Here is a 226,373-nt window from a genome sequence, read left to right on the forward strand (position 1 = left end):
GTGCTTGTCGGCTGCGGCATTTCCAACCACGATAATCTCGGCGCGATGTTCCGCAATGCGGCGGCCTTTTACGCCGATGCGGTGCTGCTGGACGAGACGTGTTGCGACCCGCTTTATCGCAAGGCGCTCAGGGTTTCCGTGGGCTCGGTGCTGTCGGTTCCCTATCATCGCGGTGGTGGGGCGGTGGACATGCTGGAGCGGCTTTCCGAGGCGGGGTTTGCTATCTGGAGCCTGTCTCCGAATGGCGAGACGGAGATACGCGATATTCCCCGATCACAGCGCATGGCGCTGGTGATCGGCACAGAAGGCGAGGGGTTGCCGCAATCGGTGCTCTCGCGGTTTCATACCGCGCGGATTGCGCAGTCGCCGCAGCTGGATAGCCTGAATGCGGGGACGGCTTCGGGGCTGGCGCTTTATCAGATGGCGGGGGTGATGGGGCGGGTGTAGATCAGAGCCGCTTTAGCACTTCGGCGTATGCGGCTCACCCCCCTCTGTCCTGCCGGACATCTCCCCCTCAAGGGGGAGATCGACTCGTGGTGAGGCCTCGCCCCTCTCAACGTTTGCGAATGAAGCGGTGGTCGCGCCTCCTGCCGATCTCCCCCCTTGAGGGGGAGATGCCCGGCAGGGCAGAGGGGGGGTGAGCCGCACACTCAACGTTGAGGTAAACCAGACCCTCGGCGAACCTAGCGTTCCCGCTTCTCCATCACCACCTTCGCCCGCGTCGCAAGGCTCTCCCGCCCTGACGAACCGGAGGCCTTGGCCAGCAACCCCGGAATAGGCGAGGCCTCACCCTCCTGCGCGGCGGTGAGCGCGATCATCTCGGCGGCGATCCTTGCGATTTCGCGGCGGATGGGTTCGTCATTGCCGGCGCCGCGCACATTCAGCAGGCGTTCGGTGAGCGCGGCGCCCTGATTACGGATATCCTCGATTTCCTGCTCCAGGCCTTGCGACGCCGCTGGCTCGGTCGATACCGGGGGGGCTGGTTCCTCTGCGGCGGCAGCCGGTATCGCCTCTTCGGCGGCGGGTGCGGGTTCAAGCGCGGCGGCTGGGGCAGGGGCCGTCGGTTGCGATGGGTTGACCGTTTTGTCGTCCGAGACGGCGGGGTTCGGCAGACGGATGATCATGTCGTTGCTGCGGCCGCCGGTTGCCGCAAGCTGTTCCTTAAGCCGGGCGACTTCCTGGTTGCGCAGTGTCAGCATCGTGTCGAGATCGGCGTTTTTCGCCATGACGGTCGCGACCTGCTCCTCGAGCCGTGTGACCTTGCGGCTTTCGCGCGCAACCGCCGTCATCGCCTCCTTGTTGCGGGCCGCCACATCCTGCAATTCGCGGGTGGCGGTCTCGCCCTCCTTGCGGAAACGCGTGGCGCTCTGCTTGGCCTGTTCGGCTTCCAGATCGCGGGTGGCGGCGAGGATTTTCGAATCATCCAGCTCGCGCGTCAGATGGGTGAGGCGGGCGGTGAGATCGGACATCTGGCCGGCGCGCTCGTTGGCGGCCTGCTCCTGTTGCGCGAGGTTCGCCTGTAGGGCACCGGCGTGTTCTTCGGCGGCATCGAGGGCCGCGCGCAGTTCGCCGATTTCCAGCGTCAGCTCCTCGATTTTCAGGGAGAAACCGCGGTTCTGCTCGCCAAGGCGGTAGGCATCGCTGGAGGCGGCCTCGTTGGCGAGGCGCAGGGAGGTGTTTTTTTCCCGTTCCGTATCCAGCTCCTGGCGGATCTTGGCGTTTTCTGCGGCGTAAAGCGCACGCGCCATGTCCTTCTGGGCGCGAACTTCCTGCGGGCTGATGGGCATCGTCGCGCGTATGCGATTTTCCGTATAGGCGACGATGCGGCGGTGGATCGCGGGTGCGATCAACAGGGCCAGCAGGGTTGCGGTGAGAAAACCCAATCCGAAAAGAATGGCATATTCGATCACGCGGGACAGTCTCCGAAACTCAGATACGCGCGCATTCGGAAAGAGGGCGCGAAAGCACGTTACGCTATTATTGCAACCGTGGGGAGGGGGCTCCCCTAGGCAGTTAGCGGGCGGGACGTTGCCACTTGTTTCTTCCCCCTGCCGGGAGAAATCCGCGGCAGCGGGATGAGGGGGCAAGGGTTATGAGATACGGCAACGTTGCCCCCTCATCCGGCCCTTCGGGCCACCTTCTCCCCCTTGGGGAGAAGAAACCTGCAGGCCCCTCATATCATCAGAAGGGGTTCCAGGTCGGCTGCTGGGTGAGCTTCAGGTAACCGACATTGATGCCGAGGCGCGCGCCGATGCCGGTGCGGATGGGGGCAAGCGTGACGTCGCTGCTCTTCAGATAGGTCATGCCGACGCCGGCGACGATGAAAGCGGAGCCGCTCACACCACCGTAACGGCGGTAAAGCGCATCGACCGAAGGCAGGTTGTAGACCAGCATCATGGCGCGGGTTCCCTGGCCGCCGTAATCGAGGCCGAGGGAGGGGCCCTGCCAGAAGACGGGGTGCTGGCCGGCGTTCTTGGTGTAAAGCGTACCTTCGCCATAGGTGAGGCCCGCGACGAAGGCGCCGGAGCCTTCCTGGCCGAGAATGTAACCGTTCGGAAGACCGTATTGCTGGAAGGCGCGCTCCACCACCTTGGCAAGGCCGCCGGTGGTTTCACCGAAGAATCCGTGGCCCGCATCAATGACTTCCTGGAAAGAATATTGATCGCTGTTCTGGGCTGCGGCCGGTGCGGCCCATAACAGGAGGCTCGCAAGGAGCGCGACAATCTTTCCCAGTTCCAGGCGTGCAATGGTGCGGGTTTTCGTAAGGCGCATCGTCATGTCCGTCCGTCTGTTTCGTTAGCGCACCAGCCCGAAATCCGAATCGGCTTTCTTGAGGACTGGCGTGCAGAAAAAATTCTACAGCATATTTCGCGCATCCTTGCGGATACACATGGCTCCAGTGTGGCCTGTTAAGCCATTTGGCATTTTGAAACCATCCTATTAACAATCGGTTTACCAAATATGGTGTCATTATGGCTTAACAATTTCCACACCGTCCGCGCCTCCCTTGCGCAGGAGAGAATTTTATGACCAGCAAACTCAATATCACGCTGTCCGGTCCCGATCTGGCGGCTCTTCTGTGCAGCCGTGTGTGCCATGATGTGATTTCTCCTGTCGGCGCCATCAATAACGGCCTCGAACTGTTGGACGAGGGCGGCACGGATGACGATGCGCTCGATCTCATCCGCACGTCAGCCCTTAACGCATCCGTGCGGCTCAAGTTCGCCCGCCTTGCTTTCGGCGCTTCCGGTTCGGCCGGCGCCTCCATCGACACCGGTGAGGCCGAAAAAGCCGCCCAGGATTTCGCTGCCGCCGAAAAGAAGGCGGAAGTGAGCTGGAACGGCCCGCGCGCCATCGTTGCGAAGAATCGTGTCAAACTTCTGCTCAACCTCTTCCTCGTCGCTTACGGCTCCATTCCGCGCGGCGGCAATGTGGACGTGCTGCTGGAAAACCCCGACGGCGACGCCAGGTTCGAAATCACCGTCAAGGGCCGGATGATGCGGGTGCCGGCCAAGTTCGTGGAAATTTACGAGGGCAGGCTGGAAGAGGCGGTCGACGCCCATTCCGTGCAGCCCTACTACACGCTGCTTCTGGCCGAGGAGGCCAATATGGCGGTGGAATACAAGGTGCATGACGACCGCATCGTGTTTACCGCCAAGACGATTACGGCGTGATCGTTTCAATGCGACAAGGATGCCACCAGGGTTGGGTGCGGCTTTAGCCTGCGCCCGGCCTTTTTCTTTTCCGAGGAGAAGGTCTCATGATCCGTGTCGAAACCGCGCGTCTTGTGCTGCGGCCTCACGCCATTGAGGACGAAGCACTTTATTGCTCCTTCTGGGGCGCGGATGTTCGTCCGATACCAGGGGTGAGCTCAATCGCGCCGCTCGATCCCGAACTCGCCTTTGCGCGGCTCCTGCGCTTCATCGGTCACTGGTCCGTCTTCGGCTTCGGCCCCTTCGTGGTTGAGGAGGCTGCCACGGGACGAATCGTCGGCGAGGTCGGTCTTGCCCATATGCGCCGTGGACATGGCGCGGATTTCGACACCGCTCCGGAGGCCATGTGGAAGATCGACAGGGATTTGACAGGCAAAGGCGCGGCCAGCGAGGCCGTGCAAGCCGCGCTCGGCTGGTTTGACACCGCGGGCATATCGAGCCGTGTCGTCTGCATGATCGATCCGCTGAATACGCCCTCTCTCGCAATCGCCGCCCGCTTCGGCTTCCGTCCTTTCCGGGAGACGACGTTCCGGGAAAGCCCGGTGCGGCTTTTCGAAAGACTTATGGGAACATAAATCTGCGGGGGCAGGGGCCAAGGAATAAAAGGGTTGACGGATAGTAAGGCGGCATACTATATGCCGGCTTATGATGCTGGAAAAGAAATATGAAGCGCTGTTGGCGCGCACATTGCAATCGGGCGTTTCTGAACCGGGAAGGCCCCTAACAAACGAAATCACCGCAGAGCCCGGCGGGATCAGGCTTTGTTTCGAGCTTCTGTCGCTTGCTGCGGCTATTGACCGGGATTGCGCCGCGCGGCTCTCGCCGCACCGTCTGTCGGAAGGGAAATTTCTGCTTCTTGTACTCTTGCGAGACAGGGCGGAGGGCCTTTCGCCGCATGAACTTGCCGACGCTTCCGGCGTCACGCGCGCCACCATTACCGGCCTGCTTGACGGGCTGGAGAAGGATGGGCTCGTGACGCGCCGACCCGCTTATGACGACCGCCGCAAGCTTCTGGTCTCCCTGACTGTCAGCGGCAAGACGCTGGTGGAGACATTGTTTGTTGAACATGCCGAATGGATATCCTCGCTGCTTTCCGGTCTCGACCAAAGCGAGCGCTGTTTGTTGAGCAAGCTTCTTGTGAAGGTGCGGACAAAGACGGGCGCGGCCACTGTTTCGGCCCGCCTTCCCGACAATTGATTCCAAATATGGAGACTGATGACATGTCTTATTTTCTCGCTGAACTTTATTCGGCCAAACCAAGCTGGAAGGCCTTGAGCGGCGAGGCGCGGGCAGCTTTTTTTGCCCGGATCGGCGCGGGCATGAGCGCGCTTTCTCAGGCGGGTATCGAGGTGATCACAACGGGCGCGGTCGATACCTCGCTGGGCCACGCATCCCCCCATGAATTCTTTGCGCTGTGGCGTTGCCGTGACCGGCAGGCCCTTTCTCTTCTGGTGGAGGCAATCGCTGACAGCGGATGGCATGACTATTTCGACACGGTGAATGCGGGCGGGGAGGGTGCCGGCATGGCAAACCATCTCCAGCAGCTTGCAGCGGTCTGATCCGCCGCCTGATCGAGGCTGCCGCCGTGGCGGTCTCGATCGCGATCGAGAACGACTGTGAACACGTTCGAGGTCTGCTAAGCGTTGCCATATGTTTCGGGACCCGTCGTGACCGGGATGATCCTGAGGTGTTCCTCTTTCAAACGGCGTTTGCCGAATGGTGCCGATAAACGAGGTCTTCGGGATCTGAACGGGGCGCTTTCGGATCGAGCATGCCGCCGATTCGCTCGGCAACGGCTGCAGATTTCCGATTGTGCGGCGAGACGTAGCTGACAAGCGAAGGCAGGTTCAGGGTCTTGAAGGCCCAGTCGCGCAGCGCCGAGGCGGCTTCCGCCGCATAGCCGTATCCTTCATGGCCTTCGTAAAGCAGCCAGCCCAGTTCCTTTTCCGGAAACAGCGGACCGTGATTGATGCCGACCTGGCCGACACATTGTCCCGTTGCGTCAAGCTCGATCATTAGTGCGCCATGGCCGAAAAAGTACCAGTTGGCCTGATCGTGGCAGAACACACCCCATGTCGAGGGCAGGTCGTAAGGCCCGCCCACACCGATAGAGCGCAATGACATCATGAAATCCCGATAGGCCGGAAAATCTGTGATCATCAGCGGGCGCAGCGTCAGGCGTTCGGTCCTGAGGATGGGGATAGGGTGGTTCATGCGCCATCATCCTTTTGCGGCGCATAGCCCAGCTCTTCTTCCCTCATTCCTGTACAAGCACAGGAAAGAGGGAGTATCCATGCGCCGGAATATGATCGTGTGTCGTAATATGCCAATGACACCGTTACCTGCGACCTTCAAATCACAACAAAAAACCCGCCGTTTCCAGCGGGTCTTTTAAAAACTGCCCTGTCCCGGAATGGATCAGGCGGTTTCGAGGAATTCCGTCGCGCCATCTGGCTCGCGCAGAACATAGCCGCGGCCCCAGACGGTTTCGATGTAGTTTGCGCCGCCGGCGGCGTTTGCGAGCTTCTTGCGCAGCTTGCAGATGAAGACGTCGATGATCTTCAGTTCCGGCTCGTCCATGCCGCCATAAAGGTGGTTCAGGAACATTTCCTTGGTCAGCGTCGTGCCCTTGCGCAGCGAAAGCAGCTCGAGCATCTGATATTCCTTGCCGGTCAGGTGAACGCGCTGGCCACCCACTTCAACCGTCTTGGCATCGAGATTGACGATGAGTTCGCCGGTGGAGATGACCGACTGCGCATGGCCCTTGGAACGGCGGACGATGGCGTGAATGCGGGCAACAAGCTCATCCTTGTGGAACGGCTTCGTCATGTAGTCGTCTGCGCCGAAGCCCAGGCCGCGCACCTTGTCCTCGATGCCGGCCATGCCGGACAGGATGAGGATCGGCGTCTTGACCTTGGAGAGGCGAAGCGTTCTCAGAACCTCGTAACCCGACATGTCGGGCAGGTTGAGGTCGAGAAGAATAATGTCGTAGTCGTAGAGCTTGCCCAGATCCACGCCTTCCTCACCGAGGTCGGTCGTGTAAACGTTAAAGCTTTCCGACTTAAGCATCAGTTCAATGCTCTGCGCTGTCGCGCTGTCGTCTTCAATAAGTAGAACCCGCATAATTATCCCCTTTGCCGCCCGCGAACCGGTAAATCATTGCCTCGCGCGATGCGGATCCAGACGTTGCCTGATTTGCAGGCTGCCACCAAATGGTTAACAAATTCTAATTGCCTTTGGCAAGGTGTATCGAATTTATTAAGCAAAGTAGGCATTTCGCTGTTTTTGCACGTGAATCCACCATCGCCAAAATTGAAGCTTAACGTGAGGAAATCCCGTTAAGTGATTCAATCGACTCTTACATCGTCGGGTCCATTTTTTTGGACCTGGCATTTACCGACCCTTAAATGATCGTGTTTATCATTAACGATGCCCGTAAACGAAAGGTTAACGGCGGCGGTTTTTTATTAACGCCGGGTAACTTTTGGGAATCATTCCGGGACAGGGGGCAACCCTTGCGGAAAAACGGGCGGGTTAAACGGGCCGATCAGGGTGGCATAGTGCCTTTTTGATCCGGGTCTCGCTATCCATGGAGTATTGCGTATGAAGTCGCGTGACAGCCTGGTTCGCCTGAAGGAATTTCAGGTCAATGAAAAACGCCGGCAGCTTAACCAGCTGCAGCAGATGATGTCCGAGTTCGAGCGGATGGCAAAGGAACTGGTGCATCAGATATCTCTGGAAGAAAGCAAGTCGGGCATTACCGATCCGACGCATTTCGCCTATCCGACCTTCGCCAAGGCCGCGCGCCAGCGGGCGGATAATCTTCAGGTCTCGATCCGTGAGCTGAAGGCCCAACAGGAAGCCGCCGAAGCTTCGCTGGAAGAGGTGCAGGCCGAATATGAAAAGGCCGCTGCCCTCGAAAACCGCGACGGAGCCATCCGCGCCCGCGCCTGACCTATAGGCGCAGGAAGTTACGAGGATCGTCCTCATTGACGGCTGCCGGTGGATCAGGAGGCGGCTTTCAATGACGGGACGCCATGCATTTTTTCGAAAGGCCGCTCGTTCAGGGCGGCCTTTTGTTTTGCCGCGTCGCCGGTGTTTTCCGCCGGGACGGTCGGGCCTGATTTCGATTGTCCCGACCTGGGGAAAGGCGTATTTTACGGAGGTTCCGACCGTGAGCCGGAGGCTTTTACGCGCACGCGCCCCGTGCGGGTGCGGGCGGCACTTGCAGGGAGGAAAAAATGGCCCGCCAATATATAGATTGCCGCGAATTCCCCAGTGACAGCAGATGCACCGTTGCCATCTCCGCCGATTCTCCGGAGGAGCTTATGGAAGCGGCCGTGCAACATGCCGTGGCTGTGCATGGCGCAAAGGATACGCCTGAATTTCGCGAGGAAGTCCGTCACAGCATGCATGCGGGAACACCGCCGCTGAAGGTGGCGTGACGTCCTTTTATGAATAACGCGATATCTGGAACGGTTGTTGAGGGATCAGGTGTAAACCGCTTGTTTCTTCTCCCCGGCGGGGAGAAGTCCGCGGCAGCGGGATGAGGGGGCGACGGTGGAGATATACGGAGAGCTAGCCCCCTCATCCGACCCTTCGGGCCACCTTCTCCCCGGCGGGGAGAAGAAAGACGCGGCGACGCTTGTGACTATCCTGCCGGGTTACCCCTGGATAACATCCGCCCATTCGGCATGGCGCAACGTCTGGGCCTTGAAGAAGGGGCAGAGTGGAATGATTTTCCAGCCGCCCTTGCGGGCTTCATCGATCGCATGGGCGGCGAGCGCCTGGCCGACGCCTTTACCGCGCAGCGCATCGGGCACGCCGGTATGGTCGATGATGATGAGGGAAGGGGAAGTGCGCGAATAGGTCATCTCCGCCTTGTGGCCGTCGATGGTTGCCGAATATTCGCCGTGCGATCCGGTTTCGGTTGTCTTGATGTCCATGATGAGCGCCTTCCGCATTGCTGTTCGTTGTCGCCACTGTACCGGCTTCAGCCTGAATTGAAACAGCGCGATAGCAAACGCAGCGGACACAAACTGGCGACAATCACCGGCTCTGTGGCGCAGTTCTCAGATGGACATCCGAAATTAGACCGAAAACCCCGTCGATAATCCGGCGGGGCGTTCTCTACACTCGGTCTGGGCGCGTTGCCGCGCCGGCGCACTGTTTAGTGGCGATATTGCTGGATGCGCGTGGTGCGCAGGCCGGCAAGGCCATGATCGGAGATCGAGGACTGCCAGGACAGGAATTCTTCGACGGTGAGCGTATAACGCTCGCAGGCTTCCTCGAGGCTCAGCAGTCCTCCGCGTACGGCGGCAACCACCTCGGCCTTTCTGCGAATGACCCAACGACGGGTATTGGCAGGCGGAAGATCCGCAATCGTCAGAGGGCTGCCATCGGGGCCGATGACATATTTAACTCGTGGGCGTATCATTTCGGTCATTGGACACTCTATACAAACTCAAGACCATATGACGGGAACTCTATCCCGGTACCTTTAAAAATTGCCTAAGCAGCTCGTGACAATTTATTAAGAATTTGAACGGTTTCGCCTGATTTGTTCGAGTCGCCTTATTTTGCCGGGAAAAAATTTTTCCAAAAATCGCAATTTTTCTCTCTCACCGGTTGTTTCCATCAAAGTGCCGCAAGCGAAAGGCACGTTTTCCCATCGCCCTGGGTAAATTCCGCCGTTCCCTCATGCTGCAGCCGCAGGCGGTCGCCGGCATCGAGCGGAAGAATGGATGTGGCCGACTGCTGGGTGCCGGTGGCGGAGACGTTGCCGGCGATGCTGAAGCTGGTCGCCGCGCCATTGATAAAAAGCGTCACCCGGTGGCCGGAAGAGGAGACCACGGCGAGCGTCAGGGCCGCCAGATAAAGGCCCTTTGCCGGAACGACGAGTTCACGTCCGCCACCGCTCACCGCATCGCCGAGCGTAAATCCGCCCTCGGCGATGGAGAGCACGGAAAAACCTGCCGCCGTGCCATTGGCGGGTTTCGTCGTGCCCGCCGGCAGGCCGGCAACAGTGAGCGCGCGGTTGGGCATCGAGACCCGGCCATCGCCGCTGCAGAGAAGTGCGGTGTGCCATGAGGCACCATCCTTGCTGGTCTTGATCGAAAAGCCGTCATTGCCGGCAAGGCCCATTTCCGCCCGGCCGCTCCAGCCGGACTGGAACACCAGCGAGGCGGTATCGGTTTTGCCTGCCTTGTTGACCGTCATGCGGTGGCTGCCGTCTTCCGGCCCATGGGTGAAGAGGCTGGCGGGGGAGGCGAGCGCCATGCGGTTGGCGGCGTCTGCCTCCGTGCCGATGCCCAGCTTTTCCAGCCGACCGCTTGCCGGCAGCGGCAAGTCGCGCCAGTTTCCGTCCTGCAGGACTCGGTATCTGCTTTCGGCCGCGAACCATGCCGTCCAGCCGGGCTGCGGCGTGATCGAAAGCCATGCGCCATCCTGCCGGAAGGCGAGTCTGCCGCCCTTGCCGGCCCAGTCGCCGGTGGCGCCGGCGGAGAGAAGGAAGCAGTCTCCTTCCGCTGCATCTTCGGGCGGTGTCGCGACGGTGGCCCTGACGACGAGCTGCACGATCGCATCCAGCCTTTGCAGGGCTTCGTTGTGGGTGACGTGCTTCTGGGCCTGCGAGGGCAGGATGTAGGGAAGCCGAAGTCTTGCCGTCTGTTCCGTCATGGTGTGCCTTCCGCGCTGCGGTGTTTCGTTGCGGGGCATTGTGGGGCGGTGGCGTGGGGTGGGGATGAGCGGGGATGGATTATTTTTTGGAGGCTTCGGCGTATGCCGCTTCACCCCCTCTGCCCTGCCGGGCATCTCCCCCTCAAGGGGGGAGATCGACTCGTGGATAGGTCTCGCCTATCACGACGTTTACGAATGAAGCGGTGGTAGCGCCTCCTGCCGATCTCCCCCCTTGAGGGGGAGATGCCCGGCAGGGCAGAGGGGGGTGAAGCGGCATACGCCGAAGCTCACCAAGGCAGAAATCCGATCCACCCGTTGCAGTAGCCGCAGGAGACGGCAAGCGGGTATTACCCCGCCTGTTCCACCGCCATCGCCCCTTCGGCAATGAAATCCGGATTGGCCAGCGCATCCTCGCCGTCACCCCTCACCGCATAGGCAAGCGGCTTACCCTCGCAATCGAGCGTCCTGCCGCCGGCGGCGCGCAGCACGGCGTCGCCGGCGGCCGTGTCCCACATCATGGTGCGGCTGAAGCGAGGATAGATATCGGCGGCGCCCTCCGCCAGCATGCAGAATTTCAGCGAGGAGCCGACGGAAATACAGTCCTTCAGCCCGTGTTCGGCCACGAAGGCTTCCGTTTTTGCCGTACAGTGGGAGCGGCTGATCAGCGCTACGGGGGAAGCGCCGCGCCGGCGCGCGCGGATGGGGCGGCGCGAAAGGACGACGCCTTCGCCGGAAATGGTGAGCTTTTCGGCGGCATTGTGCTCGCCCGTCCATGCCTGCCCGCGGCAGGGGGCGTAGACCACGCCGACCACGGGTACGCCGTTGCGGATGAGCGCGATGTTGACGGTGAAATCGTCCTTGCCGGAAATGAATTCCTTGGTGCCGTCCAGCGGATCGACGAGGAAGAACTCCGCACCGGTTTCCGGCAGGATGCCGCTCGACACCGCTTCTTCGGCAACCACGGGGATATCGGGAAAATGGGCGGCCAGCGCCGCAAGGATGATCGTCTCGGCCCGCTGATCGGCCTCGGTCACCGGCGAGCAGTCGTCCTTATACGACACATGCGGGCCGGCACGGTGGACCGCCATGATGGCCTGCCCGGCGTCCAGCGCCGCTTTCGTCAATATGTCGATCATCTCTTTGCCAATTGATCCCGTCTGCGGGATATCGCCGTTCCGATCTTCGCTACTCCTTTGCCCGCCGCCCGTCAAATAATGGCGTCGGACAATGCTGAAATAAGCATCCGGCCGTCATTTTTTCAGCACTTCCTGCCAAAATCATGGCTCTTTTGACCGGGAAAGCGGCAGTCCATGTGGAAATTCCAAATTTTGTGCAGGATCGCCCGTTTTTGACTTCACATTTTTAACGAACACGATATGCATTTTGAGGGTGGGGGTCTGCCTGAAAGGCTTCCCCTATAATTAACATAACGAGGCGTGGCCCATTTGAGGCCATACCCGGGGGAAAGACATGGAGTATTTTATCCAGCAGCTCATCAACGGGCTGACTCTTGGATCGATCTATGGCCTCATCGCTATCGGCTATACGATGGTTTACGGCATCATCGGCATGATCAACTTCGCCCATGGTGACATTTTCATGCTTGGCGGCTTCGCCGCGCTGATCGTTTTCCTGATCGTGACATCCTTTGTCGCCGGCATTCCGGTGGCGCTTCTTCTGCTTTTGATGATGGTCGTCGCCATGTTGATGACCGGCTTGTGGAACTGGGTTATCGAACGCGTCGCCTACCGCCCGCTCAGAGGGTCGTTCCGTCTCGCGCCGCTGATCACGGCCATCGGCATGTCGATCGTGCTGTCCAACTTCATTCAGGTGACGCAGGGTCCGCGCAACAAGCCGATCCCGTCGCTCGTGACGGAAAGCTACCATTTCGGCGACATCACCGTGTCGCTTAAGCAGCTCATCATCATGGTCGTTACCTCGGTGCTGCTCTTCGCCTTCTGGTATATCGTCAACAAGACCCCGCTTGGACGGGCGCAGCGCGCCACGGAACAGGACCGCAAGATGGCCGCGCTGCTTGGCGTCGATGTCGACAAGACGATTTCGATCACCTTCATCATGGGCGCGGCGCTCGCCGCTGTCGCGGGCACCATGTATCTGATGTATTACGGCGTTGCGTCTTTCAGCGACGGCTTCATCCCTGGCGTCAAGGCGTTTACCGCAGCCGTTCTCGGCGGCATCGGCTCTCTGCCGGGCGCCGTGCTCGGCGGTCTGCTAATAGGCCTCATCGAATCGCTGTGGTCGGCCTATTTCTCCATCGCCTACAAGGATGTCGCGGCGTTCGGCATCCTGGCTTTCGTACTGATCTTCAAGCCGACCGGCATTCTCGGTCGTCCGGAAGTCGAGAAGGTGTGATCCCATGACCAATATCGCTTCCGACAATGCTGCTTCCAGCCCGAGCCTGATGGCGACGGCTGTGAAGGAGGGCCTGATTGCGGGCCTCGTATCGCTCGGCATGTTCATTCTTTATGTCGGCATCATCACTTATCAGGATATCAACAACCAGCTGATCTGGGGTACGCGCTGGGGCCTTCTGGCGATTTTCGTCGCCGTTGCCGCCGTCGGCCGGTTCCTGATGGTCGGCTTCATCAAGCCATCGCTGGACCGCCGCAAGCTGGCAAAGGCCAAAAGCGGCGTGCCGGAGATTTCCGAGGAAAAGGGCTTTTTCCACAAGCACTTCCTGAAGCTGGCGCTGGTCCTTCTGCTGCTTTATCCGGTGATCGCCGTGCAGCTCTTCGGCTTTCAGGGCTCGCTGAAATTCGTCGACAATTTCGGCATCCAGATCCTGATCTATGTGATGCTGGCCTGGGGCCTCAACATCGTCGTCGGCCTCGCCGGCCTGCTCGATCTCGGTTACGTGGCCTTTTATGCGGTGGGCGCCTATTCCTATGCGCTGCTCTCCAGCCAGTTCGGCCTGTCCTTCTGGGTGTTGTTGCCGGTCGCGGGCATTCTCGCCGGTTTCTGGGGCATCATTCTCGGTTTCCCCGTTCTTCGTCTTCGCGGCGACTATCTGGCGATCGTGACGCTCGCCTTCGGTGAGATCATCCGCCTCGTGCTTTTGAACTGGACGGATGTGACCAAGGGCACCTTCGGTATTTCGGGCATCGCCAAGGCGTCGGTTTTCGGCATCTGGTCCTTCGATATCGGCGCGCCGAACAATTTCGCCAAGGTTTTCGGCCTGTCCATGTCTTCGGCCTATTACAAGATTTTCCTGTTCTACGTGATTCTGCTGCTTTGCATGCTGACGGCCTATGTCACCATCCGCCTGCGCCGCATGCCGATCGGCCGGGCATGGGAAGCGCTGCGCGAGGACGAAATCGCCTGCCGTTCGCTCGGCATCGATACCGTCATCACCAAGCTCACCGCCTTTGCAACGGGTGCGATGTTCGGCGGTTTTGCCGGTTCCTTCTTTGCCGCGCGCCAGGGTTTCGTTTCGCCGGAGAGCTTCGTGTTCCTGGAATCCGCCGTCATCCTCGCCATCGTCGTTCTCGGCGGCATGGGGTCGCTCACGGGCATCGCCATTGCGGCGCTGGTCATGGTCGGCGGCACCGAGGCGCTGCGTGAAATGGAGTTCCTGAAGCATGTCTTCGGGCCCGATTTCACACCGGAGCTCTACCGTATGCTGCTCTTCGGTCTCGGCATGGTCATCGTCATGCTGTTCAAGCCGCGCGGTTTCGTCGGCTCGCGTGAACCCACGGCTTTCCTTAAAGAACGCAAGGCCGTCTCCGGCAGCTTTACCAAGGAAGGTCACGGTTGATGGCTTCCGGAACGGCAACAATGACACCCAATACGACTGGCGATACGATCCTCAAGGTCGAACATCTCTCGATGCGCTTTGGCGGCCTGATGGCCATCAACGACTTCTCCTTCGAGGCGAAGCGCGGCGAGATCACGGCGTTGATCGGCCCCAACGGTGCGGGCAAGACCACGGTCTTCAACTGCATCACCGGCTTTTACAAGCCGACCATGGGCATGATCACCATGCGCCAGCAAAGCGGCGAGGCGCATCTTCTCGAGCGCCTGCCGGATTTCGAAATCACCAAGAAGGCGAAGGTGGCGCGCACCTTCCAGAACATCCGGCTGTTTTCGGGCCTGACCGTTCTGGAAAACCTGCTGGTGGCCCAGCACAACGTGCTGATGAAGGCCTCGGGTTACACGATCCTCGGTCTTCTCGGCCTGCCCGCTTACCGGCGGGCGGTGGACGCCTCGATCGAGAAGGCCAAGTATTGGCTGGAAAAGGCGGATCTGATCGACCGTGCCGACGATCCGGCCGGCGATCTGCCCTATGGCGCGCAGCGCCGTCTGGAAATCGCCCGCGCCATGTGCACCGGGCCGGAGCTTCTGTGCCTCGACGAGCCGGCCGCCGGCCTCAACCCGAAGGAATCGCTGGCGCTCAACACGCTGTTGCGCGGCATTCGCGACGAGGGCACGTCGCTGCTGCTGATCGAGCACGACATGTCCGTGGTGATGCAGATTTCCGACCATGTGGTGGTTCTGGAATATGGCCAGAAGATTTCCGACGGCACGCCGGACCATGTGAAGAACGACCCGAAGGTCATCGCCGCCTATCTGGGTGTCGAGGATGATGAAGTGGAAGACGTGATTGCGGAAGAACTCGACGGAGGAGCGGCCTGATGTCTGGTGAACCGCTTCTGAAAGTCCAGGGTGTCGAAACCTATTATGGCAATATCCGCGCTCTGGCCGGTGTCGATGTCGAGGTCAAAAAGGGTGAGATCGTCAGCCTGATCGGCGCCAACGGCGCCGGCAAGTCGACGCTGATGATGACCATCTGCGGCAGCCCGCAGGCGCGCGCCGGCCAGGTGATCTTCGACGGCGAGGATATCACCCGGCTGCCGACCCATCTCATCGCCCGCAAGCGCATCGCCCAGTCGCCGGAAGGCCGCAGGATTTTCCCGCGCATGACGGTGCTGGAAAACCTGCAGATGGGCGCCAATCTCGATAATCTGAAATATTTCAAGGAAGACGTCGAGAAGATTTTCGTGATGTTCCCGCGCCTGAAAGAACGTCAGAGCCAGCGCGGCGGCACGCTTTCCGGCGGCGAGCAGCAGATGCTCTCCATCGGCCGCGCGCTGATGGCGCGGCCGAAGCTTTTGCTGCTGGACGAGCCGTCGCTCGGTCTCGCACCGCTGATCGTCAAGGGCATTTTCGAGGCGATCAAGAAACTCAACCAGGAAGAGGGGCTGACCGTCTTCCTCGTGGAGCAGAACGCCTTTGCCGCGCTCAAGCTTTCCGACCGCGCCTATGTGATGGTCAACGGCAAGGTGACCATGAGCGGTTCGGGCAGAGAACTGCTCGCCGATCCGCAGGTGCGCGCCGCCTATCTCGAAGGCGGACGGCACTGAAAGATTTTACTTGCGCCGGAAATTTTGCGGCGCAAGACTGCAAACGGTGGCCTGTCGTCCTTTCGGCCAAACCTTAAGGATCCATGGCGGGGTGCAAACAATAAAATGCCCGGCGGGAAAACGACGGGACGACAGACAAGGCAGGGCCAGGGCGTTTCAGCCCGGCACTGATGGGGAAAGAGATGCAGGGCCTTTTTTTCGAAACGGATAACGGCGTGCGGTATGTTCTGCGCGCGCTGGTTGTTCTTCTGGGTTTCTGGACAGCATGGCGCACGGGCAAGTCCGTGGCCGATGGCTGGGGCGGTTATACGCGGGTGGTGATCTATACGCTCGCTCTGGGTGTAGTGATGCGGTTTCTGCACTACGCGCTCTTTGCCGGGCCGTTCATCAACGGTTTCTATTACGTGTTTGACGTCGTTCTTCTTCTGGCTTTTTCCAGCGTCGGTTTCCGCATGCGCCGGACGAGCCAGATGGTCAATAACTACTATTGGCTCTACGACCGGACGTCGGCATTTTCCTACAAGAAGAAAGATTGACAGGCGGATTTTTCCGGCTGCACAATGCTCGTCAGAGTGGAACGGTTTCTGTTCGGTTAAGGTGGGTGTCGAACAGGTCCTTGCAATCAACCCATCCAAGGAACTGGGAGTAAAGTAATGAAGAAGTCTCTTCTTTCCGCTGTTGCGCTGACCGCCATGGTCGCGTTTGGCGGTTCGGCCTGGGCCGATGTCGTGATCGCTGTCGGCGCACCGCTGACCGGCCCGAACGCTGCTTTCGGCGCTCAGATCCAGAAGGGCGCCGAACAGGCTGCGAAAGACATCAATGCCGCCGGCGGCATCAATGGCGAGCAGATCAAGATCGTGCTGGGCGACGACGTATCCGACCCCAAGCAGGGTATTTCGGTTGCCAACAAGTTCGTCGCTGACGGCGTGAAATTCGTTGTCGGTCACTTCAACTCGGGCGTTTCCATTCCGGCCTCTGAAGTTTACGCCGAAAACGGCATTCTCGAAATCACGCCTGCTGCAACCAACCCGGTCTTCACCGAACGCGGCCTGTGGAACACCTTCCGCACCTGCGGCCGTGATGACCAGCAGGGCGGCATTGCCGGCAAGTACCTGGCCGATCATTTCAAGGATGCCAAGGTCGCCATCATTCACGACAAGACGCCTTACGGTCAGGGCCTTGCCGATGAAACCAAAAAGGCTGCCAATGCCGCCGGCGTGACGGAAGTCATGTATGAAGGCGTCAATGTCGGCGACAAGGACTTCTCCGCGCTGATCTCCAAGATGAAGGAAGCCGGCGTTTCCATCATCTACTGGGGTGGCCTGCACACCGAAGCCGGCCTGATCATCCGCCAGGCGGCTGACCAGGGCCTGAAGGCCAAGCTCGTTTCGGGCGACGGTATCGTCTCGAACGAACTTGCTTCCATCGCCGGCGACGCCGTCGAAGGCACGCTCAACACCTTCGGCCCCGATCCGACACTGCGCCCGGAAAACAAGGAACTGGTAGAGAAGTTCAAGGCCGCCGGCTTCAACCCGGAAGCCTACACGCTCTATTCCTATGCCGCGATGCAGGCGATTGCCGGTGCGGCGAAGGCCGCCGGTTCCGTGGATCCGGAAAAGGTTGCCGAGGCCCTGAAGTCCGGCACTTTCCCGACCGCGCTTGGCGAAATCTCCTTCGATGAGAAGGGCGACCCGAAGCTTCCCGGTTACGTCATGTACGAGTGGAAGAAGGGTCCGGACGGCAAGTTCACCTACATTCAGCAGGGGACGTGAGTCTCACTGGATCATAGCCTATCGAAGCCCGGCAGCGATGCCGGGCTTTTATTTTCGAGGCGGACGCCTCCAATCTTCGCAATAACTGACCCCAGCCAAATTGGCGCGCGGGTCAACTGCAATCCCGGCCTCAGCGCGTTTTCTTGGCAAGCTGCTCCAATACCACGCCGGCTCTCTCCGATACCGGTACCTTCGGCAATATTATCGTTTCATAATCCAGCTCGTCATAGTCGCGGAGCAAACGCCCATATTCCTCGACCGCTGCATCGAAGCCATGTTTGCGCTCGCTGTCGCCCGTGTAAATTTCAGGCCATGGCGGGGTTAGGAAAACCAGGCGGTTATAGCGGTGTGAAGCCCGCAGCGCCTCGATGAAGGTATCGCCATTTACATGGCGAAGTGCTGAGGCGGCGTCGATCAGGCTGCGGTCGAAGAAGACGAGGCCCTCCGGTGGCGCATTCTGCCGGTCCTCGAGCGCCATGGCGATGGCCCGGCGGGCGAAGGCCTGCATGTCGATCCACGGCAGGGCGGTGCCGCCATTGCGGGTTTCCTGGACGACGATACGGCGGCCTGGTTCCTCGACGGTGGCGAAACCGCGTCGGGCTAGTTCGGCAAGCAGGGTGGATTTGCCGCCGCCGGAGCAGCCGGAAAGGATGATGAAACGGTCCATGGAATTTCTATCCTGTGACAGGGTGTAGTTGGTCGAACATTGATTTTTTGGGTGGTGGGTCGCCGCTGGTTTCTTCTCCCCGAGGGGGAGAAGGTGGCCCGAAGGGTCGGATGAGGGGGCAACCTCGCCGGAATTCGGAGACCTCGCCCCCTCATCCCGCTGCCGCGGACTTCTCCCCCTCGGGGAGAAGAAACAAGCGGCGGCCGCCCGGCCAATAAGCGGGTGGCGTGCACTCAAGCGGAAAATATATGCCGGACGAACCTTAGCATATTAACGGCGGTCGTCACCCCTGATGCAGGACATGCGCGGCCTTCACAGCCGCCGACGCGCGGTTTTCGACGCCGAGCTTCACATAGATCTGCTCCAGATGCTTGTTCACGGTTCTGGCGGAAAGGCCGAGGATATCGCCGATATCGCGGTTGGATTTGCCTTTGGCAATCCACAACAGAACTTCCGATTCCCGCGTCGTCAGCGCAAAGTGGTCCTTCAGCAGATGGTCGTCGGATTTCTCATTGGCGGCGGTCAGGCGGAAGAGATATTCGTCCGGTCCCATCGCGCCGAGGAAGGAGAGTTGCAAAGCGGGCCGCCCGGCCTCGGTGATCGTCAGCGGCGTGTCGCGGGCGGCATCCACCGTTGCCCGGTGCGAAAGCCAGCCGGAAATATGGGCAACGACAATCTCCAGCCCATCATCCCGGCCGGTCGCGGCATTGACCAGCCGCGTCGCCTGCGGGGTGGACCAGTGGATGGCGCCATTGGCGCGCACGGCCAGCAGATGGCGGCCGGCGGCGTCGAGGGCGACGCGGGCGCTTTGCGCCGAGCGGGCGTTGGAGAGATGCACGCGGATGCGGGCGCGCAGCTCGTCGATATTGATTGGCTTGGTCAGATAATCGACGCCGCCGGATTCGAGCGCCCGCACCACATGTTCGGTCTCTGTCAGCCCGGTCATGAAGATGACCGGCACCTGCGCCACCGCCGCATTAGCCTTCAGGCGACGGCAGGTCTCGAAACCGTCCATGGCCGGCATGACGGCATCGAGCAGGATGATGTCGGGCGTAATGCGTTCGGCAATGTTGAGCGCGGCCTGGCCGGAGGTGGCGATGAGGGCGGAAAAGCCGGATTGTTCCAGCGCGTCGGTGAGAAACCCCAGCGCTTCCGGGCTGTCATCCACCAGCAATACGATGTCTCTCGGGGCTGCCGCCGCCTGACCGCTCATGCCTTGCCGTCTCCCGTGTCTTTATCTGCAAACCGTTTGAGAAAATGCGCGTAACCGGCCAGATCGAAGGCCTGCACATAGGTGCCGAGCTCCCGCGTGAAGGGCAGGTTATCCGTGTTGCGGGCAAGATCGGCGAGTTTCGCCTCGATGCCGCGTATGTAGCCTATTTCGCCGAGCCGCTGCAAATCCTGGATATGAATTGCGCCGGGATGGATGATCTCGGCAGGGGGCTGCTGCTTTGGCGCGGGCGGCAGATCGGTATCGTAAATCCATTTCAGCCCGAGATGCACGGCGAGCCTGTCGCAGAGATGGCGGATATCGACCGGCTTGGCGATGGCGTCATTGTGGTTGTCCTCCCCCGCGCCAGCGACAGTGCCGTCGCCGATATTGGCCGAGAGCATGATGAGCGGGGCCGTCTGCCCTGCCTCGCGAAGCTTCGTCACCAGCTGCCAGCCGGTCATGCCGGGCATGGAAATATCGATGAGGAAAAGGTCTGGCTTCACCCCTTCGATGAGGGTGAGGCATTCGGGGCCGGATTGCGCCGTCAGCACCACGAAATCGAGCGGCGAAAGCACCTGCCGCATTAGTTCGCGGTGATCCTCATTGTCATCGACCACGACAATGGTGCGGCGCGGCCCGGAATAAGAGCGGATGGTCTTTTCCGCCGCTGGCGTCGTGCTTGGCCGGTGCACGGCAGACAGCATGAGGCGCACGCGGAAGATGGATCCCTCATCCTTTTCGCTGGAAACGGAAATCTCGCCACCGAGCGTATTGGTCAGAAGCCTTGTAATCGTCAGCCCCAGGCCAAGGCCGGGCATGGGCCGCACGCTTTCGGCCTCGCCGCGCTGGAAGGGTTCGTAGATGCGGGCGAGGTCCTTTTCCGCGATGCCGCGGCCGGTATCGGACACGGTGAAGCTTGCCACCTGGCTTCGATAACCGACATCGAAGGTGACCGCGCCCTCATCGGTGAATTTGATGGCGTTGGAGATGAGGTTGACGAGGATCTGGCGCAGCCGCTTTTCATCGGTGCGGACATATTGCGGCAGAGCGGGCGAGCGCTCGTGGCGGAATTCCAGGCCCTTGGCCTGCGCCTGCGGGCGGAACATATCGACGATCTGATCGAGGAAATCCTGAATGTTGATCTCGTTGGAATAGACCTGCAGGCGGCCCGCCTCGATCTTGGAAATATCGAGAAGCCCGTCGATCAAACCCGAGAGGTGGTCGGCGGAGCGGCGGATGACCTTGATCGCCGATTGGCGGGGAGGGGGGATGGTCTCGTCCCGCTCGAGGATTTGGGCATAACCGAGAACGGCGTTGAGCGGCGTGCGCAATTCGTGACTGAGGCCAACGACATACCGGCTCTTGGCGCGGTTGGCGGCCTCGGCCGTTTCCTTGGCGTCCTGAAGGGCGGCGTCGGTCTTTTTGTGGGCGGCGATTTCCTTCAGCAGTAGCGTGTTCTGGCGCGAGGATTCCTCTTCCGCCACCACGCGGCTGTCATGGGCAAGCACAAGGAACCAGCAGACGATGCCGGCAATGACGGCGAAGACGAAAAACACGATGAGGATGGTGCGGTTGACCACATCTGCCGTTGCCGGCGAGGCGGTGCCGACCTGATGGGCGATCATCGCCAATATGCCGCCGATGGCGGTGACGGCAATCGCCGCCGCCATCCCATAACGCCCCAGCCGGGTGGCGAGTTTGGCCACCAGCTGTCTCGGGAGAAAGGTTTTTGCGACAGTCGCGACCTGATAGTTGAGCTTGGCCTTGGGCTTGCACATGTCATGGCAGCGGCTGTCCAGCGAGCAGCAGAGCGAACAGATCGGCGCCGCATAGGCGGGACACCAGGCCATGTCTTCCGGTTCGAAGGGGTGTTCGCAGATGGAGCAGGTGATGCTGCTCTCCTCGCGCCATTTCTGGCGCGGTTTGCGGGCGAGATAAAATTTGCCCTTCGTGCCCCAGGCAATCAGCGGCGAGGCGATGAAAGCGACGATGAGCGTCAGATAGGGCGCGAGCGATGCGGCGAGCGGCCCGAAGGCGCCGAAATGCGCCATTAGCGCAATTGTGGCCGAAAGCGTCATGGAACCGACGCCGACGGGATTGATATCATAGAGATGGGCGCGCTTGAACTCGATGCCCGGTGGGGCAAGGCCGAGCGGCTTGTTGATGAAGAGATCGGCCGAAATGGTGCAGAGCCACGCCATGGCGATGATGGAGAAGATGCCGAGCGTTTCTTCCAGCAGGCGGTAGATGCCGAGTTCCATCAGAAGCAGCGCGATCGCCACATTGAAGACCAGCCAGACGACGCGGCCGGGATGGCTGTGGGTGAGCCGCGAAAAGAAATTCGACCAGGCGAGCGAACCCGCATAGGCGTTCATGACATTGATCTTCAGCTGCGAGACGACGACGAAGGCGACCATCAGCAGCATCGCCGCCGTCTGGTTGGGGATCATGTAGCCGAAGGCGGTGAGATACATCTGGGCCGGATCGGCGGCGCGGTCCACCGAGACGCCGGAGCTGAAGGTGAGCACGACAAGGAAGGAACCGGCCAGCAGCTTCGGCACGCCGACGACGACCCAACCGGCACCCGCCAGAAACACCGCGAGGCGGTGGCGCAGCCGGCTCTGGCCTTCGGCCGGCAGGAAGCGCAGGAAGTCCACCTGTTCGCCGATCTGCGACATCAGCGCCAGAATGACGGCCGAGGCCGCGCCGAATTCCACGAGGTTGAAATCCGCCACGGTGCCGGGCGGGCCGGAGGCGTGGTGAATGCCGGCAAAGGCGCGCCAGAGATCGTATTTTTCCCAGTCCATCAGGGCGATGAAGATGAAGGGCAGGATATTCAGCACGATCCAGAAAGGCTGGGTGATGATCTGGAAACGGCTGATGAGGCGCACGCCATGGGTGACGAGCGGAATGACCATGACGGCGGAGATGATGTAGCCGATCCAGAGCGGTATGCCGAGCGCCAGCTCCAGCGCGCCGGACATGATCGACGCCTCGATGGCAAAGAGCATGAAGGTGAAAGCGGCATAGATCAGCGAAGTGATGGTGGAGCCGATATAACCGAAGCTCGCGCCGCGCGTCAGGAGATCGATATCGACGCCGTGGCGGATGGCATAACGGCTGATCGGCAGGCCGACCGCGAGCATGGCAACGGCCGCGACGAGGATGGCGTAAAAGGCGTTGGTGGTGCCGTAGGACAGCGTGATCGCGCCGCCGATGGCTTCCAGCGCCAGAAAGGAAATCGCGCCGATGGCGGTGTGGGAAATGCGGTTGGAGGAAAATTGCCGGGCGCTCTTGGCGGTGAAGCGCAGCGCATAATCTTCCAGCGTCTGGTTGGCGACCCAGCGGTTATATTCGCGCCTGACGGGGATGATGCGTTGCCGTGCCGCCATGCCTATCGAGCGCCTTTCCGCAAGGGGCCTCTCACAGCCGCACCGACATGCCGCCATCCACCGTCAGCACATGGCCATTGACGAAGGAGGCCGCGTCGCTCGCCAGAAACAGGGCGGCACCGGCGATTTCATCCGGCCTGCCCCAGCGCTCCAGCGGCACGCGCAGCTTGGCAAAGGCAACCATCTCAGGATTCTCGGCGAGCGCCGCATTGGTTTCGGTGGCGAACATGCCCGGCGCAATGGCGTTGCTGGTGATGCCGCGCGCGCCATATTCGACAGCGATTGCGCGCATCAGTCCGGTCAGCCCCTGTTTGGCAACGGGATAGATCGCATCACCCGGCCTGACGATGTGGCCGAGAATGGAGGTGATGGTGATGATGCGGCCGTAAGCATTGGCATTCATGGCTTCAGCCGCGTCGCGCGAGAGCGAGATGGAGGAGGTGAGGTCGGTGCGGATAAGATCCAGCACGTCCTCGTCGCTGAATTCGGCAAGCGGACGGCGGTCGCGCGCACCGACATTGTTGACGAGGATATCGAGATGGCCGAACTCGCCCATGATACGGCGGACGAGGGCGCTTCCGGCGGCGGTATCGGCGATATCGAAAGCGGCATAGTCGGCTTTTCCGCCGGCAGCGCGAATGATGCCCGCCGCCTGTTGCAGCGTCTCGGCGTTGCGGCCGGTCAGCCAGACATGGGCGCCCGCTTCGGCAAAGGCGCTGGCGATTTCGAAACCAAGGCCGCGACCGCTGCCGGTAATAACGGCGATGCGGTTTTCGAGAGAGAATTTCTGGAGAATGCCCATCGCTCACCTTCTTGCTTGAGAGCATCGGACCGAAAACGATGTTGCGGTTTTCGGAAAACCCGAGGCTGTTGGTCAAAGCCACGCCGCTTGTTTGAGCTTGCGTATGGGAAGACTATGCCGTGTGCGGCGCTCGGCGAAAGGTCGCCTGTCCGGTCCGGCCGTTCGGTGGACATAAAAATGGCGTCGCCCGGTTGCGGGCGACGCCATGTCTTGGGTTATCAGGCAGCAGCCGACTTTGCGAGCGGCACTTCCGCGATCGTCTTCAGAACGACGGAAGCGATCTGGTACGGGCAGCCCTGTGAGTTCGGACGACGGTCTTCGAGGTAACCCTTGTAACCGTTGTTGACGAAGGAATGCGGAACGCGGATCGAGGCGCCACGGTCGGCAACGCCGTAGGAGAACTTGTTCCACGGAGCGGTTTCGTGCTTGCCGGTCAGGCGCATGTGGTTGTCCGGACCGTAAACGTCGATGTGCTCTTTCCAGTTCTTGGCAAAAGCGGCCATGAGGGCTTCGAAATATTCCTTGCCGCCAACTTCGCGCATGAACTTGGTGGAGAAGTTGCAGTGCATGCCCGAACCGTTCCAGTCGGTATCGCCGAGCGGCTTGCAATGGAATTCGACGTCGATGCCGTACTGTTCGCAAAGGCGCAGCAGCAGGTAACGGGCGATCCAGATCTGGTCGGCGGCGCGCTTGGAGCCCTTGCCGAATACCTGGAATTCCCACTGGCCCTTCGCCACTTCGGCGTTGATGCCTTCGTGGTTGATGCCGGCTTCGAGGCACAGATCGAGGTGCTCTTCAACGATTTCGCGGGCAACCGAACCGACGTTCTTGAAGCCGACGCCCGTGTAGTAAGGACCCTGCGGAGCCGGGTAACCCTGTTCCGGGAAGCCGAGCGGGCGGCCGTCCTGGTAGAAGAAATATTCCTGCTCGAAGCCGAACCATGCATCTTCGTCGTCGAGGATGGTGGCGCGGCTGTTCGACGGATGCGGGGTGACGCCATCGGGCATCATGACTTCGCACATGACGAGCGCGCCGTTGGAGCGGGCCGGATCCGGGTAGATCGCGACGGGCTTCAGCACGCAATCGGAAGAGTGGCCTTCGGCCTGCTGCGTGGAAGAGCCGTCAAAGCCCCAAAGCGGCAGCTGCTCGAGTGTCGGGAATTCATCGAATTCCTTGATCTGGGTTTTGCCGCGCAGGTTGGGGACCGGCTTGTATCCGTCCAGCCAGATGTACTCGAGTTTGAACTTAGTCATTACGAACCTCTCATAGGTAACAATGCGAAGCCTTGAGGCCTCCCGTGGCTTTCGCCACCGGAAGCGCATTCGCGTTCAAGGGCTGACCCCTTAGATGCATGCCGCGTGCCAGATTGGCGATATCTGGCGATTTTTTCGAAAAATCTTTCAAGGCCCATGTCGCTCAGCGGCTGCGATATCGCCCACGCGCGCTTCTGCTGCGCTGCGGCAGGTAAATTCACCCCTCATGTTTCATCATTGAATCCTGATAGATAGCCGGCGTGCTCTTGGGAAATGCCCTGCTGCGGTGCAATGATTTCGATTGCGCGCGAGGGATTGGCAATTGCCCCAAAAACCGGCGCTTTCGGAATGGTTTTTCTTGTAGAAGAGGCGATTAATGCCTATATTTTTCGCAGGGTGATTTTTTTTTAATCAAACGGAGCGAATCCGGGTTTTAAGGGTTTGCTCCTGATACCAAAGTGCTTCGATGCAAACAGAGTGAGATGACCGAAATGGCGACTGGCTTTCATCGTGAGACGGCGACGATCTATCAATTCCCGAATGGCGGGCGCGCGGGCGTGTCCAAGTTCCGCAACAGCGGGCTAAGTGACCTCGAGCGCGAGGCGCGGGAGCCGCATGTGGATTTTGGCTCGTGGTATCACGACGAGGCGATCCGTGACGAAGAGCGGGACGGCAAGCCGCATTCTTGATGTGAGGACGTTGCCGCGAATTTCTTCTCCCCGAGGGGGAGAAGGTGGCCCGAAGGGTCGGATGAGGGCGTAACCCCTCCGTATATATTGACGCTCGCCCCCTCATCCCGCTGCCGCGGACTTCTCCCCGAGGGGGAGAAGAAACAAGGGGAGACGTCTCTCTCCATATAGGTAGTTCCGCCCTGGGCGCTAATCTCCCAACCCCCCACTGCAGCTTTCGCCACCCCGACTACGTCAATTGACGTATACGGTTTCGCGCTCGCGAGATCGATAGTCCCTCTCAGCAGCGGCCGCAGATGCCGCTGAGCCTCCACGAGAGGCCAACAAGGAGAGGGGTTCTTCCGATGATATTCCGCAAGACGCTTAGTGCCGCGCTGCTTGGCGCGATCCTGTCCACCACCGCCTTCCATGGCGCTTTTGCCGCAGACGACACCATCAAGGTCGGCGTGCTGCATTCGCTGTCCGGCACCATGGCGATTTCAGAGACGACGCTGAAAGACGCCATGCTGATGCTCATCGACGAGCAGAACAAGAAGGGTGGCGTGCTCGGCAAGAAACTCGAAGCCGTCGTGGTCGATCCGGCCTCCGACTGGCCGCTCTTCGCCGAAAAGGCTCGTCAGCTGATTTCGCAGGACAAGGTCGCCGCCGTTTTCGGCTGCTGGACCTCGTCGTCGCGCAAATCCGTTCTGCCGGTTTTCGAAGAGCTGAACTCCATCCTGTTCTATCCGGTTCAGTATGAGGGTGAAGAATCCTCGCGCAACATTTTCTACACGGGTGCAGCACCCAACCAGCAGGCCATTCCGGCCGTCGATTACCTCGCCAATACCGAAGGCGTCGAGCGTTGGGTTCTGGCCGGCACGGACTATGTCTATCCGCAGACCACCAACAAGATCCTGAAGGCCTACCTGATGTCGAAGGGCGTCAAGGAAGAGGACATCATGATCAACTACACGCCGTTCGGTCATTCCGACTGGCAGACGATCGTATCCGACATCAAGAAATTCGGCTCGGCCGGCAAGAAGACCGCCGTTGTCTCCACCATCAATGGTGACGCCAACGTGCCTTTCTACAAGGAACTGGCGAACCAGGGCATCAAGGCCGAGGACATTCCGGTCGTCGCCTTCTCCGTGGGCGAAGAAGAGCTTGCCGGTCTCGATACCGCGCCGCTGGTCGGCCACCTTGCCGCCTGGAACTATTTCCAGTCCGTCGATGCTCCCGTCAATGCCGAGTTCATCAAGACCTGGCATGCCTTCACCAAGAACGACAAGCGCGTGACCAACGACCCGATGGAAGCCGCCTATATCGGCTTCAACGCCTGGGTAAAGGCTGTCGAGGCCGCCGGCACCACCGATACGGACCAGGTTCTGGACAGTATCATCGGCGTCTCCGTGCCGAACCTTTCGGGCGGTTACTCCACCGTGATGCCGAACCACCACATCACCAAGCCGGTGCTGATCGGCGAAATCCAGGCCGACGGCCAGTTCGAGATCGTGCAGCAGACACCGCAGGTGGTGGGTGACGAATGGTCGGATTACCTGCCGGACTCGAAGGATCTGATCTCGGACTGGAGAAAGCCGATGTCCTGCGGCAACTTCAACGTGGCCACGGGCAAGTGCGGCGGCAAGGGTAGCTGATTAGCAGGAGCACTGCGATGCCGGTCAGCATTGTCTGACTGGCATCATTTCCCCAAACGCGACGTCATCCTCGGGCTTGACCCGAGGATCCACTGCCACGATCCCCGAACTCTTCGTCAGCGCAACTTTGCGACTGCCGGGATGGATCCTCGGGTCAAGCCCGAGGATGACGTCGAGAGGAGGGGAGTTTGAAGGTGAAGCGCCTTCGCCAAAGTTTGCGCGCCAGTGATACGGTGCAGGCTTCCAAGGGGGACTTGGGACTATGTTTTTTCGCTTGCTGGCCGTCATAGGCCTCCTGTTTGGCTTCGCGACGGTATCCCTCGCGCAAAGCGACCCAAAGGCGCTGATCGACCAGCTCGGCACGGCTGATTTCAAGCAGGCCGAAGTGCTGATCGGGCAGATTGCCGCAACGGGCGATGCGCGCGTCGTTCCGGCACTGGAGGCTTTTGCGGCGGGTGATCTTTATGTGCGCAAGGCCGACAATCTCGTCTTCATGACCAAGCCCGCCGGTTCCGATTTCACGCTCATCGACCCGCTGACGGGTGAAAGCGCCGGTTCGGCGCCGAAGGCGGCGGTTTCCAAGATCAGGGTCAACAATAATCTTCGCCGCGTTATCCGCGCCGCGATGGGCGGGCTGACGTTGCTCAGCCCGGAAAAATCCGTGCGGCTTTCGGCGGCTGACGCCGTCCTGAAAGCCCCGAGCGCTGAAAATCTCGAATTGCTGGAAGCGGCCATAGCAAAGGAAACCGACAGTGAGGTGCGGACCCGGATGGAGGAGGCGCGGGCTGTCTCGCTGCTCTCCTCCGACCGCCCCCTCGAAGCCAAAAAAGAAGCGATCGCCACCATCAAGGCGCTTGGCGGGCGCGATGCGATCAGCATTCTGATGGCGGCGACGCCGTCGGTCGATCCGAGCCTGAAGCCGGATGTGGACGAGGCGATTTCCAGCATCGAGAGTTCCCTTGCCTTTTGGGATTACGCCCAGAATGTCTGGTATGGCCTGTCGCTCGGCTCGGTGCTGCTGCTCGCCGCCATCGGTCTTGCCATCACCTTCGGCGTCATGGGCATCATCAACATGGCGCATGGCGAGATGGTGATGATCGGCGCTTACTCCACCTTCATGGTGCAGGAACTGATCCGCAGCCATTTCCCCGGCCTTTTCGACTGGTCGCTGGCGATTGCCCTACCAGCCGCCTTTCTCGTCACGGCCTGCGTCGGCCTCATCATGGAACGTGGCGTCATCCGCTATCTCTATGGACGACCGCTGGAAACGCTGCTTGCCACCTGGGGCATCTCGCTGATCCTGCAACAGGGTGTACGCTCCATCTTCGGCCCCACCAATCGTGAAGTCGGCAGCCCCGGCTGGATGTCCGGCTCCTTCAGCGTCGGTTATCTCAATTTCACCTGGAACCGGGTGTGGATCGTCTGCTTCTCGCTGTCGGTGTTCTTCGCGCTGCTGGTGCTTCTGAAGCGTTCCGCCTTCGGATTGCAGATGCGTGCCGTGACCCAGAACCGCCGCATGGCCTCCTCCATGGGCATCCGCACACCATGGGTGGATGCCTTTACCTTCGCGCTCGGTTCGGGCGTTGCCGGGCTCGCCGGCGTGGCGCTGTCGCAGATCGACAATGTCTCGCCCAATCTCGGCCAGAGCTACATCATCGACAGTTTCATGGTCGTGGTGTTCGGCGGTGTCGGCAATCTCTGGGGAACGCTGGTGGGCGCACTGTCGCTCGGCGTGCTCAACAAGTTCCTCGAGCCGACGGTAGGCGCCGTGCTTGGCAAGATCCTCGTGCTCGTCCTCATCATCCTGTTCATCCAGAAACGGCCGCGCGGTCTCTTCGCACTCAAGGGAAGGGCGATCGAAGCATGATTACCGGCTTCCTCCTGCGCGCGCTCGATCGCCGCATTTCCATCGCCATCGGCATCATTCTCGCCATCGCCGTTCTGGTGCCCGCCTCCAACCTGCTGTTGCCTGAAGACAGCGCGTTCCGCATCCCGACCTACATCATGTCGATGCTCGGCAAATATCTGGCCTATGCGCTGCTCGCGCTCGCGCTTGATCTGGTCTGGGGATATTGCGGCATTCTCTCGCTCGGCCACGCCGCCTTCTTCGCGCTCGGCGGTTATGCCATGGGCATGTATCTGATGCGGCAGATCGGCACGCGCGGGGTCTATGGCCATCCGGTGCTGCCTGACTTCATGGTGTTCCTCAACTGGAAGGAACTGCCCTGGTTCTGGCACGGCTTCGACATGTTCTGGTTTGCGGCGCTGATGGTGCTTGTCGTGCCGGGGCTGCTCGCATTCGTCTTCGGCTGGTTTGCCTTCCGCTCGCGCGTCAATGGCGTTTATCTCTCGATCATCACCCAGGCCATGACCTATGCGCTGCTGCTTGCCTTCTTCCGCAACGACATGGGTTTCGGCGGCAATAATGGGCTGACCGATTTCAAGGATATTCTTGGCTATTCCGTACAGGCCGATGGCACCCGTGCCGTCCTGTTTGCCATGACGGCGGTGATGCTGGCGATCTCGCTTTTGATTGCCTCGGGCATCGTCAACTCCAAATTCGGCAAGGTGCTGGTGGGCGTGCGCGACGCCGAAAGCCGGGTGCGGTTCCTCGGTTTTCGGGTGGAAAACATCAAGCTCTTCACCTTCGTCGTGTCTGCCATGATGGCGGGCATTGCCGGTGCGTTGTTCGTGCCGCAGGTGGGCATCATCAATCCCGGCGAATTTTCCCCGGCCAACTCCATCGAAGTGGTGGTTTGGACGGCGGTGGGCGGGCGCGGCACATTGATCGGGCCGATCATCGGGGCGCTGCTGGTCAATGGCGGCAAGAGCTATTTCACCGGTGCATTTCCAGAGTTCTGGCTGTTTGCGCTCGGCGGCCTCTTCATCGCTGTAACCCTGTTCTTCCCCAAGGGCATCGTCGGCACGGTGCAGCATTATCTGGCCGGACGGCGCGAAAAGCGGGCGGCGGGCGCGGCGCGTGAAGCTGGCAACGACAGCGCGGTTGCGCAACAGGCGGCGGAGTAAGCCCATGAACACGGTTTCCGAAAACAGAACCAAGAGCCTGCTTTATCTCGACGGTGTTTCCGTTTCCTTCGATGGGTTCAGGGCGCTGAACTCTCTCTCCTTCGTGGTGGAGCCGGGCGAGCTTCGCGCCATCATCGGCCCGAACGGTGCTGGCAAGACGACGATGATGGATATCATCACCGGCAAGACGCGGCCGGACACGGGCACGGTGCTGTTCGAAGACAGCATCGACCTCACCAAAAAGGACGAGGCGGACATCGCCCAGCTCGGCATAGGGCGAAAATTCCAGAAACCGACGGTGTTCGAAAGCCATACCGTCTGGGACAATCTGGAACTGGCGCTGAACCGCAAGCGCGGCGTGTTCGCTACGCTGTTCTACCGGCTGACGGACGAGGACAAGGCACGCATCGAGGAAATCCTCGCCACCGTGCGCCTTTCCCACCGCCGCGGCGACTTCGCCGCCAATCTCTCCCATGGGCAGAAACAGTGGCTGGAGATCGGCATGCTGCTCGCGCAGGAGCCGAAGCTGCTGTTGGTGGACGAGCCGGTGGCGGGCATGACGGACGCGGAAACAGCCGAAACCGCCGTGCTCTTGAAGGAAATCGCCAAGACCCGTTCGGTGGTCGTGGTTGAGCACGACATGGGCTTCATCCGCGAGCTGGGGGTGAAGGTGACGTGCCTTGCCGAAGGCTCGGTGCTGGCGGAAGGGTCGATCGATTTTGTGTCGAGCGATCCGAAGGTGATTGAGAATTATTTGGGGCGGTGATGGTGGTGTTTGCGGCTTTACCCCCCTCTGCCCTGCCGGGCATCTCCCCCTCAAGGGGGGAGATCAGATGCCGCACCCGCCCGTTCCATGGGCAGAGTTTTCGCCGCTTGCCGATCTCCCCCCTTGAGGGGGAGATGCCCGGCAGGGCAGAGGGGGGTAGCGCCGCCCACCATACCGTCATTGGAGTTTCACCATGCTGACAGTCGACAACATCAACCTCCACTACGGCGCAGCCCAGGCGCTGCGCGGCGTTTCGCTGAATGCTGAAATGGGCAAGATCACCTGTGTTCTCGGCCGCAACGGTGTAGGCAAAAGCTCGCTTTTGCGCGCCGTCACCGGCCAGCATGCCATCAGTGGCGGTTCGATCAGCTTTGGCGGTGCGCCGCTGGATGGGCTGGCGCCTTACCACCGGGCCAAGCGCGGCGTCGGTTACGTGCCGCAGGGGCGGGAAATCTTTCCGCTGCTCAGCGTGCAGGAAAACCTGGAGAGCGGTTATGCGCCGCTGCCGCGTAAGGAACGGTTCATTCCGGATGATATTTTCAGCCTGTTTCCCGTGCTGCAATCCATGCTGGGAAGGCGCGGCGGCGATCTTTCCGGCGGCCAGCAGCAGCAGCTTGCCATTGGCCGGGCGCTGGTGACGCGGCCGAAGATCCTCGTTCTCGACGAGCCGACCGAGGGCATTCAGCCGTCGATCATCAAGGATATCGGCCGGGCGATCAAATATCTGCGCGATTCCACCGGCATGGCGATCCTGCTGGTCGAGCAATATCTGGATTTCTGCCGCGAGCTCGCCGATTACGTCTACATCATGGATCGCGGCGAGATCGTGCATCAGGGCCTGGCCGAGACGCTGGATACGCCCGAGGCGCGGCGTCACCTGACAGTATAAACCGAGACTAAAGATGCCGCACGCCGATCACGATGTGCAAACGGTCGATTAATATTTTGAAAGTCTATGCGTGTCTGCATGGCTTTTATGCGCAATCTTAGCATTTCGTTGAATAAAAGCCTGTGATATTGGCAGCGCAAATGCTGCATGCGGGACACAGGAAAAGTCTATTCGCACGCCGCGACAGTTGATCCCTTACATTCCACGCACGTCCGACGTATCGTCGGGAAAACCGTGCCCAATAAAGGCGTGTCAATGCATCAAGATTTTGCCATTGGCCGGGCCGCCCGGCTGTTCCGCTCCGCACGCACCCTCTTTCTGGGTCTTGCCATGTGCGCGAGCGCCGGTGTCGCAGCGTCGGCATCGACCTGCGGTCAATTGCCCGGACCCGGCATGGAACCGGGCAGGCATGATTTTTCCATTCTTTCCAATGGCCAGAAACGCGACGGCGTCTATTTTGTTCCATCCGCCTATGATGGAAAAAAGCCGCTGCCCGTGGTGTTCGATTTTCATGGCTCCAACAGCAATCCACATGGCCAGCTGAACCGCAGCGGCTGGGACAAGCTTGCCGAACGGGACGGTGTGGTGGTGGTGGCGCTGGCCGGCAGCCTGAATGGCGAATTGCCCGGCACCCATGCCTGGAATGTTCCCGGCGTCACCAAGCGCCCGGGCGGGCTGGACGAGGTCGGTTTCATCCGCGATGCCATCACCATGGTGAAGGGCAGGTTCTGCGTGGATGAGGAGCGTTTTTATGGTTCCGGTTATTCCGGCGGCGGGCGCATGCTGTCGCAATTCATCTGCAATGGCGGCGCGGATTTCACCGCTGCCGGTTTCGTCGCCTCGCTGCGCGCGGGTTATCCGCTGGAGACCGAAGGCAAATGGGGACCGGATGCGGCAAGCTGCAAACCGGCGCGGCCGATGTCGATCATCGCATTTGCCGGGCTGAAAGACCCCGCCAACCCCTATCAGGGCGGCGGCAAGTCCTATTGGCAATATGGCGGCGAGACGGCGCTGAAGCGCTGGGCCGAAATGGACGGCTGCAAAGGCGCCGCCAAAAGCAAGGTGGGCGAGAGCTTCACCGTCAATTCCTATGATGTCTGCAAGGCCGGTGCGCGCATTCAGTCCTATGTCATCGAGAACTGGGACCATGCTTGGCCGCGCGCCACCATGAAGGCGGAAGTGCTGGCCGCGGCCGCCGTCGTCACCCGCAAGCCGGGTGGCGAACAGACGCCGAAGGCGGAACCGGCCGTGGAGCGCAAGATGCCCACAGGCGAAGTGACGCGCACGGTTGATGCGGCCGAAAGAATGTGGGATTTCTTCCGCAATAGGGAAGGACAGCTGGTGGTGGACGCCGTCGTCAAGAAGGATTGCGGCGCCAAGGCCAATTCCGCTTCCGCAACCGTTTCGGAGACCGCGTGCAGCAGCAACAGCAAGTCATCGTCCCTTCCGGTTGTGAAGACGCTCAACAGCCTGTCCGGCAGCAACGCGCCCGTGGCAGAGGACGCATTGTAACCAAGCTAGTTGAAGGGCGCAGCCGGCTGGACGAATTGTTTCAGGAAGGCTGCGCCAAAATTCGGCTGCCGGATACATTTTCAAACGAAGCCGAGGCCATTCTCATCAATTCCTCCGGCGGGCTCACCGGCGGAGACGAGATCGAATGGCAGGCGGTCGCCGGTGCCGGCACCTCGCTTGTCGTGACAACGCAGGCCTGTGAGAAAGTCTACAAGGCATCATCAGGCACAGCCACGGTTACCGCCCGCATTTCTGCCGGGCCGGGCGCGAAACTGCACTGGCTGCCGCAGGAAACCATTCTCTTCGACCGGGCCTCGCTGACCCGCCGGCTGGAAGCCGATCTCGATAAATCCTCCGAATTCATCGCCGTCGAAGCCGTGTTGCTCGGTCGGCAGGCCATGGGCGAGGCGATGACGCATGGGCTTTTTCGTGACCGCTGGCGCATTCGCCACGGGGGCACGCTTGTGCATGCCGAAGAGCTTCTGCTTTCGGGCGAGGTGGCGGCGCTGACGGCGAAACCGGCGGTTCTCGCCGGCCAGGTCGCCTTTGCCACGCTGCTTTATATCGGACCGCTGGCCGAGGCGCTTCTGCCTAAAATCCGGGCTATTGCCGGGGAAAGCGGCGGCGCCAGCCAATGGCAGGGCAAGCTTGTGGTGCGGGTTGCCGCCGCAGACGGTTTCTCCTTGAGAAAATTGCTTTTTCCGATCATTTCGCTCTTGCGAAACGGCGCGCCAGTGCCGAAAGTCTGGAATCTGTAAACCCTTCGGATCGCTTCGTATCAGGCGTCCCTCGGGGTCTGTCAACACGTCGGATCTGCTTGCCGCAACCATGCTGGCGGAACAGATTCCAAGCTGCGGGACCACGATGAACCTTAGCCCAAGAGAAAAAGACAAGCTGCTGATTTCCATGGCCGCCATGGTGGCGCGCCGCCGGCTGGAGCGCGGCGTGAAGCTGAACTATCCCGAAGCGATTGCGCTGATTACCGATTTCGTGGTCGAGGGCGCCCGCGATGGCCGCGCCGTGGCCGAGCTGATGGAGGCGGGCGCGCATGTCATTTCCCGCGATCAGGTGATGGATGGTATCGCCGAGATGATCCATGATGTGCAGGTGGAAGCGACCTTTCCCGATGGAACCAAGCTGGTGACCGTTCACGAACCGATTAGGTGAGGGGCAAAGGCTTCATGGCGGCCAACGCTGCCTGAGATAAAAGGGGAAATTCCATGAAACCAGGCGAAATCATTGCCGCAGAGGGCACCATCGAACTCAATGCTGGCCAGCCGACCGTGACGATCGAGGTGGCCAATTCGGGTGACCGGCCTGTCCAGGTGGGCAGTCATTACCATTTTTTCGAGACCAATGCGGGTCTCCTGTTCGATCGTGACAAGGCGCGCGGTATGCGCCTCGATATTCCGGCCGGCACGGCGGTACGTTTCGAGCCCGGCCAGAAACGGGAAGTGACGCTGGTGCCGCTTTCCGGCAAGCGCGAGGTTTATGGTTTCCGTCAACAGGTCATGGGGAGGTTATGAAATGGCGACGGCGCATTATCATGGAAGCTGCCAGTGCGGCGATGTGAGCTTCGAGGTCGATGCCGATCTCGACCATACCGTCGTCTGCAATTGTTCGCGCTGCAAGCGCCTGGGTTCCACGCTCGCTTTTGCGCCGCGTGAGAAATTCACGCTGCTTTCCGGTAAGGACAAGCTCAGCGAATATCTCTTCAACAAACACAAGATCCATCATCTTTTCTGCTCCACCTGCGGCATCGAGAGCTTTGCTTATGCCGATGGGCCGGATGGAACGCCGATGGTGGCGGTCAATGCCAATTGTCTCGACGGTGTCGACCCCCGGGCGCTGAAGCCGCAGGCTTTTGACGGCGCGGCGGCCTGAGCGATGGCGATCAGCAAAAACAGCCTCGCCATGGCCGCCGTCTTCTGCGTGACTGCAGGCATCTCTGGGCCGGCAACCGCGCAGGAGCCGAACTGCAAGGAACCGCAGACGCAGGCGGACATGACGATTTGCGCTGGAAAGGATTATGAGAAGGCCGACAAGCAGCTCAATGTCGACTATCAGAAGCTGCGCAAGCTGCTTGTCGAACGTGACAAAGCGGCGGATGCGGATGGCAAGGGTGCGGCCGATGCTCTGGTCACTGCCCAGCGCGCCTGGGTGGCGTTTCGCGATGCGAATTGCGCGCTATCAGGCTTTCAGGCGCGGGGCGGCTCGATGGAGCCGATGCTGATTTCTTCCTGCCTGGCCGAGATGAGCACTAAGCGTGCCGATGATCTGCGCCAGCTGTCGGAAGGCTTCTGAACGCATGGGGCGGCAGATCACGATTGTTGGAAATGGGGAGTTGCCGCCCGGCGCCGCCCGGCTCATCGACCGTTCGGATATCGTCATCCGTTTCAACGACTGCCGCTCCCTCGGGCTTGGCGGCACGCGCACCGATGTCGTGGCCGTCTGCAATACCGGGCGGCCGGGTCGCGAGATGAGCGAAGGGACCGAATGGCGCGAAAGCGACGGTGTGCGACAGGCGGCTGCCATCTGGTCGGTGCGTGATCCCGCAAAATTTGCAGAAATGGAACCTGATATCCGGGTGCGCTGGCCGGAACTCACCGATTTCTGCGCCGATTACACAGCTGCCTTTGCGGCAATCGCGCGGGCGGGCGGCAAGAGCCATGTTGTTATCCATCGGGGCGTTCACGAACGGCTCGATGTCGCGCTCGAAGCCTATGCGCCCGCGCCCTATGTCTGCCCCAGCACCGGCCTTTTCGCCATCGCCCATGTTCTTGAGAATGTTAGCGATGAGGATGACGAGGTGGCGATTGCCGGCTTCGGCCATCAGGGCTGGAGCGGACATCCATTTACCGCCGAACAACAGCTGGTCGAAGCCCTCGCGGGCGAGGGCCGGCTCAAACGAATTTCTCCCACATCGATTTTCTCCGCGTCCGAAGGAGCCTGAGCCCATGCCTTACAAGATTTCCCGCGCCGCTTATGCCGGTATGTTTGGCCCGACCGTTGGCGACAAGGTGCGTCTTGCCGATACCGAACTCTTCATCGAGATCGAGAAGGACCACACCACCTATGGCGAGGAAGTGAAATTTGGCGGCGGCAAGGTCATTCGCGACGGCATGGGCCAGAGCCAGGCGACGCGGGCCGAAGGCGCCGTCGATACCGTCATCACCAATGCCGTCATCGTTGACCATAGCGGCATCTACAAGGCGGATGTGGGCCTGAAGAACGGCCGCATTCATGCCATCGGCAAGGCGGGCAACCCGGATACGCAGCCGGGTGTCACGATTATCGTCGGCCCTTCGACGGAAGCAATTGCCGGCGAAGGCAAGATCCTGACGGCAGGCGGTATGGACGCGCATATCCACTACATCTGCCCGCAGCAGATCGAAGAAGCGCTGATGAGTGGTGTGACCTGCATGCTGGGCGGCGGTTCCGGCCCGGCGCACGGCACGCTTGCCACCACCTGCACCGGTGCTTGGCACATTGAGCGGATGATCGAAAGCTTCGATGCATTCCCCATGAACCTCGCGCTGGCCGGCAAGGGCAATGCCTCGCTGCCAGCGCCGCTGGAAGAGATGATTCTTGCCGGCGCCTCCTCGCTGAAGCTGCATGAGGACTGGGGCACGACGCCCGCCGCCATCGACAATTGCCTGACGGTGGCCGATGAATATGACGTGCAGGTGATGATCCACACCGATACGCTGAACGAGAGCGGTTTCGTGGAAGACACGGTCGCCGCCATCCGGGGCCGCACCATCCATGCCTTCCACACCGAAGGTGCGGGCGGCGGGCACGCGCCTGACATCATCAAGGTCTGCGGCAACCCGAACGTCATTCCGTCCTCGACCAATCCGACCCGGCCCTACACGGTGAATACGCTCGCCGAACATCTCGACATGCTGATGGTGTGCCACCACCTGTCGCCATCCATTCCCGAGGATATCGCCTTCGCCGAAAGCCGCATCCGCAAGGAAACCATCGCGGCGGAGGATATTCTCCACGATATCGGCGCGTTTTCGATCATCTCTTCCGACAGCCAGGCCATGGGCCGCGTCGGCGAAGTGGCGATCCGCACCTGGCAGACCGCCGACAAGATGAAGCGCCAGCGCGGCCGCCTGAAGGAAGAGACGGGTGAAAACGACAATTTCCGTGTTCGTCGTTACATCGCCAAATATACTATCAACCCGGCCATCGCCCAGGGTGTCAGCCACGAGATCGGCTCCGTCGAAGTCGGCAAGCGCGCCGATCTGGTGTTGTGGAATCCGGCGTTTTTCGGCGTGAAGCCGGAAATGGTGTTGCTCGGCGGTTCCATCGCCGCGGCACCGATGGGCGATCCGAATGCCTCCATTCCCACACCGCAGCCGATGCATTACCGGCCGATGTTTGCGGCCTACGGTAAGCTGCGCACCAATTCCTCGGTCACTTTCGTGTCGCAGGCCTCGCTCGACGGTGGCTTTGCCCAGCGCCTCGGGGTCGCCAAGAAGCTTTTGGCGGTTAAGAACGTGCGTGGCGGTATCTCGAAAGCGTCGATGATCCACAATTCGCTGACGCCGCATATCGAGGTCGATCCCGAGACCTATGAGGTGCGGGCAGATGGCGAGCTTCTGACCTGCGAACCGGCGACGGTGCTGCCGATGGCGCAGCGTTATTTCCTGTTTTAACGGACGTTGCGTTGCGGACTGTTCTCAGATGGATCGGCGGCGGCTTGCTGCTGGTCGTCCTGCTTTTCGTGCTCGGCACCGTGGTGCCGCGCCCCTTTTTCGCGGATGATGTAAACGGTGCGAAAGATCGCGAAATCCTGCTGTTGTCCAACCCGATCCACACGGACATTGCCCTGCCGGTCGATGACGATCTGCGGCGGGTTTTTGCCGAGTTGCAGGAGGGCGGCATTGCGGTCAATCATCCGGCGGCCGCCTATCTGGTGTTCGGCTGGGGCGGCCGCTCGTTTTACATCCAAACGCCCACCTGGGCCGATCTGAAGCCGATGCCGGTGCTGCGCTCCTTCACGCTGGACAGCGCCGTCATGCATGTGGATGTGACAGGTGATTTTCCCGCCAATCTCGCCGGCGTGAAACGGCTTCGCATTTCCGAAGCGGGCTATCAGCGCCTTGTCGCGGGCATCAGGGCAAGTTTTGCCGGAAACGACAACGGTGTCAGGCCGGTTGCCGGTGTCGGCTACGGCCTGACGGACGCGTTTTTCGATGCAAATGGCTGGTTCAATGCGGTTGCCGGATGCAACACATGGTCAGCCGCGATGTTGCGGGACGCGGGCATTCAAACCGGCTGGTGGACGCCCTTGCCGCCGCTGTTGCGTTGGTCGATAGATATGCACAATTGATCCCAAATTCCGTGCGGCCATTTCGCGTATTTGGCGGCTGAAATCCTTTTTTTATGCTGCACCGCAGCGCGTCATGCGCTATGGAAACTGCTAAACAAGTCCGCGCGGATCGATCCCAAGCGATCCCGCAAAACGCCAGAACAGGAGACAAGACATGCTCGGCAAAAAAGTGCCCGCCGTAACCTTCCGCACGCGCGTTCGCGATGAGGCCGTTGGTGGCCCCAACCCGTTCCGTTGGCAGGACATGACCTCCGACGATTATTTCAAGGGCAAGAAGGTCGTTCTGTTTTCGCTGCCCGGCGCCTTCACGCCGACCTGCTCGACCTACCAGCTTCCGGATTTCGAAAAGCTGGCGGGTGAATTCCGCGCGCTCGGCGTCGACGAAATCTATTGCCTGTCGGTCAACGATGCCTTTGTCATGAATGCCTGGGCCAAGGGCCAGAACCTCGAAAACGTCAAGGTCATTCCTGACGGTTCGGGCGAGTTCACCCGCAAGATGGGCATGCTGGTCGCCAAGGACAATCTCGGTTTTGGCATGCGCTCCTGGCGTTACGCCGCCGTCATCAATGACGGTCTGGTGGAGCAGTGGTTCGAGGAAGAGGGTTATTCGGACAATTGCGAATCCGACCCTTACGGCGTTTCTTCGCCGCAGAATATTCTTGAAAACCTGAAAAGCCGCGCTGCGGCCTGATTTTGGTTTTGCGAAGGCCCGGCACCGATGTCGTGTCTTCGGGTTGCTGACAGGAGGCGAAAACCTCTCATCCGTCATCCTCGCCCTTGAGGCGAGGATCCATAGGCGTCTGACGGGTGGATCCTCGGGTCATGCCTGAGGATGACGTCGAAAGTGGAGAAAGGTTTGCACTTGGCCCGGCCGTGATGCCGGGCTTTGTCATTCTGGTGGCCATGTGCCCTGAAATCGCGTCTTGAAATCACCCCGCCTATCCGGCAAAAATCAGCCTCCCAAGACTGTTTCTGAAACGGATCATCCCATGCTGCGCGTTACCTCCTATCACCCCGCCGGAACTCCCGGCGACGAGCCCTCCGGTTATGTCACGCTGGCACATGACCAGCGGCATCTGCGCCGCAAGCTGCTGCATCTGCAAAATGACGAAATGGTGATGCTGGACCTGAAGGAAGCGGTGCTGTTTGCCCATGGCGATCTGCTGGTGGTGGAAAACGGCGATCTGATCGAGGTCCGTGCGGCGGATGAAAAGCTGTTCGAAATCAAAGCGAAGGATCGTCTTCACCTGATCGAGCTTGCCTGGCATCTGGGCAACCGGCATCTTTCGGCGCAGATCGAGGAAGAGCGAATTCTCATCCTGCGCGACCACGTCATTCGTGCCATGCTGGAAGGTCTGGGCGCTACCGTGCGGGAGGTCGAAGAACCGTTCCAGCCGGCGCGCGGCGCTTACCACGCTCATGGCGGTCATTCCCATGGCCACAGCCATGATCACGGGCATGGCCACCACCATCATGACCACGGCTGAGGCGTGAGCGCGGAAAGCGGCGTTGCCGCGCTGTTGCGGCTGATGGCCTGGCTGTCGCCGGCCTTTCCGGTTGGCGGGTTTTCCTATTCCGGCGGGCTGGAAAAGGCTGTCGAAGACGGGCGCGTGCGCGATGCCGTGGCGCTTCACGGCTGGGTGGAAACGCTGCTGCGCCATGGCAGCCTCTGGAACGATGCGGTGTTTCTGGCGCATGCCTGGCGAAGCTCGCAGGATGCCGCGGCGCTCAGCGAAACGGCTGATCTCGGCCGCGCGCTGGCCGGCTCGGCGGAGCGTTATCGTGAGACCGTGCTTCTGGGAGACGCCTTCATTGCCGCTGCCGACGCATGGCCGCACGCGGTTCTGGAGCTGTTGCCGAAGGAGGCTCCTTATCCCGTCGCCATAGGCGCTATTGCTGCCGGACATGGAGTACCGCTGCGCGAGACGCTTGCGGCCTTTCTGCATGCCGGCGTTTCGCAGATCGTTTCGGCCGGCATCCGCCTTGGCGTCGCGGGGCAAACGGATGGTGTCGCCATTCTGGCCGCAAGCGAGGCGGTGATCGCGGACGTTGCGGCACGGGCCTTGTTGTCCACGCTCGATGACCTCGGCAGCGCCACTGTTATCGCCGATACGGCGGCGATGCGGCACGAAACACAGGGTACGCGGCTTTTCCGGTCGTGAAAGCGACGGCAATCGATGGGGCGAGCGCATCCCACTTGTTTCTTCTCCCCGCCGGGGAGAAGGTCGCGGCAGCGGGATGAGGGGGCAAGGGTAGAGATATACCGAGAGCTAGCCCCCTCATCCGACCCTTCGGGCTACCTTCTCCCCGGCGGGGAGAAGAAACAAGTGGCACGATCCTTGCGTATATTTGAGCTGAAATTTGAGTGGTTGTCGTAAGATTGGACCACAGCATGATGAAGGGAACAGAGTGATGAAATCGGGTAATGGGCCTCTGCGTGTCGGCATTGGCGGGCCGGTGGGTTCCGGCAAGACGGCGCTGACGGAGAAGCTCTGCAAGGCGATGAGCGGGGATTATTCCGTCGCCGTCGTCACCAATGATATCTATACCAAGGAGGATGCCGAGGCGCTGGTGCGCATGCAGGCGCTTCCGTCCGAGCGTATCGTCGGGGTGGAGACGGGCGGTTGCCCGCATACCGCCATTCGTGAGGACGCCACGATCAATCTGCAAGCGATTGCCGGGCTCAATGCGCGGTTTCCCGATCTCGATGTGGTCTTCATCGAATCCGGCGGCGACAATCTCGCCGCGACCTTTTCGCCCGATCTCGCCGATATCACCATCTATGTCATTTCCGTCTGCCAGGGCGAGGAAATTCCGCGCAAGGGCGGGCCGGGCATCACCCGCTCGGACCTGCTGGTCATCAACAAGAAGGACCTTGCGCCCTATGTCGGCGCCGATCTGACCGTCATGGACAGCGATGCGACCCGCATGCGCAACGCCATGCCCTTCGTCTTTACCGACATGAAGCGCGGCGATGGCGTGGATCGCATCGTTGGTTTCCTGAAAGAGCAGGGCGGTTTGTAAGAGAAGGGCGGAACGCCCTCCATCCTCTCCCCGTATGTCAGATTTGCTTCAATGCGGCCACGTCGTTGACCTGCACGATGCGGCCGCGCACGGTGACACCAGCCTTTTTCAGGGTGGAAAATGCGCGTGACAAGGCTTCCGGCGCGAGGCCGAGCTTGCCGGCGAGCAGGCTTTTCTGGAATGGCAGCCGCAGTGAAAAGGATGTCGCGTCACGCGGGCCCTGATTGATGAGGTAATGGGCGACCCGCTGCGGCGCCGTCTGCAGCCGGTCGTTGGCGATGCAATCCATGGTGCCGAGCAGGCTGTTGGACAGGCAGCGCATGATGGCCTTGGCGATGGCCGGCTCCTGATCGATCAGGCTGCGGATTCTTGCCAGCTCGAAACGCGCCACGGTGCAGTTTTCCGCCGCCTGCGCACTGTAACGATAGGTATCGCTGCCGAAGATCAGGCACTCGTTGAAGGTATCGCCGGGGCCGCTGACACGCACATCCGCCTCGCGCCCGTGCCGGTCCAGCCGGTAAAGCCTGATATACCCCGAGAGCACGCAATAAAAATGCTGGGCCGCTTCGCCTTCCTTGAAGAGGACGTGGCGGGCGTTGACATTGGTGATGGTCGCCGCCTCCATCAGCTTCAGCGCCGCCGCGTCGTCGGCTATCCCGATCAGGGGTGCGCGCAGCAGAATGTTCCTGTCCCTGTTGCTCAGCTTTACGGTCTTGTTCACGTCCATCCGGCTCCCGCTCAAACCTTTTGCCGGGCTGTCCGAAGCGATACGAAACCGGGGAAGCTCCTTCTCCCTCACGCCTGTCTGCAAAGAACCCATAGCATTAATCCTCAACCGGCAATTCCCGATGCGAGGGAGACTAGCAGTTCATCTGGAAAGCGAATTGATTTCGATCAAACGGGTTTGGCAATGCGGCCGAGCCGTTGAAGATCAGGGCGGCAGGGGAAAATGGAGTGAGTAGGTGCGGCATATTTCTTCTCCCCGAGGGGGAGAAGTCCGCGGCAGCGGGATGAGGGGGCGAGGGTAGAGAGATTCGGCAAAGTTGCCCCCTCATCCGACCCTTCGGGCCACCTTCTCCCCGGCGGGGAGAAGAAATATGCCGCGATGTCGTGCTTTACCACAGAGACGAAAAAACGCCGGGTACAAGCCCCGGCGTTTCAATCTTCGTATTTGCAACTTTCACTCCGCAGCGAGCGGCGGCAGTCGCAATATATTGCTGCCCTTTTCGCCTGCCTTTTCGCCGGTGCCCTTTTCCATGTTGGCGACGCGGGCCTCCAGCGAGGAAAGGGCGAGGCTGTTTTCGTGGGCGATCTCCGAGAGTTTCTCGTTGGAGAGGGCTTCCTCCTCCACTTCCTTCTTGCCGACGAAGCGGCCGAAGAGGTGGGCGAGCAGGCGCGAGAGGTCGTCCATGATCAGGAAGAAGGCCGGCACCACGATCAGCGACAGTACGGTGGATACGATGATGCCGCCGATCACCGCAATCGCCATCGGCGCGCGGAACGAACCGCCTTCGCCGACGCCGAGGGCGGAGGGCAACATGCCCGCCGACATGGCGATGGAGGTCATGATGATCGGGCGGGCGCGCTTGCGGCCTGCCTCCACCATGGCATGCACCCGTTCCATGCCGTGACGGCGCATTTCGATGGCGAAATCCACCAGCAGGATGGCGTTCTTCGTCACGATGCCCATCAGCATCAGGATGCCGATGAGAACCGGCATGGAGAGCGCGTTCTGCGTGATGATGAGCGCGACGGCCACGCCGCCAATGGCGAGCGGCAGCGAGAACAGGATGGTGAAGGGCTGGATGACATCCTTGAAGAGCAGGATGAGCACGACCAGCACCAGCATCAGGCCGAGCAGCATGGCATTGATGAAGCCCTGCTGCATTTCGCCCTGCACCTTGGCGTCGCCGCTTTCGGCAAGGCGAACGCTCGCCGGCAGTTCGGTTTCCGACACGATGCGCTTGAATTCGGCCGTCGACGTATCGAGCGCCGTGCCGAAGGGAACGTCGGAGCCGATGGAGACGACGCGGTTGCGGTCGTTGCGCTTGATCGAGCTTGGACCTTCCGAATAATCGATATCGGCAACGCTATAGAGCGGCACAAGCGATCCGGAGGCGGTCTTGATCTTCAGCGCGCGGATGGTGGCGAGGTCGCGGCGGGTGTCGAGCGACGCCTGCACGCGGATCGGAATCTGCCGGTCGTCCAGCGAAATCTTCGTCAGCTGCGCATCGATATCGCCGATGGTGGCGACACGCACGGTCTGCGAAATCTGCTGCGGCGTGATGCCAAGGCGGGCGATTTCATCCTTGCGCGGACGGATTTGCAGTTCCGGCCGGGGCAGGGCGCCTTCCGAGCTGACATTGGCAAGGATCGGCGAGGCCCGCAGGCGGCTTTCTAGAATACCGACGGCGTCGTTCAGGTCCTTCTCGTTTGAGGAGAGGAAGTTGAAGGAGAGCTCGCGTTCCGCACGGTCGTTGAGCTTGATGATGCGCACATCGGGAATGCCGCGCACCTGCGCGAAAATATCCCGCTCCACATCCCATTGCGGACGTGTGCGGCCCTTCTCTTCCACCTTCGGCAGATATTGACCGATGAGCGGAAGGGAGCCGAGGCCTTTGTTGACAAGGGTTTTCAGCAGCGAATGGTCGATATGCTGCAGGATGACGTTGACGGTGGCGCGGCGCAGTTCCAGGTCCCCCTTGGGCGAAGCGCCGCCGAGGATGAACACGCTTTCCACGCCATCGATGTCGCGGATGGCGTGATAAATCTGCGTTGTCGTGCGGTCGGTTTCGTCGAGCGTCGCATTGGGCGGCAGTTCCACCGAAAGCGTCACGCGCGAGGCGTCGTCCGGCGGCAGGAAGCTCCCCGGAACGCCGGCGAGCAGAATGACGGAAGCGACGAGGAAGCCGATGGCGCCGAGCAGCGTCAGATATCGCGCCCACCACTTGCGGGTGGTGGCGGTGACCATGCGCGTATAGGCCTTCATCAGCCGGCTGTCATTGTCGTGGTGATCGTCCATCGCATCTTCGGCACGCATCAGATAGGCCGCCATCAACGGTGTGATAAGGCGGGCGACGGCGAGCGAGAAGAACACCGAGAAGGCGACGGTGAGGCCGAACTGGATGAAGTACTGGCCCGGAATACCAGGCATGAACGAGACGGGCACGAAAACGGCGATGATGGTGAAGCTGGTGGCGATGACGGCGAGGCCGATTTCATCCGCCGCTTCCAGCGCTGCCCGATAGGGCGTCTTGCCCATCTTGATATGGCGGGCGATGTTCTCGATTTCCACGATGGCGTCATCCACGAGAATACCCGTGGCGAGGGTCAAGGCCAGGAAGCTGACGAGGTTGAGCGAGAAGCCCATGATATCCATGATCCAGAAGGTCGGGATCGCGGAAAGCGGCAGCGCCACGGCGGCAATCAGCGTTGCACGCCAGTTGCGCAGGAAGAGCAGGACGACGATAACGGCGAGGATAGCGCCTTCGATCAGCGTATGCAGCGCCGCCTCGTAATTGCCATAGGTAAAATAGACGGCGTCATCGACCATTTCGATCGAGACGTCGGGATGATCCTTGCGCACCTGATCGAGGCTTGCCGCCACGGTTTCGGCGACCGAGACCTCGCTCGCGCCCTTAGAGCGGAACACCGCGAAGGTGACGGCGGGATTGCCGTTGAAGCGCGAGAAGGATTTCTGCTCCTCATAGGTGTCGGTGACCGTGCCGAGTTCGGAGAGCTTGACGAAACGACCGTTGGACAGCGCTATCGTGGTATTGGCAAGCTGGCTCACGTCGCGCGTATCGCCGAGCGTGCGGATGGTCTGTTCGTTGCCGCCAACCTGGCCTCGGCCCGAGCCGAGATCGACGTTCGTGCCGCGCAGCTGGCTGTTCACCTCGGTGGCGGTAATGCCATAGGCATCGAGCTTTTCGGGGTTCAGCGAAACGCGCACTTCGCGGTCAGCGCCGCCATAACGGTCCACCTTGCCGATGCCCGACTGGCCCTGGAGCGAACGCTTGATCGTGTCATCCACGAACCAGGACAGTTCTTCCAGCGTCATGTTGGGCGAGGAGACGGCGAAGGTCTGGATCGCCTGACCCTCGACGTCGATCTTGCTGACAATCGGTTCCTCGATATCGGCGGGAAGATCGCTGCGGATCTTGTCGATGGCGTCCTTCGTATCCTGAACCGCTTCTTCCGTCGGCTTTTCGATGCGGAAGACGACCGTGGTGGTGGACTGGCCATCGACCACGGTGGACTGGATTTCGTCGACGCCGCTGATGGCGGCGACGGCATCCTCTATTTCCTTCGTCACCTGCATTTCCAGCTCGGACGGCGAAGCGCCGCTCTGGGTGACCGTGACGGCCACGACGGGAACGTCGATGTTCGGAAAACGGGTGATGGGCAGGGTGTTGAACGCCTGCATGCCGAGGATCATCAAAAGCGCGAAGCCGAGCAGCGGCGCAATCGGGTTACGGATTGACCATGCGGAAAAGTTCATCTCATTCCCTCAGTCAGTTGGACGCAGCCGTCTGGGCTTCCACCGGTCTGATCCGGTCCCCATCACGCACGAATGCCCCAGCTTTCTCGACAACCTTGTCTCCAGCGGCAAGACCGCTGACAATCTCGATAAAACCGCCGTCTTCGATGCCGGTCTCGATCTTTACCTGTTTGACGACGTCGCCTTCCACCTTGCGGGTGGTTGAACCTTCACGCCCGGAGGTGACGGCCGACAGCGGCAAGGCGAGCGCACTCGTCTCCTCGACGATGATCGCCGCGCTGGCATACATGCCGGATCGCGCCGGGCTACCTTCGGGCAACACCACATGCACGGAACCCAGGCGCGTGGTCGGATCGACGGTGGGCGACACGAGGCGCACCTTGCCCTCTATTTTCTCAGCTCCGCCGGCAACCGTCAAATAGGCTTTCTGGCCGGGTTTCACCTTGAGGATATCCGTCTCGGACAGATCGGCGACAAGTTCGATCGCGCCATCCTTGATGACGGTGAACAGCGGATCACCGGCGCCGCTGGCAATCGCGCCGACCTTGGCATTCTTGGCCGAAACAATACCGGCGACCGGGGTTTTCACGCCGGTGCGCGTCAATTTCAGGTCGATATCGGCAATCTGCGCATCCACAACCTTGATATCGGCTTCGCCGGCGGAAACGGCCTGGCGGGCGGCGTTCAGCTTGGCGGCGGCGACTTCCGCCTGCGCCTGGGTCTGCTCCACCTGTGACACGGAGCCGGAACCGCTCTGGCCGAGCTTTGCGGCGCGGTCACGCTGGCGGTTCGCGTCGTTGGCGCTCGCCTCCGCTTCCAGAACCTGTGCCTTGGCCTGCGCAACAGCGGCCTGTGCCTTGGCCTTATTGGCCTCAAGCTGGCTTTTCTGAAGGATCAGACTGTCCGATGAAAGGACCGCGAGAACCGCATTCGCTTCCACCCGGTCGCCGATATCGGCGTTCAGCGTGTCGATCGACAGACCGTCGACCAGCGGCTGGACGTAAATCTCGTCCACGGGGCGGATCGTGCCGGTGGCGATGATGCGGTCCACGAGATCGCGTTTTGCCGCATGCGCGACGATGATTGATGGCAGGTTCTGCTGTTTGGCCGGCGCCTGCGTCTCTCCCTCGGCGGCTGCTGAGAGGGGAAGCGCCGTTGCCGAAAGAAGAAGGAATACAAACCGGTTAAACGTGACTTTATGCTGCATGTGTCTTGGCTCGCGCAATATCCGATCGCATGTCCTGCAGCCCAAGGCGTGTCTTAAAAGGTCATGCGATAGCGAATGTGAAACAAGGGATCACAATACTTCCTTTTCGATCCTCCCGATTCAAACGCCCCTCAACGCGAATCTTAAGCACCTTTGCCCTGTGCTTATTTTACAAGATCAAAGTTGGCAGTCTTGTAGGCGGGACTGTAATTCCTGTTGCCGTGCAAATCAATCCGCATAGCCGCGATGGTTGATATACATTTTTGTATGGGGCTGGATATTGTAATTCGTCGAATGGGTTACCACTACGTGAGGCGGTCTGGAATTCTGAGAACGCCCAATACGCCGTCATCCTCGGGCTTGACCCGAGGATCCAAGCACATCACCACAATCAAAACGTCGGTAGATCCTCGGGTCAAGCCCGAGGATGACGGAGGAGAGGTTACCGTTCACCAAGATCGCGCGGTCATCGCCGCGCGATCTTATCTTCCCGCCCCAGACTATTTCAGCGCCGCGTCGGTAATCTCGGTCGTATAAGCACCCGAGGGCTCCTTGGTGATGACCGGATCGGAGCCGCCGCCGAGCAGGGTTTTTACCGTTCGCTCGTAGTCTGCCTTGTCGAGCGCGCCCTTGGAACCGGCGGTGAGTTTGGCAACCTCGCCCATCATCCGCTTCTGGTGTTTTTCCGTCTGCGCGCCGGAGGCGTCGTTTTCGAGAACGATATCGGCGGCGTCGTCAGGGTTTTCTTCGGCCCATTTCCAGCCTTTCATGGAGGCGCGGACGAATTTGACCATGTCCTCCTTGAACTTGGCGTCTTTCAGCTTGTCTTCGAGAACGTAAAGTCCGTCTTCCAGCGTCGCCACGCCTTCGTCTTCATATTTGAAGGTGACGAGTTCTTCCGGCTTGATGCCGGCGTCAATCACCTGCCAATATTCATTATACGTCATGGTGGAAATGCAGGCGGCCTGTTTCTGCAAAAGCGGATCGACGTTGAAACCCTGTTTCAGCACGGTAACGCCATCGGCGCCGCCGGTGGTCGGGATTTTCAGATGCGCCATCCAAGACAGGAACGGATATTCATTGCCGAAGAACCAGACGCCCAGCGTCTTGCCCTTGAAATCTTCAGGCTTGGTGATGCCGGTTTCCTTCAGGCAGGTCAGCATCATGCCCGACGATTTGAACGGCTGCGCGATATTGACCAGCGGCACGCCCTTTTCGCGGGTGGCGAGTGCTGATGGCATCCAGTCGACGATCACATCGGCCCCGCCGCCAGCCAGCACTTGCGCCGGTGCGATATCCGGGCCGCCCGGCTTGATATCGACATCGAGGCCTTCGGCTTCATAAAAGCCCTTGTCCTTGGCGACGTAATAACCGGCGAACTGCGCCTGGGTCACCCATTTCAGCTGCAGGGTGATCTTGTCGGCGGCCTCAGCCCCGAATGCGGTCAGAAGTGACGCGCCGGCAAGAAGCATGGATGCAAGTTTCATTTTCATCGCTGTTCCCTTTTTCGTTATTTACGTTCGTCCCCCACGGACGGACGGATGCCAGAAGGTGACGGCCCGCTCTGCGAGCGCCACAAGACCGTAAAAGCCCGAACCTGCGAGCGCCGCCACGGCAATCTCGGCCCAGACCATATCGACATTGCTGCGGCCCATTTCCGCCGAGATGCGGAACCCCATGCCAACGATGGGCGTGCCGAAGAATTCCGCGACGATGGCGCCGATCAGCGCCAGCGTTGAATTGATCTTCAGCGCGTTGAAGATGAAGGGCCAGGCGGCGGGCAGGCGCAGCTTTATCAGCGTCGGCCACCAGCCGGCGGCATAGGTGCGCATCAGGTCGCGTTCCATGTGGCTGGCGGCGGCAAGTCCCTGCACCGTGTTCACCAGCATCGGGAAGAAGATCATGATGACGACGACGGCGACTTTCGACTGCCAGTCGAAACCGAACCACATGACCATGATGGGTGCGATGCCGACGACCGGCAGGGCGGAGACGAAATTGCCGATGGGCAGAAGCCCGCGCTGGAGAAAGGGCGAGCGGTCGATGAGGATGGCGACGAGAAAGCCGAGGCCGCAGCCGAGCACATAACCCGTCAGCACCGATTTGAGGAAGGTCTGGCGGAAATCCGCCCAGAGGATCGGCAGCGAGCCGAGAAGGCGGGCGAGGATGGCGCTTGGGGCCGGCAGCAGGATGGGCGGAACGGAGAAGCCGCGCACGATGCCTTCCCAGAGAACCAGAAGGGCAAGGCCGAAGAGGAGGGGCACGGCGATGCGGCCGATGCGCTTTCCAGAGGTCGAGGTGAAATTGCGCCGCACCAGCCATTCGTTGAAGGCCCAGGCGGCAAGCCAGAACAGGATCGCGCCGATAAACCAGAAGGGGTTCGTCATGGCCGTGCTCCCATTCTCTTGAGGACGGCGGCGTGGGCAATGCCGATGATCGACACCAGCAACGCCGCCACACCGGCGGCCATGAACAGCGCCGCCCATATCTGCACCGTCTGGCCATAATAGGAGCCGGAGAGGAGCCGCGCGCCGAGGCCCGCTACCGCGCCCGTCGGCAGTTCCCCGACGATGGCGCCGACCAGCGCGATGGCAATGGCGATCTTCAGCGAGGTGAAAAGATAAGGCAGGGCGGAGGGCCAGCGCAGCTTCCAGAAGATCTGGGCCGGTGAGGCATTATAGGTGTGCATCAGGTCAAGCTGCAGCGTTTCGGGGCTTCTTAAGCCCTTCACCATGCCGACGACGATGGGGAAGAAGGATAGATAGGTGGAGATCAGCGCCTTCGGCAGCAGCCCGGAAATGCCGATGGAGTTCAGGACAACGATGATCATCGGCGCGATGGCGAGGATGGGGATCGTCTGGCTGGCGATGATCCACGGCATGACGGAGCGGTCCATGGCGCGGTTATGGATGATGGCGACCGCGAGGAGAATGCCCAGCACTGCGCCAATGGCGAAACCGAGCAGGGTGGCCGAAAGCGTGATGCCGGCGTGGTAGACGAGGCTGCGCTTGGAGGTGATGGCCTTGTTGACGGTCGTGTCCCAGAGTTCGGCGGCGATCTGGTGCGGGGCCGGGAGGACCGGGCGCTCCTGCGCGAAGGTTTGCGGCAGGAGTTCGAAGAAACCCGGCGTCTGCCCGGCGCGGGTGGCCTGGTCGCGGGCGAAGGGCATGTTGAGGTAGATGACGGCGAGGTGCCAGAGGATGAGGATGGCGGTGAGGATGGGAAGGACGCGGTGGCGGAGGAGGGTCATGGGGTTTTGCTCCGCCGATCATTCCGAGGGTGAGGCTTACCCCCCTCTGTCCTGCCGGACATCTCCCCCTCAAGGGGGGAGATCGACTCGTGGGTGGGTCTCGGCCATCTCACTGTTTGCGAATGGAATGGAGGTAGAGCCGCCTGCCTTCTTCTCCCCGAGGGGGAGAAGGTCGCGGCAGCGGGATGAGGGGGCAAGGGTAGCGGTAGGCCGCAACCTTGCCCCCTCATCCGACCCTTCGGGCCACCTTCTCCCCGGCGGGGAGAAGAAACGTGTGGCAACCTCCCGCCAAATGAGCCAATGCTGGCGCTGACCTCACCCCTCATAGCCATGCCCCGCCTTCAACCCCTCACGCACCCGATGGGCAATGGCCAGAAACTCCGGCGTCTCCCTGATCTCCAGCGGCCTTTCCCGCGGCAGCGTGGATGTAATCACATCAGTCACTCTCCCCGGCCGCGGCGACATGACGACGATTTTCGTCGAGAGATAGACCGCTTCGGGAATGGAATGGGTGACGAAACAGATGGTCTTGCCGGTCGTATACCAGAGGTTCAGCAGCTGTTCGTTCAGATGATCGCGAACGATTTCGTCCAGCGCGCCGAAAGGCTCGTCCATCAACAGCAGGTCGGCATCGAAGGCGAGTGCGCGGGCGATGGAGGCGCGCTGCTGCATGCCGCCGGAAAGCTGCCAGGGGTATTTCTTGCCGAAACCGGTGAGGTTGACGAGGTCCATCGTGCGGTCGATGCGCTCGCGCTGCTCGGCCTTGCTGTAACCCATGATTTCAAGCGGCAGGGCGATGTTCTTTTCGATGCTGCGCCAGGGATAAAGGGCGGCCGCCTGGAAGACGTAACCGTAGGACCGGTCCTTGCGGGCATTTTCCGGCGTCGTGCCGTTGACGGTGATCTCGCCGGATGTGTGTTTTTCAAGATCGGCGATGACCCGCAGAAACGTGGTCTTGCCGCAGCCGGAAGGGCCGATGAAGGAGACAAAATCGCCCTTTTTTACATCCAGATCGACATTGGATAGCGCGTGGACAGGTCCATCCCCCGTTTCGAAGGTGAGGCCCAGTTTTCTGGCGGAAACGACGGAATAGGAAGGGGCCTGGTTCATCTTTGCTGATTGTCGCTTTCCGTGAGCGCTGCGCGCGCCAGCGGCAGCATCTGGGTTTCCGTCAGTCTGGCGATGGTCACGCCGGGGTTGCGGTCGAGATCAAGCCAGCGCACTTCCTCGATTTCCGCCTGCGGCATGACCTCGGCTTGAAGTCTGGCGGTGAAGGCATGGGCGACGACATCGGCGCCCGGTTCATTGGCGGCTTCCTCGCGAAAGATGCCCTCATAACGAACGGCATGTTCGGGCAGCGTCAGGCCGATTTCCTCGGCCAGTTCGCGGTGCAGCGCCTGCTCCGGCGTTTCGCCCGGATCGATCTTGCCGCCCGGTTGCATGAACTGCGTGGTGCCGCGCTTGCGCACCACGAGCATCTGCCGCTTCTCGTTGAGCAAGATGGCGGCAGCGATGAGGATTTCGCGTTTCGGCTCGCCCATGATCACACGCCCGATGCCGGAATGCCCGTGCGTTCCACTTTGCGCGGCGAGACGAGTTCTTTCCAGGTGGAAAGCGCTTGGCTGACGGCCGGATAGGGATCGCGGGCGATGAACCGGCCATGGCCGGCCTGTGTCTCGAGGGTGCCTTCCTCGACGCTCACCAGCCCCCGCGAGAGCGTGTAGCGCGGCAGGCCTTTTACCCTGTGTCCTTCGAACACGTTGTAGTCGATGGCCGATTGCTGGCTTGCGGCGCTGATGGTCTTTGTGAGCGCCGGATCCCAGACGACGATATCGGCATCGCTGCCAACGAGGATCGCGCCTTTTCTCGGGTAGATGTTGAGGATTTTCGCAATATTGGTGGAGGTGACGGCGACAAATTCGTTCATCGTCAACCGGCCGGTCGCCACGCCATGGGTCCACAGCAGCGGCATGCGATCTTCCAGCCCGCCGGTGCCGTTCGGTATCTTGCGGAAATCGCCGAGGCCGAAGCGTTTCTGCTCGGTCGTGAAGGCGCAATGGTCGGTCGCCACACATTGCAGCGAACCGGAGGCGAGACCGGCCCAGAGGCTGTCCTGATGCTGGCGATTGCGGAAGGGCGGCGACATCACCCGGCGGGCGGCGTGATCCCAATCGGGATTGGTATATTCGCTTTCATCGAGGATCAGGTGCTGGATCAGCGGTTCGCCATAGACCCGCATGCCGCTCTGGCGGGCGCGGCGGATGGCTTCATGGGCCTGCTCACAGGAGGTGTGGACGACATAAAGCGGAGCGCCGGCCATATCGGCGATGATGATGGCGCGGTTGGTGGCTTCGCCTTCCACCGAGGGAGGGCGGGAATAGGCATGTGCCTCCGGCCCGACATTGCCTTCCGCCATCAGTTTTTCCTGCATCTGCGCGACGATATCGCCGTTTTCCGCATGCACGAAGGGAATGGCGCCGAGTTCCGCGCAGCGCGAGAAGGAGGCGAACATCTCGTCGTCATTCACCATCAGCGCGCCCTTATAGGCCATGAAGTGCTTGAACGAGTTGATGCCTTTTTCCTGAACCACCGTCTTCATCTCATCGAAGACCTGCTCGCCCCACCAGGTGACGGCCATGTGGAAGGAATAATCGCAATTGGCACGCGCTGCCTTGTTGTCCCAGCGTTGCAGGGCATCGAGAAGCGATTGCCCCGGCTCCGGCAGGCAGAAATCCACCACCATGGTCGTGCCGCCGGCCAGCGCTGCCCGCGTGCCGCTCTCGAAATCATCGGCGGAATAGGTGCCCATGAAGGGCATTTCCAGATGCACATGCGGATCGATGCCGCCGGGCATGACATAACATCCGGTGGCATCGAGGATGGTGCCGCCGGTGAGATCGGGTCCGATCTCGGTAATTTTGCCGTCTTCTATCTTCACATCGGCCTTGTAGGTGAGGTCGGCGGTGACGACGGTGCCGTTCTTGATGATGGTGGCGGTCATTGTGGCGTGTTCCCGGTGACGAGGGCTGGCGAATAACGGTCGGTATGATCGGGCAGGAAAGTCTCGGCGTTCAGGACGGCGAGGATGGTGGTGAGCGTGGAGGAGAGATCTTCGAAAACTTCGTGGTTCCAGAACCGGAGCACGGTATAGCCCTGCCCGTTTAACCAGAGCGTCCGTTGCCGGTCGTGGGGGGAAGAGGCGTGCTGCGATCCGTCAAGTTCGACGATCAACATTTTCTCGCGGCAGACGAAATCGGCGATGTAAGCGCCAAGCGGGACTTGCCGGCTGAACTTGAAGCCGTTTAGCCGCCGGCCTTTGAGTTCATACCAGAGGCGGTATTCGGCGTCGGTCTCGTCGCGGCGGAGTTTTCGGGCTTGCGTGGTTTTGCCAGGTTGGCGTTTTGCTGCTTTTTTGCCCGTGTGGTCCACCATGAGCCTTGCCCCCTCATCCGGCCCTTCGGGCCACCTTCTCCCCGGCGGGGAGAAGAAATGGGAGGCACCGTCGCAGATTTTCATGACGCCGGTGGTAGAGTCGGGGGTGTTGCCGCGTGTTTCTTCTCCCCGCCGGGGAGAAGGTGGCCCGAAGGGCCGGATGAGGGGGCTTGGCCTCGTGGGCACGATCATTCCACGATCTCCGCAGTCTCCAGCACCGCATGCAGCAGCACATCGCAGCCAGCCTTTGCCCATTCCGGCGAAATCTCTTCCGCTTCGTTGTGCGAAAGCCCGTCCACGCAGGGGCAGAAGATCATGGTGGAAGGGGCGACCCGTGCGGTCCAGCAGGCATCGTGGCCGGCGCCGGAGATGATGTCCATGTGGCTATAACCCAGTTTTTCGGCGGCATTGCGCACGCGGCCCACCAGCACCGGATCGAAGGTGACGGGATCGAAATGGCCGATGGCCTCGATCGAGCAGCCGACGCCGAGTTCTTCGGCGATAGCGGGCACCTCGCGTTCGAAGATGGCCCGCATGTTGTCGAGCTTCGCCTGCGAGGGGGTTCTAAGGTCGATGGTGAAAACCACCTTGCCGGGCAGGACATTGCGGGAATTGGGCGTGAAGATCATCTGGCCGACGCCGGCCACGGCGCCGGGCTGGTGGGCCATTGCCACTTCCTGCACTTTTTCAAGAATGCGGGCGGCGGCTAGACCGGCATTGACGCGCATGGCCATCGGCGTCGAGCCGGTATGGGCTTCCTTGCCGGTCAGCGTCACTTCCAGCCACCACAGGCCCTGGCAATGGGTGACGACGCCGATCTGTTTTCCTTCCGCCTCCAGGATCGGCCCCTGCTCGATGTGATATTCGAAATAGGCGTGCATCTTGCGCGCGCCGACCTCTTCCTCACCCAGCCAGCCGATGCGCTGCAGCTCCTCGCCATAGGTCTTGCCGTCGGTATCGGTGCGGCTATAGGCGTAATCGAGATCGTGAATGCCAGCGAAGACGCCGGAAGCCAGCATGGCGGGCGCGAAGCGCGCGCCTTCTTCATTCGACCAGTTGGTGACGGTGATCGGGTGTCTGGTTTTGATATTGAGGTCGTTCAGGCTACGCACCACTTCCAGCCCGGCCAGCACGCCAAGCACGCCGTCGTACTTGCCGCCGGTCGGCTGGGTGTCGAGATGGCTGCCGATATAGACCGGCAACGCGTCCGGGTCTTCGCCGGGGCGGGTGGCGAACATGGTGCCCATGCGGTCGACGCCCATCGTCATACCCGCCGCCTCGCACCAGCGCTGAAACAGGCGGCGGCCTTCCGCATCCTCATCCGTCAGTGTGCGGCGATTATTGCCGCCGGCGATGCCGGGGCCAATCTTCGCCATGTCCATCAGACTGTCCCACAGACGGTCGCCATTGACCGTCAAGTTCTTACCCGCCGTCATGCAGTGTCGTCCTCACCTGTTTTGTTTTTATCAAAGCAAAGCTTGTGCCGTTCCCTTTTTTGCCGGTTAAGATAACAGCCATTGCCTTGTGGCGGCGATGGTGGATAAATTGACCGGCTGGTAAACATTGCAAATTCGCACTGGCGTCAGCAAGGGATTTTGTGACGAATCGCAGTAATTTTGCCTAAGCTATGAACGGCGATTATTTTTTAAGCATACTGTAGCGGCAATTGCATTGAAAAGAAACAGAGAGCTGAGAATGGCCATACCGCGCGCAGCGAAAACACAGAAGCGGACCCGCATTCAGGAGGAAAAGCAGGAAGCGATTCTTGAAGCTGCGCTCAGTGTTTTTTCCACGAATGGGTTCCGCGGCTCCACCATCGACCAGATTGCCGAGGCGGCCGGCATGTCCAAGCCGAACGTGCTTTATTATTTCCGCACCAAGGAGGCGATGCATCGCGCGCTGATCGAGCGAGTGCTGGATACATGGCTCGACCCGCTGCGCGCCTTTGACGCCGAGGGTAATCCCGAAAGCGAAATCCGCTCCTACATTCGCCGCAAGCTGGAAATGTCGCGGGATTTTCCGCGTGAAAGCCGCCTGTTCGCCAATGAAATCCTGCAGGGCGCGCCCCATATCGAGGACGAACTGAAAGGCCCGCTGAAACAGCTGGTGGATGAGAAGGCAGAAGTGATCCGCGCCTGGGTGAAGGCCGGGCGGATGGCCAAATGCGACCCCTACCACCTCATTTTCTCTATCTGGTCGACCACTCAGCACTATGCCGATTTCGATGTGCAGGTGCGGGCGGTGCTGGGGGACAGACACGGTGGCGACGGGCGTTTCGAAGATGCGGCCCGCCATCTCGAGCAGCTTTTCATGGGCGGATTACGGATAACCGGCTGAGCATCGCCGGATTTTCAGCGCCTGAGCGTGCTGCGAAAAACATGATGAAAATTATCACCTTTATACTTTACTCCAAAACTCATCTTTATTATGGTGCCGGCATCCCGAATGTCGGGGCCCAATATCGGGGTATCAAAAACCAACCGGCAGGTGAGGGAATGGCACGCAAGGAAAAGAAGAAGGCCGAACGTGGCGGCAAGCAGGGCAAGGGCGAGCCGCAGACTGAAAAGGTGGCGGCCGAAGAGCAGCTCTCGGGTCCGAAAAGCTTTCTTTATGTCGGCGGCCGTGACTGTCAGGTTGCCCATCTTCGCCAGATCGCCAGCAATTTCGGCGCGGAGCTCATTCATCACGACGGCGGCCTGCGTGAAGCCGTCTCCCGCATCGATACCGTTCTTCCCTCCGTCGACTGCGTTTTCTGCCCGATCGACTGTATCAGCCACGATGCGTGTCTGCGGGTGAAGTCCGGTTGCAAGAAATTCGGCAAGACGTTCATTCCGCTGCGCAATGGCAGCAAATCCAGTCTGGAGCGGGCGCTGCAGACGATGAATGAACGGACCCCCAACGATGAGCGACGAGCGCAATAATTTTAAGGGCGAAGAGCCGACGGCAGACGAGGCCTGCCGCGTGGAACTGCACAAGATGGCCGAACAGGCTGCCGATCCGGCCCTGACGGAAATCTATGAAATGGTCGGCGAACGCCAAAGGCGCAACCGCGCCGCGACCGCCGTCGGCAATGTGGCGATCTTTCCCCATCTGCGCACCCGCCAGCCCGGCGAAGCACCACCCTTTGCACTCGGCGAGGCGGCGAAAAAGGGCCGCAACATCCTGCCGTTTCGCTGGACGCGGCGGCGTTAAGGCCGATCAGCCTTTCGGCTTCAGAAACGCACCGGCGCAGAGCACCAGCCATCCCGCGATCATTCCGAGGCCACCCAGGGGGGCCGCGTAGGCAAACAGGCTGTGGCCTGAAAAATGTCTGGTGACGAGATCACCAACAAAGACCGCCGTGCCGAGGCCGAGGATCAGGCCCGCCGGAATGGCGGTTCTGATGCGGTTAGCGCCAATATTGAGCGCCACCAGCACCGGCGCATGCGCCAGCGCCATGGCCGAGGCATTGCCCAGCATATAGGTTTCACCGGTATGGGTCGCGGCGGCGGCAAGCATGACGCCGGCAGCACCCAGGAGGCTACCAAGCAGCAGAATGAAGGCGCGCAGTCTCTCGTGGGTCATGGCTTATCCGCTTCCTGGTTCTGCATGTGAAAGGCCAGCCGCTCCACCGGCGCCCAGATGATCTCGCGCAGCTTCGCATTTTCTATCGTCTCATCCATGGCGCGGCGGAAGCACAGCAGCCATTCATCCCGCTCGGCGGGGCCGATAGGGGCGACGAAATGGCGACGGCGCAACATCGGGTGGCCGTGTTTTTCGACATAGACGGGCGGTCCGCCAAGATATCCGGTCAGGTAGTCGTAAAACTTCGCCTCGCTGCCGGAAAGATCGACAGGATGGATGGCGCGGCAGCGTGCGGCCTCGGGCAGGGTATCCATCAATTCATAAAAACGCCGGGTGAGCGCCCTGACGGTCGCATCGCCACCGATCGCTTCGTAAAGGGTAACGGTCTCGCCGCTCATCGTCGCCTCCTTGGACCCTGCGGTCCTTATCGCTTTCCGGGCCAGCGAGTGCAACAGGGAAAGACGGGATGCGACATTTGGGACATCGTGCCCATAAAACGTCAGTTGTCAGGCCCGACGGATTGTTGAATAGCTTGGACGGCTATTTTGAGTGGTGCGACATGTTCGGTCACCACCGCCCAGATCACATCATCCGCGACTTTGTGGTATTCATGTCGTAGAATATTGCCGATCCCGTGAATCTGTTTCCACGGAATTTCAGGCGCAACGTCCCGCAATAATTCCGCCGGGATGTGCCGTGATGCCTCGGAAATGATCTCCAAAGCGCGCTGTACGGCGAGCTTGAGGAGCCAGTTCTGCTAGAAGTCGTCCAGTGATAGTCCGGCGGTGTGCGTTTCGATGCCTTGGATCGCGTCCAGCATTTCGCTGAGAACCGGCCAGATCCTCCGTTTTATCATCAGAATATCCGCACTGCGGATTGCTCGATGTCGGCGCGGAGCAGCGGGTGGAGGCTGTCGCGGGTGGTCACGTCCACCTCCATCGCCAGTTCGTCTTCCAGAAACTGCTTGATGCCGACGAGATCGATCAGCGAAAAGCGGCCGTCCTGATCGTAATCGATGAAGACATCCAGATCGCTTGCGGTCAGTGCTTCATCGCGGGCGGTCGATCCAAAAACATAAAGCGATGTCGCGCCCATGCTTTTCATGGCATGGGCGTGCATTTTGAGTTTCCTGATGGCCTCTGCTCTCTTCATGCGGCAAGCTTACACCATCGTGCAGGTGGCATCCAGACTCAGCCAAAATTACGGATGAGATCGAGCCCCTTTTTCAGAAGCGTTTCGGCCTCATCCTGATTGGCGGCTTCGACGTAGCAGCGCATTTCCGGGGCGTTGCCGGAAGGGCGGAAATGAATGGTGCTGCCATCGGTGAGCGCCACGCGCAGGCCGTCGATGTCGCTCAGCGCCTTTACCGTGCCGACCGGGGCGAGGAAGGTTTCGAGATTGTCGCGGGAGGCGCGCAGATGTGTCATCAGCGCGGCGCTCTTTTCCTGGGCGAAATTTTCCAGGCGGTCGGCGGCGGCGACCGGCAGGTTGTAGGCGGCGGCGATCTGCGACAGCGGCATTTTCTGTTCCGCCGAGAGAAGCAGCACGGCGAGAACCGGCAGGAAGCTGTCACGCGTCGGCAGAGGCGAAAGCGGCCTGCCGTTGAGCGTGAAGGCGGAGGCCGTCAGCAGGCCGCCATTGGCCTCGAAGCCCATGACGCCGTTCTTGCCGGCGGCGAGCGCCTCAGCCATGCCCGCGATCACGAAGGGGGAGCCGACCTTGGTGCGGACGACGTCGAACGAACCGTTGGCCTCGATACCCGAATTGGAGGTGACGGGGGTAACGACCACGCCGGCGCCGAGGAAATTTGCGGTGATCAGGCCGATAAGGTCGCCGCGCAGCGGCATGCCGTTTTCATCGGTCAGCAGGGGGCGGTCGCCGTCGCCATCGGCGGAAACGATGGCGTCGAGACCGTGCTCCGGCGACCATTTTTTGAGAAGGGCCAGCGTTTCCGGGGAGACTGCTTCAGTATCGACGGGGATGAAGGTTTCGGAGCGGCCGAGCGGAACGACCTCCGCCCCATAATGGGCAAGCACGTCGACAAAGAGATCGCGCGCCACCGTGCTGTGCTGGTAAACACCGATCCTGAGGCCGGACAGCGCCTTTTCCGGCAGCAACGCGATGTTGCGCTCGTAGAAAAGTTCGGCTGCGGTGGCGGAATGGTCTTCGGCGGTCGCCGCCTCGGCGCTTATGCCTTCGGCTTCGATTTCGGCGGCAAGAGCGGCAATCGCCGTCTCGTCCTGCTTGTCGATTTCGCCGTCCGGGCGGTAGAACTTGATGCCGTTGCGGTCGGCCGGGATATGCGAACCGGTGATCATCAGCGCGCCGGCCTTCAGCGACAGGCCGTAAAGCGCCAGCGCCGGTGTCGGCACGGCGCCGCAATCGAACGGGGTCAGGCCGGCTTTTTTGAGCGCGGCGATGCAGGTGGCGGAAACTTCCGGGCTCGAATCGCGGAAATCGCGGCCGACGAGAATGGGGTCGCCCGCCTTTGCCTGGCCCGATATGAGAAGGTGTTTTGCAAATGCCGTGGCATAGACGGCCGAGGCTTTTCCTTTCAGATCGACGGAGAGGCCGCGAAGGCCGCTCGTTCCAAATTTCAGGCTCATGCCAAACTCCGTTTCGATAAAATCTTTGAGGGTCAAATGGATAATGCAAAAATATAACGGTTGAAAGAACCGTATCGATCCATCCAAGTCAATCATCCCTTTCAACGTGGCCGCGAATAGGCGATGATGGCGGGACCGATGCGGGTAACCTAAAATTCACCCGTCATATTTAAACTTGTCCGTCGATGGCGGCTCTGGCGACGGTGGGAACCCTCTGTTGCCGGCCTTTTTTTGGTTCGTTCGAGTTGGATTGGCTGATGTACAGGCTTCAAAAGGCGGGACATAAGCAGGCACGCCCGCTCAATGAAAAAACGGCGCCTGCCGCGAGAACCCATGGTTCCCTGCTGGACGATCTGGTGGACGAGGACGAGGTTTTCGAGCGCACGGTGCTGAAGGACCATCTTGAGCCGAAACCGTCGAAGACCGCCGCTGCGCCGGCCGCTGCCGAGACGCCGGTAAAGGCTGCTTCGCCGAGCGGCAATCTGGCGGCTGCGCTGCCGGGCCTGAAACATATCGACAGGATCGGTGTGGATGACGTCATCCTCTGGCTTCGCAGAGGTGTCGTCTGGATCGTGCTGGCGATCATTCTCTGCGTCGCCGGCGCACTCACTTACGCCTCTATGACGCCGCCGCGCTACAAGGCCTATACGGATATCGTCGTTAATCCCTCCAATCTGAACGTCGTTAATGATGGGGTGTTTTCGCCCAACCAGCAGCGTGACACACAGATACTCGAGGTGGAAAGCAAGCTGCGCACCATCACTTCGCGCAACGTGCTGGCGCGGGTGGTGGACGAGCTGAAGCTCGATCAGGACCCTGAATTCATCAGCCCGCCGCCGCTTGCGCGGCTGAAGGCAATGTTCTCATCGAAACCGGAAGACGATGACAACCGCGTCGGCGCGCTTCGTTCACTGGGGGATCGGGTGGCGGCGGAACGCGACCCGCGCTCCTTCGTGGTCACGCTTTCGGTCTGGACCAATGATGCCGAAAAATCGGTGACGGTCTCCAAGGCCATCGTGAAAGCTTTCGAAAGCGAACTGTTCCAGACGACCTCCGACAGCAGCCAGCGTGTCGTTGACGATCTCAAGAAGCGGCTGGAGGAAATGCGCGAAAATGTGACCATCGCCGAAAAGCGCGTGGCCGATTTCCGCCGCGAGAACGGTTTGCAGGAAAATAATGGCCAACTCGTCAGCAATCTCGCCTCCGGCGAGCTGAATGCGCAGGTGCTTGCGACCCAGCAGCGGCTGATCCAGGAGGAATCCCGCCTGAAGCAGATGGAGGCGGCGATTGCCCAGAACCGCACGCAAAGCGACGCCATCTTTGACAGCCAGACCATGAACACCATCCGCGCGCAATATAGCACCCTGCAGCAGCAGATCGGCGCGATGACGCTGACCTATGGCGCACGCCATCCGCGTCTGGCGACGGCGGGTGCGGAGCGGGCAATGCTGGAACGCGGCATGGCGGACGAGGCGCGGCGCATCCTGCAGGCGGCCAAGATCAATGTCGCCGAAGCGCGCTCCTCGCTGGATGCGCTGAGGCTGAAGGCCGTGGCGGAACGCGCCAATGTCTTTACCGACAATGAGGCGCAGGTGCGGCTGCGCGATCTGGAGCGCGACGCCCGCTCGGCGGCGGCGATTTATGAGACTTACCTCACCCGCTCGCGCCAGCTTGCCGAACAGCAGTCGATCGATTCCACCAATGTGCGGGTGATTTCGCAGCCGGTTGCCCCCAATTCCAGAAGCTGGCCGCCGGGCAAGCTGACCTTCCTGATCGCCGGCGGCATGGGCGGACTGTTCCTCGGTCTTGGCATTGCCGTGGCGCTCGGTCTCTGGGGTTATCTGCGCCGGGACGAACACGCGGATGTCGTGGCGCGGTAAGACGAGGCGGCTGCGTGTCGCCTTATTCTTCCGAAATCAGACCGTCATAAACCTCGAGCAGGGCGGCGGCGATGGCCGCGCCCAGCGCATTGCCGGCATCGCGAATACCGGCCTCGTCTCCATCGCGAACCGAAATGGCAAGGTCGGACGCTTCGTTGGCGACGATTTCTTTTGCCCGTTCTATCGCCCAGAGGCCGAAATCGCCGCGATTGTCGATCGAGATTGTTTCCATGGCCGGAGCCCTTCCGTGGTTTGATTTCCGCGTCCCTTAACCCATCGGTTGGAAAACCGGAATAGTCAGAAAATGTGGCGCACAACCTTCAGGCGTGTAAAATGCCCACTGCATACGGGGATTTATAAAAATATTAATGATAGTTCTTCGTAGTGTCTGAAGCCTTATACCCTATGCATAAGCGTGACTATAACAATGAAACGATGCCTATCTTGGACACCGGACAGATCATGACAGGGAGAGAGAGGCCGGATGCGGGAGCGCCGGGCCAGGCATGGCCGGTTATTTCCCTTGCGGCACTGCCCATCACTGACGCGACCATCGATGAAACGGCACGGGATTTCATCCTGCGTGCGGGAAGCGAGCGCGTGTCCGGTGCAAGACCGTTTTATTCGACCTCGGCGAACGGCCAGGTCATTGCGCTTTGTCATCACGACCGGGAATTCGACGCCATGCTGCGGCAGGCGGACCAGATTCATGCCGATGGTATGTCACTGGTGATCTTCTCCCGAAAATTCTGCCGGCAGGCGCTGAGGGAACGGGTCGCGACGACCGATCTTGTTCATGCGGTCGCCAAGCGTGCCGAAGAGACGGGAAGCCGGTTTTATTTCCTCGGCGGTTCGGAAGAGGTGAACCGTGCGGCGGTCGAAGAAATGCAGAGGCTCTATCCGCGTCTCGTATTTTCGGGACGGCGCAACGGTTATTTCAGCCGCGCCGAGGAAGACGCGGTCCTTGCCGATATCGCCGCTTCGAAAACGGATATTCTCTGGGTCGGCTTCGGCATTCCGCTGGAGCAGCGCTTCGTTTCGCGCAATCTCGACAGGCTTTCCGGCATCGCCGTGGTCAAGACCTGCGGCGGCCTTTTTGACTTCCTTGCCGGCAAGAACAGCCGGGCGCCGCAATGGATGCAGGATATGGGGCTGGAATGGCTCTATCGGGCGATGCTCGAGCCGAAGCGTCTCGGAAAACGATATTTGCTGACCAATCCGATCGCCATATATTCGTTGCTGAAGTATCGCTTCGGAGCGTCGGGTCAGGGCCGGTAAAGCTGCGGCAAGCCCCGCAGGCGGCAGGCATATTGCATCGCGTCAGTTAATCAGTTTTCCCTAACATATTGAGAAAACGGGCTTTGCCGCTGAAATTCGTTGCAACTGCGAAGGAGCGCGCTACACTGTCCCAATATTATAAATTTATTCGAATCAGAGATATTTTGGGGACACCCATGGTGATTACGTCCATTTCTCTTTTCATATATGGAATTGGCACCGCCACCTCTCTCGCCATGACCTATATTGAAGGTGCCCGCCGCGATAAGAATTGGGATTTTTACCGGGTGACCGGCATCGTCCTTTGTTTCTTCTGGCCGCTGCTGGTGCCGCTTCTCGTTGTTGCGGCGGCTTTTTCGGCGCTCGGTTTGCAAAAACGACGCGAGAACGTGCTGTCGTTCGGCAGGGAAAAGACCCTCAGCTAAACCGGCGACGCGAGCGATTGCGGTCAGCTCTTCTTCGCCGGCGCCTTGTAGGGGGTGAGTGTGATGCCGAGGCTTGCCATCATCCGGCCAATGGACATCAGCGGCGGATGTGTGGCGGGCAGCCAGGCGCCGGTTTTCAGCCCGGCGAAAACGGCGCGCAGCAGAGACAGGCACAGGCTGACGGCATTTTTGGCGGTCAGCAGCAGTCCGCCCCTCAGGCCGGGGTGGCGGGCGCGGTCGATGCTGTAATTTATGATGCCGGTGCGGAGCGAGCGCTCCATGATCCAGCGAGGCGCCATCCGACTTTCCGGCACATATTCAATGATGACGGCGCGGGCATTCCAGGCAAATTTGAAACCTGCCTTGCGGCAGCGGGTGAAGAAATCCATGTCGCCGCCGCCGAGGAAGTTGAACTGCACGTCGAATTCCGGTTTCGGCAGGCTTTCGAACACTCGACGTGAGATCAGGCAATTGCCCGATCCGTGGATTTGCTCGACGAGACCGGTCGGCGCTTCGATGGAGCCGAACAGCGGATGCGAGAGAACCGCCTTCGAAGCCGGTGCGTCGAATTCCCGGTTGACCGGGCCGCCGACGATGTCGACGCCGAAGGATTTCGCCGCTGAAACCATTTCGGCAAGCCATTGGGGGGAGGCGGCCTCGTCGTCATCGATCATCAGGAACCATTGCGCTGATGGATAACTCTGCCGGGCGGTGCGGAAGGCCGTGTTGATGGCGTAACAATTGCCCTGCGTCGGCTCCGCCAGCGCCTGACCGTTCACGCCGTTCTCGGAGAAAAATGTGCGTGCGACGGCGAGACCCTGCTGGCCTGCGCCGTCATTATCGACCACGACAATGGCGAAGGGAAAATCAACCTTCTGGGCCGCGAGTGACCGAAGCGTCTTTTTCAGGCCTTCCGGCCGGCGGAAACTCGGAATGCACACCACCGCTTCCGGCATGATCTCGGACATGGAAACTCCTAAATTCCGGCAAGCGCTGCGGCGGAAAAAACGACGGCCCTGAGGCTTTGGCGCGGGCGGTTGAGGAAGGTGTCGGCCAGCGCCGAAAAAGCCTCGCGGTAACGGCGGGCGCGGAAGGCCTGCGCCACGGTATAGGCGTTCATATGGTTCTCCGACCGGCGGCGAAGCCGTCGCAGTTCCGGCGGCGAGATGGCGGCGACGATGGCCGGGTCGGAAAAGACGGCTTCGATGGCCGGCTCGCAATCGCGGAAGGTCAAAAGCCGGTTCATCATCACGCTTGTTCTGTGCACGCGGTAATCCAGCACATGGCAGCCGGGCAGGTAAACGAAACGGCCGGCGGCGGCCAGCCTGCACCAGCCATACCAGTCTTCGGCATAACGCAACGTCTCGTCGAAACCGCCGAATTCCTGAAGGATGCGGGTTCTGACCAGCATGATGCCGCCATTGACGATGAAGTTGCCGCCGAGCAGCGGCTGGAGAATGAAACCATCGGGTTTTTCCCGGCGGCGAATGAGGTTGCGCCGGCCGATCTTGAAGCCATCTTCATCGATGCGTTCGTAATCGCCATAGACGGCGACGACATCCGGCCCGGAAATGCCGGCGCAAAGGGCCGCGATGGCGCCCGGTTTCAGGCGATCGTCGGCATCGAGGAACATCGTCCATTCGCCGCGCGCCTGCGACAGGCCGAAATTGCGCACGGCGGAAACGCCCTGCCTTCCCTGCGGCCGGGCAAGCAATTTGACGCGAGGGTCGGAAAAACCCTCCACTTTCTGCGCGGTGGTGTCGGTGGAGCCGTCATCGACGACAAGCACTTCACCGATGGTCTCGCCCTGCAGCAACACGCTTTCGATCGCTTCCACGATGTAACGCTCGCCATTGCGAACGGGAATGACAATCGAAACGGAAACCAAGACTTCAAACTCCCTGCGGCGTGGGCCAAGAATTCGCACAGCGAAGTTACTACCGCATTAAGCGGGTCTGGCCAATTATGACGTGGTATAACGTCGGTTAACCTTGCAAATCTTTAATATCCTTTTCCTATGATAGGGATGTTATGTTTTGGGAATATAGGTTGCGGAGGCGGGCGAATGCGGATCGGGCGGCGGAATTTTATAGGCGGTGCGGCAAGCGCTGGCCTGCTGCATGCCGTGGCCGGCCCGGCCTTTGCCGCGCAGAAGAAAGCAACGATCAAAACCGCCCCCTATGGCGCCGCCGTCTACCTGCCTGACCTTAATGCCGATAGCCGCATCGGCGAGGCGGTGGTGAAATATTGCTCGCGCATCACCCCTGTCACCGAAATGAAATGGGAGGTGATGCGGCCTTCGGCGGAAGTGTTCGATTTCGCCGCTGCCGATGCACTCGCCAATTTCGCGCGCCAGCACAAGCTAGCCATGCATGGCCATCCGCTGATCTGGTATGCCTCCAACGCGCCTTGGCTTGCCAGTGTCGGCGGCGCCAAGGTCGAGAAGCTGATGGAAACCCATATCGTCACCGTGATGGAGCGGTATAAGGACGTGATCCACAGCTGGGACGTGGTCAACGAACCGATCCCCGACGTGCCGGGCAATGTGCGGGCGCGGCGCGATGCCTGGTATTATGGCGCGGGGCCTGACGCCATCAAGAAGGCTTTCGAGATCGCCCATGCGGTCGATCCGAAGGCGCAACTCGTGCTCAACGAATATGATGTCGAATTTGCCGCCGAGAAATCGCCGGCCAAACGCGCCGCTTTCCGCAATCTCATCCTCGAACTGCTGGAAAAGGGCGCGCCGATCAACGCCGTTGGCCTGCAGGGGCATTTGCGCGGCGGCTGGCCGATCGCCAAGGACGAGCTTGCCGCCTTCACGACGGAAATGCGCAGCTACGGTCTTGCCGTTCTGGTGACGGAGCTTGACGTGATGGACCAGACGCTGCCCGCGCCTGAGGCCGAACGGGATATGCTGATCAACGGTCAGGTCCGCGAGTTTCTGGAGGCCGCCTCGGCGGGCGGCGCGCTTTCCTCCATCACCACATGGGGCATCTCGGATCAATATACCTGGATCCGCTGGGCCTATCCTCGCCGGGACGGCACCGCCAACCGGCCGCTGCCGCTGGACTGGAGTTTCAACGAAAAACCCATGATGGCCATCATCAATGAATTCCGCAACCGTGGTGCATGACTATGAATGCTGAAATGCCGCTTCCTCCTGTGCAAAAGGCGCTGCAAATCAACCTCCATCCCTTCGACGCCCCGCATGCGGCCCTGACGCTGCCGCATCAGCTCAGGGTCTGGGGCGGGCAGGTGGACCGCATTTTGCTGACGGTCGATACGGGCCAGGTGGGGGCGGGGCGGTACAAGGGCAATGGTTTCGATGCGGCGCGCCAGCGTCTCTTCGACATGCTGGAGGAAATGCAGACCAATTATCCGCATCTCTCTGTGGATATCGTCGATTACAGCGATGCGGCGCGTGATACGGTGACGCAGACCTTCTTTTCGCGCTCTCCCATCCCCTATCCCGCCAAGGCTTTCGATGGCGGGCCTTTCCATGTCTATTTCTACGGGCTGAAACGCGCCAATGCCCGTTACGTGATGCACATGGACAGCGACATGATGTTCGGTGGCGGCAGCCAGAGCTGGTTCAGTGAGGCGATTGCATTGCAGAAGGCCAATCCGGATGCGCTGTGCATCACGCCCTTTTCCGGGCCGCCGACGATTCGCGGCGATTTGGATATTTCCCGCCATGTCGGCATGCCCGGCGTGAAGAACATCCCTGCGCCGCGCAAGCTGCCGTCGCGCATTCCCACCTGGCGTTTCGCCACCGTTTCGACGCGGCTGTTCATGATCGACATGGACCGTCTTGCGAAAAGGATCGGCTCGCTGGAACTGCTCAGGCCCGATGTCAAACGGCGTATCCGCTCCTATGCCTATAACCAGCAGCCGGTCTCCATGCCTGCCGAGGAAGTGCTGAGCACCAACATGATGCGCACCGGCGTTCACCGGCTCGATTTTCTCGGCACGGGCAAGGGCATGTATTCGCTGCATCCGCCCTATCGTTCGCCGGAATTCTATGCGGCTCTACCCTCCATCGTCGAGCGCATCGAGAAGGGCGATATTCCCGAAGGCCAGCTCGGCGATTTCGATATCAACGGGTCGATGGTGGACTGGGGAAGCGCGCTGGCGGCCAAGACGCGCTCCAAACGTTATGCGAAAGCGCTGCGCCATCTCATCTCGGCGAATGTCGGGCGGTTCCGCAAGGCTTGAGGGCGTCGCGCCCGTGTTCCGCTCCGGGGCCGGGCAGGAACCTCAATAGTCGGTGATGAGTTTGCTCCAGCTTTCCGAGCACAACCCGCCAATATAGATGTCGCCGCCCAGCGCCTTTTCCCTCAGGGCGTCATCGCGCGTCGCCATGCAGAAATAACCGTCGTGGCGGAAGCTCATGTGGTTCTGGCGGTAAAGCGCGTTGATGAGAAAGGGCTGCGCCATGCCGGTGACATGGGCATAGTTTTCATCATCGAAATGGCGGAACAGGGTGTTGAGCACATCGTTTTCGCAGCCGGCATCGCAGACGAGATTGAGCACATAGGCCGTTCTTCCCCGCTGGCCGAAAAACAGTGCGGCGCCCATGGCGTGACCTTCGGCATTCTCGATCATCACGCTTTTCAGTTCGCCGAGGCTTTCATTGGCCTTGCTCATCTCTATCAGCCAGTGGAACTCTTTGTGAGACCATTCCGGGCGGATGGAAAAACGCTCGATCATCGCAAGCGCGCTGCGTCGGAAGGTTTCGTAATCCACGGTTCTCACCCTGGCACCAGCGGCCTCCTGCGGCCTCAGACCCTTTTTCCACCGCCGCAGGATTCCATCCACAAGTCCAAGCGCGGCGAGCGCCAGCGTGGTTTTGGCCAGTTTCGAGCGGCGCGGCATGCGCAACGCTATGGTGCAGAAGGGCTTGAGCGCCTTGTGCCATTGCAGGCTTTCAATCGGCAGCATGTCGCCGCCGGTCGCCACCCAGTGATCGGCGCTGACAGGAGAAGCCGTATCCGAGAACAACATGTCGTGTTTGGATGCCCGCATGCCGCGGGACAGGCGCGCCGCGCCGAGCGCGCCGCGTTTCCCGTCCGATGCGAAGGCGCAAAGCAGCCGGGCGGTAATCGTTTTTCCATTCGCAACGAAGCGCATGGGCACGGCGAGAATGACGCTGGTGACCCCGTTTTCCCCGGCGTCGTAGACAACGCTGCCGTTTTCCGGGCTGAAGGCGGGACTGCCGAAAAACAGTTTTTCTATATAGGAGCGGAAGTCGAAATTGCGCTCCTGCCCGGTCTTCCTGAAAGCGCTGTTGAGGACGGCTTCGACGGCGGGCACGTCATCCCTGCGCATGGGGCGAACGCCGGAGACACCTGGCTGAACCGGGCGTTGTGGCGACTGACCACTATCGCCGTCGTCCATTTTGGTGTGTATCGGAACGTCCACCGTCGGCCCCCAAGCTTTTGCGCATAGATGAAATCAACCATAGGCAGCGTATATTTTAATGTATTAATATAGATATAAAGCCTGCGATCCGCTCGGGTGTGAAATATCGAATTGAAGATAAATCACATTTATATCAACAAGTTGGATTTATAATCCTGCGCTATTCGAGGTTAACAAAATATACTCCCATAAGCAACCGGTGGATGAAATGTGGATCATTTTTTGCGGATGCTTTTTTGGGTGTCGAAGTTTAAATTTTGGAAATGACTGTCTTGATTTTTGTCTCCCGATTTTGATTTCCCGAGGGCAAAGCGTGCGTTCACGGCGCTATCTCCTCGTGCATCGCGGATAACCAAAAAAATCGCATTGGCGGGCCGGCCATTGTGGAGAAAGACGGAGGGGAACCGGACAGGCCCAGAAGCGGGCGTCGCTCCGACATCCCCAGACGCACAGGTTTCCGCTGTTGTTCGTCCAAGGTGATATTTTGAAATGATTTTTCGTTGCAAATATGTAAAAGAGCCGATTGTTGCGCGCGTCTGTGGCTATTTTCGCTAAACATGCGCGGCTCAAGTCTTTGTTATTGTGCACGTCGCACCGCGAGACCCTGGCTATTGGCGAGGCGGCACTAAAAAACGGATCGGCAAGGTCAATCGATGACAGATACAGGCGCCTGTGCGCTCGAGGCGGATGACATCCACAAGAGCTTCGGCACGCATGAAGTTTTGAAGGGCGTTTCACTGAAAGCCCACAAGGGCGATGTCATATCGATCATCGGCTCGTCCGGTTCCGGCAAGAGCACCTTCCTGCGCTGTATCAACTTCCTCGAAACGCCGGATCGCGGCCGGGTCATCGTCAATGGCGAAGAGATCGCCACGAAGGCCGGCAAGGACGGCAAGGCCGTACCGAAAAACTGGCGGCAGGTGGAAAAACTGCGCACCGGGCTTGGCATGGTGTTCCAGAATTTCAATCTCTGGGCCCATCGCACCGTTCTCGAAAATGTCATCGAGGCGCCGGTTCACGTTCTGGGCGTCAGGCGGCAGGAGGCGGTCGAAAAAGCCGAGGCTCTGCTGAACAAGGTCGGGCTTTATGACAAGAAAAACGCCTATCCGGCGTTCCTTTCCGGCGGACAGCAGCAGCGCGCCGCCATTGCGCGCGCGCTCTGCATGGAACCGGCGGTGATGCTGTTTGACGAGCCCACCTCGGCGCTTGACCCGGAACTGGTGGGCGAAGTGCTGAAGGTCATTCGCGATCTGGCCGAGGAAGGCCGCACCATGCTGCTTGTCACCCACGAAATGCGCTTTGCGCGGGATGTTTCCTCGGAAGTGATGTTTCTGCATCAGGGCAGGGTGGAGGAAGCGGGACCGCCGGCGCAGGTGTTCGGCAACCCCACAAGCGCCCGGTGCCGTGAATTCACCGGCGCGCTGGCCAACTGACCCTTTTGCCTGACAGTTCGTATTCAACAGGAGAGACTTTAAATGAAATTCTTCGCTACGCTGCTTGCCGGAACGGCATTTGCGTTTTCCGCCTTCACCGCCAGCGCCGACGTGCGCTTCGGCATCATGAACGAGTCCTACCCGCCTTTCTTCGCCAAAGACGCTACCGGCAAGTGGCAGGGCTGGGAAATCGATCTCATGGACGCCGTCTGCGCGGAAATGAAGGAAAATTGCTCGATCGTCGAGCTTTCCTGGGATGGCCTGATCCCGGCGCTGCAGACCAAGAAGTTCGACGTCATCTGGTCGTCCATGTCCAACACGGAAGAGCGCCAGAAGGTGATCGATTTCACCGACAAATATTACAACACACCGAGCAAGCTGATCGGCGCCAAGGGTGAAAAGGCGGGTGCGACGGCCGAGGACGTCAAGGGTAAGACCATCGGCATTCAGGTCGCGACCATCCAGTCCGAATATTACAAGAAATATTTCGCTGATGTCGCTGACGAAAAGACCTACCAGACGCTGGACGAGGCGTTTCAGGATTTGGCCGCCGGCCGTATCGACTACGTCTTCGGTGACTCGCTGGTTCTCGATGCCTTCGTGAAGAGCGATGCCGGCAAGGATTGCTGCGCCGACATGGGCAATGTGGCCGACGACAAGCAAATCCTTGGTCTTGGCGTTTCCGGCGGCCTGCGCAAGGACGATACGGAACTGAAGACCAAGCTGAACGCCGCTCTCGCCGCCGTCCGTGCCAGCGGGAAATATGACGAAATCACCAAGAAGTATTTCAGCTTCGATATTTACGGCAGCAAGCCCTGATCGGTCACATCGATGGCAAGCCTTGAAACCACGTTGCAGCTGCTGTCACCCTATCCTCCGGGATGGGGCGGCACCCTTTTGAAGGGTGCGGCGTCGACGCTTGCCATTTCCGCCGGTGCTTACCTCATCGGCATCGTCATCGGGCTTGCCGGCGCACTCGGCAAGCTTTCGGGCAACAGGCCGCTCGGCCTGCTGCTCAATCTCTACACCACGGCCATCCGCGCCGTTCCCGAACTGATCCTCATTGTCGGGCTCTATTATGCCGGGACGGACGGTCTCAACCGGCTGCTGCTGCTCGCCGGCATGCCGCCGCTGGAGGTCAACGGTTTCGTTGCCGCCGTTGCAGTTCTGGGTTTCGTGCAGGGCGCCTATATGACCGAGGTGCTGCGCGGCGCGATCCTTGCCATTCCGAACGGGCAAATCGAGGCGGCGCGCGCCTTCGGCATGCCACCGGCGCTTCGGTTCCGCCGGGTTATCCTGCCGGCCCTGCTGCCGAATGCACTGCCGGGGCTCGCCAATCTCTGGCTTGCGGTGACGAAGGACAGCGCGCTGGTGGCTGTTGTCGGTTACCAGGAACTGGCGCTCGCGACGCGGTTGGCAGGCGCCAGCACCAAGCAATATTTCCTGTTCTTCCTCGCGGCGGCATTTCTCTATCTCGCCATCACGCTCGTCTCCAATCTCGTCTTTTCACTGCTGGAACGCCGGGTGCGGCGCGGCCAGCCGGCTTTGGCGTAAGGGGGGAACGGCATGGATTTTTCCTGGGTCGCCAAATATTGGCCGCTGCTTCTGTCCGGCGCGTGGCAGACGCTGGCGCTGCTCGTCATCTCCGTCAGCATCGGTTTCGTGCTCGCCATCGGGCTTGCCTTTGCGCAGGTCAGCGGCGGGCGGGTGACGAAAATTCTGGCGCGGGCCTATTGCACCTTCTTTCGCGGAACGCCGCTGCTCATCCAGCTCTGGCTGCTTTATTACGGCGTCGGCTCGCTTCTGCCGATGGTCCCAGGCCTCCGGCAAAGTTTTATGTGGCCGGTGCTGCGCGAAGGGTTCTTCTTCGCGGCCGTCAGCTTCACGCTGAATTATGCGGCCTATGAGGCGGAGGTGCTGCGCGGCGCGCTGCTGGCGGTGCCGAAGGGCGAGCTGGAGGCGGGCAGGGCTTTCGGCATGGGCCGCTTCACCCTCATTCGACGCATCTGGCTGCCGCGCGCGATCCGCATCGCGCTGCCGACCATCGCTGGCGAGGTGGTGATGCAGTTGAAAGCCACGCCGCTTGCTTTCACCGTGACGGTCATGGACCTTTACGCCGTCGCCTACAAGGTGCGGCAGGATACGCTTCTGGTCTATGAGCCGCTGATCGTCGTAACCGTCTTTTATCTCATTCTCACCGCCATCATCGCCCGCTGTTTCGGCCTTGTCGAACGGCAGGTGCCGGTCCGTCGGTAAACATTCAAGGAGTATCACCATGGGCACTATCCGTATTCTCGACGGCGGCATGAGCCGCGAATTGCAGCGGCTCGGCGCCGAGCTGAAACAGCCGGAATGGTCGGCGCTGGCGCTGATCAATTCCCCCGATATCGTGCGGCAGGTGCATGCGGAGTTCATCGAGGCCGGTGCCGATGTCGTCACCACCAATTCCTATGCGCTGGTGCCCTTCCACATCGGCGAAGAGCGTTTCCAGAAGGATGGTGCATCGCTGATCGCCCTTTCTGGCAAGCTGGCCCGCGAGGCGGCGGATGCTTCCGGTCGCAAGGTGCTGGTTGCCGGTTCGCTGCCGCCGATCTTCGGCTCCTATGAGCCGCAGAATTTCGATGCGGGCCGGGTGCAGGACTATCTCAAGGTGCTGGTCGACAATCTCGCTCCTTCAGTCGATGTCTGGCTCGGCGAGACGCTGAGCCTGATCGCCGAGGGCGAGGCGGTGCGGCAAGCCGTTGCCGCAACGGGTAAGCCGTTCTGGATCTCCTTTACGCTCAACGATGACGCCGCTGCGGTCGCCGGTGGCGAACCCGCGCTACGGTCAGGCGAAACGGTGAAGGCTGCCGCCGAATGGGCGGCGCAATCGGGTGCTGCTGCCCTGCTGTTCAACTGCAGCAAGCCGGAAATCATGAAAGCCGCCGTCGAAACCGCCTCCGCCGTCTTTGCGGACAAGGGTGTTTCGCTCGAGATCGGCGTTTATGCCAATGCTTTCGAGGGCGAACAGGGCGATTCCGCTGCCAATGAAGGCCTGCACGGCACCCGTGCCGACCTGACAGACGATGTCTATTCCCGTTTTGCCTGCTCCTGGGCGGATGCGGGCGCGACCATGATCGGCGGCTGCTGCGGCATTGGTGCGGCGCATATCCACAAGGTTGCGACAGCGCTGCGGCGCGGGGCCGCCTGACGCGGTCGGCGGCTTTTAACGCACTATCGGGAATGAATGCGGCGGGCTGAAAGGCCGGCCGCTTTTTTGTCTGCGGCTATTGACCTCAACCATAGTTGAGGAATTATCAGTGCATGGAACACTATAATAAGGACGTTCCATGATCGAGAATTCCAAGGCGTTGAAGCTCACGCTGCTATTCGTTGCCACACTCACCATCATGGCCGGAACCACGGTCGCGCCCTCGTTGCCCGCCATCGAACAGAGCTTCCTGTCGACGCCTGATGTTGAGATCATGAGCCGCATGGTGCTGACATTGCCATCGGTGTTCGTGGCGCTCTGTGCACCGGTCGCCGGCGTGTTGGCGGATCGCTTCGGCCGCAAGCGACTGCTGCTCGGCGCGATCCTGCTTTACAGCTTTTCCGGCATGTCCGGCCTCTTTTCCGAAAGTCTTGTCGGCCTGCTCGTCGGGCGCGCTTTTCTGGGGCTGGCGATCGGCGCCATCATGACGATCGGCACGGCGCTGGTGGGCGATTATTTCGAAGGTTCGGCGCGGGAGCGCTATCTCGGCCTGCAACAGGCCTTTACTCAGATCGGCGGTGTGGTTTTTGTGGTGGCGGGTGGTTTGCTGGCGGATCTGCATTGGCGCGCGCCCTTCGCGGTCTATGCCGTCGCCCTGCTCATTCTGCCGGCAGCCCTGTTCTTTCTGACGGAGCCGGTGAGGAACGATGGCGCTGTCAAGGCCGGAGGCGAACGGGATTTTGCGGTCAACTGGCTGCTGGTGGGCGTGCTGGCGCTGGCGGTGTTTCTCGTCAATGCCCTGTTCTACACCATTCCCTCGCAGCTGCCGTTTTTCCTGCGGGAGCTTGGGGTGTTTTCCGTTAGCATTGCGGGATACGCCATCGGCATTTTCAATTTGGCCGGGGCGCTGGCGGCACTCAATTTCGGACGATTGCGGGCAAGGGTCACCGTCACCGCCATCATTGCCGTCGGGCTGGTGTCGATGACGGCGGGTTTTGCGCTGCTTGCCAGGGCCGAAGGGCTGGTTGCCTTGCTGTCATCGCTTGCGGTGGTGGGGTTTGGCCTCGGCCTGGTGATGCCGGGCATCATGTCCACCACCATCTTGCTGGCACCGCTCAGACTGCGCGGGCGTATCGCCGGAATCGTCACCGCCTCGATGTTTCTCGGGCATTTCATCTCGCCGCTGGCAAGCCAGCCATGGATTGCCCGCTTCGGTTTTGCCGCCGCCTATCGCGACATCGCCTCGATATTCGCCGCCATGGCAGGACTTGCCGTCATGGCCGCCATTTTGCAACGGTGGACGCTCATGCGAAGGGCGCGACCCTTCCCGCCGGGCGACTGACGACCGGTCTTCGACGGGCAAAAAACACGCGGGTTTTGCCCGCCACGGCATGAAGGAATTGTAAAGTTTTTGATTATAATCATTTTACTGTAAAATAAATCGATGGCGACGGCTGAAAGCTCGCATGCTTTCGCTTTTTCCCGGAAATTAGGTCCGGCGTTTCCGCCTGCTGGCGGGTCGCCGCGCCAACGCGGGAAGCGGCCTCCCCGCATTTGAGGGACAGGCTGCTTTCTGCGGCGCATGCATGATGCAGATGCGACCAGAGCCTATGATGCGGCTAGCGAAGCCTCGATGATCGGGGCGCTTGACGTGCAATGTGAGTCTTGCCGAACACCTCCGGCACGGGGAAGGAGCGGTTTTTAATGACGTGAGGCTTTCCGTGTCTTTTCTTCAAAACGCCAGTATTCGCACCAAAATCCTGTCACTCATTCTCCCGCTCTGCATCGTCGGCCTTGGCGCCACGGCTTACATGTCCACCCATTACAAGCAAGCGGACACGGCTTATTCTTTCTTTATCGCTACTGACAGTGCCGCGCTGGTGGAGCTTTCCCGCGCAAATCGCAATCTGGAGGCGATGGCCTATGGCGCCTATCAGGTCATGGCCTACGATGCGAAGGCTCCCGACTTCAAGATCGTCATGCGGGAATATCAGGGAGACAAGGGAGATTTGATATCGCGCCTGAACAATGTCAAAGCCATTTTCCCGGAAGAGGCCGCGACGGTGGACAGGTTGTTGGGGCAGGTTCAGGGCATTATTGCAATTACCGATAAGGCTGTGGAACTTGGCTCTGCCAACAGCAACCAAGAATCCGCTGCGGAACTGCTAAAGGCCGATGTTGCAATCCGCTCGGTCGGAAGTGATATCGCCGCCCTCTTGGACAAGCTTGCCAAGGGTGTCGTCAAGGGAAGCACCCAACTGACGGATCAGACCAATTCGACCATCATGGCCTCGCTGGTGATTGTCGGCATCGCTTTTGCGGTCGGTATCATTCTGGCGCTGTTCGTGGCGTCCCGTGGCATCACCACCCCGATCGCCCGTCTGCGCGAGCGCATGGTATCGCTTGCCGGCGGCGAGACGGCCACGGAGATCGATGGCATGGCGCGTCGGGATGAGGTGGGCCAGATGGCGAAAGCCGTACAGGTCTTCCGGGAAAACGCTATTGAGCGCATTCGTCTCGAACAGGAAACAGATGCCAACCGCACCCTCTCGGAGAAAGACCGTATCGAGCGGGAACAGCAGAAGGCAATGGAAGCCGCCGACGTCAAATTCGCCGTCGACAATCTTGCAGCCGGCCTCTCGAAGCTTTCGGAAGGCGATGTTTCCTATCGCATCGGCCAGCCGTTCACCGCGACGCTCGACGCCGTTCGTAACGATTTCAACATGTCCGCTGAAAAGCTGCAGGCGGCGCTGACCAAGGTGGCTCAGAACGCCAGCGGCATCGGCGCGGGTGCGGACGAGATCAAGTCTGCTGCCGACGATCTGGCCAAGCGCACCGAGCAGCAGGCCGCGGCCGTGGAGGAAACCGCCGCCGCTCTGGAAGAAATCACCACGACGGTCAGGGATTCCACCAAGCGCGCGCAGGAGGCGGGCCTGATCGTCAGTCGCGCCAAGACGGGCGCCGAACAATCCGGCCAGGTGGTGCGCCGCGCCGTGGTCGCTATGGAGCAGATCGCCAAATCCGCCAATGAGATCAGCAACATCATCGGCGTGATCGACGAAATCGCCTTCCAGACCAATTTGCTCGCGCTGAATGCAGGCGTGGAAGCAGCCCGCGCTGGTGAGGCCGGCAAGGGTTTCGCCGTCGTCGCACAGGAAGTGCGCGAGCTTGCCCAGCGCTCGGCCAATGCGGCGAAAGAGATCAAGGCGCTGATCACCACCTCGAACGATCAGGTACAGCAGGGTGTTCAACTGGTGGGCGACACCGGCAAGGCGCTGGAAACCATCGTTTCGGAAGTTCAGGAGATCAACCGGCACGTCGTCTCCATTGTGGAGGCCGCGCAGGAACAGTCTTCCGGACTGCAGCAGATCAATACGGCCGTCAACCAGATGGACCAGGACACGCAGAAAAATGCGGCCATGGTGGAAGAAACCAATGCCGCAAGCCACAGCCTCGCCAAGGAAGTGGCGTCGCTCAACCAGCTGCTCTCCCAGTTTCGGCTCGCTGACGGCACCCAGCAGCCGAAAAACCAGCCTGCGTCGGTTCGCAGCGCAGGCGATAACGACAGATATGTGGCATCCCCGGTCCGCGCGCTGGGTCGCAAGATCGCCTCTGCGTTTTCGGGCAATGCCGCCGTCGATACAAAAGGCGACTGGCGGGAGTTCTGAGCGGCGGTCCGTTTCCAGCATGCGTTTCGGCGGGGAGACATCCCCGCCGGCGTTCAACGGCGATGCGGCGCAATGGAAAGCCGTTCTGGCGAAATCGATGTCCACCGTGTGAAACGCAATATTTTCGCGACAGCCAGATCATCCGCATCCGCAACCAGCGCCATGGGGGGTGGCGCCGGCTCAAGCGGGAAAACATTCAATTGGTGAAGTCCGAACCCGACCGGCGGACACTCACGGCCCGCTGGGGTCCTTTTCTTTCTTTGCTTGATCGTGATGCCACTTGATGGCGAAGAACATGCCCGTGCCCAGCACGAGAATCTTGAAAGGAAAGAAGACTAAGGGAAACAAATCTACCCAATCCCAATCCATCATTTTCGTATTTCCAGTCTGTTACTTGACACAATCTATCGAGGGTAGGGCTACCTTAAAACCACTGCTTCAACAACGCCATTTTATGCCCTCGTGCAGGGTCTTTTTGACGCAGCCCGGGCCGGATCGTTTCATCCGGAGCTCTTCAATCTTACCCGCGAAACCGCAGGGTCTCGACAAACAGGCTGAAGGCGGCGGATGGATGCCGTCGGCAGGGATAATCGAGGTGATAGCCCGGCAGGTCGGGCGTAAACTTGCCGGGCACCCGCATCGATCGGCCTGCATCCAGATGCGGCCGAACCTGATCGAGCGGCAGATAGGCGAGGCCGTGCACAGGAATTGCTATTCATCCGTGAATTCGGAATAACTAAAAAATAGGTTTTTGGCGGGATACTCATGGTACCGCAATGAAGCATCGGGTACGATGTGGCACGCATGGAAAAAGACAGAGAAGCCCCCCTTATGGCTGCAGCGCACGAAGAACAGGCGCGTGCATATTGGCGGAATACACTGTTTTATGTGACGTTCCTTTATTTCACGGTCGGCTTCTCGCCCTATATTTCGCTTTCTTCGACCTATCAGGGATCCGCCATGGCGGCAGGGTCCAACCTGCTGAACCAGCTTACCGCGATCATTCTGCTTTTCAGTTTCTTGGCGTTCATGGCGAAGGAGCGTTCGTTTTCCCTCGTCTTCTCACCGCGTCTGCTGATGGCGGCGGTTTTCGGCTGGTTTGTTTTCACCTCGCTGATGGGCGAGGCGCCGGCGTTTTCGCTGCGGCGGCTTGCCATGTGCGCCATCATCTGCGTGCTTGCCGGCGGCTTCCTGCAATTGCCGCGCACCGAGCGGCATTTTACCACGCTGCTTGCCGCATGCACCCTGATCATATTGTTCCTGTGCTATTTCGGAATCATCGTGCTGCCCTCACGCTCGATCCATCAGGCCAGCGATGCGCTGGAGCCATTGCTGGCAGGGGACTGGCGCGGGGTTTTCCGCCATAAGAACGAGGCCGCCTCGGTCATGGCGGTTTTGATCATCGTCGGTATTTATCTCTGCAAGCGCTGGTCGTTCATCGGCGGGTTGTCGGTGCTGTTGCTGTCGCTGCTCTTTCTGGTGAAGTCAGGCGGCAAGACCGCGCTCGGCCTGATGCCTATCATCATTGCGACAGGCTGGTTCATCCTGCGCTGGCCCCGTTGGCGCTACCCCGTCGTCACCTTGTTTCTGGCGGTTTTCGCGCTCGTGACCGTCGGCACCACGGTCGATCCCGTCTTTTCGCAGATGCTGACGAAGCTGGGGCTCGATGCCAGCTTTACCGGCAGACGGGATATCTGGACCGTCGCCATCGATTACATCCGTCAAAGCCCGCTACTCGGATACGGCTATCAGGCCTTCTGGCGCAGCGACGCCCTGATGTCGAGTTTCACCGAGAACAACACCTGGGCGACGACCGCGCCGGATTCACATAATGGTTATTTCGACCTGCTGCTTGCGGGCGGCGTCCCGGGGTTTGGGCTGGTGCTAATGTGGATTTTCCTGCTGCCGCTTCACTATCTCGGTAAAATGGATGAGGCCACGCGCAATAGCCCCCTGACGCGGCTTTATGTCGGCGTCTGGCTTTATGTCCTGCTCTACGGTTTTCTGGAAACGCTGTTCTTGCTCAGTTCGGGCTTCGTCTGGTTTTTTCTCCTCGTCGCGGTCATGGGCCTGCACCTGCAGGCAAACGCCAGCCTTGCCGAAGACGAGGTGGAGGCGAAACCCGCCCTGACCGGGAGCGATGCGATTATGTAATTAAAAAGCTTGATCTCCACAAAAGTGAAGAATGTTCTCAATGTCGCTTGGAGCGCGGCGGGCTTCGGGCAGATGCGACCCATCGGCTGTGTCGAGCGCGAGCTCGCACAGTGAATGTGCGATCAGCGATGTTGCCTGAAGCCCTATGAGGATGTCTGAAATTGCTTGTGCCATGGCCTCAGAAACGTTTGCTTCCAAGCGTATCGAAGAGCAAGCTGCTCAAGGCTTCATGCTTGGTTGCTCGAAAATCAATAAATAGTTGATTTTAATGGCGCACCCGACATCATTCGATTGGCTGAATATAGGCGAAATTTCCTTTTAAAATCAATGATTCTTATTCGTCCGCATGACGGGTTTTGTACTCAGTTTTGTACCTTGAATAGCTTGCCGGTAACGTACTTGGTCACTTTGTTGCGCGCTGATCTCAAAGCGGGCGGTTCAATTCCGTGATATCGCCTTTGACGCAGGAGTCACTGTTGAAGGAAAGCGATATCCGCGGTGCGGAGCTCTCCTTTTGCGAAGCTATCGAATTTTACGCCTTTCGGTATTTTGCAAGGAGCTTGCCTATGTCTGGGAGCTGCGATGCTCGTCTTGTCCTTTGATCGGTGAGCATGCCTAGGTTGTTGAATTTGACGTGTATGGCCTGTTTTGAGACTTCAAAGTATGTAAGAAGCTGTGTGAGAAGCTGCTCGTATGCTTGATAATTGTGGGGCTGATCGTCTACGAAAATATAACCGTGACCCCTGTCTGTTATATCTAGCATGCGCCGAAATTCGGCCGTCTTTCTTTTGAAAATCTCGTCAGGTAGGATTAGGTTAGATGCAAACGAATTTGCTTGGAATTCTAGCCGCTCGTAATGGAAGCTGTTTTCCTTTTCGCTAGTTATTCGAAGATCGTTTTCAATAACGCTTTCGGATGCAAGATATAGGTGGTGTTTAAGGAAAAAGTGTCCAATCTCGTGGGCGAGAGTAAATCGCTCCCTCGTAACGTTGCCGTGAGCGTTAATAAAGATTGCCCTGCGATCAAAATTTGCTGTTCCCAATATCTCTGTGCCATCAATGTCGTGGACATATTGGTCCGTGAACTGAAGATCTATTGAGAGCGCAGTGCAAATCTCCTCTAGATTAATCGGACCTTCTTGATATCCCACTAGTTCTAACAACTCGCGCGAAGAGCTTTTTATCGCATCGGTCGAGAGGTATGGAGCGACCAGATTGGCATCTCCGCGACTGGGTTGGCTTGGATTTGCGTCGTGTTCAAGGCTCTGCAAGAGCTCCCTGACGGTTCCAAAAAAAAGACCGTCATGAAAGGCCGAGAACTTCAAAGATTTTTCAGAAGCTCTACTTCTGAAGATTTGTTTCTTTACAAAGTTATTCCCGATCAGTGAACCGCCGCGGCGGTCCGCAACGATTTCCAGCCCATATTCATCGAACTTGACGATACCCATCTTGCTGTGCCGAGCAACATGTTCTGCTCCCGACTGGAGGCGTGACGAGATGACCAATACACCTTTTGCCGCATGGCGAAAGATTCGGCTCAGCTTGTGCGAAAAATCATTAACGTGAATTTCTGGGATGCTTCCATCGTAATTCTTACACTCGAACACGATATACGAGTGTGGGGTCGAGCTCCCTCTACGATAGAACTCAATAACTACATCAAACTCTACATTTGCGCCTCGTTCGGAGCAAAAGTACTCTTGTCTCCTTAGAATTTTGCAGTTCTCTGGGGGGTAGGCATCGAAGATCAGTTCGCCACGCTCTTTTTGGGCGATAAGGTACTGATAAAAGGCCTCTTCGAGCTCATCGCCCTTCAGTGTTGAATTCACGGTTTTCCTCGGGACATCGTGAAGAATTTACCATGATTGCTCCACACCAATACATAGGGCTATTCCATAATGCACAGGTTTAAGGATTGTCACTTTACTTCCAGAAAGCGAACAACAATGCGATTTCCAATCGTTGGAAAGGTGATATCTAAGAATGTGCCTTTGCGAGGGTACCAAGGCTAGATCGCCGAACGGCGGTCGGACCGGTGTTAGTCTTTCCCTTTGCCTATCAGTTCAATGAAATTTGGCGGCTCAACATTTTCCTGTGCCGTTGAGAGGCTGGGCCGAAAAAGTGCATTTAGGACAAGCGCACGCTCATTTGCGGAGGCATTACTTGTTTCGATGAGATGGACATAGGTGTCCATCATGGTTTCTCGCTGGCGCGCATCGTCCATCATAAGCATAGAACGGCCGTTGAAGCGGACGACAAGTCTTATCGCCCAAAAGTAAAGGACGAGCGGCGTTGTAACGATCACCAATTTACTGATAGTAATCGCCGTTAGGTGCGCGCCATCATTGGGGTTGAGGCCTGTGCTAGCGGCTTCGCTAATTTTCCTAAGCAACTCGCTTGCCTCGCTTATGTGTGTAAGCAGTATCAATGGCGGAAATCCCAGCATGATAGCCAAAACAAATGCGGATATCTGAAAGGCTCTTGCTCCTTCATTCGCGCGCTTAGCCCACAGTTTGCGATTTGAATCGATACGCAGCTCCTCGCGGACCGCCGTAGAAAAGGCCGCAATGTTGGCCTTACTCGTCTCCACGGTACTGTAGATTTCCTCGACAGTCTCTCTCATTAAAGCAAAGCTCTTCTCGGCCTTCTCTGCGCTTTCGATTACTGTAGTCGCATTCGCAACTTTGGCATCAAGAGTTTCCAGAAGGGAAGCGGCTGCGTTGCTGCTTGCCGGGAGGTTTGTCTCTTTCCACGCGCAATAGGCTCCCATGTGTGCGCTTATAATTGGCGGTGGAATATCGATTGCATCAACGACTACGCCAAGTTCGACTATAAGAGCGGCTACAATGGCAACGGTAATCATGATCTGGCCATCGTTTCCCGTCGATGACTGGAGATGATGCCATTTAACCTTGAAGTTATTCACTGCAGTCAACTTGACCTGTGGATACTTCAAGCGCTTGCTGCCCCTCTCGAAATGCGCCAGCTGCTCCAGATAACGCGCGACAAAATTTGCGACCTTGGGACTGTTCTCCTGCAACCTGTTTTCTATCAGCAAAATTGTGTCACCAATTTCGCGCAACATCGCAGCTTCTGGCACTCGACCAGTGATCGGCTGTTCGTGCTGATCTCCAGCGACAGTCTCTCCTTGTTGAACAAACATATCTCTCACGATCGAGAAACACTCTTCCGCATACATAATGGCCCCCACGCGAAGCTGTCCCTAAATGCAAGCATAGATACGCTGCTCTGAAAATTCGGGCGAGTTTTTTCTTCGCGCGCGATCGAGACGTACTCAACGGAAGTAGCTATAAAATGGGTATTTAAAAACCACGTTTTATGAACTATATTCCTTGGAAAAATTGATTGGAGCATCTATGAAACCCACTTCGGTCGCCTTTTTTATGCTGTCCATTTTCGGTCTCCTTCCCATTGGCGCAAATGCAAATGAGGTATCCATCATCGGTTCTTGGCGTGGAAATTACGCTGAAAGCTGTGCTGCCGTAAAAGAGGAAAGCACCGAAGACTTTCTCAAAATCGGCAAAAAGCAGATCGCTCGTTATGAAGGAACTTGCGAGATCACACGTCAAAGCAAGCTGAAAGGCACGCATGTCCTTCAGATCCTCTGCGAGACGGAAGGTGAGACGGTTCGTGATACCCTGAAAATTACCCCTGCCGGCAATGATCGGATCAACGTCGAGGGAGCCGGCATCTATGAACGCTGCAAATAAGTTTCTGCTCACGACCAGTGTTGCTCTTGTCGGCATGAGTGTATCTCAAGCCGCAGAGGCCCAGTATTTTTCCAGCGAGGGTCGTTCAGGCCACTACGCTGATATGTTTCTGGCGGGGACGCAAAAGACGTCTATCGAGCAAAACGTGCTGACGACAGTCCGCGTCTCCAATAATTTTGGTGAGATCGAAATCCGCGATTTCGTGGTCAACTGCAATCGTCACAATGCGCAGGTTTTGGACGATGCAAACGTCAATCATCGTATCCGGGTTAAACAGACTCCAAGCAGCGCGGAAAAGTTCACATGGGAGCTTTGGCAGGCCGCTTGCCGGAAAGAGTTCGCCAAAATATCAAAGCGTGCCCCGCCTTCTACGACGCTTGAAAAACTGCCTGATCAGGTTTCCATTTCTTTCGATGGAAGTTTGTTCAGCATTCCGGTGAAGCAGTCGGATCGCAAAGAAAACCTGTCGAATTTGGTCGAAGCGAAAGTCGATGCCGAGCGGGTTTCCCTATATTGCGACACCGATAATGGCACTGCCTATTGGGCTGACAAGAAAGCTCTTGTGGGGATTGGCAGCGATTTGGTCGAAGAACTGAACGGTGATGTTTCTGCTGAGCTTGTTAGCCGTTCGCAAGCTCTGTGGAATGGTATTTGCCGCTATGGGTTGGATCGTGTCGCGAGTAATAAAACTACGCCTGTAGAGCCTCCTACGAAGCCAACAGAACAGGTTGCGGATGTTAAACCTGATCCGCTCGCATCGTCATCGTCACAGCAGCCCCATGGTGAAGCTGCCGAATACATATCGACGGTTTACGAAACCTATATCCTCGCGAAGGCCATCTGCGACCTGAGCTACTCCGGCAGTTTCGGCCTTAACGGTGCCAAAGCCAGAATGAAGGAAATGGATAATTTTGCCGGAAGCAAAGGCATAGACATCCAGTCGCTATGGGACAAGGCAACTAACAAGATGGAAAAGGATGCCGACTATAAGCTGTTCCAGCTCTACAAAACTATGCCGATTGAGCCATCTGATCGTGTTCGATTTTCCGGGGGGTGCAGCCGCATAACACCGCTCATCACTGCTGGCGTAGATAGCTATCTCTCGAAATTCGCAGGCCAATCGGGGATCAAGAAGGACTTCTGAGGGCTATTTGGTTTTCCGGCCACGGGGAAGCGTCGTGATCGATTTTACTTCGCCCTCTGCAATATCTTCAAAGAGCTCGGACACCTTGCACCCGAGCGCAATTGCGAGCTTCTCCACGGTCTTGATCGTCGGGTTCTTTGCCCCTCGCTCGACATGACCAACGTAAGACCGTTCTACGCCTGATGTAAGCGCGAGCTCATCCTGTGAGATTTGCTTTGCAACCCGGATTCTGCGGAGATTGAGCGCGAAGGTTTCTTGAATATCCATGGTCCTAAAAAACCACCTTGGCATTCTCCGCACCACGTTATAATAAACGTGGTTATATAGGACTCTAAATCCGTCATTGTCTGAGTTCGTTCAGGAGCCCCGGCTTGATTTTGCGTCCTGATATTGGGGTAAGGGGAAAAAATTTGATCAGAAAATTATCGAGCATCTGCTTGGTCGCGGTTGCTTTGGCTGGCTGTGAGCAGAAGGTTTCAGCCACCGTTTATTTGCGGGACGTGCAACGGCTTCTTTCATCGTCGGCACCCGCTGAGATACCTGTTGAAATCAAAATAGATGTCTACGAAACGAGCATCGAGCAGGAATGCCAAAAGCCCTCCGGCCAAAAGATTCTAGAGGCCGTGGCAGCTCATTTTGAGAAGGCTACTTTGCTTGGATGCGAGAAAATCGCAGCAAGCATGAATGGCCGCATGTCGATCAAGGCAACTACACGATTGGTTGCCCCTGAGCGTGAAGACGCTCCAATCAAATATCTGATCGAAATTCAGGCCAGCAGAAGACCTGATGAGAATGTTGATCCTTTGTCGCTGCGGTTCGATCCGCAGAAATACGCGGAACTTCAGGATGATCTGAAAAGGATCAGCATGATGTCAAACATTAAGCTCTCGGACACGCGGGTTTCGGTTGCAGTGAACAATGACACCGGCAATCTCGTCTCGTTGTTTTTCGTTCCCGGCTCTTTCGTTGATGGGGAAGCTGTCGATAACCAGCAAAATCGAGATCTACAGCCCCGCGAAGAAGCGCTCATCGAGCTTGGCAATGTGAAAACCGCCTCTCTCGGAAAGAATGGCTGGGCGTTCCTGTTAGGCCTGAAACACCAAAATCAACATACACAATCAAACTAAGGAATTTGGACATGCAGAAAGCAGGTGGAATTATCGGTCTCGTTGCGGGCATCTTTGGGGTCATCGCGGCTCTCGCAACACTGCTGATTGGTGGCATCGGCGCAGGCCTCGAAGCAGAAGGCGCTTCCACGATTGTTGGTCTCGGATGGGGTGGTGTTGCCGTCTCGTTCCTGACAATCGTACTTGGGGCAGTGGCGATGAGTGCGAAGACGAAAACTCCGGGGATGCTGCTGATGCTGTGTGCCGTCGTAGGAGCCGTTCTGGGGGGCATGCTTGTAGCGATTTGCATGGTGCTGGCGTTCATCGGCGGTTTGCTGGCAACGTTCGGCACCAAGAAAGCCGTTGTTGCTGCGGGTTGATGTAATCACATTTTTCATCGCCCGATTAATCAAATTTAAGTTGTATTATGCGGGCCGCACACTAGGCTGAAACAGCAAACTTGTATTGGGGGATTTTAATGCGCATCCTTTTAGGACTAGTCCTTTCTCTGGCGTTATCAGGAACGGCTTTGGCAGGAATGAAAGCTTCGTTCGAGTGGGGCCCTACCGGAAAATGCTTTGACAGCAAATCGCCGCCATTCAAAGTTTCTGGCGTCCCCGCAGGAACGACCAAGCTTTCGTTTCTGATGAAGGATCTGGACGCACCGGACTTTTATCACGGTGGCGGGAAAGTCGAATACACTGGGCAGTCAGATCTTCCTTACGGTGCATTTCGTTACAAAGGGCCATGCCCGCCCACAAAACATCGCTACACGTTCACGGTGAAGGCGCTGGATGCAAAAGGGAAAGAGTTGGGGAGCGCAACGACGGCGAAATCTTTTCCCTAAGGCTTTCCCAAAACAGAAACGAGTCGGGGCGGCTTACGGGCCGCCTTGGTGTATTAAGCAGCTCCGCGCGAAAACCGTGGTTTCGCGGCTTACCAAACCCCATTGTTTTGTCCCGTCGACTTGTATTTGATATACCGGGCATCGGTGCTCCCCAGTGACAGAATTGCTGCCCGGACGACATCGAGACAATAGGAAACTTACAGCTCTTTTCATGTGAACGCTGCTGACTACAAAAACGCCGCAGCCGAACCTAATGAATGAGACCACCGAGGTTTTAATGCAAATCAAACGGATGCAAGTCGATGCGGGATTTTTAGCAGGCTTTGACGTTTCATTCTCGCCCGGATTGAATGTGATTATCGGGGCAAGAGGAACTGGAAAAACGTCGATATTAGAATTAATGCGTTTCGCGTTCGCATCTCCTAATCACTCTACAGAAGCGTCAAAGCGATCTTACAATCACGCCATCAATGTCCTCCAAGACGGAGAGGTGCATCTGACGGTAGATTTTGATATTCTTGGTGAGACCGAACTTGCTCGGACGGCGACTGAAGATGAACCCCGAGGGGGGCCAATTTTTCAATCTCCTTTGATGTTCTCGCAGACAGAAATTGAATCGATAGCGCTTAGCTCTCGAGGAAGATTGCAGTTGCTTGATAGATTTGTTGCTGAAAAATTCCGCTTCGATCAAGACGAGGCTGCCGTAGCAAATTCGGTCAAATCAATTTTCAAATCCATTGAAAATCTGCAAAAAGAAACAGAGAGTTTAACGTCCTCCGTCTCGAGTCTTCCGACGTTGAGAAAGGAGTTAGCGCTACTCGAACAAGATGAGAAAAAATACTCTGAGCAGTCTTCAATGACGCCCGAGCTACGGGCGAGACTCTCTTCGTTGATGGAGTATAGTGCTTCACTGACTGTAACCGATACGATCATTGAAAGGTTCGAGGAAAAGTCAAGGAAGTGGGCAGATGCACTTTCAGCTCTACTGAAGCAAGATTACGGCTTGGAAGACATTCAACTTGCAGAAGATAAAGATCCCTTATCTCTGTTCCGAGCCCCGTACCGAGATGCAATAGAGGGCTTGAAGGAGATAGCGGGTACCTTTGTTGAAATGCAATCCGCGGCGGCACAACTCCGGCCGTCTTATCAGCGCAGACGCATCGATGTAGACAATGAAGCACGTAAACTTAGGACTGAGCTTGAAAACACCTCTGAGGGTGCAGGGAATGCACTCCGAAAACTGCATGCTGCTCAAACCCAGCTCGCGAAAATTGTCGCTGCTGAAAGCGCTCTAAAAGAGAGAAATCAGCGGTTAGAAGAATTGCGCATTAAGCGAGACCAGCTTCTAGATCGCCTAGATTATCTCCGTAAAGTTCGGCATGAATTAAGAACGGACGCAGCAGACGCGCTGAATGCTGGGCTTAGTCCACAAATAAAGATCGATGTTGAGAGATTAGGTGATTATAGCGAATACTCGCAAGCATTGGTCGAAAGTCTCCGAGGAAGCGGTCTCCGCTATGGGGAAATTATTTCCAGCATAACGGAGCAAATCACACCTCGAGAACTCGTAAAATTTATTGAAACCGGAGACTATGAGGCTTTCGCGCAAGCTGCCGACATCGCTCCAGAGCGAGCTTTTAGATTAGCCTCTTATTTGGCCGATAAAAACCTGTCGGAAATTGCCACAGCAAACATAGATGACGAGGTAAATTTTCTTTTATTAGATGGTATACAATACAAGCCCGTTGAAAGCTTGTCTGCGGGACAGAGGTGTACGGTTGTATTGTCTATTGTTTTACAGCTATCGGACAATTCCTTGGTGCTAGATCAGCCCGAAGATCATCTAGATAACGCTTTTGTTGCATCGACGATTATTAAAGCACTGAATTTACGGAAGTCTGATACACAAATAATTCTGACGACCCACAACGCAAATATCCCTGTTCTAGGGGGTGCGGACCTTGTTATCGAAATGTCGTCAGACGGGAGAAACGGCTTTGTTCAAGTATGTCAGCCGTTGGAAAACGCAGAGGCTGTAGCATCCATCACGAAGGTAATGGAAGGCGGGCGTGAGGCGTTCGCACGGCGCGCGCGATTTTACACCGAGAACAGCTAATGGATAAAGCTGAGGCCATTAGAGCACTCGAGAGCAACGTCGTAGAGGCGAGATTGGTTGGTGCCCGCTATTTTGGCACGCGGAGCACGGCGGAAGATTTAGTTCTCCTCCAACGGTTTTATGCTGTCGAAAAAGTACGCTGGGTAAAAAGTGCTCTTGCCCGGGGCATAGCTCATGCGAAGAACGGTATCGCGCCTCAACCCGAGTTCAATGCGCCGAAAGAGAACGCTGACGCTGCCGGAATTCGGGCTAAAGCAGTGGAAGAGGTGTCAAAGACGATCCTCCACGAATTCACACCTATTCTAGGTGGACTTCGGATTCACGCGAAACGAGAGCTCGGCGGCCTCTTTGAAGGTTCTGCGACGAAGAAATCGCTTGAGCTGCTTACAGCTCTGGTCCAAAGCGTTCGAGATCTAAAATCTGCTGCCACAACTCCCATGTATGAGGAAGTTGACCTGCATGATATCGTTGAAAAAGCTATTCTTTCACTCGGAGAAGATAACCGAAAGTATGTTTCCCTAGCTAACCCGGTACCTTTCGTGGTGATTTCGGACCCAAACCATTTGCAACTTGTAATTCTAAATGGCCTTAGAAACGCAATTGAAGCGGTTTTAGAGTTGGAGGGAGACACCTCCCCTAGCGTAATCATTAATTGGGGCACAACTGGACCTGAACATTGGTTGGTCATCATCGATAATGGCCCGGGCTTTGCCGATAATCCATCTTCTTTGATCAATTTAGGTTCGTCCACAAAAAAAGATGAAGGTCATTTTGGATTTGGCCTAGCTGTAGTCGCTCAAGCTATGCAAGTTATTGAAGGTGAGTTGAATTTAACCAATAACACATCTAGTGCTGGTGCTAGGTTCGAAATTCGTTGGTTGCGACATGAAAATTTTATTCGTTGAAGACAATAATACTTTTGCAAATGATCTCCAGCCCTCTCTCGCAGATCTAGATAATGTGTCTTTAATTGACAGATTCATCTATGCGACTGATGCAATAGATGCCGCAAAAAAGAATCTCTACGACATAGTTATACTGGATCTGGCTATACCTTACACAAAAGGTGATGAAAAGGAAGAGAAGGAGCATGGGCAAGCCGTTTTCCATGAAATTCAAACAAATCTTCCGCATACGCCAATTCTTATTCTTACCGCATCCGACCCAGATCAATTCACGACAAAACTTGTCAGATATGGGCATAAGATACCGATATGGGGATCCCGAGAAGAGGTAAATACTGTAGATTACTTTAAGAAGGAGGAAACTCTAGAGCTTATAGAGCGCGTCCGTTATCTTGCGGGCATACTTGCCGAAACCAATGCTGTCTCTCTCGACACTCGCGGCAAGGATTTGAGCCTTTCGTTACAACAAACCCGAGCTATTAAGGCATTTACTAGGTCAGCCGGTGGAGTCTCGTGTGGCGTCTCCGATCTCAGTGGTGGTTTATCGAGTACGAGAGTCTTGAGGACTATCGCGAGGGACGAGCAAGGAAAAGCATTAGCCGTTTGCGCTGGGAAACTTGGTCGCATTGATGACGTGAGGAAAGAGATTGACGCTTATGAGCGTCATGTGAAACGCCTTGGTATAGGCGCATTCTCTCCGGCATTTTGCGTACTGAATCAGGGGCTCGGTCAATCTGCGGGAATCTTCTACACCCTCGCTGAGGGCGATATTTCGCTCTTCAGCAGTATTAAGTCGGATCTGGATACCAGCCTTAAGGCTATTGACGGTGTTATGCACGCGTTGGATCGCTGGACGCAAGCCGCTGTAAATCAGTCTATCAAGATTCAAGAGCTCAGGCGCCGTTCACTTTCCGATGAAGCATTAGATCGGTTGCGCGAAGAGTTTGATCTGTCATTTATTGACAAAGTGGAAGAGCGGACCGTCCGTACAGCAGTTTCGTGCGTACATGGTGATCTGCATGGTGGCAATGTCCTCGTAGGAAAAGAAGGTAATCCTGTTATTATCGACTTTGGCGATGTTGGTGAGGGTTACGCCGCCCTTGACCCTGTCACGCTAGAACTAAGCCTGATTTTTCATCCAGAAGCTCAACGCCTTGAACTAAATCAATGCCTCGTCGACCTCATTGAAAAATGGCCTGCCGTTGACGATTATGTTCAGAATAATCCGTATGAGAAATTTATAAATAAATGCCGCGAATGGGCCCACGATGTTGCCGCAGGCGACCTCGACGTTCTAGCTTGTGCGTACGCATTCGTCCTACGACAACTCAAATACAAGACCGTAGATAGCGCAACCACGTTGAAATTGCTTCATTCAATTTGTCAGAAGATAAGTAGACTTTATTGACGAGCTCACTTCTACCAACGCTCTGTTACGTTTGGGCTCACTTCAATTGCCCGTGACGTGCAAGATCCGAAATTCAACTCAGACTCGAGATTTTTCGGGTATACCTCAATCGAACCGTCCGCTTTCTGGTTCGATAATTCACTTATTGCAACTTAAATCGAACTGAGTATTATAGAACCACATTAAACGAACTGTGGTGTTATAAATGTTTGTGCGAGCTTACCTCAGAGCCTCAACGAAAGAACAGGATGCGAACCGCGCAAAAGCGGATTTGCTTTCTTTCGCGAAAGAGCGAGGTCTGAAGATTGCGGCCTCATACGTTGAGAACGAGAGTGGAGCATCTTTGCAGAGGCCCGAGCTTTTCAGGCTGCTAGCGGATTCCCAGCCGGGAGACATTTTGCTCATTGAACAGGTAGACCGCTTAAGCCGCCTCAATGCTGAGGATTGGGAAAAGCTAAAGAATGAAATCAAAAGCCGGCAGGTGAGAGTTGTAGCTCTGGACCTGCCGACTTCATGGTCGTTGATGTCATCGAACGCTGACGAGTTCACCATGCGGACGAGTGAAGCCATCAACAGCATGATGCTGGATATGATCGCTGCTATTGCTCGTAAGGATTATGAGGACCGCAGACGTCGTCAAATGCAAGGGATCGCAAAAGCGAAGGATGCAGGTCTCTACAAGGGCCGTCCTGCGAACGATGCAAGGAACGCTGCCATCCTAAAAATGCTTGCTAGCGGTCAGAGCTGGAATAGCATTGTTGCTGCTACCGGCTGCTCTCGATCAACTATATCCCGCATAAAATCAATGGCTTCGTAGCTTTAGGCTAGCGGAGGCAGAAGTACTTCTCCTTTTCCTGTAGTGGCGCTGCCCGGTAGGCTTCACTTTTAGACCGGACTCAAGGAGCTTTTCATTTTCCTCGCCGAAATTATCGAACATGTCCTCGATCCCTCTGACAATCGCCGCGTTCGGTATCACTTTACTTTTATCCCAAAGCGCCAAGCACATACCTGCTACGAGGTGTGGATGCAGTGAAATCCACAAATGTCTATGTATGGGCGCGTGGAAATCCGCTCTTCTACGTGCGGTCCTACTCAACTTCATGCAACTTCGTGCTCGTTGACCAAATATCCGCCCCTGATACCCGCAAGCAACGTGAAGCATTTTTGCAGTATCAGGATGAACGCCCTTTATCATGTAATTCGCGAATATTTTATCTGTAAGTATGTTTATGTCTTTAAATAATATCTGATTTTTTTCTGTCTTTATGGATATTATTCCAACGAGCTCTTTAATTTTACACTCAAACTCCTTGCGGAGTTCGTCTTCGACGTAACAGACAAAATGGACATGGGCATTTTGGTGAGGATGTTCTATACTGAAAGCCCAAAATTGATCTTCGGGATAACCTAGTATTTTCCTTTTGGCTTTCATCCACCGAAAAAGTTTACGTCTAATATTTTTGAATTTTTCAGGGGTTTTATAGTCATTATAGAAGTTTATAGTCACTGCTACGTTTAAAGGACGACCGCAAAATTTTGCGTAATCGAAAGCATGAAGTATGTTTATAGCGGTGTTGTAACTTATATAATCACTATATCTAACTTTATTTTCATTTATATCGTAAAACTCATCGTGGTAATCTTCGTATGTCATTATTAAAAATTATTCTATATTTTCTATACTAATATATTTTGCAATGTCACTATCTCTAACCATATAACTAGATTTTTAATGTAAGGTCTTCCACGCTGGTTCTTCCATCTCGATTTCATCGAGCAGCTCTTTGTACGCACGGTTTATCGCTGTAAATTCCTTTTTTAAGCCGTGCCTGTAAGCAAAATCTCCGGCCCTTCTTAGAGCTTCCATGTAAATCTCTGTGTCGTAATCAGTCATTTTTGAAAATATCCTCTTCGTAAAATTATTCGGTTGTAATGTTCTTCACAAAAAAATTGCGCAGTAAAAAAGCCCCAGAAGCGGCGCTTCCCGAGCTCAAAAATACGATATATTTTTGGAATGAATTTTATCTACTGTTCAATTGGAAAAATGTCAATAGCGGTCGAAGTCACTTTCGAGTTGCTTCATAGCAGATGCTACGTCTTTGAGGCGATAACCTTTGCCATAATTCGCGCCACTACCCGGGGTGTCATGGCCCATGATGTGATCTTGCATATCAATCGGAATGCCATGCTCTCTCATCCGGTCCTTGAAAAGATGACGCAGACTGTAGGTCGTACATACATCGTTTTCGGAAAGGCCGTTCTTTTTTAAAAATTTATTGATGAGCTGAGATGCAGATGTATGGCCATTTTCCCCCGAGTACCTCGTAAAGCCTTTTGGGCAGGCCTTAAATGCCTCAAGGGCGTATCCCATCAAAGGGATTTTTCTTTCCCGGTACTCGGTCTTTATTACCCGCTTTGAGTTAGCCCTAATAAAAATGTGCGGGATATCGGCATCTAAGAATATGTCCTTATCGGGATCAAGGCCGCAAAGTTCTTTTAAGTGGCACCCTGTATCGAGCATCGCAAATGTCATGTTTCGGGCGTAAAAATTCAATTCTGCGAAGGGATCTCCCTTTAGCCATTTATCCCTGATGAACTCGCGTGAGAAAGCTTCTCGTTTATTGAGCTTCTCCTCGAATTTTAGCTTGTCAAATGGTGTGGAAACTTCATCCGCAGCGACGTCCTTTGAGACGTAAAATGTCCTGATCAAGGTGCGCATGGCAATCAGCCGCTTGTTGGCGGCATTTTCGGCGATCTCTCCCCTCTGTATACGCAAATCGAGTTCATTTTTATAAGAGAGGGCGGACTCTCTATCCAAGCTGGACAAACCCTTGTCGCCTCCGACGTGGTCGATAAATTCTTGGCAAGCCAACTTAAGTGGCGCTAGTTTTCTCTTGAATTCGGTTTTGTTCAGAAACCTATGCGCAGTAGCGTTCTGCTTCTCGTAACAGCTTACAAGGCCCGACAGCATGATGTCGTTACCGCCAGCATTGAAGAGTGAGGAGAAAGTTCGTGGGTTTTTGTTAGGGACGGCATCCCATTTTCCGACGGTTTCAATAAACGCTGGCGGATGTTTCAGGAGAGTGGCTAGATCAACCAGTTCTCGTCCCTGAGAATTCGCTAGATTGGATGCGTCATCAAAACTCAGTGCTTTTTCTGACGCGATCCCTTGTTTGAGCCTTGCCAGTTCAACGTCTGCGGCCTTCTTCGCGGCCTCATACCTACTAACCGCAGCGGTAAGGTCTGTGGTGCGAAGAGAGATCTTAAATTCACGCTTCCCCGCGAGCTTACGATATTTTTCGGGGATGGCCTTTCGGAATACGTAAGCTCCTTTGTTATTGCGGTAGAGGTTTGCGAGCTCCTTCGAAATTTTCTTCAATTTGTACTTTCCTTTGTACTGCATAGGTCATGAAATCACCTGATGTGCCAATAAAAACAATAAGTTAGTTGAGTAAAATGGCGCACCCGACAGGATTCGAACCTGTGACCTTTGGAATCGGAATCCAACACTCTATCCAGCTGAGCTACGGGTGCAGCGGTCACGCTTGAATCGCGTGCAGCGGTTGGTTCATACCCCAGCTTTGTTTGCGCATCAATGTCTAAAAATCAGAGTTTTGCGAAACGTTGTCTGTTTTTGGGCGGAACCCGTTGTGGGGCGTGTTTCGCGGCGGCCGCCGCCCTTTGCGCGGTGGCGGGGCGATGCGTCGTTTGACGTATTGTTTTTTGTTGGAACGGGGTTTCTCTTATAAGTAGTATGTTATTGCCGGGTCGAAACGCTGTTTTGCCGCCTTCATGAAGAGGTGCTCGGATGAGGTCAACGCCTTTCAAAAGCGGCTCGGGAAGCGGTTTTATCCCCTCAAAATTGGCGGGTAAATAGTCATACTTATTTTGCTCGCCGCGTGGCGATCTGGTGTCAGGGTTTGCGTCGTCGGCGATTAACTGTCAAATTATTATACAATATTAGTATCATCTACATTTATTTGGGATACAGTTTCGTGACGTTGTCGGTTATGATTTCGGCAAGGTAAAGGAACGAATCAGGCGGGGGATCGGATGGCTTTGCGATTGGCACACAGCAACGGGCCGCGGACGGAAAAGGCCGAAAACGGCAGCGCGGAAGCGGCGCATATCACGGCTATCGACTATGGGTTGCTGACGACTGCGATCAGCTATCATTTGCGGCACTCGCAACTTGCCGTGGCAAACGGTTTTGCCGATGTGCTGGCGGAGCAGGGATTGCGACCGGCCGATTTTTCCGTTCTCGTCATCGTCGGCGGCAATCCGGGTCTCAAGCAGAGCGATGTGGCCGAAGCGCTCGGCATACAGCGCGCCAATTTCGTCGCCATCGTCGACAGCATGGAAGAGAAGGGACTACTCGTCCGCCGCAAATCGGAAGAGGACAGGCGCGTTCACTTCCTCGACATGACGGAGGAGGGCAGCAACCTTCTCGACCGGCTTTCCAACACCTGGCGGGATCGTGAGGACAAGCTGATCGACAGGATCGGCGGCAAGAAGGCCCGCGATCAACTTCTGGCGCTGCTCGGACGCCTGCGCGACTGACATTCGAAGAGAGCGATGGGTCACAATGGCGCAGGCAGCCGCAAGGTGCGGCCTGGTTTGCAGATATTCCTGTCTTCCCATGTCTGCGGCGCCGGTGACGATCTTGCTGCGCTGGTCTCTCACGCGAGCCTGATCGGCGGCAGGGCTGAATTGCGTTGCAATTTTCCTGTGAAACCGCCAAGACGCGTAAGCATCTTCACGCCGTTGGGCGTGGAACCGCAATCATGCGATCGACTGGAGAGGCCCGGGACGGGAACGCCATGCTGAATATCGATACGAGTCATCCGCTTTATCGTCCCTTGTGGGTCCGGTTGCTCATCGTCGGCTTTTGCGCCGCATGGGCCGTCATCGAATTCGTCAATCGCGAGTTTTTCTGGGGAACCATCGTTGCCGGCATCGGGGCCTATGCGGCCTATGAATTGTTGCTGAAGTTCAAACCCGCTAGCGATGCCGCCAAAAGCGGGGACGGCACGAATGAGCACGCCGCCGAAAGCGCGCCCGCCGACAAGAACGATGCGGGCTGAAGCGCCTTCTATCTTTCGTTTGAGGTATCTTGCGGGATAAGGCCGTCCGGCACTTTTACCGGAAATGCTCCCGCGCCCGCAGCATCCTTATCGCCTGGTCGATCAGGAGATTGGCAGCCGTCATGCGCAGCGTCGCATTGTGCCGGAACTGCGGTTTCACCCGGTCGGGATGATTGAGGCGGGCAAAGGCGCGACGCTTCTCCGCAAGCGTTGCGGCCGTGTCCGCGTCGTGGATCGCCAGTTCCACCGAAACATCGGCAAGCGACGTCTTTTCGAGATGAGCCGGCATCGGTTCCGGTTCGGGTTCCTGCTCCGGTTCCGGCGGCGGCGCGGGGTCGGCCAGGAAGGCGAGATAGGCATCGAGATTACCGTTCGCGGGCGGTGGCGCTTCTATATGGGTATCGACAACGAACCCCGAGCTGAAACCGGCAATTCGGTGGCCGGCGGGCGGTGAAGGCTCCGCGCCTTGTTCTTCCTCCTCCTGTTTCAGTCTTTCGACGACCGATTGGAAAACGGATTGTCCGAAGAGCATGCGGCTGTTCCCTGCGCCGGCCTCAATGATCCGGCCTTCATAGGGGATGAAGGTGGAGTCGGGCTTGCCATCTCGTCATGTGGTGGTCAGTTTGCGGCTTTCATCCAGAACCAGATCGTAAAGCAGGCGGGCGCTGGGCGGCAAAACACGGCCCTTGGTGGTGATGATGCTGTAAGGCTTGACCACGAGCTCGAAATCCGTCGGCAATATTCGGGTTCGGCCGATATCCGCCTGCTGGCCGGTAACGAATTCGGCCATGTCCTGGGCAATCGGGGCGATGGCGTCCGTGTTGCAGACAAGCGCAAGGGTGAGCACCACGGATGGCGTGTTAATGACGTTGCGCGGCATGGCGACGCCGTGGGTAAGGAACACATCTTCCATGGTTCTGCGTAAAAGCGCGCCGGGCGGCTGGAAGACCCAGTCGTAGCCGGAAAGGTCTTGCAAGGTCACGGGCGCGCCCTGAAGCAGCGGGTGACCTTCGCGCACCACCAGACAGGCGCGTTCTATGCCGATTTCATGGATGGAAAAGAGGCCGGGATCGAAATCGTCGGGAATGCGGCCGATGATGAAATCGTGGCGGGCCGCCAGCAGTTCGCGGGCGAGCACGTTGCTGCTTTCCACCTGCACGTTGATTTCGATGCCGGGATAGGTGTCCATGGCGCGCCTTATGGCGGGAACCACGAGGCTGATCGCCGGTGCAGTGACGGCGCCGATATAGACCGAGCCGCCGCTGCCGGATTTCATCTGGTTCAGTTCGCGGCTCGCCTCGCGCAGCTCCAGCAATATGGTGCGCGCCCGGCGCGCCAGCGCCTCGCCGAATTTCGTCAACACCACGCCGCGCGACGCCCGCTGACAGAGGGGTGATTTGACGATCGCCTCCATTTCCGAAAGCATGCGCGAGGCTGCAGGCTGCGTCATGTTCATGGCCGCGGCGGCCGCGCTCACCTGTCCGTGTTCCTCGATCATGACCAGCATGCGCAGGTGGCTCATCTTCAATCCGGCCCGCAGCAAGGGGTTGTCTTCAAAGACGAAAAGGGCCTCTGTTGTTTGCGCTTGCTCATACACTTTTAGGTTGTTCATTCGTCGTTTTATACCCCTCATCGGTTTTTGTATCGATTTAATATATCATAATTGATATATGGAAACTGATTTATTCTATTTGACAGTTATATGGATTCAGAACAACTTGCGGAATGCCGGGGAGGAGCGGCAGCTGTTCCATTTCGCAATTGCGAAATCGGAGTGAGCGCGATGCGGCTTCTTCCTCTGACGGCATGAATTTCATGGTGCACCGCAGCATGCGGGCTCCAGAGAAGGGCTCAAGGGAGAGAGTTTATGAAGTCCATTATTTCGCTGATGGCGGCTTGTGCCATCGGTGCTGCTTCTTTCGCAGCGCCGGCTTTCGCGCAGGACAAGGGTTCCGTTGGTATCGCAATGCCGACCAAGTCGTCCGCACGCTGGATCGACGACGGCAACAACATCGTAAAGCAGCTGCAGGAAGCCGGTTACACGACCGATCTGCAATATGCCGATGACGATATTCCGAACCAGCTTTCCCAGATCGAAAACATGGTCACCAAGGGCGTCAAGGTCCTCGTGATCGCATCGATCGACGGCACGACGCTGTCGGACGTCCTCAAGCAGGCCGGCGAGCAGGGTATCAAGGTCATCGCTTATGACCGCCTTATCCGCAACAGCGGCGACGTCAGCTACTACGCGACCTTCGACAACTTCCAGGTCGGCGTTTTGCAGGCGACTTCGATCGTCGACAAGCTCGGTCTGAAGGACGGCAAGGGTCCGTTCAACATCGAACTCTTCGGCGGCTCTCCGGACGACAACAACGCCTTCTTCTTCTATGACGGCGCGATGTCGGTTCTCCAGCCATACATCGACAGCGGCAAGCTTGTCGTGAAGTCCGGCCAGATGGGCATGGACAAGGTCGGTACGTTGCGCTGGGACCCGGCGACGGCCCAGGCCCGCATGGACAACCTGCTTTCGGCTTATTACACCGACGCCAAGGTTGACGCCGTCCTGTCGCCTTACGACGGTCTTTCTATCGGCATCATCTCCTCGCTGAAGGGCGTTGGTTATGGCACGAAGGACCAGCCGCTGCCGGTCGTTTCCGGTCAGGACGCTGAAGTTCCTTCCGTCAAGTCGATCATCGCCGGCGAACAGTATTCCACTATCTTCAAGGACACCCGTGAACTCGCCAAGGTGACCGTGAACATGGTCAACGCTGTCATGGAAGGCAAGGAGCCTGAGGTAAACGACACCAAGACCTATGAAAATGGCGTCAAGGTTGTTCCGTCCTACCTGCTGAAGCCGGTGGCCGTGACCAAGGAGAACTACAAGCAGGTTCTCGTCGATGGTGGTTATTACACCGAAGATCAGCTGAAATAAGCTCGACACACATGCGGGGATGGCTTGGCGTCATCCCCGTTTTTCCATAAAAATAAAAACGCCTGAATTAATCGGGCGCTGGATTGCGATATGGCCAATACCATTCTCGAAATGCGGAACATCACCAAGACGTTTCCGGGCGTGAAAGCGCTTGAGAACGTCAACCTCAAGGTTAAAGAGGGTGAGATCCACGCACTCGTCGGTGAGAACGGCGCAGGGAAGTCGACCTTGATGAAGGTCCTTTCCGGTGTTTACCCCGCCGGTACCTATGAGGGCGAAATCCACTATGAAGGCGCAGTGCGAAACTTTCGCGCCATCAACGACAGCGAAGATATTGGTATCATCATCATTCACCAGGAGCTGGCGCTCGTACCGCTCCTGTCGATTGCAGAAAACATCTTCCTCGGCAACGAAGTCGCCACGAATGGCGTCATCAGCTGGCAGCAGACCTTCAACCGCACCCGCGAACTTTTAAAGAAGGTGGGCCTGAAGGAATCGCCGGAGACGCTGATCACCGATATCGGCGTCGGCAAGCAGCAGCTGGTCGAAATCGCCAAGGCGCTGTCGAAGAGCGTGAAGCTGCTTATCCTCGACGAGCCGACGGCGTCGCTCAACGAAAGCGATTCCGAGGCGCTGCTGAACCTGTTGATGGAATTCCGCAAGCAGGGCATGACCTCGATCATCATCACCCACAAGCTCAACGAAGTGCGCAAGGTGGCCGACCAGATCACCGTGCTGCGCGACGGTATGACGGTGAAGACACTCGACTGCCACCAGGAAGAAATCAGCGAGGATGTCATCATCCGCAACATGGTGGGGCGCGATCTCGAAGATCGTTATCCGCCGCGCGACGTGCCGATCGGCGAGACCATTTTCGAAGTGAAGAACTGGAACGCCTATCACCAGCAGCACCGCGACCGCCAGGTTCTGCATGATATCAACGTGACCGTGCGCAAGGGAGAAGTCGTTGGCATAGCCGGTTTGATGGGTGCCGGGCGCACCGAATTCGCCATGAGCGTGTTCGGCAAGTCCTATGGTCACAAGATCAGCGGCGAGGTGCTGATCGACGGCAAGCCCGTTGACGTCAGCACCGTGCGCAAGGCGATCGATGCCGGTCTTGCCTATGTGACGGAAGACCGCAAGCATCTCGGTCTCGTGCTCAACGACAACATCCTGCACAATACCACGCTTGCCAATCTGGCCGGTGTGTCGAATGCCAGCATCATCGACGACATCAAGGAAATGAAGGTGGCGAGCGATTTTCGCACGCGTCTTCGCATCCGGTCTTCAGGCATTTTCCAGGAAACGGTCAATCTTTCGGGCGGCAACCAGCAGAAGGTCGTGCTCTCCAAGTGGCTGTTCTCCGATCCCGATGTCCTGATCCTCGATGAACCGACCCGCGGTATCGATGTCGGCGCGAAATACGAAATTTACACCATCATCAACCAGCTCGCTGCCGACGGCAAAGGCGTTCTGATGATCTCATCGGAAATGCCCGAACTGCTCGGCAATTGCGACCGCATCTACGTCATGAACGAAGGCCGCATCGTCGCTGAATTGCCGAAGGGAGAGGCGAGCCAGGAAAGCATCATGCGCGCTATCATGCGCTCAGGGGAGAAGAACTCATGAGTTCGGCAAACACAACAAACGAAGAAAGTAACGTCGTCTCGGTCACGTCCTATATTCGCTCCAATATCCGCGAATACGGCATGTTGATCGCGCTCGTCGCCATCATGGTTTTCTTCCAGTTCTACACCGGCGGCATCCTGTTCCGCCCTGTGAACCTGACCAACCTCATCCTGCAGAACTCGTTCATCGTCATCATGGCGCTGGGCATGCTGCTCGTCATCGTGGCCGGGCATATCGACCTTTCGGTCGGCTCCATCGTCGCCTTTGTCGGCGCGATAGCCGCCATATTGACCGTGCAATGGGGTATGAACCCGTTTCTGGCGGCGCTGATTTGTCTTGTCATCGGCGGCATCATCGGTGCTGCCCAGGGTTACTGGATCGCCTATCACCGTATTCCGTCGTTCATCGTGACGCTGGCGGGCATGCTGGTGTTTCGCGGCCTGACGCTGTTTGTGCTTGGCGGCAAGAATATCGGCCCGTTCCCTGCCGATTTCCAGATCATCAGCACCGGCTTCCTGCCTGACATCGGCGGCATTGAAGGTCTCAACACCACCTCGATGATCCTGACGATACTGATTACGGTCGTCATGTTCTATCTCGCATGGCGTCGCCGCGTGGTGAACGTGAAGCACGGCATCAATGTCGAGCCTTTCGGTTTCTTCATCGCCGAGAACCTTTTGATTGCGGCCGCGATCCTGTTCCTCGGCTACCAGCTTTCCACCTATCGCGGCCTGCCTAACGTGCTGATCGTGATGCTGGTTCTGATCGCGCTTTATAGCTTCGTAACACGTCGCACCACCATCGGTCGCCGCGTCTACGCCATGGGCGGCAATGAGAAGGCGACCAAGCTTTCGGGTATCAACACCGAACGCCTGAGCTTCCTCACCTTCGTCAACATGGGCGTGCTGGCGGGTCTTGCCGGCATGATCATCGCGACCCGCCTCAATTCGGCGACGCCAAAGGCAGGTGTTGGCTTCGAGCTTGACGTCATCGCGGCCTGCTTCATCGGCGGCGCTTCGGCATCCGGCGGCGTTGGCAAGATCACCGGTGCTGTCATCGGCGCCTTCATCATGGGTGTCATGAACAACGGCATGTCGATCGTCGGCCTCGGCATCGACTTCCAGCAGATGGTCAAGGGCCTCGTGCTGCTCGCCGCCGTGTTCTTCGACGTCTACAACAAGAACAAGGGCTGATCGGCCCAACCCCTATCGCAGTCAAAAAAGTGGCCGGTTTCCGGCCACTTTCATAAGATGCAGGCGCAAGGCGCCGCTTAGAAGAGATAAAGGCGCCTAGCGCCGGAGGAAGGAAATCCCGTGCTCATTTCACAGATCAAAGATGCCAGCGGCAACATCACCGTAGCGGTTCGCGAAGAAGGCGGGCAGGCGCACGCCGTCAAGGGTGCGGCGTCGGTTTACGCGCTTGCCATGGAAGCCGCCAATGGCGGCAAGAGCCTTGCCGACGTCATTTCCGCCCATGGTCTCGGCGATGCCGTCGATCTTGAAAAGGCTTATGCCGAAGGTCGTTTCCTGCCGCCGATCACCCATCCCGATCCGGCGCATCTGCATCTGACCGGCACCGGCCTTACCCATCTGGGGTCGGCCGCGACCCGCGACAGCATGCACAAGAAGACCACGGAAGCGGCTGAAGAAAGCCTGACGGATTCCATGAAGATGTTCCGCATGGGTCTGGAAAACGGCAAGCCCAAGGCTGGCGAAAAGGGCGTTCAGCCCGAGTGGTTCTATAAGGGCAACGGTCATGTGGCGGCAGCACCGGGTGCGGCGCTCACCTCTCCATCCTTCGCGCTCGATGGTGGCGAAGAGCCTGAGATGGCCGGCATCTACGTGATTTCCGACAAGGGTGAAGCGGTGCGCATCGGTTTTGCCGTGTCGAACGAGTTTTCCGATCACGTCACCGAGCGGATCAACTATCTGTACCTCGCCCATTCCAAGCTGCGTCCGGCAAGCTTCGGCCCGGAAATCCGCGTCGGCGCCCCGCCGTCGGATATTCGCGGCACGTCGCGCATCCGTCGCGGCGACAAGGTCATCTTCGAAAAGCCCTTCGTTTCGGGTGAGGACAACATGTCCCACACCTTCGCGAACCTCGAATATCACCACTTCAAATACGGCCTGTTCCGCGCCCCCGGTGACGTTCATGTGCATATGTTCGGCACCGCGACGCTTTCCTTCGCAGACGGCATCAAACCGGAAGCGGGCGACGTCTTCGAAATCGAAGCCGCCGGTTTCGGCCTGCCTCTGAAGAATCCGCTGGCCGTTGACGCGGAAGAAGAGATCAGCGTTCGGCAGATATGATCTGCAGGCCATCTTTGCGAATGATGGGGGGAGCTATTGCTCCCTCCATTCGTCCACACAAGGCCGGAATGACGCAAGTCATATTGTCTGCGTCAGGTTACCGTGGGGCAAAATCCTCCAGATGCGAAACATCCGCCAATGAGACAACGGCGCGGTTCTGCCAGTAATCGTCTTCCTTCAAATGCGTGATGCTTCCGGGGCGCGCCGGAAAGCTGACATAACCGGCGCTGTCGATCGGCATCTTGATCCATGCCGCGATGACGAATGTTAGAGCGAAGCCATGGGTCACGATGATCTGCGTGGCGCATGGCCGCGCGATGATCATTTCTACGGCCCGATATACCCTTTCGGCGAATTCGCGCCGGGTCTCGCCATCGGCTATGCCGCCGCGGTGATCCAGACGATTATGGTGCGGTGCCGGGATTTGGCGGTCGTCCAGCCATTGCTGCGGCATACCCTCGGCTTCGCCGTAGCTCATTTCCCGCAAGTCCCGCGTGAGCTCGATCGGCTGACCAAAGCCTTCGGCGATGATCTCGGCCGTCTGTGAGGCCCGAAGCAGGTCGGAGCTGAAGATTTCCACGGGCTCGCCGCCAACCAGCGTCGCCAGCCTGGCGGCCGCCGCTGCCGCACCGGCTCTGCCGAGCGGCGTCAGTTCGGTATCATACCAGCCGCCGACCTTGTTTTCGATGTGGTGAATGGATTGCGGGTGCGTCACCACAAAAATGTTCTTCACGATTGTCTCCTGTTGTCGTCAGGCCTGTTCAATTCCCCATAGCTTGCCTTCGCCAACTTCCACGGAGTTGCCCGCAGGGTCGCGGATATAAACGGAATAGCTGTCATTCGGCCAACGGTGGTAATGTTCGATGGGGATTCCGAATGCTTCAAAACGCGTCTTCCACGCATCCACGTCCTGTTTGTCTTTCGCATAAAAGCAGAAGTGGCCTTCGCCTGCCGCGCCATGGCGGGGAATGGGATTTTCTGGATCAGCCTTGCGCGACTTCTCGGGATCGAAGACCAGCAACATCTGCTGCCCACATCTGAAAAACACAAATTGTCCGGGCAGTTTGCGGACGATCTCCAGCTCGAAGACATCCCGGTAAAAGGCTTCGGCGGCATCGAGATCGTCCACATAAATTGCGGTTTCCATGATGGCTGCTGGCGGTCGCATGGTCCCTCCGATGGTTCAGACGCGGTGGCGAATGATGGGCAAATGGCAGGCGGCGTCACGTCTTGTAGGTCAGCACCGTCAGATCGTGTTTGCCGACGCCACGTTCCAGAACGGTCCAGCCGCAGTTGACATAATAGTCTTCGAGTCCCCGCTGGCAGCAGAGATAGCTGGTCTCGTGGCCAAGTTCGGCCGCCCTTTGCGTCGCGGCCTGCAACAAGGCTCGCGCCACGCCCGAGCGCCGACGGTCTTCTTCCACCCACAGGGCTGCGACCCAGGGCAGATATTGCGGACGCTCTTCCAGGTCGCAATGAATGAGGAAGGAGGAGCCGACATAATCGCCGCCGTCATGGGCGACAAAGCCGGTGGGCAGCGCATGGGGGTTGGTCATGCCCTTCAGGTGCTCGGCGACGTCGCCCACCTGCAGGCCGCTATCCTGCCACCAGGCCGTCCAGACCCTTTCTGCTATGATGGGTCCATGCGACTGGCAGTCGCGATAGTCGGAAATGCTGTACAATGCCGTCTCCCGGCCGACTTTCCTCCCGCGGGTGGAAGCCGGATCATGCTTTCAAATCGATGCGGGGATTAAACCGGGTGGGACGGCGTTTCGCAACCGCCAACTTGTCGCGTCGGATCAGAGTTTCGTTGCCGTCACATGCAGCCATGCGGTCGGGAGCTGGTCGTAACCGCTGCCCTGCCTTGCCTCGATCTCCACCGTCGCCCAGCCAAACTGGCCGTAAACGTCTTCAAGCCAGGGCTTCGAAGGGTAATTGTAATAACGGCCGAACATGTCGCGGCCTTCCGCTTCTCCCGCCTTGAAGCTGGCGTAAAAAACGCCGCCCCGTTTCAGCGCGATGTGGATGCGACCGATAATGCCCGGCAGGGCAGGGCGGGGCACATGCAGCAGGCAGGCATTGGCCCAGACGCCGTCATATCGCTCACGCTCGTCCATATCCTCGAACAGCAATGTCCGGACAGGAATGCCGAGCCGGGCCTGCGCCGCTTTGGCGATTTCAGGCGTTCCATCGGTGGGGTGGACATCGTAACCGGCGGCCAGCATGAATTCGCTGTCCTGCCCGCCGCCGCATCCCAGTTCGAGAATGCTTGCACCCTCGTGAAGCCGCGCCAGGAATGTTTCCAGATGCGGGCGATCTGCCGCCTGCCCGCGCGAGGTATAGCCTGCGGCGTTACCCGTATAAAAGCCGATTGTATCGTCGTCCTTGGCAACCATGGTCTCAGCTTTGCGACTGGCTCTGGCCCTGCGATTGCTGCACGGTGACCGACACATTCAGGGTCTCACCGGCAGGGCCGACGCGCATACCGGATATAGGCGCGCAATCGCGGTAGCAGAGGCCGGATGCGATGCGGACGTAACGGTCATCGGGGCAGATATTGTTGGCAGCGTCGAAGCCCACCCAGCCCAGCCCCTGAAGATGAACCTCGGCCCAGGCGTGGGTGGCGGTCTGTTCCTCCACCTCTTCCATCATCAGATAACCGGAAACATAACGCGCGGGCAGGCCCATCAGCCGGGCTGCGGAAATCAGGATATGGGCATGGTCCTGGCAGACGCCCTTGCCGGCTTCCAGCGCCGCTTCCGCCGTGGTTTCGATATCGGTCGCGCCGGGCATATACTCCACCTTGCGGTGAATATTTTCCATGAGGTCGTGCAGGCGGGCCAGCTCGCTGTCGCCGGCGCTCACCTTCACCAGTTCGCGCACCAGCTTTCCCGGTTTGGTAAGCGGCGTCTCGCGCAGGAAAAGCCAGAGCGGTGCGTTGCCGATGTGGTGTCCGAACACGCCCGCCTTGTCCTGCGTGCTCACCGTGCCGCTTGCCACGACCTTCACCCGCTTTTGCGGGCCTTCGGTTTCCACCAGCGCAACGCGGTTGCCGAAATGGTCGTCATAGGCCACTTCGACGGTGGCGCCATCGACCGAGACATCCCAGTTTTCCACCGTCTGGCCCGGGCCGGTCTGCGGCGTCAGGCGCAGCCGCTGCAACGCATAGGGCATCGGCTCGTCATAGACATATTCCGTCGTATGGGTGATTTTCAGACGCATAAGCTGTCCCCGTCCACGCGCTTATTGATAGAAGCGGTAGCCTTCCGTGATTTCCTGTCCCAGTTGGCCGTTGCGGTTGACGAACCTCTCCAGAAATTCGTGCAGGCCCTCGTCCATGACCCGGGCGATGGTGGTCGCGCGCAGGCTGTCGCGAATGCTTTCCGCCGTGTCATGCGCCTTGTGCCTCTCGCTGTAATCCTCGGCTATATGGTTGAGGTTGCTGGCGATCTTTTCATAACAATAGGCCAGCGAGCGCGGCATGCGGCCATTGAGAATGAGGAAGTCGGCAATATTGGCCGGCTTGTATTCCGCATCGTAGACCCAGCCATAGGAACGGTGCGCCGAGACCGAACGCAGGATGGATTCCCACTGCGCATTGTCCAGCGACGACCCCACATGGGCGACCGCCGGCAGCAGCACGTAATATTTGACGTCGAGAATGCGCGCCGTGTTGTCCGCCCGCTCGATGAACGTGCCAATGCGGGAGAAATTGTAAAGATCGTTGCGCAGCATCGAGCCGTGGAAGGCGCCACGCACCAGACCGGCGCGATGTTTGATGACATCGATTGTCTGCGGCAGTTCCGCGTGGTTGAGCTTGCGGCCGAGGATATTCTTCAGTTCGATCCAGAATTCATTGGTGGCTTCCCATGTCTCGCGCGTCAGCGCCGTGCGCACCATGCGGGCGTTGTTGCGGCCCGCCTCTATGCAGGACATGACGCTGGAAGGGTTCGATTTTTCCCGAAGCAGATAATCGATCGCATCCGCCGTCGTCACCTTCTCTTGCTTTTCGAGAAAGGCTTCGCGCACGCCCGCACTTTGCAGCACGCCATCCCAGTCCTCATCGCCGCTGCCGCTGCGCGTCAGTGAAACGCGCAGGCCCGCATCGATCAGCCGGGCGATGTTTTCAGCGCGCTCGATGTACCGGAACATCCAGTAGAGCCCGTTTGCCGTTCTGCCCAGCATGGCTTAATCCTCCAGTACCCAGGTATCCTTGGTGCCGCCGCCCTGGCTGGAATTGACCACCAGCGAGCCCTTTTTCAGCGCCACACGGGTCAGGCCGCCGGGAATGATCTGCACCTTGTCCGAGACGAGCACGTAGGGGCGCAGATCGACATGGCGCGGCGCGATGCCGTTTTTCACCATGATCGGCACGGTGGAGAGCGACAGCGTCGGCTGCGCGATGTAATTCGAGGGGCGCGCCCGCAGCTTATCGGCAAACAGTGCGCGTTCGCGTTTCGTCGCCGTGGGGCCAACCAGCATGCCGTAACCGCCCGAACCGTGGACTTCCTTGACAACCAGTTCGGCGAGGTTGTCGAGCACATATTTCAGGCTGTCGGGCTCGGAACAGCGCCAGGTCGGCACGTTTTCCAGGAGCGGCTTGCGGCCGGTATAGAACTCGACGATCTCGGGCATGTAGGAATAGATCGCCTTGTCGTCGGAAATGCCGGTGCCGGGGGCATTGGCGATGGTAATGTTGCCGGCGCGGTAGACATCCATGATGCCGGGCACGCCGAGCGCCGAATCCGGCCGGAAGGTCAGCGGATCGAGGAAGTCGTCGTCGACGCGACGATAGAGAACATCGATTGCTTCATAACCGCGGGTGGTGCGCATCTTTACCTTGCCGTCCATGACACGCAGGTCGGATCCTTCCACCAGCTCCACGCCCATCATGTCGGCGAGGAAGGAATGTTCGTAATAGGCGGAATTGTAGATGCCGGGGGTCAGCACCGCGACACGCGGCTTGCCGGTGCAGCCAGGCGGGGCGAGCGAGGCGAGCGACTGGCGCAGCAGATAGGGGTAATCCTCCACCCGCCGCACGCGGTTTTCATGGAAGAGTTCCGGGAACATCTGCATCATCGTTTCGCGGTTTTCCAGCATATAGCTGACACCGGAAGGCGTGCGGGCATTGTCTTCCAGAACGTAGAACTGGTCTTCGCCGGTGCGGACAATGTCAGTGCCGACAATGTGGGTATAGACACCGCCGGGCGGGGTGAAGCCGATCATTTCCGGCAGGAACGCTTCGTTCTTCTCGATGATTTCGCGGGGAATGCGCCCGGCGCGGATGATTTCCTGTTTGTGATAGATATCGTCGAGGAAAGCATTGAGGGCGAGGACGCGTTGTTCGATGCCCTGGGCCAGTTTGCGCCACTCGCGGCCGGAGATGATGCGCGGGATGATATCGAAGGGGATCAGTTTTTCTGAACTGTCGGCATGGCCATAGACTGCGAAAGTAATACCGGTTTTTCGAAAGATGTTTTCCGCGTCTTTTGATTTCTGGATCAGGTGCGCCCTGTCCTGTCGGCTGTACCACTCGTTATAGTTTTCATATGGGCTTCGCGGCGTGTCGTCCGCATTTATCATTTCGTCAAATGCCAACTTCGATGTCCCCTTTTTTGCCATTTGAATACAACGAGAAATGCAATGCAAGAACTATGCAGGCCTCCCCGAGAAGAATTTTTGTCGCCTTAGAGTTTTAAAAAAGAAGCGTTTTTTGGGTTTCAGCCTATAAATGCGGCATTGGCAAATTGGTTGCGCGGTGGCGAGGGGCGTAACGAGGTGGCTGTGCTGTGTACGCCCTGGGCGAATGCATAAATTTTAGTCGATCGCTTTCGGTTGAAGAATGTCGGACGTTGCATCAGAAAATCTGAAAGATGTGATCACCAAAACACCTTTGACCTTTTTTTCGGATGCGGATACCGCCTTGCTGAATACTCAGCTCGATCACGCGCGGGTTTTGCGTCAAGTCGAAGAAGTGTCAATTCGCCGCCTGTCCTACACCGCGTTCGGTTACGGGCATCGTGCGGCACAGGGGATGTTCCCATGTCGCTCGACCGTCTGGCTCCGGCCATCTTCGTCTTTCTCTGGTCGACCGGCTGGGTCACCGCCAAATATGCGGTCTATTATACCGGACCGCTCACCTTTCTCTGTCTGCGCTATCTGCTGGCGGGGGCGCTGCTGTGGGCGATCTGCCGCGTTTCCTCCATCCAGTGGCCTCAGCGACGTGCCGATGTCTTCCGGGCGATCCTGTCCGGCGTCTTCCTGCACGGTCTTTATCTCGGCATGATCTGGTGGGCGATCGGGCAGGGCGTGCCGGCGGCGATCGGCGGTATCATTGCCGGTCTGCAGCCGCTGATGACGGCGGTGGCCGCCCGTTTCATGATCGGTGAGAAAATCTCGCCCCTGCAGCGCGCCGGCCTGCTTATCGGCTTTGCCGGCATCGCCATTGCCGTGCTGCCGAAGGTCATGGCCACCGGTGCTGTCGGCCTGTCGGTGCCGCTCTACGCCGTGGCGGTCAATGTGCTGGGCATGACGTCGGTGACCTATGGCACGCTCTACCAGAAGAAATATGTCCATGGCGGAAACATCATGGCGGTAGCCACGCTGCAATATGTCGGTGCGTTGCTGGTCACCGTTCCCTTCGCGCTTCTGCTGGAGGATGGGCATGTGGACTGGAGCCTTGGCCTTGCCGCCACGCTTGCTTGGTCCGTGGGTGCGATCTCCATCGGCGCCGTGGCGTTGCTTCTTTATCTGATCCGGCGCGGGCAGGTCTCGCGGGCCGCCTCGCTGATCTATCTCGTGCCGCCGCTTGCCGCCGTGGAAGCCGCGCTGCTTTTCGGCGAAACGCTGACACCCGCCATGATTGCCGGCACCGTTCTGGCGGTAACGGGGGTTTATCTCGCCAATCGCAGGCCTGCCGCAGCGGTTGCGACGCGTTAATTACTACAACCGCATATTAGGGGTTTGTTAACCATAAAATTATACCTCTCGTTAATCCAAAGATTTGGCGGGGGTTACATGTCTATTTCACGTCGTGGTGTTCTGTTCGGATTGCCGTTGTTCCTGGCTGGCTGCGCGAATACCGGTATTGGTCAGCAGAGGCTGAATTATGCGGCAAAGCCGGAGGAGAAATTCCCGCTTCCCGCCATGCATCTCGACAAGGTCAAGCCGGAGCTTCGTCGGCAGGAAGTCAGCTACGACACCAGACACCCGGCAGGAACGGTTGTCGTGGATACGCCGGCGCGGCGGCTTTATTACGTTATGGGCGATGGCCGCGCCATGCGTTATGGCGTCGGTGTCGGCCGGCAGGGTCTTGCACTGAAGGGCGATGCCTATATCGGCCGCAAGGCGGAATGGCCGTCCTGGACGCCGACTGCGAACATGATGCGCCGTGATCCGCGCAATCTGAAATTCGCCGGCGGTATGGCGGGCGGCCCGAATAATCCGCTCGGCGCACGCGCGCTCTATCTCTATCGCGGCGGCAACGACACCATGTTCCGTCTGCACGGCACCAACCAGCCGCAATCCATCGGCCACGCCATGTCGAGCGGCTGCATTCGCATGCTGAACCACGACATCATCGATCTTTACAGCCGCGTGCCGGTGGGTTCGAAGGTTGTTGTCTTGCAGGCATGAGGAAGAGGCGGATTTTTCCGCCTTTGGCACGCCAGAAAATGCCTGTATCCTTGAGTTGATTTTTTTTGGCAAAAGGTCAATTTTGCGCTTGAAAATCAACCATGTGTAGAATGCCTCCCTTTCTGTATTTAAGGGAGTTCTGCTATATCGGAAACGTGATTTCCGGTGTCAGAGACGTGTATCCATAAAGGCGTAAATGCACTGTATCGAGCGCGGCACCACTTCAACGGGGACACATGACCATGGCAACTTTCGACTCTCTCTCCCGCTATCGCCCGCAAGCGCTCGGGGCGCTGCGCATCATGACGGCGCTACTTTTCATTTCGCATGGAACGCAGAAGCTGTTCGGTTTTCCGGCATCGCAGATGGAAGGCTCCCTGCCGACAATGCTGCTCGTGGCGGCGCTTCTGGAATTCGTCGGCGGCGTTCTCGTGCTGATCGGCCTGTTCACGCGTCCGGTCGCCTTTATCCTGTCCGGTCAGATGGCCGTTGCCTATTTCATCGCGCATGGACCGAAGAGCTTCTTCCCGGCCCTGAACGGTGGCGACGCCGCCATTCTGTTCTGCTTCATCTTCCTCTATCTGTTCGTTGCCGGTCCAGGCGCTTTCTCTGTGGATGAGCGCCGCGCCTGATTGGCCGAGATGGTCACTGATCTTTATCGAGGCCCCGCATGGCTGGAGCCATGCGGGGCCTTGTGTCTTGAAGTGGCAGAAACTTCGGCCGTCGCCGAAGCATTGGCGCGTGTTTTCGGGTTAGCAACGGTTCATCCTGAACGACGTTGGAAGATCGATCCGTGACCCCTCAGAACACCATAGCCCGTGAATTGCTGTTTCTCGCCTTGCTGTCCACGCTGTGGGCCGCATCCTATACTTTCATCAAGATCGGGGTGGAGACGATACCGCCGATCACCTTCATCGCGTCGCGTACGATGATAGCCGGTCTGCTGCTTTTTGCGGTGATCCGCCTGCGCGGGCTGCGTCTGCCCACGGATTTGGCGACGTGGCGGCTGTTTTTCATTCAGGCCTGCATCAACAGCGTTCTGCCCTTCACATTAATCGCCTGGGCGGAACAGAGCATCGATGCCGGGCTTGCCGTCATTCTCAATGCAACGACGCCGATCTTCACCTTTCTTCTCACCGCGCTGGTCATCCGGCACGAGGCGGTCAGCGGGCGCAAGCTGTTCGGCACCATTGCCGGCATGACGGGCGTTTGCCTCATCATCGGTATGGAAGCGCTTGATGGAGCGGGCGAGGCGATATGGAGCCAGCTTGCCGTGCTGACGGCGGCTTTTTCCTATGCCTGTGCGGCCATTTTCAGTAAAAATTTCAAAGGGCTAGATCCGATCATGCCGGCCGCCGGCTCACTCATCTGCGGTGCTGTCCTGCTGTTGCCCGTGAGCCTGATCGTTGACCGACCCTGGACATTGTCACCTTCGGCGGCTTCACTGATGGCACTTGTGTGCCTCGGCGTCTTTTCCACCGCGCTCGCCTTCATGATCTATTTCCGGCTGATGCAGACGCTCGGTTCGGTCGGCACCACCTCGCAGGCCTATCTCCGGGTGCCGGTGGGTGTCGCGATTGGCATGGCATTTCTCGGCGAGGTGCCGACCCCGGTCATGTGGGTGGGGCTCGTCTGCGTCATCGCCGGCGTGTTGGCCATGACCTTGCCGTCACGACGCCGGGCGGTTGGGCAGGGCGGTTGAGGCAAAGAAAAGCCCCGCAAAGCCTGGGCTTGCGGGGTGAAATTTAAAAGCGCCTGGGTGCACGACAACCGCATGTAGACCGAGCGGGTGCCGCTTGTTTCTTCTCCCCGAGGGGGAGAAGTCCGCGGCAGCGGGATGAGGGGGCGCCCCTCGCCGGATTTCGGAGAGCTTGCCCCCTCATCCGACCCTTCGGGCCACCTTCTCCCCGGCGGGGAGAAGAAAGGCGCGGCAGCGCCGAGCGCCTCAGGCCGACTTAGCGGTTACGGCCGCGATTGCCGTTGCCGGAAGCACGTTTTTCCTGGCCGTTGCCGCCAGGAGGGGCGTGGCGATTGGCGCCGCTGCCGCCGGGCTTGCGGGCCGGGCGGCGGTGCTTGCGCGGGCCGGCCGGACGGCCTGCATCGCCTTCTGCCTGCTTCACGCGTTTGAAGTCGGAGGTGACTTCCAGATCGTTGTCGGCATCGCGCGGCGCATGGTGGCGGGACGGGCGGGATTCGCCGTTGTGACGGCCGCCTTCACGCGGGCCGCGCTGCTGGCCGCCATTGTTGTTGCGGCCGCCACGGTTGTTGTTGGGGCGCGTCGGGCTGGCAAGCACGGACGGGCGTTCGCCCGAGGCAACCGGAATATCGATCTTCATCAGCTTTTCGATGTCGTGCAGCAGGCGGGTTTCGTCCGGTGCGCAGAAAGCGATGGCGATGCCGTCACGGCCGGCGCGGGCGGTACGGCCGATGCGGTGAACATAGGCGTCAGGCACTTCCGGCAGGTCGTAGTTGAAGACGTGCGTCACAGCCGGAATGTCGATGCCGCGGGCGGCAACGTCGGTTGCAACCAGAACCTTGATATCACCGTCCTTGAAGCCCTTCAGTGCCCGCTCCCGCTGGCCCTGGCTCTTGTTGCCATGGATGGAAGCGACCTTGAAGCCGATATGTTCGAGATGTTTGTAGAGCTTTTCCGCGCCATGCTTGGTGCGCAGGAAAACGATGGCGCGGCCATCCGGGTTTTCGTTCAGCGACTTTTTCAGGAGATCGGTCTTGTCGTTCTTGCCGGCAACGAAATGCACATATTGCTCGACCTTGTCGGCAGCCTTGCCCGGAGGCGTGACTTCGACTTTGACCGGATCGGTCAGGTAGCTGTGCGACAGATCGGCAATCGCCTTCGGCATGGTGGCCGAGAACAAAAGCGTCTGGCGCTTGGCCGGAACCATTCTGGAAATCTTGCGCAGATCGTGGATGAAGCCGAGATCGAGCATCTGGTCCGCTTCATCGAGCACCAGATAGGTAACCTTGGAGAGCGAGATGGCGTTGCGGGCGATGAGGTCCAGCAGACGGCCGGGGGTGGCCACCAGAATGTCCGTGCCCTTTTCGAGCTGGAGCTGCTGCTTGTTGATCGATGCGCCGCCGACAACCTGGTTGATGCGCAGCGGCGTCTTCTTCACGAAGGAGCGCAGGTTTTCGCCGATCTGGTTCACCAGCTCGCGGGTGGGGGCGAGGATGAGGGTGCGGCAGGTGCGGTTTGCCGGGCGGTCGGCCTGCTTCATCAGCATTTCGATGATCGGAAGGCCGAAAGCGGCGGTCTTGCCGGTGCCGGTCTGTGCGAGGCCGATCAGGTCGCGGCCTTCAAGCAGCAGCGGAATGGCCTTTGCCTGAATAGGGGTGGGAGCGGTATAGCCAAGCTGGGTAACGCTGGCCACGATCTTTTCGGAGAGGCCGAGTTCGCTAAAACTGGTCAATATAATGCCTTTCGGGGCGCCAAAAACCAATCGTCCGGAACAGGGCAGCTGTCCGGCGGTTTCGGCGTCAAGAACCCCGCGTGAATTGGGAACTTGTGGGTTGGAATAACTTTCTGCGCATCAGTGCGGCACATGCCGTCTTCTGTATTCTCTGCGCTTTTCCTTCATGCGGGCCGGATACCTTAAGGGTGTTTTCCGGTCATACGCTGCAGCTCACGCGGCTGCCGAAGGTGAAAGCTTGACGGGGATGTGGGCGTTTTGCGCATCAAAGTCAAGCGATAGTTTTGTAACATGGCCGCAGGCGGGCGCATGGCAGCCATGCGCATCGGTGGCCGGCGATTGCCGCAACGACGCGGGTGCAGCCGAAGAATTATGGTTAAAAAAGGGTAACGACACCCTCGAATACATAGCAAAGATCGATTTTCTCACATAACGTTTTCTGAGACGGCGTCCGGAAATATTTGATTCGACAGGGATGGACTGCAAGGTGTGGAGTATCGATTGACCGAAGGCTGCGGGTTGCTGGAAAAGGCTTGCAAGGCAGTTGTCGCCCTCGACCTGCCCGCGTGCATCAAGGACAGCGAGCTGCGCTATGTCGTGGTCAATGCCGCCTATGCCCGGGTCATGGGGCAAGAGCCTTCAGCATTTGAAGGTCATACCACTCTTTCCCTCTCCGCCGACATTCGCGATGCAGAGCGGGAGGATCGTGAGCGTCGTTCGCTGGTCTTTGCGACTGACGAGACGATAGCCTGTCATGTCCCGACCAGCGTGGAATCGTCCTTGCTTCGCTGCGAACGCTTCGTCGGTGAAGACGGCAATCTTTTCCTGTTCGAAATGTTCGAGGAGATGTCGTCGGCTGTTTCGCGCAAGTCCGCGGCCGTGGGCGGTGCGTCGGATATTTTGTTCAGCAGCGGCGTCATGGATTTCATCGATGCCGGCATCGTCGTTTATGACCGGGATAATCGGCTGGTCTATTGTAACGCGCGCTTCGCAGAGTTTTACGGTGATCTCAACATCGAGCTGAAACCCGGCATCCGGCTCGAAGCATTGATGAAAACGCTCTATTTTTCGAGCGGATATCGTTTTCTGGAGGGTGACGCGCCGTCTTTCGAAGACTGGATGCAGAAGCAGCTGCGTGATTTTTCCCTCCCCTATCTCGAAAGGGTCGAACAGTTTGCCGACGGCCGCTGGGTGCGCATGATCAACAAGCGGCTGGACAACGGCATGCTTGTCGGGCTCAGGGTAGATGTGACCGAGTTCAAGGCGCATGAGACTCTTCTGAGCACACAAATCCGCGAGACATGGCTGCTGCGCGCTGCGCTTGAACAATTGCCGGTCGGCGTGTTCCTGAGGGATCAGGACAGGCGGCTGACCTACGCCAATGCCGCCTACGATACATTCCTGGGCGGTAATCTCGCCGACTATATGGGCAAGACCGAATCCGAAATGTTCCCGCAGAACGGCTCCCAGTTCCAGCAGGAAAACGAACGGATTTTGCAGACCGGAGAGGCGCTCGAACGCACGGGAAACATGCCTCAGCGCAACGGACAGGCCATTCCCGTCATCACCCGGCTCGGCCGGGTTGCGACGCCGGATGACGAATATTATCTGGTGGGTTCCGTTACCGATGTCAGCCTTTTGCAGGAGCGGGAAAAGGCGCTGATCGCCGCCCAGGCCGAAGCCGAGAAGCTGCACCGCCAGCTTGAAGCGGTTCTTCATGCCCTGCCGGTGGGCGTGCTGCTGCTCGACGCCGATCTCGTCATCGAATATGTCAATCCGTTCTTTTATGAGGTCTGGGGAGAGATCGGCGGCGAAAAGTCGCTTGTCGGCAAAACTTATCGCGAATTCATGGAGATGAATTTCGACAGCGGCCTTTATGACTATGGCGACAGGCCTTTCGATGAGGTCTATGGCGAGCGGGTGCAGCGGCTTTTAAAGGAGGAGGTCTTTGCGCCCCGTGAGGTGCGAAGCAAAAGCGGCAAGGTCACGGTCATTTCGAAAACCCGGCTCGAAGGCGGGAAAATCCTCAGCACCTATGCCGATGTCACCGATGTGCGCATGCGCGATGTCGAGATCAGCAAGGCGAAGGCCGAACTGGAGCGGGTCGGCGAATATATGCAGGGAGCCACGCGCGCCATGGCGCAGGGGCTGGTGCTGGTCGAGCAGGGCACGATCATCATGTCCAACGAGGCGATGGCGCGCATGTTCGACGTGCCGCCGCATCTCCTGGAAAAGGGCTGCAACTGGTCGGGTTTCTTCGCCCATTGCGCCGGCCGCGGCGATTTCGGCACGGCCGAGGAGGCTGCCGAGACGCTGCGCGCCTGGAGGGAGAATATTGCCGCCAACCGGCCGTTTTCGTGGCTCATCCATGTCGCCGGCAAAAGCTGGCTCAATCTGGAAGCCACCAACAGTTCCGGCAATTACTGGCTCATCATCGTCACCGATGTGACCGAGATGAAGCTGCGTGAAGAGGAATTGCAGCGGCTTCTGTCACGCGCGGAAGCGGCGGATCGGGCCAAATCGGAATTCCTGGCCAATATGAGCCACGAAATCCGCACGCCCATGAATGGCGTTCTCGGCATGGCGGAGCTTCTGGCCAAATCCAATCTCGATACGCGGCAGAAGACCTTTACCGATATCATCGTCAAATCCGGCAATGCGCTTCTGACGATCATCAACGACATTCTCGATTTTTCGAAGATCGAGGCCGGGCAGATGAGGCTGCGCAGCGTGCCCTTCGATCCGGCGGAGGCGGTCGAGGATGTGGTGTCGCTCCTGTCCTCGGCGGCGCTTGAAAAGGACATTGAACTGATCGTCCGGATCGATGCTTCTGTCTTCGGCAAGGTTATCGGCGATGCCGGCCGCTTTCGGCAGATCGTCACCAATATCGTTGGAAACGCTGTCAAGTTTACGGAAACGGGGCATGTGCTGGTCGAGCTTTCGGCGCGGTCGGCGGAAACGTCCGAGGCCATTCTGTCATTGCGCGTCGAAGACAGCGGGATCGGCATTCCGGCCGACAAGCTTGAAACCATCTTCGACAAGTTCAGCCAGGTCGATGGTTCCGCCACGCGCCGGCACGAGGGAACCGGGCTGGGGCTGGCGATTACGGTCGGGCTCGTCGGTTTGTTCGATGGCGCGATCAATGTCGTCAGCGACGTTGGAAAGGGATCGACTTTCGAGGTCAATATTCCGTTTCAGGTGACCGAGAGACAGCGCGATCTCCCGTTTCTTTCCGTGGCGATCGACGATATTCGCGTGCTCGTCATTGACGATAACGACGTCAACCGCCGTATTTTGACGGAGCAGTTGAGAAGCTGGGGCATAGACGGCCACGCGGTGGGTGACGGACCTACTGGCATTGCGGTGCTGGAGGAGGCGGTGGCGCTTGGATTTGCCATCGACGCCGTCATTCTCGACTATCACATGCCCGTCATGAACGGGCTGGATGTGGTGGAGCGGATCCGGGCGGATGCGCGTTTTGACGATATCGCCATTGTTTTCCTGACCTCCATGGATGTCGTCGGTGACGAGACGCTGTTCACCGATCTCAACGTGCAGGCGCATCTGATGAAGCCGGCACGGGCGCGGCTGCTCCGTTCCACCCTGTTCGATGTGGTGCGGGATGTGCGGCTGAAACGTGCTCGCCAGGCTCCGGCGCTGCTTGAGGCAGGCCACGATGCGCGCGCCGTCCGGCCGGAAAACGGCCCCGTGGTGAGGAAACAGCGGGCTGACACATCCACGGCAGTGCCTTTACGGCATCGGTCCAATCTGGTCGATGTGCTGGTGGCGGAAGACAATGACGTCAACCAGATAGTCTTCAGCCAGATACTGCAGCAGGCGGGTCTGCGCTTTCTGATTGTCGGCAATGGCAAGAAAGCCGTGCAGGCGTGGCAGGAGAATAATCCCGCCCTTATCCTGATGGATGTCTCTATGCCGGTCATGAACGGGCATCAGGCGACGCAGGCCATACGTGCCGCGGAACGGACCGCCGCCGACGGCCGACATGTGCCGATCATCGGCGTAACCGCCCATACGCAGGAGGCGGACCGTGAACTATGCCTGGAGGCGGGTATGGATGACTATCTGTCGAAGCCCATTAGCCCCGAAACGCTGGAAGACAAGATCGCGCAATGGCTGGGCGAAAACATGCCGCGCCGCGATGCGCCGCGCGTCTGACTTTTCGACCAGAACAGTGCTGTGCTGGCGTCAGCCGAATGGTTTTATGCCGCAGAGCATCTCCCGCTTTCCGGCAAATCCTTTCCGACGCTCCAGCTTAAAACCGGTGGCGATGAGGTTGCGGCGAACGAAGCCGGCGGCGGCATAGGTGGCGAATGTGCCGCCGGGCGCCGTCTTTGCGAAAAGCGCCTGCATGATCTCCAGCGACCACATGTCCGGATTGCGCGCGGGTGCGAAGCCATCGAGAAACCAGGCGTCGAAATTTTCCTCGCTTGCGGAAATGCCGGTAAGCGCTTCGCCGCAAACCACTGTCAGGCGCGTTTCGTCATCGAGCCGGATTTCGACCCGTCCTTTCGGCTCGGCGGGCCAGAGGGCGGTGAGCGCCTTGCGTTCGGCATCCACTTCCGGCCAGCGGGAAAGCGCCCGGTCGATTTCCTCCGCCTTCATCGGGTAGAGTTCGAAGGAGATGAAATGCAGCGTGGAGCGGCCGTTGCGCATCTCTTTCCATTGGCGCCATGTCTCGCAGAGGTTAAGCCCGGTGCCGAAGCCCAGTTCGCCAATGCGGAAGACGCCCTCGCGTTCGAGCCAGCGCTCCGGCAGGCCGTTTCCGGAGAGGAAGACATGGCCGCATTCCAGCCGGCCATCCGTCTGGCAATAAAAATGGTCGTCAAAGGCCAGTGAATAGGGCATATCCCCTTCACGCCAGTCGAGCGCGGTTGAGGCTTCCCCGACCGATGAACCGGCCGCTGCGCCGGTCTCTGTGATATTTTCGTTGGAATGTTTCATGGCTAAAGCCGATAATCCTGCTTTCGAAAAGGGTCAATCTCCAAGATTGCCGGCTTCCGTGCCACTCCTCGTCGTCGGCGGCGGCATCATGGGGCTGTGGGCCGCCGTCAAGGCGGAACGGCTCGGCATCGAGACATTGCTGGTGGAGGCGGATCGCACCGGCGGCGGCGCCAGCGGCGGGCTGCTGGGCGCACTGATGCCGCATATGCCGGACCGCTGGTCGGACAAGAAGCAGTTCCAGTTCGACGCTCTCGTTGCCCTGGAAAAAGAGATTGCCGGGCTGGAGGCGGAGACCGGGCTTTCCGCCGGCTACCGTCGCTCAGGCCGGATCATTCCGCTGCCGAAGCCGCATCTGCGCGCCATTGCCGAGCGACACGAACGGGATGCGCTGGAGAACTGGGTTTCGGGTGAGCGCCGGTTCCATTGGCATGTCGTCGACAGCCCTTCGGTCGCGGGCTGGGTGGATGATGCGGCGGGTGAGGCGGGTTTCGTGTTCGATACGCTGGCGGCGCGGGTTTCGCCGCGTGCGCTGATCGCCCTTCTTTCGGCTTTTCTCGGCAAGGCGCGGCATGTGCGGCTGGCGGAAGGTCGCAGCGTTCTTTTGCTCGATGCGGATGCCGGGCGGGCGGTGCTGTCTTCGGGCGAGGAGGTTTCTTTCGGCCATGTCATCGTCGCCAACGGCCATGGTTCTTTTCCCCTTATCCGCGACGCCCTCGGTTTGGATGCCGGTGTGACGCTCGGGCAGGCGGTGAAGGGGCAGGCGGCGCTTCTCGATGCGGCGGCCGACGCGGCGATGCCGGTGGTGTTTCTAAACGGTCTTTATATCGTGCCGCATGAAGACGGCACTGTTGCGATCGGCAGTACCAGCGAAGATTGTTTTTCCGATCCCTTAAGTACCGATGAAAAACTTGAAAAACTGCTTGCGGATGCGTCTGCCGTTGTTCCCTCGCTTGTCCGCGCGCCGGTGCTGGAACGCTGGGCGGGGCTGCGCCCGAAAGCGGTGGGGAGGGACCCGATGGTGGGCGCGATCCCCGGCCATCCGAGGCTCGTTGCGCTCACCGGCGGCTTCAAGGTCAGCTTCGGGCTGGCGCATTTTCTTGCCGATGCGGCGTTGCAAACCGTGTGCGGTCACACGCCTGTCATCCCCTCGGGCTTTCACCTTCAACAACACGTGAGTATTGCCGTCGCGGCCTTTAGAAAGTTCTGACCGGGCCGCCCACGTCGTTAATCTGTCACGCAAATCACTTATTTGCTGGCCTGCAAAGAGGCCGGTTTGTCCGCATTTGCGGCGAGGTGACAGTGCATGCGATACGCCATTCATTTCACGCCTTCCCCCAATGACCCCCTGACGCAGGCGGCGGCCGCGTGGTTGGGGCGCGATGTCTATTCAGGTCAGGCTGTGGAACCTCCCGGCACGATCGACCTCGGCATGCAGGAGATTTCCTACCATACGGCCCTGCCGCGCAGGTATGGTTTCCATGGCACGATCAAGGCTCCCTTCCGCCTTGCCGAAGGCCATTCCGAGGCCGCGCTTTTGCGCGACCTGATGTATTTTTCCGGCAAGCATGAGCCTTTCATGTTGCCGCAACTTGTGGTGGCGAGGCAGGAGAATGTCTTCAGTCTCGTTCCCGAGCGTCCCTGTGAAGTGCTGCATTTTTTCGCCGCCCGCGTGGTGCAGGAATTCGACCGTTACCGGGCGCCGCTCTCCGACGCGGAAATCGAGCGCGCGGATCCGGACCGGCTTTCGGCCTCGCAGCTCACCAATCTGCATCGCTGGGGTAGTCCGCATGTGATGGATGAGTTCCGGTTTCAGATGTCGCTGACGGGCGGCGTGGAAGCGTCCAGCAGCCAGAGGATAGAGCGGGCCGTGCGCAAGGTTTTCGAGCCGCTGCTCACCCGATCCCTGCAGTTTTCCAGCCTTGCGCTTTTCATTGAGGATGAGCCGGGCGCGCCTTTCCGGGTGCACTCGCTTCACCCCATGGGCCGTGTTTCCGCCCGAAAGATCGCCTGAAGAGCGCAACGGCACAATCGTATACAAAAAAGCATCGGAATGTCAGCAAAATTGATCTCGACATTCCGGAAGCGGATGCTACCGTTCGGATATCGCATATCTGAAGCGTGTGTTGTGCCCGTTGCGGGTCATCGCGCTTCGGAGGTCTGTTTTATGTCTCCCGAAATCGGTTTCCGCCTTGGGAGAGATGGTCTGGGTGGCTGAATGATTTCCGAAAATTACTCCCGTAATCTGGTGGGCTATGGCCGCAATGTTCCCGATCCGAAATGGCCGGGCGGCGCGCGCATCGCCGTGCAATTCGTCATCAATTACGAGGAGGGCGGCGAGAGCTGCATTCTCGACAATGACAAGGCGTCGGAATCGCTGCTTTCGGAAATCGTCGGCGCGCAGCCGTGGCCGGGCCAGCGCAACCTGAACATGGAATCGATCTACGAATATGGATCGCGCGCCGGTTTCTGGCGGCTGTGGCGCATGTTCACCGGGCTTGGCGTCACCACCACCGTTTACGGCGTGACCGCCGCCATGGCCCGTAACCCCGAGGCCGTAGCGGCGATGAAGGAAGCGGGCTGGGAAATCGCCAGCCATGGTTATCGCTGGCTGGAATATAAGGATTTTTCCGAAGAGGAAGAGCGCAAGCACATCGTTGAGGCCGTGCGTCTGCACACGGAGGTTACCGGCGAGCGCCCTTACGGCATGTATCAGGGTAAGCCTTCCGACAATACGCTGCGCCTCGTCATGGAAGAGGGCGGTTTCCTTTATTCGTCGGATTCCTATGCCGACGATCTGCCCTATTGGGTGAAAGGTCCGAAGGAAGAGCCTTTCCTCATCATTCCCTATACGCTTGAAACCAACGATATGCGGTTCGCCACGCCGCAGGGCTTCAATTCCGGCGACCAGTTCTTCACCTATCTGAAGGATGCCTTCGACGTGCTTTATCAGGAAGGTGTCGAGGGCGCGCCGAAGATGATGAGCGTCGGCCTGCATTGCCGTCTTGTCGGTCGTCCCGGGCGCGCGGCGGCACTTCGCCGTTTCATCGAATATGTGCTCGGTCATGAGAAAGTGTGGATCCCGCAGCGCATCGAGATCGCCCGTCACTGGCATGAACATCACAGGCCGGAGGTGTTTTGATGGTGACGCGCGAGGACTTTGTCACCCGATTCGGGGGCGTGTTCGAACATTCGCCCTTCATAGCCGAACGGGCCTATGACGCCGGCGGAGCGGGTTTGGAGCTAACGGCCAAGGCTGTTCACGCCGTGCTCAGCGCTCAGTTTCGCGCGGCTTCGGAGGCGGAGAGGCTCGGCGTATTGCGGGCGCATCCCGATCTGGCCGGCAAGCTGGCGATTGCGGGCGAGTTGACGGCCGACAGCCGCAACGAACAGGCCGGCGCCGGGCTGGATCGGCTTACCCCCGAAGAGCACGCCCGCTTTACCACGTTGAACGGCGCCTATACCAAAAAATTCGGCTTTCCCTTCATCATCGCGGTCAAGGGGCTGAACAGGCACGATATTCTTTCCGCCTTCGAGACGCGCATCGGCAACGCCGCGGCCGAAGAATTTGAGACGGCGATGGCGCAGGTGGAGAAGATCGCCTGGCTGCGCCTTTCCTCGATGCTGCCGGAAGGCTGAATTGGCGAGCGGTGGCCGTTCTGCTAGAATCGTGCCGTCTGGAGATGAAGATCATGAGACCTTCCGAGGTGCTGGAAAAGAACAGGGAAGCGATCCGCGAAGCGACGAAACGCTTCAACGCGGCGAACCCGCGCGTGTTCGGCTCCGTCGCCCGCGGCGAGGACCGGCCGGACAGCGACCTCGATATTCTGGTGGATGCGCTGCCGGGCACGACATTGTTCGACCTTGGCGGCTTGCTGGAGGAATTGAAGGCGCTGCTTGGTGTGGAGGTCGACGTCGTCACCTCAGGCGGCCTGCATTCGGACATACGGGCGCGGGTTCTGAAGGAAGCCAAAGCGGTATGAGTACGGATCGGCTTCTGCTCTATCTGAAGGAGATGGATGTTGCTGCCTCCAGAATACGTGATTTCGTTCACGATATGGATGAGGCCGCTTTTTCTTCCGACACGCGGACGCAGATGGCGGTCATGATGGGTCTTGCCGTGATTGGCGAGGCGGTCGCCAAGCTGGATAAGCAATACCCCGCGTTTTTACAGCAGCACCCGGAGATCCCCTGGATCAAGATGAAGGGTATGCGCAATCTAATCGTGCATGATTATTTCCGGGCGGAACTCTCGGTCGTCTGGAAAACGATAACGCAGAGCATTCCGGATTTGCAGGCGCGTCTCTCCCTTCTCCGAAACTGGCATGCCCAAGGTGAATGACATTTGACTGATTTTCTCGACATAAAACCTCTCACCAAAGAGGCTTTCGCATCCTTTGGCGATGTGATCGAAACGACACCCTCTTCCATGCGGCACATCAATGGCGGCCAGACCGAGCGGCACCATGCGCTTGCAGCGCCGGAGGCTGCGGGCGAGGGTGCGCGTGTCATCCTCAATATTTTCCGCGGGCAGCCGCGGGTCTTTCCGCACGAGATTGAAATGATGGAGCGGCATCCGCTCGGCAGCCAGAGTTTTTCGCCGCTCTCCGGCCGGCCTTTCCTCGTGGTCGTCGCCGATGACGATGGCGGCCGGCCCGGCCGGCCGCAGGTGTTTCTGGCGAGGGGCGATCAGGGCGTGAACTATCGCCGCAATGTCTGGCACTATCCGCTGATGCCGTTGCAGGCGGTTTCGGATTTTCTGGTTGCCGACCGCGATGGGCCGGGTAACAATCTGGAAGAGTATTTTTTCGATGAGCCCTATATGATCGCGGAGCCCAAGCCATGACCGGTTTGACCACCCATGTCCTCGATGCCGCCCATGGCACGCCCGCGCAAGGGCTGACGATCGAGCTTTACCGGCTCTCCGGCGATCGCCGCGAAAAGCTGAAGACGGTGCAGACCAATAGCGACGGCCGTGTCGATGGGGGGCCGCTGCTCGTCGGCGACAGTTTCAAGGCCGGCGAATACGAGCTGGTTTTCCATGCCGGCGATTACCTGCGCGGCAAGGGCGTGGTGCTGGCGGAGCCGGCCTTTCTCGACATTATCCCGATCCGTTTCGGCATTGCCGACGAGAGCGGCCACTACCACGTGCCGCTTCTGCTTTCGCCCTATAGCTATTCCACCTATCGAGGAAGCTGATTGCCATGATCTTTGCCGCCATTGCCGATATTCACGGAAACTGCGCAGCACTTGAAGCCGTGCTGGAGGATATTGCGCGTCTTGGCATCAAGGACATCGTCAATCTCGGCGATTGTTTCAGCGGCCCGCTGGAAGCGGGATTTACCGGCGACGTGCTTGTTAGCAACTGGATTCCCAGCATTCGCGGCAATCATGACCGGGAACTGATCGAGCGCGCGCCGGAGGAGATGGGAAGCTGGGAAAGACCGGCGCATGCGCAGCTGAGCGCCGCCCATCTGGACTGGTTGCAAACCTTACCCTTCAGCATGGTGTTCAAGGATATCGCCTATTGCTGCCATGGCTCGCCGCTTGGTGATCTCGACTACTGGCTGGAAACGCTGTCGCCGGAAGGCGTGCTGAAACTGCGGCCGCTGACCGAAATAGAGGAGCGGGCGGAAGGTATCTCCCAGCCGCTGATGCTGTGCGGGCACACGCATATTCCCCGTGCGGTACAGCTTTCCAACGGCCGGTTGATCGTCAATCCCGGTAGCGTCGGTTGCCCCGGCTGGAAGGACGACACGCCTTTCGATCATCATGTCGAGGCGGGCCATGCGCTCGCCACCTATGCCGTGCTGGAAGAGACCGGGCGCGGCTGGCAGGTCTATTTCCGGAATATCCGCTACGACAATCTGGCCATGTCGGAAATGGCGAGGGTCAACGGCATTCCCTATCTGGCTGATGCATTGGAGAACGGCTGGCTGAAGCGGTAAGGATCACCCCTCACTGGTCATCACCACGCATGCATAGGACTGCGCCTTCAGCGCCTTGCAGGCGGCAACCGCCGAAGACTGGTCTTCGAAGCCGGTGAACCGGGCGCGGTAAAGCGTTGCCGATCCGCTTTGCACCGCTTCGGTATAGGGAGCGATCCCGGCATGGTTTCTGGCGATGTTGGAGCGGGCATTGGCGAGCAGCGAGCGGGCGGCGGCTTCGCTGTCGGTGGCGGCGATCTGCACTTCCCAGCGGCTGCGCTGGCCGACGGAGGCTGCAGCGGGTGCCGGCCGCGGAATGGCTGAAACCTGCATCATGTCGGCCACCTGATCGTTCGCTGTGGCGATCTGCATGGCGACCGGATCTGCGCGGCGGCGTTCGGCAAACATGGGCAGCGGCACGGCTGCGGGCGGCACATCGAAGGTACGGCTGACACTCGCGCTGGCGACGAGCTGTTCGGTATTGCGGCTTCTCGATGCCTGCGGCACGGCCTTGTCGAGAAGGGCGGCCATCTGGGCATCGCGGCTGCGGGCGGTCTTGCCGCCTAGCACGACGCCAACGACACGGCGGCCATTATGATTGACGGCGCTGACGAGGTTGAAGCCGGAGGCATTGGTGTAACCGGTCTTGATGCCGTCCATGCCCTTGTAGCGATACATCAGATTGTTGTGGCCGCGGATGCGTTTTCCCCGAAAGCTGAAGGATTCCATGGCGAAGAGGCGGTATTCCTTGGGAAAGTCACGCTGCAGCGCCAGGCCGAGTTTCGCCATGTCGCGCGCTGTCGTCACCTGCGATTTGCTGGGCAGGCCGGAGGCGTTGCGGAACACCGTTTTCGTCATGCCTAGCTGGCGGGCCTTGCGGGTCATCATTTGGGCAAAGCGCGCCTCCGAGCCGCCGAGATGGTCGCCCATGCCTTCCGCCATGTCGTTGGCGGATTTGACGATCATGCCATAGACGGCCTCGCGCACGGTGAAGGTCTGGCCCTGGCGTACATAGAGCTTCGAGGGGATGACCGACGCGCCGTTCTTTGACATCTTTATCTTCTGGTCCCAGCGCAGTTTCCCGGAATGCAGGGCCTCGAAGGTCATGTAAAGCGTCATCATCTTGGTGAGCGATGCGGGGTGGTTGAGCACATCGGCGTTGCGAGCGGCCAGAACCTTGCCGGTATTGGCGTCCATGATGAAATGGGCATAACCCGCCTGCGCAGGCGACGCCTGCAATGAGAGGATCGCGCAAAAGAAGGCGAGCGCGAAGACCCATGCACCCGCCATTCCCCGTTTGACCGTTCCCGACATAATTCACCCCTTTTGTTCGATCGCCGCGATGGGCGAAGTTTTACTGACACTTTCCGGCAACAAAACCGCTAAAACTTTAGAGATCGCTTTCATGCTTAATTAAGTATGAATTTCAAGCTGGCGGGCGGGTCTGCAATTTCCTTGAAAAGAAACCAACCATCCGGTATGTTTTGTGTCGTGACAAATGCATATGAACGTAAGAAGCAACCCGAACTCGTGCGCCGCAATCTTCTCGATTGCGCGGCCAGACTCGCTGCTGAACAGGGTGTTGCGGCGCTCTCGGTGCAGGCGGTTGCGGACGCGGCCGGGGTGACGAAAGGCGGGTTGTTCCATCATTTCCCATCCAAGCAGGCGCTGCTGGAAGCGGTCATGGCGGACCTTCTGGCGGCTTTGGACTGTGAAATCGATGACCTCCTCTCACAGGATTGTGAAGGTTTCGGACGCTTCACGAGGGCCTATGTGAATGCAGTTTTCTCGGATCGGGGCAGGGATTCGGGGAAACAGTGGGCCGCGATTTCGGTTTCCATGGTCGGTGAACCGTCGCTTCGACGCATGTGGAACAGCTGGATCGAGGGGCGGCTTGCCCGTCATAAGGAAACGGATAATGGGGTGGTACTGGAGCTGGTGCGGCTTGCCGCTGACGGCATCTGGTTCGCCGATCTTCTGGCCGATGATGGCAGGGCAGGTGGCGACAGGGCGGCTCTCAGAGCGCGCATGATCGCGCAGACGAAGAAGGATGCAGGGTGATGAATGCAGCTGTCTTGACCTATGGAGCGCTCATCGCCGCCATCGTCTGCGAAGTCATCGCGACCTCCTTTCTGCAGCAGTCGCAGCAATTCTCCCGGTTTTTGCCGACGGTGCTGATGGCGCTGTTTTACGGAGCGGCCTTTTATCTGCTGTCGTTCACACTGCGGGCCATGCCGGTCGGCGTGGCCTATGCGATCTGGAGCGGGCTTGGCATCGTGCTGATTTCCGGGATCGGTTATTTCGTTTTCCGCCAGACGCTGGATATCGCCGCCGTCATCGGCCTCGGGTTTATCGTGACGGGGGTGGTGATTGTGAATGTTTTTTCGAAGACGGTGGGGCATTAACGGCACCCCTGCACCCTTCCTCATTCCTGCGCCCGTCACAGGAATCCAGCCGGCGCGCGTCTGCGCGACGGGGAGAGTCCTTTCGGCCCAAGGACTTGGGCTGGCTCCCTGTGACGAGCACAGGGATGAGGGAGGCAAAGTACGACGGGGCGTTCTGAGACACTGGCTCTGAGTTATCACCATCACGCCAGAATGCTGCGATCCACATCCGTAATCAGCCGCTTGCCGCAAAGCGCCATGCTGATATCCATCTCCTTGCGGATAATCTCCAGCGCCGTGGTTACGCCCCGCTTGCCATCGGCGCCGAGGCCATAGAGGAAGGGGCGGCCGATATAGGTGCCTTTGGCGCCGAGCGCCACGGCCTTCAGCACATCCTGACCGGAGCGGATGCCGCCATCCATATGCACCTCGACCCTGTCGCCGACGGCGTCGAGGATCTTCGGCAGCATGGCGATGGAGGAATGCGCGCCATCAAGCTGGCGGCCGCCATGGTTGGAAACGATGATGGCGTCGGCGCCGGTATCGAGCGAGGCGCGCGCATCCTCCTCGTCAAGGATGCCCTTGAGGATAAGCTTGCCGCCCCAACGCTGCTTGATCCATTCGACGTCTTTCCACGACAGGCGCGGATCGAACTGTTCCGCCGTCCAGGAGGAGAGCGAGGAGAGGTCGGAGACATTTTTGGCGTGGCCGACGATGTTGCCGAAGCTGCGCCGCTTGGTGCGCGCCATGTCCAAGCACCATTTCGGCCGGGTCGCCATCTGCCAGATGTGTTTCGGGGTGAATTTTGGCGGGGCCGAGAGGCCGTTGCGCAGATCCTTGTGGCGCTGGCCGAGAATTTGCAGATCGAGCGTCAGCACCAGTGCCGAGCACCCGGCGGCCTTCGCCCGGTCGATCAGATTGTTGACGAAGTCGCGGTCCTTCATCACATAGAGCTGGAACCAGAAGGGTTTCGAGGTGACCGAGGCGACATCCTCGATGGAGCAGATGCTCATGGTGGAAAGCGTGAAGGGTACGCCGAATTCTTCGGCTGCTTGTGCCGCCAGCATCTCGCCATCGGCGTGCTGCATGCCGGTCAGGCCGGTGGGGGAAAGAGCCACTGGCATGGAAACCTTCTCACCGATCATTTCGGTGGCAAGCGACCGGTCGGTCATGTCGACCAGCACGCGCTGGCGCAGCTTTATCTTGGAAAAATCCTCCTCATTGGCGCGGTAGGTGCCTTCCGTCCATGCGCCGCTGTCGGCGTAGTCGAAAAACATTTTCGGCACACGGCGCTGAGCCTGTTGCTTCAGGTCCGCTATGGTCAGGATTTTGCCCATGGATAAAGCCTTCACATTTGAATGATGGCTTCACATATCATGGATGGCGTGGTGGCGACATCAAAATCGTCGCCGTACTGTTACCAAAATGCGCGCAGGAACAGTTCGCAGCCGAGCAGAAGCAGGCAGATGAGAAACCAACGCCGGAACGTCGCCGGGCTGACGATGTGGCGAACCTTCTGACCGAGCCACATGCCGGCAAGGGCTGGCAGGACGGCCAGCGCGGAAAGTGACAGATGCTCGACGTGAAAGGCATTCTGCGAGGCAAGCCCGGTAGCCAGTGCAATGGTTGAAACGGTGAAGGAAAGGCCGAGCGCCTGCACGAGATCGTCGCGGTTAAATCCGAGTGACTGAACATAGGGGACGGCGGGCACGACGAAAATTCCGGTGCCGCCGGTCAGAAGGCCCGTCGCCAGCCCCATGACGGGTGAGAGTTTTGGTTCCAGCCTTGCCGGAATCGAGACCGGTCTGGCAAGCAGGCTATACGTCGCGTAAACCGCAAGGCACAGGCCGAGCGCCGAGGTGGTCCAGACGCCGGTGCCCGCCGTCATCAGCCGGATGCCGATGAGGGTGCCAAGCACAATGGCTATCATCATCGGCCACAGCCGCTTCACGATGGCCCGGAAATCAGGCCCAGCCAGCAATTGCCAGATATTTGTGACGAAGGAGGGCAGGATGAGCAGGCCGGCGGCGATGGCCGGCGGCATGAAGAGGCCGAGCACGCCCATGGCGACGGTGGGCAGTCCCATGCCGGTCACCCCCTTGACGATGCCGGCAACGATGAAGGTCGCGAGGATCATGAGCAGGGTGGTTGGGTCTAGATCCGGCATTGGGCACTCCAGAGTTCATTCGCATTTCGGCCGGGGGGTGCCAGCCAGTCATATGAAGCGAGCGGGTGCGGCACGGTTTCTTCTCCCCGCCGGGGAGAAGGTGGCCCGAAGGGTCGGATGAGGGGGCAAGCTCTCCGAATATCGCCGACGTTGCCCCCTCATCCCGCTGCCGCGGACTTCTCCCCGGCGGGGAGAAGAAACAAGGGGCATCCGCTCGCTCCATAGATATTGGTTTAAGCGAGATCGTGACCGGATGTTTCGGCCCAAGCCGAACTATGCAAGCGTGCTTTTCATCGCCTTACCGGCCACGTAGGTTTCGACGACGGTGCGGTCGTCGCCCATGGTCAGCATCAGGAACAGTTCTTCCGTCAGGCTGTTCACCACTTCCATCTTCAGCGCCATGGCGGGTGTCGAGGAGGCGTTCAGCACGGTGATGTCGGCGTCCGTGCCGGCCTCCAGCGTGCCGATGCGATCGACCATGGAGAGGGCTTCGGCGTTGCCTCGGGTCATCAGATACCAGCTTTCCAGCGGGTTGAGACGTTCGCCCAGCAATTGCTGGATCTTGTAGGCCTCGTCCATGGTGCGCAGCATGGAATAGCTCGATCCGCCGCCGATATCGGTGGCAACCGCGATACGAACAGGCTTTTCGCGCCGTTGCAGCTTTTTCATCGGGAACAGGCCGGAGCCGATGAAGAGGTTCGAGGTGGGGCAATGTACGGCTACCGCGCCGGTTTCCGAGAGTACATCTGCCTCGCGGTCAGAGAGGTGGATGGCGTGGCCGAGCAGGGTCTTTTCGCCCATCAGGCCGTAGCGCACATAGATATCCGTATAGTCGGTCGCCTCAGGGTAAAGCTCGCAGGTATATTTGATCTCATCCAGATTTTCGGAAAGATGCGTCTGGATGAAGAGATCGGGAAATTCCTGCGCCAGCGCCTGTGCTGCTTCCATCTGCTTCGGCGTGGAGGTGATGGCGAAACGCGGCGTGATGGCGACGTGGTTGCGGCCCTTGCCGTGCCAGTCGGCGATCACTTGCCGGGTCTCGTCATAGGAGGTTTCCGGCGTGTCGAGCAGTCCTTGCGGGGCGTTGCGGTCCATCATCACCTTGCCGCCGACCATCAGCATGTTGCGCTTCAGGGCCTCAGCAAAAAAGGCGTCGGCGGAGGTCTTGTGCACGGAGCAATAGGCAACGGCGGTGGTGGTGCCGTGGCGCAGAAGCTCGTCGTAAAAATGCGTGGCGATGCGCTGGGCGTGGGCAGTTTCGACGAAACGGCATTCTTCCGGGAAGGTATAGGTGTTCAGCCATTCCAAGAGATTGGCGGCATAGGAGCCGATGACCTGCATCTGCGGGAAATGCAGGTGCATGTCGATGAGGCCGGGCACGATGAGATGCGGGCGGTGGTCCTTTTCCTCGACGTTTTCGGGGGCTGTCTCACGGATATCGGCATAGTCGCCAATGGCAGCGATCCTGCCGTCTTCGATCAGCAGGCCACCGTCTTCGATATAGACATAGCTTTGCGTATCGTCGATTGCGAGCGGCGCGCGGCGGAAGCTCAGCAGACGGCCACGCAGCAGAACCATGCTCATTCGGTTTTTCCTTCGGCTTTTCCAGCCCCGGAAACCGCACTTTCATACCATGCGGTCAGCAGCTTGCGCTCATCCGGGGTGATGGCGGTGATGTTGCCGGGAGGCATGGCATGGCTGCGGCCGGCTTGCAAATAGATTTCGCGCGCATGGGCGGCGATCTGTTCGTCGGTTTCGAGCTTCACCGATTTCGGTGTGAAGGGCACGCCTTCCCACACCGGCTCGGCCGCATGGCACATGGAACAGCGGCCCTGAACCACATCGCGGGCCTTGGCGAAATGGGTGTCGGTGACGAATTGCTGCTGCATCGGCGAAAGCGTCGCTGCCTTCTGTTCTTCTTCGCCGGTCAGCACCTTCGGCACCGTGGAAAGCCACATGATGACGATGAAGATGAGCGCGGTCGCGAGCCAGGTCCAAGTCGGCTTGCCCTTGCGGGCGTGGGTGGTGTTGAACCAGTGGCGGATGGTGACGCCCATCAGGAACACCAGCGCTGCGATGATCCAGTTGAACTGGGTCGCAAAGGCCAGCGGATAATGGTTCGACAGCATGAAGAAGATCACGGGCAACGTCAGATAGTTGTTGTGTAGAGAGCGCTGCTTGGCGATGCGGCCATATTTCGGGTCCGGCGTGCGCCCGGCGATCAGGTCGGCGACGACGATCTTCTGGTTGGGAATGATGATGAAGAACACATTCGCCGACATGATGGTGGCGGTAAACGCGCCGAGATGCAGGAACGCGGCGCGGCCGGTGAAGACCTGCGTATAACCCCAGGCCATCGCCACCAGCGCGACATAAAGGACAATCATCAAGCCCCATGTGTTGTTGCCGAGCGGCGATTTGCAGAGGAAATCGTAAAACAGCCAGCCAATGGCAAGCGATGCAAGCGACAGGCCGATGGCCTGGAACTGGGTGAGATCAAGCACCGAATGATCGATGAGGAAGAGATCGGCGCCGCCATAATAAACGATGCAGAGCATGGCGAAGCCGGAAAGCCAGGTGACGTAGCTTTCCCATTTGAACCATGTCAGGTGCTCGGGCATGCGGGCAGGGGCGACCAGATATTTCTGGATGTGGTAAAAGCCGCCGCCATGCACCTGCCATTCCTCGCCATAGGCACCCGGCGGCATATCCGGGCGTTTGACCAGCCCGAGATCGAGCGCGATGAAATAAAAGGATGAGCCGATCCAGGCGATGGCGGTGATGACGTGGAGCCAGCGGACGGCAAAGGCCATCCATTCCCACGCAATGGCATATTCGTACATGCGGTTCCCCTGATCCTTGTGCAGCGCACCTTGCGAGAAATTTGGCCTTTAGGGAAGGGGAAAGCAAAGCTTGGCGCGCGATTGTTCACAATCCGATGCTCTTGTGTCTGCAATATCAGTTTGTTGTATCCTTTAGCGTGGGTTGGCCCGGTAAAGTTGCACTAGCTCATTCCTGTCGCATCGTTTGTGCTTAGCTGGCTAACGCGACTCAGCTATTATCCTTTGTGCAGTCTGCTGATGTGCTAAAATATAAGGCTGCGGAGTCCTGTAGGGCGTCTTGCCGGAAATCCATTCCGGTTTTATGCGCGATACGCAGGGCTTCCATGACATGTTTCGCTGGCGGTTCTTCCGGAAGCGGGCGCTGCGAACCCTGGGTGGGGGCAGATCAGGGGGCAGGTATCGCAGTTCCCGGCGCCGTTGTGTCCGGGTAAGTGTTGATGTGAAATTTGAATAAAGGGACGCAATGATCTTCCGGCTGCCGCCGTTGTTTCAACGGAGACCATGCCGATGCGCCTTGTTCTGACGGTCCTCTTCCTATCTCTGGCGTTCAGCGCCACCGCGCTTGCCCATGAATCCCACAAGGGGTTTAAATATGAAAGCTATTGCTGCAATGGCGACGCCGAAACCGGCGACTGCCAGATGATCCCCACGCGCAGTGTTCGTGTCACGTCCGACGGTTACGAGGTCTCGCTCGCGCCCGGCGATCACCGCATGGTCACGCGACGCCACGTCTTCAACTGGTCGCAGCGCGAGGCAAGACGATCCGAAGATGGCGAATATCATCTCTGCCTGTTTCCGGATGAGGATACGCCGCGCTGTTTTTACGCGCCGGACATGGGGTTTTGAGGCGGTTGCTGCGGATGGCTTTCTTCGATCCGCTTCAATATCCAGTCGCGAAACAGTTTGATCTTGCGGATGTTCCTGCGGTTTTCGGGGTAGACCAGCCAATAGTTCTTGCCTTCGCTGCTGAGGTGTTCGAAGGGCTGGTAAAGGCGGCCGAGGGCAATCTCATCGGCATAGAGTTCAGGGGTGAGCATGGCCACCCCTTGGCTGGCGATCGCGGCGGCGGCTTCGAAGGCCTGTACATTGAGGCGGCTGCGAGGATAACGATTTAGGCCGGGATTTTCGACGCCGACTTCCTGGAACCATTGGCTCCACCAGATATCGCCGGGATCGATGATGCGCAGGCGCAGCAGGTCTTCCGGTTTGTGCAATCCGCCGATGCTTTCGGCAAGGCTCGGATGCAGCATCGGCGTATAAACGCCGCGCAGCAATTGATGATAGATAAGCCCTTTGCCGTTATCTTTGCTCCAGCGAATGGCGACATCGCAATCGGATTGGGAAAAATCGATCAATGTCCCCGACGTTTCCAACCGCACGGCGATGGAAGGATGTTCGAGCTGGAAAGCTCCCAGATGCCGCGAGAGCCAGCGCGAAGCAAAGGTGGCCGTGGAATGGATGGTCAAGGTGGCGTCAGGCGTGTCACGCACATTATCTACGGCCTCCTGTAACGTATTGAAAGCTTCGGCGACTTTCGGCGCGAGTTTCTGCCCGGCCTCGGTCAGCGAAACCTGCCGCGCCCTTCTGATGAAGAGCGGTTCGCCGATATTCTCTTCCAGCAGTTTCACCTGATAGCTCACCGCCGTCTGCGTCATGCCCAGTTCCTCACCGGCCTTGGTGAAACTGAGATGCCTTGCGGCGGCTTCGAACACCCGCAGGGCGTTCAGCGGGAACTGGCGCGACATTTTCATGGATAAGTTCTCTTTATGCCAATTGCCGAAGGTTTCATTGGTTTTTCTCCGGAAAACAGAGCATTTTTAGCTCAATTCATCAACTGAGCTTCTGACATTTTTGAATGGAGACGAACATGCGCACAGCACTCTTGCGCGCGTGGTCCCGCCTGCGTGCGGGTCTGCGGACAGCGGAACGGTTTACCCTTGAAAGCCTTCAACCCGACAATCTGGCGGATGAAAGCCTGCCGGATGGGCTCAGGCGTGATCTTGGTCTTGAGGATGGGCGTGTCGATTTTCGTTGCGACGGATTTCGGCAACGGAAAATGCTTGCAGCAACTCGGCTGCCACAAGGGCCGCTATGACGGCGGGACGCTTGTCCCTGACGCCTGTGCCGCCGATGGGTAGGGTGAGCTTTGCAAGGCGGGAAGGGGGCTCTCCCTCCCGCTCCAGCCAATGGGCGAAGGTGGCGCGTTTGGTCTTCGAGCCGATCATGCCGACATAAGCGAGATCGTCGCGGGCAAGCGCTTCCTTCGCAATCAGGAAATCAAGTGCATGGTCGTGGGTGACGATGATCGCCGCGCCGTTTGCCGGGATTTTCGGAACGAACGCTTCCGGCATGGGGGTGAGGATGGACCCCACCGCCGATGGAAGATCGCGTAACTCGCTTTCACGGGTTTCCACCACCGTCAGGCTCAGGGGCAGCAGCGACATGGCATCTGCCAGCGCCTTGCCGACGTGACCCGCGCCGAAAATGAAGACGGCGGGCTGCTGTTCGGCTTCGCCCTTCAGCCGCGCCTCAAGCCCGGCGGCAATCTCTGCCGTTACCAGCCGGAACCGGAGCAAGGTACGCCCGCCGCAGCATTGGCCGATTTCCGGCCCAAGCGGAATATCCATGCGGTCTTCGGTCGTCCCTGTTCGCAGCATGGCGCGGGCGTGGTCTATCGCCATATATTCGAATTCCCCGCCGCCGATGGTTTCCCACAAGGCTTCCTGGCTGACCAGCATGAAGGTGCCAGCCTCGCGTGGGGATGAGCCTTTCACTGCCTCGATTTCCACGAGGATGGTGGGGGCAGGGCGGGCGAGGAAGGCGGAGAGGGAGGCGTCAGGCATTGGGGCTGGCCCCCTCATCCGGCGCTGCGCGCCACCTTCTCCCCGGCGGGGAGAAGAAACCCGGAACACTGGCTCCGCCCACCTCAAATGTTTTAAGGACGTGCGAGACGGCGCGGCATATTTCTTCTCCCCGCCGGGGAGAAGGTGGCCCGAAGGGCCGGATGAGGGGGCTCGGCCGCATGGATACTCCCCCTCACACCTTCTTCAACCGTTCCACCGCCATCAAAACGCGCTCCGGCGTTGCCGGGGCATCGAGGCGTGGGCAGACCTTGTAATCGGCGACGGAGGCGACGGCCATGGAGAGCGCTTCGAGAACCGAGATCGCCAGCATGAAGGGCGGCTCGCCTACGGCCTTGGAGCGGCCGATGGTGGGTTCGGCATTTTCCGCCCATTCCGCCAGCCTGACGTTAAAGCTCTTTGGCCGGTCGGAGGCAAGCGGGATCTTGTAGGTGGAAGGTGCATGGGTGCGTAGCCGCCCCTTGCCGTCCCACCACAGTTCCTCCGTGGTCAGCCAGCCCATGCCCTGCACGAAAGCGCCTTCGATCTGGCCGATATCGATGGCCGGGTTGAGCGACTTGCCGACATCGTGGAGGATATCGGTGCGTTCCATCAGGTATTCGCCAGTCAGCGTGTCGATCGACACTTCGGAACAGGCCGCGCCATAGGCGAAATAATAAAACGGTGTGCCACGGCCGGCGGCGCGATCCCAGTGGATTTTTGGCGTCTTGTAAAAACCGGCGGCCGATAGTTGGACGCGGGCGAAATAAGCCTTTTTGACGAAATCGTTGAAGGCGATTTCTTCAAGCCCGATGCGCACCCGGTTCGGCAGGAAGACAACCTCTTCTTCCGGCACATTCCAGTTTTCAGCGGCGAATTTCACCAGCCTTTCGCGGATCTGACGGGCGGCGTCATAGGCCGCCATGCCATTCAGGTCGGTGCCGGAGGAGGCGGCGGTGGCCGACGTGTTCGGCACCTTGCCCGTCGTCGTGGCGGTGATTTTCACCCTGTTGATATCCACCTGGAAGGCATCGGCCACCACCTGCGCCACCTTGGTGTAAAGGCCCTGACCCATTTCGGTGCCGCCATGGTTCAGGTGGATGGAGCCGTCATTATAGATATGCACCAGCGCGCCCGCCTGATTGAAGGCGGTCATGGTGAAGGAGATGCCGAATTTGACCGGGGTGAGCGCGATACCCTTGCGGATGATCGGGCTTGTCCTGTTGAACTCAACGATTGCCTGCCGGCGCGCACGATAGTCGCTGGAGGTTTCCAGTTCCTCGACGACGCGGGCGATGATGTTGTCTTCGACTTCCTGATGATAGGGCGTTGTGGTGCGGCCGGAGCCGGTTTCGCCGTAGAAATTCAGTTTGCGGATATCGAGCGGGTCCTTGCCGACGGCATAGGCGATTTCTTCGATGAAACGTTCTGCGCCCAGCATGCCCTGCGGGCCGCCGAAGCCGCGAAAGGCGGTGTTGGAGACCGTGTGGGTTTTCAGCGGCCGGGAGGTGAGGTGCACATTCGGGTAGAAATAGCTTGAATCGGCATGGAACAGCGCACGGTCGGTGACCGGCCCGGACAGATCGGAGGAGAAGCCACAGCGCGCGGCATAGGTGGCGTCTACAGCGTGGATGCGACCTTCATCATCGAAACCAAGTTCGTAATCGACACGGAAATCATGGCGCTTGCCGGTGGCGCTCATGTCCTCGTCGCGGTCGGGGCGGATTTTTACGGCCCGGTTCAGCTTCTTGGCGGCGATGGCGCAAAGGGCTGCGAACTGGTTGCCCTGCGTTTCCTTGCCGCCGAAACCGCCACCCATGCGGCGCACCTGCACCGTGACGGCATTGGATGGCACCTGCAGGATATGGCTGACAATGTGCTGGATTTCGCTTGGATGCTGGGTGGAACTCCACAGCGTCACTTCGTCATCCTCACCCGGCACGGCCATGGCAATGTGACCTTCGAGGTAGAAATGCTCCTGTCCGCCAATGCGCATCGTTCCGGTGAGGCGGCGTGGTGCGACATCCATCTCGATCTTGGCATCGCCGCGCTTCAGCGTCATCGGATCGATGACGAGCGCGCCGCCATTTTCGATTGCGGTATCGATATCTGTGAAATGCGGTAGGTCCTTATAGGTGATCTTTGCCTTGCGTGCGGCCTTGCGGGCGATATCGCGGGTTTCGGCAAAGACGGCGAAGACCGGCTGGCCGTGAAATTCGACCTTTGTCTCGGCGAGCAGCGGTTCGTCGTGACGACCGCCGGAGGAGATGTCGTTTTCGCCGGGCACGTCCTTGCCCGTCATCACCCAAAGTACGCCCGGTGTGGCCTCCACTTCGGAGAGGTCCATCGTGATGATTTCCGCGTGAGCACGGTCGGCAAGGCCGAGTGCGCCGTGGACGAGGCCGGCGGGTTCGGGAATGTCATCGATATATTCGGCGCTGCCGGTCACATGCTTGTGGGCGGAATCATGCCGGAGCGAGGTGTGCATCGAGCCGTCGATTTCGGTCTTGGTCTTGTCGAAGCTTGTGGTGTCCATGGTTCAAGCCTCCTCCAGCGTGAAACGCGCAAGTTCCTGCTTTTCGCCTGATGTCTCCAGGAAGAATCGTATCAGCAGGTTCTTCGCCGTCAGTTGGCGATATTCGGCGGTCGCGCGCCAATCCGTCAGCGGGGTGAAATCCTCATCCAGCGCATCGCGCGCCGCATCGATCGTTTCCTGCGACCACTCTTTCCCGAGAAGCGCTGCCTCCAGATGTGCAGCGCGTTTCGGCGTGCCGGCCATGCCGCCGAAGGCGATACGGATGTCTTCGACGGTGCCCTCGGCATCTAACGTCAGATTAAAGGCGGCGCAGAGGGCGGAAATATCCTCGTCGCGGCGCTTGGAAATCTTGTAGACGGCGTAGTGGCTTTCCGGTTTCTGAAACGGAATGAAGAGTTTCTCGACGAATTCGCCGCTCAGCCGGTCCTGTTTGCCGTAATCGATGAAGTAGCTTTCCAGCGGCAGGCTGCGATTGCCGGAGGACGAGCGCAGGGTCAGCGTCGCGCCAAGCGCGATCAGCGCCGGTGGGGTGTCGCCGATGGGCGAGCCGTTGGCGATATTGCCGCCGATGGTGCCCATGTTGCGCACCTGTTCGCCGCCGAGCCGATCAAACAACCGGGCAAGCGGCGGGAAGTGCTCCGCGATGGTCTTAAAGGCCTGGCTGTAGGTCACGCCAGCGCCCAGCGTGATGCCGTCTTCACTTACGGTGATGGTTTGCAGGTCGCCGAGATTGTTGATGAAGATGACAGGGTTCAGCGCCCGCATCTGCTTTGTTACCCACAGGCCGACATCGGTGGAGCCGGCCACGATGGTCGCCTTCGGTTCGGCAGCGTAAATCTCGGTCAGCTCGGCCAGCGTCGCTGGAATGATGGTGCGGCCCTCGCCGTGGGTGACGGTGATCGTTTCATTGGCGCGGATCGCCCAGAGCCTTGCCATGATATCGGTGCGGTCGCGTTGCAGCGGGTCGAAGAGGGCGCTCGGGCGCGCGGCGGCGATCTTTTCGGCGGCGCGGACTATCGGCTCATAGCCCGTGCATCGACAGAGATTGCCTTGCAGCGCCTTTTCGATGTCGGCGCCGCCGGGGTTTTCGCTTGATAGCCACAGGCCGTAGAGCGACATGATGAAGCCCGGCGTGCAGAAACCGCATTGCGAGCCGTGGAAATCCACCATCGCCTGCTGCACGGGGTGCAGCGTGCCGTCGCGCGCGGCCAGATGCTCCACCGTGACGATATGGGCGCCGTGCAGCGAACCTAAAAAGCGGATGCAGGCATTGACGCTTTCGTACCGGAGCGAACCATCAAGAAGCCGCCCGACCAGCACCGTGCAGGCGCCGCAGTCGCCTTCGGCGCAGCCTTCCTTGGTCCCGGTCAACCGCTTGTTGATGCGGAGATAATCGAGAAGCGTGTCTGTCGGTCCGAAACCCTTCAGCGAGATGGTTTCGCTGTTGAGGATGAAACTGATCGCGTCGTTCATGCAATGCCCTGCTTTTTTTGACCGGCTGCCGAGCCGGTTTCTTGTCATTATCCCTGCGCATCATATGCACGCCGCCGCGCGCATATCGATTTCCGTTTTGGCAATTCATTATTTCCAAATCGGAAAGAAAATGCAGCAATTATTGCGCCGTCCAGCCGCCATCCACGGAAATATGGGTGCCGGTGATGTTACTGGCGGCATCGCTTGCCAGAAAGATGGCCGCGGCGGCCACATCGTCGACGGTGACGAATTGCTTGGTTGCCTGCAACTCCAGCATCACATCGTTCTTCACCGCCTCTTCGCTGATGCCACGCACCTTGGCCATCTCAGGTATCTGCTTTTCAACCAGCGGGGTCAGCACATAACCGGGACAAATGGCGTTGACGGTGACGCCGGTCTGCGCAAGCTCCAGCGCCGCCGTTTTCGTCAGGCCCATGATGCCGTGTTTGGCCGCCACATAGGCCGATTTGAACGGCGAGGCGACAAGGCCGTGGGCGGATGCGATGTTGATGATACGGCCTTTTCCGGCCTTCTTCATCAGCGGTATCGCAGCACGCATGGTATGGAAGGAACTGGTCAGATTGATGGCGATGATCCAGTCCCATTTTTCCGTCGGGAATTCTTCGATGGGCGCGATGTGCTGGATACCGGCATTGTTGACGAGCACATCCACCGAGCCGAGCTTTTCGTGCGAGGATTGAATGAGATCGGCGATCTCGTCCGGTTTCGTCATATCGGCAGGGTGATAAAGCACGCGCCCGCCGCTTTCGGCCTCCAGCAGCAGACGCAACTTCTCAATTTCGTCCTCATCGCCGAAGCCGTTCAGCACGATATTGGCGCCGTCGCGCGCAAATCGCTGGGCAATGCCAAGGCCGATGCCGCTTGTGGAGCCTGTCACGATAACTGTCCGATGCATGCTTTCCCCTTTTTGCATTACTTCGCACATATTTAAGCAGCCTATGCCCAAAGGGGGCAGGCTGGCAATCGCCATTTAGGATTGAGCGCGCAAGGCGGCTCGTGTGGGTGCGACCATCGATTTTTTCGACGCCAAGCATCCAGATTTTGCGGCAGATTTTGCGTTTGCCTGCGGGGGCTTCCGTCCCTATCTCTGAGGCAAGCAAACAGAGGTATCGTTTATGGAACTCGGTCTTTACACATTCGCGGATGTCAATCCCAACCCCGCCGATGGCCGCGGGCCGGAGGGAGCACGCCGGCTGCGGGAACTCATCGAAGAGATCGAGCTTGCCGATCAGGTCGGGCTCGATGTTTTTGGCCTGGGTGAGCATCATCGTCCGGATTATGTCGTTTCCTCTCCCTCCACCGTGCTGGCGGCGGCGGCGGTAAAGACGAAGAATATTCGCCTGACGAGCGCCGTTTCGGTGCTGAGTTCAGATGACCCCGTTCGCGTGTTCCAGCAGTTCTCGACCGTCGATCTCCTCTCGAACGGCCGTGCCGAGATCATGGCCGGGCGCGGTTCTTTCATCGAATCCTACCCGCTGTTCGGTTACGATCTCGAAGATTACGACGTGCTCTTCGCCGAAAAGCTCGATCTGCTGCTGGCGCTGCGCGAACAGGAAATCGTCACCTGGTCCGGCACCAAACATCCGGCCATCAATGGTCGCGGTGTTTATCCGCGTCCGTTGCAGGAGCGTGTGCCGGTCTGGATCGCGGTTGGCGGCACGCCGCAATCGGTGGCGCGGGCGGGCGCCATGGGCCTGCCGGTGGCGCTTGCCATTATCGGCGGTGAATATCGCCGTTTCGCACCGCTGTTCGATCTTTACCACGAGGCCGCGCGCCGGGCGGGCCAGGAAAAGACCAAGCTGCGCACCAGCATCAATGTGCACGGCTTCATTGCCGACACCACCGACAAGGCGGCGGACCAATTTTACGGACCGCAGGCGGAGGTGATGAACCGCATCGGCCGCGAACGCGGCTGGGGGCCGACGAACCGCGCGCATTTCGATGCGGCACGCGGGCCGGAGGGCAATCTCTTCCTCGGTGAGCCGGAGCTGGTGGCGGAAAAGATCATCAAGGCGCATGGCGTGTTCAGGAATGATCGCTTTCTGTTGCAGATGGCCATCGGCCTGATGCCGCATGACCAGATCATGCGCGGCATTGAGCTTTATGGTACGAAAGTCGCCCCACTCGTCAGAAAAGAATTGACGGGGAGCGCCGATCCGGTGAAAGCCACGGCCTAATGATTACCAAGGTGGGCGTTTCGAGACCCGCCATACACAATAACGGACAGAGACATGGTCATTTCCACCGAAGAAGAACTTGATCTGCTGAAGGATATCGGCCGCTTGTGCGCCGTTGCCATGCAGACAATGGCGGACGCGCTGGAACCGGGCATCACCACGGCCGAGCTGGACGCCATCGGCCGTAAGGTGCTGGAAGATAACGGTGCGCAATCGGCGCCGGAATTCTGCTACAAGTTTCCCGGCGCGACCTGCATCAGCGTCAACGAGGAAGTGGCCCATGGCATTCCCGGCCCGCGCATCATCAAGGCGGGGGATCTCGTCAATATCGATGTCTCGGCGGTGAAGAACGGCTTTTTCGGCGATACAGGTTCGTCCTTCGCCGTGCCGCCTGTCAAAAAGGAAATCGAGCGGCTTTGCCGCGATGGCAAGCGCGCCATGTGGACAGGCCTGCAGCAGGTGAAAACCGGTCGGCCCTTCGCCGATATCGGCAATGCCATCGGTGCCTTTGCCAAAAAGAACCGCTACACGCTGATCACCAATCTCGCCAGCCACGGCATTGGCCGTTCCCTGCATGAGGAGCCGAAGGAACTGGCGACCTGGCCGGACAAGGACGAGCGCCGCATCATGCAGGAAGGCATGGTGTTCACCGTTGAGCCGTTTCTTTCGACGGGGGCCTATTGGGCCGAGGACGGCGACGATGATCCATGGACGCTCTATAGTGACCCGAGCGCGCCGACGGTCCAATATGAGCATACCGTGGTGGCGACGAAAAACGGGCCGCTGGTGCTGACGCTTGCGGAGTGACGGCTACATCTGCCTCCGTCACCCTCACTTTTAAGGTCGGAGCGAGCGCGTGCCGCTTGTTTCTTCTCCCCGAGGGGGAGAAGTCCGCGGCAGCGGGATGAGGGGGCGCCCTCGCCGGATTTCGGAGAGCTTGCCCCCTCATCCGACCCTTCGGGCCACCTTCTCCCCCTCGGGGAGAAGAATACACGGCACCCTCGGAACGCATCGCCGCTCACCGCGTGACCGATAACGACCGCTTATAACGCCGATCAAAATAACTCGCTTGTCCGCCATCTGCCCGGTTGCGATAAGCCATGCATGAGCATCGACAAGCCACTTTCCGTCAGACATCTGACTGCACTCGGATTTTCCGGGGCGCTGATGATGGCCTCCGCCATGGGTTTCGGCCGTTTTTCCTTCACGCCCATCCTGCCTGGCATGATGGCCGACGTTCCGCTTTCGGCGGGGGATGCGGGTATCGTGGCGGCCGGGAATTTCGCCGGTTATCTGGCCGGGGCGGTTCTGGCGGCCTATTCGTGGGGATCGGGGCGGGAACGGCTGGTGGCGCTTTGCGGCCTGTTTTCCACCGGGGCATTGTTGCTTGCCATGGCGGCTTTCAATTCCGTCGCGGCCTTCACCGTCATCCGGTTTCTGGCCGGCGTCGCCAGTGCGATGACCATGATCTTCACCTCGCAGATCGTTATCGGCCATGCCGTCAAGGCGGGCAGGGACAGCGTTCAGGCGCTGCATTATGGCGGTGTCGGGGCCGGTATCGCGATCTCCTCGCTTGCGGTCTATCTGATTGGCGTCGTTTTTGACGGCGGCGGCTCCTCGTGGAGAGAGGAATGGATTGCCGGCGCGGTCTTTTCCTTTCTCACCTTTCTCCTTGTCTTTCGCGTGCTTCCCGCTGGCCCGCCGCGGCATGCATCTTCGGCGGCGGAACCGCCGCTTGTCTGGACAAGGCCCCTGTTTCTGACGACGCTCGCTTATGGGCTTTTCGGCTTCGGTTACGTCATCACCGCCACTTTTATCGTGGCGATTGCCCGGATGGCCGCTGCCGGTGCTTTCGTGGAGTTTCTGGCTTGGTTCATCACCGGCTGCGCAGCTGCCATTTCGCTGTTCCTGTGGAAACCGGTGTTGAAATCGCAGGGGCTAAAGCGCGCTTTCGTTATCGTGCTGGCGTTGGAAGCTGTCGGTGTCTTCGCTTCGGTGATGCTGCCGCCGGTGCCGGGCGTTCTCGCCGGCGGCCTGCTTCTCGGGCTGACCTTCATGGTCATCACCGCTTATGGCCTGCAACTCGGCCGGGAATTTGCAGGCCCGAGCCCACGTCGCGCCTTTGCGCTGATGACGGCCGCTTTCGGCACGGGCCAGATCGTCGGGCCGCTTGCCGCCGGCTGGATTGCCGAGGTGACGGGAAGTTTTACCGCGCCCAGCATTCTCGCTTCCGCCGTGCTCGTTGTCAGCATTCTGCTGATGTTGCCGGTGCTCGCCACGGAGCGGCAGCGCTAGGCCGCTGACCGTCTCTTCCACCTTTCATTCGCTGTTTCCGGGGGGCGTCGCCCGCCGTCTGCGCCTTACATCTTGTTAAGGTCAGTGCTTCTTCATTGCTGTGCACAAATTTCTGCCCTAGGTTCGGGCCATCTAGTGCTTCGCCAATAATGGCTGATTTCAAACGCGCGTGAGTTCGAAACGTGTTTCATTGCTTCTTTCCCAAACCGAAATTGTTCTTCACGTCGGCCTTCGTCTGGGCGATGGCCATGATCGGCGTGTGGTACGCCGGCGGCCGCAATTGGGGTGCCATAATTGGTCTGCCGCCTCTGCCTGCCGGACAAGAGCCGGTCATCGGCGTTTCGGTTTTCTGGTCCACCCCGTTCTTGTGGTTCTATATTTATTATGCCGTTGCCGCGCTGATCTTTTCCGCGTTCTGGTTCTGGTATCATCCGCATCGCTGGCAGAACTGGTCGGTTCTTGGATCGGCGCTGATCATCTTCGCGACCTATTTTTCCGTGCAGGTGAGTGTTGCAGTGAATGCCTGGTATGGGCCGTTTTATGACCTTATCCAGCAGGCTCTGGCGCGGACGGCGCCTGTGACGGCCGAACAACTCTACATGGGGTCGCTCGGTTTTGCGGGTATCGCCTTCGTCGCCATCTTCGTCGGTGTGCTCAATCTGTTTTTCGTCAGCCACTATATCTTCCGCTGGCGCACGGCGATGAACGAATTTTATATGTCGAACTGGGATCGGCTTCGCCACATCGAGGGCGCCTCGCAGCGTGTGCAGGAAGACACCATGCGTTTCTCTTCCACCGTCGAAGGACTGGGTGTGGGGTTTGTGCGGGCGATCATGACGCTGATCGCGTTCCTGCCGGTGCTGTTCACATTCTCGGAAACGATTACGGACCTGCCGCTTTTCGGAGCCGTGCCCCATGCTCTCGTGTGGGCCGCCATCGTCTGGTCAGTGTTCGGCACGGTTTTTCTCGCGCTCGTGGGTATCAAGCTGCCCGGGCTGGAGTTCCGCAATCAGCGCGTGGAGGCTGCCTATCGTAAGGAGCTGGTCTATGGCGAAGACCATGAAGAGCGCGCGGATCCTCTGACGATCGGCGAGTTGTTTGCCAATGTGCGGAAGAATTATTTCCGCCTCTATTTCCACTATCTGTACTTCAACGTCGCCCGCATTTTTTATCTGCAGGCGGACAACATCTTTGGCACGCTGGTTCTCATCCCGTCGATCGTCGCCGGCAAGGTCACGCTCGGACTTATGAACCAGGTCCTGAATGTTTTCGAACAGGTGCGCGGCTCGTTCCAGTATCTCGTGAACTCTTGGACGACCATTGTCGAACTCCTGTCGATCTACAAACGTCTGAAAGCCTTCGAAGCGGCGATCGAGGGGCAGGAGCTTCCCGAAATTGACCAGCGATATCTACTGCGAGAAGCCAAAGGCGGCGAGTTGAATGCCAACCGCCCCTGAGCAAACAAGAAGGCGGCCAATTAGCCGCCTTTTTCATAAGTTCAGAGATTTTAACCCTCGGTCTTCTGCTTCCTGCGCGCCTCGATCATCGGCATCGCCTCGGCATAACTCACACAGGCCACATCCTGTTTCCGGCAGACTTCGCGCAGCAGCCGCTCATAGGCGTTCCAATAGGCGCCGCCATTCATCTTCACGAAATGAAAGCCCATCTGTAGCGGAATGCGCTCGCCATTATATTGCCTGTCGAATGCGTTGCGGAAGGCCGTATAGGCGCGCTCCTCGAATTCCTTCGAACGATCCGGCGTCTCGACGCCGATGGAGTGGCGGATGAAGAGATTGTAGTCCATGGCGATGATCGGGCGGTTGCCCGGACCTTCGGGAATGAGCGGCAGGCCGAAATGCTCTATGCCGTCGCGCTCCACCGGCCATTCCGGCCCCTTGGTGATGCTGGTGGCGTCATAAACGAAACCGTGCTTTTTCTGGGCGGCAGTCAGCGCCGGACCCTGCGACAGATAAGGCGCACGGAAACCGTTGATGTTTTTGACCATCTCGCGCCAGCCCTCGGGCTCCTCGCCCTTCTTGCCGATCATCTGCCAGGCATTTTCCAGCGTACTGGTGAAGGTGGTGAATTCGCCGTCCCATTGTTCCGCGGTCCACTGGCCGCCATCGAAATGGCCGCAGGTGTGGTTGCCAATCTCGTGACCCTCGCGATAGGCGGCCCAGATGTTTCTGAGCCTTGTCTCCACCTCTTCCGGTGACTGGCCGAAACCGACGTTGGAACGGCCGGCCTTCTGGCCAGGTCCCTGATAGGTCTTGGCGCTGGTCTTCCTGTCCATGACAAGCGTGCAGGCGAGGAAATAGGTGAAATGAGCGCCGACCTGCTTGCTCGTCGCCCGGCTTCTTTCCCACAGCATATTGTCGCCCGCGCCGTCGAAGGAGACGATCACGAGCTGCTTCGGCTTCTCAGCCTCTTGCGCAAAAGCGGGAAGGGCGGTGAGAAGCGACAGGGAAAAAGCGGCAAAGGGGCGAAACATCAGTCATCCGTCATATGAAACACCGTGGCCTTTTGCGGGTGGAATAAGGCGAAGCTTTGAAGTGGCTGGCGTTTTCATGGCTTTCGGCCTAATTCCTGTTATCAACCGCGGTGATAGGGCCGCTTCGTTCCACCGGGGGACCGTATTCCATGCTTTTTCTCGCACTCTGTCTTGCCTTGTTCCTGCTGACGCATCTTTTGAAGGTGGTCGCGCCGCAATTTCGCGCCCGCATGATCGCGACGATGGGCGAAGGGCCTTTCAAGGGCGTCTATTCCGTTGTCAGCCTCGTCACGCTCGGACTCGTCATCTATGCCTTCGGTGAAGCACGGCAGGAGACCGGCATGTTGTGGTATCCGCCGGTCTGGATGAGCCATATCGCCGTCACCCTGATGCTGCTCGCGATGATCTGTCTTGTCGCCAGCTTCATCCCGGCTGGCCATATCGCAACGAAGACGAAACATCCGCTCATCCTCTCGGTCAAAATCTGGGCGCTGGCGCATCTTCTGGCCAATGGCGAGACATCCTCGATCCTGCTCTTCGCATCGTTCCTCGCCTGGGGCGTGGTGATGCGGATTTCGCTGAAGCGTCGCGAACGCGCTGGTGAAAAAGTGGTCCGTGACTTCGTTTCAAGCCGCTATGATCTTATCGCCATTGTCGGCGGCATCGTTCTGTGGGGCGCTTTCATCCTGAAACTGCACGAATGGTTGATCGGCGTTCAGCCCATTGCGATGTAGGAAATCGACGTTTCCCCCTTACATATCAGGCAAAATAGGCTAGAAGGCCGACCAAGACCCGGTCGGCCGCTTTTTGCTGATCCGGGTAAGCGGCTTGGTATGTCCGCGGACGGATGGATCGGCAACGATCTCCACGCGGGTAACGGAGAATTTGATGGCAAACGAAAATGATACCTTTATCCGCGAAGTGAACGAGCAGATCCGTTCCGAGCAGCTGTCGCGCTTCTGGGGCCGTTACGGTATCGTGGTCGTGGGTGCGGCCGTTCTGGTGGTTCTCGGTGCCGCCGGTGCCGGTATCTACGAATACTGGAACACCAGCCGCGCTTCCAATTCGGGCGATCAGTTCCTCGTGGCGCTGAAACTCGCTTCGGAAAACAAGACGGATGATGCGCTGAAGGCCCTTGCCGATCTGGAAACCTCCGGTCACGGCAATTATCCGGTTCTGGCGAAGTTCCGCTCGGCCACGCTGCTTTCGCAGAAGGGCGACGCGGCCGGCGCCATCGCCGCCTTCACCGCCATCGGCAACGACACCTCCGCACCGCAGGTCTTCCGCGATACCGCCAAGGTGCGCGCGGCCTGGCTGCTGGTGGATAACGGCACCTATGATCAGGTCGCGGCGCTGGCGGAGCCGCTCAGCGGCGAAGGCCAGACCATGAAGGCTTCCGCCCGCGAGGCTTTGGGTCTCGCCGCCTACAAGGCCGGCGATTTCGCCAAGGCCAAACAATGGTTCGAGCAGATCGTGAGCGACGCGCAGGCGCCGCGCAACGTGACGAACCGGGCGCAGATCATGCTCGACAATATCACCGCTTCAGGCAAGGCTGCTTAAGGTCGCTTCGCCACGCGAGATCGCGCCGGCATTCTCCGCATTGCCAAAGCGATCCAACTCATTATTTTACGCATGTCCTTTGCCCAAAACAGGTAGTGTTTTGGGCAGACGTGCTTTAAGGAACCAGGATCAATGAGCTTCACCGTCGCCATAGTCGGGCGCCCCAATGTCGGCAAGTCCACGCTTTTCAACCGTCTGGTTGGAAAGAAGCTGGCGCTGGTGGACGATACGCCGGGCGTGACCCGTGATCGTCGCCCCGGCGAGGCGAAGCTGGTCGACCTGCGTTTCACCATCATCGATACCGCCGGTCTGGAGCAATCCGGTCCGGAAACGCTTCAGGGCCGCATGTGGGCGCAGACCGAAGCGGCGATTGACGATGCCGATGTGACGCTGTTCGTTGTGGACGCCAAGGCGGGCCTGACGCCGGCCGACGAGACGCTGGCCGAAATGCTGCGCCGTCGCGGCAAGCCGGTGGTACTGGTGGCCAACAAGTCCGAAGCGCGCGGTTCCGATGCCGGTTTCTACGACGCCTTCACGCTCGGCCTCGGTGACCCTTGCCCGATCTCGGCCGAACACGGTCAGGGCATGATCGACCTGCGCGACGCCATTGTTGAGGCAATCGGCGAGGACGTCGCTTTCCCGCCGGAAGTGGATGAGGCGGAGACGGATATCGTTCTTCCGCGCAGCGAACCGGGCAGCGAGGACGAAGAAGACGAAGAGCCGGTTTATGACGAGACCAAGCCGCTGCGCGTCGCCATCATTGGCCGGCCGAATGCGGGCAAGTCGACGCTGATCAACCGTTTCCTCGGCGAAGACCGGCTGCTGACCGGCCCGGAAGCCGGCATTACCCGCGACAGCATCTCGGTCGAATGGGACTGGCGCGGCCGCACCATCAAGATGTTCGATACGGCCGGCATGCGCCGCAAGGCCAAGGTGACGGAAAAGCTGGAAAAGCTTTCGGTCGCGGATTCGCTGCGTTCCATCCGCTTTGCGGAAACCGTCGTCATCGTGTTCGACAGCACCATCCCCTTCGAAAAGCAGGATCTGCAGCTGGTTGACCTCGTCATCCGTGAAGGCCGCGCCGCCGTGCTCGCCTTCAACAAGTGGGATCTGGTCGAAGACCCGCAGGCCTATCTGGCCGATCTGCGCGAAAAGACCGAGCGGCTTCTGCCGCAGGCGCGCGGCATTCGCGCCGTGCCGATTTCCGGCCAGACGGGTTATGGCCTCGACCGGTTGATGCAGAACATCATCGATACCGACAAGGTCTGGAACCGCCGCATTTCCACGGCCCGTCTCAACCGCTGGCTGGATGCGCAAACCACGCAGCATCCGCCGCCGGCCGTCTCCGGCCGCCGCCTGAAGCTGAAATATATGACCCAGGTCAAGGCCCGCCCGCCGGCCTTCATGATTTCCTGCACCCGACCGGAATCTATTCCGGAAAGCTATACGCGTTATCTGGTCAACGGTCTGCGCAAGGATTTCGACATGCCGGGTGTGCCGATCCGTGTGCATTATCGTGGTTCGGACAATCCGTTCGAGAGCAAGGCGAAGAAGCGGCGTTGATTTTGACGTGAAGGGTCGCGACGGTTTCTTCTCCCCGCCGGGGAGAAGGTGGCCCGAAGGGTCGGATGAGGGAGCTCGCTCTCCGAATATCTATACTCTCGCCCCCTCATCCCGCTGCCGCGGACTTCTCCCCGGCGGGGAGAAGAAACAAGCGGCATTCGCTCGTTCCAATTTCACTGTCCGGCTTTGAAGAGTAAAAGACCATGTTGATCAAGCAGACCGACTATTTCAGGATTTACCGCGTCATCAACAGCCTGCTCATCAGCCAGAATGCCGATCCTGCCTCGGCCTCCATGTATTTCAGCACCTTCGGCGCCTTCATTCTGCAGCAGCACTACAAGGTGAAGGCGGTGCCGAAGGGCGGGCTTGCCGCCTATAATCTTGGCGGAACGGTTCTCCTGTTCGCAGACCATCGCGATGACGGTTATGTGACGGGTGCGGGCGAGAATTTCCATTGCTGGGTCGAGGCCGACGGCTGGGCGATCGATTTCATGGCGCCGGCCTTTTCCAAAGGTGCCGATGCACTTGCGGTGCCGGCAAAGATGTTCCAGCGGCCGCTGTCGGCCATGGCGGCGTCCATCAATGATCTCGGCCAATCCGGCGATTTCTTCTACCGTTCCGAGCCGGAAGCGTCGGCCAGACGTTTTGCCGACTGGCACAAACAGGCAATGATCGGCGATATGGCGAGCGTTGCCGCCAACTGGTTCCGCAAATCCCCCAAGCAGATGGCGGCATCGCTTTCGGTGACCGACAGCGACGGCAAGGCGCGGACCGTGCCGCTGACGGGCCAGTCTCTCACTGGTAACTGGTGAGGTTGTTTGATGCTGGGTTCGATCTGATAAAAGGACGGCCAGCGTAATCTCGCGGCAGCCGCCTGACGTCAATCAGCAGCCCGACCCCGTTCTAAAGATAACGGCAGTCGCGTCCTGATCGCCTTGTGACACTCCCGTACCGTTTCGTCCACTCATTCCCGCACAAATCTCGGGGATTGCCTCATGCAAGCCGCGAGCGCGACAGAAGCGGCAGTGATTTTCCGGCGGCATGGATGACATTGTCGAGGAATTGTCGCGAGGCCTTTTCCCAGCTGTAGCTTTTGGAAAGGGCAAGCGCTGCCTGTGGTGAGCAGTGAAGCGCCGCCAGACAGGCATCGCGCAGATTAGTGTCCAGCGCACCGGCGGCGGGGTTTCCGCCAAGAATGTCGATCGGTCCGGTCACGGGGAAGGCGGCAACTGGAACGCCGCTGGCCAGCGCTTCGAGAATGGTGTTGCCGAAGGTGTCGGTTTTCGAGGGAAAAACGAAGACATCGGCCTGCGCATAGGCATCGGCCAGCTCCTCACCGGTCTTGATGCCGGTGAACAGAACATCAGGGTATTTTTCCTGCAATTCATGGCGGGCGGGACCGTCGCCAACGACGATCTTCGATCCCGGCAGATCGAGTTCCAGGAATTCCGGCAGGTTCTTTTCCACCGCCACACGTCCCACCGTCATGAAGATCGGTCTCGGCAGATCGAAAGGCAGCTTGGTTTTCGGGCGGGGATGGAAAAGTTCGGCATCGATGCCGCGGCTCCAGCGTTTCAGATTGCGCACGCCGCGGGCTTCCAGTTCGGTCTCAAGGCTCGGCGTGGCCACCATGCAGGTGTTGCCGCCATTGTGGAACCAGCGCACGAAGGCGTAGAGCCAACTTTCCGGGACCGGGAAACGGGCGGCTACATATTCGGGAAAGCGGGTGTGGTAGCTGGTGGAAAAACGCATACGGTTCTTCACGCACCAGCGCCGGGCCATGAAGCCCAGCGGCCCTTCCGTGGCAATATGCACAAAGGAGGGCTGGCTTTTTTCGATCTCCGCCGCCACACGACGATAACCGGCGACCGACAGGCGGATTTCCGGATAGGTGGGGCAGGGGATGCTGTAAAAACTCTGTGGCGTGACCATGTGCACATCGACGCCGAGCCGCGCGAGTTCGGTATTGGTGTTTTCAATGGAGCGAACCACGCCGTTGACCTGCGGGTGCCAGGCATCTGTGACAATCGTGATTCTCGTCATGAAACACTGATCCTGCTCATCTGCGCGCGGGCGAATCCCCATTGCCCGGCTTCTGCCCGTATATGCGGCGTGCGTGTTACAGGATCATGTCAGGGTGTATGGCGGTGGGGAATCGTGGTTGCGCTCAAAATTTTGCTGTTGTCGGCGGCGCTGCCTTCTGTCCTTATCCCTGTTCCTCGGACTTGTTCCGGGGAACAGGAATGAGGGAACCCGAGGTGGCTGCATGCGAAAATCCACGTTCGCGCAGTGTGGCGAGCCCTATCCCACCAGTGGAAGCAACTCGGGGCTGATCAGCGCGCCATGGTGGCCTATAACGGTTGCCGCAGCCCTTGCCGCGAAGGTGGCGGCCTCTTCGGGAGAACTGCCGGTCACGTAACGGGCGAGGAAGGCGCCGTTGAAGCTGTCGCCGGCGCTTGTCGTATCCACCACGTCCACGGCTTTCACCGCCGGGGCGTGAGTGCGACTGCCGCCGAAATCGAGCGTCGCGCCCTTGGCGCCGTCCTTCACGACGATGTTTTCAACGCCAAGTGAACGGTAGCGGTCGATGGTCGCTTCCACGGACACATCGCCGAAATGGCTGGCCTCGTCATCGAAGCTCGGCATGACAAGCGTTGCGGCGCGCGCACCGTTGGAGATGGTTTCGAGCATCGTATCCCTGTCCGCCCACAGGCGCGGGCGAATGTTGGGATCGAAGACCACCAGCTTGCCCGCCGCCTTGGCGCGGCGCAGTTCGGCGAGGAACGTATCGACATCATGGGCGGAGGCGAGAACGGCGAGCGTGATACCGGAGAAATAGACCACATCGGCACTCTCGACCGTTTTGCGCAGGTGGTCCGCGTCAGTGGCAAGCTGCCTTGCGGCGGCGGCATTGCGCCAGTAGCTGAAGGTGCGTTCGCCATCCTTCAGGTTGATGAGATAGAGGCCGGGCGTTCCACCCTTGATGCGGCGGATTTTTTCCGTGCCGATGCCGGCATCCGCGATGAAGGTGAGCATGTCTTCAGAGAGAGGATCGTCGCCGAGCGCGGTAAAATAATCGACGGACCAGTCTTGCGGCAGGCAAGCCCGGGCATACCAGGCGGTATTGAACGTATCGCCGGCAAAACCCTTGCGCAGCAGCCCGTTGCCGGCCTGCGACAGTTCCACCATGCATTCGCCAATCGACAGAAACCGTCCGCCCACGCCGTCATCCTCCCGTTTTTTCCAGCCATGCGGCTTACGACGAGTGCGCGCCGCTGACAAGGGCGGTTGTCGCCGTTTGTGCATGTGCGAAGTTCCGGTTTACGCGGGCGCAACGGCTTTATATTCTCCCGGCGTGACACCCTCAGGAGATCGCCGATGACACTGCCCCATGCCCCGGTCCACAAATCTCAAGCACAATCGGACTGGTGGAAGGGAGCGGTGATCTATCAGGTCTATCCGCGCTCGTTTCAGGATACGACCGGCGACGGCTATGGCGATCTTGCCGGAGTGACGAAACGTCTGCCCTATATCGCCTCGCTCGGCGTCGATGGCATCTGGCTCTCGCCCTTCTTCACCTCGCCCATGGCCGATATGGGCTATGACGTTTCCGATTATTGCAATGTCGATCCGATGTTCGGCACGCTTGCCGATTTCGACGCGCTGATGGTCGAGGCGCGCCGGCTGGGGCTGAAGGTCATCATCGATCAGGTCATCTCGCACACGTCGGACCAGCATCCCTGGTTCGTGGACAGCCGAGCGAGCCGCACCAACTGCAAGGCCGACTGGTATGTCTGGGCCAATCCCAAGCCGGATGGCACGGCCCCCACCAACTGGCTTTCCGTCTTCGGCGGCCCGGCATGGGAGTGGGACGGCGTGCGCAAGCAATATTACATGCACAGCTTCCTCGCGTCGCAGCCGGATCTCAATTTCCATAATCCGGATGTGCAGGATGCGCTTCTCGAAACCGTGCGTTTCTGGCTGGATCGCGGCGTTGACGGTTTCCGGCTCGATACCGTCAACCATTATTTCCATGACAGGCTTTTGCGCGACAACCCGCCGCTTTTCGACGAGGAAAGTTTCGGTCTCGATGCTTCCGACGTCAATCCCTATGGCATGCAGGACCATCTGTACGACAAGACGCGGCCGGAAAACGTGGCCTTCCTCAAGCGTTTTCGCGCGCTGCTCGACGACTATGAGGGCCGCGCCACGGTGGGTGAGGTGGGAGACGGGGCGCGGTCGCTGAAGACGGTGGCGGCCTATACGTCCGGCAATGACAAGCTCAACATGTGCTACACTTTCGACCTGCTGGGGCCGGATTTCAGCGCGAAGCATCTGCGCGCCTCGGTCGAGACCTTCGGCAAGGTGGTGACGGATGGCTGGGTGTGCTGGGCCTTTTCCAACCATGATGTGGTGCGCCACCTCAGCCGTTTTTCCGAAAGTGCGGAGGAGCAGGTGCGGGTGGCGAAGCTTGCCATCTGCGTTCTCGCCAGCCTGCGCGGTTCCATATGTCTTTATCAGGGCGAGGAGCTGGGTCTGACCGAGGCGGAACTTGCTTTCGAGGATCTGCGCGATCCCTACGGCATCCGCTTCTGGCCCGCCTTTAAGGGGCGGGACGGATGTCGCACGCCGATGGTGTGGGAGACAGGAAAGCCGAATGCCGGTTTTTCCAGCGCTGAAAAGCCGTGGCTGCCGGTGCCCTATGTTCATGCCATGCAGGCTGTGGATGCGCAGGAGCGCAAGCCGGACTCGGTTCTGAACCATTACCGCGCGGTTTTGTCCTTCCGCAAAGGTCACGGCGCACTGCGCGATGGCGATATGCACTTTATCAAGACCAATCTCGACGTGCTGGCCTTCACGCGCCAGAAGGGCGATGAAAAACTGCTGTTCGTTTTCAACCTCACCCGTGAGGCGGTGGAATTCCCGATGCCGAAGACCATGCGGGTCACCGATATACTGCCGATGCCGGGTTTCGCACCGTTATTCGATGCGGGGATCGTGACGCTCGAGGGGCTGGATGTATTTTGCGGGGTCGTTGCATGAGCGGGCAATTTGCCATCGAGGCGGCTGGCGAAGCATCGCTCGATGAGTGGTCGCTTCTGCGGCACCGCTTGTGGCCGGATGCTTCACCCACCGAACACCGGGCGGAGTTGCAGGACGTCTCCGACAATGAAGTTGGATTTATTGCCTATGATCCGGCGGGCATGGCCATCGGTTTTGCCGAAGCCAGCCTGCGGCATGATTATGTCAACGGATGCGACACCTCACCCGTGGCGTTTCTCGAAGGCGTTTATGTGGAGGAGGCCTTTCGCAAACAGGGCGTTGCGGCTGCTTTGATTGCCGAAGTAACCCGTTGGGCGACCAGCAAGGGTGTGAGCGAACTTGCTTCCGATGCCGACATTTCCAATGTCGATTCACACCGCATGCATGCGGCGCTGGGATTTGAGGAAACGCAGCGGGTGGTTTATTTTCGCAAGTCCCTGCCTTTGGGTTCATAGCCTCCCTGCGCTCTTCGGCCAGCGGAAGATGTCAGTCTTCGCGGCCGCCTTTCGTTGATCAAATGCGGCGCCATGATCGCGTTTTGGATGGTGAATAGTAATATTTAAGTATTGATTAATTTATGATGGGTTAAATTCGAATTAATTAAATATTAAAACACAAATATATTCGTATTAATGAAAATTTTTCAGTAATTTTTTCACATTTACTTCGCTGTTGGCGAGCCTTAGGTAATCTTCCAGTATTAATTATTGAAACCTACAGATTTTTCGGTCTCCGCCCATAAGGTGAAGCAGGGATTGTCATGTCCGTTTCAATCAAGAATTTCAATCAGCCCAATACCGCGAATTCCACCTCGTCGCGCGCCAAAGCTAAGGCCGCGCCTCCATCCATCCGAGAGGTCTTCCTTTCCGGACAATCGGCAGCCCGCGCATCAACACCGAAACCAGCCCCCAAAACCTCGTCAGCCGACTATATCGCATCGCCCGACTTCATGCGGAATCTGAGGGCCAAGCTTTCCCTGGCGGGGGACGATCCGGCGCAATATCTGCGCGCCCGGTCGATGATGAGTGCTCTCGAGCGTGGGGCCTTGCAGGTTTCGAACCCCACTCAGGGCAAAACGATCAATGCGTGGGATCCGAACCAGAAAAACGCCAAGCCGACGACAGCCACTGACATTGCCAAGACCAACTGGGTGGATTTTCTCAATACGCAGCTGAAGCGCAGCGAAGACGGCGCGCTTTCCAGAGATGGAAGCGGCAGCTATGTCGACAATGCGACAGGAAAACACGCCTATTTTGGCAGGGTCGCGGGCAAATATTATTACGTCACCTGGCCTTCGGAGACGAACGCATGAGGCCGCTCTCGCGGCCTCGAAACGCGGATTGAGCGCTTTCCGCTGCTCCGGTCGGCAAGCCTCCGTCAGATCAGCGTAAACCTGTCCACATCCACCATGCCCATATCGGAAATCTTCAGATGCGGGATGACGGGCAGCGGCAGGAAGGCGACCTGCAGGAAAGGTTCTTCCAGTGTCGTGCCGAGCGCATAGGCTGCTTTTCTGAGCGTGTGCAGCGTATCTCGAACGGTCTCGTAGGGTTCTAGGCTCATCAACCCGGCGACGGGCAAAGCGATCTCGCCCGTCACCCGGCCGTCTTCCACCACCACGAAGCCGCCCTTGATTTCGCCGAGCCGGTTGGCGGCCAGCGCCATGTCGTCTTCGCTGACGCCGACAACGCAGATATTGTGGCTGTCATGGCCGACGGTGGAGGCGATGGCGCCCTTTTTCAGGCCGAAGCCCTGAACGAAGCCATTGGCGTGATTGCCGTTCTTGCCGTGGCGTTCGATGACGGCGACCTTGATGATGTCGTTTTCAAGATCGACGGTGGTCTGGTTGCCGTCCGTTGGCAGCTTGTAGCGGCGGTGTTCGGTAATGATCTTGCCGGGAAGCACGCCCATGACGGGGCTTTCGCCCTCTGTGACCGGCACGCCGAAATGCGAGGCGAGCACGGGCCTTGCCTTGACGCTGTCAAGGCCGACGGGTGCGACCGGTTTGCGGGTGGCAAACAGCGCGTCATCGACGATCCTGCCGCCGGAAAGCACAATGCTGGCCTTGCAGTTCTGCAGGCTGTCGATGACCACGAGATCGGCGCGCCACCCCGGTGCGACAAGGCCGCGGTCGCGCAGGCCAAAGGCTTTCGCGGCGGAAATCGAGGCGGCGCGGTAGATGGCGAGCGGTTCCACCCCGCTGGCGATCGCCGTGCGGATCATATAGTCGAGATGGCCCTGTTCGGCGATATCGAGCGGGTTGCGGTCATCTGTGCAGAGCGCCAGATAGGGCGAGAGGCGCTCGGTGATGATCGGCATCAGGGCGTGCAGGTCCTTCGAGACCGAGCCTTCGCGCACCAGAATATGCATGCCCTTGCGGATTTTCTCCAACGCCTCAGCCGCGCTCGTGCATTCATGTTCAGTGCGGATGCCGGCGGCAAGATAGCCGTTCAGCGCCGTGCCGGAGAGAAGCGGCGCATGCCCATCGATATGCTGGCCCTGAAAGGCCTCCAGCTTTGCCATGCACACCGGGTCCTTGTGGATGACGCCCGGAAAATTCATGAATTCGGCAAGCCCGATGACCTTCGGATGATTTCGGAACGGTAGCAGTTTTTCGATGGGCAGATCGGCGCCAGCGGTTTCAAGGTGGGTGGCGGGCACGCAGGAGGAGAGCTGCACCCGGATGTCCATGATGGTTTCCATGGCGCTGTCGAGGAAGAACTGAAGCCCATCAACGCCCAGAACATTGGCAATCTCATGCGGGTCGCAAATGGCGGTGGTAACGCCATAGGGTAAAACGCAGCGGTCGAATTCATGCGGTGTAACGAGCGACGATTCGATATGGAGATGCGTATCGATGAAGCCGGGAACGACGATTTTGCCGGAAATATCGATTTCCCGCCGACCCTTGTAGTCTCCACATGTGCCAACGACAGTATCGCCGCAAATGGCAATGTCCGAAGCAACAAGTTCCCCGGTCACCAGGTCGAAGAATCGCCCGCCTTTGAGAACCATATCTGCCGGTTCGCGGCCCGTACCCTGATCGATGCGCGTTTCAAGTTTCGAATTCATGCGGCTCTTCTTCGACTTCTGGTTTGCGTCATATGCGAGAATTTTCAGTATTTACATTCTTGGGTTGTTTCTTGGTGTGTTCGTATTGATTCGTCGTATTTTAAATATATCCTGAGTAAATAATTTTCATATTTGTGCTATGTTATGTTTAGTGTTGCATACTTGAATATTTTAACGGGCTTATATTTGTGCATCTGGAGGCTGGTTTATGTCGGCCTTTATCAATAGCGGGCCACGTTAACATTCCCGGGAAGGAAAATAAAAGCGTCTGATGTTGAAGCGAATTTCCACCCGGCAATTAACTGTTGGCATGTTTATCGAGGCGGTCGAGGGAACGGCGTCGAACCGGCAGATTATGCAACGACATCGCTTTCTCCTGCGGCATGAGGATGGGGTGCGCCAGCTGAAAGCGAGCGGCGCGGAAAGCATCGTCATCAATACCGCCAGGGGAAACGATGTCGAAGCAAGGTCGGGTGTTGGCGGACCGGCGACAATGAAAACGGACAGTTCCCCAGAGACCACCGCTGTGATCAGCCATGCCGTGCGTTTGGCAGCCGATGCGGTTGCGGAAACCTTTGCGGTTGCGGAAACCGGTGGCGGTGTCTCGTTGACAAGCATGGCGACGGCAGCGGGTAGGATTTCCGACGCCGTGCAGTCGAACCCGGCGATTTTCATCGGGGTCACCCGATTGAAATCCAAAGACGAAACGACGTTTGTGCACTCCGTCTCCGTCAGCGGGCTGATGATCCTTTTCGGAAATTATCTCGGGCTCGACAGGGCAACTGTCAATCTGCTCGGTATCAGCGGGTTGCTACATGATATCGGCAAGGTGGAAATTCCTTCATCGATCCTCAACAAGGCGGAAGGGTTGAGCGCCAGCGAGCGGCAAATCATCAATCTCCACCCCGCATTCGGCCGAGATATATTGTCGCGCAACGCGCAGATGCCGGAGATGCTGCTCGATGTCTGTTTCAATCATCATGAGCGGATGGATGGCGGCGGTTATCCGAGCGGCCGTGCGGGCAGCCAGATCAGCCTCTATGCGCGTATCGCGGCGATTTGCGACGTCTATGACGCCATCACCTCGGTCAGGCCCTACAAGAAGCCGTGGACTGCGAATGATGCGTTAACTTGGATGCTGCGGCGGGAAGGGCATTTCGACATTCAGCTGCTGAAGAAATTCGCGCTGTGCATTTCCGCCTCGCTGCCGAGGGGTTAGTTGCCGAAGATGATCGCCATATTGAGGCTGTCGATGTAACGACCGTCGATCAGAACGGCATCGCGGGCCCGGCCTTCATGCACAAAGCCGATCTTTTCATAAAGTGCAATGGCTCTCGCGTTGTCCGCATGCACGCTCAGTTCGACACGATGCAGCCCGAATTCGCGGGCGGCATCGAGCGTCCGCCGCATCAGTCGTCCACCCAGTCCCTTGTCCCGATAGGCAGGCAGGATACCCATGCCGAGCGTGCCGCAATGGGCGCGGGTCGCTCTGTCCTGGCGGCGGATATCGCACCAGCCAATCACTTTGCCATCCGCAATCGCCACGAATTGCGGATGGTCGTTTTCGATCATGTCGAGAACGAAGGTGCGCACCGCTTCGAGCGGTGGCGCCTCCAGGAAGCTCAGATATTTCCGCTCGCGCGATACCGCATCGAGAGCACGGTGAAAGCTTTCAACGTGCTCTGCCCGGATGGGTTCGATGCTGATGGCGTCGGCAGCCGGCATCATGCAGCCTTGGTCTTCGCCTTGCGGGTCAGATGCACCACAACGTTTTCGATCATGCGCATGCCGGCGTCCTGGCCGAGCGTCATGATCGATTCCGGGTGGAACTGAACGGCGGCCACCGGCTCCTTGGCGTGTTCGATGCCCATGATCGTGCCATCCTCGCTTTCCGCGGTGATGATGAAATCACGCGGCAGGGTGGCGGGATCGGCGAAGATCGAATGGTAACGACCGACCGTCACTTCCTTGCCGAGACCGGAGAAGACGAGGCCGGGTTCCAGCACGCGGATACGCGAGGGCTTGCCGTGCATCGGCACTGCCAGCTGGCGCAGCTCGCCGCCATAGGCTTCCGCCAGTGCCTGAAGACCCAGGCAGACGCCGAAGATCGGCAGGTCACGGGCGCGGGCGGCCTTGATCGTCGCCTTGCAGTCGAAATCCGTCGGGCTGCCCGGTCCGGGAGAGAGCACGACGAGATCGGGCTGGAAGCGATCGAACACGTCGGCTGCGACCGGTGATCTGACGGTCGAGACCGTGGCACCCGTCTGGCGGAAATAATTCGCCAGCGTATGCACGAAACTGTCTTCGTGGTCGACGAGCAGGATCTTCACACCGGTGCCCACCTTGGCGGCGTCGCGCTTGATGGCGGCGAAGTTGGCGCCTTTTGCATCGCGAATGGCCGATATCATGGCCGACGCCTTCAGTTCGGTTTCGGCTTCTTCTTCCTGCGGATTGGAATCGTTGAGCAGCGTAGCGCCGGCGCGCACCTCGGCGATGCCGTCCTTGATGCGGATGGTGCGCAGCGTGAGCCCCGTATTCATGTCGCCGTTGAAGCCGACCATGCCGATTGCGCCGCCATACCAGGCGCGCGGGCTCTTTTCATGGACTTCGATGAAGCGCATGGCCCAGAGTTTCGGCGCACCGGTGACGGTGACGGCCCAGGCGTGGCTGAGGAAGCCGTCAAAGGCGTCCATATCGTCACGCAGGCGGCCTTCAATGTGGTCCACCGTGTGGATGAGGCGCGAATACATCTCGATCTGGCGGCGGCCGATGACCTTCACCGAGCCCGGCTCGCAGACGCGGCTCTTGTCGTTACGGTCAACATCCGAGCACATGGTGAGTTCGGATTCGTCCTTCTTCGAATTGAGCAGCTTCAGGATCTGCTCGCTGTCGGCAATCGGGTCGTCACCGCGCTTGATGGTGCCTGATATCGGGCAGGTCTCGATGCGGCGACCGGAGACGCGCACAAACATTTCCGGCGAAGCGCCGACCAGATATTCCTGATGGCCGAGATTGATGAAGAAGGAATAGGGCGAGGGGTTGATCGCCTTCAGACGACGCGAAATCGCCGACGGATTGCTTTCGCAGCGCTCCATGAACTTCTGTCCGGGCACGACCTCGAACAGGTCGCCGCGGCGGAAGCTTTCCTTGGCCTTCACGACCAGTTCGGAATATTCGCCCGGACGGTGATCGCCCTTGGGCGGGATGGTATCGGTGGTCTTGAACGGATCGGGTGTGATGTCGGAGGACTTGCCGTCCGTCGTCACGCCGCCCTTTTTGAAATCGTAGCGGTCGATCCAGGCCTTGGCGGAATAGTGGTCAACGACGAGGATTTCGTCCGGCAGAAACAGCACCATGTCGCGCTGATCTTCCGGCCGCGCCAGCGACAGCTTGATCGCGTCGAACTGGAAGGCGAGATCGTAACCGAAGGCACCGAACAGGCCGATGGCCGAATCCGCATTCGAATAAAAGAGGTCGACGATGGCGCGCAGTGCGGTGAAGACGGTCGGGATTTTCGAGCGTTCTTCTTCGGTGAAAACGCGGTCCGGTTCGTTGACGGTGAGATCAAGGCGGCGGGTCGAGGCGGCGCCGAGGGTAAGGTCGGGCGTTGTCTTCAGCTTTTCCGTGATGAAATCGAGCAGCACTTCGCCGCGGCCATTATAGGCTTCGATCCACATCTTGCGGCCGAAACAGGAAATGCCGAGCGGCGGATCGATAATGGCTGTATCCCAGCGGGTGTAACGGCCTGGATATTCATAGTTGGACGAAAAAACCGCGCCGCGATGGGAATCGAGCTTTTCGATATAATTATCGATGGCGCTGGCGTAATCGGCGGGCCGACGCTTTCGGCTGACCTTAATGCCGCCTTTCGTCTCGTAGGTTTCCGCTCCGTCATCCTGAATGATCGTTACCATTTCTCTCGCACTCATTTTGTCGCATGTCGTTGTCGCAAAACCGCCAGGCACTTTTGCGCGCATGCTGTCTGTTGTTCAAGCCCGATGACAGGCGGCAAAATAACAAAAAAGCCGCCTGAAAATTCGGGCGGCTTGGACTTTGTCTAAAGACATGACTGGTCAAGGCCGCGAAAAGCTGCCCCACCACCAGTTAGCAATGTTCTTAGACACGATGTTCATAGGAAAATTGTTAGCGCGCACGATCCGCCTTGGCAAGCGGATTTCGGTGAGGGAATGAACCTTACGGGCCGTGGCGGCGTTGCACTCCTGCCGAAACGGTCAGGAGTGCCCCATAAAATGCTTCATCGCCTCTGTCTTCTGGTAACCACCCTCGCATTGATTTCCGCCTCTGAACCGCCGGCGCAGGTGCCGGTGCCGCAACCGAAACCGGGTGAGGGGCAACCTGCCACTCCCTCGGAAAAGCCATCGGACGAGCCGCCGCAAAGCCCGGCGGAAGCGCCGAAACCGGCCCCGAAGCCGCAGGTCCCGGAAGAGCGGAAACCGGATGACGGCATGACGCCGGAAGACAAGGGACCCGATGACAGCAAGAAAGGCGTGGAGAACAAGGCGGGTGAGGGCAAAGAGGAGGGCGAACAACGGAAACCGGATGGTGACGCCGCAAAACCGGAAGAGAAGCCGCCGGAGCCGGTGAGGCCGGAAGACCCGGCCGCGCTTCAGGCATGCCTTGGCGCGTTGAAGGAGATCGGCGCTGAATTCAAACAGCTTGAGCCGATCCGCGATGCGGAGCCGGGGTGCGGCATCGAAGCGCCTGTCGAGCTTTCCGTGGTTCTGCCCGGCATCAAGCTGGAACCTTCGGGCACCATGCGCTGCGAAACCGCGCTCGCGCTTTCCCGCTGGACAAAGGAGATGATGCTGCCGGCTGCGGCTTTGGCTTTGCCTGAGAGAAAGGTAACGGCCATTGCCAATGCCTCGACCTATATCTGCCGCAACCGCAACAGCGCGGAAAACGGCAAGATTTCCGAACATGCCAAGGGCAATGCCGTCGATATTTCCACGATCGCCTTCGATAAGGGCGAGCCGTTGGTGATGAAACCGCGGGTCGAGGACGGGACGCCGGAAGGCGCTTTCCAGCGCACGATTACCGCCGCCGCCTGCCTATTCTTCCGCACGGTTCTTTCGCCCGGCAGCGACGCCACCCATCAGGATCACCTGCATCTCGACGTGCTGGAGCGAAAAGGCGGCTATCTCTATTGCCGCTGACAAAAAAGGGGCGACCCGAAAGCCGCCCCGACTGGAGATGATGTTTCTGCGCGGTTTTAGAATTTCTGGGTCAGAGAGATTTTGAAGGTGCGTCCAGCTTCGGTATAGAAGTCCACCGGCTGGTTGACGGTGCTGACGGAATTCGGGTTCACGTCGCGAACGCCGACGGCATTCCAGTATTTCCTGTCGAACAGATTGTAGATGCCGGCCTGGATGCGCAGGCCCTTGGTCTGTTCCGGTTCCCACCAGCCGGTCAGGTTGAAGACGCCGTAGCCGGGGGCGTCGAAGGTGTTGGCCACCCTGTCGTCACGCATGCCGGAGGAGAAGACACCGGTCAGTTCCGTGCCCCAGACGTCCTGCTCGTAGCCGATGCCGACGACGGATTTGAAGGGCGCGACCGTGCGAATGAATTCGTTGGTGTCGGTGTCCTTGCCATAGGCGTAAGCCAGCGAGGCATGCGCGAAGAAGCCGTTTGCGAGATCCTTGCGGACCTTGGCTTCGACACCTGATATTTCGACGTTGTTACGGTTGCGATAGGTAAAGAGCGAGCCGTTGCCCCTGCCACCGAAGCCGGGGAAGAGCGTCGTTGAGGTCGTGTACTGCTCGATGAAGTTCTTGTACTTGTTGTGGAATAGCGTCAGGCTTCCCGTCAGGTCGCCGGATGCATAGTTCGCGCCGATTTCGAAACCGTTGCTGGTCTCGGGATTGAGGGCGGAGCTACCGACCACGGCGTAACCGGAGCTGATGTTCGAGAAGTTCAGGTACAGTTCGTTGATCGTCGGGGCGCGATAGGCCATCGACCATTGTGCGAAGAGCTGCAATTCCGGCGTGACGTCATAGGTTGCAAGCAGTTTCGGCGAGAAGCGCGAGCCGCTATTGCCGGTCGGCAGGCCAAACGTTCTGTAGCCGCTGTTGCTCGAAACCGAGCCGTCAGGATCGTAATCATAGGAATCGAAGCGCAGGCCGGGGGTCAGGCGGAAGCCGTTGCCGAAGGCGATTTCGTCATCGAGATAAAGGCCGAGGCTCTTGCCGCTCACGTCAGGCATGTCGGACTGGGAGGAAGACGTCACTCCTGCCGTGTTGGCGAAAAGCTCCTGGCTGAAATCGGTGGTCATGGCGTTGCCACCGAAACGGACCGTGTGCTGCACGCCGCCAAGCTCGAAGCCGGATTCAAGGCCGCCGACGATGCCGAAGGCGCTGTTGCGCATGCTGTCTTCGCGAATATAGAGCGAATTATTGGTCAGGCGGTCACCGGCGCCGGACTCCTTGGAAAGACGCGTCCAGTAGAGCGAAAGATTGGCGGCATCGATCACGCCGTCGGTCGAAGGCGCTTCGTATTCGTAATCGAGCGATACGCGATCACGTTCCGTATCCTCGTAGCCCCGGTAGTCGCCGATCCGGTAGGTCGAGCCTGAAACGCTCACGCCCTGCAGGGTCTTCATGTCGCTACGGTTTCTCAGCGAATAACGCTCGGCCGTCAGCCCGATGCTGTGACCGCCCTCCAGATCCTGCCGGATCTTGAACATCAGGTTGCTTTCGTAGGTGTCGGCGGGGTTTGGCTTGGTGCGGCGTGTTCCGTAGATATCGGCCGTGCCCTTGTTGTCTGTCTCGTTGCCGCGCTTGTAGGAGCCCTGGAACAGAACTGACGTATTCTCGATCTTCTTGGCGACAGCGAGCGATCCGCCCACGCTTCTGTCTTCGCTGTCATAGGTGGTCTTTGCCACACCGCCCCAGTCCTTGCCTTCGCCGATCAGGTCTTCCGGCTCGAGCGTGCGCAGCACCAGCGCGCCGCCGAGAGCACCGGAGCCGATACGGCTGGAATCTGCACCGCGCACCACATCGACCGTCGAGAGCGAGGAAAAATCGAAGCTCGAATTCGTATTGCTGAGGGTGGTCGTGGCCTGACCCCGCCGGGCGAAGTTTTCGAAGAAGGGAACGGGAATATTGTCGATCAAGGTGACGACACGCGCGCCGCCGAGGCCGCGAATGAACAGGCCGCCGGGCCGGCCGGGCTTGGCATCGACGTAATCGACGCCCGGTTCCGTGCTGTTGCCGAGGTCCTTGATGCTGCCGATGTCTTTTTTGCGGATGTCTTCCGCTGTCGTCTGGCTCGCCAGCGGCGTGTCAGCGGCGGCATTGACGCTTTTGACACGCTTGCCCTTGACGATGATCCTTTCAAGCGTGGTGGCGCCGTCCGCCTGCGACGCGGTATTCTGTGCCAGGGCGGGGCCGGCAAGCGGCAGAAGAGAGATGGCAGTGCACAAAAGCAGCGCGGAATGCGTGCGCGAAATGGACATTAATTACCCCCAGGTAGGCGCGCGAACGGGCCGCGGCGTGCGAAGGCACGCCGCGCTTGCCGCTGCGGCTGAAACTGTTTTGATTGTTACGGGCGAGCCGATAAGCGAGGACTAAAAAACATGATGATAACTGTCAACATATTATATATGACTTTTCCAATCATGTTTTAAAGCATAACGGTATGTTGCAAAAATATGACGCTTATCCGTTCTCGGACCTGATCGGTGAATAGGTGCGAAAACGCCACGGTATGGTCAAAGTCCGGACATGGCGGCTTGCTAGGATATTCGCAGCCAGTTTACATGGCGGTACAATAAATGGACTATTAATCGGATACGGAAATGAAGTCTCTTGAACTGCTCGTTGAGCGGATCATCCTCTCCAGCCGCTGGTTGCTCGTCGTTTTTTATCTCGGGCTCGTCGCGGCGCTGGCGGTTTATGCGTTTTCCTTCGCGCTCAAGTTTCTGAAAGTTGCCAAGAACGTTTTCACCTATGACGAAGCGGACATGATCCTCGCCATGCTGGGTCTGATCGATGCGGCGCTGGTTGCCAGCCTGATCGTCATGGTGATGATTTCCGGTTACGAGAACTTCGTCAGCCGCTTCGACGATGCCGATGCCGAGGTTTCCTTTCTGGGCAAGCTCGATTCCGGCAGCCTGAAGATCAAGGTCGCGTCGTCGATCGTGGCGATCTCGTCGATCCACCTGCTGCAAATCTTCCTCAACGCCAGTCAATATTCGGACAGCAAGTTGATGTGGTTCACCATCATTCATCTGGCTTTTGTCGTCTCGGCGGTCATGCTCGGTTTCCTGGAAAAACTGATGGCCAAGCCGAAAGGCAAATCCGAAAAGCCGGTGCTTTGATCAGGGTGGTCCAGCCGATATGAAGGTCGCAACCCCGTTCTGGCCATGCCGCATGTTTCTCGCTCCGGGCGCTGCGTCCCGGGGTGGCGGGGGTGTGTGAATGGTGAAGACGGAGCGTCAGGCTAGGCTTTGCAGCGATCTGTCGGCTGCCGCCGACAAATCCCAATGGCTGGAGGCGCTGCGGGAAGTGATGCGCGCCTTCGGTTACGCCTATGTGACCCTGTTGCGGTTGCCCGACGGCCAGAATGCCTATGCCCTACCGACGGTTGTCGAAAGCAGCCTGCCCATCTGGGTCGTGAATGCAATGACCAGGGATGGCGCGCTTGGGGACTGTCCCGTCATCAAGCGCGGCGCGTCGTCGATGATGCCGCAATATTGGTCGCTGCAGGATCCGGATATTGCCTGCGGACCGCTGGTGGATGCGGCGGCCTCGCTGAGCAGCATGGGCATTACGTCCGGTCTGATGGTGCCGGTGCACGGCATGTACGGCAACCGGCATCTGATGAATTTCGCGGGCGATCGCGATATTCTGCCGCAAGCCGCGCTCAACGAGCTGGGCATGATCGTGCTGCATGCGCTGGAGGTTTATGACCGGCTTTGCCGCACCAACTCAAAAGGTCCATCGCCGCTGACGAAGCGTGAACTCGATGTGGTGCGCTGGACGGCGCAGGGAAAGACCTCCGTGGAGATAGCCGAGCTTCTGTCCATCTCGGAACATACCGTCAATGCCTATATGAACAACGCCATCCGCAAGCTCGACTGCGTCAACCGCACCCAGCTGGTGGCCAAGACCATACGCCTTGGCCTGATAGACTGATCGATCCTGTCGTTCCCGGCAGGCCTCGCCTTACCGGTCGAGAACAGAGCGAAGTTCGACGAGGTTCGAGCGAACCCGCAGGACGTAAAATCCCATGGTGGCAAGGTGCGACGGCATGATCCAGCCGCTTTCCTCGCCGTTGGAAATGATCGCTGGCTGGATACGCAGTGCGGCACGGGTCTGCGACAGCGTGTCGTTCCACAGGTTGGTCAGGTTGCGCTCGCGGATGACCTGCGCGAAGTCCGATCCGGCCGCGGAAAGCACGCCGTAATAACCGTAAAGCTGGCCATAGGCGAACCAGAAGCGGTCATCGGCACGGGTATCGAACCAGCCGCCATTATAGTTTTCCGAACGTTCGCGAAGGATCGCCGAAGTCGAACCGATGTCGCCGGCGATACGGTCGATGAACTGGATCAGGTTGTCGGCGCGGGTGTCAAAAACCGCCTTGCAGGCCGTGAGTTCGCCGTTGAAGGCCTGGAAGCTGCGGATGGCGGCGCGGTAATAGCTGGGGGTCGGCGTCTTCGGGCCGAAGGGATCGAGGCCGAAATACCAGGAATATTCGCTGAACTGCATGTTCCCGCGTGCTTCCTGGAGATTGTTGTTGATGCCGGAGGTTCCGCGCACGCGGCCGAGCGTATCCACCAGTTCCACCGAGGTGCGGCGCACGGCCTGGTTTACGCCGCGCTGGAAAGACGCCTTGTTGTCCAGAAACGGCGTGCTGTCCCAGTCCATGCCGAAGAGGCCGAGGCGATAGAGCAGCATGGAGGAAATCCATGCGTTCTGGTTGACGTTGAAATCGGTGAGATCGGCGGCCGCGTCAACGATGGCCGAACGCTGGCAGACCGGCGCGGATGTGTTTGCGGCTACACCGGTTGCGCCGGCGGCGGCAGCAGGGGTTACGGCCGGCAATTCCTGTCCGGGGGGCACGGTGCGTTCGGCAAGTTTGTAACGGGAAATGTAATCCGGATCGAAATTCGTCCAGACCTGCGTCTGCCAGACAAAATATCCGTAGAAACCGGCCAGCAGGATGACGATCAGAGCAATCGGGCCCTTGATGAGCCAGTTGCGACCGCTGTACCAGCCATGCGCGGCCATGAAGGGCCATAAAAGCCACGCGACGAGAAGACCGGCAGCCTTGCCGATGGCGCTGAAACCTGCCTGAATCAAAGCGGTGATCCGGTCTATCATGTCGTCATCGTCTCCTCTGCCCGTGGGCCGGATGCGGCAAGAAAAATCCGCGGTTCGGCAGGGTGCCTTTGGCGTTGCCTGTCAACCGCGGTCATTTACTGTCTTCCAGATATGTCCCGGTCAACCGGGATACAACATGATTGCGAAACTTTTCTCAACCTGCGGTCCGCGCCGGCCGTCATGGCTTTTCACACGGATTGTGGAACAGCCGCCGCGGAACCGAAGGCATATGTGGTTAGAGGCCGAGCTTGGCGATCTCGTCATTCAGGCGGTCGCGCGCCTTTTTCGGCAGTTTGCCGTTCTTGACGGCGTCAAGATTGGCCGGCGCCGCATCGCCGACGACGACGAGGGCGATCATGCCCATGCCGAGATGCGGTGTGCATTTGACGACGTAGGCGCCTTCCTTCTCGACGATCACCTTCACCGTCTCGTTCATCTTGCCCTTGAAGTCTGCGACGCCCTCGGGGATCATGTCCTTCACGGCGGCCGCATCATGGCCCTTGTCGACCGGGACGAAGGTGATGATGTCGCCGACGGCGGCCTTGACGGTTGCGGGTTCAAAGACCATCGCCTGGCCGTCGCTGCCCTTGTTGAGCATCTTCACTTCGATTTCGGCAGCAAGGGCGGGAAAGGCGAAAAGACCTGCGAGAATGGCGAGGCCGGCGAATTTGGCAGTTCTGTTCTGCATAGTTTTGCTCCTGAGAGAAAGCACATCCACGCGAATGTGTCGCCGTCGTCTTAGCCCGGGAGCAGGGCGGCCATCTTTGCGGAAAATCAAATGCGGCAACCGGACGCAGATGTTCACTCGCCCTTGAAGGTCTCCACCCAGTGGCGGCGGCAGAAGGAAACATATTTCTCGTTGCCGCCGACATCGATCTGCGCGCCTTCCGTCACGACCTTTCCTTCACTGTCGAAGCGGGCCACCATCGTCGCCTTGCGGCCGCAATGGCAGATGGTGCGGATTTCGCGAAGCTCGTCGGCAATGGCAAGCAGTTCTTTCGAGGCGGGGAAGAGCTTGCCCTGAAAGTCCGTGCGCAGGCCGTAGGTCATGACCGGGATGTTCAGCCTGTCGACAATGTCGGCAAGCTGCCAGACATGGTGTTCGGAGAGAAAGTTGGCTTCATCGACAAAAACGCAGGCGACCGGCGCTTCGGCGGTGAGGGCCGATACTTCGGCGAACAGGTCGGTTTTGTCATCGAAGGTCAGGGCGTCGGAGGACAGACCGATGCGCGAAGCAACACGGCCGACGCCGGCCCGGTCGTCAAAGGCAGCGGTGAAAATCAGCGTGCGCATGCCGCGCTCCTGATAATTATAGGAGGCCTGCAGCAGCATGGTCGATTTGCCGGCATTCATCGTCGAATAATTGAAATAGAGTTTTGCCATTATCCACTCCAGGAGCACCGTTTCGTCATTCCGACGTGCGTTTGAATGCTCCAGCCTCATCAATCGGCACACCGTGTTTCACAATCGGTCCCGGATTTCCAGCCGATGCTGCATTCAGCGTCTTTTGACGGCGAAGAGGCGGGTTGAAAAGTATGGCTATGTGAAAAACACAGATTTCTACGGTCTGTCCTTTTTCGACATTGCTCCGCTGAATACCGACATTTTCACGATTTTGTCGCAAACGGTGCGCCAAAGCACGCAAATGCGCGCGAGTTGATTGTGTCCGGCAGATATTGATAATGGCAAGGGAACGAAAAACAGGGAGCAAGCCATATGTTTGCAAATAGAAGCCGCTGTCTGGCCCTGGCCGCAGCAATCTCCTCCATGACGTTCAGTGCGGCCGGTGCTGCGGAACCGGCAAGCTGTGGCACAGTGCGCTTTTCCGATGTCGGCTGGACCGACATCACCGCCACGACGGCGACCGCCACCGTGCTTCTGAAAAGCCTTGGCTATGAAACTGACGTCAAACTTCTCTCCGTACCCGTTACCTACACATCCCTGAAAAACAAGGACATCGACGTCTTCCTCGGCAACTGGATGCCGACCATGGAAGGCGATATCGCGCCCTATCGCGAAGACAAATCCGTCGAGACGCTACGGGAAAACCTGACCGGCGCGAAATACACGCTGGCGACCAACGCCAAGGGCGCCGAACTCGGTATCAAGGACTTCAAGGACATCGCCACCCACAGCGCCGAACTCGGCGGCAAGATCTATGGCATCGAGCCGGGCAATGACGGCAATCGCCTGATTCTCGACATGGTGGCCAAGGACAGTTTCGGTCTGAAGTCGTTCGAGGTGGTCGAGTCGTCCGAACAGGGTATGCTCTCCCAGGTGGCCCGCGCTGAAAAATCCGGCGAGCCCATCGTCTTCCTCGGCTGGGAACCGCATCCCATGAATGCGAATTTCAAACTGACCTATCTGACCGGCGGCGACGATGTCTTCGGCCCCAATCTCGGTGGCGCGACGATCTATACCAATGTCCGCAAGGGTTACGTCGAGGAATGCCCGAATGTGGGCGCCTTCCTCAAGAACCTGCAATTTTCCCTGCCCATGGAAAACGAGATCATGGGCAAGATCCTGAATGACGGCCTTGAGGGCGAGGCGGCTGCAACCGCCTGGCTGAAGGCCAATCCGACGGCGATCGAGCCCTGGCTCGCCAATGTCAAGACCAAGGACGGCAGCGCTGATGCCCTGCCTGCCGCCAAGAAAGCTCTCGGCCTCTAAGCCGCAAGACGATGCATGACTGTATCCGGCCTGCGCGGCAGGTCGGATCAGCGGGAAATAACGATGCCCATGCATGACCTTGCCTGTGAATTTTCAGACATTGAAGGTCATGCGCCAGCACCGCGTCCGGCAGTTTTGTTGCCGGCCGTCATTTTTGCATTGGAGCAATCCCGGTGAAACGGGATGACGATGCTCTATTTCTTTGTTGTCTGCGCAATTCCGGAGGCAAAACCGCTCTGCAGTTTTGCCGGAATTGTTTTAGTTCACGAAAGGTCTTTTCTTACCGTGGAATGGCTCAGCGCTTCTGAAAACCGCCTGCCCGTCGGCCGATATGCCAAGGAGGCCATCGACTGGCTGACCGGCAATCTCGCTTTTTTCTTCGATTGGCTTTCCTTCATTTTCCAAGGTGTCATCAACGCCCTGCTTTATGTGTTGCAGGCGCCGCATCCGCTTATCATCGTGGCGATCCTGACGGCGCTTTCGGCCTGGACGCGCCGCTCCGTCGGCATGCCCGTCTTCACCGCGCTCGGCCTGCTGCTCATCATCAATCTTGGCTACTGGAAGGCGACGACGGAGACGCTGGCGCTTGTCATCGCCGCCAGCACCGTGTGCATGATCATCGGCATACCGCTCGGCATATTGGCGGCAAGGCGCAAATGGATTTATGCCGGTATGCGCCCGGTGCTGGACCTGATGCAGACCATCCCCACCTTCGTTTATCTCATCCCGGCGCTGGTGCTGTTCGGTCTCGGCATGGTTCCGGGGCTCATCGCCACCGTCATCTTCGCCATTCCAGCTCCCGTGCGGCTGACCCGTCTCGGTATCGTCTCGACCCCGCCGGCGCTGGTGGAGGCGGCCGTCGCCTTTGGCGCCACGCCATCGCAGGTTCTGCGCAAGGTGGAGCTTCCCTTCGCTGCGCCGCAGATCATGGCCGGTCTCACCCAGACGATCATGCTGTCGCTGTCGATGGTGGTCATTTCCGCGCTTGTGGGCGCCAATGGCCTGGGGGTGCCGGTGGTGCGCGCGCTCAATACCGTCAATATAGCCATGGGCTTCGAAGCGGGATTGTGCATCGTCATACTGGCGATCGTTCTCGACCGACTTTTCCGACTTCCCGGCGCGGAGGATGATCTATGAGTGATGCTATCATCTTCGGAAATGTCGATATCGTTTTCGGCAACCGGCCCGATGCAGCTTTGCCGCTGATCGACAAGGGCAGTACGCGTGAGGAGATCAATGCCGAAACCGGGCTGGTGCTCGGTGTCGCCAATGCCTCGCTGTCCGTCAAGGAAGGCGAGATTCTCGTCCTCATGGGGCTTTCCGGATCCGGCAAATCGACGCTGCTCCGGGCCGTCAACGGGCTTGCGCCCGTGGTGCGCGGCAATGTCGGCGTGAAGACCAGTTCGGGTTATGTCGATCCCTATCGCTGCCCTGCGAAAACGTTGCGTGACCTGCGCATGCACACGGTCTCCATGGTCTTCCAGCAATTCGGCCTGCTGCCCTGGCGCAATGTGGCCGACAATGTCGGCTTCGGGCTTGAGCTTTCCGGCGTGCCGGAAGCCGAGCGCAAGCGCATGGTCGCCGAGCAGCTCGAACTGGTCAATCTTTCCGCCTGGGCCGACCGCAAGGTGGGCGAGCTTTCCGGCGGCATGCAGCAGCGCGTGGGGCTGGCGAGAGCCTTCGCCACCGGCGCGCCGATCCTGTTGATGGACGAGCCGTTCTCGGCGCTCGATCCCCTCATCAGAAGCCGCCTGCAGGACGAACTTCTGGAATTCCAGAGCCGGCTGAAGAAAACGATTCTCTTCGTCAGCCACGATCTGGACGAGGCCTTCCGCATCGGTAACCGTATCGCCATGATGGAAGGCGGACGCATCATCCAGTGCGGAACGCCGCAGCAGATCGTCAAGCAGCCGGCCACGCCCTATGTCGCGGATTTTGTGCAGAACATGAACCCGATCTCCATGCTGACCGCCGCCGATGTGATGAAAAAGGGCGTGGACGAACGCAATGGGCAAATGGCAGTCGCCGCCACCGCCCGTCCGTCATCGCCGCTGATCGATATTCTCGATGCGCTGTCAAAACATTCCGGCGCGATCGGCGTTGTCGACAATGGTGCGATCGTCGGCACGATTTCCGCCGATGAAGTTGTGGCGGGGCTGACGCGTCACCGCAAGAAATAGCGATTCGCCTCTCCCCCAAAAAAGAAAGGGTCTTCCGTCGTGGAGGGCCCTTCGTCTTTTCCGGGAGGTCTCTGCGGCGCAAATTATACCTTCCCACGGCAGCAAAGAATATTTTTTGACCTCACAAGTTATGCATTAAAATAATTACTAATAAAAATCATATTGCAAATTCGGCGAAAATTGCGCAATGTTAATCTAGATTCTTTGGTTCGCTATTAAATTTAAGGTGGTAATAGATTGTGGCGTCAAAATCCGGTATCGAGCGTTGGTATTGAAGTGCTCAATTTTTAATCTCTTATTTCTTATGGATGCTATTTCTAATACATAATTTTATTATATTTTTCATAAAATCAGGCGAAACGCCGATAAATTAATCACAATTTATTAAGTAAATAATCGGTCAAGAATAGTCTTTGGAAGGGGCGCGATATAAGCAAGATTTAGGTATATACAACGTATCGACCGAATTATAAAAACACCTTTAGAACACCTATTATTGCCACCATGACCGTCTCTCGGACTGTCATCAGGAGACTTGAGCGTATGGATAATCAATCTCTGTCGGAACACAGCATCGCCGCTGCAGACTTGCTCTCAGCGATGGCGAACCCAAAGCGCCTGATGATCTTGTGCACGCTGGTGGATACGGAAGTGCCTGTTGGTGTTCTCGCTTCTCAGGTTGGCCTCAGTCAGTCCGCTCTCTCGCAGCATTTGTCGAAATTGCGTGCGCAGCGACTGGTGAAGACACGACGGGATGCGCAGACCATCTATTACTCCAGCAACTCCGAATCCGTGAAGAAGATCCTTGCTTCACTCGAGGACATCTACTGCCAGGCGCAGAAAAGCAGCAAGACTGCGGCTTGATCCCACGGTCCTGTTAAGGCCCGGCAGCATCACCCAATTGAAACCGGCGCACGACGCCGGTTTTTCTTTTCAGCGGCCTTCCCGCGGCTGCATCCGGCACAGGGATCGGGGCTGCGTATTAGCGCGGTTTTCATACCGGCGCAGCCGTTTGTATCTGTTGTTTGAGGCGGGTTGCTGCAGCGGCATATCCGCCGTCGGCGCCATCCACGAAATGCATGTGGTCTCTCGAAAGCGGAGATGGAACAATACAGGTCATCAATGCGGCATCCTGTTCGTGCAGGCCGTAATAACAGCTTCCCGACAGGCGCCCCTGTTCCAGCCGCGCGCGGATATTTTCGAGTCGGGCGGCGTCGATATCAACGGTCATCTTCAGACCGTCGTCGAATTTCCTGAAATCGGTGTTGCTGGCGACCGAGCGTCTGTAACGATCCGCATTAAATCGTCCAAGCGACAGTTTGGTCAAACCGAGGAGATTGACGAGGAAGCTTTCACCCAGGATGCGAAACGAGCGGCGCATCCTGCCCCAGGCATCGTGATAAGCAGCGCCGGCCCGGGCTTCGAGGCTAAGACCCTCGCGCACGAAACCGAGTTTCGGCCCATCCTCCGGCACGGGGTGGCCGTGTCTTGCATCCTGCTCGGCGAGATCAACGAGATCGATGACCAGCTGACGGAATGCCGGCATGTCCCGCGACGGTCCCGGCACGGCGATAATCGACACCACCTTGCCGTGGGTTGCCGGAATGGGGTTCCAGCGGCAGGAAAGACCGGTGAGATCGGGGCGTTCGCCCGTTTCTGCGGCGGGCAGGGCATATTGCCCGTCCTTCATCCGCGCTTCCGCCCAGCTGTTGCCGCCACCTGAGAACATGGCGTAGGAAACATCCTCGCTTGCCTGAAAGCGCGCGACGCGAATATCGAAGCCATTTTCACGAATATCCTCGATGGGAACCAGCGCCACGCGCATGGCAAGATCGAGATCGTCCTTTACCCAACGCTGCACATTCGAAAGTGCCGTTCGTGCGACAGGCAGCCCCTGGGGCGGCACCGTGACGGCGGCGCCATCGCCGCCGAAAACGAAAGGCAGGTCGTGACGCCCGAGACTGTTCGATACGCCTGATATGACCGCCGCACCCGCCATATTGACGGCCTTGTAGCGGCCGGTGCCGATGGCCGAAGTCGAATCGACGATATCGGCGATGGCCAGCCCCCATCCCGGCGGCAGGGCGCGATAAAGCGTCGGGTCGGCCACATCTTCAAAATGCCGGAAGACGGGCAGGCCCGTCAGAAATTCTTCATCTGCTGCGATCATGGCGTATTATCCTCCAGCGGCGACCAAACGCCAAGCGTTTACGGAAAGCCGATGCGTCCTTTCCGATGGCGCAATCACGGTCGATCCGGCGATTGATTTACCGCTAATAGAGCTAATCCAGCAAAGGTGACTTGCATAAATCATCAAACCTTCCGTATGAGTTGAGTGGAAGGCTCGGAATTCAAAAATGGAACGAGTTTTCGCCGGGAGGCGTCCGATAGTTTCATTCGGTCGGCGCCCATGGCGCTCACCGGGTCCCGCGACCCCCTTTAAGGAGACACCAGGATGAAACTGAAGACATTGACCAGCGTGACGCTTGCAGCGTCCTTCGCATTCGCACCCCTTGCTCATGCCGAGATCGTCATCGGCCTGATTGCGCCACTCACCGGTCCTGTCGCCGCCTATGGCGACCAGGTTAAGAACGGCGCCCAGACGGCAGTCAATGAAATCAACAAGAAGGGCGGCATCCTCGGCGAACAGGTCGTGCTGAAGCTTGCCGACGACGGCGGTGAGCCGAAGCAGGGCGTTTCCGCGGCCAACCAGCTTGTTGCCGAGGGCATCCACTTCGTCGTCGGTCCTGTGACGTCCGGCGTCGCCATTCCGGCATCGGATGTCTTTGCCGAAAACGGCGTGCTGATGGTGACGCCGACGGCGACCGCGCCGGGCCTGACCAACCGCGGCCTTTCCAACGTTTTCCGCACCTGCGGTCGTGACGACCAGCAGGCCGAGGTTGCGGCGAAATATGTTCTCGCCAACCTCAAGGACAAGAAGATCGCCATCATTCACGACAAGGGCGCTTACGGCAAAGGTCTGGCAGACGCCTTCAAGACCACGCTGAACGCCGGCGGCGTGACCGAAGTGCTCTACGACGCGCTGACGCCCGGCGAAAAGGATCTCGGCGCGCTGACGGCCCGTCTGAAGTCCGACAATGTCGACATCGTCTATTTCGGCGGTTACCATCCGGAAGCGGGTCTTCTGGTGCGTCAGCTGAAGGATATCGGCTCCAAGGCTGCCGTTATCGGCGGTGACGGCTTGTCGAACAGCGAGTTCTGGAACATCGGCTCGCAGGCTGGCGAAGGCACGATCTTCACCAACGCTTCCGACGCGCTGAAGAACGACGATTCCAAGGCCGCTGCCGAAGCGCTGAAGGCCGCCAACATTCCGGCGGAAGCCTTCACACTCAACGCCTATGCCGCTGTTGAAGTGCTGAAGGCCGGCATCGAGAAGGCCGGAAGCGCCAAGGATTCCGAAGCCGTCGCCACGGCCCTGAAAAGCGGTGATGCTTTCCCGACCGCAATCGGCAAGGTGACCTACGGCGAAAACGGCGACCTGACCTCGCAGGCCTTCTCGCTTTTCAAGTGGCAGGACGGCAAGATCGTCGCAGCCGAATAAGCTGATCCTACCGGCCGCACCTGTGCGGCCGGTTTCATTTTTGCGGCCGAAAATGGGTCAAGGCAGCATGGGCGACGCCGGGAAACAGATTTTTGGAGACATCGGCTTCGGACGGACGTTCCCGATTGTCCGGATCTTCGACGAGGCCAAGGCGCGGGAGTTCTATGTCGAGTTTCTCGGTTTCGGGGTCGATTGGGAACACCGATTCGGCGAAAATTTCCCGCTCTATATGCAGGTTTCACGAGCCGGAATGGGGCTTCACCTCAGCGGCCATCATGGGGATGCGACGCCGGGTTCCAACATCTTCGTCACCATGCACGGCGTTCACGCCTATCAACAGGAACTGGCGGCGAAGGACTATCGCTTCATGAAGCCGGGCGTTGAAGAACTGCTATGGGGCGATGTGATGGAAGTGACCGATCCGTTTGGCAACCGCATTCGTTTCTGCGAGCAAAAAAGCGAAGCATGACGTTTTGGACGAGGGCTCAAGGCCCTTGACCTTGTTCTCCGTTTGAAGGATAGAACGCGCAAATAGCGAACCGCGCGCACGGAGACCCCGTGCGCGCGGTTCGTGCGTTTTGGCACTTGATGATGCAATTCGTTCGCATCCGCACGGGGGCAGAAAATGAACAATGAAGGCAATATGCCGGGCGGGGCGCTGGTTCGCAAGCTCGCATTCTGGGGCATCCCGCTTTCTTTCGGCGTCCTTGGCCTGAAGCTCGTGGCCTGGTGGGTCACGGGCTCGGTCGCGCTTTTATCGGACGGTCTGGAATCGACCGTGAACGTGGTCGCGGCCTTCATCGCCTATTTCGTCATTCGCTATGCGCAGAAGCCGGCCGATGACGACCACCAGTTCGGCCACCATAAAGCGGAATATATTTCCGCGGTCGTGGAGGGTGTACTCATCGTCGTTGCCGCGCTCCTGATCGTGCAGGAGGCCTGGGGCGCTCTGTTCACTCCGAGATTGCCGGAAGCGCCGGTGCTTGGCCTTGCGATCAATGCCGTGGCCGGTATCGTTAATGCTGTCTGGGCGATAATCCTGATTCGCGTCGGCAAAAAACATTCCTCACCCGCGCTTGCGGCCGATGGTCACCACATCATGTCGGATGTCGTTACCTCGGCGGGTGTTCTCGTCGGCCTTGTCCTTGCATTGCTGACGGGCTACGCCATTCTCGATCCGCTGCTCGCCATTCTGGTGGCCATAAACATCCTGTTCCAGGGATCGAAGGTCATTCTGCATTCGCTTGGCGGGCTGATGGATCGGGCCGTGGAGCCGGAAGAGGACGAGGCGATCAAGAAGGCCATCGCCGAACATTCCGGCGGTGTGATTGGCGTACACGATCTGCGGACACGTCGCGCCGGCTCTGCCGCCTTCATCGATTTTCACGTCGTGGTCCCTGCTGTCATGACGGTGCGGGAGGCGCATGATATTTGCGACCGCCTCGAAGATGCCATAAGGGACGTCATACCCGGCGCCAGCCTTGCCATTCACGTCGAGCCTGAGGGCGAAAAGGCGCATGGCGTCAAAGTGATTGTTTGAAAAACAGGAGTTTTCCATGTCCGTGACGGATGTTTCCGGCCTGTCGCAGCTGGGCACGAAGGTCGATACGCCTGAGAGCCCGGAAAAGGCCGTGCTCGAAAAAGTGCCGAACGGCAATGCCGGCACCGATTATGTCGTGCGCTTCACTGCGCCCGAATTCACATCGCTTTGCCCGATGACCGGCCAGCCGGATTTCGCCCATATCGTCATCGACTATATTCCGGGTGATTTCCTGGTGGAATCCAAGTCGCTGAAGCTGTTTTTGCAGTCCTTCCGCAACCACGGCGCATTCCATGAGGATTGCTCGGTCTATATTGCCAAGCGGCTGGTGGAGCTGCTGCAGCCGAAATGGCTGCGCATCGGCGCTTACTGGTATCCGCGTGGCGGCATTCCGATCGACGTCTTCTGGCAGACCGGACCGGCGCCTGAAAGTGTGTGGCTGCCGGATCAGGGCGTTCCCACCTATCGCGGTCGCGGCTGATCCGGCTTTGTCGGGATCGATGATTCAGGCGAACGAACCGTCGTCGCCTGAATCGAAATCCGCATCGTCGGCGTTGTCGTCGTAATCGGCCTGCTGGATATCGTCATCGTCGTTGTTTTGCGGGCTGGCGCTGTCGCCATAATAATTGTTGATGACGGTTTCCTCGACTGGCGCGTTGCCGATGCCGCTATTGCCGCCGAAGGGAGAGCCAAGGCCGAGCGACGACATGTGGCCGCCGAAAATGCCGCTCAACGAATTGGCGAGCAGCATGCCGCCGGCGACACCCGCGGCGGTTCCGAGGGCCCCCTGTAGAAAACCACCGCCTGATGTGCGCCCGAATGCGGCGGGCTGCTGGCTCCAGGGGCCGCCGGGTTGCTGGCCTGCGGGCGATCCCCAGGGACCCGCCGTCTGGCCGGTGGTATCGTTGCGCCATGAGGCTTGCGGGGCAGGGACGGGTGTCGGTGCTGGCGGCTGTGACTGGCCGGTTCCGAAGATGGAACTCAGAAAGCCGCCCTGCGCTGCGGCCTGTGGGGCGCTATTGCCGCTTTCCAGCGCGTGGATACGGTCTTCGAGCTGCTTGATATGGGCTGCGGCCGCTTCCAGTCCCTTTTCCTGAACGATGACAGCCTGGGCGAGATAATAGGGGGCCGCGGGCTGATCGCGCACGGCGTCTGCGATCAATGTTTCCGCCTCGCGGTCACGCGGGGTGGCGGATGCGGCCCTGGTTCTTTCGAACAGGCCCTTGAGAAGCTGACTTTCTTCCGGTGACATATGCTGCCTCCTTACCGTGAAGCGAAAATCCACGATAAGGAGGTAGGCCTCAATTCCGGCTTTTCAAAGCGGCCCGAATTTTAAATTTCGGTAATGATCGTCAGCCGCCGAAAGCGAGCGAGAGACCCGCAATCGCCGTCAAGGCGCCGACGGTGCGGCTGGCTACTGAGCCGAAACGGGCAATGCCGAGGCCGAGCGCAATGCCGGCCGCATGCAGGATGGCGGTGGCGATCATGAAGCCGATGCCGAATTGAAGCGCGCCGGCGCTGCCGAGTTCACCGCCATGGGCATGGCCATGGAAAAGCGCGAAAGCGCCGACGACGGCCGCCGCCGCTGCCGTGGGAAGCCTTGTCGCCATGGCAACGAGCAGGCCGAGACCGATGACGGAGGCGAGAATGGCCGGTTCGACGAAGGGAAGCCCGATGCCGTAAACCGCCATCAGGAAGCCGACGGCCATGGTGCCGACGAAGGCGGAAGGCACTATCCACAGCGCCTTGCGGTCGTTCTGCGCCACGGCGATCTGCGAGGCCCAGATGCCGACGGCCACCATCGCCAGAATGTGATCCGCACCAAAGAAGGGGTGGGAGACGCCGGCCATGAAGGAGCCGTGTTCTTCCGGGTTCAAATGGGCGAAAGCGGGCAGGGCGGTAACGCCCAGTGCGGCGGCTGCGAGGCTTAGTCTTTTCAGCATGGTTCCCTCTTGAGATTATGACCGCCCGCAACGGGATCTTGGGCTTCAGATTATGACCGCCCGCAACGGGATCTTGGGCTTCCCGCAGCCGGCGGCGCTGTAATGAGGCGTCAACGATATCGCGAAGGCAGACAGGCTGTCCATGCGTCATCTGCCGGTGGTGCTGTTTATTGTTGGAGGGCAAACCTTGCCTTTTTCGCTCATTGCCTTACGTAACAAGTCGCACTATGTCCGAAGGGCATGCACGAATTTTGCTGGAGAGAGCCGTTGATGAACGAAGACGAAGACGACAAGAGCAAGGAACTGCCGATCGGCAAGGAAACGGAAGCGAATCTTTTCAAGTCGCGTTCGATCTTCATCTATGGTGGCATCACGCAGGAACTGGCGCAGAAGGTTTGCACGCAGCTCGTGGCCCTTGCCGCCGCCAGCGACGACGACATTCGCGTATATGTCAATTCGCCGGGCGGCCATGTCGAATCGGGTGATTCCATCCATGACATGATCAAGTTCATCAAGCCGAAGGTCTATATCATCGGCACGGGCTGGGTCGCTTCCGCCGGCGCGCTGATTTACGTTTCGGTGCCGAAGGAACGGCGCCTGTGCCTGCCGAACACCCGCTTCCTGCTGCACCAACCCTCCGGCGGTACGCGCGGCATGGCCTCCGACATCGAAATCCAGGCCCGCGAAATCATCAAGATGAACCAGCGCCTGATCAAGATCTTCTCCAAGGCCACCGGCCAGAGCGAAGAAAAGATCGCCAAGGATATCGATCGCGATTATTGGCTCGGCGCGGAAGAGGCCAGGGATTACGGCCTCGTCGGCAAGATCGTCGAGAGTCAGTCGGAACTCTGAGCTTTCGATTTTTCAGTTGAGAAAGCCCGTATCGGTGGAAGCCGGTGCGGGCTTTTCGTTTAAGGTCGGTGTTATTTCATAATGTCGCAGGCCTTGGGCCGGCCGTTACATCTTCACGTGCTTGAGAGGGCAAGTTCGAGCGAGATTTTTTTTGAGTCACCATGTAACAATATCCTCCTGAGCGCGAATAACCCGATAGTGACGATGACAGGCAGCCCTTCGGAAGAGACACTGAAAATGCTGATGCTGCGTTCCCTCGATGGGGACGAAGGTGCCTACAGGCATTTGCTTCATGCCCTGAGACGGCTGCTGATCGCCTATTACGGCAGGCGCATGGCCGCCGCCGCCAGAGGCGATGTCGAAGATATTGTGCAGGAAACCCTGTTGTCGCTTCACGCCAAACGAGAGACCTATGATCGTGCGCGACCTTTCACGGCGTGGTTCTTTTCGATAGCGCGCTACAAGCTCATCGATCACTATCGGGGCCGGGGTGCGCGCCTGTTGGCGGAAGTCGAACTTGATGAAACGCTGGAGGCGGAACCGTCTGTTGACGCGGTCACAGCCCGCATGGATGTGGAGCGGCTGCTCGACGAACTGCCGGAACGGCAACGGGATCTCATTCGAAGGGTGAAGCTAGAAGGTCACTCAATTGCCGAAGCGGCGCAACAGTCCGGCCAGACCGAGCTTGCGGCGAGGGTCGGTATTCACAGAACGCTGAAAGTCCTGGCGGCAAAGTTGCGGGGGGACACGTGAAGAAGACGGAAGACATCATCGAACAACTGGCGGGCGATCTGAAACCTGTTGCCGCTTTCGCGCTGGAGCGGAGGTTGGCGTTCGCCGTCTTGCCTGCGCTCGGCCTTTCGCTGGTGCTGATGCTGGCCATTCTGGGGCTTCGCGTCGACATGAGTGACGCCATGACCGAACCGGGTTTCTGGGTCAAATCCGCCTATAACGCCGTTCTTGCCACGGTTGCCTTTTTCGCCGTCATGCGGCTTGCGCGGCCGGAAGGCGAGCGGGGTTTCCTGTTTGTGTGGCTTGCGCTGATTTTTGTCGCCATGGCGCTTATCGCGCTCGTTCAACTCGGATTTGCCGTGCCCGGCACCTACAGCACCCTTATTATCGGGTCGTCGGCGCTGCATTGCCCGTTTTTCATCGTTGCTTTTGCACTGCCGCTGTTTATGGCGAATTTTGCGGTTCTCAAGCGTTCGGCTCCCGCTGATCCCACGCTTGCGGGATTTGCCGCAGGCATTGCCGCGGGTGCGGCCGGAGCTTGGGTCTATTCGTGGTTCTGCACCGAAAACGGCATGGCTTTCGTGTTGATCTGGTATTCGCTGGGCATCTTAGTGACCGGCATCGCTGGCGCTTTTGCCGGCTCACGTCTGCTTCGCTGGTGAAGACGCCTCTCGGAATAATTGCCGATGCCGGCCCTGAGCTGATTCAGAGCCGGCATTCCGCTTCTGGCGGATTTCACTGACTGAGGTTGGCGGGAATTGCGAAAGCTGCAAACTGGGTGAACTGCTTGCCCGTGTTGAAATTATCATCGGAGGCGATGACGAAGAGCTGCTTGCCATCCACCACCGGGCCGAAGGCGAAGCTTTCGATATTATCGATATCGAGGCCGAAATCGCCTTCGTTGATTTCGAACCAGGGTGATTTGGACACGGCGGCCACGGATGCCGGATCGATCTTGTCCTTGCCGAGAATATTGTCGGCGCGGGACATGTCGGCGATGAAAAAGCGGATGTGGTTGCCGACGCCGGAGGCAAAATTGCGCTCGACGGCGACAAAACGACCATCCGGCAGTGCGGCGATGGCGGAAAGGCCGTTGTCGTTATATTTCGGCTCGGCGGCCGTCGGCGTCTTCGAGATTGCCTCGGTGACATAGACGTGCTCGGCGACCGGCTTCAGTGTCGCCGTGTCGATGACGAGGATGCGGGCCGGGCTGCCCGCCTGCGGCGTCGCCTTGGGGCCGTCCTGGATGAGAGCATTTTCGGTGGCGGCGATCAGCCGGCCGGGCATCAGGGTCAGGCCTTCAAAAGCGAGGTTGTTCTGGACGCCCTTGGTCTTTGCGTCGTCGACGAGATAGGCGTCCGGCAGCTCCAGCCGCTTCACATTGCTGCCGTCGAGGTCCGCGACGTAGAGAGCCGGCTGGTTCTTCAGGTCGCGTTCGGACGACCAGTAGAGCTTGCCGCCCTTGCGGTCGAGCGCGACGCCCTCCGCATCGATGCCCTTCGGCGCATAAGCGGCGCCAGTCTCATCCTTCAGTTCGCGCGTGGCGGCGATGTTGAGCGTGGCGGCGCCTTCCGTCACGGCCAGTTCCAGCTCGTAATAACGGGCCGGCCCTTTTTCCACGCGGTCATCGGAAATTGCGAGATAACGTCCGGTTTCGCTGTCAAAGGCGAGATCGGAAATGCCGCCGAAGGTAACGCCATCAATGGAAAGACCCGATGGAACGACGATCTGGCCCAGAAACGCTGGTGGCGGCGGGGTCTGGGCTACGGCCGGCAGAGCTGCAAAACAGCAGGCGACGATGGTGACGGTGCGGAGCATGGCAAGGGTCCCTCTTGTTGTGCATGATCGGTCGTGATGCAGGCAGGATTAGCGCCGCGCCGCTAAACTTTGATGACGTTTTCCGCTCCGCCGTACCTGAAGTCTGGCGGCTCATCTTGCCAAGCGGCGTCTTTTTTGATCCTGAATATAATCACGCTTCATCCAGAGCGTGTCGCCATCCCCGGATTCGCGCGTCACGCTTCAGTTTTGTTTCTGCCTGTCGCCAATGTGGACCGTTGCGGTTGTTTGCGACAGGCAGCAGGTCGCAGAGTGCTTCATGCTGAAAGATTTTTCCGTCCAGAGCCTGTTCATGGGCTGCCTCACCGCCTTTGTCGGTTTCGCCAGCTCCTTCGCCGTCGTGCTGCAGGGACTGAAAGCTGTCGGTGCGACGGATTTCGAGGCGGCGTCGGGGCTGATGGCGCTTTCGGTAGCAATGGGGCTTTGCGCCATTATCCTTTCCGCCGCCACCCGGCTTCCCATCAGCATCGCCTGGTCGACGCCGGGCGCTGCGCTGCTTGCGACCACCGGCGTCATTGAGGGCGGCTTTCCGGCGGCCGTCGGCGGTTTCATCATCTGCGCCATCCTGATCATCATCGCGGGCCTATTCAGGCCGCTGGGAAAGGCTGTCGCCTCCATTCCTGCGCCGCTTGCCAACGCCATGCTCTCGGGCGTCATCATCGGCCTGTGTTTCGCGCCCATCAAGGCAATCGGTTTCAACCCGGCGCTTGGATTGCCCATCATCCTTGCCTGGATCGTGGTGGGAGCCTTCAAACGGCTGTTCGCTGTGCCCGCCGCTCTTGCCGCCTTCGTGCTGGTGATGATTTTCGGCGTCGACATTCCGGCGGGTGCGCTGGGCAGCGTGGCGCAATCGCTGACGCCGCCGATGGAGTGGGTAACGCCTGTCTTCAGTCTCCACGCGGTTGTTTCCATCGCGCTGCCGCTCTTCATCGTCACCATGGCCTCGCAGAATATTCCCGGTATCGCGGTGCTCAAGGTCAATCATTACAATCCGCAGCCCGGACCGCTTTTCGCCTCGACCGGCTTTTTCTCGCTGCTCTCTGCGCCGTTTGGCGGGCATGCGGTCAATCTCGCGGCGATTACGGCGGCCATGTGCGCGGGCGAGGACGCCCATCCCGATCCAACGCGGCGTTACTGGGCGGCGATCATCGGCGGTGTCGGCTATATTATTTTCGGTCTTTTGGCGGGCGTGGTCACCGCCTTCGTGGCGCTGGCGCCGCCCATCCTCATCCAGGCGGTGGCGGGGCTGGCGCTGGTCGGCGCCTTTTCCGGCTCCGCAGTCGCAGCCTTCAGGGAGCCGGAAACCCGCGAGGCGGCGGCCATTACCTTTCTCATCACCGCATCCGGCCTTTCCTTCGGCGGCATTTCCGGGGCCTTCTGGGGCTTGATCGGCGGCGGGCTGATGATGGCGTTGCAGCGGGTGGTGAAGCGTGGTTAGATGGTGGAAATGGTATAGTTTTTATATTATATTCCTATGGTATTCGAATTTGATCCGATAAAGAGCGCTGGCAATAAAGACAAACACGGCATCGATTTTGTCGATGCACAGGCATTGTGGCACGATAAATTCGGTTTGACGGTTACAGCGCAGAATATTGGAGAAGAGCGGTTCGCCCTCATCGCACTTCTCGGGGAGAAGTTGTGGTTGGCTGTCCATACAGTGCGGGGTGGCCGTATTCGCATCATTTCCGTGCGACGTGTCCGAGAATTAGAGAGGTATCATTATGAAGACAATAAGCGCAGAAGAATTCGACAGGATGGCCGATGACGGCGAAGACATCAGCGAATATCTCGACTGGTCGACGGCGCGCCATCTGAACATCGAACCCAAGCGCGTGAACATCGATTTTCCGACGTGGGTCGTCAACGATCTCGACAACGAAGCACGTCGTCTCGGTGTGACCCGGCAATCGCTTGTCAAATTGTGGATCGCTGAAAGGCTGGAGACTGGCCGTCAAGCAAAATAAGCCTGCGCATCACAAGATCACTTGTCAGACCGCCAGCCGCTGTTTATACACATCGCCATGAGCAACAGCATCGCAACCATTTTTGGCATGAGCGCGCAGATTTCTGCGAAGGCTTCGCCGTGCGGTGCACTCTCGCTTCTTAGCCTCGACCTTACACGCGGTTGCCGGGTCCAGTGAGGAGCGCCCGGCGGCCGAAAGCCCGCTGGCGCAAACGCTCCTCATCTCGAAATCTCATTTTATACTGGATTTAGGCCCTGAAGGGCCGCGCATCCGCCGATGGCGAAAGACGCCCGCGGACTGCGCAAGGAGGAAGCGAAATGGACGGCAAGATCACCAATATTTCCAAGGGCATGGCTGACGCGAGCGTGAAGTATCGCCCTTACCCGACCATCAATATCCCCGACCGGACATGGCCGGGTAAGACCATCGACAAGGCGCCGATCTGGTGTTCGGTGGACCTGCGCGACGGCAACCAGTCGCTGGTCAACCCCATGGGTCACGACCGCAAGGCACGCATGTTCAAGCTGCTGCTCGAAATGGGTTTCAAGGAAATCGAGATCGGTTTCCCTTCCGCCTCGCAGACGGATTTCGATTTCGCCCGCTGGTGCGTGGAAGAGGGCAACGTGCCCGACGATGTCTCCCTGCAGGTGCTGGTGCAGTGCCGCCCGGAGCTGATTAGCCGCACGTTCGAGGCGTTGGAAGGCGCCAACAAGCCGATCATCCATTTCTACAATTCCACGTCGGAATTGCAGCGCCGCGTGGTGTTCGGCAAGGATGTGCATGGCATCAAGCAGATCGCCGTCGATGCAGCCAAGATGATCACCGATATGGCGGCGAAGGCTGGCGGCGGTTATCGTTTCGAATATTCGCCCGAGAGCTTTACCGGCACAGAGCTGGAAGTGGCGCTGGAAATCTGCAACGCCGTGGTCGAGGTGGTGAAGCCGACGGCGGACAACAAGCTGATCCTGAACCTGCCCTCGACCGTCGAAATGGCGACGCCGAACATCTATGCCGACCAGATCGAATGGATGTGCCGCAATATCGACAACCGCGAAAACGTCATCATCTCGCTGCATCCGCATAATGACCGTGGTACCGGCATTGCCGCGACCGAACTGGGTCTGATGGCGGGTGCGGATCGCGTCGAAGGCACGCTGTTCGGCAATGGCGAGCGCACCGGCAATGTCGACGTCGTGACGCTGGCGCTGAACATGTATACGCAGGGTGTGGATCCTGAGCTGGACTGCCGCGATATCGAGCGCATCAAGGATGTCTACGAATATTCCAACGAGATGACGATCCCGGAGCGCCACCCTTACGTGGGCGAACTGGTCTATACGGCCTTCTCCGGCTCGCATCAGGATGCGATCAACAAGGGCATGAAAGCGATCAAGGTCGCCAACCACCCCGTTTGGGAAGTCCCCTATCTGCCGATCGATCCGAAGGATGTCGGCCGCTCCTATGAGGCGATCATTCGCATCAACTCACAATCCGGCAAGGGCGGCATCGCCTATATTCTCCAGCAGGATTACGGCATCAACCTGCCGCGCAATTTGCAGGTGGAGTTCCGTGAGGACATCCAGCGCATCACCGATGAAGAGGGTGTCGAGCTGCCCGCCAAGCGCATCTACGAGCGTTTTATCGAGCGCTACGTGACACAGCCGAATGCGCGCATCAAGTTCGTGGATCACCACACCTATCCGGCCGGCGATTTCAAGGGCGTGCGCATCGTCGCCGCCGAGATCACCGACAATGGCGAGGTGAAGCGCATCGAGGGCAAGGGAACGGGTCCGATCGACGGGTTCATCAATGCGCTGTCGGTTTATCTCGGGGTTGATCTGTCGGTGAACGATTATTCGGAGCATTCACTGCAGCATGGCTCGAATGCTTCGGCCATCGCCTATGTCGAGATGGAGCATCCGGGTGGTAAGTTGTTCGGCGCGGGGATCAACACGAATATCGTGGCGGCTTCGCTGGAGGCAATCGTTTCGGCGGCCAACCGGGTGTTGGAAGAGCGGGCGAAGTGAGCTTGCTTGGAGGGTGGGTTTACCCCCACCTTCCGTCGCTTTACTCCTCCGGACTCTGCTCCGCAGGACGCGAAAAGCCCAGCGGCCTACCATTTTCATAAAACACCCTGATATCCTCAAGCGCCACACCCGTGCCGGCCTCGTTGAGGCTATGCCGTTCGCAGGCAACGTTCCAGGTGCCGGGACCGCCGGAAATGTTGAAGAGATTATAGGCCGCCCGCGGTTTTTCCCCGCCCGGCCCCTGGCTCGCGGAGGAAATGCCGACGACGGGGATATGGTCCAGCCCGTGATGCGTATTCAGCCAGTAAACCGTGTTCAAATGGGTATGCCCATGCAACACCAGCTCCGCACCGCCGACGCCCAGTGCTGCTGCAAAACGGCGAACGCCGAACATGCGCTTGTGGGCGGCAGTGGCACCCCGGATCGGCGGATGATGGATCATCACCACGCGGAACAAGCCCTGTTCACCGGCTTTTTTTAAGAGTTCCGCCGTGGCGCGGGCCTGCCGGTTACCGAAATATCCCGTTGCGGAGAAGGGCGGTGTGGCAATGGAGGTGGAGCAGCCAATCAGTGCGACGGGGCCGCGCACGCGCATATAGGGGAAAATCTTGCGGTCATCATCCCATTCCGCAGGGTCGCCATCACCGCGCACGTAAGGATACCAGGCCTGCATGGCCTTGTCGTGCGCGCCGGACACATAGGCGTCGTGATTACCGGGAACGACGGAGGTCCTTTCGGGATCGCCCACTTCCTCCAGCCAATCGGCGGCGGCGCGGATTTCGATGCCGGTCGCAAGATTGACGAGATCGCCGGTGATAGCCAGATGATCCGGCGATTTTGTCTCGAGATCGTCGAGCAGCTTTTCAAGCGTATCGGTGAAGAGATGCTTGCGGCGGTTGCGATGCCAGTTGACGAAACCGGTGATCCGTTTCGATGCAAGTTCCCGGAAAGTGAGTTTCGGCAAAGGCCCCAAATGGACGTCTGAAATATGCGCAAGTTTGAACATGGCGGGAGAGATAACCTATGATATGCCACACGTCCAACAAAAGCCTGCCGACGGGGAGAAACCAGAGTGAGTGATGAGACAATGCGGCGGGACGCCCGCCCGTTCCACACGCGCCTGCTGATCCGCATTCTGCATTTCGTTTTCCTGTTCACGCGCGGTGCAACCCTTGGCGTGCGCGCCGCTTGCTACGATGAACAGGGCAGGATTTTTCTCGTGCGGCACACCTATCTGCCCGGCTGGTATCTGCCGGGCGGCGGGGTGGAACGCGGCGAAACCCTGCTCGCGGCATTACACAAGGAAATTCGCGAGGAAGGCAATCTTGAGGCTTCCTCGAAGCCGGAGCTTTTGCATGTCTATCTCAATCTGGAAGGCAGTAACCGCGATCATGTGGCGCTCTACCGGCTTCAGGTCACCCAGACCACGCCGAAAAAACCGGATCATGAAATCACCGAAAGCGGTTTTTTCGATCTCTCAGACCTGCCGGAAAATGTGACGCCCGCCACCCGCCGCCGCCTTGCCGAACTTTCCGGCAAAGCGGCGATTGCCGATCACTGGTAACGGCTATCGCTTCCGTCAGGCAAGGGCCTCGCGGCCATGGGCCATGGTCAGGTCCAGTTCCGGGCCAACGGGCACGATGCCGGTCGGATTGATGGTGCGGTGGCTGCGGTAATAATGTTCCTTGATGTGGCGCATATCGACCGTTTCAGGTACGCCCGGCGTCTGGTAGAGATCGCGCAGATAAGCCGTCAGGTGCGGATAGTCGTGGATGCGGCGGATGTTGCACTTGAAATGGCCGACATAGACAGGATCGAACCGCACCAGCGTGGTGAATAGCCGCCAGTCCGCTTCCGTCTGCTCCGCGCCGAACAGGAAACGTCGATCCTTCAGGCGGTCCTCCAGCATATCCAGCGTTTCGAATACCTTTACGGCGTTCTGCTGGTAGGCATCCTGCGTGGTGGCGAAACCGGCTTTGTAAACACCGTTATTGACGGTGTCGTAGATTACCTCGTTCAGTGCGTCGATTTCCGAGCGCAGTGCTTCAGGATAATAATCGGCCTGCGAGCCGGTGAGATCGTTGAAGGCCACGTTGAACATGCGGATGATTTCCGCCGATTCATTGGAGACGATGGTGCCGCGTTTTTTATCCCACAGCACTGGCACGGTGACACGCCCCGAATATTTGGGGTCTGCTTTGGTGTAGACCTGCCAGAGCGCCGAGGAGCCGAAGAGGTGATCCTCGGTCGCGCCCGGTGTGCGCTCGCCCTCAGGCTTGAATTCCCAGCCGTTTTCCAGCATCAGCGGATCGACGACGGAGACGGAAATCAGGTCTTCCAGCTTCTTCAGCTTGCGGAAGATCAGGGTGCGGTGCGCCCAGGGGCAGGCGAGGGAGACGTAGAGGTGGTAACGGTCCTTCCCCGCCTCGAACCCGCCTTCTCCGGAAGGGCCGGGTGCGCCGTCCGCTGTAATCCAGTTGCGGAATTGCGAGGCACTGCGCTTAAAGTGCCCCTTGGTTTCCTTGGTGTCGTACCAGACGTCTTTCCATACGCCTTCCACGAGCATACCCATGATGATCTCCTTGGTTGTTTCCTTGTGGCCGATCCTACCCGTTTCACGGTCAGGCGCGAACCCGCCAGGTACTGAACAATGCGTTTCCGCCTCGCATAGCGGGAATGGCACGGCGTAGCGATTTGTTCTGGACGGGCCGTTATTTTCCTGATAATTGCGATTTTCACAATTCTGAGGAAATTTTTGATTATGATCGAACCACGGATGCTCCGACGACGCTGACGCTCCTGAACGCCCTTACCGGCGCAGCCGTCATCTATTGTCGCATCCGTATTCTGGAAGTTTCGGTCTCTTCATGTCCAAGCACGATCTTGTCTACCTCACCGAGGACGCGTCGCACGACGCCATCATCGACGTCATCAACGAAGAAGCATTCGGTCCCGGCCGGCATACCCGTGCGGCCGCGCGCATCCGCGAGCAGGGGCCGCATGACCGGTCGCTGTCCTTCGTCTGCGCCGATGATGGCGAGACGATCGCTTCGGTGCGCATGACGCCGGTTCTGGCCGGCGGGGTGAAGGGCCATATGCTCGGGCCCCTTGCCGTTCGGCCCTCGCACAAGAACAAGGGCATCGGCCGGGAACTCGTCCGGATCGCCATTGCCGCCGCCCGGCGCAACGGCTCGGAAGCCGTGATCCTGATTGGCGATCCGCCCTATTACATGCCGCTCGGTTTCGAGAAGGTCGCTTATGCGGCGCTCGATTTTCCGGGTCCGGTGGACCCGAGCCGGGTGCTGGTGGTGCCAATTGGAGACGACGTGCATCAGCGGCTGAAGGGCAAGATCGGCTGGCGCAATTGCCAGGCCGTCATGCCGGCCGCCATGGCGGCAGATGAGGGTTTTGAGGAGCCGCTCAGGGTTTACGGCTGAGGGGTTCGCCTATCGTTGCGGCGTGTATTTCGTTCCAACCGTGCAAACCCTCCACAGAATTCAATTCCGTTTCCTTCCCCTATACGATAGCAAGTCAAAGTCGATTTCTGCAAAGGGGCGGGGCATGACGGCTATCACCATGAACGATGCGCTGGAGCGCGCGGGCGCAGGCGCCTATCAGCGGCGGCTGATGGGCATATTCGGCCTCGTCTGGGCCGCGGATGCCATGCAGGTTCTCGCCGTCGGCTTCACCGCCGCCTCGATTGCCGCAACCTTCGGGCTGACGGTGCCGCAGGCGCTGCAGACCGGCACGGCGTTCTTTTTCGGCATGCTGCTTGGTGCTGCCGGCTTCGGGCGGCTGGCGGATCGTTACGGGCGTCGCCGTGTGCTGATCGTCACCGTGGCCTGCGATGCGCTGTTCGGTGTGCTTTCGGTGTTCGCTCCTGATTTTACCATCCTGCTTGTTCTGCGCTTTCTCACCGGTGCCGCCGTGGGCGGCACGCTGCCGGTGGATTATGCGATGATGGCCGAGTTCCTGCCCGCCAAAAATCGTGGCCGCTGGCTGGTCTTTCTGGAGGGTTTCTGGGCTGTCGGCACGCTGATCGTGGCGCTGGCGGCCTGGGGCGCGAGCCTTGCCGGCGTCGCCGATGCCTGGCGTTACATTTTTGCCGTGACGGCGTTCCCGGCCGTTCTGGGTCTGGGCTTACGTTTTCTGGTGCCGGAATCGCCACTTTACCTGCTGCGCAGCGGGCGATTGGAGGAAGCCAAGGCCGTCGTCAACCGCATGCTGGTGACGAATGGGCGCGCGCCGCTCGATGCCGGGACGGCGCTTTTCCAGTCTGATGTGGCTAAGGGCCAGGGGATATTTTCACCGGCGCTCAGGCAGCGCAGCCTCATGATCCTTGCGATCTGGTTCCTCGTCTCTGTTTCCTATTACGGCGTCTTCACCTGGATGCCGGCGAAACTGGCGGGCGACGGTTTCGGTTTCGTGCGCGGTTACGGGTTTCTGGTGCTGGTGGCGCTGGCGCAGATCCCCGGTTATGCGCTTGCCGCTTATGGCGTTGAAAAATGGGGTCGCAAGCCGACGCTGATCGGTTTTTGCCTGCTCTCGGCGCTCGGTTGCCTGCTGTTCACACTCGCGGTCGGCGGCGTCATGATTGCCGCTTCGCTGCTGATCATGAGTTTTGCCCTTCTCGGCACCTGGGGCGCGCTCTACGCCTTTACGCCGGAGCTTTACCCGACCGAATCGCGCGCAACCGGCATGGGGGCTGCGGGCGCCATGGCAAGGCTGGGCGGCCTGCTGGCGCCGTCTCTGCTTGGCTATGCCATAGCGCAGGGTTTTGGCGTCGCAATCGGCATTTTCGCCGGTCTGCTGGTGCTTGCCGCCATTGCCGCGACGATGATCAATGCGGAAACGCGGCAGGTGGCGCTGACCTGACGCGTCGTTCCCGCGCAAAGGCCTGACCCGTTGAGGATCAGGCCAGGCTGTTTCGCCCCTTAGAGCGCCGTATAATTGACCGGTAGCCAATCGTAATTGGTGCTGTCGGTGCGCACATGGCCGATACCGGGGAAGGCTATATGTGCGCCAGCCACAAGATGTCTGCCTTCCACCGCCTGCCGGAACGCCAGATCACGCGCCACGACGGCGGCCTTCTGGTCGACGTCGAATTCGATCGCCACATCCGGCTCATCGAACTGGAGGATATCGCCATGGGTGATATCGCCCCAGAAGACGATTTTCTGGCCGTCGCTTTCCAGAATGACGGCGCTGTGGCCTGGTGTGTGGCCGGCATAAAGGATCGAGCCAAGACCGGGAACCGGCGCGGCGTTATCGGTAAAGGTCTCAAATTTGCCGGCATCGATATAGGGCTGGATGCTCTCTCTCGCTTCGGCATAATATTTTTTCATCGCTTCGGGCGCGGCCTTCGCCTTTGCCTCATCCAGCCAGAAAGCGGCTTCGCGCTTGTTGACGTGCAGGGTCGCGTTGGCAAAAACGCGTTTGCCATTCGCCGAAAGTCCGCCGGAATGGTCGGTATGGATGTGTGTGAGGATGATGTCGTCGATCTCACTGGCCTTGTAGCCCGAAGCTTCGATATTGGCGATGAGCTTGCCAAGGCTCGCGCCAAGATAGGTGCCGGTGCCGGCATCGATCAGCACCAGCCTGTCGCCGGTATTGACCAGAAACGCATTGACGGAGGTCGGCGTCTCGTCCGGCAGGAAGGCATCCTTCAGCACCTTGGATGCGTGTTCCGGTGTCGTGTTGGTGTAAAGTTTTGCAAGCGGCAGCGCGACGACGCCATCCGACAGCGCGGTGACTTCCACCTTGCCGACCATCAGCCTGTAGAAGCCGGGTGCCTGTGTGGCAGCGAGCGGCGCTTTGGCAAAGGCGAGGGAGGGCGCAATGAAAGGGGCTGCAAAGATGGCGCTGGCGGCGCCTTTGAGAAGTGAGCGACGTGATGGCATAAAAGGCTCCTGAGTTAGGGAATGTCTTGAAACTTTCCGCACTCCAGCTAAGTGTAGACAGGTCAGCAATCAAATCGATGTGACTTATGCAAACTATCGATCATTTCAATCTCCGTTCCTTCGACCTCAATCTTCTCATCGCTTTCGATGCGATGATGGAGGAGATGAACGTTACGCGCGCCGCGCGGCGGCTGAAAATCCAGCAGCCGGCGATGAGCCATAATCTCTCCACCCTGCGGACGCTGTTTCAGGACGAGCTTTTCATCCGCGTGGGGCAGGAGATGAAGCCGACGGCGCGGGCGCTCCATCTGGCTGGCCCGGTGCGGCAGGCGCTCCGGCAGGCGCAGGCGGCGGTTTTGACGGCGGATGTGTTCGATCCGGCCACCGAGCGCCGCACGTTCCGGCTGGGCATGTCTAGCGAGGTGGAACTGTTGCTTTTGCCGGATCTGACGGCGCGGCTGCGCGAAATCGCGCCCGGCATCCGCATTCTGGCCCGCAGCGGGCAGGAGCAGGAGATCACGGCGATGCTGGATACGGGCGTGATCGACATGGCTGTTGGATGCACCTATTCGAAGGAGCAGCGCCACCATTGCGAACCGCTTTATTCCTCCAGCGTGCTGTGCTGCTTCAACCCGGCTTTGCTCGATCTGCCCAATCCCGTAGGACTGGACGCCTATATCGAGGCCAAACATGCGGTCATATCGCAGACGGACAGCCTGCATGGCTGCATCAAGGATGCACTGGAACTGAGCGGCTTGGAAATCGATGTCGTTGCGGCTGCGCCGGATTTCCTTTCGGTTCTGGCGACGGCGCGATCCTCAGCGGTGCTGGCGACCGTGTCCTCACGCATCGCCCTTCGTTATGCGCCAATGCTGGGGCTGGAAATAAGCCCCGTGCCGGTGACGCTGAGTTTCCCGCCCGTCGCCATGGTCTGGACATTGCAGACTGACGCGGATGCCGGAGCCGTATGGCTTCGCCAGCAAATCCGCGAGGCCATGGGCCCAACCGTGGACGGTGGGGTATCGGGGATTGCCGCCTAGAACCGCTTCTCCAGCCAGGTGATCGACTGGCCGCTGGAAAGGGGGCCAAGCGAGCCAATCTTCGTGAAACCGTAGCGCTCATAGGTTCTCAGGGCGTCCGGGTTCATCGTGTCGATATAGGCGCCCATGCAGCCACGCTTTCTGGCTTCTTCCTCCGCCATGGCAAGCAGCTTCGGGCCTGTGCCCTGACCGCGCATGACCTCCGGCACGAAAAGAAGCTGCACGTAAAGCCAGCCGCGAGCGGTATGGCCCACCAGACCGCCGGTGACGGTATTGTCGTCATCGCGGATGGTGATGTTGAGTTCGCGTTTGTCGCTTTCGCCGAAACGGGCGAGATTATAAGCCACCAGCGGATCGCGAATGGCCTTTTCGGCCTCTGCATCCGCGACATCGCTCAAAACGAAATTCATGTTCATCTTCCCGGGCCGCCGGGCGGCGGCCGTTTCCCGTTTTCCGTTCCGAGACCTGAAGCGCTTCGCTGGAAACGCCCTTACCGGCCCTCACGCCACCACAGCGCGGAAAAGGCAAGCAGCAGGGCGGCAAGCCCGGCAAAACCGGCAAAGAGCGGCAGGGTATTGACGCCTTTCAGCACCGTCTCGTCGGTCATGCGTATCAGCATGCGATCCTCATCGGCAACCCTGATATCTCCGCGAACGGGCAATATATCGGGAAGGGCGATGCGGCCGGAACTATCGGCCACCCGGTGCACGCTGCCCCTGGTGGCATCGGCCAGCGGTTTCAGCGTTTCGGTCGTCGAGATCATCGCCTTGAATTCCGGCGCATCCACCGCGCCGACATGAACGAGAGTGGTGAAGTCGCCGTTCTTGATCTCGAACAGGCCGGTTTCATCCATGCGGCGCTCGATTTTGTAAAGACCGGGCTCGGTGCTGGTGAAGGCCATGTTCTCCGTCTTGCCCGAAGGGAAACGCACGCTTGCCTGACCGGGATCGTCGCCGATAGTCTGGCGGGTGATCTGCAAGGTACGGCCATTGGCACGCGCCGTCAGAGCCTCTTCCTCAAGCTCGGGCTCCTTCATCAGCCAGTGGGCGATACGGCGGTAAAGCGCCACATGCGGGCCGCCGCCTTCATAACCACGCGCCCAGAGCCAGCCCTGATCCGACAGCAGCATGGCAACACGGCCTTCGCCCTGGCGGTTCAGCACCAGAAGCGGGTCCTGACCGTCGCCCAGCATCACCGTCTGGCCCTGCGGCGGGTCGACGCTGATGGTGCGGAACCAGCGGCCCCATTGCGGCGGCTCGTTGGCCGATCCATCCAGCCCACGGGTGACAGGGTGTTTTTTGCCCGCTTCCGAAAGGCGCGGGTAGAAAGCGGCCTGATGCACCTGCCCGGTCGGCTGCGCCGGCAGCACGGAGGCGAGCGGTGTCATTGCGATCGAATCCTGCCCGGCATGTTCCGGACCGGCGGCGATCAGCAGCGCGCCGCCCTTTTCGACATATTGGGCGATGTAATCGTAATAGAGGATCGGCAGCACACCGCGATGCTGGTAACGGTCGAAAATGATGAGATCGAAATCCTCGATTTTTTCGACGAACAGCTCGCGGGTGGGGAAGGCGATCAGCGAGAGTTCGTTGATCGGGGTGCCGTCCTGCTTTTCCGGCGGGCGCAAAATGGTGAAATGCACCAGATCGACCGAGGCGTCGGATTTCAGGAGGTTACGCCACGCCCGTTCCCCGGCGTGGGGTTCGCCGGAGACGAGCAGCACGCGCAGGTTCTGGCGAATGCCTTCGATCAGGTGAACGGCGCGGTTATTGGCAGCCGTCACTTCACCGGGAAGCTCGGCGACGGAAAATTCCATGACATTGTTGCCGCCGCGCGGAACCTTGAAGCTGAGCGGCGTCGGCTGGCCGGGCGTGGCCTGAAGCGTCGCGATTTCCTCACCGTTCATCTTCACCGTCACTTCCGCAGCACCGCCGCCGGCGGGGCGACCGTCATCGAAGACGCGCAAGGTCAGCTGTTGTTCCTCGTTGACGATGCCGAAGCGCGGGGCGCGGACGATCTCGATACGGCGGTCGAATTCATCGGCCTTGCCGGTGATCAGTCCGTGGACGGGGGCGCGGAAGCCCAGCACCTGTTCGGCATTGGGCAGGGCATTCGGGATATCGTGAATCTGGCCGTCACTGAGGAAGATCGCGCCGCCGACGCGGGATGGCGAGACATCCGAAACGGCGGAGGAAAGGGCCGAGAAAAGCTGCGTCGAGGGTGAATCGCTCTCACCATTGTCACGCACTTCCACGATGCGCGGCTCGATGCGCGGGAAGCGGGACAGCCGGTCTTGCAGCGCATTCAGGGCGGTGTCGGTCATTTGCGGCCGGTCCTGCACATCCTGACTCTGCGAGCGGTCGACGATGACGGGAACGATGGTGGAAAGCGGTTCGCGCTCCTCCTGCGTCAAAAGCGGATTGGCGATGGCGGCAAGCAAAGCGGCGAGCGCCAGCCCGCGCAGCCATGCGCCGCGGACACCGCGCCACAGGCCGATGAAGGAGAGGACAAGGGCGGCGACAGCCAGAACGGCAATCACGATCCACGGCAGGAAGGGGGCGAAGGTCAATGTCATGTCACTGCCCCAACCGTTCGAGAAGTGCCGGAACATGGACCTGATCGGCCTTGTAGTTGCCGGTCAGCATATACATCATGATGTTGACGCCGGAGCGGAAAGCATGTTCGCGCTGCAATTCGTCTGGCGGCACAGTGGGCAGAACCGGAGCGCCCTGTGCGTCGACGGCCCAGGCACCGGCGAAATCATTGCCCGTTATCATGATCGGCGTCACGCCATCGCCGGAGGAGGAGAGACCGGAGGTGGTCTTCGCCGCTCCCTGTCGCGATTCCACCCATAGCGGTGAGCCGTTGTAACGGCCGGGGAAATTGGTGAGCAGGTAGAAGGAGCGCGTCAGAACATGGTCTTCCGGCACAGGTTCCAGCGGCGGAATGTCGATATTGGCAAGGATCGCCTGCAGGCGTTCGCCGTTAGGGCTGGTCGCGCCGGTGTCGAGCGAAGAAAACTGGTCGCGCGTATCGAACAGAACGGTGCCACCGGCACGCATATACGCATCGATGCGCGATATAGCGGCGCTAGACGGCATCGGGGCGGAGGCCGAAACCGGCCAGTAGATGATGGGATAAAAGGACAATTCATCCTTGGAAATATCGAGTCCGACAGGCTGGCCGGGTTCCAGCGTCGTGCGCCAGGTCAGGAATTCGCTGAGACCTTGGAGACCCTGCTCGGAAATGCGGTCGACATCGTCTTCGCCTGTGCGGACATAGGCGAGATGCGTCGTGTCCAGCCGCTCGAAAATCTGCTCGTCACCGGGTTTGGGGTCGTCGGCGCGGGCGTCCGTTGGAGACATGGCGGCAAAGGCGCCGAGCGCCAGAAGCACGGTGGCGGCGGTCGCGCTGCGGGCTTTCGGCAGGCGTGCGAAGGCGCCGTTCATGAAGAGCACGATGAGACTGTCGGCAATCAGCATCAGGAAGGCAGCGATGAACAAGGCCGGGCGCAGCGATTTCGCCGTTTCGCCGATCAGTGCTTCGCTGGTGGTGTTGACACCGGCGACCGAGGTATCGAGCGGGCGAAGCGTGGCGCCAGCCGGCAGAAGATTGAGAGCCACGAAACCATCCTCTGTGCCATAGAGGCCGGGGGGATTGTCGAAACCGGAGCGGGGCGGTTGGCCGGCGCGCATTTCCAGCGGCCGGGCAGTGCCGATTTCGGCGGAAAGCGCGCCTTCGGCCGTCAGCAGCCGGAAGGGGGGCGAGGCAGCGGCCGGGGCGTTTGCGTTGGCAGAAGCGCCGCCCGCCTTCGACAATTGCACGATACGGCGCAGCATATCGACGAAATGGCCTGAGATCGGCAGGTCGGACCAGCTTGCTTCGGCGCTGACATGGAAGAGCACGATGCGGCCTGCCTCGACATTGCGGGTGGTGACGAGCGGCGTGCCGTCTGCAAGGCTCGCCCATGTGCGTTCAGCCAGATCGGGTGTCGGCTCGGCCAGAACCTGGCGTTTGACGAGGACGCCATCGGCCTTCGGCATGCCGGCGAAAGCGCCGAAATTCGGGAAATCGGCCAGCGGCTGCGGCTCGGCCCAGGAGAGCGCGCCACCAAGCGCGCGTTCGCCCTGTCTGAGTGTTACAGGCACCAGCGGATCGTCGGCCGGGGCTGCGGCAAGGCGCGGTCCGGCAAAACGGATGAGCGTGCCACCGCCCGAAAGCCATTTTTGCATCGGCTCATAGGTTTCCTGCGGCAGGCGGCCGATATCGGCCATGACGATGACCGAAGGATTGGATTGCAGGATTTCCGGGATCGCCTGCGCGAGATCGGCCTGCCGCTGCGGAATGAGATCAACGAAGGGCTGAAGTGCACGGCTGATATAATAAAGCGGTTGTAGCAGCGGCTGGAAATCATTGCCGGTTTCGCCGGCCAGCAGCGCCACGCGACGCCGGCGGAAGCCGTCGTCGAGAAGATGCACCGCGCCTGCCGTCGAAACACCTTCGAGGGAGAGACGGGCGAAATCGTTTCGCAGTTCGAAGGGCGCTTCCACCGTCGCCGTGGTTTCGGCCGCGCCGGGCGCGAAGTTTGCGATGCCGTTGGCAAGGATACGGCCCTGGCTGTCCTGCGCATTGACGGTCAGCCGGGCGGCTTCGGCCGTGTCGAGCCGTGACAGTGTGACGCTCATGGCATCGGCATTGTTGCTGGCGCCGGTAATGGCGTTGATCGCCTTGCCGTCGCCTTTCACAATGCGGAATTCGGCGGGTGAGAGGCTGGCGAGCGTCCTCAGTGCGCTTTCATCCTGCGCGGTTTGAACGCCATCGGCGATATAAGCGAGCGTGCCGGGGGGCGTGCCGTTCAGCGCCTCTGTGATGGCTTCTGCCGTGCGCACGCGGTCCGGCACGAGCGGCTTCGGCTTTGCTGCGGCGAGCTTTTCCAGTGCAACGCCTGCCGTTCCCGGTACAGCGTCATGTTCTGCATCGGCGGTGAAGCTGATGGAGACGGGGCGGTCGGCCCGTTCCGCATCGCCGATCAGGGCCTCAGCGGTTGCAACGCGTCTTTCCCAGTCTGGCGCGGAGGCCCAGCTATTGTCGACCACCAGCACCAGCGGGCCACTGCCGGCAATGCTGTTGTTGCGCGGGTTCACCACCGGATCGGCGAGCGCGAAAATCACGGCGGCGGCGAGCGCCATGCGCAGGAGGGTCAGCCACCATGGGCTTTTCGAGGGCGTTTCCTCGCGTTTCAGTACCGTCGCCAATATCTTCAGCGGCGGAAACACTTCCGCCTTGGGGCGCGGCGGCGTCAGTCGCAGCAGCCACCAGATGGCGGGCAGCGCCAGCAGGCCGAAGAGGATATAGGGACTGGTGAAGACGAAAGGCAATGCGCTCATCGACGGCCACCGCCTTGCCCACCGCCCTGTGCCGGCGCGCCGGAAAGATACATGTGAACGGCGACGAGCGCCTCGGAGGCGAGATGGTCGGTGCGGTGGAACACGAAGTTCCAGCCGAGACGGCGCAACGAGGAGGACAGAGCCTCACGCCTTGCGAGATAGGCGCGGGTGTAATCCTCGCGAATGGTTTCGGCACGGCCCGACACCAGTTTTTCACCGGTTTCCGGATCGGTGAATTCGGTGCGGCCGGAATAGGGAAAAGTCTCTTCGGCCGGATCGGCAATTTCCACCACATGACCGCGCAGGCCGCGCCGCGCGAGCGGCGAAATGCGCTCCATCACGGTCTGTGCATCATCGAGAAAATCACCGATCAGCACGATGTCGCTCGCGCCGCGGATCATGCCCGTTTCCGGCATGCCAGTGGTCAGCGGCGCGTGCATGATGGCGGCGGCCAGTCGTTCGGCGGCGTTTCTGGCCGACACAGGCTCCATGATGCCGGGGCAACCGATGCGCTCACCCGAGCGCGCGAGGATTTCCGCAAGTGCCAGCATCAGCACCAGCGCCCGGCTTTCCTTTGAAACAGAGCCAAGGGTGGATTTGAACATCATAGACGGCGACATGTCGGCCCAAAGCCAAATGGTGTGGGCCGCTTCCCATTCCCGGTCTCGCACATAGGTGTGGTCGTCGCGGGCCGAGCGCCGCCAGTCGATGCGTGACAGGCTCTCACCTTCGGCATAGGGACGGAACTGCCAGAAATTTTCGCCGATGCCGCGCTTGCGGCGGCCGTGCCAGCCGGCGATAACGGTGTTGGCGATGCGCTTTGCCTCGACCATGCAGTCCGGCACCAGGGCGGCGCGCTGTCGTGCACGCGCCAGAACTTCGCTACCCGGCGTCTTGTCTACGATCTGGCCGATGGATGCCACATGCCGTCCTTTCGCGAAAATTTAGGCCTGGGATGCGTTCAGTTCTTCGCCTGCTCCACAAGCGCTGCGATGACATCGCGCACCGACATGCCTTCGGCGCGGGCCGCAAAGGTCAGCGCCATGCGGTGTTCCAGCACCGGTTCGGCCAGCGCATGGACATCGTCCAGCGACGGAGCGAGCCGGCCTTCGTAAAGAGCACGGGCGCGGGCCGTCAGCATCAGCGACTGGCCGGCGCGCGGACCCGGTCCCCAGGCAACGTGCTTGTCGGTCAATTTGTTGCCATGGCCGGGGCGGGCGGAGCGGACGAGCGAAAGGATCGCATCCACCACCTTGTCGCTGACCGGCATCTGGCGGATCAGGGACTGGATTTCCATCAGACGCCCGGCATCGATCACGCCGCGCGCTTCGCCCGAGGCGGCGCCTGTCGTGTCGAGAAGGATCTGTCGCTCGGCGGCAAGTTCGGGATAACCGACATCGACCTGAAGCAGGAAGCGGTCGAGCTGGGCTTCGGGCAGCGGATAGGTGCCTTCCTGTTCCAGCGGGTTTTGTGTGGCCAGAACGTGGAACGGCTTCGGCAGCTCGTAGGTCTGGCCGGCCATGGTGATGTGATATTCCTGCATGGCCTGCAAAAGGGCGGACTGCGTGCGCGGGCTGGCGCGGTTGATTTCGTCGGCCATCAGCAACTGGCCGAAAATCGGACCCTTGATGAAGCGGAAGGAACGGCGACCGTTCTCGTCCTGATCCATGACTTCGGAGCCGAGAATATCTGACGGCATCAGGTCCGGTGTGAACTGGATGCGATTGGCATCGAGGCCGATTACGGTGCCGAGCGTGGTGACGAGCTTGGTCTTGGCGAGGCCGGGAACGCCGACGAGCAGCGCGTGGCCGCCCGAGAGGATGGCAAGAAGCGTGTTCTGCACCACTTTTTCCTGGCCGAAAATGACCTTGGAGACTTCCGTGCGGATGGCCGCAATGTCGGAAAGCGCCTTTTCGGCCGCAGCGACGATGGCCTTTTCATCAAGGGTTTCGCCGGTATTCATCACGCCCATGTCGCTCTCCTCATACCTTCGCCACCGGGCCTATATCGCCCCGCTTACAGCTTATTGCTCTCTTGGCCGCTGACAAGCGCCATTCGAATGACTATGTCGTGACTTAGTATTTCCTTATCGGCAAAGCGAGACTCGAATATGGCAGCGGAGACGATAAATTCGGCAGGCGATGCGGCCGGGCTTGCGGCGATGATTTCCCGCGCCGCGGAACAGACCGGCGATGCGAAGCGCGGGCCGGCGCCGGTAGAACGCTGGAATCCACCTTATTGTGGTGATCTGGACATGGAAATCCGGGCTGACGGCACCTGGTTCTACCTTGGCACACCGATTGGCAGAGCGCCCTTGGTGCGGCTGTTTTCCACGGTTCTGCGCAAGGATGAGGACGGGAAGACCTATCTCGTAACTCCTGTGGAAAAAGTCGGCATCCGCGTGGTGGACGCGCCTTTCGTCGCCGTGGAAATGAAGGTGACGGCGGGTGAGGACGATGGCGAGCCGCTGCTGACCTTCCGCACCAATGTCGGCGACGTGGTGGAGGCGGGGCCGGAGCACCCGCTGCGGTTCGAGGTTTTCGGTGAGAACCGGGAATTGAAGCCCTATCTTCTGGTGCGCGGTAGGCTGGAAGCGCTCGTCTCGCGGGCCGTGATGTATGACCTCGTCGCCCTTGGCGAGGTGATCGACGTGGATGGCGTTGAGATGTTTGCCCTGCGCTCGGGCGGGGTGATCTTTCCCGTGATGCCCGCCAAGGAACTGGAACGGCTTTCGCAATGACAATGACGACATTCAAAGGTTTTACCGCCAGCGATTTCCGCCGCCGGGTGCTGCAGGAAGGCGAGGGCGTGGCCGAGCGGGAAAATGGCGACCATGTGCTCAATCCGGGCGTGGTGCTTTCTGGCAACGGCGTCCGGCTGAAGGATGCAGCCGTGCTGATACCTGTCATCGACGATGGCAACGATGCGCGGGTGATCTTCACCCAACGCACGGCAACCCTGCGCCAGCATTCCGGCCAGATTTCCTTTCCCGGCGGCGGCATTGATGCCGAGGACCGCACGCCGGAAGAGGCAGCGTTGCGGGAGACGGAAGAGGAAATCGGCCTTTCGCGCTCTTATGTCGAGACTGTCGGGCGTCTGCCGGATTATATTTCCGGGACCGGTTTTCGCATCAAGCCGGTATTGTCGATCGTTCGCCCCGGTTTTGACCTGACGCTCAATCCCACTGAAGTGGATGAGGTTTTCGAGGTGCCGTTGTCCTTCCTGATGGACCCGGCCAATCACGGGCGCGGCAGCCGCATCTTTCAGGGGAAGGAGCGGTTTTTCTACGAAATGCCCTATGGCGAGCGCTACATTTGGGGCATTACGGCGGGCATCGTCAGGACGATTTACGAGAGGTTTTATTCATGAGCAGCCTTGCCGGGCGGGACTGGTTCGAGAAACCGGCGCTGAAGCGCATCTTTGCGCTGCTGAACGCCGATGGCGGCGAGGTGCGGATCGTCGGCGGCGCGGTGCGCAACGCGCTGATGGGCCTGCCCGTCGCCGATATTGACATGGCGACGACGCTCACCCCTGATGTGGTCGTGGAGCGTGCAAAGGCGGCGGGCATCAAGACGGTGCCGACAGGCATCGACCATGGCACGGTCACGTTGGTCATCGACGGCGAGGGTTACGAGGTGACGACGCTTCGCCATGATGTCGAGACCAATGGCCGCCACGCACAGGTGGCTTTCGGCACCGACTGGCAGACCGATGCCGAGCGGCGCGACCTCACCATCAATGCCCTCTATGCCGATGAAAAGGGCGAGATCATCGACCTTGTCGATGGTCTTCCCGATATCGAGACCGGCACAGTGCGTTTCATCGGCGATGCGGCGATGCGGATTTCGGAAGATTATCTGCGGATTCTCCGGTTTTTCCGCTTTTTTGCCCATTACGGTTCTGGCCGCCCGGATGCGGACGGCTTGCGGGCAAGCGCGCGGGCCAAGGACAAGCTGGGCACCCTTTCGGCCGAGCGGGTGTGGAGCGAATTGAAAAAGCTGCTTTCCGCCCGCGATCCTTCGCGCGCCCTTTTGTGGATGCGGCAATCGGGCGTTCTGGCGGAAATTCTTCCCGAAACGGAAAAATGGGGCATCGACGCCATTCATGGACTGGTGGCGACGGAGCAAACTCTCGGCTGGGCGGTGGACCCGATGCTGCGGCTTGCCGCCATCGTGCCGCCGGACAGGGACAGGCTGGCTGCCCTTGCCGCGCGCCTCCGGCTGTCGAAAGCCGAAGCGGCTTATCTTAACCACTGGGCCTCGGCTCCGGCGGCTGACCCTGAGTTGAAGGAGACGGCGCTCGACCGGCTGCTATATCGCCAGGGTGTGGAGGGCGTGAAGACGCGGCTGAAACTGGCGCTTGCTTCGGCACGCGCCGATCTTTCGGCTGGCGACACGGCCATGCGGAAAGTTGCGCGGCTTTCGACTTTGCTGGCGCGGGCGGAAAAATTCCACAAACCGGGCTTTCCTCTGAGCGGCGCGGATGTGATGGCCGCTGGCGTCGAGGCCGGTCCGAAGGTGGGCGAAGTGCTGAAAAGCCTCGAGGAAAAGTGGATCGACGTCAATTTCTCGCTGGACCGGGCAGCGTTGACCGCCCGGCTGAAAGATATGCTGGAGAATTGAAGCCGCAATAGTGGCGGCGTTTCGGCTTACGCCGCATTCGCTTCGTCGCGGATGCGCGCCTTGATGTTTTCGATCATATTTTCGCGGATGACGGTTTCGCCATGGGCCGAGCGCATATGTTCAACGGTTCGGCGCACGACTTCGGCATCGTCGTCTGCGCGGGTGTGCCAGGCGCAGCCGGGCACGAGCGTTCCACATTCAAACAGTCTCATGGTCTTGCCTCCCTGTTTTGATTGAGGGACAGCAATCCACTTGCCTGCTGTCCCTCCAACAAGAAACGAAAGTTCACCGCTTATGTTCCACAGCGGCGTCCCTCGACCTTATTCAAGCCCCTATTCGGGCATCGCCCAGCACTGGAAAACAGAGGATGTGCCGGCTGCCGGAATTTTTGTACGAGGCATTTCGTCATTGTCCGCCCGCCGCGCCGTGTTTTGTCCGGCAAGGGAGCGTTTTACCTGTTCGACATAAAAGGAATGCGGCAGTTCGCGATCACCCGTGGCGCGCATTTCCGCTGCCAGGCGGTCGATCAATTCCGGGGTATCGATGGATTGCTGTGCTCCCTCGGGGGAAGCAGAGATAGGCATGCTGTTCGAAGTAATCATGACGATAGCTCCTCCAGTACGTCTGCGAGGAGGAGACTATCATTGCCTTGATTTTTCCATAAGTCCTAATTTGCGCTATTTGCGACGAAATGGCTGATAAGCGTCAAATTTATGTGAGGTTCTTTAGGGCCAGCGCACCACCGGCGGCAGGGAGGACAGGATCGATTCGACGTTGCCTCCGGTCTTGAGGCCAAAGATCGTGCCGCGATCGTAAAGCAGGTTGAATTCCACGTAACGGCCACGACGGATAAGCTGCTCGTCGCGGTCCGCTTCCGTCCAGTTCTGGTTGAAATTGGCGCGGACGATTTTCGGATAGACCAGATTGAAGGCGCGGCCGACATCCTGCACGAAGGCGAAATTGGCGTCCCAGCCGCCATTCTCCTCCTGTGGGTGCAGCCAGTCGAAAAAGATGCCGCCGATGCCGCGGGCTTCGTTGCGGTGCTTCAGGAAAAAATACTCGTCGCACCACGTCTTGTAGCGCGGATAATCGGCGACCGGATGGCGGTTGCAGGTAATTTCGAAGGCGCGGTGGAAAAGCTGGCTGTCCGGGTCTTCCTGCGTCCGTCTGCGTCCCAGCACCGGCGTCAGATCCGCGCCGCCGCCGAACCAGTGGCTGGTGGTGACGACCATGCGGGTGTTCATGTGCACGGCCGGAACATGAGGGTTGACCGGATGGGCGATGAGCGAGATACCCGACGCCCAGAACTGCGGGTCTTCTTCCGCACCCGGTATCTGCTTGCGGAATTCCGGCGAGAATTCGCCATAGACGGTGGAGGTGTGGACGCCGACCTTTTCGAAGACGCGGCCTTCCATCATCGACATCTTCCCGCCGCCGCCCTCGCCATTTTCACGCAGCCAGTCTTTCTGGACGAAACGGCCGGGCTCCTGATCGGAAAGAGGGCCCGTCAGGTCACTTTCGAGGGTCTCGAAGGAGGCGACGATGGTGTCGCGAAGATGCTGGAACCAGGCTTGGGCAAGGGCCTTCTTGTCCTCGATGTCGTCGGGCAAGCCCTTCGGCAAGATTGGCCGTTCCATGCGTATTCTCCTTTGGTGACGTCGATTCCCTGTCGCGTCTAGCAGGTGCAGGCCCCGCGCACAAATTCGACTCGCCAAGTTCACATGCGGGCACTATCTTTATCGATGTAGGTGCCAGAGGTGAATATCATGACGAAATTTACCGGACCGCCGCCGCTCGACGGGCTGAAGCGCAGGATCACCAATCATCGCAGGGAACGTGAAAGCGCCGGCGGTGAACAAAAGCGCGACGGCATGTTCGTGCGCCAGACCTTCTGTCTTGGCCGCGAGGAAGCCCGCGCCAAGGCGCGCGAATGGTTCGACAGCTTTCCCAAAGCGGCCTATTGGACGGAAGTGGAAAGCTGGCGGCAGCTGGAAGGCGACCGCATCGAATTCACCATGCGGCGTCTGCCCTCTGCCGATTGAATTTTAGAGCGTCTTCGCTTTTCTTCGAATCGCGAAAACGCTCTAAATTTTTTGTTTGTCGCATTTCCGGACGGAAAACCGGGGCCACTTTTCCTGGAAATGCTCAGGCGCGCGGTTCGGCGTAACGCAGGCGGCTTTCGATCAGCACGCCGCTTTCATCCAGAATGGGATGCGCCACCGTCACGATATGGGCGTTGATGCGCTTCAAATCCCGCAGCATGTCCAGATGCAGCGAACTGGTCTGCATGCTTTCCGCCAACCCGTCGCGCAGCCGCTCCAGATGGCGGTTGGAGGATTGTTTTTCGAGGCGGCGTATATCCACCTTGCTTTCCATCAGCCGGCGGGCAAGCTCGAAGTCGCCGGTCACCAGAATGCTCTGGGCGGCGCGCAGGTTCTCGATGGTCATGTCGAACAGGGTCTTCAGCTCCTCATAACCGTCATCGGAAAATTTGAAGCTGTTCAGCACCTTCTTGCGGATCTGCTCGCAGATGCCCTTTTCGATGATATCGCCGATATGTTCGAGGTTGATGGCATAATCGATGATGGCGATCGAACGACGCGCTTCCTCGTCGGTCAACCCTTTGCGGCCCAGTTGCGAGAGATAGACCTTCACCTCCTGCTGGCGGCGGTCGACCTTCTTTTCGAGCAGGGAAACCTCCTGAAGCGGCGCCAGATCATTGTGCTTGAAGGCGTTTTCGGCGCGGATCAGCATCCGCTCGATGCTGTCGCCGACGCTTAAGACCTCGCGGGTGGCGTTGGCAAGCGCAACGACCGGCATATCCAGCGCCTGCTGGTCGAGGAAATTCGGCCCGTCTTCGGCTTTCGGATCACCCGGCACCAGCTTTGTCATCAGGTCGGAAATCAGGCCGGAGAAGGGCCAGGCCAGCGCCGCGAGGATGACATTGAAGATCAGGTGGGCGTCGACGGGCAATTTGGCGGGCGAAAGCGGCAATTGCTGTAGATACGTTGCGCCATAGGAGGCGAGCGGCATGGCAACCAGGCAGCCGATGGTGCGAACGACAAGATTGCCGATGGTGATGCGCCGCGCCGATGCCGGGCCGGACAGCGTGGCGATGACGGGCGGAATGGCACCGCCGAGATTGGCGCCGAGGATGAGAACGATGATGAGTCCCGTGGACAGGGTGCCGGTGGCGGCCAGTGACAGGATCAGCACCACGACGGCGAGGCTGGAGGAGGAGACGAAGGCGAGCACGGCGGAAAAGATCAGCGCGACTGGCCATGCGCCATCCAGCAGGCCGATGAAGACGCCGAGCGCCGGAGAGGCGCGCATGGGTTCGGTGGCGCCGCTTAAGAGATGCAGCGACAGAAGCATCAGGCCGATACCGATGACGGCGGTTCCGCCGCCCTGTCTGGCATTGGAACTGCCTTTTTTCAGGATAATGCCGGCAAGGATCAGCAGCGGCGAAAGCCACTCGACGCCGGCGGCGACGATCCATGCGGTAACGGCGGTGCCGACATTGGCGCCAAGCAGCACGACCTGTGCCATGCGTGGCTTGATGAGATCCCGTTCCGCGAAGGAAGCGACTGTCAGTGCCGTCGCGGTCGAACTTTGCAGGGCGACGGTGGCGAAGAAGCCGGAACAGAAGGAGCGCGGACCGTTCTGCGTGCCTGTGGCCAGCACGCTTCGCAGTTTCATGCCGAAAGCGCGGGTTACGCCGTCCTTCACCTGGGCAAGGCCGAAGAGCAGCAACGCGACGGCGCCGAGAAGGTTGACGATGACAATGGTGGATTGCATGCGACGTCTCCTCACACCCGCCGGCAGATGGTTCCGGCGAGTACGATTTTTGTTGTCCGGCTAATCAGTATAGGAGCGTGAACGCCTTCGGTACAGGCCGGGTTGCGACAGTTCCGCGGTAAAAACGTTCAATTTTCATATTTGCCTGAAAAATTGGCTGTAAAGATGGCAGGTCAGGACCATGCCACCTGGCGCAAGGCCTCGCCGGCGACCATCGCCGCCGACATGGCGACGTTGATCGAGCGCTGTCCGGCCATCATCGGGATGATGATTCGCTCATCCGCCTTGTCATGCACATGATCAGGCACACCGGCACTTTCCCGGCCAAACAGCAGGATATCGTTGGCGCGATAGGTGATATCCGTATAGGGCAAGGCGGCCTTGGTGGAGGCGAGAACGAGGCGGCGGCCGGTGGTTGCCCGCCATTCCTCGAAACGGTCCCAGCTGACATGGCGCGTCAGCGCCGCCGCGGCGATGTAATCCATGCCTGCCCGTTTGAGATTGCGGTCGGAAATATCGAAGCCCGCCGGCTCGATGATGTCGACGCCAAGGCCAAGACAGGCTGCCAGCCGCAGGATGGTGCCGGTATTGCCTGGAATATCGGGCTGGTAGAGGGCGATCCTGATTGTCTGCATGGTCTCCTGATCCATGTTTTGCGGGCAAATCCAGATCGCACTGCCGGGAAAATCGAACGGGCAAATCCGTGCCGATATACGGTTGCACTTTTTTGAGGCAGGCGGCTGGTGTTTCGTCTTCTTTTGCGATAAAAGATCGGCGTCTTCAACACCAGCCAAAGGAGGTTCTCATGCCAAATGACATTCGCATTCGCCTCCCGGCCCCAGTGGTTCGCCTGCTGGCTTAGGTGGTATCCCGCGGCCTTGCCGCGTTTCCCATAGTTTGATTCACCATGTGGCTGTTGCGGCCATGTTCAAAGACTTTTCCGTTCCGTCGTGAGCCATATTTGTGTCTGCTCACCCTGTCACGATGGAGCGATTGATTGCCGGAGCTTGGCCTATGTTTGGCTGGTTTGAAAAACGCCTCGATCCTTTTCCCGCTTCGGCGCCGTCAGTGGCGCCACAGAAGCTTTTGCCGTTCCTGTGGCACTATGTGAAGCCCGCCTGGCCGTGGTTGCTGCTGCTCGGCCTGATGTCGATGGGCATCGCCATTGCGGAAGCCATGCTTTACAAATTCCTCGGCAATATCGTCGACTGGCTTTCCACGGCCAATCGCGAGACTTTTTTTGCCGATGAGGGCTGGCATCTGATCGTCATGGCGGGGCTGGTGCTATTCCTGCTGCCGCTGATGGGTGCTGTCCACACCATGACGATGCACCAGACGCTTGCCGGCAATTTCGGCATGATTGCGCGCTGGAAAATGCACCGTTTCCTGCTGCGCCACTCCATGAACTTTTTCGCCAACGAATTTGCCGGCCGGGTTTCCACCAAGGTGATGCAGACGGCGCTGGCGATCCGCGAAGTGGCGTTGAAGGTGATCGACGTGTTCGTCTATGCGATCAGCTTCGTGGTTTCGATGCTGTTCATGGTGGCTGCGGCGGACTGGCGGCTGGTCATTCCGCTGCTGGTCTGGCTCGGTATATATATGGGCATCCTCACCTATTTCGTGCCGAAACTCGGCCGGCTGGCGCAGGAACAGGCCGATGCGCGCTCGATGATGACGGGCCGGATCGTCGACAGCTACACCAATATCTCGACGATCAAGCTGTTTTCCCATGCGGGGCGCGAGGAAAGATATGCGCGTGAGGGCATGAACGTGTTTCTTGGAACCGTTCACCGCCAGATGCGCAAGATTTCCGGTTTCAACATCCTGATCGACCTCAACAATGCCGTGGTGCTGTTTTCCACGGCGGCGCTCGGTCTTTATTTCTGGATGCAGGGTTCGGTCACGGCTGGTTCGGTCGCCATTGCGATCAGCCTTGCCATGCGCGTCAACGGCATGTCGCAGTGGATCATGTGGGAAGTCACGTCGCTGTTCGAAAATATCGGCACGGTCTATGACGGCATGTCGATGATGACGAAGCCCCATGACATCGTTGACGTTCCGAAGGCGCCTGAGCTTGCCGCACCGCAGGGCGCCATCCGTTATGACAACGTCCGCTTCCACTATGGCAAGAACAAGGGCGTGATCGACGGGCTGACGCTCGACATCAAGCCGGGCGAAAAGGTCGGTCTGGTCGGGCGCTCGGGTGCGGGCAAGACGACGCTGATGAACCTGTTGCTGCGCTTTTATGATCTCGAAGGCGGCCGGATCACCATCGACGGGCAGGACATCTCCAAGGTCTCGCAGGACAGCCTGCGCGAACTGATCGGCGTGGTGACGCAGGATACGTCGCTGCTGCATCGCTCGATCCGCGACAACATCGCTTATGGTCATCCCGAGGCCACGGACGAGCAGGTGATCGCGGCGGCGAAGCGGGCGAATGCCTGGGACTTCGTCGAAACGCTTGTCGACATGCATGGCCGTCAGGGTCTCGATGCCCAGGTGGGCGAACGTGGTGTCAAGCTGTCCGGCGGCCAGCGTCAGCGTATTGCGATCGCCCGCGTCTTCCTGAAGAACGCGCCGATTCTGGTGCTTGATGAGGCTACTTCGGCGCTCGATTCGGAAGTCGAGGCGGCGATCCAGGAGAACCTGTTCGCGCTGATGGAAGGCAAGACGGTGATCGCGATTGCCCACCGCCTTTCGACGCTGACGGAAATGGACCGGCTCATCATCCTCGACAAGGGCCGGATCGTGGAAGCGGGCAGCCATGCGGAGCTGGCGGCGATGGGCGGCATTTATGCCGACCTGTGGCGTCGCCAGTCCGGCGGCTTTATCGCCGACCACGAGGCGGAAGTGGCCGCGGAGTAAGCAAAAGCGAAAGGGCGGGGGTGTTTCCGCCCTCAGGTTGACGACAAAGGCTGAAAACCTCTCCTCCGTCATGCTCGGGCTTGTCCCGAGCATCTGCCACCGTTGAATATTGGACAGGTGGTTAGATCCTCGGGACAGGCCCGAGGATGACGCCCGGCGTGAAGGAAGGTTATCATCAGTCTCAAGCCGGTGGAACATTCCTCGCCCTTTTTCATTCCTCGAATGTTACCGAAATATAATCTCTTCCCGAAGCCTTCGCGGCTGTTCCCGTTCCGGGAATCCGCCTATATCCGAACCATGGTTATTACCCGCATCTTCGAGTTTTTCGAGAACTGGATAAAGCCCTTCGCCCGCAAGGACGATGTGCGGCCGCCTGAAAGCACATTTGCCTTCATCTGGTTTTATATCTCGCAGGCCAAGGCGCCGTTTTTCGCGATGCTGGTGCTCGGCGGTTTGACGGCGGCCATCGAGGCGGCGCTGTTCTGGTTCGTCGGGCGGCTCGTTGATATTCTCTCGACGGTAAAGCCGGAAGAGGGCTGGGCGGGGCTGCTTGCGGCCCATGGCGGCGAACTGGTGGGCATGCTGGTGCTGATCGGCATCGTGCGTTTTGTCGTCACCATGGTGACCGCGCTGGTGGACCAGCAGATCATTACGCCCGGTTTTTACAATCTGGTGCGCTGGCAATCCTACATGCATGTGGCGCGGCAATCGCTGACCTTCTTCCAGAACGATTTTTCCGGCCGCATCGTGACCAAGGTCTGGTCCGGCGGGCAGGCGGCGGGCGATCTCGTTACATCGCTGATGGAAAGCGTGTGGTTCGTCGGCATTTATTCCGTGTCCATGCTGTTCCTGATTGGCGGGCTGGACTGGCGTCTTGCGGTCGTTGTCATCGTCTGGGTGGGGATATTCTCGCTGCTGGCGCGGTATTTCGTGCCGCGTATCCGCCACCACTCCAAGGAAACGGCGGAAGCCGCCTCGATGCTTTCCGGCCGCATGGTGGACGCCTATAGCAATATCCAGACGCTGCGGCTGTTCGGGCGCGACGACGCCAATGACCGCTATATGCGGCAGGGCTTCGACATTTTCCAGCATGCGACCATGACGTTCACGCGCTTCATTACCGGCGTGCGCGCCTCCATGGCGCTTCTGTCGGGCGTGATGATCACATCCATGGCCGCGCTCTGCACCGATCTGTGGCTTTCCGGCAAGATCAGTTCCGGCGCGGTCGCCTTCACGCTGGCGCTGGTGCTGCGCCTCAACTTCCTGCTCGGCCGGTTGATGACGCAGTTCAACGGCATCATGCGCAATTTCGGCACGGTGCAGAATGCCGCCGAGTTGATTTCGCAGCCGATCGGTCTCGTCGACGCCCCGGAGGCGACGGTGCTGGAGGTGAAGAAGCCGGGCATCCGTTTCGAAAATGTCAGTTTCCACTACGGGCGCGCGAACGGCGTCATCGACCATCTCAATCTCGATATCCGGGCGGGCGAGAAGGTGGGCATCGTCGGACGCTCCGGGGCGGGAAAATCCACCCTCGTCAATCTGCTTTTGCGTTTTTACGATGTCGAAAAAGGCCGTATCCTGATCGACGGGCAGGATATCGCCAGGGTGACGCAGGAATCGCTGCGCGCCCATATCGGCATGGTCACGCAGGATACGTCGCTGCTGCATCGCTCCATTCGCGACAACATCCTGTTCGGCCGCACCGACGCCACCGAAGCACAATTGCAGGAGGCGACGCGGCGCGCCAAGGCGGATGATTTCATCGCCAGGCTTGAGGATCAGCGCGGTCGCAAGGGGTTCGATGCACATGTGGGCGAACGCGGCGTGAAATTGTCCGGCGGCCAGCGCCAGCGCATCGCAATCGCCCGCGTGATGCTGAAGGACGCACCGATCCTCGTGCTCGATGAGGCGACGTCGGCGCTCGATTCGGAGGTGGAGGCGGCGATCCAGAGCAATCTGGATGAGCTGATGCAGGGCAAGACGGTGCTGGCCATTGCCCACCGCCTGTCGACGATTGCTGCTCTCGACCGGCTGATCGTGATGGATCAGGGGCGCATCGTGGAGGAGGGCAGCCATTCCGATCTGGTCATGCAGGGCGGTCTTTATTCGGAACTCTGGGCGCGGCAGTCGGGCGGTTTTCTTGCCGCGGACGAAGCGGCGCAATAGGGCCTTCGGCTATTTCCCGATCATGAAATCCGCCATCAGTCCAAAGTGATTGGAGCCGAGGCTGTCGGGCAGGCGGGTGGTTTTCATCAGCGTCGCCGGTTCGCGGGCGAAGATGTGGTCGATGGCGATGCCGAAGCGACCGGCCTCCGTCGGCCATGTGGCGGGTTCGAAGGTCGCCTTCTTCAGATCGTTGGCGGCGAGGAAAGCGCGCATGTCAGGCGCGATGCTGGCCGAATTGAAATCTCCGGCCAGAATGAGCGGCCCGGTGACACGAAAGAGAATTTCGCTCACTTCGTCGAGTTCGTCGCGATGATAATCGTCGAAATAGGGCTTGGTGATATGCCCGGCGGCGAGCGTCAGTTCCGTGCCGTCGAGGTCGATATGGGCTATGGAGAACCGATCCCGCCGAAGATCGCTGAGGCTGTGGAAACGGCCTTCCAGCAATGGTCTTTTTGACAGGATGACCAGATCGCATCCGGGCGTGCCGGCGTAACAGCCAAGCCTGTGCGGATAGGTTTGCTGCAGTCGCGGCAGGGCCGATTCAAGCGCCGCTGCTTCGAAGAGATAGACCGCATCCGCGCCCGATTCGAGAATTTTGTCGGCAATTGCATCGGCATTGGCGGCATTGTCCATCAGCACGTTGAAGGACAGCAGCCGGAAAGGTTTGGCGCCCGGCGCAGGGGCGGCGGATGTGGGAAATTCCAGGAGCATGGCAATGGCGTGGATGGCGAGCGCAAGCGACCAGACCACGAGGAGCGCCGAAACCGCATCGCGCGTCAGCCAGAAGACGAGGCATGACAGCAGGATGCAGACGATGGCGATATGGAGCTGAAAGCTGGTGACGAAGGCGAGAAGCCAGAAATCCGTGAGGTAGCGCAGGCTGGCGACGAAAAGAACGGCAGCCACTGCCGTGGAGACCATGCAAGAGAGCTTCGCCGTCATCCGAATCCCTGCTTTCCGTGCTCTCCCTTGAAGTCTCCTAACATGGTGCACGGATGCGCACAATGTTGCCCGCCTGCCGAGTACGGCGAAAAAATGAGAGCCAAATTGGCCCCCTCCGGCAGAATTACGGCAGCTTTGTGTGCTTTGCTCTTGCCAAGTCGGTCAATATTTTGCGATCACACAGAGTGACGCGGTTTCTTGATGCCGCAGTTGTGTCCAGGACGGTGGGACGGAGTTTGTCCTGGATCAAATCTTAGCGGGAGGACTCATGCGATTTACGGCAAAAACAGCGCAGAGGATGGTGTAGCGGTGAGCGAGCACGTAACCAATCACGACGCTTCGGGTGAACCGACCCGTCGCGATTTTCTTTATCTAGTGACGGGAATGGCGGGCGCCGTTGGTGCCGCCGCAGTAGCATGGCCTTTTATTGACCAGATGCGTCCCGATGCATCGACACTGGCGCTTGCCTCGATCGAAGTGGATGTCGCGGCCGTCGAGCCTGGCATGTCGCTCACCGTGAAGTGGCGCGGCAAGCCGATTTTCATCCGCAACCGCACGGAGAAGGAAATCGAGGAAGCCAAGGCCGTCGCTCTCGGCGATCTGAAGGATCCCGTGGCGCGCAACGCCAACATCGCCGCGGACGCGCAGGCGACGGATATCGACCGCTCCGCCGGCCAGGGCAAGGAAAACTGGATCGTCATGGTCGGTTCCTGTACCCATCTCGGTTGCGTTCCGCTTGGCCAGGCCGGCGATTTCGGCGGATGGTTCTGTCCCTGCCATGGCTCGCACTACGATACGGCGGGCCGCATACGTAAGGGTCCGGCGCCGCAGAACCTCGCCATCCCGACATTTGCATTCACATCCGATACCGTGATCAAGATCGGATAAGGGGACAGATATTCATGAGTGGTCATTCCAGTTATCAGCCGTCCACCGGCATCGAGAGGTGGATCGATTCGCGGCTTCCCTTGCCGCGCATGATCTATGACAGCTTCGTTGCCTACCCTGTCCCGCGTAACCTGAACTACGCCTATACGTTCGGCGCGATGCTTTCCGTCATGCTCATCGTGCAGATCCTCACCGGCGTCGTGCTGGCCATGCATTATGCCGCCGAAACGACGGTCGCGTTCAATTCCGTCGAAAAGATCATGCGTGACGTCAACCATGGCTGGCTGCTGCGCTACATGCATGCCAACGGTGCGTCGTTCTTCTTCATCGCGGTTTACCTGCACATTGCCCGTGGCCTTTATTACGGCTCTTACAAGGCGCCGCGCGAAATCCTCTGGATTCTCGGTTGCGTGATCTTCCTGCTGATGATGGCGACGGGTTTCATGGGCTACGTTCTGCCCTGGGGCCAGATGTCCTTCTGGGGCGCGACCGTCATCACCGGCTTCTTCACGGCATTCCCCGCCATCGGTGAATGGATCCAGCAGTTCCTGCTTGGCGGCTTTGCCGTTGACCAGCCGACGCTGAACCGCTTCTTCGCGCTTCATTATCTGCTGCCCTTCATGATCGCAGGCGTCGTTATCCTGCACATCTGGGCTCTGCACGTCACCGGTCAGACCAACCCGACCGGCGTTGAAGTCAAGAGCAAGACCGACACGGTTCCCTTCACGCCCTATGCGACGCTGAAGGATGCGCTCGGCGTTTCCGTGTTCCTGATCGGTTATGCCTGGTTCGTCTTCTATATGCCGAACTTCCTCGGCCACCCCGACAACTACATCATGGCAGATCCGCTGAAGACGCCGGCGCATATCGTTCCGGAATGGTACTTCCTGCCATTCTACGCCATGCTGCGCGCCATCACCTTCAACATCTGGGTCATCGATTCCAAGCTTGGCGGCGTTCTCGTGATGTTCGGCGCGATCGTCGTGCTGTTCTTCCTGCCCTGGCTCGATACGTCGAAGGTTCGCTCCGCCGTTTATCGTCCCTGGTACAAGATGTTCTTCTGGGTCTTCGTGGTGAATGCCATCATGCTCGGCTGGCTGGGTTCGCGCCCGGCGGAAGGAACGGGCCTGATTGGTCTTCTCACCGGCGATCTGAAAGGCAATTATGTCGGCTATTCTCAGCTCGGCACGCTTTATTACTTCGGTTTCTTCCTCGTCATCATGCCGATCCTCGGTCTGGTCGAAACGCCCCGGCGTATTCCGAATTCGATTACCGAGGCCGTTCTTGAAAAGAACGCCGCCAAGACGGGTGCCGCATCTGCGGCTGCCGAAGTCTGAGCGCGAAGGAAGGATGACGACAATGAAGAAGCTTGTAACAAGCATCGCGCTTTTCGCCGCTATCGGCTGTTCCGTCACCGTCGTTTCGGCGGCGGAAGAGAGCCATGATCTCGCCGCACAGGCCACGCATGCTATCGCCGGCAACCACTTCCCGATCATTAAGCCCGAGGAACAGAACTGGTCTTTTGCCGGTCCCTTCGGGAAATATGACAAGGGCCAGCTGCAGCGCGGTCTGAAGGTCTACAAGGAAGTCTGCTCCGCCTGCCATTCCATGAACCTGGTTTCCTTCCGCACACTGGGTGACCTCGGCTATTCGGACGACCAGGTGAAGGCTTTCGCGGCTGAGTACGAAGTGCAGGACGGGCCGAACGCCGATGGTGAAATGTATAATCGCAAGGCCGTACCTTCCGATCATTTCCCTTCGCCTTTCCCGAACCATGAGGCGGCGGCAGCCGCAAATGGCGGGGCGGCCCCGCCGGACATGTCGCTGCTCGCCAAGGCGCGCGGCGTAGAGCGCGGTTTCCCGCAATTTATCATCGACATGATCCCGATCATCGGCGGTTATCAGGAAGGCGGGCCGGACTACATCCACGCGCTGCTGACTGGTTATCAGGACGCGCCGGCCGGCATTAAAAACACGGATGGTTCGGACTACACCGTGCCTGAAGGCACCCACTTCAACCCTTATTTCGTCGGCGCCACCTCCTTGAAGATGGCGCCGCCAATCAGCGCCGATCAGGTGACGTACGACGACGGCGCGCCGCAGACCGTGGACCAATATTCCAAGGATGTGGCGGCGTTCCTGATGTGGACCGCAGAACCGCATCTGGAAGAGCGCAAGCGCACCGGCTTCATGGTCATGGTGTTCCTGTTCATCTTTACGGCGCTGATCTATCTCACCAAGAAATCGGTCTACGCCAACAAGGAACATTGATCGATATCCAGATGCCTGTCAGTCATTGGCCCCCACGGTCTTTCGTGGGGGCCTTTTCATGGGTGCCTTTTCATGGGTGCTGGTGAACGGCAAGCATCGGTTGCCCGGCTGAGAGACGCCGCAGGGCCGGAGCCCGGGTCACAGCAATGCCAGGGAATGAGCGCGGGTCCTTTTTAGTTGGTCCGCAGCCGCCAAGTTGATAGGGTGGCCTGAACCTTCTGATCCATTTCCCTTATCTCAACTGGAAATACCATGACCGTTATCGCTTCGGAGCTTTCCGCTGCCATCCGTTCCATTCCCGACTATCCGAAGCCGGGCATCATCTTCCGCGACATCACGACGCTGCTCGGCAACCCGCGCGCCTTTCGCCGCGCCGTCGATGAACTCGTGCAGCCCTATGCGGGTACGAAGATCGACAAGATCGCCGGTATGGAAGCACGTGGCTTCATTCTGGGAGGGGCGGTGGCGCATCAGCTATCGGCCGGTTTCGTGCCCATCCGCAAGAAGGGCAAGCTGCCGCACACCACCGTCCGCGTCGCCTACAGCCTTGAATACGGCGTGGACGAAATGGAAATGCATGTGGACGCGGTCCAGCCGGGTGAGAAGGTCATTCTGGTCGACGACCTGATTGCCACGGGCGGCACCGCTGAAGGTGCGGTCAAGCTGTTGCGGCAGATGGGAGCGGAGATCGTTTCCGCCTGCTTCGTCATCGATCTGCCCGATCTTGGCGGCCGCAAGAAGCTGGAAAACCTTGGTGTCGAGGTGCGGACGCTGGTGGAATTTTCCGGCCATTGAGATGGTAGCGGGGCAATGGTAACGCTATTGCCCCGGCGCTCATTCTATTCGAATTCCAGAACCCCGCTCCGGAAGGTCAGCACCGTTTCTCCTGACTGGTTGACGCCCTCGTTAAATGTAGTGTTCAGCCAGACGCCGGCTCTGGATTCCAGCGCCCGAGTGTCGAGCAGGGTCACGAAATAGGTGACATCGTCTCCGGCAAAGACCGGTTTTTTCCATTTCAGTTCTCGAAAGCCGGGCGAGGGGCCGAGTTTGGGCGGCTCAAGGCCCTGTAGTTTCAGCCTCTTCACCTCCTTGGCCCAGTGGGAGAGGAAGCACTTCATCCAGCCAGCACCTGTGTGCCATCCGGAAGCGCAAAGACCGCCGAAAATGCTGTTCTTTGCGGCTTCCGCGTCGAGATGAAAGGGCTGCGGATCGAAATCGCGGGCGAAACGGATGATGTCTTCGGCGGAGAAATGCAGCGTATCGAGTGTGACGCGTTCGCCGATAGGAGAAAGTTCTGCCAGTTTCATGCTGCAGCGCCCCCATTGTCGCGCATGCGGAACATCACGGTGTTTTCGCCGTGCGATACCAGGACGCCGTGTTGGTTATAAAGCTCGTGGCGTAGTTTCACGAGGCCGATGCCGCGGCGCGACGCGGAGGGCCGCTGTTCCAGAACAATGGATTTTCCCGCAAGCGTATCGCCCGCCAAAACCGGTTTTTTCCAGTCAACGAAATCGATGCCCGGGCTGCCCTCCGAGGTCGAGTTCGAAATGTAGCTGTCCGCCATCATCCGCATCAGCAGGCTGCAAGTGTGCCAGCCAGAAGCCGCTAGCCCGCCGAGAATGCTCTGGCGTCCGGCCTCTTCGGACAGGTGCATGGGTTGGGGGTCGAATTCACTCGCAAAAGCAACGATCTGCTCTGCGGAAATCGATTGCGGTCCAAGGGGAAATTCCTGTCCGACGGGAAAATCCTCATAGGCATAAGTCGCGACCGGCGTCATGGCGTCCTCCCTTCGCACAGTCAATATCGGCGGCATCTAAAATGATTTTTCCCTTTACGTAAAGGTCAAATCGAGGATGCAATGCAGAGGAATGGGGCGAGGCGGCTGCCGCTTGTTTCTTCTCCCCGAGGGGAGAAGGTCGCGGCAGCGGGATGAGGGGGCGAGGGTAGAGATATTCGGAGAGCTTGCCCCCTCATCCGACCCTTCGGGCCACCTTCTCCCCGGCGGGGAGAAGAAACCCTGCCGCGATGTTCGGCTTACCCTTCTCAGCGACCCTATCGAGGCCGCCAAAGGCCAGATCAGGTATTGAAGCGGAAGTGGATGACGTCGCCGTCCTGAACCACGTATTCCTTGCCTTCGTCGCGAGCCTTGCCGGCTTCCTTCGCACCGACTTCGCCCTTGAAGGCGACATAGTCGTTGTAAGCGATGGTGTTGGCGCGGATGAAGCCGCGTTCGAAATCGGAGTGGATGACGCCGGCGGCCTGCGGGGCCTTGGTGCCGCGCTCAATCGTCCAGGCGCGGCATTCTTTCGGGCCGACGGTGAAATAGGTGATGAGATCGAGCAGCTTGTAGCCTGCGCGGATCAGGCGGTCGAGGCCTGCTTCCTCGAGCCCGAGGGCCGAAAGGAACTCCTTCGCCTCTTCATCGGGAAGCTGCGCGACTTCGGATTCGATCGCAGCAGAGATGACGACGGATTCGGCGCCCTGGGCCTTGGCCATTTCGGCAACGGCTTTCGTGTGTTCGTTGCCGTCGACGGCGTCGCTTTCGGCGACGTTGCAGACGTAGAGGACCGGATGCGCGGTCAGGAGGTTGAGGCCCTGAAGGATGCGCAGCTCCTCGGCATCCAGCGTGGAGAGCAGGGTGCGGACCGGCTTGCCTTCGTTCAGAAGCTTCAGCGAGGCCTCCATCAGCGGCAGCTGCGCCAGCGATTCCTTATCCTTGCCGGTGGCGCGCTTGCGGGTCTGTTCCGTGCGGCGCTCAAGGCTTTCGAGATCGGAAAGCATCAGCTCGGTCTCGATGGTCTCGGCGTCGGCCACGGGGTTGATGCGGCCTTCGACGTGGGTGATGTCGTCATCTTCGAAGCAGCGCAGAACGTGCACCACGGCGTCCACTTCGCGGATATTGGCGAGGAACTGGTTGCCGAGGCCTTCGCCTTTCGATGCGCCGCGCACCAGGCCGGCAATATCCACAAAGGAGATACGGGTGGGGATGATTTCCTTCGAGCCGGCAATGTCGGCGAGGATTTTCATGCGCGCATCCGGAACCGCCACTTCGCCGGTATTCGGCTCGATGGTGCAGAAGGGATAGTTGGCCGCCTGCGCCGCTGCCGTTTTCGTCAGCGCGTTGAAGAGAGTGGACTTGCCGACATTTGGCAATCCAACGATACCGCATTTGAAGCCCATGGCTTGAAACCTGCCCGTTTGAAAGAATTCGTTGAGGAGCCTTTTGCGGAAACGGCAAGGCAAGGTCAAGCCCGCGGGCGGATTTGTGCGGGCAAAGCCCCTTTAATGGTGCGGAATTTCTGGCAGGGTTGCCGATGCCGCGGTTGCGGCGCAATATAAGCGGGTCAAGCGACCGATCTTTCGTCATCAACGGGGTTTTCCCATGAACAACCGCGATGAGCGACAGGCACGAGCGACCATGATGGGTGACAGTCCTGTCGATCTCAAACCGAAACCGAAAGTCAAACCGAAGCTGGAGCGGCCGAAGCTCTACAAGGTCATTCTGCTGAATGACGACTATACGCCGCGTGAGTTCGTTACCGTGGTGTTGAAAGCTGTCTTCCGCATGAGCGAGGAAACCGGCCACCGGGTGATGATGACGGCGCACCGCTTCGGAAGTGCGGTCGTCGTTGTCTGCGAGCGCGATATCGCCGAGACCAAGGCCAAGGAAGCGACCGGTCTCGGCAAGGAAGCGGGATTTCCGCTGATGTTCACCACCGAGCCGGAAGAGTGAGCGTTAATCCTGCCTTTTCTGGAAACCCGTCTTGTTCTGCACAAAGCCACAGCTTTCGTAAAATGCATGGACCTCCGGGCGTTGTCGCCCGGTCAGCAGCATCACCTTATAGCAATTCGCTGCAAAAGCGGCCTCGACGGCATGGCACACCACCGCGCGACCATATCCATGGCCGCGACGGTTTTCGAGCGTCACCACGTTTTCAATAAGGGCATAGGAGCGGGCGGCGCGCGTCAGGTTCGGCACGATCTGGAGCGTGGCGGTGGCGACCGCTTCTTCGCCTTCGGTCGCAAGAAACACGGTCAGGCCGGGCTGGGCGAGCATGGCCGCGAAAGCCGCGCTCGCTTCTTCTGCCGTCATTTCAGGGTCGGACGGATTGAGCGCCCGGTAGAGTTCAAGCAAACCGGCCAGATCGCCGGCTCCGGCTGCGCGCAGGACGATGGGCTTCGAAGACATTCGCGATCTAGTCCTTCTTGCTGAACATACGCTTTAGCATTTCGGCCATAGGGCCGGTTTCCGGCAGCTTTTTCGGCTGGGCGCTGTTGCGTGCCTGATGGATATGGGACTGCGCGGCGGGTTTGGCTGCCTTGGCCGGTTTTTCGGACTCCGGCTTGCTGCCCGTAGCCAGCGCCAGCTTGTTCATCAACTGCGAATCCTCGGCTTTCACCAGCATGGCGGCATTGTCGGCAATGGCGTCCAGAAGCGGATCGAGCCAGACCCGGTCTGCCTTGGCGAAATCGCCGAGCACGTGGCTGTGCACCCGCTCCTTGTCACCGGGATGGCCGATGCCGAGGCGCAGGCGGCGATAGTCCTTGCCGCAATGGGCGTCGAGCGATTTCAGGCCGTTATGGCCGCCATGGCCGCCGCCCGTCTTGATACGGGCGCGGCCGGCCGGCAAATCCAGTTCATCATGGATGGCGATGATGTCCGCCGGCGCAAGCTTGAAGAAGCGCATGGCCTCGCCGACGGACTCACCCGAAAGGTTCATATAGGTCAGCGGCTTCATGAGCAGAACCTTTTCACCGCCGATCTCGCCTTCGGAAATCTCCGCCTTGAATTTTTTCGACCAGGGCGCAAAGGACGGCAGGCGCTGCAGCGCATCGACGGCCATGAAGCCGATATTGTGACGGTTTCCCGCATATTGCGCACCGGGATTACCAAGTCCTGCGATGATCTTCATGGGGCATGTCCGCGTTTTGCCTGATGATGCTGTTGTCACCACCCCGAAAACCGCCGGCTGTCAATCTTTTTATGGAGTTTCGGATGGTTCAGGGACTGACGAGATTGTAGCGGTCGAATATTCGCTGCTGTGTTCCATCGGCGATCAACCTGTCCAGCCGGGCCTGCAATTTTGCGATCACCTCGTCTGGTACGCTTTTGTTACATGCAAGGCCAAGCTGCTGCCGTGAGAGGGTTATCACTTCCCTGAACGTGTCGGCCGGCAGGCTTTTGAAGGTGCTCTCCGACATGGGCATCAGGTCAATGCGGCCGGCATTCAGCTTGTGAAGGGTGATCTCGAAATCCGCGCCGACATCCACCTGCGGGAAACCGAGCTTTTCGAGAAGCGCCTCGGTGTAATCTCCACGCTGGGTTCCCACCCGATATTTCCTCGCGTCCTCGAGGCTGAAGGCTTCGATATTCGCGTCGCGGCGCGCCACGAGAATGTTGCGGTCGATATGGATCGGCGTGACCCATTTGAACTGCTTCTCCCGCTCCAGCGTTCTGGCAGCGGCGAAGACGCAGTGCATGGCCTGCGTTCTGGCCAGTGCGATGGCCCTTGCCCAGGGCATGACGGCGACTTCGTAGCTGGTACCGGTGTCTTCGAGCACGGTTCTGAGCTGGTCGAAATAGACACCCCGCACGCTGCCGTCGCTGGCCTGCAGATTATAGGGCGGATAAATCTCGGTGGTCAGGAACAGCTTGGCGGCGCTGGCCGGAGTGGCGAGCGCAAGGAAGATCAGGCAAAAGCGGATCAGTCCCATGGCTGGCCCCCTGCGGTTCACGCTTGTCGCGCCGCGGCGCGGTCTTGCCCGGACGCGGTGTCGAGTGATGCGATCAGTTTTTCCACGGGTTGCGGGCGTGCGAAGAAATATCCCTGTCCGAAATCAGCGCCTATGTCGGTCAGAAGCGCTTTCTGTTCTTCCGTCTCGACACCCTCGGCAATGACAGCGCAGTTCATCTTGTGCGAAATGGCCGCGATGCCTTCGACCAGCATTCGGTTGCGTTGCCTGATGTCCATCCTGTCGTCGCAGATCGAGCGGGTGAAGGACTGGTCGATCTTGACGATATCGACCGGAAAACGGCTGAGATAGCTGAGCGAGGAATAACCCGTGCCGAAATCATCCAGCGCGATGCGGCAGCCGAGCTGGTGGATGGCGTTGAGGATCGCCCGGATTTGCGGATCGTCCTTCATGATAACGGCTTCGGTGATCTCGATGACCAGCCGTTTCGGAAGAATGCCGTGGCGGTGCAGAACGCCGGCGATGCGGGTCGGCAATCCCGGTTCGAATTGCAGCGGCGAGAAATTCACCGCCACATAGGTCTGTTCCATACCCGGCAGGCGCGACAGCCTGGCGAGATTGGCGATCGACTGATCGAGAATGACATTGCCGATGCGGTGGATAGTGCCGTTTTCTTCCGCAAGGCTGACGATCGCGGCCGGGGAAAGCAAGCCCTTGTCCGGGTGGTTGAGACGCAGCAGCGCCTCGAAACCCGCCGTCTGGCCGGTGGCGAGGTTTTCTATCGGCTGGAAATAGGCCTCGAACCAGTCTTCGGAAAGTGCCTGCGCGATATCCCGCTCCAGCTCCGCATGTTCGCGCGCCCGGTCCATGATCGAGCTGTCGAAGACCTGCGAGCCGTTCTTGCCCGTGCGCTTGCGGGTATACATCGCCATGTCGGCATTCTGCAGAAGCTCGGAGGCGCTGGCGGCGTGCAGGGGATAGACCGCCATGCCGATGCTGGCGCTGAGGCGGATGCTGTTGCTTTCAATCTCGAAAGGCGTGTCCAGCATGGCGCAGATGCGCTCGCAGAATTGCAGGGCGCGCTCTTCCACCTTGTCACCGGCCAGAAGAATGGCGAATTCGTCGCCGCCGAGCCGCGATGCGCTGTCCAGCGGCGTCAGCATGGGCTCGAGCTTCAGCGTGAATTGTTTGAGCACGGCGTCGCCCGCAGCGTGGCCGAGATTGTCGTTGATCGCCTTGAACCGGTCGAGGTCGATGAACAGGCAGGCCAACTCGCTACCATTGCGATCCGCATCGCGGATCTGCACGTCGAGAATCGCCTCGAAGCCCTGCCGGTTGAAGAGGCCGGTCAGGTGGTCTGAAATGGCTTGCTGTCGGTTGCGCTTTTCCGACTGGCGCAGTTCGGTTACGTCGGTCATGACGCAGAGGCAGATGCTCTGATGGGCCGCATCGCCGGAATCAAGAGACTTTTCCAGGATGAGAGCGTCCATGACGCCGCCATCCATGCAATGGAAACGCACGGTAATGCCGCTATGCGAGGCATCGGGCAAGGGATGCGCGGTCTTGCGCTGCTGGAACAGGAGCCTGTCATCGGGAGGGATGAGATCGGCGAAGTTCAGGCCGAGTATCCGGGAACGATCGTAGCCCGTCGCCTGCACCCAATAGTCGCTGACGGCGGCAATGCGGTCGTGCCTGTCGAGCGAGAACAGCATGGCGGGCGTCCGGTTGTAGATCTCCGTCTTGCGCTCGTGTGCGTTCTTGATCTCCAGTTCTTCCTTTTCAAGCTGGGACTGCATTTCGTTGAAGCTTTTCGCCAGCCTGCCGATTTCGTCTTTCGAACGCCAGTCGACGTGGTGGCGCGAGCCGAGACGCCGCGTCGCCTCTATTGCCGCCGCAAGCCGCATCAGCGGACGGATAACCATGAAGCGGTTGCCGGCGATGGCGGCGAGAACGATAGTGAGGACGGCGAGGATGAAAATCGTAATGAAAGCCAGTTCGGTGCGGCTCAAAGAGGTCATAAGGCTGACATTGTCGTAATAGATCGTCAGTTGGCCGACGGTGACGGAGCCCTTCGTGGTCTTGTAGGTTACTTCGCGCGTCGTCGAGGCTGCATCCTGAATGATGTCGCTGCCGGCTGTCTGGACGACATCGAGTTGGCCGGACGTATCCCTGACCTCGACCATCCTGATCACGGGGTCGGAAATGAGCGTTCCGGTAATCTGGTTTATGGTGTCGTCATCAAGATCCCACAGTGGTCGTGCAAGCGCCTGCGCATTGGTCGACAGCAGAATCTCAAGGTGGTTACGCTGGCTGCGAATGGCTTCGTGATAGGACAGCGTCAGCAAAAGCGTGAAGAGCGGGGCGACCACTGTAAGAAGTGCGCCGGAAACTATCGCGATAAAGCGGCTTTCGACGGAATGAGCCATGTTAAATTGCAGCTACCCTTTGCCCCAAACTTGCTGCGCCGCGTTTCGTCCGCCCGGAGGGTTTTGCAGGGTTTCCGGCGAAAGCCCGTTTCACCACGCATTTCCTCAGCCCGGCCGGTGTTCCACGACAGCGCGAGGGTATCGTTTCATGGAAGTGTTAATCGACACTGAAACGGTTTCCGTATCAGGTCAGGATGGCGAGCTTTCTGGTTTTAAAGTTCATGAAAACTAAAAGGCCCGTTCCGAATACGGAACGGGCCTCATTTTTCAAAGCTGTCTTCAAGGTCGTCCAGCCTTGCGGCCGCCGATTATTCCTCGGAAGCTTCTTCGGTCGTTTCTTCAGCGACGCCAGCAGCCGGAGCAACGATCGTTGCGATCGTAAAGTCACGGTCGGCGATGACCGGCGTGATGTTCTTCGGCAGCTTCACATTCGAAATGTGGACGCTGTCGCCGATCTTCAGACCAGCGAGATCGACCGTGATGAATTCCGGAATGTCGTTGGCCGGGCAGTGGAACTCCACGGTGTGGCGAACGATGTTCAGAACGCCGCCGATCTTGATGTCCGACTTTTCTTCGTTTTCGAAGTGAACCGGAACTTCAACGTTGACGAGCGTGTTGCCCGAAACGCGCAGGAAGTCGACGTGCATGGTGAAGTCGCGGACCGGATCAAGCTGGTAATCCTTCGGGAGAACCTTGATCTTCTTGCCGTCGACGTCGATGGTCGCAACCGTCGTCATGAAACCGCCAGCGTGGATACGCTTGGTGACTTCGTTGGTCGACAGAGCGATGGAAATGGGGGCCTGCTTGTCACCATAGATGACAGCGGGAATCAAACCGTTGCGGCGAAGTTCACGAGAGGACCCCTTACCAACTCGTTCGCGCGCCTCGGCCTTGAGCTCATACGATTCTTTGCTCATGGCAATTCCTTTCGAGGTTATATGGAGAGTTCATGCCCGCGGGCGCTGAACTGGGGAGGTGCAAGCACCATCCCACCCGCGTTGCCTCCAAGGGTGTCTACACGGGTGCGGGCGCTATAATACAAACGGCAGACAAAGACAAGAGTGGCCAGGTTTTGGCTGCTGACCCTTTGTAATTTTATTAGAGTTCTCTAATTCACTCTTTTGTTGCAACCTTTAATATATGCTTATCCATGCACATAAACCCGGTGAAAACTTGGCGAATGATAAGGCTATGCAAAATTCCAATTGCGTAGATGACAATGCTCAAAGTTCTCGAGTGCCTCACCATAGATCACGACTATCGATACACTGCCGCAGCAGTCTTCGTCTGCATGCTGGGCAGTTTCGTTTCGATGCGCCTTTTTTCGAAGGCGCGT

The 226,373-nt window shown here is 59.1% G+C and carries 223 protein-coding genes, 1 tRNA gene and 3 pseudogenes (2 of these 227 only partly in view); 127 read left to right on the forward strand and 100 right to left on the reverse strand.

Translation table 11 applies throughout. The features are described from left to right. On the forward strand, positions 1-447 hold the 3' portion of the coding sequence (locus tag BS627_RS00700; protein WP_089153199.1) for a TrmH family RNA methyltransferase. Its footprint begins 408 nt before the window's first position; the window shows 447 of its 855 coding nt (coding positions 409-855); its start codon lies off the left edge, out of view; it ends in the stop codon at positions 445-447. Positions 448-683: 236 nt separating this feature from the next. Here BS627_RS00700 and BS627_RS00705 read toward each other — a convergent pair whose 3' ends face one another. Together BS627_RS00705 and BS627_RS00710 are read right to left on the reverse strand one after the other, a co-directional pair. Then, on the reverse strand, positions 684-1,910 hold the full coding sequence (locus BS627_RS00705; protein WP_077981410.1) for a coiled-coil domain-containing protein: 1,227 nt from the start codon (positions 1,908-1,910) through the stop codon (positions 684-686). 271 nt (positions 1,911-2,181) lie between these two features. After that, on the reverse strand, positions 2,182-2,778 hold the full coding sequence (locus tag BS627_RS00710) for a DUF1134 domain-containing protein (RefSeq protein WP_165691085.1): 597 nt from the start codon (positions 2,776-2,778) through the stop codon (positions 2,182-2,184). A gap of 248 nt (positions 2,779-3,026) precedes the next feature. On the opposite strand from BS627_RS00710, the gene chpT reads away from it, so the two are divergent. The 4 genes from chpT (at position 3,027) to BS627_RS00730 (ending at position 5,272) form a co-directional block, all read left to right on the forward strand. Next, entirely contained in the window at positions 3,027-3,674 is a 648-nt protein-coding gene (gene chpT / locus BS627_RS00715; protein WP_077981411.1) for a histidine phosphotransferase ChpT, read from the forward strand. Between the two features lie 86 nt (positions 3,675-3,760). Continuing rightward, on the forward strand, positions 3,761-4,288 hold the full coding sequence (locus BS627_RS00720; RefSeq protein WP_077981412.1) for a GNAT family N-acetyltransferase: 528 nt from the start codon (positions 3,761-3,763) through the stop codon (positions 4,286-4,288). Positions 4,289-4,358: 70 nt separating this feature from the next. Further along, entirely contained in the window at positions 4,359-4,910 is a 552-nt protein-coding gene (locus tag BS627_RS00725; RefSeq protein WP_244634955.1) for a MarR family winged helix-turn-helix transcriptional regulator, read from the forward strand. Positions 4,911-4,933: 23 nt separating this feature from the next. Further along, positions 4,934-5,272 (forward strand): DUF6616 family protein, encoded by a 339-nt coding sequence (locus BS627_RS00730; protein ID WP_077981605.1) that lies wholly within the window; start codon positions 4,934-4,936, stop codon positions 5,270-5,272. 139 nt (positions 5,273-5,411) lie between these two features. On the opposite strand, the gene BS627_RS00735 is transcribed toward BS627_RS00730, so the two are convergent. Next, positions 5,412-5,927: a GNAT family N-acetyltransferase gene (locus tag BS627_RS00735; protein ID WP_077981413.1), complete on the reverse strand. Its 516-nt coding sequence runs from the start codon at positions 5,925-5,927 to the stop codon at positions 5,412-5,414. Positions 5,928-6,131: 204 nt separating this feature from the next. After that, positions 6,132-6,836 carry a response regulator transcription factor CtrA gene (gene ctrA / locus BS627_RS00740; RefSeq protein ID WP_003491823.1) on the reverse strand — a complete coding sequence of 235 codons (705 nt, stop codon included), beginning with the start codon at positions 6,834-6,836 and terminating at the stop codon, positions 6,132-6,134. A 480-nt stretch (positions 6,837-7,316) separates the two neighbouring features. On the opposite strand from ctrA, the gene BS627_RS00745 reads away from it, so the two are divergent. Next, positions 7,317-7,667: a flagellar export protein FliJ gene (locus BS627_RS00745; RefSeq protein WP_003491821.1), complete on the forward strand. Its 351-nt coding sequence runs from the start codon at positions 7,317-7,319 to the stop codon at positions 7,665-7,667. A 287-nt stretch (positions 7,668-7,954) separates the two neighbouring features. Further along, complete coding sequence (locus BS627_RS00750; RefSeq protein ID WP_077981414.1) at positions 7,955-8,158, forward strand: DUF1059 domain-containing protein; 204 nt, start codon at positions 7,955-7,957, stop codon at positions 8,156-8,158. A gap of 219 nt (positions 8,159-8,377) precedes the next feature. Here BS627_RS00750 and BS627_RS00755 read toward each other — a convergent pair whose 3' ends face one another. The 4 genes from BS627_RS00755 to cysQ form a co-directional block, all read right to left on the reverse strand. Continuing rightward, positions 8,378-8,659, reverse strand: a complete 282-nt coding sequence (locus tag BS627_RS00755; protein WP_003522924.1) for a GNAT family N-acetyltransferase — start codon at positions 8,657-8,659, stop codon at positions 8,378-8,380. A gap of 224 nt (positions 8,660-8,883) precedes the next feature. After that, positions 8,884-9,159 (reverse strand): CtrA inhibitor SciP, encoded by a 276-nt coding sequence (sciP, locus tag BS627_RS00760; RefSeq protein WP_004430042.1) that lies wholly within the window; start codon positions 9,157-9,159, stop codon positions 8,884-8,886. 191 nt (positions 9,160-9,350) lie between these two features. Then, positions 9,351-10,391 carry a DUF2793 domain-containing protein gene (locus BS627_RS00765; RefSeq protein WP_077981606.1) on the reverse strand — a complete coding sequence of 347 codons (1,041 nt, stop codon included), beginning with the start codon at positions 10,389-10,391 and terminating at the stop codon, positions 9,351-9,353. A gap of 347 nt (positions 10,392-10,738) precedes the next feature. Then, positions 10,739-11,527, reverse strand: coding sequence for a 3'(2'),5'-bisphosphate nucleotidase CysQ (gene cysQ / locus BS627_RS00770; protein ID WP_077981415.1), 789 nt, complete (start codon positions 11,525-11,527; stop codon positions 10,739-10,741). 334 nt (positions 11,528-11,861) lie between these two features. Here cysQ and BS627_RS00775 point away from each other — a divergent pair, with 334 nt between their 5' ends. From BS627_RS00775 to BS627_RS00800, 6 genes are all read left to right on the forward strand, one after another. Continuing rightward, a complete protein-coding gene (locus BS627_RS00775; RefSeq protein WP_077981416.1) occupies positions 11,862-12,764 on the forward strand; it encodes a branched-chain amino acid ABC transporter permease in 903 nt (300 codons plus the stop codon). 49 nt (positions 12,765-12,813) lie between these two features. Then, a complete protein-coding gene (gene livM, locus BS627_RS00780) occupies positions 12,814-14,166 on the forward strand; it encodes a high-affinity branched-chain amino acid ABC transporter permease LivM (protein WP_373692762.1) in 1,353 nt (450 codons plus the stop codon). Continuing rightward, a complete protein-coding gene (locus BS627_RS00785; RefSeq protein WP_077981418.1) occupies positions 14,166-15,044 on the forward strand; it encodes an ABC transporter ATP-binding protein in 879 nt (292 codons plus the stop codon). Before livM ends, BS627_RS00785 begins: the two co-directional genes overlap by 1 nt. Next, positions 15,044-15,772, forward strand: a complete 729-nt coding sequence (locus tag BS627_RS00790; protein WP_077981419.1) for an ABC transporter ATP-binding protein — start codon at positions 15,044-15,046, stop codon at positions 15,770-15,772. The genes BS627_RS00785 and BS627_RS00790 overlap by 1 nt, the downstream gene beginning before the upstream one ends. A 182-nt stretch (positions 15,773-15,954) precedes the next feature. Further along, positions 15,955-16,308: a DUF6867 family protein gene (locus BS627_RS00795; protein ID WP_077981420.1), complete on the forward strand. Its 354-nt coding sequence runs from the start codon at positions 15,955-15,957 to the stop codon at positions 16,306-16,308. Positions 16,309-16,425: 117 nt separating this feature from the next. Continuing rightward, positions 16,426-17,544, forward strand: coding sequence for a branched-chain amino acid ABC transporter substrate-binding protein (locus BS627_RS00800; protein ID WP_077981421.1), 1,119 nt, complete (start codon positions 16,426-16,428; stop codon positions 17,542-17,544). A gap of 130 nt (positions 17,545-17,674) precedes the next feature. On the opposite strand, the gene BS627_RS00805 is transcribed toward BS627_RS00800, so the two are convergent. The 5 genes from BS627_RS00805 to BS627_RS00825 all read right to left on the reverse strand — a co-directional run bounded on the left by BS627_RS00805 (position 17,675) and on the right by BS627_RS00825 (position 24,871). Then, the gene (locus BS627_RS00805; RefSeq protein WP_077981422.1) at positions 17,675-18,211 is read right to left on the reverse strand and encodes an AAA family ATPase; all 537 of its coding nucleotides are present in this window, start codon (positions 18,209-18,211) and stop codon (positions 17,675-17,677) included. Between the two features lie 283 nt (positions 18,212-18,494). Further along, positions 18,495-19,424: a response regulator gene (locus BS627_RS00810; protein ID WP_077981423.1), complete on the reverse strand. Its 930-nt coding sequence runs from the start codon at positions 19,422-19,424 to the stop codon at positions 18,495-18,497. Then, positions 19,421-22,816, reverse strand: coding sequence for a hybrid sensor histidine kinase/response regulator (locus BS627_RS00815; protein ID WP_077981424.1), 3,396 nt, complete (start codon positions 22,814-22,816; stop codon positions 19,421-19,423). Before BS627_RS00815 ends, BS627_RS00810 begins: the two co-directional genes overlap by 4 nt. Positions 22,817-22,847: 31 nt before the next feature. Then, positions 22,848-23,618, reverse strand: coding sequence for an SDR family oxidoreductase (locus tag BS627_RS00820; RefSeq protein WP_077981425.1), 771 nt, complete (start codon positions 23,616-23,618; stop codon positions 22,848-22,850). Positions 23,619-23,836: 218 nt separating this feature from the next. Then, entirely contained in the window at positions 23,837-24,871 is a 1,035-nt protein-coding gene (locus BS627_RS00825) for a glutamine synthetase beta-grasp domain-containing protein (RefSeq protein ID WP_077981426.1), read from the reverse strand. A gap of 482 nt (positions 24,872-25,353) precedes the next feature. Here BS627_RS00825 and BS627_RS00830 point away from each other — a divergent pair, with 482 nt between their 5' ends. The 20 genes and pseudogenes from BS627_RS00830 (at position 25,354) to ureG (ending at position 41,756) form a co-directional block, all read left to right on the forward strand. Then, on the forward strand, positions 25,354-25,560 hold the full coding sequence (locus tag BS627_RS00830) for a DUF2735 domain-containing protein (protein ID WP_162520560.1): 207 nt from the start codon (positions 25,354-25,356) through the stop codon (positions 25,558-25,560). A 344-nt stretch (positions 25,561-25,904) separates the two neighbouring features. Beyond that, positions 25,905-27,194 (forward strand): urea ABC transporter substrate-binding protein, encoded by a 1,290-nt coding sequence (gene urtA, locus BS627_RS00835; protein ID WP_077981427.1) that lies wholly within the window; start codon positions 25,905-25,907, stop codon positions 27,192-27,194. A gap of 262 nt (positions 27,195-27,456) precedes the next feature. Continuing rightward, positions 27,457-29,061 (forward strand): urea ABC transporter permease subunit UrtB, encoded by a 1,605-nt coding sequence (urtB, locus tag BS627_RS00840; RefSeq protein ID WP_077981428.1) that lies wholly within the window; start codon positions 27,457-27,459, stop codon positions 29,059-29,061. Continuing rightward, positions 29,058-30,221 (forward strand): urea ABC transporter permease subunit UrtC, encoded by a 1,164-nt coding sequence (gene urtC, locus BS627_RS00845; RefSeq protein ID WP_077981429.1) that lies wholly within the window; start codon positions 29,058-29,060, stop codon positions 30,219-30,221. Before urtB ends, urtC begins: the two co-directional genes overlap by 4 nt. Before the next feature lie 4 nt (positions 30,222-30,225). Continuing rightward, positions 30,226-30,987: an urea ABC transporter ATP-binding protein UrtD gene (gene urtD, locus BS627_RS00850; RefSeq protein ID WP_077981430.1), complete on the forward strand. Its 762-nt coding sequence runs from the start codon at positions 30,226-30,228 to the stop codon at positions 30,985-30,987. After that, positions 30,984-31,052, forward strand: a pseudogene (locus tag BS627_RS25035) (propionyl-coenzyme A carboxylase alpha polypeptide); the annotation flags it as partial. The gene urtD and the pseudogene BS627_RS25035, both read left to right, overlap by 4 nt. 128 nt (positions 31,053-31,180) lie before the next feature. Beyond that, complete coding sequence (gene urtE, locus BS627_RS00860) at positions 31,181-31,876, forward strand: urea ABC transporter ATP-binding subunit UrtE (protein WP_077981432.1); 696 nt, start codon at positions 31,181-31,183, stop codon at positions 31,874-31,876. Positions 31,877-32,131: 255 nt separating this feature from the next. Continuing rightward, positions 32,132-33,388, forward strand: coding sequence for a CE1 family esterase (locus BS627_RS00865; RefSeq protein WP_077981433.1), 1,257 nt, complete (start codon positions 32,132-32,134; stop codon positions 33,386-33,388). Further along, positions 33,292-34,146, forward strand: a complete 855-nt coding sequence (locus tag BS627_RS00870) for an urease accessory protein UreD (RefSeq protein ID WP_165691086.1) — start codon at positions 33,292-33,294, stop codon at positions 34,144-34,146. Before BS627_RS00865 ends, BS627_RS00870 begins: the two co-directional genes overlap by 97 nt. Before the next feature lie 106 nt (positions 34,147-34,252). Then, a complete protein-coding gene (locus BS627_RS00875) occupies positions 34,253-34,555 on the forward strand; it encodes an urease subunit gamma (RefSeq protein WP_003520609.1) in 303 nt (100 codons plus the stop codon). Between the two features lie 53 nt (positions 34,556-34,608). Then, positions 34,609-34,914, forward strand: coding sequence for an urease subunit beta (locus BS627_RS00880; RefSeq protein ID WP_063948241.1), 306 nt, complete (start codon positions 34,609-34,611; stop codon positions 34,912-34,914). 1 nt (position 34,915) lies between these two features. After that, positions 34,916-35,272 carry a GFA family protein gene (locus BS627_RS00885; protein ID WP_077981434.1) on the forward strand — a complete coding sequence of 119 codons (357 nt, stop codon included), beginning with the start codon at positions 34,916-34,918 and terminating at the stop codon, positions 35,270-35,272. Between the two features lie 30 nt (positions 35,273-35,302). Next, complete coding sequence (locus BS627_RS00890) at positions 35,303-35,692, forward strand: lysozyme inhibitor LprI family protein (RefSeq protein ID WP_077981609.1); 390 nt, start codon at positions 35,303-35,305, stop codon at positions 35,690-35,692. Between the two features lie 4 nt (positions 35,693-35,696). Then, positions 35,697-36,341 carry a Urease operon accessory protein gene (locus BS627_RS00895; RefSeq protein ID WP_077981435.1) on the forward strand — a complete coding sequence of 215 codons (645 nt, stop codon included), beginning with the start codon at positions 35,697-35,699 and terminating at the stop codon, positions 36,339-36,341. 4 nt (positions 36,342-36,345) lie between these two features. After that, positions 36,346-38,055: an urease subunit alpha gene (ureC, locus tag BS627_RS00900; protein WP_077981436.1), complete on the forward strand. Its 1,710-nt coding sequence runs from the start codon at positions 36,346-36,348 to the stop codon at positions 38,053-38,055. A gap of 11 nt (positions 38,056-38,066) precedes the next feature. Next, a complete protein-coding gene (locus BS627_RS00905) occupies positions 38,067-38,732 on the forward strand; it encodes a TIGR02117 family protein (RefSeq protein WP_077981437.1) in 666 nt (221 codons plus the stop codon). A 154-nt stretch (positions 38,733-38,886) separates the two neighbouring features. Further along, on the forward strand, positions 38,887-39,423 hold the full coding sequence (locus BS627_RS00910) for a peroxiredoxin (protein ID WP_010972294.1): 537 nt from the start codon (positions 38,887-38,889) through the stop codon (positions 39,421-39,423). 298 nt (positions 39,424-39,721) lie between these two features. Next, positions 39,722-40,219, forward strand: coding sequence for an urease accessory protein UreE (ureE, locus tag BS627_RS00915; protein ID WP_165691087.1), 498 nt, complete (start codon positions 39,722-39,724; stop codon positions 40,217-40,219). 3 nt (positions 40,220-40,222) lie between these two features. Beyond that, on the forward strand, positions 40,223-40,894 hold the full coding sequence (locus BS627_RS00920) for an urease accessory protein UreF (protein ID WP_165691088.1): 672 nt from the start codon (positions 40,223-40,225) through the stop codon (positions 40,892-40,894). Between the two features lie 250 nt (positions 40,895-41,144). Beyond that, entirely contained in the window at positions 41,145-41,756 is a 612-nt protein-coding gene (ureG, locus tag BS627_RS00925) for an urease accessory protein UreG (RefSeq protein WP_006315013.1), read from the forward strand. Between the two features lie 37 nt (positions 41,757-41,793). Here the strand turns inward: ureG and BS627_RS00930 are convergent, their stop codons facing one another. The 11 genes from BS627_RS00930 to BS627_RS00990 all read right to left on the reverse strand — a co-directional run bounded on the left by BS627_RS00930 (position 41,794) and on the right by BS627_RS00990 (position 55,582). Then, entirely contained in the window at positions 41,794-42,483 is a 690-nt protein-coding gene (locus BS627_RS00930; RefSeq protein ID WP_077981439.1) for a Crp/Fnr family transcriptional regulator, read from the reverse strand. 453 nt (positions 42,484-42,936) lie between these two features. Beyond that, on the reverse strand, positions 42,937-46,257 hold the full coding sequence (locus BS627_RS00935; protein ID WP_077981440.1) for an efflux RND transporter permease subunit: 3,321 nt from the start codon (positions 46,255-46,257) through the stop codon (positions 42,937-42,939). A 13-nt stretch (positions 46,258-46,270) separates the two neighbouring features. Beyond that, entirely contained in the window at positions 46,271-47,464 is a 1,194-nt protein-coding gene (locus tag BS627_RS00940) for an efflux RND transporter periplasmic adaptor subunit (protein WP_077981441.1), read from the reverse strand. A gap of 500 nt (positions 47,465-47,964) precedes the next feature. Continuing rightward, entirely contained in the window at positions 47,965-48,957 is a 993-nt protein-coding gene (locus BS627_RS00945) for an ABC transporter substrate-binding protein (protein WP_077981442.1), read from the reverse strand. A gap of 21 nt (positions 48,958-48,978) precedes the next feature. Then, a complete protein-coding gene (locus BS627_RS00950; RefSeq protein ID WP_077981443.1) occupies positions 48,979-49,851 on the reverse strand; it encodes an ABC transporter permease in 873 nt (290 codons plus the stop codon). Beyond that, positions 49,848-50,714 carry an ABC transporter permease gene (locus tag BS627_RS00955; RefSeq protein ID WP_077981444.1) on the reverse strand — a complete coding sequence of 289 codons (867 nt, stop codon included), beginning with the start codon at positions 50,712-50,714 and terminating at the stop codon, positions 49,848-49,850. The genes BS627_RS00950 and BS627_RS00955 overlap by 4 nt, the downstream gene beginning before the upstream one ends. 315 nt (positions 50,715-51,029) lie before the next feature. After that, positions 51,030-51,824: an ABC transporter ATP-binding protein gene (locus tag BS627_RS00965; RefSeq protein WP_077981445.1), complete on the reverse strand. Its 795-nt coding sequence runs from the start codon at positions 51,822-51,824 to the stop codon at positions 51,030-51,032. After that, complete coding sequence (locus BS627_RS00970; protein ID WP_077981446.1) at positions 51,821-52,255, reverse strand: NUDIX hydrolase; 435 nt, start codon at positions 52,253-52,255, stop codon at positions 51,821-51,823. The genes BS627_RS00965 and BS627_RS00970 overlap by 4 nt, the downstream gene beginning before the upstream one ends. A 2-nt stretch (positions 52,256-52,257) precedes the next feature. Next, positions 52,258-53,715, reverse strand: coding sequence for a dihydropyrimidinase (hydA, locus tag BS627_RS00975; RefSeq protein ID WP_077981447.1), 1,458 nt, complete (start codon positions 53,713-53,715; stop codon positions 52,258-52,260). Further along, complete coding sequence (locus tag BS627_RS00980; RefSeq protein ID WP_245306958.1) at positions 53,712-54,338, reverse strand: endonuclease domain-containing protein; 627 nt, start codon at positions 54,336-54,338, stop codon at positions 53,712-53,714. Before BS627_RS00980 ends, hydA begins: the two co-directional genes overlap by 4 nt. After that, on the reverse strand, positions 54,335-55,582 hold the full coding sequence (locus BS627_RS00990; RefSeq protein ID WP_089153200.1) for a Zn-dependent hydrolase: 1,248 nt from the start codon (positions 55,580-55,582) through the stop codon (positions 54,335-54,337). The genes BS627_RS00980 and BS627_RS00990 overlap by 4 nt, the downstream gene beginning before the upstream one ends. A 259-nt stretch (positions 55,583-55,841) precedes the next feature. Here BS627_RS00990 and rutR point away from each other — a divergent pair, with 259 nt between their 5' ends. The 3 genes and pseudogenes from rutR (at position 55,842) to BS627_RS01005 (ending at position 57,338) form a co-directional block, all read left to right on the forward strand. Then, entirely contained in the window at positions 55,842-56,483 is a 642-nt protein-coding gene (rutR, locus tag BS627_RS00995; protein ID WP_077981450.1) for an HTH-type transcriptional regulator RutR, read from the forward strand. A gap of 260 nt (positions 56,484-56,743) precedes the next feature. Further along, positions 56,744-57,067, forward strand: a pseudogene (locus BS627_RS01000) (DUF2325 domain-containing protein); the annotation flags it as partial. Next, a complete protein-coding gene (locus BS627_RS01005) occupies positions 57,048-57,338 on the forward strand; it encodes a hypothetical protein (protein ID WP_077981451.1) in 291 nt (96 codons plus the stop codon). The pseudogene BS627_RS01000 and the gene BS627_RS01005, both read left to right, overlap by 20 nt. Positions 57,339-57,344: 6 nt before the next feature. Here the strand turns inward: BS627_RS01005 and BS627_RS01010 are convergent, their stop codons facing one another. The 5 genes and pseudogenes from BS627_RS01010 to uppO all read right to left on the reverse strand — a co-directional run bounded on the left by BS627_RS01010 (position 57,345) and on the right by uppO (position 60,316). Further along, positions 57,345-57,710 carry a DUF423 domain-containing protein gene (locus BS627_RS01010; protein WP_077981452.1) on the reverse strand — a complete coding sequence of 122 codons (366 nt, stop codon included), beginning with the start codon at positions 57,708-57,710 and terminating at the stop codon, positions 57,345-57,347. Next, positions 57,707-58,108: a globin domain-containing protein gene (locus BS627_RS01015; protein WP_077981613.1), complete on the reverse strand. Its 402-nt coding sequence runs from the start codon at positions 58,106-58,108 to the stop codon at positions 57,707-57,709. Before BS627_RS01015 ends, BS627_RS01010 begins: the two co-directional genes overlap by 4 nt. Positions 58,109-58,209: 101 nt before the next feature. Next, positions 58,210-58,455, reverse strand: a pseudogene (locus BS627_RS01020) (HepT-like ribonuclease domain-containing protein); the annotation flags it as partial. Between the two features lie 110 nt (positions 58,456-58,565). Then, positions 58,566-58,862, reverse strand: coding sequence for a nucleotidyltransferase family protein (locus BS627_RS01025; protein ID WP_077981453.1), 297 nt, complete (start codon positions 58,860-58,862; stop codon positions 58,566-58,568). A 38-nt stretch (positions 58,863-58,900) separates the two neighbouring features. Then, on the reverse strand, positions 58,901-60,316 hold the full coding sequence (gene uppO / locus BS627_RS01030; RefSeq protein ID WP_077981614.1) for a polysaccharide biosynthesis phosphomannomutase UppO: 1,416 nt from the start codon (positions 60,314-60,316) through the stop codon (positions 58,901-58,903). A 257-nt stretch (positions 60,317-60,573) separates the two neighbouring features. Here uppO and uppM point away from each other — a divergent pair, with 257 nt between their 5' ends. Further along, complete coding sequence (gene uppM, locus BS627_RS01040) at positions 60,574-62,196, forward strand: polysaccharide biosynthesis protein UppM (RefSeq protein ID WP_165691089.1); 1,623 nt, start codon at positions 60,574-60,576, stop codon at positions 62,194-62,196. Positions 62,197-62,218: 22 nt separating this feature from the next. On the opposite strand, the gene BS627_RS24425 is transcribed toward uppM, so the two are convergent. Next, positions 62,219-62,428 carry a hypothetical protein gene (locus BS627_RS24425; protein ID WP_003509414.1) on the reverse strand — a complete coding sequence of 70 codons (210 nt, stop codon included), beginning with the start codon at positions 62,426-62,428 and terminating at the stop codon, positions 62,219-62,221. A gap of 230 nt (positions 62,429-62,658) precedes the next feature. Here BS627_RS24425 and uppL point away from each other — a divergent pair, with 230 nt between their 5' ends. Then, positions 62,659-63,474 carry a polysaccharide biosynthesis UDP-hexose transferase UppL gene (gene uppL / locus BS627_RS01050; RefSeq protein WP_077981616.1) on the forward strand — a complete coding sequence of 272 codons (816 nt, stop codon included), beginning with the start codon at positions 62,659-62,661 and terminating at the stop codon, positions 63,472-63,474. A 176-nt stretch (positions 63,475-63,650) separates the two neighbouring features. Continuing rightward, on the forward strand, positions 63,651-63,899 hold the full coding sequence (locus tag BS627_RS01055) for a hypothetical protein (protein WP_165691102.1): 249 nt from the start codon (positions 63,651-63,653) through the stop codon (positions 63,897-63,899). A 23-nt stretch (positions 63,900-63,922) separates the two neighbouring features. Here BS627_RS01055 and uppJ read toward each other — a convergent pair whose 3' ends face one another. Next, positions 63,923-64,867, reverse strand: a complete 945-nt coding sequence (gene uppJ, locus BS627_RS01060) for a polysaccharide biosynthesis UDP-hexose transferase UppJ (protein ID WP_077981455.1) — start codon at positions 64,865-64,867, stop codon at positions 63,923-63,925. Between the two features lie 8 nt (positions 64,868-64,875). Beyond that, positions 64,876-65,787 (reverse strand): polysaccharide biosynthesis endo-1,4-beta-xylanase UppH, encoded by a 912-nt coding sequence (uppH, locus tag BS627_RS01065; RefSeq protein WP_165691090.1) that lies wholly within the window; start codon positions 65,785-65,787, stop codon positions 64,876-64,878. Positions 65,788-65,964: 177 nt separating this feature from the next. Here uppH and uppI point away from each other — a divergent pair, with 177 nt between their 5' ends. Together uppI and uppG are read left to right on the forward strand one after the other, a co-directional pair. Then, entirely contained in the window at positions 65,965-67,032 is a 1,068-nt protein-coding gene (gene uppI / locus BS627_RS01070) for a polysaccharide biosynthesis UDP-hexose transferase UppI (protein ID WP_077981456.1), read from the forward strand. Between the two features lie 2 nt (positions 67,033-67,034). After that, on the forward strand, positions 67,035-68,114 hold the full coding sequence (gene uppG, locus BS627_RS01075) for a polysaccharide biosynthesis glycosyltransferase UppG (protein WP_165691103.1): 1,080 nt from the start codon (positions 67,035-67,037) through the stop codon (positions 68,112-68,114). 42 nt (positions 68,115-68,156) lie between these two features. Here uppG and BS627_RS01080 read toward each other — a convergent pair whose 3' ends face one another. Beyond that, positions 68,157-69,227 carry a GNAT family N-acetyltransferase gene (locus BS627_RS01080; protein ID WP_165691104.1) on the reverse strand — a complete coding sequence of 357 codons (1,071 nt, stop codon included), beginning with the start codon at positions 69,225-69,227 and terminating at the stop codon, positions 68,157-68,159. Between the two features lie 746 nt (positions 69,228-69,973). Here BS627_RS01080 and BS627_RS01085 point away from each other — a divergent pair. The 7 genes from BS627_RS01085 to BS627_RS01115 all read left to right on the forward strand — a co-directional run bounded on the left by BS627_RS01085 (position 69,974) and on the right by BS627_RS01115 (position 77,611). Next, positions 69,974-70,753 (forward strand): ABC transporter ATP-binding protein, encoded by a 780-nt coding sequence (locus BS627_RS01085; protein ID WP_077981458.1) that lies wholly within the window; start codon positions 69,974-69,976, stop codon positions 70,751-70,753. 42 nt (positions 70,754-70,795) lie between these two features. Continuing rightward, on the forward strand, positions 70,796-71,572 hold the full coding sequence (locus BS627_RS01090; RefSeq protein ID WP_077981459.1) for a transporter substrate-binding domain-containing protein: 777 nt from the start codon (positions 70,796-70,798) through the stop codon (positions 71,570-71,572). 12 nt (positions 71,573-71,584) lie between these two features. After that, a complete protein-coding gene (locus tag BS627_RS01095) occupies positions 71,585-72,307 on the forward strand; it encodes an ABC transporter permease (RefSeq protein WP_077981460.1) in 723 nt (240 codons plus the stop codon). Between the two features lie 12 nt (positions 72,308-72,319). Then, positions 72,320-73,009 carry an ABC transporter permease gene (locus BS627_RS01100; RefSeq protein WP_077981461.1) on the forward strand — a complete coding sequence of 230 codons (690 nt, stop codon included), beginning with the start codon at positions 72,320-72,322 and terminating at the stop codon, positions 73,007-73,009. 19 nt (positions 73,010-73,028) lie between these two features. Continuing rightward, positions 73,029-73,943, forward strand: a complete 915-nt coding sequence (locus BS627_RS01105) for a homocysteine S-methyltransferase family protein (RefSeq protein WP_077981462.1) — start codon at positions 73,029-73,031, stop codon at positions 73,941-73,943. Between the two features lie 139 nt (positions 73,944-74,082). Beyond that, positions 74,083-75,285, forward strand: coding sequence for an MFS transporter (locus BS627_RS01110; RefSeq protein ID WP_077981463.1), 1,203 nt, complete (start codon positions 74,083-74,085; stop codon positions 75,283-75,285). A 379-nt stretch (positions 75,286-75,664) separates the two neighbouring features. Next, positions 75,665-77,611, forward strand: coding sequence for a methyl-accepting chemotaxis protein (locus BS627_RS01115; protein ID WP_077981619.1), 1,947 nt, complete (start codon positions 75,665-75,667; stop codon positions 77,609-77,611). A 231-nt stretch (positions 77,612-77,842) separates the two neighbouring features. Here BS627_RS01115 and BS627_RS24040 read toward each other — a convergent pair whose 3' ends face one another. Both BS627_RS24040 and BS627_RS01120 read right to left on the reverse strand, forming a co-directional pair. Further along, a complete protein-coding gene (locus BS627_RS24040) occupies positions 77,843-77,983 on the reverse strand; it encodes a hypothetical protein (protein WP_103036226.1) in 141 nt (46 codons plus the stop codon). Positions 77,984-78,131: 148 nt separating this feature from the next. Next, positions 78,132-78,314, reverse strand: a complete 183-nt coding sequence (locus tag BS627_RS01120; RefSeq protein WP_245306959.1) for a type 2 periplasmic-binding domain-containing protein — start codon at positions 78,312-78,314, stop codon at positions 78,132-78,134. A 128-nt stretch (positions 78,315-78,442) separates the two neighbouring features. On the opposite strand from BS627_RS01120, the gene uppW reads away from it, so the two are divergent. Then, positions 78,443-79,765: a Wzy-type polysaccharide biosynthesis protein UppW gene (gene uppW / locus BS627_RS01125; protein WP_162520566.1), complete on the forward strand. Its 1,323-nt coding sequence runs from the start codon at positions 78,443-78,445 to the stop codon at positions 79,763-79,765. Between the two features lie 532 nt (positions 79,766-80,297). Here uppW and BS627_RS01130 read toward each other — a convergent pair. Beyond that, on the reverse strand, positions 80,298-81,593 hold the full coding sequence (locus BS627_RS01130; RefSeq protein ID WP_077981466.1) for an ImmA/IrrE family metallo-endopeptidase: 1,296 nt from the start codon (positions 81,591-81,593) through the stop codon (positions 80,298-80,300). A 209-nt stretch (positions 81,594-81,802) separates the two neighbouring features. Continuing rightward, on the reverse strand, positions 81,803-82,963 hold the full coding sequence (locus BS627_RS01135) for a DUF6161 domain-containing protein (RefSeq protein WP_077981467.1): 1,161 nt from the start codon (positions 82,961-82,963) through the stop codon (positions 81,803-81,805). Between the two features lie 178 nt (positions 82,964-83,141). On the opposite strand from BS627_RS01135, the gene BS627_RS01140 reads away from it, so the two are divergent. Together BS627_RS01140 and BS627_RS01145 are read left to right on the forward strand one after the other, a co-directional pair. Beyond that, complete coding sequence (locus BS627_RS01140) at positions 83,142-83,495, forward strand: hypothetical protein (RefSeq protein WP_077981468.1); 354 nt, start codon at positions 83,142-83,144, stop codon at positions 83,493-83,495. Then, positions 83,479-84,639, forward strand: coding sequence for a hypothetical protein (locus BS627_RS01145; RefSeq protein ID WP_077981469.1), 1,161 nt, complete (start codon positions 83,479-83,481; stop codon positions 84,637-84,639). The genes BS627_RS01140 and BS627_RS01145 overlap by 17 nt, the downstream gene beginning before the upstream one ends. 3 nt (positions 84,640-84,642) lie before the next feature. Here BS627_RS01145 and BS627_RS01150 read toward each other — a convergent pair whose 3' ends face one another. Further along, the gene (locus tag BS627_RS01150) at positions 84,643-84,906 is read right to left on the reverse strand and encodes a helix-turn-helix domain-containing protein (RefSeq protein WP_245306960.1); all 264 of its coding nucleotides are present in this window, start codon (positions 84,904-84,906) and stop codon (positions 84,643-84,645) included. Between the two features lie 104 nt (positions 84,907-85,010). Between BS627_RS01150 and BS627_RS01155 the strand changes: the two genes are divergently transcribed. The 7 genes from BS627_RS01155 to BS627_RS01185 all read left to right on the forward strand — a co-directional run bounded on the left by BS627_RS01155 (position 85,011) and on the right by BS627_RS01185 (position 91,838). Beyond that, positions 85,011-85,766 (forward strand): DUF7424 family protein, encoded by a 756-nt coding sequence (locus BS627_RS01155; protein WP_131829391.1) that lies wholly within the window; start codon positions 85,011-85,013, stop codon positions 85,764-85,766. 11 nt (positions 85,767-85,777) lie between these two features. Then, complete coding sequence (locus BS627_RS01160; RefSeq protein WP_077981472.1) at positions 85,778-86,125, forward strand: hypothetical protein; 348 nt, start codon at positions 85,778-85,780, stop codon at positions 86,123-86,125. A 98-nt stretch (positions 86,126-86,223) separates the two neighbouring features. Then, complete coding sequence (locus BS627_RS01165) at positions 86,224-86,592, forward strand: YbhB/YbcL family Raf kinase inhibitor-like protein (protein WP_245306961.1); 369 nt, start codon at positions 86,224-86,226, stop codon at positions 86,590-86,592. Positions 86,593-86,845: 253 nt separating this feature from the next. After that, entirely contained in the window at positions 86,846-88,708 is a 1,863-nt protein-coding gene (locus tag BS627_RS01170; RefSeq protein WP_077981473.1) for an AAA family ATPase, read from the forward strand. After that, positions 88,708-89,613, forward strand: a complete 906-nt coding sequence (locus BS627_RS01175) for a sensor histidine kinase (protein ID WP_077981474.1) — start codon at positions 88,708-88,710, stop codon at positions 89,611-89,613. The genes BS627_RS01170 and BS627_RS01175 overlap by 1 nt, the downstream gene beginning before the upstream one ends. Further along, on the forward strand, positions 89,594-91,021 hold the full coding sequence (locus tag BS627_RS01180) for a phosphotransferase (RefSeq protein WP_077981475.1): 1,428 nt from the start codon (positions 89,594-89,596) through the stop codon (positions 91,019-91,021). The genes BS627_RS01175 and BS627_RS01180 overlap by 20 nt, the downstream gene beginning before the upstream one ends. A gap of 205 nt (positions 91,022-91,226) precedes the next feature. Beyond that, a complete protein-coding gene (locus BS627_RS01185) occupies positions 91,227-91,838 on the forward strand; it encodes a recombinase family protein (protein ID WP_077981476.1) in 612 nt (203 codons plus the stop codon). Here the strand turns inward: BS627_RS01185 and BS627_RS01190 are convergent. The 4 genes from BS627_RS01190 to BS627_RS01200 form a co-directional block, all read right to left on the reverse strand. Continuing rightward, entirely contained in the window at positions 91,824-92,675 is an 852-nt protein-coding gene (locus tag BS627_RS01190) for a hypothetical protein (RefSeq protein WP_077981477.1), read from the reverse strand. The two genes, BS627_RS01185 and BS627_RS01190, sit on opposite strands and share 15 nt — an antisense overlap. A 75-nt stretch (positions 92,676-92,750) precedes the next feature. Then, complete coding sequence (locus BS627_RS24430) at positions 92,751-92,915, reverse strand: hypothetical protein (protein WP_165691091.1); 165 nt, start codon at positions 92,913-92,915, stop codon at positions 92,751-92,753. Between the two features lie 153 nt (positions 92,916-93,068). Further along, the gene (locus tag BS627_RS01195) at positions 93,069-94,400 is read right to left on the reverse strand and encodes a DUF6538 domain-containing protein (RefSeq protein WP_165691092.1); all 1,332 of its coding nucleotides are present in this window, start codon (positions 94,398-94,400) and stop codon (positions 93,069-93,071) included. A 78-nt stretch (positions 94,401-94,478) separates the two neighbouring features. After that, positions 94,479-94,555, reverse strand: a tRNA-Arg gene (locus BS627_RS01200). Positions 94,556-95,074: 519 nt separating this feature from the next. Here BS627_RS01200 and BS627_RS01205 point away from each other — a divergent pair. After that, complete coding sequence (locus BS627_RS01205; protein ID WP_077981479.1) at positions 95,075-95,581, forward strand: MarR family winged helix-turn-helix transcriptional regulator; 507 nt, start codon at positions 95,075-95,077, stop codon at positions 95,579-95,581. A gap of 260 nt (positions 95,582-95,841) precedes the next feature. Next, complete coding sequence (locus tag BS627_RS01210) at positions 95,842-96,105, forward strand: hypothetical protein (protein WP_077981480.1); 264 nt, start codon at positions 95,842-95,844, stop codon at positions 96,103-96,105. Positions 96,106-96,160: 55 nt separating this feature from the next. On the opposite strand, the gene BS627_RS01215 is transcribed toward BS627_RS01210, so the two are convergent. Both BS627_RS01215 and BS627_RS01220 read right to left on the reverse strand, forming a co-directional pair. Continuing rightward, entirely contained in the window at positions 96,161-96,637 is a 477-nt protein-coding gene (locus tag BS627_RS01215; RefSeq protein WP_077981481.1) for a hypothetical protein, read from the reverse strand. 75 nt (positions 96,638-96,712) lie between these two features. After that, positions 96,713-97,717 carry a LysR family transcriptional regulator gene (locus BS627_RS01220; RefSeq protein WP_089153201.1) on the reverse strand — a complete coding sequence of 335 codons (1,005 nt, stop codon included), beginning with the start codon at positions 97,715-97,717 and terminating at the stop codon, positions 96,713-96,715. Between the two features lie 255 nt (positions 97,718-97,972). Here BS627_RS01220 and chvE point away from each other — a divergent pair, with 255 nt between their 5' ends. The 4 genes from chvE (at position 97,973) to araD1 (ending at position 102,975) form a co-directional block, all read left to right on the forward strand. Then, positions 97,973-99,037 (forward strand): sugar ABC transporter substrate-binding protein ChvE, encoded by a 1,065-nt coding sequence (chvE, locus tag BS627_RS01230; protein WP_077981484.1) that lies wholly within the window; start codon positions 97,973-97,975, stop codon positions 99,035-99,037. Positions 99,038-99,127: 90 nt separating this feature from the next. Continuing rightward, positions 99,128-100,666, forward strand: a complete 1,539-nt coding sequence (gguA, locus tag BS627_RS01235) for a sugar ABC transporter ATP-binding protein GguA (RefSeq protein WP_077981485.1) — start codon at positions 99,128-99,130, stop codon at positions 100,664-100,666. Further along, a complete protein-coding gene (gene gguB / locus BS627_RS01240) occupies positions 100,663-101,859 on the forward strand; it encodes a sugar ABC transporter permease GguB (protein ID WP_077981486.1) in 1,197 nt (398 codons plus the stop codon). The genes gguA and gguB overlap by 4 nt, the downstream gene beginning before the upstream one ends. A 120-nt stretch (positions 101,860-101,979) precedes the next feature. Continuing rightward, a complete protein-coding gene (gene araD1 / locus BS627_RS01245; protein ID WP_077981487.1) occupies positions 101,980-102,975 on the forward strand; it encodes a 2-keto-3-deoxy-L-arabinonate dehydratase AraD1 in 996 nt (331 codons plus the stop codon). Positions 102,976-103,072: 97 nt separating this feature from the next. Here araD1 and BS627_RS01250 read toward each other — a convergent pair whose 3' ends face one another. The 7 genes from BS627_RS01250 to BS627_RS01280 form a co-directional block, all read right to left on the reverse strand. Continuing rightward, on the reverse strand, positions 103,073-103,708 hold the full coding sequence (locus tag BS627_RS01250; protein ID WP_077981488.1) for a histidine phosphatase family protein: 636 nt from the start codon (positions 103,706-103,708) through the stop codon (positions 103,073-103,075). A gap of 18 nt (positions 103,709-103,726) precedes the next feature. Beyond that, positions 103,727-104,143, reverse strand: coding sequence for a VOC family protein (locus BS627_RS01255; protein ID WP_077981489.1), 417 nt, complete (start codon positions 104,141-104,143; stop codon positions 103,727-103,729). A 55-nt stretch (positions 104,144-104,198) separates the two neighbouring features. Continuing rightward, positions 104,199-104,657 (reverse strand): GNAT family N-acetyltransferase, encoded by a 459-nt coding sequence (locus tag BS627_RS01260; protein ID WP_077981490.1) that lies wholly within the window; start codon positions 104,655-104,657, stop codon positions 104,199-104,201. A 117-nt stretch (positions 104,658-104,774) separates the two neighbouring features. Next, complete coding sequence (locus BS627_RS01265; RefSeq protein WP_077981491.1) at positions 104,775-105,371, reverse strand: class I SAM-dependent methyltransferase; 597 nt, start codon at positions 105,369-105,371, stop codon at positions 104,775-104,777. Between the two features lie 4 nt (positions 105,372-105,375). Continuing rightward, positions 105,376-106,197, reverse strand: a complete 822-nt coding sequence (locus BS627_RS01270; RefSeq protein ID WP_077981492.1) for a transglutaminase family protein — start codon at positions 106,195-106,197, stop codon at positions 105,376-105,378. Between the two features lie 21 nt (positions 106,198-106,218). Continuing rightward, positions 106,219-107,160 (reverse strand): alpha-E domain-containing protein, encoded by a 942-nt coding sequence (locus tag BS627_RS01275; protein WP_077981493.1) that lies wholly within the window; start codon positions 107,158-107,160, stop codon positions 106,219-106,221. 3 nt (positions 107,161-107,163) lie between these two features. Further along, a complete protein-coding gene (locus tag BS627_RS01280; RefSeq protein WP_162520313.1) occupies positions 107,164-108,573 on the reverse strand; it encodes a circularly permuted type 2 ATP-grasp protein in 1,410 nt (469 codons plus the stop codon). 444 nt (positions 108,574-109,017) lie between these two features. Between BS627_RS01280 and BS627_RS01285 the strand changes: the two genes are divergently transcribed. The 4 genes from BS627_RS01285 (at position 109,018) to BS627_RS01300 (ending at position 112,312) form a co-directional block, all read left to right on the forward strand. Then, a complete protein-coding gene (locus BS627_RS01285; protein WP_077981494.1) occupies positions 109,018-109,914 on the forward strand; it encodes a DMT family transporter in 897 nt (298 codons plus the stop codon). Positions 109,915-109,992: 78 nt separating this feature from the next. Further along, positions 109,993-110,610, forward strand: a complete 618-nt coding sequence (locus BS627_RS01290; RefSeq protein WP_077981495.1) for a L,D-transpeptidase — start codon at positions 109,993-109,995, stop codon at positions 110,608-110,610. 242 nt (positions 110,611-110,852) lie between these two features. Further along, positions 110,853-111,242, forward strand: a complete 390-nt coding sequence (locus BS627_RS01295) for a DoxX family protein (protein ID WP_165691093.1) — start codon at positions 110,853-110,855, stop codon at positions 111,240-111,242. Positions 111,243-111,403: 161 nt separating this feature from the next. Further along, complete coding sequence (locus BS627_RS01300) at positions 111,404-112,312, forward strand: DMT family transporter (RefSeq protein ID WP_077981622.1); 909 nt, start codon at positions 111,404-111,406, stop codon at positions 112,310-112,312. 253 nt (positions 112,313-112,565) lie between these two features. On the opposite strand, the gene BS627_RS01305 is transcribed toward BS627_RS01300, so the two are convergent. Next, complete coding sequence (locus tag BS627_RS01305; RefSeq protein WP_077981497.1) at positions 112,566-114,038, reverse strand: DEAD/DEAH box helicase; 1,473 nt, start codon at positions 114,036-114,038, stop codon at positions 112,566-112,568. A gap of 501 nt (positions 114,039-114,539) precedes the next feature. Between BS627_RS01305 and BS627_RS01315 the strand changes: the two genes are divergently transcribed. Then, positions 114,540-118,214 carry a PAS domain-containing hybrid sensor histidine kinase/response regulator gene (locus BS627_RS01315; RefSeq protein ID WP_077981499.1) on the forward strand — a complete coding sequence of 1,225 codons (3,675 nt, stop codon included), beginning with the start codon at positions 114,540-114,542 and terminating at the stop codon, positions 118,212-118,214. A 30-nt stretch (positions 118,215-118,244) separates the two neighbouring features. Here BS627_RS01315 and mnmC2 read toward each other — a convergent pair whose 3' ends face one another. Continuing rightward, positions 118,245-119,000 carry a tRNA (5-methylaminomethyl-2-thiouridine)(34)-methyltransferase MnmC2 gene (gene mnmC2, locus BS627_RS01320; RefSeq protein WP_077981500.1) on the reverse strand — a complete coding sequence of 252 codons (756 nt, stop codon included), beginning with the start codon at positions 118,998-119,000 and terminating at the stop codon, positions 118,245-118,247. Between mnmC2 and BS627_RS01325 the strand changes: the two genes are divergently transcribed. The 9 genes from BS627_RS01325 to BS627_RS01365 all read left to right on the forward strand — a co-directional run bounded on the left by BS627_RS01325 (position 118,999) and on the right by BS627_RS01365 (position 124,945). After that, a complete protein-coding gene (locus BS627_RS01325; protein ID WP_077981501.1) occupies positions 118,999-120,207 on the forward strand; it encodes an NAD(P)/FAD-dependent oxidoreductase in 1,209 nt (402 codons plus the stop codon). The two genes, mnmC2 and BS627_RS01325, sit on opposite strands and share 2 nt — an antisense overlap. A 96-nt stretch (positions 120,208-120,303) precedes the next feature. Then, positions 120,304-121,011: a DUF1045 domain-containing protein gene (locus BS627_RS01330; protein WP_077981502.1), complete on the forward strand. Its 708-nt coding sequence runs from the start codon at positions 120,304-120,306 to the stop codon at positions 121,009-121,011. Between the two features lie 204 nt (positions 121,012-121,215). Next, positions 121,216-122,139 (forward strand): allantoinase PuuE, encoded by a 924-nt coding sequence (puuE, locus tag BS627_RS01335; protein ID WP_077981503.1) that lies wholly within the window; start codon positions 121,216-121,218, stop codon positions 122,137-122,139. Then, positions 122,139-122,636, forward strand: a complete 498-nt coding sequence (gene uraD, locus BS627_RS01340; protein WP_077981504.1) for a 2-oxo-4-hydroxy-4-carboxy-5-ureidoimidazoline decarboxylase — start codon at positions 122,139-122,141, stop codon at positions 122,634-122,636. Before puuE ends, uraD begins: the two co-directional genes overlap by 1 nt. A gap of 53 nt (positions 122,637-122,689) precedes the next feature. After that, a complete protein-coding gene (locus tag BS627_RS01345) occupies positions 122,690-122,980 on the forward strand; it encodes a nucleotidyltransferase family protein (RefSeq protein WP_035220685.1) in 291 nt (96 codons plus the stop codon). After that, a complete protein-coding gene (locus BS627_RS01350) occupies positions 122,977-123,339 on the forward strand; it encodes a HepT-like ribonuclease domain-containing protein (RefSeq protein WP_077981505.1) in 363 nt (120 codons plus the stop codon). The genes BS627_RS01345 and BS627_RS01350 overlap by 4 nt, the downstream gene beginning before the upstream one ends. A gap of 3 nt (positions 123,340-123,342) precedes the next feature. Further along, positions 123,343-123,843, forward strand: a complete 501-nt coding sequence (locus tag BS627_RS01355) for an ureidoglycolate lyase (RefSeq protein WP_077981506.1) — start codon at positions 123,343-123,345, stop codon at positions 123,841-123,843. Further along, a complete protein-coding gene (uraH, locus tag BS627_RS01360) occupies positions 123,840-124,196 on the forward strand; it encodes a hydroxyisourate hydrolase (RefSeq protein ID WP_077981507.1) in 357 nt (118 codons plus the stop codon). Before BS627_RS01355 ends, uraH begins: the two co-directional genes overlap by 4 nt. A 5-nt stretch (positions 124,197-124,201) precedes the next feature. Continuing rightward, the gene (locus BS627_RS01365) at positions 124,202-124,945 is read left to right on the forward strand and encodes a metallophosphoesterase family protein (RefSeq protein WP_077981508.1); all 744 of its coding nucleotides are present in this window, start codon (positions 124,202-124,204) and stop codon (positions 124,943-124,945) included. 3 nt (positions 124,946-124,948) lie between these two features. Here BS627_RS01365 and BS627_RS01370 read toward each other — a convergent pair whose 3' ends face one another. Further along, positions 124,949-126,214 carry a D-alanyl-D-alanine carboxypeptidase gene (locus BS627_RS01370; RefSeq protein WP_162520319.1) on the reverse strand — a complete coding sequence of 422 codons (1,266 nt, stop codon included), beginning with the start codon at positions 126,212-126,214 and terminating at the stop codon, positions 124,949-124,951. 189 nt (positions 126,215-126,403) lie between these two features. Here BS627_RS01370 and BS627_RS01375 point away from each other — a divergent pair, with 189 nt between their 5' ends. Both BS627_RS01375 and BS627_RS01380 read left to right on the forward strand, forming a co-directional pair. After that, the gene (locus tag BS627_RS01375; protein ID WP_077981623.1) at positions 126,404-126,985 is read left to right on the forward strand and encodes a TetR/AcrR family transcriptional regulator; all 582 of its coding nucleotides are present in this window, start codon (positions 126,404-126,406) and stop codon (positions 126,983-126,985) included. Next, positions 126,985-127,329 carry a DMT family transporter gene (locus BS627_RS01380; protein ID WP_077981510.1) on the forward strand — a complete coding sequence of 115 codons (345 nt, stop codon included), beginning with the start codon at positions 126,985-126,987 and terminating at the stop codon, positions 127,327-127,329. Before BS627_RS01375 ends, BS627_RS01380 begins: the two co-directional genes overlap by 1 nt. Positions 127,330-127,511: 182 nt before the next feature. Here the strand turns inward: BS627_RS01380 and BS627_RS01385 are convergent, their stop codons facing one another. The 4 genes from BS627_RS01385 to puuD all read right to left on the reverse strand — a co-directional run bounded on the left by BS627_RS01385 (position 127,512) and on the right by puuD (position 132,318). Next, the gene (locus BS627_RS01385; RefSeq protein ID WP_165691094.1) at positions 127,512-128,645 is read right to left on the reverse strand and encodes an alpha-hydroxy acid oxidase; all 1,134 of its coding nucleotides are present in this window, start codon (positions 128,643-128,645) and stop codon (positions 127,512-127,514) included. Positions 128,646-128,725: 80 nt separating this feature from the next. Then, positions 128,726-129,475 (reverse strand): sulfite exporter TauE/SafE family protein, encoded by a 750-nt coding sequence (locus tag BS627_RS01390; protein WP_165691095.1) that lies wholly within the window; start codon positions 129,473-129,475, stop codon positions 128,726-128,728. A 273-nt stretch (positions 129,476-129,748) separates the two neighbouring features. Beyond that, positions 129,749-131,059, reverse strand: a complete 1,311-nt coding sequence (gene guaD, locus BS627_RS01395) for a guanine deaminase (RefSeq protein ID WP_077981512.1) — start codon at positions 131,057-131,059, stop codon at positions 129,749-129,751. Further along, a complete protein-coding gene (puuD, locus tag BS627_RS01400; protein WP_077981513.1) occupies positions 131,056-132,318 on the reverse strand; it encodes a urate hydroxylase PuuD in 1,263 nt (420 codons plus the stop codon). The genes guaD and puuD overlap by 4 nt, the downstream gene beginning before the upstream one ends. Before the next feature lie 507 nt (positions 132,319-132,825). On the opposite strand from puuD, the gene BS627_RS01405 reads away from it, so the two are divergent. Beyond that, positions 132,826-133,164, forward strand: a complete 339-nt coding sequence (locus BS627_RS01405) for a hypothetical protein (protein WP_162520310.1) — start codon at positions 132,826-132,828, stop codon at positions 133,162-133,164. Here the strand turns inward: BS627_RS01405 and BS627_RS01410 are convergent. The 5 genes from BS627_RS01410 to BS627_RS01430 all read right to left on the reverse strand — a co-directional run bounded on the left by BS627_RS01410 (position 133,140) and on the right by BS627_RS01430 (position 140,083). Next, a complete protein-coding gene (locus BS627_RS01410) occupies positions 133,140-134,069 on the reverse strand; it encodes a LysR substrate-binding domain-containing protein (RefSeq protein ID WP_077981515.1) in 930 nt (309 codons plus the stop codon). The genes BS627_RS01405 and BS627_RS01410 overlap by 25 nt on opposite strands. A 237-nt stretch (positions 134,070-134,306) precedes the next feature. Then, positions 134,307-135,161: a xanthine dehydrogenase accessory protein XdhC gene (xdhC, locus tag BS627_RS01415; RefSeq protein WP_165691096.1), complete on the reverse strand. Its 855-nt coding sequence runs from the start codon at positions 135,159-135,161 to the stop codon at positions 134,307-134,309. 193 nt (positions 135,162-135,354) lie between these two features. Further along, positions 135,355-137,694, reverse strand: coding sequence for a xanthine dehydrogenase molybdopterin binding subunit (xdhB, locus tag BS627_RS01420; RefSeq protein WP_165691097.1), 2,340 nt, complete (start codon positions 137,692-137,694; stop codon positions 135,355-135,357). A 3-nt stretch (positions 137,695-137,697) separates the two neighbouring features. Further along, on the reverse strand, positions 137,698-139,167 hold the full coding sequence (xdhA, locus tag BS627_RS01425; RefSeq protein WP_077981517.1) for a xanthine dehydrogenase small subunit: 1,470 nt from the start codon (positions 139,165-139,167) through the stop codon (positions 137,698-137,700). A gap of 139 nt (positions 139,168-139,306) precedes the next feature. After that, positions 139,307-140,083, reverse strand: a complete 777-nt coding sequence (locus tag BS627_RS01430; protein WP_077981518.1) for a 3-hydroxybutyrate dehydrogenase — start codon at positions 140,081-140,083, stop codon at positions 139,307-139,309. 220 nt (positions 140,084-140,303) lie between these two features. On the opposite strand from BS627_RS01430, the gene BS627_RS01440 reads away from it, so the two are divergent. The 4 genes from BS627_RS01440 (at position 140,304) to bacA (ending at position 145,117) form a co-directional block, all read left to right on the forward strand. Then, positions 140,304-141,365, forward strand: coding sequence for an LLM class flavin-dependent oxidoreductase (locus tag BS627_RS01440; RefSeq protein WP_077981519.1), 1,062 nt, complete (start codon positions 140,304-140,306; stop codon positions 141,363-141,365). A 54-nt stretch (positions 141,366-141,419) separates the two neighbouring features. Further along, positions 141,420-142,172 carry a type I methionyl aminopeptidase gene (map, locus tag BS627_RS01445; protein ID WP_077981520.1) on the forward strand — a complete coding sequence of 251 codons (753 nt, stop codon included), beginning with the start codon at positions 141,420-141,422 and terminating at the stop codon, positions 142,170-142,172. A gap of 297 nt (positions 142,173-142,469) precedes the next feature. After that, positions 142,470-143,660, forward strand: coding sequence for an MFS transporter (locus BS627_RS01450; RefSeq protein ID WP_077981521.1), 1,191 nt, complete (start codon positions 142,470-142,472; stop codon positions 143,658-143,660). Between the two features lie 182 nt (positions 143,661-143,842). Then, a complete protein-coding gene (bacA, locus tag BS627_RS01455; protein WP_077981522.1) occupies positions 143,843-145,117 on the forward strand; it encodes a bacteroid development protein BacA in 1,275 nt (424 codons plus the stop codon). A gap of 50 nt (positions 145,118-145,167) precedes the next feature. Here the strand turns inward: bacA and BS627_RS01460 are convergent, their stop codons facing one another. Continuing rightward, positions 145,168-146,151 (reverse strand): polysaccharide deacetylase family protein, encoded by a 984-nt coding sequence (locus BS627_RS01460; RefSeq protein WP_077981523.1) that lies wholly within the window; start codon positions 146,149-146,151, stop codon positions 145,168-145,170. Between the two features lie 149 nt (positions 146,152-146,300). Here BS627_RS01460 and BS627_RS01465 point away from each other — a divergent pair, with 149 nt between their 5' ends. The 4 genes from BS627_RS01465 (at position 146,301) to BS627_RS01480 (ending at position 150,086) form a co-directional block, all read left to right on the forward strand. After that, positions 146,301-146,885 (forward strand): NnrU family protein, encoded by a 585-nt coding sequence (locus BS627_RS01465; RefSeq protein WP_077981524.1) that lies wholly within the window; start codon positions 146,301-146,303, stop codon positions 146,883-146,885. Positions 146,886-147,039: 154 nt separating this feature from the next. Next, on the forward strand, positions 147,040-147,711 hold the full coding sequence (locus BS627_RS01470; RefSeq protein WP_077981525.1) for a tetratricopeptide repeat protein: 672 nt from the start codon (positions 147,040-147,042) through the stop codon (positions 147,709-147,711). Positions 147,712-147,843: 132 nt separating this feature from the next. After that, the gene (gene der / locus BS627_RS01475; RefSeq protein WP_077981526.1) at positions 147,844-149,274 is read left to right on the forward strand and encodes a ribosome biogenesis GTPase Der; all 1,431 of its coding nucleotides are present in this window, start codon (positions 147,844-147,846) and stop codon (positions 149,272-149,274) included. Positions 149,275-149,477: 203 nt separating this feature from the next. Further along, positions 149,478-150,086: a DUF2026 family protein gene (locus tag BS627_RS01480; protein ID WP_077981527.1), complete on the forward strand. Its 609-nt coding sequence runs from the start codon at positions 149,478-149,480 to the stop codon at positions 150,084-150,086. A gap of 181 nt (positions 150,087-150,267) precedes the next feature. Here the strand turns inward: BS627_RS01480 and BS627_RS01485 are convergent, their stop codons facing one another. After that, positions 150,268-151,317, reverse strand: coding sequence for a bifunctional monoglucosyl/glucuronosyl diacylglycerol synthase (locus BS627_RS01485; RefSeq protein WP_077981528.1), 1,050 nt, complete (start codon positions 151,315-151,317; stop codon positions 150,268-150,270). 258 nt (positions 151,318-151,575) lie between these two features. Beyond that, on the reverse strand, positions 151,576-152,496 hold the full coding sequence (locus BS627_RS01490) for a sugar kinase (protein WP_165691098.1): 921 nt from the start codon (positions 152,494-152,496) through the stop codon (positions 151,576-151,578). A 156-nt stretch (positions 152,497-152,652) separates the two neighbouring features. Between BS627_RS01490 and bglA the strand changes: the two genes are divergently transcribed. From bglA to BS627_RS01505, 3 genes are all read left to right on the forward strand, one after another. Then, positions 152,653-154,317, forward strand: a complete 1,665-nt coding sequence (bglA, locus tag BS627_RS01495; protein WP_077981530.1) for a beta-galactosidase BglA — start codon at positions 152,653-152,655, stop codon at positions 154,315-154,317. After that, the gene (gene aac(6'), locus BS627_RS01500) at positions 154,314-154,772 is read left to right on the forward strand and encodes an aminoglycoside 6'-N-acetyltransferase (protein ID WP_077981531.1); all 459 of its coding nucleotides are present in this window, start codon (positions 154,314-154,316) and stop codon (positions 154,770-154,772) included. Before bglA ends, aac(6') begins: the two co-directional genes overlap by 4 nt. A 305-nt stretch (positions 154,773-155,077) precedes the next feature. Then, a complete protein-coding gene (locus tag BS627_RS01505; protein WP_077981532.1) occupies positions 155,078-155,629 on the forward strand; it encodes a hypothetical protein in 552 nt (183 codons plus the stop codon). A gap of 65 nt (positions 155,630-155,694) precedes the next feature. Here the strand turns inward: BS627_RS01505 and ade are convergent, their stop codons facing one another. Next, positions 155,695-157,389: an adenine deaminase gene (gene ade / locus BS627_RS01510; protein WP_077981533.1), complete on the reverse strand. Its 1,695-nt coding sequence runs from the start codon at positions 157,387-157,389 to the stop codon at positions 155,695-155,697. A gap of 271 nt (positions 157,390-157,660) precedes the next feature. On the opposite strand from ade, the gene BS627_RS01515 reads away from it, so the two are divergent. Further along, a complete protein-coding gene (locus BS627_RS01515) occupies positions 157,661-158,608 on the forward strand; it encodes a cyclic di-GMP phosphodiesterase (RefSeq protein WP_077981534.1) in 948 nt (315 codons plus the stop codon). Here the strand turns inward: BS627_RS01515 and BS627_RS01520 are convergent. Together BS627_RS01520 and BS627_RS01525 are read right to left on the reverse strand one after the other, a co-directional pair. Then, positions 158,605-159,117 (reverse strand): GNAT family N-acetyltransferase, encoded by a 513-nt coding sequence (locus BS627_RS01520; protein ID WP_165691099.1) that lies wholly within the window; start codon positions 159,115-159,117, stop codon positions 158,605-158,607. The two genes, BS627_RS01515 and BS627_RS01520, sit on opposite strands and share 4 nt — an antisense overlap. After that, entirely contained in the window at positions 159,114-161,303 is a 2,190-nt protein-coding gene (locus tag BS627_RS01525) for an anthranilate synthase (RefSeq protein WP_077981535.1), read from the reverse strand. The genes BS627_RS01520 and BS627_RS01525 overlap by 4 nt, the downstream gene beginning before the upstream one ends. A gap of 336 nt (positions 161,304-161,639) precedes the next feature. Here BS627_RS01525 and BS627_RS01530 point away from each other — a divergent pair, with 336 nt between their 5' ends. Beyond that, positions 161,640-162,563: an extensin family protein gene (locus BS627_RS01530; RefSeq protein WP_077981627.1), complete on the forward strand. Its 924-nt coding sequence runs from the start codon at positions 161,640-161,642 to the stop codon at positions 162,561-162,563. 56 nt (positions 162,564-162,619) lie between these two features. Here the strand turns inward: BS627_RS01530 and BS627_RS01535 are convergent, their stop codons facing one another. Then, positions 162,620-164,860 (reverse strand): TonB-dependent hemoglobin/transferrin/lactoferrin family receptor, encoded by a 2,241-nt coding sequence (locus BS627_RS01535; RefSeq protein WP_077981536.1) that lies wholly within the window; start codon positions 164,858-164,860, stop codon positions 162,620-162,622. A gap of 342 nt (positions 164,861-165,202) precedes the next feature. On the opposite strand from BS627_RS01535, the gene BS627_RS01540 reads away from it, so the two are divergent. Next, entirely contained in the window at positions 165,203-165,724 is a 522-nt protein-coding gene (locus tag BS627_RS01540; protein ID WP_077981537.1) for a TIGR00645 family protein, read from the forward strand. A gap of 100 nt (positions 165,725-165,824) precedes the next feature. Beyond that, positions 165,825-166,541: a helix-turn-helix transcriptional regulator gene (locus tag BS627_RS01545; protein WP_077981538.1), complete on the forward strand. Its 717-nt coding sequence runs from the start codon at positions 165,825-165,827 to the stop codon at positions 166,539-166,541. A 30-nt stretch (positions 166,542-166,571) separates the two neighbouring features. Here the strand turns inward: BS627_RS01545 and BS627_RS01550 are convergent, their stop codons facing one another. The 4 genes from BS627_RS01550 to BS627_RS24325 all read right to left on the reverse strand — a co-directional run bounded on the left by BS627_RS01550 (position 166,572) and on the right by BS627_RS24325 (position 169,488). Further along, positions 166,572-167,729 carry a DUF2333 family protein gene (locus tag BS627_RS01550; RefSeq protein WP_077981539.1) on the reverse strand — a complete coding sequence of 386 codons (1,158 nt, stop codon included), beginning with the start codon at positions 167,727-167,729 and terminating at the stop codon, positions 166,572-166,574. Positions 167,730-167,964: 235 nt separating this feature from the next. After that, positions 167,965-168,417, reverse strand: a complete 453-nt coding sequence (locus tag BS627_RS01555; RefSeq protein ID WP_077981540.1) for a pseudoazurin — start codon at positions 168,415-168,417, stop codon at positions 167,965-167,967. Positions 168,418-168,530: 113 nt separating this feature from the next. After that, entirely contained in the window at positions 168,531-169,112 is a 582-nt protein-coding gene (locus BS627_RS01560; protein WP_077981541.1) for a thymidine kinase, read from the reverse strand. Positions 169,113-169,137: 25 nt separating this feature from the next. Further along, complete coding sequence (locus BS627_RS24325; protein ID WP_165691079.1) at positions 169,138-169,488, reverse strand: hypothetical protein; 351 nt, start codon at positions 169,486-169,488, stop codon at positions 169,138-169,140. Between the two features lie 8 nt (positions 169,489-169,496). Between BS627_RS24325 and BS627_RS01565 the strand changes: the two genes are divergently transcribed. From BS627_RS01565 to BS627_RS01580, 4 genes are all read left to right on the forward strand, one after another. Then, on the forward strand, positions 169,497-170,399 hold the full coding sequence (locus tag BS627_RS01565; protein ID WP_374635826.1) for a choline ABC transporter substrate-binding protein: 903 nt from the start codon (positions 169,497-169,499) through the stop codon (positions 170,397-170,399). A 285-nt stretch (positions 170,400-170,684) separates the two neighbouring features. Continuing rightward, positions 170,685-171,536 (forward strand): choline ABC transporter permease subunit, encoded by an 852-nt coding sequence (gene choW / locus BS627_RS01570; RefSeq protein WP_077981628.1) that lies wholly within the window; start codon positions 170,685-170,687, stop codon positions 171,534-171,536. Then, positions 171,533-172,579, forward strand: coding sequence for a choline ABC transporter ATP-binding protein (gene choV / locus BS627_RS01575; protein ID WP_077981543.1), 1,047 nt, complete (start codon positions 171,533-171,535; stop codon positions 172,577-172,579). Before choW ends, choV begins: the two co-directional genes overlap by 4 nt. 543 nt (positions 172,580-173,122) lie before the next feature. After that, positions 173,123-173,443, forward strand: coding sequence for an ArsR/SmtB family transcription factor (locus BS627_RS01580; protein WP_006314636.1), 321 nt, complete (start codon positions 173,123-173,125; stop codon positions 173,441-173,443). 130 nt (positions 173,444-173,573) lie between these two features. Here the strand turns inward: BS627_RS01580 and BS627_RS01585 are convergent, their stop codons facing one another. After that, positions 173,574-174,749 carry a DUF3095 domain-containing protein gene (locus tag BS627_RS01585; RefSeq protein ID WP_077981544.1) on the reverse strand — a complete coding sequence of 392 codons (1,176 nt, stop codon included), beginning with the start codon at positions 174,747-174,749 and terminating at the stop codon, positions 173,574-173,576. Between the two features lie 285 nt (positions 174,750-175,034). On the opposite strand from BS627_RS01585, the gene BS627_RS01590 reads away from it, so the two are divergent. The 4 genes from BS627_RS01590 (at position 175,035) to queF (ending at position 178,162) form a co-directional block, all read left to right on the forward strand. Beyond that, positions 175,035-176,141: a branched-chain amino acid ABC transporter substrate-binding protein gene (locus tag BS627_RS01590; protein WP_077981545.1), complete on the forward strand. Its 1,107-nt coding sequence runs from the start codon at positions 175,035-175,037 to the stop codon at positions 176,139-176,141. A 67-nt stretch (positions 176,142-176,208) separates the two neighbouring features. Continuing rightward, entirely contained in the window at positions 176,209-176,610 is a 402-nt protein-coding gene (locus BS627_RS01595) for a glyoxalase superfamily protein (RefSeq protein WP_077981546.1), read from the forward strand. 156 nt (positions 176,611-176,766) lie between these two features. Next, a complete protein-coding gene (locus tag BS627_RS01600) occupies positions 176,767-177,681 on the forward strand; it encodes a cation diffusion facilitator family transporter (RefSeq protein ID WP_077981547.1) in 915 nt (304 codons plus the stop codon). Between the two features lie 16 nt (positions 177,682-177,697). After that, the gene (gene queF, locus BS627_RS01605; RefSeq protein ID WP_077981548.1) at positions 177,698-178,162 is read left to right on the forward strand and encodes a preQ(1) synthase; all 465 of its coding nucleotides are present in this window, start codon (positions 177,698-177,700) and stop codon (positions 178,160-178,162) included. A gap of 24 nt (positions 178,163-178,186) precedes the next feature. Here the strand turns inward: queF and BS627_RS01610 are convergent, their stop codons facing one another. Further along, complete coding sequence (locus BS627_RS01610) at positions 178,187-178,933, reverse strand: DUF2076 domain-containing protein (RefSeq protein ID WP_077981549.1); 747 nt, start codon at positions 178,931-178,933, stop codon at positions 178,187-178,189. A gap of 100 nt (positions 178,934-179,033) precedes the next feature. Further along, on the reverse strand, positions 179,034-179,624 hold the full coding sequence (locus BS627_RS01615; protein WP_077981550.1) for a HupE/UreJ family protein: 591 nt from the start codon (positions 179,622-179,624) through the stop codon (positions 179,034-179,036). 270 nt (positions 179,625-179,894) lie between these two features. Between BS627_RS01615 and BS627_RS01620 the strand changes: the two genes are divergently transcribed. The 3 genes from BS627_RS01620 (at position 179,895) to BS627_RS01630 (ending at position 181,870) form a co-directional block, all read left to right on the forward strand. After that, a complete protein-coding gene (locus BS627_RS01620; RefSeq protein ID WP_077981551.1) occupies positions 179,895-180,476 on the forward strand; it encodes an ATP-dependent Clp protease proteolytic subunit in 582 nt (193 codons plus the stop codon). 237 nt (positions 180,477-180,713) lie between these two features. Then, positions 180,714-181,229 (forward strand): sigma-70 family RNA polymerase sigma factor, encoded by a 516-nt coding sequence (locus BS627_RS01625; protein ID WP_162520318.1) that lies wholly within the window; start codon positions 180,714-180,716, stop codon positions 181,227-181,229. Beyond that, entirely contained in the window at positions 181,226-181,870 is a 645-nt protein-coding gene (locus tag BS627_RS01630; protein ID WP_077981552.1) for an NrsF family protein, read from the forward strand. Before BS627_RS01625 ends, BS627_RS01630 begins: the two co-directional genes overlap by 4 nt. 73 nt (positions 181,871-181,943) lie before the next feature. Here the strand turns inward: BS627_RS01630 and BS627_RS01635 are convergent, their stop codons facing one another. Further along, the gene (locus BS627_RS01635) at positions 181,944-183,026 is read right to left on the reverse strand and encodes an esterase-like activity of phytase family protein (RefSeq protein WP_077981553.1); all 1,083 of its coding nucleotides are present in this window, start codon (positions 183,024-183,026) and stop codon (positions 181,944-181,946) included. A 277-nt stretch (positions 183,027-183,303) separates the two neighbouring features. Between BS627_RS01635 and BS627_RS01640 the strand changes: the two genes are divergently transcribed. The 4 genes from BS627_RS01640 (at position 183,304) to leuA (ending at position 187,038) form a co-directional block, all read left to right on the forward strand. Further along, entirely contained in the window at positions 183,304-184,482 is a 1,179-nt protein-coding gene (locus BS627_RS01640; RefSeq protein WP_077981630.1) for a benzoate/H(+) symporter BenE family transporter, read from the forward strand. A gap of 36 nt (positions 184,483-184,518) precedes the next feature. Next, positions 184,519-184,812: a BrnT family toxin gene (locus BS627_RS01645; protein WP_077981554.1), complete on the forward strand. Its 294-nt coding sequence runs from the start codon at positions 184,519-184,521 to the stop codon at positions 184,810-184,812. Next, positions 184,769-185,011, forward strand: a complete 243-nt coding sequence (gene brnA / locus BS627_RS01650) for a type II toxin-antitoxin system BrnA family antitoxin (protein WP_020808480.1) — start codon at positions 184,769-184,771, stop codon at positions 185,009-185,011. Before BS627_RS01645 ends, brnA begins: the two co-directional genes overlap by 44 nt. 317 nt (positions 185,012-185,328) lie before the next feature. Next, positions 185,329-187,038 carry a 2-isopropylmalate synthase gene (gene leuA / locus BS627_RS01655; RefSeq protein ID WP_077981555.1) on the forward strand — a complete coding sequence of 570 codons (1,710 nt, stop codon included), beginning with the start codon at positions 185,329-185,331 and terminating at the stop codon, positions 187,036-187,038. 40 nt (positions 187,039-187,078) lie between these two features. Here leuA and BS627_RS01660 read toward each other — a convergent pair whose 3' ends face one another. Then, positions 187,079-188,044 carry a metallophosphoesterase family protein gene (locus BS627_RS01660; protein ID WP_077981556.1) on the reverse strand — a complete coding sequence of 322 codons (966 nt, stop codon included), beginning with the start codon at positions 188,042-188,044 and terminating at the stop codon, positions 187,079-187,081. 81 nt (positions 188,045-188,125) lie between these two features. Here BS627_RS01660 and BS627_RS01665 point away from each other — a divergent pair, with 81 nt between their 5' ends. Beyond that, positions 188,126-188,602: an NUDIX domain-containing protein gene (locus BS627_RS01665; RefSeq protein WP_420836188.1), complete on the forward strand. Its 477-nt coding sequence runs from the start codon at positions 188,126-188,128 to the stop codon at positions 188,600-188,602. A gap of 15 nt (positions 188,603-188,617) precedes the next feature. Here the strand turns inward: BS627_RS01665 and BS627_RS01670 are convergent, their stop codons facing one another. Further along, positions 188,618-189,610, reverse strand: coding sequence for a glutathione S-transferase family protein (locus tag BS627_RS01670; RefSeq protein WP_077981558.1), 993 nt, complete (start codon positions 189,608-189,610; stop codon positions 188,618-188,620). Between the two features lie 295 nt (positions 189,611-189,905). On the opposite strand from BS627_RS01670, the gene BS627_RS01675 reads away from it, so the two are divergent. Together BS627_RS01675 and BS627_RS01680 are read left to right on the forward strand one after the other, a co-directional pair. After that, on the forward strand, positions 189,906-190,475 hold the full coding sequence (locus BS627_RS01675) for a GNAT family N-acetyltransferase (RefSeq protein ID WP_077981559.1): 570 nt from the start codon (positions 189,906-189,908) through the stop codon (positions 190,473-190,475). A gap of 124 nt (positions 190,476-190,599) precedes the next feature. Continuing rightward, complete coding sequence (locus tag BS627_RS01680) at positions 190,600-191,913, forward strand: MFS transporter (protein WP_077981560.1); 1,314 nt, start codon at positions 190,600-190,602, stop codon at positions 191,911-191,913. A 59-nt stretch (positions 191,914-191,972) separates the two neighbouring features. Here the strand turns inward: BS627_RS01680 and BS627_RS01685 are convergent, their stop codons facing one another. Then, the gene (locus tag BS627_RS01685; protein ID WP_077981561.1) at positions 191,973-192,938 is read right to left on the reverse strand and encodes an MBL fold metallo-hydrolase; all 966 of its coding nucleotides are present in this window, start codon (positions 192,936-192,938) and stop codon (positions 191,973-191,975) included. A gap of 86 nt (positions 192,939-193,024) precedes the next feature. On the opposite strand from BS627_RS01685, the gene BS627_RS01690 reads away from it, so the two are divergent. Continuing rightward, positions 193,025-193,978, forward strand: coding sequence for a LysR family transcriptional regulator (locus tag BS627_RS01690; RefSeq protein WP_077981562.1), 954 nt, complete (start codon positions 193,025-193,027; stop codon positions 193,976-193,978). Here BS627_RS01690 and BS627_RS01695 read toward each other — a convergent pair. The 5 genes from BS627_RS01695 to BS627_RS01715 form a co-directional block, all read right to left on the reverse strand. Beyond that, positions 193,975-194,388, reverse strand: coding sequence for a GNAT family N-acetyltransferase (locus BS627_RS01695; protein WP_077981563.1), 414 nt, complete (start codon positions 194,386-194,388; stop codon positions 193,975-193,977). The two genes, BS627_RS01690 and BS627_RS01695, sit on opposite strands and share 4 nt — an antisense overlap. A gap of 80 nt (positions 194,389-194,468) precedes the next feature. Further along, on the reverse strand, positions 194,469-196,553 hold the full coding sequence (locus BS627_RS01700; protein WP_077981564.1) for a hypothetical protein: 2,085 nt from the start codon (positions 196,551-196,553) through the stop codon (positions 194,469-194,471). A gap of 1 nt (position 196,554) precedes the next feature. After that, positions 196,555-199,365: a DUF4159 domain-containing protein gene (locus tag BS627_RS01705; RefSeq protein ID WP_077981565.1), complete on the reverse strand. Its 2,811-nt coding sequence runs from the start codon at positions 199,363-199,365 to the stop codon at positions 196,555-196,557. Then, positions 199,362-200,288, reverse strand: a complete 927-nt coding sequence (locus tag BS627_RS01710; protein ID WP_077981566.1) for a DUF58 domain-containing protein — start codon at positions 200,286-200,288, stop codon at positions 199,362-199,364. Before BS627_RS01710 ends, BS627_RS01705 begins: the two co-directional genes overlap by 4 nt. 38 nt (positions 200,289-200,326) lie before the next feature. Then, entirely contained in the window at positions 200,327-201,337 is a 1,011-nt protein-coding gene (locus BS627_RS01715) for an AAA family ATPase (protein WP_077981567.1), read from the reverse strand. A 138-nt stretch (positions 201,338-201,475) separates the two neighbouring features. Between BS627_RS01715 and BS627_RS01720 the strand changes: the two genes are divergently transcribed. Genes BS627_RS01720 through BS627_RS01730 form a run of 3 tightly spaced genes read left to right on the forward strand, consistent with a single transcriptional unit; the run spans position 201,476 to position 203,987 of the window. Further along, positions 201,476-202,105, forward strand: coding sequence for a DUF1285 domain-containing protein (locus BS627_RS01720; protein WP_077981568.1), 630 nt, complete (start codon positions 201,476-201,478; stop codon positions 202,103-202,105). Continuing rightward, the gene (locus tag BS627_RS01725; protein WP_077981569.1) at positions 202,102-202,734 is read left to right on the forward strand and encodes an NUDIX hydrolase; all 633 of its coding nucleotides are present in this window, start codon (positions 202,102-202,104) and stop codon (positions 202,732-202,734) included. Before BS627_RS01720 ends, BS627_RS01725 begins: the two co-directional genes overlap by 4 nt. Further along, positions 202,731-203,987 (forward strand): CCA tRNA nucleotidyltransferase, encoded by a 1,257-nt coding sequence (locus tag BS627_RS01730; protein ID WP_077981570.1) that lies wholly within the window; start codon positions 202,731-202,733, stop codon positions 203,985-203,987. Before BS627_RS01725 ends, BS627_RS01730 begins: the two co-directional genes overlap by 4 nt. A 26-nt stretch (positions 203,988-204,013) precedes the next feature. On the opposite strand, the gene BS627_RS01735 is transcribed toward BS627_RS01730, so the two are convergent. From BS627_RS01735 to hemF, 3 genes are all read right to left on the reverse strand, one after another. Beyond that, entirely contained in the window at positions 204,014-204,199 is a 186-nt protein-coding gene (locus BS627_RS01735) for a DUF1059 domain-containing protein (protein ID WP_004442982.1), read from the reverse strand. Positions 204,200-204,319: 120 nt separating this feature from the next. Continuing rightward, on the reverse strand, positions 204,320-204,589 hold the full coding sequence (locus BS627_RS01740; RefSeq protein WP_077981571.1) for a hypothetical protein: 270 nt from the start codon (positions 204,587-204,589) through the stop codon (positions 204,320-204,322). Positions 204,590-204,712: 123 nt separating this feature from the next. Continuing rightward, on the reverse strand, positions 204,713-205,624 hold the full coding sequence (gene hemF / locus BS627_RS01745) for an oxygen-dependent coproporphyrinogen oxidase (RefSeq protein ID WP_077981572.1): 912 nt from the start codon (positions 205,622-205,624) through the stop codon (positions 204,713-204,715). Positions 205,625-205,753: 129 nt separating this feature from the next. Between hemF and BS627_RS01750 the strand changes: the two genes are divergently transcribed. Next, positions 205,754-206,029, forward strand: a complete 276-nt coding sequence (locus BS627_RS01750) for a hypothetical protein (RefSeq protein ID WP_077981631.1) — start codon at positions 205,754-205,756, stop codon at positions 206,027-206,029. A gap of 103 nt (positions 206,030-206,132) precedes the next feature. On the opposite strand, the gene BS627_RS01755 is transcribed toward BS627_RS01750, so the two are convergent. Together BS627_RS01755 and BS627_RS01760 are read right to left on the reverse strand one after the other, a co-directional pair. Continuing rightward, positions 206,133-207,785, reverse strand: coding sequence for a Na/Pi cotransporter family protein (locus BS627_RS01755; RefSeq protein ID WP_077981573.1), 1,653 nt, complete (start codon positions 207,783-207,785; stop codon positions 206,133-206,135). Positions 207,786-207,958: 173 nt separating this feature from the next. Next, entirely contained in the window at positions 207,959-208,420 is a 462-nt protein-coding gene (locus BS627_RS01760) for a tRNA (cytidine(34)-2'-O)-methyltransferase (RefSeq protein WP_077981632.1), read from the reverse strand. A gap of 379 nt (positions 208,421-208,799) precedes the next feature. Between BS627_RS01760 and BS627_RS01765 the strand changes: the two genes are divergently transcribed. Both BS627_RS01765 and BS627_RS01770 read left to right on the forward strand, forming a co-directional pair. Continuing rightward, positions 208,800-210,650 carry an ABC transporter ATP-binding protein gene (locus BS627_RS01765; RefSeq protein ID WP_077981574.1) on the forward strand — a complete coding sequence of 617 codons (1,851 nt, stop codon included), beginning with the start codon at positions 208,800-208,802 and terminating at the stop codon, positions 210,648-210,650. A 222-nt stretch (positions 210,651-210,872) separates the two neighbouring features. Beyond that, a complete protein-coding gene (locus BS627_RS01770; RefSeq protein ID WP_420836187.1) occupies positions 210,873-212,816 on the forward strand; it encodes an ABC transporter ATP-binding protein in 1,944 nt (647 codons plus the stop codon). A gap of 9 nt (positions 212,817-212,825) precedes the next feature. On the opposite strand, the gene BS627_RS01775 is transcribed toward BS627_RS01770, so the two are convergent. Continuing rightward, positions 212,826-213,758: an endonuclease/exonuclease/phosphatase family protein gene (locus tag BS627_RS01775; RefSeq protein ID WP_077981575.1), complete on the reverse strand. Its 933-nt coding sequence runs from the start codon at positions 213,756-213,758 to the stop codon at positions 212,826-212,828. 309 nt (positions 213,759-214,067) lie between these two features. On the opposite strand from BS627_RS01775, the gene petA reads away from it, so the two are divergent. The 4 genes from petA (at position 214,068) to BS627_RS01795 (ending at position 217,712) form a co-directional block, all read left to right on the forward strand. Beyond that, on the forward strand, positions 214,068-214,646 hold the full coding sequence (gene petA, locus BS627_RS01780) for a ubiquinol-cytochrome c reductase iron-sulfur subunit (protein ID WP_035220195.1): 579 nt from the start codon (positions 214,068-214,070) through the stop codon (positions 214,644-214,646). A gap of 14 nt (positions 214,647-214,660) precedes the next feature. Next, a complete protein-coding gene (locus BS627_RS01785; protein WP_077981576.1) occupies positions 214,661-215,983 on the forward strand; it encodes a cytochrome b in 1,323 nt (440 codons plus the stop codon). 22 nt (positions 215,984-216,005) lie between these two features. Beyond that, positions 216,006-216,917, forward strand: coding sequence for a cytochrome c1 (locus tag BS627_RS01790; protein WP_077981634.1), 912 nt, complete (start codon positions 216,006-216,008; stop codon positions 216,915-216,917). A 252-nt stretch (positions 216,918-217,169) separates the two neighbouring features. Then, positions 217,170-217,712: an adenine phosphoribosyltransferase gene (locus BS627_RS01795; RefSeq protein WP_077981577.1), complete on the forward strand. Its 543-nt coding sequence runs from the start codon at positions 217,170-217,172 to the stop codon at positions 217,710-217,712. A gap of 44 nt (positions 217,713-217,756) precedes the next feature. Here BS627_RS01795 and BS627_RS01800 read toward each other — a convergent pair whose 3' ends face one another. The 3 genes from BS627_RS01800 to ychF form a co-directional block, all read right to left on the reverse strand. Beyond that, positions 217,757-218,224, reverse strand: a complete 468-nt coding sequence (locus BS627_RS01800) for a MaoC family dehydratase (RefSeq protein ID WP_077981578.1) — start codon at positions 218,222-218,224, stop codon at positions 217,757-217,759. Beyond that, the gene (locus tag BS627_RS01805; protein ID WP_077981579.1) at positions 218,221-218,694 is read right to left on the reverse strand and encodes a MaoC family dehydratase; all 474 of its coding nucleotides are present in this window, start codon (positions 218,692-218,694) and stop codon (positions 218,221-218,223) included. The genes BS627_RS01800 and BS627_RS01805 overlap by 4 nt, the downstream gene beginning before the upstream one ends. A gap of 299 nt (positions 218,695-218,993) precedes the next feature. After that, entirely contained in the window at positions 218,994-220,097 is a 1,104-nt protein-coding gene (gene ychF, locus BS627_RS01815; RefSeq protein ID WP_035260423.1) for a redox-regulated ATPase YchF, read from the reverse strand. Between the two features lie 238 nt (positions 220,098-220,335). On the opposite strand from ychF, the gene clpS reads away from it, so the two are divergent. Continuing rightward, complete coding sequence (gene clpS, locus BS627_RS01820; RefSeq protein ID WP_420836189.1) at positions 220,336-220,650, forward strand: ATP-dependent Clp protease adapter ClpS; 315 nt, start codon at positions 220,336-220,338, stop codon at positions 220,648-220,650. A gap of 3 nt (positions 220,651-220,653) precedes the next feature. On the opposite strand, the gene BS627_RS01825 is transcribed toward clpS, so the two are convergent. The 5 genes from BS627_RS01825 to BS627_RS01845 all read right to left on the reverse strand — a co-directional run bounded on the left by BS627_RS01825 (position 220,654) and on the right by BS627_RS01845 (position 225,954). After that, a complete protein-coding gene (locus tag BS627_RS01825) occupies positions 220,654-221,106 on the reverse strand; it encodes a GNAT family N-acetyltransferase (RefSeq protein ID WP_077981581.1) in 453 nt (150 codons plus the stop codon). Positions 221,107-221,113: 7 nt separating this feature from the next. Further along, a complete protein-coding gene (gene pth, locus BS627_RS01830; RefSeq protein ID WP_077981582.1) occupies positions 221,114-221,830 on the reverse strand; it encodes an aminoacyl-tRNA hydrolase in 717 nt (238 codons plus the stop codon). Positions 221,831-221,918: 88 nt separating this feature from the next. Then, positions 221,919-222,632 carry a substrate-binding periplasmic protein gene (locus tag BS627_RS01835; protein ID WP_077981583.1) on the reverse strand — a complete coding sequence of 238 codons (714 nt, stop codon included), beginning with the start codon at positions 222,630-222,632 and terminating at the stop codon, positions 221,919-221,921. Positions 222,633-222,649: 17 nt separating this feature from the next. Then, positions 222,650-225,037, reverse strand: coding sequence for a putative bifunctional diguanylate cyclase/phosphodiesterase (locus BS627_RS01840; protein ID WP_077981584.1), 2,388 nt, complete (start codon positions 225,035-225,037; stop codon positions 222,650-222,652). A gap of 308 nt (positions 225,038-225,345) precedes the next feature. Next, positions 225,346-225,954 carry a 50S ribosomal protein L25/general stress protein Ctc gene (locus BS627_RS01845; protein ID WP_077981585.1) on the reverse strand — a complete coding sequence of 203 codons (609 nt, stop codon included), beginning with the start codon at positions 225,952-225,954 and terminating at the stop codon, positions 225,346-225,348. A gap of 302 nt (positions 225,955-226,256) precedes the next feature. Between BS627_RS01845 and BS627_RS01850 the strand changes: the two genes are divergently transcribed. Continuing rightward, on the forward strand, positions 226,257-226,373 hold the start of the coding sequence (locus BS627_RS01850; protein ID WP_077981586.1) for a putative bifunctional diguanylate cyclase/phosphodiesterase. It continues 1,968 nt past the right edge of the window; only the first 117 of its 2,085 coding nucleotides appear in the window; it begins with the start codon at positions 226,257-226,259; its stop codon lies beyond the right edge, outside the window.

The organism is Agrobacterium salinitolerans, assembly GCF_002008225.1.
Classification (GTDB): Bacteria; Pseudomonadota; Alphaproteobacteria; order Rhizobiales; family Rhizobiaceae; genus Agrobacterium; species Agrobacterium salinitolerans.

Bases quoted from the DNA above. Each gene is read 5' to 3' on its own strand.
- BS627_RS00710 (WP_165691085.1), bottom strand. From the start codon at position 2,778: ATGACGATGCGCCTTACGAAAACCCGCACCATTGCACGCCTGGAACTG.
- chpT (WP_077981411.1), top strand. From the start codon at position 3,027: ATGACCAGCAAACTCAATATCACGCTGTCCGGTCCCGATCTGGCGGCT.
- BS627_RS00720 (WP_077981412.1), top strand. From the start codon at position 3,761: ATGATCCGTGTCGAAACCGCGCGTCTTGTGCTGCGGCCTCACGCCATT.
- BS627_RS00725 (WP_244634955.1), top strand. From the start codon at position 4,359: ATGATGCTGGAAAAGAAATATGAAGCGCTGTTGGCGCGCACATTGCAA.
- BS627_RS00730 (WP_077981605.1), top strand. From the start codon at position 4,934: ATGTCTTATTTTCTCGCTGAACTTTATTCGGCCAAACCAAGCTGGAAG.
- BS627_RS00735 (WP_077981413.1), bottom strand. From the start codon at position 5,927: ATGAACCACCCTATCCCCATCCTCAGGACCGAACGCCTGACGCTGCGC.
- ctrA (WP_003491823.1), bottom strand. From the start codon at position 6,836: ATGCGGGTTCTACTTATTGAAGACGACAGCGCGACAGCGCAGAGCATT.
- BS627_RS00745 (WP_003491821.1), top strand. From the start codon at position 7,317: ATGAAGTCGCGTGACAGCCTGGTTCGCCTGAAGGAATTTCAGGTCAAT.
- BS627_RS00750 (WP_077981414.1), top strand. From the start codon at position 7,955: ATGGCCCGCCAATATATAGATTGCCGCGAATTCCCCAGTGACAGCAGA.
- BS627_RS00755 (WP_003522924.1), bottom strand. From the start codon at position 8,659: ATGGACATCAAGACAACCGAAACCGGATCGCACGGCGAATATTCGGCA.
- sciP (WP_004430042.1), bottom strand. From the start codon at position 9,159: ATGACCGAAATGATACGCCCACGAGTTAAATATGTCATCGGCCCCGAT.
- BS627_RS00765 (WP_077981606.1), bottom strand. From the start codon at position 10,391: ATGACGGAACAGACGGCAAGACTTCGGCTTCCCTACATCCTGCCCTCG.
- cysQ (WP_077981415.1), bottom strand. From the start codon at position 11,527: ATGATCGACATATTGACGAAAGCGGCGCTGGACGCCGGGCAGGCCATC.
- BS627_RS00775 (WP_077981416.1), top strand. From the start codon at position 11,862: ATGGAGTATTTTATCCAGCAGCTCATCAACGGGCTGACTCTTGGATCG.
- livM (WP_373692762.1), top strand. From the start codon at position 12,814: ATGGCGACGGCTGTGAAGGAGGGCCTGATTGCGGGCCTCGTATCGCTC.
- BS627_RS00785 (WP_077981418.1), top strand. From the start codon at position 14,166: ATGGCTTCCGGAACGGCAACAATGACACCCAATACGACTGGCGATACG.
- BS627_RS00790 (WP_077981419.1), top strand. From the start codon at position 15,044: ATGTCTGGTGAACCGCTTCTGAAAGTCCAGGGTGTCGAAACCTATTAT.
- BS627_RS00795 (WP_077981420.1), top strand. From the start codon at position 15,955: ATGCAGGGCCTTTTTTTCGAAACGGATAACGGCGTGCGGTATGTTCTG.
- BS627_RS00800 (WP_077981421.1), top strand. From the start codon at position 16,426: ATGAAGAAGTCTCTTCTTTCCGCTGTTGCGCTGACCGCCATGGTCGCG.
- BS627_RS00805 (WP_077981422.1), bottom strand. From the start codon at position 18,211: ATGGACCGTTTCATCATCCTTTCCGGCTGCTCCGGCGGCGGCAAATCC.
- BS627_RS00810 (WP_077981423.1), bottom strand. From the start codon at position 19,424: ATGAGCGGTCAGGCGGCGGCAGCCCCGAGAGACATCGTATTGCTGGTG.
- BS627_RS00815 (WP_077981424.1), bottom strand. From the start codon at position 22,816: ATGGCGGCACGGCAACGCATCATCCCCGTCAGGCGCGAATATAACCGC.
- BS627_RS00820 (WP_077981425.1), bottom strand. From the start codon at position 23,618: ATGGGCATTCTCCAGAAATTCTCTCTCGAAAACCGCATCGCCGTTATT.
- BS627_RS00825 (WP_077981426.1), bottom strand. From the start codon at position 24,871: ATGACTAAGTTCAAACTCGAGTACATCTGGCTGGACGGATACAAGCCG.
- BS627_RS00830 (WP_162520560.1), top strand. From the start codon at position 25,354: ATGACCGAAATGGCGACTGGCTTTCATCGTGAGACGGCGACGATCTAT.
- urtA (WP_077981427.1), top strand. From the start codon at position 25,905: ATGATATTCCGCAAGACGCTTAGTGCCGCGCTGCTTGGCGCGATCCTG.
- urtB (WP_077981428.1), top strand. From the start codon at position 27,457: ATGTTTTTTCGCTTGCTGGCCGTCATAGGCCTCCTGTTTGGCTTCGCG.
- urtC (WP_077981429.1), top strand. From the start codon at position 29,058: ATGATTACCGGCTTCCTCCTGCGCGCGCTCGATCGCCGCATTTCCATC.
- urtD (WP_077981430.1), top strand. From the start codon at position 30,226: ATGAACACGGTTTCCGAAAACAGAACCAAGAGCCTGCTTTATCTCGAC.
- urtE (WP_077981432.1), top strand. From the start codon at position 31,181: ATGCTGACAGTCGACAACATCAACCTCCACTACGGCGCAGCCCAGGCG.
- BS627_RS00865 (WP_077981433.1), top strand. From the start codon at position 32,132: ATGCATCAAGATTTTGCCATTGGCCGGGCCGCCCGGCTGTTCCGCTCC.
- BS627_RS00875 (WP_003520609.1), top strand. From the start codon at position 34,253: ATGAACCTTAGCCCAAGAGAAAAAGACAAGCTGCTGATTTCCATGGCC.
- BS627_RS00880 (WP_063948241.1), top strand. From the start codon at position 34,609: ATGAAACCAGGCGAAATCATTGCCGCAGAGGGCACCATCGAACTCAAT.
- BS627_RS00885 (WP_077981434.1), top strand. From the start codon at position 34,916: ATGGCGACGGCGCATTATCATGGAAGCTGCCAGTGCGGCGATGTGAGC.
- BS627_RS00890 (WP_077981609.1), top strand. From the start codon at position 35,303: ATGGCCGCCGTCTTCTGCGTGACTGCAGGCATCTCTGGGCCGGCAACC.
- BS627_RS00895 (WP_077981435.1), top strand. From the start codon at position 35,697: ATGGGGCGGCAGATCACGATTGTTGGAAATGGGGAGTTGCCGCCCGGC.
- ureC (WP_077981436.1), top strand. From the start codon at position 36,346: ATGCCTTACAAGATTTCCCGCGCCGCTTATGCCGGTATGTTTGGCCCG.
- BS627_RS00910 (WP_010972294.1), top strand. From the start codon at position 38,887: ATGCTCGGCAAAAAAGTGCCCGCCGTAACCTTCCGCACGCGCGTTCGC.
- ureE (WP_165691087.1), top strand. From the start codon at position 39,722: ATGCTGCGCGTTACCTCCTATCACCCCGCCGGAACTCCCGGCGACGAG.
- ureG (WP_006315013.1), top strand. From the start codon at position 41,145: ATGAAATCGGGTAATGGGCCTCTGCGTGTCGGCATTGGCGGGCCGGTG.
- BS627_RS00930 (WP_077981439.1), bottom strand. From the start codon at position 42,483: ATGGACGTGAACAAGACCGTAAAGCTGAGCAACAGGGACAGGAACATT.
- BS627_RS00935 (WP_077981440.1), bottom strand. From the start codon at position 46,257: ATGAACTTTTCCGCATGGTCAATCCGTAACCCGATTGCGCCGCTGCTC.
- BS627_RS00940 (WP_077981441.1), bottom strand. From the start codon at position 47,464: ATGCAGCATAAAGTCACGTTTAACCGGTTTGTATTCCTTCTTCTTTCG.
- BS627_RS00945 (WP_077981442.1), bottom strand. From the start codon at position 48,957: ATGAAAATGAAACTTGCATCCATGCTTCTTGCCGGCGCGTCACTTCTG.
- BS627_RS00950 (WP_077981443.1), bottom strand. From the start codon at position 49,851: ATGACGAACCCCTTCTGGTTTATCGGCGCGATCCTGTTCTGGCTTGCC.
- BS627_RS00955 (WP_077981444.1), bottom strand. From the start codon at position 50,714: ATGACCCTCCTCCGCCACCGCGTCCTTCCCATCCTCACCGCCATCCTC.
- BS627_RS00965 (WP_077981445.1), bottom strand. From the start codon at position 51,824: ATGAACCAGGCCCCTTCCTATTCCGTCGTTTCCGCCAGAAAACTGGGC.
- BS627_RS00970 (WP_077981446.1), bottom strand. From the start codon at position 52,255: ATGGGCGAGCCGAAACGCGAAATCCTCATCGCTGCCGCCATCTTGCTC.
- hydA (WP_077981447.1), bottom strand. From the start codon at position 53,715: ATGACCGCCACCATCATCAAGAACGGCACCGTCGTCACCGCCGACCTC.
- BS627_RS00980 (WP_245306958.1), bottom strand. From the start codon at position 54,338: ATGATCGTGCCCACGAGGCCAAGCCCCCTCATCCGGCCCTTCGGGCCA.
- BS627_RS00990 (WP_089153200.1), bottom strand. From the start codon at position 55,582: ATGACGGCGGGTAAGAACTTGACGGTCAATGGCGACCGTCTGTGGGAC.
- rutR (WP_077981450.1), top strand. From the start codon at position 55,842: ATGGCCATACCGCGCGCAGCGAAAACACAGAAGCGGACCCGCATTCAG.
- BS627_RS01005 (WP_077981451.1), top strand. From the start codon at position 57,048: ATGAGCGACGAGCGCAATAATTTTAAGGGCGAAGAGCCGACGGCAGAC.
- BS627_RS01010 (WP_077981452.1), bottom strand. From the start codon at position 57,710: ATGACCCACGAGAGACTGCGCGCCTTCATTCTGCTGCTTGGTAGCCTC.
- BS627_RS01015 (WP_077981613.1), bottom strand. From the start codon at position 58,108: ATGAGCGGCGAGACCGTTACCCTTTACGAAGCGATCGGTGGCGATGCG.
- BS627_RS01025 (WP_077981453.1), bottom strand. From the start codon at position 58,862: ATGAAGAGAGCAGAGGCCATCAGGAAACTCAAAATGCACGCCCATGCC.
- uppO (WP_077981614.1), bottom strand. From the start codon at position 60,316: ATGAGCCTGAAATTTGGAACGAGCGGCCTTCGCGGCCTCTCCGTCGAT.
- uppM (WP_165691089.1), top strand. From the start codon at position 60,574: ATGTACAGGCTTCAAAAGGCGGGACATAAGCAGGCACGCCCGCTCAAT.
- BS627_RS24425 (WP_003509414.1), bottom strand. From the start codon at position 62,428: ATGGAAACAATCTCGATCGACAATCGCGGCGATTTCGGCCTCTGGGCG.
- uppL (WP_077981616.1), top strand. From the start codon at position 62,659: ATGACAGGGAGAGAGAGGCCGGATGCGGGAGCGCCGGGCCAGGCATGG.
- BS627_RS01055 (WP_165691102.1), top strand. From the start codon at position 63,651: ATGGTGATTACGTCCATTTCTCTTTTCATATATGGAATTGGCACCGCC.
- uppJ (WP_077981455.1), bottom strand. From the start codon at position 64,867: ATGTCCGAGATCATGCCGGAAGCGGTGGTGTGCATTCCGAGTTTCCGC.
- uppI (WP_077981456.1), top strand. From the start codon at position 65,965: ATGCGGATCGGGCGGCGGAATTTTATAGGCGGTGCGGCAAGCGCTGGC.
- uppG (WP_165691103.1), top strand. From the start codon at position 67,035: ATGAATGCTGAAATGCCGCTTCCTCCTGTGCAAAAGGCGCTGCAAATC.
- BS627_RS01080 (WP_165691104.1), bottom strand. From the start codon at position 69,227: ATGCGCAGGGATGACGTGCCCGCCGTCGAAGCCGTCCTCAACAGCGCT.
- BS627_RS01085 (WP_077981458.1), top strand. From the start codon at position 69,974: ATGACAGATACAGGCGCCTGTGCGCTCGAGGCGGATGACATCCACAAG.
- BS627_RS01090 (WP_077981459.1), top strand. From the start codon at position 70,796: ATGAAATTCTTCGCTACGCTGCTTGCCGGAACGGCATTTGCGTTTTCC.
- BS627_RS01095 (WP_077981460.1), top strand. From the start codon at position 71,585: ATGGCAAGCCTTGAAACCACGTTGCAGCTGCTGTCACCCTATCCTCCG.
- BS627_RS01100 (WP_077981461.1), top strand. From the start codon at position 72,320: ATGGATTTTTCCTGGGTCGCCAAATATTGGCCGCTGCTTCTGTCCGGC.
- BS627_RS01105 (WP_077981462.1), top strand. From the start codon at position 73,029: ATGGGCACTATCCGTATTCTCGACGGCGGCATGAGCCGCGAATTGCAG.
- BS627_RS01110 (WP_077981463.1), top strand. From the start codon at position 74,083: ATGATCGAGAATTCCAAGGCGTTGAAGCTCACGCTGCTATTCGTTGCC.
- BS627_RS24040 (WP_103036226.1), bottom strand. From the start codon at position 77,983: ATGATGGATTGGGATTGGGTAGATTTGTTTCCCTTAGTCTTCTTTCCT.
- uppW (WP_162520566.1), top strand. From the start codon at position 78,443: ATGGCTGCAGCGCACGAAGAACAGGCGCGTGCATATTGGCGGAATACA.
- BS627_RS01135 (WP_077981467.1), bottom strand. From the start codon at position 82,963: ATGTATGCGGAAGAGTGTTTCTCGATCGTGAGAGATATGTTTGTTCAA.
- BS627_RS01140 (WP_077981468.1), top strand. From the start codon at position 83,142: ATGAAACCCACTTCGGTCGCCTTTTTTATGCTGTCCATTTTCGGTCTC.
- BS627_RS01145 (WP_077981469.1), top strand. From the start codon at position 83,479: ATGAACGCTGCAAATAAGTTTCTGCTCACGACCAGTGTTGCTCTTGTC.
- BS627_RS01150 (WP_245306960.1), bottom strand. From the start codon at position 84,906: ATGGATATTCAAGAAACCTTCGCGCTCAATCTCCGCAGAATCCGGGTT.
- BS627_RS01160 (WP_077981472.1), top strand. From the start codon at position 85,778: ATGCAGAAAGCAGGTGGAATTATCGGTCTCGTTGCGGGCATCTTTGGG.
- BS627_RS01165 (WP_245306961.1), top strand. From the start codon at position 86,224: ATGCGCATCCTTTTAGGACTAGTCCTTTCTCTGGCGTTATCAGGAACG.
- BS627_RS01170 (WP_077981473.1), top strand. From the start codon at position 86,846: ATGAATGAGACCACCGAGGTTTTAATGCAAATCAAACGGATGCAAGTC.
- BS627_RS01175 (WP_077981474.1), top strand. From the start codon at position 88,708: ATGGATAAAGCTGAGGCCATTAGAGCACTCGAGAGCAACGTCGTAGAG.
- BS627_RS01180 (WP_077981475.1), top strand. From the start codon at position 89,594: ATGAAAATTTTATTCGTTGAAGACAATAATACTTTTGCAAATGATCTC.
- BS627_RS01185 (WP_077981476.1), top strand. From the start codon at position 91,227: ATGTTTGTGCGAGCTTACCTCAGAGCCTCAACGAAAGAACAGGATGCG.
- BS627_RS01190 (WP_077981477.1), bottom strand. From the start codon at position 92,675: ATGACATACGAAGATTACCACGATGAGTTTTACGATATAAATGAAAAT.
- BS627_RS24430 (WP_165691091.1), bottom strand. From the start codon at position 92,915: ATGACTGATTACGACACAGAGATTTACATGGAAGCTCTAAGAAGGGCC.
- BS627_RS01205 (WP_077981479.1), top strand. From the start codon at position 95,075: ATGGCTTTGCGATTGGCACACAGCAACGGGCCGCGGACGGAAAAGGCC.
- BS627_RS01210 (WP_077981480.1), top strand. From the start codon at position 95,842: ATGCTGAATATCGATACGAGTCATCCGCTTTATCGTCCCTTGTGGGTC.
- BS627_RS01215 (WP_077981481.1), bottom strand. From the start codon at position 96,637: ATGCTCTTCGGACAATCCGTTTTCCAATCGGTCGTCGAAAGACTGAAA.
- BS627_RS01220 (WP_089153201.1), bottom strand. From the start codon at position 97,717: ATGAACAACCTAAAAGTGTATGAGCAAGCGCAAACAACAGAGGCCCTT.
- chvE (WP_077981484.1), top strand. From the start codon at position 97,973: ATGAAGTCCATTATTTCGCTGATGGCGGCTTGTGCCATCGGTGCTGCT.
- gguA (WP_077981485.1), top strand. From the start codon at position 99,128: ATGGCCAATACCATTCTCGAAATGCGGAACATCACCAAGACGTTTCCG.
- gguB (WP_077981486.1), top strand. From the start codon at position 100,663: ATGAGTTCGGCAAACACAACAAACGAAGAAAGTAACGTCGTCTCGGTC.
- BS627_RS01255 (WP_077981489.1), bottom strand. From the start codon at position 104,143: ATGCGACCGCCAGCAGCCATCATGGAAACCGCAATTTATGTGGACGAT.
- BS627_RS01265 (WP_077981491.1), bottom strand. From the start codon at position 105,371: ATGGTTGCCAAGGACGACGATACAATCGGCTTTTATACGGGTAACGCC.
- BS627_RS01270 (WP_077981492.1), bottom strand. From the start codon at position 106,197: ATGCGTCTGAAAATCACCCATACGACGGAATATGTCTATGACGAGCCG.
- BS627_RS01275 (WP_077981493.1), bottom strand. From the start codon at position 107,160: ATGCTGGGCAGAACGGCAAACGGGCTCTACTGGATGTTCCGGTACATC.
- BS627_RS01285 (WP_077981494.1), top strand. From the start codon at position 109,018: ATGTCGCTCGACCGTCTGGCTCCGGCCATCTTCGTCTTTCTCTGGTCG.
- BS627_RS01290 (WP_077981495.1), top strand. From the start codon at position 109,993: ATGTCTATTTCACGTCGTGGTGTTCTGTTCGGATTGCCGTTGTTCCTG.
- BS627_RS01295 (WP_165691093.1), top strand. From the start codon at position 110,853: ATGGCAACTTTCGACTCTCTCTCCCGCTATCGCCCGCAAGCGCTCGGG.
- BS627_RS01325 (WP_077981501.1), top strand. From the start codon at position 118,999: ATGGCTAAAGCCGATAATCCTGCTTTCGAAAAGGGTCAATCTCCAAGA.
- mnmC2 (WP_077981500.1), bottom strand. From the start codon at position 119,000: ATGAAACATTCCAACGAAAATATCACAGAGACCGGCGCAGCGGCCGGT.
- BS627_RS01330 (WP_077981502.1), top strand. From the start codon at position 120,304: ATGCGATACGCCATTCATTTCACGCCTTCCCCCAATGACCCCCTGACG.
- puuE (WP_077981503.1), top strand. From the start codon at position 121,216: ATGATTTCCGAAAATTACTCCCGTAATCTGGTGGGCTATGGCCGCAAT.
- uraD (WP_077981504.1), top strand. From the start codon at position 122,139: ATGGTGACGCGCGAGGACTTTGTCACCCGATTCGGGGGCGTGTTCGAA.
- BS627_RS01345 (WP_035220685.1), top strand. From the start codon at position 122,690: ATGAGACCTTCCGAGGTGCTGGAAAAGAACAGGGAAGCGATCCGCGAA.
- BS627_RS01350 (WP_077981505.1), top strand. From the start codon at position 122,977: ATGAGTACGGATCGGCTTCTGCTCTATCTGAAGGAGATGGATGTTGCT.
- uraH (WP_077981507.1), top strand. From the start codon at position 123,840: ATGACCGGTTTGACCACCCATGTCCTCGATGCCGCCCATGGCACGCCC.
- BS627_RS01365 (WP_077981508.1), top strand. From the start codon at position 124,202: ATGATCTTTGCCGCCATTGCCGATATTCACGGAAACTGCGCAGCACTT.
- BS627_RS01370 (WP_162520319.1), bottom strand. From the start codon at position 126,214: ATGGCGGGTGCATGGGTCTTCGCGCTCGCCTTCTTTTGCGCGATCCTC.
- BS627_RS01375 (WP_077981623.1), top strand. From the start codon at position 126,404: ATGTTTTGTGTCGTGACAAATGCATATGAACGTAAGAAGCAACCCGAA.
- BS627_RS01380 (WP_077981510.1), top strand. From the start codon at position 126,985: ATGAATGCAGCTGTCTTGACCTATGGAGCGCTCATCGCCGCCATCGTC.
- BS627_RS01385 (WP_165691094.1), bottom strand. From the start codon at position 128,645: ATGGGCAAAATCCTGACCATAGCGGACCTGAAGCAACAGGCTCAGCGC.
- BS627_RS01390 (WP_165691095.1), bottom strand. From the start codon at position 129,475: ATGCCGGATCTAGACCCAACCACCCTGCTCATGATCCTCGCGACCTTC.
- guaD (WP_077981512.1), bottom strand. From the start codon at position 131,059: ATGAGCATGGTTCTGCTGCGTGGCCGTCTGCTGAGCTTCCGCCGCGCG.
- puuD (WP_077981513.1), bottom strand. From the start codon at position 132,318: ATGTACGAATATGCCATTGCGTGGGAATGGATGGCCTTTGCCGTCCGC.
- BS627_RS01405 (WP_162520310.1), top strand. From the start codon at position 132,826: ATGCGCCTTGTTCTGACGGTCCTCTTCCTATCTCTGGCGTTCAGCGCC.
- BS627_RS01410 (WP_077981515.1), bottom strand. From the start codon at position 134,069: ATGAAAATGTCGCGCCAGTTCCCGCTGAACGCCCTGCGGGTGTTCGAA.
- xdhC (WP_165691096.1), bottom strand. From the start codon at position 135,161: ATGCCTGACGCCTCCCTCTCCGCCTTCCTCGCCCGCCCTGCCCCCACC.
- xdhB (WP_165691097.1), bottom strand. From the start codon at position 137,694: ATGGACACCACAAGCTTCGACAAGACCAAGACCGAAATCGACGGCTCG.
- xdhA (WP_077981517.1), bottom strand. From the start codon at position 139,167: ATGAACGACGCGATCAGTTTCATCCTCAACAGCGAAACCATCTCGCTG.
- BS627_RS01430 (WP_077981518.1), bottom strand. From the start codon at position 140,083: ATGCATCGGACAGTTATCGTGACAGGCTCCACAAGCGGCATCGGCCTT.
- BS627_RS01440 (WP_077981519.1), top strand. From the start codon at position 140,304: ATGGAACTCGGTCTTTACACATTCGCGGATGTCAATCCCAACCCCGCC.
- map (WP_077981520.1), top strand. From the start codon at position 141,420: ATGGTCATTTCCACCGAAGAAGAACTTGATCTGCTGAAGGATATCGGC.
- BS627_RS01450 (WP_077981521.1), top strand. From the start codon at position 142,470: ATGAGCATCGACAAGCCACTTTCCGTCAGACATCTGACTGCACTCGGA.
- BS627_RS01460 (WP_077981523.1), bottom strand. From the start codon at position 146,151: ATGTTTCGCCCCTTTGCCGCTTTTTCCCTGTCGCTTCTCACCGCCCTT.
- BS627_RS01465 (WP_077981524.1), top strand. From the start codon at position 146,301: ATGCTTTTTCTCGCACTCTGTCTTGCCTTGTTCCTGCTGACGCATCTT.
- BS627_RS01470 (WP_077981525.1), top strand. From the start codon at position 147,040: ATGGCAAACGAAAATGATACCTTTATCCGCGAAGTGAACGAGCAGATC.
- der (WP_077981526.1), top strand. From the start codon at position 147,844: ATGAGCTTCACCGTCGCCATAGTCGGGCGCCCCAATGTCGGCAAGTCC.
- BS627_RS01480 (WP_077981527.1), top strand. From the start codon at position 149,478: ATGTTGATCAAGCAGACCGACTATTTCAGGATTTACCGCGTCATCAAC.
- BS627_RS01485 (WP_077981528.1), bottom strand. From the start codon at position 151,317: ATGACGAGAATCACGATTGTCACAGATGCCTGGCACCCGCAGGTCAAC.
- bglA (WP_077981530.1), top strand. From the start codon at position 152,653: ATGACACTGCCCCATGCCCCGGTCCACAAATCTCAAGCACAATCGGAC.
- BS627_RS01505 (WP_077981532.1), top strand. From the start codon at position 155,078: ATGTCCGTTTCAATCAAGAATTTCAATCAGCCCAATACCGCGAATTCC.
- ade (WP_077981533.1), bottom strand. From the start codon at position 157,389: ATGAATTCGAAACTTGAAACGCGCATCGATCAGGGTACGGGCCGCGAA.
- BS627_RS01515 (WP_077981534.1), top strand. From the start codon at position 157,661: ATGTTGAAGCGAATTTCCACCCGGCAATTAACTGTTGGCATGTTTATC.
- BS627_RS01520 (WP_165691099.1), bottom strand. From the start codon at position 159,117: ATGATGCCGGCTGCCGACGCCATCAGCATCGAACCCATCCGGGCAGAG.
- BS627_RS01525 (WP_077981535.1), bottom strand. From the start codon at position 161,303: ATGGTAACGATCATTCAGGATGACGGAGCGGAAACCTACGAGACGAAA.
- BS627_RS01530 (WP_077981627.1), top strand. From the start codon at position 161,640: ATGCTTCATCGCCTCTGTCTTCTGGTAACCACCCTCGCATTGATTTCC.
- BS627_RS01535 (WP_077981536.1), bottom strand. From the start codon at position 164,860: ATGTCCATTTCGCGCACGCATTCCGCGCTGCTTTTGTGCACTGCCATC.
- BS627_RS01540 (WP_077981537.1), top strand. From the start codon at position 165,203: ATGAAGTCTCTTGAACTGCTCGTTGAGCGGATCATCCTCTCCAGCCGC.
- BS627_RS01545 (WP_077981538.1), top strand. From the start codon at position 165,825: ATGGTGAAGACGGAGCGTCAGGCTAGGCTTTGCAGCGATCTGTCGGCT.
- BS627_RS01550 (WP_077981539.1), bottom strand. From the start codon at position 167,729: ATGATAGACCGGATCACCGCTTTGATTCAGGCAGGTTTCAGCGCCATC.
- BS627_RS01555 (WP_077981540.1), bottom strand. From the start codon at position 168,417: ATGCAGAACAGAACTGCCAAATTCGCCGGCCTCGCCATTCTCGCAGGT.
- BS627_RS01560 (WP_077981541.1), bottom strand. From the start codon at position 169,112: ATGGCAAAACTCTATTTCAATTATTCGACGATGAATGCCGGCAAATCG.
- BS627_RS01565 (WP_374635826.1), top strand. From the start codon at position 169,497: ATGACGTTCAGTGCGGCCGGTGCTGCGGAACCGGCAAGCTGTGGCACA.
- choV (WP_077981543.1), top strand. From the start codon at position 171,533: ATGAGTGATGCTATCATCTTCGGAAATGTCGATATCGTTTTCGGCAAC.
- BS627_RS01580 (WP_006314636.1), top strand. From the start codon at position 173,123: ATGGATAATCAATCTCTGTCGGAACACAGCATCGCCGCTGCAGACTTG.
- BS627_RS01585 (WP_077981544.1), bottom strand. From the start codon at position 174,749: ATGATCGCAGCAGATGAAGAATTTCTGACGGGCCTGCCCGTCTTCCGG.
- BS627_RS01590 (WP_077981545.1), top strand. From the start codon at position 175,035: ATGAAACTGAAGACATTGACCAGCGTGACGCTTGCAGCGTCCTTCGCA.
- BS627_RS01595 (WP_077981546.1), top strand. From the start codon at position 176,209: ATGGGCGACGCCGGGAAACAGATTTTTGGAGACATCGGCTTCGGACGG.
- BS627_RS01600 (WP_077981547.1), top strand. From the start codon at position 176,767: ATGAACAATGAAGGCAATATGCCGGGCGGGGCGCTGGTTCGCAAGCTC.
- queF (WP_077981548.1), top strand. From the start codon at position 177,698: ATGTCCGTGACGGATGTTTCCGGCCTGTCGCAGCTGGGCACGAAGGTC.
- BS627_RS01610 (WP_077981549.1), bottom strand. From the start codon at position 178,933: ATGTCACCGGAAGAAAGTCAGCTTCTCAAGGGCCTGTTCGAAAGAACC.
- BS627_RS01615 (WP_077981550.1), bottom strand. From the start codon at position 179,624: ATGCTGAAAAGACTAAGCCTCGCAGCCGCCGCACTGGGCGTTACCGCC.
- BS627_RS01620 (WP_077981551.1), top strand. From the start codon at position 179,895: ATGAACGAAGACGAAGACGACAAGAGCAAGGAACTGCCGATCGGCAAG.
- BS627_RS01625 (WP_162520318.1), top strand. From the start codon at position 180,714: ATGCTGATGCTGCGTTCCCTCGATGGGGACGAAGGTGCCTACAGGCAT.
- BS627_RS01635 (WP_077981553.1), bottom strand. From the start codon at position 183,026: ATGCTCCGCACCGTCACCATCGTCGCCTGCTGTTTTGCAGCTCTGCCG.
- BS627_RS01640 (WP_077981630.1), top strand. From the start codon at position 183,304: ATGCTGAAAGATTTTTCCGTCCAGAGCCTGTTCATGGGCTGCCTCACC.
- BS627_RS01645 (WP_077981554.1), top strand. From the start codon at position 184,519: ATGGTATTCGAATTTGATCCGATAAAGAGCGCTGGCAATAAAGACAAA.
- brnA (WP_020808480.1), top strand. From the start codon at position 184,769: ATGAAGACAATAAGCGCAGAAGAATTCGACAGGATGGCCGATGACGGC.
- leuA (WP_077981555.1), top strand. From the start codon at position 185,329: ATGGACGGCAAGATCACCAATATTTCCAAGGGCATGGCTGACGCGAGC.
- BS627_RS01660 (WP_077981556.1), bottom strand. From the start codon at position 188,044: ATGTTCAAACTTGCGCATATTTCAGACGTCCATTTGGGGCCTTTGCCG.
- BS627_RS01665 (WP_420836188.1), top strand. From the start codon at position 188,126: ATGCGGCGGGACGCCCGCCCGTTCCACACGCGCCTGCTGATCCGCATT.
- BS627_RS01670 (WP_077981558.1), bottom strand. From the start codon at position 189,610: ATGGGTATGCTCGTGGAAGGCGTATGGAAAGACGTCTGGTACGACACC.
- BS627_RS01675 (WP_077981559.1), top strand. From the start codon at position 189,906: ATGTCCAAGCACGATCTTGTCTACCTCACCGAGGACGCGTCGCACGAC.
- BS627_RS01680 (WP_077981560.1), top strand. From the start codon at position 190,600: ATGACGGCTATCACCATGAACGATGCGCTGGAGCGCGCGGGCGCAGGC.
- BS627_RS01685 (WP_077981561.1), bottom strand. From the start codon at position 192,938: ATGCCATCACGTCGCTCACTTCTCAAAGGCGCCGCCAGCGCCATCTTT.
- BS627_RS01690 (WP_077981562.1), top strand. From the start codon at position 193,025: ATGCAAACTATCGATCATTTCAATCTCCGTTCCTTCGACCTCAATCTT.
- BS627_RS01695 (WP_077981563.1), bottom strand. From the start codon at position 194,388: ATGAATTTCGTTTTGAGCGATGTCGCGGATGCAGAGGCCGAAAAGGCC.
- BS627_RS01700 (WP_077981564.1), bottom strand. From the start codon at position 196,553: ATGACATTGACCTTCGCCCCCTTCCTGCCGTGGATCGTGATTGCCGTT.
- BS627_RS01705 (WP_077981565.1), bottom strand. From the start codon at position 199,365: ATGAGCGCATTGCCTTTCGTCTTCACCAGTCCCTATATCCTCTTCGGC.
- BS627_RS01715 (WP_077981567.1), bottom strand. From the start codon at position 201,337: ATGGGCGTGATGAATACCGGCGAAACCCTTGATGAAAAGGCCATCGTC.
- BS627_RS01720 (WP_077981568.1), top strand. From the start codon at position 201,476: ATGGCAGCGGAGACGATAAATTCGGCAGGCGATGCGGCCGGGCTTGCG.
- BS627_RS01725 (WP_077981569.1), top strand. From the start codon at position 202,102: ATGACAATGACGACATTCAAAGGTTTTACCGCCAGCGATTTCCGCCGC.
- BS627_RS01730 (WP_077981570.1), top strand. From the start codon at position 202,731: ATGAGCAGCCTTGCCGGGCGGGACTGGTTCGAGAAACCGGCGCTGAAG.
- BS627_RS01735 (WP_004442982.1), bottom strand. From the start codon at position 204,199: ATGAGACTGTTTGAATGTGGAACGCTCGTGCCCGGCTGCGCCTGGCAC.
- BS627_RS01740 (WP_077981571.1), bottom strand. From the start codon at position 204,589: ATGATTACTTCGAACAGCATGCCTATCTCTGCTTCCCCCGAGGGAGCA.
- hemF (WP_077981572.1), bottom strand. From the start codon at position 205,624: ATGGAACGGCCAATCTTGCCGAAGGGCTTGCCCGACGACATCGAGGAC.
- BS627_RS01750 (WP_077981631.1), top strand. From the start codon at position 205,754: ATGACGAAATTTACCGGACCGCCGCCGCTCGACGGGCTGAAGCGCAGG.
- BS627_RS01755 (WP_077981573.1), bottom strand. From the start codon at position 207,785: ATGCAATCCACCATTGTCATCGTCAACCTTCTCGGCGCCGTCGCGTTG.
- BS627_RS01760 (WP_077981632.1), bottom strand. From the start codon at position 208,420: ATGCAGACAATCAGGATCGCCCTCTACCAGCCCGATATTCCAGGCAAT.
- BS627_RS01765 (WP_077981574.1), top strand. From the start codon at position 208,800: ATGTTTGGCTGGTTTGAAAAACGCCTCGATCCTTTTCCCGCTTCGGCG.
- BS627_RS01770 (WP_420836187.1), top strand. From the start codon at position 210,873: ATGTTACCGAAATATAATCTCTTCCCGAAGCCTTCGCGGCTGTTCCCG.
- BS627_RS01775 (WP_077981575.1), bottom strand. From the start codon at position 213,758: ATGACGGCGAAGCTCTCTTGCATGGTCTCCACGGCAGTGGCTGCCGTT.
- BS627_RS01785 (WP_077981576.1), top strand. From the start codon at position 214,661: ATGAGTGGTCATTCCAGTTATCAGCCGTCCACCGGCATCGAGAGGTGG.
- BS627_RS01790 (WP_077981634.1), top strand. From the start codon at position 216,006: ATGAAGAAGCTTGTAACAAGCATCGCGCTTTTCGCCGCTATCGGCTGT.
- BS627_RS01795 (WP_077981577.1), top strand. From the start codon at position 217,170: ATGACCGTTATCGCTTCGGAGCTTTCCGCTGCCATCCGTTCCATTCCC.
- BS627_RS01800 (WP_077981578.1), bottom strand. From the start codon at position 218,224: ATGAAACTGGCAGAACTTTCTCCTATCGGCGAACGCGTCACACTCGAT.
- BS627_RS01805 (WP_077981579.1), bottom strand. From the start codon at position 218,694: ATGACGCCGGTCGCGACTTATGCCTATGAGGATTTTCCCGTCGGACAG.
- ychF (WP_035260423.1), bottom strand. From the start codon at position 220,097: ATGGGCTTCAAATGCGGTATCGTTGGATTGCCAAATGTCGGCAAGTCC.
- clpS (WP_420836189.1), top strand. From the start codon at position 220,336: ATGATGGGTGACAGTCCTGTCGATCTCAAACCGAAACCGAAAGTCAAA.
- BS627_RS01825 (WP_077981581.1), bottom strand. From the start codon at position 221,106: ATGTCTTCGAAGCCCATCGTCCTGCGCGCAGCCGGAGCCGGCGATCTG.
- pth (WP_077981582.1), bottom strand. From the start codon at position 221,830: ATGAAGATCATCGCAGGACTTGGTAATCCCGGTGCGCAATATGCGGGA.
- BS627_RS01835 (WP_077981583.1), bottom strand. From the start codon at position 222,632: ATGGGACTGATCCGCTTTTGCCTGATCTTCCTTGCGCTCGCCACTCCG.
- BS627_RS01840 (WP_077981584.1), bottom strand. From the start codon at position 225,037: ATGGCTCATTCCGTCGAAAGCCGCTTTATCGCGATAGTTTCCGGCGCA.
- BS627_RS01845 (WP_077981585.1), bottom strand. From the start codon at position 225,954: ATGAGCAAAGAATCGTATGAGCTCAAGGCCGAGGCGCGCGAACGAGTT.